201 protein-coding genes and 6 tRNA genes (2 of these 207 cut by a window edge) are annotated in these 225,280 nt (G+C 72.1%); 125 read left to right on the top strand and 82 right to left on the bottom strand.

Going from position 1 to position 225,280, the window contains the following annotated elements; translation table 11 throughout:
- Window positions 1-792, top strand: the end of a protein-coding gene (locus ACF07V_RS12415) for an immune inhibitor A domain-containing protein (protein ID WP_392153570.1). The gene continues 1,620 nt to the left of window position 1, outside the view; only the last 792 of its 2,412 coding nucleotides appear in the window; its start codon lies off the left edge, out of view; it ends in the stop codon at window positions 790-792.
- Between the two features lie 122 nt (window positions 793-914).
- Entirely contained in the window at window positions 915-1,226 is a 312-nt protein-coding gene (locus tag ACF07V_RS12420; protein ID WP_392153572.1) for a hypothetical protein, read from the top strand.
- Window positions 1,227-1,293: 67 nt separating this feature from the next.
- On the opposite strand, the gene ACF07V_RS12425 is transcribed toward ACF07V_RS12420, so the two are convergent.
- Window positions 1,294-1,893 carry an isochorismatase family protein gene (locus ACF07V_RS12425; RefSeq protein ID WP_392153574.1) on the bottom strand — a complete coding sequence of 200 codons (600 nt, stop codon included), beginning with the start codon at window positions 1,891-1,893 and terminating at the stop codon, window positions 1,294-1,296.
- A 97-nt stretch (window positions 1,894-1,990) separates the two neighbouring features.
- Window positions 1,991-3,319: a nicotinate phosphoribosyltransferase gene (locus ACF07V_RS12430; RefSeq protein WP_392153575.1), complete on the bottom strand. Its 1,329-nt coding sequence runs from the start codon at window positions 3,317-3,319 to the stop codon at window positions 1,991-1,993.
- A gap of 114 nt (window positions 3,320-3,433) precedes the next feature.
- Between ACF07V_RS12430 and clpS the strand changes: the two genes are divergently transcribed.
- The 7 genes from clpS (at window position 3,434) to ACF07V_RS12465 (ending at window position 8,185) form a co-directional block, all read left to right on the top strand.
- Window positions 3,434-3,739, top strand: coding sequence for an ATP-dependent Clp protease adapter ClpS (gene clpS / locus ACF07V_RS12435; protein WP_041129438.1), 306 nt, complete (start codon window positions 3,434-3,436; stop codon window positions 3,737-3,739).
- Complete coding sequence (locus ACF07V_RS12440) at window positions 3,739-4,323, top strand: DUF2017 domain-containing protein (protein ID WP_392153577.1); 585 nt, start codon at window positions 3,739-3,741, stop codon at window positions 4,321-4,323. The genes clpS and ACF07V_RS12440 overlap by 1 nt, the downstream gene beginning before the upstream one ends.
- 321 nt (window positions 4,324-4,644) lie before the next feature.
- Window positions 4,645-6,081: an amino acid permease gene (locus tag ACF07V_RS12445; protein ID WP_392153579.1), complete on the top strand. Its 1,437-nt coding sequence runs from the start codon at window positions 4,645-4,647 to the stop codon at window positions 6,079-6,081.
- A gap of 76 nt (window positions 6,082-6,157) precedes the next feature.
- Window positions 6,158-6,583 carry a Mov34/MPN/PAD-1 family protein gene (locus tag ACF07V_RS12450; protein WP_392153580.1) on the top strand — a complete coding sequence of 142 codons (426 nt, stop codon included), beginning with the start codon at window positions 6,158-6,160 and terminating at the stop codon, window positions 6,581-6,583.
- A 147-nt stretch (window positions 6,584-6,730) separates the two neighbouring features.
- Window positions 6,731-6,859: a putative leader peptide gene (locus ACF07V_RS12455; RefSeq protein ID WP_312882985.1), complete on the top strand. Its 129-nt coding sequence runs from the start codon at window positions 6,731-6,733 to the stop codon at window positions 6,857-6,859.
- Window positions 6,860-6,950: 91 nt separating this feature from the next.
- Complete coding sequence (locus ACF07V_RS12460; protein ID WP_392153582.1) at window positions 6,951-7,229, top strand: MoaD/ThiS family protein; 279 nt, start codon at window positions 6,951-6,953, stop codon at window positions 7,227-7,229.
- Between the two features lie 5 nt (window positions 7,230-7,234).
- Window positions 7,235-8,185: a PLP-dependent cysteine synthase family protein gene (locus tag ACF07V_RS12465; protein ID WP_392153584.1), complete on the top strand. Its 951-nt coding sequence runs from the start codon at window positions 7,235-7,237 to the stop codon at window positions 8,183-8,185.
- A 181-nt stretch (window positions 8,186-8,366) separates the two neighbouring features.
- Here the strand turns inward: ACF07V_RS12465 and ACF07V_RS12470 are convergent, their stop codons facing one another.
- Window positions 8,367-8,867 carry a type II toxin-antitoxin system PemK/MazF family toxin gene (locus tag ACF07V_RS12470; protein ID WP_392153586.1) on the bottom strand — a complete coding sequence of 167 codons (501 nt, stop codon included), beginning with the start codon at window positions 8,865-8,867 and terminating at the stop codon, window positions 8,367-8,369.
- A 202-nt stretch (window positions 8,868-9,069) separates the two neighbouring features.
- On the opposite strand from ACF07V_RS12470, the gene ACF07V_RS12475 reads away from it, so the two are divergent.
- Window positions 9,070-9,825 (top strand): MBL fold metallo-hydrolase, encoded by a 756-nt coding sequence (locus ACF07V_RS12475; protein WP_392153587.1) that lies wholly within the window; start codon window positions 9,070-9,072, stop codon window positions 9,823-9,825.
- Between the two features lie 144 nt (window positions 9,826-9,969).
- Here ACF07V_RS12475 and ACF07V_RS12480 read toward each other — a convergent pair whose 3' ends face one another.
- Both ACF07V_RS12480 and ACF07V_RS12485 read right to left on the bottom strand, forming a co-directional pair.
- The gene (locus tag ACF07V_RS12480) at window positions 9,970-11,235 is read right to left on the bottom strand and encodes a PTS transporter subunit EIIC (RefSeq protein ID WP_189805268.1); all 1,266 of its coding nucleotides are present in this window, start codon (window positions 11,233-11,235) and stop codon (window positions 9,970-9,972) included.
- Between the two features lie 288 nt (window positions 11,236-11,523).
- On the bottom strand, window positions 11,524-12,831 hold the full coding sequence (locus ACF07V_RS12485) for a PTS transporter subunit EIIC (protein ID WP_392153588.1): 1,308 nt from the start codon (window positions 12,829-12,831) through the stop codon (window positions 11,524-11,526).
- A gap of 214 nt (window positions 12,832-13,045) precedes the next feature.
- Here ACF07V_RS12485 and ACF07V_RS12490 point away from each other — a divergent pair, with 214 nt between their 5' ends.
- The 4 genes from ACF07V_RS12490 to rdgB all read left to right on the top strand — a co-directional run bounded on the left by ACF07V_RS12490 (window position 13,046) and on the right by rdgB (window position 15,406).
- Complete coding sequence (locus ACF07V_RS12490) at window positions 13,046-13,279, top strand: glucose PTS transporter subunit EIIB (protein WP_041129428.1); 234 nt, start codon at window positions 13,046-13,048, stop codon at window positions 13,277-13,279.
- A 306-nt stretch (window positions 13,280-13,585) separates the two neighbouring features.
- Entirely contained in the window at window positions 13,586-14,317 is a 732-nt protein-coding gene (rph, locus tag ACF07V_RS12495; protein ID WP_392153590.1) for a ribonuclease PH, read from the top strand.
- A gap of 91 nt (window positions 14,318-14,408) precedes the next feature.
- On the top strand, window positions 14,409-14,789 hold the full coding sequence (locus ACF07V_RS12500) for a hypothetical protein (protein ID WP_392153592.1): 381 nt from the start codon (window positions 14,409-14,411) through the stop codon (window positions 14,787-14,789).
- Between the two features lie 8 nt (window positions 14,790-14,797).
- The gene (gene rdgB, locus ACF07V_RS12505) at window positions 14,798-15,406 is read left to right on the top strand and encodes an RdgB/HAM1 family non-canonical purine NTP pyrophosphatase (protein WP_392153593.1); all 609 of its coding nucleotides are present in this window, start codon (window positions 14,798-14,800) and stop codon (window positions 15,404-15,406) included.
- Between the two features lie 55 nt (window positions 15,407-15,461).
- Here the strand turns inward: rdgB and ACF07V_RS12510 are convergent.
- The 4 genes from ACF07V_RS12510 to ACF07V_RS12525 all read right to left on the bottom strand — a co-directional run bounded on the left by ACF07V_RS12510 (window position 15,462) and on the right by ACF07V_RS12525 (window position 17,723).
- Window positions 15,462-15,545 (bottom strand) — tRNA-Leu (locus ACF07V_RS12510).
- Window positions 15,511-16,209: an HNH endonuclease signature motif containing protein gene (locus ACF07V_RS12515; RefSeq protein WP_392153595.1), complete on the bottom strand. Its 699-nt coding sequence runs from the start codon at window positions 16,207-16,209 to the stop codon at window positions 15,511-15,513. The genes ACF07V_RS12510 and ACF07V_RS12515 overlap by 35 nt, the downstream gene beginning before the upstream one ends.
- Window positions 16,206-16,856 (bottom strand): HNH endonuclease signature motif containing protein, encoded by a 651-nt coding sequence (locus tag ACF07V_RS12520; RefSeq protein WP_392153596.1) that lies wholly within the window; start codon window positions 16,854-16,856, stop codon window positions 16,206-16,208. Before ACF07V_RS12520 ends, ACF07V_RS12515 begins: the two co-directional genes overlap by 4 nt.
- A 108-nt stretch (window positions 16,857-16,964) precedes the next feature.
- Window positions 16,965-17,723 carry a DeoR/GlpR family DNA-binding transcription regulator gene (locus tag ACF07V_RS12525; protein ID WP_392153597.1) on the bottom strand — a complete coding sequence of 253 codons (759 nt, stop codon included), beginning with the start codon at window positions 17,721-17,723 and terminating at the stop codon, window positions 16,965-16,967.
- 49 nt (window positions 17,724-17,772) lie between these two features.
- Here ACF07V_RS12525 and ACF07V_RS12530 point away from each other — a divergent pair, with 49 nt between their 5' ends.
- Window positions 17,773-18,159 (top strand): DUF4406 domain-containing protein, encoded by a 387-nt coding sequence (locus ACF07V_RS12530; RefSeq protein WP_392153598.1) that lies wholly within the window; start codon window positions 17,773-17,775, stop codon window positions 18,157-18,159.
- A complete protein-coding gene (locus tag ACF07V_RS12535) occupies window positions 18,156-18,827 on the top strand; it encodes an NUDIX domain-containing protein (RefSeq protein ID WP_392153599.1) in 672 nt (223 codons plus the stop codon). Before ACF07V_RS12530 ends, ACF07V_RS12535 begins: the two co-directional genes overlap by 4 nt.
- A 66-nt stretch (window positions 18,828-18,893) precedes the next feature.
- On the opposite strand, the gene bcp is transcribed toward ACF07V_RS12535, so the two are convergent.
- On the bottom strand, window positions 18,894-19,361 hold the full coding sequence (gene bcp / locus ACF07V_RS12540; protein WP_392153601.1) for a thioredoxin-dependent thiol peroxidase: 468 nt from the start codon (window positions 19,359-19,361) through the stop codon (window positions 18,894-18,896).
- A gap of 135 nt (window positions 19,362-19,496) precedes the next feature.
- Between bcp and ACF07V_RS12545 the strand changes: the two genes are divergently transcribed.
- The 3 genes from ACF07V_RS12545 (at window position 19,497) to ACF07V_RS12555 (ending at window position 20,724) form a co-directional block, all read left to right on the top strand.
- Window positions 19,497-19,817 (top strand): DUF3618 domain-containing protein, encoded by a 321-nt coding sequence (locus ACF07V_RS12545; RefSeq protein WP_352017377.1) that lies wholly within the window; start codon window positions 19,497-19,499, stop codon window positions 19,815-19,817.
- Window positions 19,818-19,854: 37 nt separating this feature from the next.
- Window positions 19,855-20,193 (top strand): GroES family chaperonin, encoded by a 339-nt coding sequence (locus tag ACF07V_RS12550; RefSeq protein WP_392153602.1) that lies wholly within the window; start codon window positions 19,855-19,857, stop codon window positions 20,191-20,193.
- Between the two features lie 210 nt (window positions 20,194-20,403).
- Complete coding sequence (locus ACF07V_RS12555; protein ID WP_369144463.1) at window positions 20,404-20,724, top strand: multidrug efflux SMR transporter; 321 nt, start codon at window positions 20,404-20,406, stop codon at window positions 20,722-20,724.
- Here the strand turns inward: ACF07V_RS12555 and ACF07V_RS12560 are convergent.
- The gene (locus ACF07V_RS12560; protein ID WP_392153603.1) at window positions 20,718-22,895 is read right to left on the bottom strand and encodes a transglycosylase domain-containing protein; all 2,178 of its coding nucleotides are present in this window, start codon (window positions 22,893-22,895) and stop codon (window positions 20,718-20,720) included. The genes ACF07V_RS12555 and ACF07V_RS12560 overlap by 7 nt on opposite strands.
- 149 nt (window positions 22,896-23,044) lie before the next feature.
- Between ACF07V_RS12560 and ACF07V_RS12565 the strand changes: the two genes are divergently transcribed.
- The 4 genes from ACF07V_RS12565 (at window position 23,045) to ACF07V_RS12580 (ending at window position 26,968) form a co-directional block, all read left to right on the top strand.
- Complete coding sequence (locus ACF07V_RS12565; RefSeq protein WP_392154184.1) at window positions 23,045-23,845, top strand: ABC transporter permease; 801 nt, start codon at window positions 23,045-23,047, stop codon at window positions 23,843-23,845.
- A gap of 79 nt (window positions 23,846-23,924) precedes the next feature.
- On the top strand, window positions 23,925-24,701 hold the full coding sequence (locus tag ACF07V_RS12570; protein ID WP_392154186.1) for an ABC transporter permease: 777 nt from the start codon (window positions 23,925-23,927) through the stop codon (window positions 24,699-24,701).
- Between the two features lie 5 nt (window positions 24,702-24,706).
- Window positions 24,707-25,687: an ATP-binding cassette domain-containing protein gene (locus tag ACF07V_RS12575; protein WP_392153605.1), complete on the top strand. Its 981-nt coding sequence runs from the start codon at window positions 24,707-24,709 to the stop codon at window positions 25,685-25,687.
- Window positions 25,688-25,699: 12 nt separating this feature from the next.
- Window positions 25,700-26,968, top strand: coding sequence for a DUF445 domain-containing protein (locus tag ACF07V_RS12580; RefSeq protein WP_392153607.1), 1,269 nt, complete (start codon window positions 25,700-25,702; stop codon window positions 26,966-26,968).
- Window positions 26,969-27,242: 274 nt separating this feature from the next.
- Here the strand turns inward: ACF07V_RS12580 and ACF07V_RS12585 are convergent, their stop codons facing one another.
- Together ACF07V_RS12585 and ACF07V_RS12590 are read right to left on the bottom strand one after the other, a co-directional pair.
- Window positions 27,243-27,545 carry a hypothetical protein gene (locus tag ACF07V_RS12585; protein ID WP_392153609.1) on the bottom strand — a complete coding sequence of 101 codons (303 nt, stop codon included), beginning with the start codon at window positions 27,543-27,545 and terminating at the stop codon, window positions 27,243-27,245.
- 92 nt (window positions 27,546-27,637) lie between these two features.
- Window positions 27,638-27,802 carry a hypothetical protein gene (locus ACF07V_RS12590; protein ID WP_392153610.1) on the bottom strand — a complete coding sequence of 55 codons (165 nt, stop codon included), beginning with the start codon at window positions 27,800-27,802 and terminating at the stop codon, window positions 27,638-27,640.
- 385 nt (window positions 27,803-28,187) lie between these two features.
- On the opposite strand from ACF07V_RS12590, the gene ACF07V_RS12595 reads away from it, so the two are divergent.
- The 3 genes from ACF07V_RS12595 to ACF07V_RS12605 are packed head-to-tail and all read left to right on the top strand — an operon-like array spanning window position 28,188 to window position 32,115.
- The gene (locus ACF07V_RS12595) at window positions 28,188-30,266 is read left to right on the top strand and encodes a helix-turn-helix transcriptional regulator (RefSeq protein WP_392153612.1); all 2,079 of its coding nucleotides are present in this window, start codon (window positions 28,188-28,190) and stop codon (window positions 30,264-30,266) included.
- Entirely contained in the window at window positions 30,263-31,228 is a 966-nt protein-coding gene (locus ACF07V_RS12600) for a hypothetical protein (protein WP_392153613.1), read from the top strand. The genes ACF07V_RS12595 and ACF07V_RS12600 overlap by 4 nt, the downstream gene beginning before the upstream one ends.
- Window positions 31,225-32,115 (top strand): DUF6339 family protein, encoded by an 891-nt coding sequence (locus ACF07V_RS12605; RefSeq protein ID WP_392153614.1) that lies wholly within the window; start codon window positions 31,225-31,227, stop codon window positions 32,113-32,115. The genes ACF07V_RS12600 and ACF07V_RS12605 overlap by 4 nt, the downstream gene beginning before the upstream one ends.
- Here ACF07V_RS12605 and ACF07V_RS12610 read toward each other — a convergent pair.
- From ACF07V_RS12610 to ACF07V_RS12640, 7 genes are all read right to left on the bottom strand, one after another.
- Window positions 32,112-33,365, bottom strand: a complete 1,254-nt coding sequence (locus ACF07V_RS12610; protein ID WP_392153616.1) for a DNA cytosine methyltransferase — start codon at window positions 33,363-33,365, stop codon at window positions 32,112-32,114. The genes ACF07V_RS12605 and ACF07V_RS12610 overlap by 4 nt on opposite strands.
- Window positions 33,366-33,447: 82 nt before the next feature.
- Window positions 33,448-34,464, bottom strand: a complete 1,017-nt coding sequence (locus tag ACF07V_RS12615; RefSeq protein WP_392154187.1) for a DNA cytosine methyltransferase — start codon at window positions 34,462-34,464, stop codon at window positions 33,448-33,450.
- A gap of 62 nt (window positions 34,465-34,526) precedes the next feature.
- Complete coding sequence (locus tag ACF07V_RS12620) at window positions 34,527-37,469, bottom strand: Z1 domain-containing protein (RefSeq protein ID WP_392153617.1); 2,943 nt, start codon at window positions 37,467-37,469, stop codon at window positions 34,527-34,529.
- A 17-nt stretch (window positions 37,470-37,486) separates the two neighbouring features.
- Window positions 37,487-38,518 carry a PD-(D/E)XK motif protein gene (locus ACF07V_RS12625; protein WP_392153618.1) on the bottom strand — a complete coding sequence of 344 codons (1,032 nt, stop codon included), beginning with the start codon at window positions 38,516-38,518 and terminating at the stop codon, window positions 37,487-37,489.
- Window positions 38,461-40,005 (bottom strand): ATP-binding protein, encoded by a 1,545-nt coding sequence (locus tag ACF07V_RS12630; protein ID WP_392153620.1) that lies wholly within the window; start codon window positions 40,003-40,005, stop codon window positions 38,461-38,463. The genes ACF07V_RS12625 and ACF07V_RS12630 overlap by 58 nt, the downstream gene beginning before the upstream one ends.
- Window positions 40,006-40,135: 130 nt before the next feature.
- The gene (locus tag ACF07V_RS12635; RefSeq protein ID WP_392154188.1) at window positions 40,136-40,525 is read right to left on the bottom strand and encodes a very short patch repair endonuclease; all 390 of its coding nucleotides are present in this window, start codon (window positions 40,523-40,525) and stop codon (window positions 40,136-40,138) included.
- Window positions 40,526-40,596: 71 nt separating this feature from the next.
- Window positions 40,597-41,592: an SEC-C metal-binding domain-containing protein gene (locus ACF07V_RS12640; RefSeq protein ID WP_392153622.1), complete on the bottom strand. Its 996-nt coding sequence runs from the start codon at window positions 41,590-41,592 to the stop codon at window positions 40,597-40,599.
- A 63-nt stretch (window positions 41,593-41,655) separates the two neighbouring features.
- Here ACF07V_RS12640 and ACF07V_RS12645 point away from each other — a divergent pair, with 63 nt between their 5' ends.
- The 3 genes from ACF07V_RS12645 (at window position 41,656) to ACF07V_RS12655 (ending at window position 44,023) form a co-directional block, all read left to right on the top strand.
- Entirely contained in the window at window positions 41,656-42,471 is an 816-nt protein-coding gene (locus tag ACF07V_RS12645) for a class E sortase (protein WP_392153624.1), read from the top strand.
- A gap of 164 nt (window positions 42,472-42,635) precedes the next feature.
- Complete coding sequence (locus ACF07V_RS12650; protein ID WP_392153626.1) at window positions 42,636-43,061, top strand: hypothetical protein; 426 nt, start codon at window positions 42,636-42,638, stop codon at window positions 43,059-43,061.
- A gap of 83 nt (window positions 43,062-43,144) precedes the next feature.
- Window positions 43,145-44,023 carry a hypothetical protein gene (locus ACF07V_RS12655; protein WP_392153627.1) on the top strand — a complete coding sequence of 293 codons (879 nt, stop codon included), beginning with the start codon at window positions 43,145-43,147 and terminating at the stop codon, window positions 44,021-44,023.
- A gap of 91 nt (window positions 44,024-44,114) precedes the next feature.
- Here ACF07V_RS12655 and ACF07V_RS12660 read toward each other — a convergent pair whose 3' ends face one another.
- Complete coding sequence (locus ACF07V_RS12660; protein ID WP_392153628.1) at window positions 44,115-45,482, bottom strand: MFS transporter; 1,368 nt, start codon at window positions 45,480-45,482, stop codon at window positions 44,115-44,117.
- Between the two features lie 91 nt (window positions 45,483-45,573).
- Here ACF07V_RS12660 and ACF07V_RS12665 point away from each other — a divergent pair, with 91 nt between their 5' ends.
- The 4 genes from ACF07V_RS12665 (at window position 45,574) to ACF07V_RS12680 (ending at window position 48,396) form a co-directional block, all read left to right on the top strand.
- Window positions 45,574-46,104: a winged helix-turn-helix transcriptional regulator gene (locus tag ACF07V_RS12665; protein ID WP_392153629.1), complete on the top strand. Its 531-nt coding sequence runs from the start codon at window positions 45,574-45,576 to the stop codon at window positions 46,102-46,104.
- 173 nt (window positions 46,105-46,277) lie between these two features.
- Window positions 46,278-46,574: a DUF6412 domain-containing protein gene (locus ACF07V_RS12670; protein WP_392153630.1), complete on the top strand. Its 297-nt coding sequence runs from the start codon at window positions 46,278-46,280 to the stop codon at window positions 46,572-46,574.
- A gap of 103 nt (window positions 46,575-46,677) precedes the next feature.
- Entirely contained in the window at window positions 46,678-47,400 is a 723-nt protein-coding gene (locus tag ACF07V_RS12675) for a YidC/Oxa1 family membrane protein insertase (protein ID WP_392153631.1), read from the top strand.
- A gap of 138 nt (window positions 47,401-47,538) precedes the next feature.
- Window positions 47,539-48,396, top strand: a complete 858-nt coding sequence (locus tag ACF07V_RS12680) for a fumarylacetoacetate hydrolase family protein (protein WP_392153633.1) — start codon at window positions 47,539-47,541, stop codon at window positions 48,394-48,396.
- Window positions 48,397-48,565: 169 nt separating this feature from the next.
- Here ACF07V_RS12680 and ACF07V_RS12685 read toward each other — a convergent pair whose 3' ends face one another.
- Complete coding sequence (locus ACF07V_RS12685) at window positions 48,566-49,657, bottom strand: Gfo/Idh/MocA family oxidoreductase (RefSeq protein WP_392153635.1); 1,092 nt, start codon at window positions 49,655-49,657, stop codon at window positions 48,566-48,568.
- Window positions 49,658-49,713: 56 nt separating this feature from the next.
- Here ACF07V_RS12685 and ACF07V_RS12690 point away from each other — a divergent pair, with 56 nt between their 5' ends.
- The 13 genes from ACF07V_RS12690 (at window position 49,714) to ACF07V_RS12750 (ending at window position 62,489) form a co-directional block, all read left to right on the top strand.
- Entirely contained in the window at window positions 49,714-50,829 is a 1,116-nt protein-coding gene (locus ACF07V_RS12690; protein WP_392153636.1) for an ROK family protein, read from the top strand.
- A gap of 268 nt (window positions 50,830-51,097) precedes the next feature.
- Complete coding sequence (locus tag ACF07V_RS12695) at window positions 51,098-52,039, top strand: hypothetical protein (protein ID WP_392153638.1); 942 nt, start codon at window positions 51,098-51,100, stop codon at window positions 52,037-52,039.
- A 50-nt stretch (window positions 52,040-52,089) separates the two neighbouring features.
- The gene (locus ACF07V_RS12700; RefSeq protein ID WP_392153639.1) at window positions 52,090-52,848 is read left to right on the top strand and encodes a GntR family transcriptional regulator; all 759 of its coding nucleotides are present in this window, start codon (window positions 52,090-52,092) and stop codon (window positions 52,846-52,848) included.
- Window positions 52,849-52,982: 134 nt separating this feature from the next.
- A complete protein-coding gene (locus tag ACF07V_RS12705; RefSeq protein ID WP_392153641.1) occupies window positions 52,983-54,104 on the top strand; it encodes a TIGR03364 family FAD-dependent oxidoreductase in 1,122 nt (373 codons plus the stop codon).
- A gap of 5 nt (window positions 54,105-54,109) precedes the next feature.
- Window positions 54,110-54,787, top strand: a complete 678-nt coding sequence (locus ACF07V_RS12710) for a phosphonatase-like hydrolase (RefSeq protein WP_392153643.1) — start codon at window positions 54,110-54,112, stop codon at window positions 54,785-54,787.
- Window positions 54,784-55,836, top strand: a complete 1,053-nt coding sequence (locus ACF07V_RS12715; RefSeq protein WP_392153644.1) for an ABC transporter ATP-binding protein — start codon at window positions 54,784-54,786, stop codon at window positions 55,834-55,836. The genes ACF07V_RS12710 and ACF07V_RS12715 overlap by 4 nt, the downstream gene beginning before the upstream one ends.
- 73 nt (window positions 55,837-55,909) lie before the next feature.
- Window positions 55,910-56,710, top strand: a complete 801-nt coding sequence (locus tag ACF07V_RS12720) for a 2-aminoethylphosphonate ABC transporter permease subunit (RefSeq protein WP_392153645.1) — start codon at window positions 55,910-55,912, stop codon at window positions 56,708-56,710.
- Window positions 56,697-57,494: an ABC transporter permease gene (locus tag ACF07V_RS12725; protein ID WP_392153647.1), complete on the top strand. Its 798-nt coding sequence runs from the start codon at window positions 56,697-56,699 to the stop codon at window positions 57,492-57,494. The genes ACF07V_RS12720 and ACF07V_RS12725 overlap by 14 nt, the downstream gene beginning before the upstream one ends.
- Before the next feature lie 23 nt (window positions 57,495-57,517).
- Window positions 57,518-58,576, top strand: a complete 1,059-nt coding sequence (locus ACF07V_RS12730; RefSeq protein ID WP_392153648.1) for a 2-aminoethylphosphonate ABC transporter substrate-binding protein — start codon at window positions 57,518-57,520, stop codon at window positions 58,574-58,576.
- A gap of 133 nt (window positions 58,577-58,709) precedes the next feature.
- Window positions 58,710-60,260: an alkaline phosphatase family protein gene (locus ACF07V_RS12735; protein ID WP_392153649.1), complete on the top strand. Its 1,551-nt coding sequence runs from the start codon at window positions 58,710-58,712 to the stop codon at window positions 60,258-60,260.
- A gap of 80 nt (window positions 60,261-60,340) precedes the next feature.
- Window positions 60,341-61,120, top strand: coding sequence for an HAD-IIA family hydrolase (locus tag ACF07V_RS12740; protein WP_392153650.1), 780 nt, complete (start codon window positions 60,341-60,343; stop codon window positions 61,118-61,120).
- Window positions 61,121-61,227: 107 nt separating this feature from the next.
- Window positions 61,228-61,824, top strand: coding sequence for a hypothetical protein (locus tag ACF07V_RS12745; RefSeq protein WP_392153651.1), 597 nt, complete (start codon window positions 61,228-61,230; stop codon window positions 61,822-61,824).
- A gap of 2 nt (window positions 61,825-61,826) precedes the next feature.
- Entirely contained in the window at window positions 61,827-62,489 is a 663-nt protein-coding gene (locus ACF07V_RS12750; protein ID WP_392153653.1) for a class F sortase, read from the top strand.
- 286 nt (window positions 62,490-62,775) lie between these two features.
- Here the strand turns inward: ACF07V_RS12750 and ACF07V_RS12755 are convergent.
- Window positions 62,776-62,849, bottom strand: a tRNA-Lys gene (locus ACF07V_RS12755).
- Between the two features lie 184 nt (window positions 62,850-63,033).
- On the opposite strand from ACF07V_RS12755, the gene ACF07V_RS12760 reads away from it, so the two are divergent.
- The 6 genes from ACF07V_RS12760 to ACF07V_RS12785 all read left to right on the top strand — a co-directional run bounded on the left by ACF07V_RS12760 (window position 63,034) and on the right by ACF07V_RS12785 (window position 72,279).
- Window positions 63,034-64,557 carry a peptidoglycan-binding protein gene (locus ACF07V_RS12760; protein ID WP_392153655.1) on the top strand — a complete coding sequence of 508 codons (1,524 nt, stop codon included), beginning with the start codon at window positions 63,034-63,036 and terminating at the stop codon, window positions 64,555-64,557.
- A gap of 928 nt (window positions 64,558-65,485) precedes the next feature.
- Window positions 65,486-67,423, top strand: coding sequence for an SPFH domain-containing protein (locus ACF07V_RS12765; protein ID WP_392153656.1), 1,938 nt, complete (start codon window positions 65,486-65,488; stop codon window positions 67,421-67,423).
- Window positions 67,424-67,551: 128 nt separating this feature from the next.
- Window positions 67,552-68,145, top strand: a complete 594-nt coding sequence (locus ACF07V_RS12770) for a lytic polysaccharide monooxygenase (RefSeq protein WP_392153658.1) — start codon at window positions 67,552-67,554, stop codon at window positions 68,143-68,145.
- Between the two features lie 39 nt (window positions 68,146-68,184).
- Window positions 68,185-69,831 carry a long-chain-fatty-acid--CoA ligase gene (locus ACF07V_RS12775; RefSeq protein WP_392153659.1) on the top strand — a complete coding sequence of 549 codons (1,647 nt, stop codon included), beginning with the start codon at window positions 68,185-68,187 and terminating at the stop codon, window positions 69,829-69,831.
- 547 nt (window positions 69,832-70,378) lie between these two features.
- The gene (locus ACF07V_RS12780) at window positions 70,379-71,686 is read left to right on the top strand and encodes a sensor domain-containing protein (RefSeq protein WP_392153661.1); all 1,308 of its coding nucleotides are present in this window, start codon (window positions 70,379-70,381) and stop codon (window positions 71,684-71,686) included.
- Window positions 71,617-72,279, top strand: a complete 663-nt coding sequence (locus ACF07V_RS12785; RefSeq protein WP_392153662.1) for a response regulator — start codon at window positions 71,617-71,619, stop codon at window positions 72,277-72,279. Before ACF07V_RS12780 ends, ACF07V_RS12785 begins: the two co-directional genes overlap by 70 nt.
- 186 nt (window positions 72,280-72,465) lie before the next feature.
- On the opposite strand, the gene ACF07V_RS12790 is transcribed toward ACF07V_RS12785, so the two are convergent.
- Window positions 72,466-72,539 (bottom strand) — tRNA-Lys (locus ACF07V_RS12790).
- Between the two features lie 76 nt (window positions 72,540-72,615).
- Entirely contained in the window at window positions 72,616-73,374 is a 759-nt protein-coding gene (locus ACF07V_RS12795; RefSeq protein ID WP_017237127.1) for an IclR family transcriptional regulator, read from the bottom strand.
- A 359-nt stretch (window positions 73,375-73,733) separates the two neighbouring features.
- Here ACF07V_RS12795 and ACF07V_RS12800 point away from each other — a divergent pair, with 359 nt between their 5' ends.
- Both ACF07V_RS12800 and ACF07V_RS12805 read left to right on the top strand, forming a co-directional pair.
- The gene (locus tag ACF07V_RS12800) at window positions 73,734-74,861 is read left to right on the top strand and encodes an LLM class flavin-dependent oxidoreductase (protein WP_392153664.1); all 1,128 of its coding nucleotides are present in this window, start codon (window positions 73,734-73,736) and stop codon (window positions 74,859-74,861) included.
- A gap of 245 nt (window positions 74,862-75,106) precedes the next feature.
- The gene (locus tag ACF07V_RS12805) at window positions 75,107-76,801 is read left to right on the top strand and encodes a glycosyl hydrolase family 18 protein (protein WP_392153666.1); all 1,695 of its coding nucleotides are present in this window, start codon (window positions 75,107-75,109) and stop codon (window positions 76,799-76,801) included.
- Window positions 76,802-76,910: 109 nt separating this feature from the next.
- Here the strand turns inward: ACF07V_RS12805 and ACF07V_RS12810 are convergent, their stop codons facing one another.
- The gene (locus tag ACF07V_RS12810; protein ID WP_392153667.1) at window positions 76,911-78,788 is read right to left on the bottom strand and encodes a putative bifunctional diguanylate cyclase/phosphodiesterase; all 1,878 of its coding nucleotides are present in this window, start codon (window positions 78,786-78,788) and stop codon (window positions 76,911-76,913) included.
- 354 nt (window positions 78,789-79,142) lie between these two features.
- On the opposite strand from ACF07V_RS12810, the gene ACF07V_RS12815 reads away from it, so the two are divergent.
- Entirely contained in the window at window positions 79,143-80,393 is a 1,251-nt protein-coding gene (locus ACF07V_RS12815) for a M6 family metalloprotease domain-containing protein (protein ID WP_392154190.1), read from the top strand.
- Window positions 80,394-80,443: 50 nt separating this feature from the next.
- Here ACF07V_RS12815 and ACF07V_RS12820 read toward each other — a convergent pair.
- From ACF07V_RS12820 to ACF07V_RS12835, 4 genes are all read right to left on the bottom strand, one after another.
- A tRNA-Lys gene (locus ACF07V_RS12820) sits at window positions 80,444-80,517 on the bottom strand.
- Window positions 80,508-81,137, bottom strand: coding sequence for a hypothetical protein (locus tag ACF07V_RS12825; protein ID WP_392153669.1), 630 nt, complete (start codon window positions 81,135-81,137; stop codon window positions 80,508-80,510). The genes ACF07V_RS12820 and ACF07V_RS12825 overlap by 10 nt, the downstream gene beginning before the upstream one ends.
- Window positions 81,138-81,315: 178 nt before the next feature.
- Window positions 81,316-81,672, bottom strand: a complete 357-nt coding sequence (locus ACF07V_RS12830; protein ID WP_392153671.1) for a hypothetical protein — start codon at window positions 81,670-81,672, stop codon at window positions 81,316-81,318.
- Window positions 81,673-81,824: 152 nt separating this feature from the next.
- Entirely contained in the window at window positions 81,825-82,442 is a 618-nt protein-coding gene (locus ACF07V_RS12835) for a TetR/AcrR family transcriptional regulator (RefSeq protein WP_392153673.1), read from the bottom strand.
- A 109-nt stretch (window positions 82,443-82,551) separates the two neighbouring features.
- Here ACF07V_RS12835 and ACF07V_RS12840 point away from each other — a divergent pair, with 109 nt between their 5' ends.
- Window positions 82,552-83,151 carry a peroxiredoxin-like family protein gene (locus ACF07V_RS12840; protein WP_392153675.1) on the top strand — a complete coding sequence of 200 codons (600 nt, stop codon included), beginning with the start codon at window positions 82,552-82,554 and terminating at the stop codon, window positions 83,149-83,151.
- Here the strand turns inward: ACF07V_RS12840 and ACF07V_RS12845 are convergent.
- From ACF07V_RS12845 to ACF07V_RS12860, 4 genes are all read right to left on the bottom strand, one after another.
- Window positions 83,135-84,466, bottom strand: coding sequence for an AAA domain-containing protein (locus ACF07V_RS12845; RefSeq protein WP_392153677.1), 1,332 nt, complete (start codon window positions 84,464-84,466; stop codon window positions 83,135-83,137). The two genes, ACF07V_RS12840 and ACF07V_RS12845, sit on opposite strands and share 17 nt — an antisense overlap.
- Window positions 84,467-84,614: 148 nt before the next feature.
- Window positions 84,615-86,204, bottom strand: coding sequence for a hypothetical protein (locus ACF07V_RS12850; protein WP_392153679.1), 1,590 nt, complete (start codon window positions 86,202-86,204; stop codon window positions 84,615-84,617).
- On the bottom strand, window positions 86,195-87,319 hold the full coding sequence (locus ACF07V_RS12855; protein WP_392153680.1) for a hypothetical protein: 1,125 nt from the start codon (window positions 87,317-87,319) through the stop codon (window positions 86,195-86,197). Before ACF07V_RS12855 ends, ACF07V_RS12850 begins: the two co-directional genes overlap by 10 nt.
- Complete coding sequence (locus tag ACF07V_RS12860) at window positions 87,252-88,091, bottom strand: phosphatase PAP2 family protein (protein ID WP_392153682.1); 840 nt, start codon at window positions 88,089-88,091, stop codon at window positions 87,252-87,254. The genes ACF07V_RS12855 and ACF07V_RS12860 overlap by 68 nt, the downstream gene beginning before the upstream one ends.
- A gap of 144 nt (window positions 88,092-88,235) precedes the next feature.
- On the opposite strand from ACF07V_RS12860, the gene ACF07V_RS12865 reads away from it, so the two are divergent.
- Window positions 88,236-88,832, top strand: coding sequence for a histidine phosphatase family protein (locus tag ACF07V_RS12865; RefSeq protein WP_392153684.1), 597 nt, complete (start codon window positions 88,236-88,238; stop codon window positions 88,830-88,832).
- Window positions 88,833-88,952: 120 nt separating this feature from the next.
- Here ACF07V_RS12865 and ACF07V_RS12870 read toward each other — a convergent pair whose 3' ends face one another.
- Window positions 88,953-90,242 carry a tetratricopeptide repeat protein gene (locus tag ACF07V_RS12870; protein WP_392153686.1) on the bottom strand — a complete coding sequence of 430 codons (1,290 nt, stop codon included), beginning with the start codon at window positions 90,240-90,242 and terminating at the stop codon, window positions 88,953-88,955.
- A 225-nt stretch (window positions 90,243-90,467) separates the two neighbouring features.
- On the opposite strand from ACF07V_RS12870, the gene ACF07V_RS12875 reads away from it, so the two are divergent.
- Both ACF07V_RS12875 and ACF07V_RS12880 read left to right on the top strand, forming a co-directional pair.
- Window positions 90,468-90,965 carry a hypothetical protein gene (locus ACF07V_RS12875; protein ID WP_392153687.1) on the top strand — a complete coding sequence of 166 codons (498 nt, stop codon included), beginning with the start codon at window positions 90,468-90,470 and terminating at the stop codon, window positions 90,963-90,965.
- 33 nt (window positions 90,966-90,998) lie between these two features.
- Window positions 90,999-91,865, top strand: a complete 867-nt coding sequence (locus ACF07V_RS12880; protein ID WP_392153689.1) for a spermidine synthase — start codon at window positions 90,999-91,001, stop codon at window positions 91,863-91,865.
- 9 nt (window positions 91,866-91,874) lie between these two features.
- Here the strand turns inward: ACF07V_RS12880 and ACF07V_RS12885 are convergent, their stop codons facing one another.
- Window positions 91,875-92,444 (bottom strand): hypothetical protein, encoded by a 570-nt coding sequence (locus tag ACF07V_RS12885; protein WP_392153691.1) that lies wholly within the window; start codon window positions 92,442-92,444, stop codon window positions 91,875-91,877.
- A gap of 87 nt (window positions 92,445-92,531) precedes the next feature.
- Here ACF07V_RS12885 and ACF07V_RS12890 point away from each other — a divergent pair, with 87 nt between their 5' ends.
- The 3 genes from ACF07V_RS12890 (at window position 92,532) to ACF07V_RS12900 (ending at window position 96,288) form a co-directional block, all read left to right on the top strand.
- Entirely contained in the window at window positions 92,532-93,245 is a 714-nt protein-coding gene (locus ACF07V_RS12890; protein WP_392153693.1) for a response regulator transcription factor, read from the top strand.
- Window positions 93,242-94,615 carry a sensor histidine kinase gene (locus tag ACF07V_RS12895; protein WP_392153695.1) on the top strand — a complete coding sequence of 458 codons (1,374 nt, stop codon included), beginning with the start codon at window positions 93,242-93,244 and terminating at the stop codon, window positions 94,613-94,615. Before ACF07V_RS12890 ends, ACF07V_RS12895 begins: the two co-directional genes overlap by 4 nt.
- Before the next feature lie 161 nt (window positions 94,616-94,776).
- Window positions 94,777-96,288, top strand: coding sequence for a cellulose binding domain-containing protein (locus tag ACF07V_RS12900; protein WP_392153697.1), 1,512 nt, complete (start codon window positions 94,777-94,779; stop codon window positions 96,286-96,288).
- A 109-nt stretch (window positions 96,289-96,397) separates the two neighbouring features.
- Here ACF07V_RS12900 and ACF07V_RS12905 read toward each other — a convergent pair whose 3' ends face one another.
- The 7 genes from ACF07V_RS12905 to ACF07V_RS12935 all read right to left on the bottom strand — a co-directional run bounded on the left by ACF07V_RS12905 (window position 96,398) and on the right by ACF07V_RS12935 (window position 104,608).
- On the bottom strand, window positions 96,398-98,050 hold the full coding sequence (locus ACF07V_RS12905) for a bifunctional aspartate transaminase/aspartate 4-decarboxylase (protein ID WP_392153699.1): 1,653 nt from the start codon (window positions 98,048-98,050) through the stop codon (window positions 96,398-96,400).
- Between the two features lie 19 nt (window positions 98,051-98,069).
- Complete coding sequence (aspT, locus tag ACF07V_RS12910) at window positions 98,070-99,773, bottom strand: aspartate-alanine antiporter (RefSeq protein ID WP_392153701.1); 1,704 nt, start codon at window positions 99,771-99,773, stop codon at window positions 98,070-98,072.
- 9 nt (window positions 99,774-99,782) lie between these two features.
- Window positions 99,783-101,465, bottom strand: a complete 1,683-nt coding sequence (gene aspT, locus ACF07V_RS12915) for an aspartate-alanine antiporter (RefSeq protein WP_392153703.1) — start codon at window positions 101,463-101,465, stop codon at window positions 99,783-99,785.
- A 181-nt stretch (window positions 101,466-101,646) separates the two neighbouring features.
- Window positions 101,647-101,719, bottom strand: a tRNA-His gene (locus ACF07V_RS12920).
- Between the two features lie 128 nt (window positions 101,720-101,847).
- On the bottom strand, window positions 101,848-102,450 hold the full coding sequence (gene orn, locus ACF07V_RS12925) for an oligoribonuclease (protein ID WP_392153705.1): 603 nt from the start codon (window positions 102,448-102,450) through the stop codon (window positions 101,848-101,850).
- 211 nt (window positions 102,451-102,661) lie between these two features.
- Window positions 102,662-103,822 carry a helix-turn-helix domain-containing protein gene (locus tag ACF07V_RS12930; protein ID WP_392153707.1) on the bottom strand — a complete coding sequence of 387 codons (1,161 nt, stop codon included), beginning with the start codon at window positions 103,820-103,822 and terminating at the stop codon, window positions 102,662-102,664.
- Window positions 103,823-104,242: 420 nt separating this feature from the next.
- On the bottom strand, window positions 104,243-104,608 hold the full coding sequence (locus ACF07V_RS12935) for a hypothetical protein (protein WP_392153708.1): 366 nt from the start codon (window positions 104,606-104,608) through the stop codon (window positions 104,243-104,245).
- 518 nt (window positions 104,609-105,126) lie between these two features.
- Between ACF07V_RS12935 and ACF07V_RS12940 the strand changes: the two genes are divergently transcribed.
- Both ACF07V_RS12940 and ACF07V_RS12945 read left to right on the top strand, forming a co-directional pair.
- Entirely contained in the window at window positions 105,127-105,648 is a 522-nt protein-coding gene (locus ACF07V_RS12940) for a universal stress protein (protein ID WP_123452601.1), read from the top strand.
- Between the two features lie 162 nt (window positions 105,649-105,810).
- On the top strand, window positions 105,811-106,374 hold the full coding sequence (locus tag ACF07V_RS12945) for a GPR1/FUN34/YaaH family transporter (protein WP_392153710.1): 564 nt from the start codon (window positions 105,811-105,813) through the stop codon (window positions 106,372-106,374).
- 156 nt (window positions 106,375-106,530) lie between these two features.
- Here ACF07V_RS12945 and glmS read toward each other — a convergent pair whose 3' ends face one another.
- The gene (gene glmS, locus ACF07V_RS12950) at window positions 106,531-108,348 is read right to left on the bottom strand and encodes a glutamine--fructose-6-phosphate transaminase (isomerizing) (RefSeq protein WP_392153711.1); all 1,818 of its coding nucleotides are present in this window, start codon (window positions 108,346-108,348) and stop codon (window positions 106,531-106,533) included.
- 48 nt (window positions 108,349-108,396) lie between these two features.
- Window positions 108,397-108,672 (bottom strand): hypothetical protein, encoded by a 276-nt coding sequence (locus ACF07V_RS12955; protein ID WP_030210307.1) that lies wholly within the window; start codon window positions 108,670-108,672, stop codon window positions 108,397-108,399.
- A 195-nt stretch (window positions 108,673-108,867) separates the two neighbouring features.
- Between ACF07V_RS12955 and ACF07V_RS12960 the strand changes: the two genes are divergently transcribed.
- Window positions 108,868-110,508 (top strand): beta-N-acetylhexosaminidase, encoded by a 1,641-nt coding sequence (locus ACF07V_RS12960; protein WP_392153713.1) that lies wholly within the window; start codon window positions 108,868-108,870, stop codon window positions 110,506-110,508.
- Window positions 110,509-110,619: 111 nt separating this feature from the next.
- Here the strand turns inward: ACF07V_RS12960 and ACF07V_RS12965 are convergent, their stop codons facing one another.
- The 5 genes from ACF07V_RS12965 to ACF07V_RS12985 all read right to left on the bottom strand — a co-directional run bounded on the left by ACF07V_RS12965 (window position 110,620) and on the right by ACF07V_RS12985 (window position 116,619).
- Window positions 110,620-112,389, bottom strand: coding sequence for an IucA/IucC family protein (locus ACF07V_RS12965; RefSeq protein ID WP_392153715.1), 1,770 nt, complete (start codon window positions 112,387-112,389; stop codon window positions 110,620-110,622).
- On the bottom strand, window positions 112,386-112,916 hold the full coding sequence (locus ACF07V_RS12970) for a GNAT family N-acetyltransferase (protein ID WP_392153717.1): 531 nt from the start codon (window positions 112,914-112,916) through the stop codon (window positions 112,386-112,388). The genes ACF07V_RS12965 and ACF07V_RS12970 overlap by 4 nt, the downstream gene beginning before the upstream one ends.
- Window positions 112,913-114,187, bottom strand: coding sequence for a lysine N(6)-hydroxylase/L-ornithine N(5)-oxygenase family protein (locus ACF07V_RS12975; protein ID WP_392153718.1), 1,275 nt, complete (start codon window positions 114,185-114,187; stop codon window positions 112,913-112,915). Before ACF07V_RS12975 ends, ACF07V_RS12970 begins: the two co-directional genes overlap by 4 nt.
- On the bottom strand, window positions 114,174-115,613 hold the full coding sequence (locus ACF07V_RS12980) for a pyridoxal phosphate-dependent decarboxylase family protein (protein WP_392153720.1): 1,440 nt from the start codon (window positions 115,611-115,613) through the stop codon (window positions 114,174-114,176). The genes ACF07V_RS12975 and ACF07V_RS12980 overlap by 14 nt, the downstream gene beginning before the upstream one ends.
- Before the next feature lie 127 nt (window positions 115,614-115,740).
- Window positions 115,741-116,619, bottom strand: coding sequence for a siderophore-interacting protein (locus ACF07V_RS12985; RefSeq protein ID WP_392153722.1), 879 nt, complete (start codon window positions 116,617-116,619; stop codon window positions 115,741-115,743).
- Window positions 116,620-116,763: 144 nt separating this feature from the next.
- Here ACF07V_RS12985 and ACF07V_RS12990 point away from each other — a divergent pair, with 144 nt between their 5' ends.
- The 3 genes from ACF07V_RS12990 to ACF07V_RS13000 are packed head-to-tail and all read left to right on the top strand — an operon-like array spanning window position 116,764 to window position 119,991.
- Complete coding sequence (locus tag ACF07V_RS12990) at window positions 116,764-118,962, top strand: glycoside hydrolase domain-containing protein (protein ID WP_392153724.1); 2,199 nt, start codon at window positions 116,764-116,766, stop codon at window positions 118,960-118,962.
- Between the two features lie 30 nt (window positions 118,963-118,992).
- Window positions 118,993-119,307 carry a hypothetical protein gene (locus ACF07V_RS12995; protein WP_392153725.1) on the top strand — a complete coding sequence of 105 codons (315 nt, stop codon included), beginning with the start codon at window positions 118,993-118,995 and terminating at the stop codon, window positions 119,305-119,307.
- A 27-nt stretch (window positions 119,308-119,334) separates the two neighbouring features.
- Entirely contained in the window at window positions 119,335-119,991 is a 657-nt protein-coding gene (locus ACF07V_RS13000; RefSeq protein ID WP_392153727.1) for a hypothetical protein, read from the top strand.
- Window positions 119,992-120,055: 64 nt separating this feature from the next.
- On the opposite strand, the gene ACF07V_RS13005 is transcribed toward ACF07V_RS13000, so the two are convergent.
- Genes ACF07V_RS13005 through ACF07V_RS13020 form a run of 4 tightly spaced genes read right to left on the bottom strand, consistent with a single transcriptional unit; the run spans window position 120,056 to window position 125,707 of the window.
- The gene (locus tag ACF07V_RS13005) at window positions 120,056-121,216 is read right to left on the bottom strand and encodes an acyl-CoA dehydrogenase family protein (protein WP_392153729.1); all 1,161 of its coding nucleotides are present in this window, start codon (window positions 121,214-121,216) and stop codon (window positions 120,056-120,058) included.
- A gap of 8 nt (window positions 121,217-121,224) precedes the next feature.
- On the bottom strand, window positions 121,225-122,154 hold the full coding sequence (locus ACF07V_RS13010; protein WP_392153731.1) for a hydroxymethylglutaryl-CoA lyase: 930 nt from the start codon (window positions 122,152-122,154) through the stop codon (window positions 121,225-121,227).
- Window positions 122,151-124,076 carry an acetyl/propionyl/methylcrotonyl-CoA carboxylase subunit alpha gene (locus tag ACF07V_RS13015; RefSeq protein ID WP_392153732.1) on the bottom strand — a complete coding sequence of 642 codons (1,926 nt, stop codon included), beginning with the start codon at window positions 124,074-124,076 and terminating at the stop codon, window positions 122,151-122,153. The genes ACF07V_RS13010 and ACF07V_RS13015 overlap by 4 nt, the downstream gene beginning before the upstream one ends.
- 23 nt (window positions 124,077-124,099) lie before the next feature.
- The gene (locus tag ACF07V_RS13020; RefSeq protein ID WP_392153734.1) at window positions 124,100-125,707 is read right to left on the bottom strand and encodes a carboxyl transferase domain-containing protein; all 1,608 of its coding nucleotides are present in this window, start codon (window positions 125,705-125,707) and stop codon (window positions 124,100-124,102) included.
- A gap of 87 nt (window positions 125,708-125,794) precedes the next feature.
- On the opposite strand from ACF07V_RS13020, the gene ACF07V_RS13025 reads away from it, so the two are divergent.
- Window positions 125,795-126,382: a TetR/AcrR family transcriptional regulator gene (locus tag ACF07V_RS13025; protein ID WP_392153736.1), complete on the top strand. Its 588-nt coding sequence runs from the start codon at window positions 125,795-125,797 to the stop codon at window positions 126,380-126,382.
- 102 nt (window positions 126,383-126,484) lie between these two features.
- On the top strand, window positions 126,485-127,258 hold the full coding sequence (locus tag ACF07V_RS13030) for a phosphatase (RefSeq protein WP_392153738.1): 774 nt from the start codon (window positions 126,485-126,487) through the stop codon (window positions 127,256-127,258).
- Window position 127,259: 1 nt separating this feature from the next.
- On the opposite strand, the gene ACF07V_RS13035 is transcribed toward ACF07V_RS13030, so the two are convergent.
- The 4 genes from ACF07V_RS13035 to ACF07V_RS13050 all read right to left on the bottom strand — a co-directional run bounded on the left by ACF07V_RS13035 (window position 127,260) and on the right by ACF07V_RS13050 (window position 131,478).
- On the bottom strand, window positions 127,260-128,210 hold the full coding sequence (locus ACF07V_RS13035; protein ID WP_392153739.1) for a cation diffusion facilitator family transporter: 951 nt from the start codon (window positions 128,208-128,210) through the stop codon (window positions 127,260-127,262).
- A gap of 23 nt (window positions 128,211-128,233) precedes the next feature.
- Window positions 128,234-129,103, bottom strand: a complete 870-nt coding sequence (locus ACF07V_RS13040) for an acyl-CoA thioesterase (protein WP_392153741.1) — start codon at window positions 129,101-129,103, stop codon at window positions 128,234-128,236.
- Window positions 129,104-130,261 (bottom strand): acyl-CoA dehydrogenase family protein, encoded by a 1,158-nt coding sequence (locus ACF07V_RS13045; protein ID WP_392153743.1) that lies wholly within the window; start codon window positions 130,259-130,261, stop codon window positions 129,104-129,106.
- A 71-nt stretch (window positions 130,262-130,332) separates the two neighbouring features.
- A complete protein-coding gene (locus ACF07V_RS13050) occupies window positions 130,333-131,478 on the bottom strand; it encodes a helix-turn-helix domain-containing protein (protein ID WP_392153744.1) in 1,146 nt (381 codons plus the stop codon).
- A gap of 161 nt (window positions 131,479-131,639) precedes the next feature.
- Here ACF07V_RS13050 and ACF07V_RS13055 point away from each other — a divergent pair, with 161 nt between their 5' ends.
- Entirely contained in the window at window positions 131,640-132,242 is a 603-nt protein-coding gene (locus tag ACF07V_RS13055; protein WP_392153745.1) for a hypothetical protein, read from the top strand.
- Window positions 132,243-132,257: 15 nt separating this feature from the next.
- Here the strand turns inward: ACF07V_RS13055 and ACF07V_RS13060 are convergent, their stop codons facing one another.
- On the bottom strand, window positions 132,258-133,700 hold the full coding sequence (locus ACF07V_RS13060; RefSeq protein WP_392153746.1) for a PucR family transcriptional regulator ligand-binding domain-containing protein: 1,443 nt from the start codon (window positions 133,698-133,700) through the stop codon (window positions 132,258-132,260).
- Window positions 133,701-133,815: 115 nt separating this feature from the next.
- Here ACF07V_RS13060 and speB point away from each other — a divergent pair, with 115 nt between their 5' ends.
- The 3 genes from speB (at window position 133,816) to ACF07V_RS13075 (ending at window position 137,102) form a co-directional block, all read left to right on the top strand.
- Window positions 133,816-134,793, top strand: coding sequence for an agmatinase (gene speB, locus ACF07V_RS13065; protein WP_041129339.1), 978 nt, complete (start codon window positions 133,816-133,818; stop codon window positions 134,791-134,793).
- A gap of 101 nt (window positions 134,794-134,894) precedes the next feature.
- Window positions 134,895-136,577 carry a thiamine pyrophosphate-binding protein gene (locus ACF07V_RS13070; RefSeq protein ID WP_392153748.1) on the top strand — a complete coding sequence of 561 codons (1,683 nt, stop codon included), beginning with the start codon at window positions 134,895-134,897 and terminating at the stop codon, window positions 136,575-136,577.
- 99 nt (window positions 136,578-136,676) lie between these two features.
- Window positions 136,677-137,102 (top strand): hypothetical protein, encoded by a 426-nt coding sequence (locus ACF07V_RS13075; protein ID WP_392153750.1) that lies wholly within the window; start codon window positions 136,677-136,679, stop codon window positions 137,100-137,102.
- A 54-nt stretch (window positions 137,103-137,156) separates the two neighbouring features.
- Here the strand turns inward: ACF07V_RS13075 and ACF07V_RS13080 are convergent, their stop codons facing one another.
- Window positions 137,157-137,528 carry a hypothetical protein gene (locus tag ACF07V_RS13080; RefSeq protein WP_392153751.1) on the bottom strand — a complete coding sequence of 124 codons (372 nt, stop codon included), beginning with the start codon at window positions 137,526-137,528 and terminating at the stop codon, window positions 137,157-137,159.
- A gap of 145 nt (window positions 137,529-137,673) precedes the next feature.
- Here ACF07V_RS13080 and ACF07V_RS13085 point away from each other — a divergent pair, with 145 nt between their 5' ends.
- The 4 genes from ACF07V_RS13085 to ACF07V_RS13100 all read left to right on the top strand — a co-directional run bounded on the left by ACF07V_RS13085 (window position 137,674) and on the right by ACF07V_RS13100 (window position 143,908).
- Window positions 137,674-141,417, top strand: coding sequence for an ABC transporter ATP-binding protein (locus ACF07V_RS13085; protein WP_392153753.1), 3,744 nt, complete (start codon window positions 137,674-137,676; stop codon window positions 141,415-141,417).
- Window positions 141,418-141,511: 94 nt separating this feature from the next.
- Window positions 141,512-141,868, top strand: a complete 357-nt coding sequence (locus ACF07V_RS13090; protein ID WP_392153755.1) for a hypothetical protein — start codon at window positions 141,512-141,514, stop codon at window positions 141,866-141,868.
- Between the two features lie 78 nt (window positions 141,869-141,946).
- Window positions 141,947-142,357: a hypothetical protein gene (locus ACF07V_RS13095; RefSeq protein WP_392153757.1), complete on the top strand. Its 411-nt coding sequence runs from the start codon at window positions 141,947-141,949 to the stop codon at window positions 142,355-142,357.
- 99 nt (window positions 142,358-142,456) lie between these two features.
- Complete coding sequence (locus ACF07V_RS13100; protein WP_392153758.1) at window positions 142,457-143,908, top strand: aminopeptidase; 1,452 nt, start codon at window positions 142,457-142,459, stop codon at window positions 143,906-143,908.
- 362 nt (window positions 143,909-144,270) lie between these two features.
- Here ACF07V_RS13100 and ACF07V_RS13105 read toward each other — a convergent pair whose 3' ends face one another.
- Both ACF07V_RS13105 and ACF07V_RS13110 read right to left on the bottom strand, forming a co-directional pair.
- A complete protein-coding gene (locus ACF07V_RS13105; protein ID WP_392153760.1) occupies window positions 144,271-146,088 on the bottom strand; it encodes a glycoside hydrolase family 3 protein in 1,818 nt (605 codons plus the stop codon).
- Between the two features lie 109 nt (window positions 146,089-146,197).
- A complete protein-coding gene (locus ACF07V_RS13110) occupies window positions 146,198-147,109 on the bottom strand; it encodes a LysR substrate-binding domain-containing protein (RefSeq protein ID WP_392154192.1) in 912 nt (303 codons plus the stop codon).
- Window positions 147,110-147,210: 101 nt separating this feature from the next.
- Between ACF07V_RS13110 and ACF07V_RS13115 the strand changes: the two genes are divergently transcribed.
- Together ACF07V_RS13115 and ACF07V_RS13120 are read left to right on the top strand one after the other, a co-directional pair.
- Window positions 147,211-148,161 carry an EamA family transporter gene (locus tag ACF07V_RS13115; protein ID WP_392153762.1) on the top strand — a complete coding sequence of 317 codons (951 nt, stop codon included), beginning with the start codon at window positions 147,211-147,213 and terminating at the stop codon, window positions 148,159-148,161.
- The gene (locus ACF07V_RS13120; RefSeq protein ID WP_392153764.1) at window positions 148,158-148,751 is read left to right on the top strand and encodes an AAA family ATPase; all 594 of its coding nucleotides are present in this window, start codon (window positions 148,158-148,160) and stop codon (window positions 148,749-148,751) included. The genes ACF07V_RS13115 and ACF07V_RS13120 overlap by 4 nt, the downstream gene beginning before the upstream one ends.
- Window positions 148,752-148,963: 212 nt before the next feature.
- Here the strand turns inward: ACF07V_RS13120 and ACF07V_RS13125 are convergent, their stop codons facing one another.
- A complete protein-coding gene (locus ACF07V_RS13125; RefSeq protein ID WP_392153766.1) occupies window positions 148,964-150,010 on the bottom strand; it encodes a LacI family DNA-binding transcriptional regulator in 1,047 nt (348 codons plus the stop codon).
- Between the two features lie 115 nt (window positions 150,011-150,125).
- Between ACF07V_RS13125 and ACF07V_RS13130 the strand changes: the two genes are divergently transcribed.
- The 5 genes from ACF07V_RS13130 to ACF07V_RS13150 all read left to right on the top strand — a co-directional run bounded on the left by ACF07V_RS13130 (window position 150,126) and on the right by ACF07V_RS13150 (window position 157,054).
- On the top strand, window positions 150,126-151,277 hold the full coding sequence (locus ACF07V_RS13130) for a Gfo/Idh/MocA family protein (RefSeq protein WP_392153768.1): 1,152 nt from the start codon (window positions 150,126-150,128) through the stop codon (window positions 151,275-151,277).
- Complete coding sequence (locus ACF07V_RS13135) at window positions 151,274-152,428, top strand: dihydrodipicolinate synthase family protein (RefSeq protein ID WP_392153769.1); 1,155 nt, start codon at window positions 151,274-151,276, stop codon at window positions 152,426-152,428. Before ACF07V_RS13130 ends, ACF07V_RS13135 begins: the two co-directional genes overlap by 4 nt.
- Window positions 152,425-153,228 (top strand): sugar phosphate isomerase/epimerase family protein, encoded by an 804-nt coding sequence (locus ACF07V_RS13140; RefSeq protein ID WP_392153770.1) that lies wholly within the window; start codon window positions 152,425-152,427, stop codon window positions 153,226-153,228. Before ACF07V_RS13135 ends, ACF07V_RS13140 begins: the two co-directional genes overlap by 4 nt.
- A gap of 131 nt (window positions 153,229-153,359) precedes the next feature.
- On the top strand, window positions 153,360-155,585 hold the full coding sequence (locus ACF07V_RS13145) for an ATP-dependent RecD-like DNA helicase (RefSeq protein WP_392153772.1): 2,226 nt from the start codon (window positions 153,360-153,362) through the stop codon (window positions 155,583-155,585).
- Between the two features lie 179 nt (window positions 155,586-155,764).
- Entirely contained in the window at window positions 155,765-157,054 is a 1,290-nt protein-coding gene (locus ACF07V_RS13150) for a citrate synthase (protein ID WP_030685223.1), read from the top strand.
- A gap of 353 nt (window positions 157,055-157,407) precedes the next feature.
- Here ACF07V_RS13150 and ACF07V_RS13155 read toward each other — a convergent pair whose 3' ends face one another.
- On the bottom strand, window positions 157,408-159,615 hold the full coding sequence (locus tag ACF07V_RS13155) for a heavy metal translocating P-type ATPase (RefSeq protein WP_392153773.1): 2,208 nt from the start codon (window positions 159,613-159,615) through the stop codon (window positions 157,408-157,410).
- A 70-nt stretch (window positions 159,616-159,685) separates the two neighbouring features.
- Complete coding sequence (locus tag ACF07V_RS13160) at window positions 159,686-159,910, bottom strand: heavy-metal-associated domain-containing protein (RefSeq protein ID WP_392153775.1); 225 nt, start codon at window positions 159,908-159,910, stop codon at window positions 159,686-159,688.
- 127 nt (window positions 159,911-160,037) lie between these two features.
- Here ACF07V_RS13160 and ACF07V_RS13165 point away from each other — a divergent pair, with 127 nt between their 5' ends.
- Window positions 160,038-161,258, top strand: coding sequence for a cation:proton antiporter (locus ACF07V_RS13165; protein ID WP_392153776.1), 1,221 nt, complete (start codon window positions 160,038-160,040; stop codon window positions 161,256-161,258).
- Window positions 161,259-161,457: 199 nt separating this feature from the next.
- Here the strand turns inward: ACF07V_RS13165 and ACF07V_RS13170 are convergent, their stop codons facing one another.
- The gene (locus ACF07V_RS13170) at window positions 161,458-162,108 is read right to left on the bottom strand and encodes a TetR/AcrR family transcriptional regulator (protein WP_392153777.1); all 651 of its coding nucleotides are present in this window, start codon (window positions 162,106-162,108) and stop codon (window positions 161,458-161,460) included.
- A gap of 164 nt (window positions 162,109-162,272) precedes the next feature.
- Between ACF07V_RS13170 and ACF07V_RS13175 the strand changes: the two genes are divergently transcribed.
- The 4 genes from ACF07V_RS13175 to ACF07V_RS13190 all read left to right on the top strand — a co-directional run bounded on the left by ACF07V_RS13175 (window position 162,273) and on the right by ACF07V_RS13190 (window position 168,692).
- Complete coding sequence (locus ACF07V_RS13175) at window positions 162,273-164,546, top strand: MMPL family transporter (RefSeq protein ID WP_392153779.1); 2,274 nt, start codon at window positions 162,273-162,275, stop codon at window positions 164,544-164,546.
- A gap of 21 nt (window positions 164,547-164,567) precedes the next feature.
- Complete coding sequence (locus ACF07V_RS13180; RefSeq protein WP_392153780.1) at window positions 164,568-165,908, top strand: hypothetical protein; 1,341 nt, start codon at window positions 164,568-164,570, stop codon at window positions 165,906-165,908.
- A 10-nt stretch (window positions 165,909-165,918) separates the two neighbouring features.
- On the top strand, window positions 165,919-167,232 hold the full coding sequence (locus ACF07V_RS13185) for a hypothetical protein (protein WP_392153782.1): 1,314 nt from the start codon (window positions 165,919-165,921) through the stop codon (window positions 167,230-167,232).
- A 137-nt stretch (window positions 167,233-167,369) separates the two neighbouring features.
- Window positions 167,370-168,692 (top strand): hypothetical protein, encoded by a 1,323-nt coding sequence (locus ACF07V_RS13190; protein ID WP_392153784.1) that lies wholly within the window; start codon window positions 167,370-167,372, stop codon window positions 168,690-168,692.
- A gap of 96 nt (window positions 168,693-168,788) precedes the next feature.
- On the opposite strand, the gene ACF07V_RS13195 is transcribed toward ACF07V_RS13190, so the two are convergent.
- Both ACF07V_RS13195 and ACF07V_RS13200 read right to left on the bottom strand, forming a co-directional pair.
- Window positions 168,789-168,986, bottom strand: coding sequence for a helix-turn-helix transcriptional regulator (locus ACF07V_RS13195; RefSeq protein WP_392153786.1), 198 nt, complete (start codon window positions 168,984-168,986; stop codon window positions 168,789-168,791).
- 458 nt (window positions 168,987-169,444) lie between these two features.
- Window positions 169,445-170,365, bottom strand: a complete 921-nt coding sequence (locus tag ACF07V_RS13200) for a sugar phosphate isomerase/epimerase family protein (protein WP_392153788.1) — start codon at window positions 170,363-170,365, stop codon at window positions 169,445-169,447.
- Window positions 170,366-170,534: 169 nt separating this feature from the next.
- Between ACF07V_RS13200 and iolC the strand changes: the two genes are divergently transcribed.
- The 4 genes from iolC to ACF07V_RS13220 are packed head-to-tail and all read left to right on the top strand — an operon-like array spanning window position 170,535 to window position 175,674.
- Entirely contained in the window at window positions 170,535-171,482 is a 948-nt protein-coding gene (iolC, locus tag ACF07V_RS13205; RefSeq protein WP_392154194.1) for a 5-dehydro-2-deoxygluconokinase, read from the top strand.
- 9 nt (window positions 171,483-171,491) lie between these two features.
- Window positions 171,492-172,304: a 5-deoxy-glucuronate isomerase gene (gene iolB, locus ACF07V_RS13210; RefSeq protein ID WP_392153789.1), complete on the top strand. Its 813-nt coding sequence runs from the start codon at window positions 171,492-171,494 to the stop codon at window positions 172,302-172,304.
- On the top strand, window positions 172,301-174,157 hold the full coding sequence (iolD, locus tag ACF07V_RS13215; RefSeq protein ID WP_392153791.1) for a 3D-(3,5/4)-trihydroxycyclohexane-1,2-dione acylhydrolase (decyclizing): 1,857 nt from the start codon (window positions 172,301-172,303) through the stop codon (window positions 174,155-174,157). The genes iolB and iolD overlap by 4 nt, the downstream gene beginning before the upstream one ends.
- Before the next feature lie 14 nt (window positions 174,158-174,171).
- The gene (locus ACF07V_RS13220; protein ID WP_392153792.1) at window positions 174,172-175,674 is read left to right on the top strand and encodes a CoA-acylating methylmalonate-semialdehyde dehydrogenase; all 1,503 of its coding nucleotides are present in this window, start codon (window positions 174,172-174,174) and stop codon (window positions 175,672-175,674) included.
- 64 nt (window positions 175,675-175,738) lie between these two features.
- Here the strand turns inward: ACF07V_RS13220 and ACF07V_RS13225 are convergent, their stop codons facing one another.
- Complete coding sequence (locus ACF07V_RS13225) at window positions 175,739-176,161, bottom strand: GNAT family N-acetyltransferase (RefSeq protein ID WP_392153794.1); 423 nt, start codon at window positions 176,159-176,161, stop codon at window positions 175,739-175,741.
- A gap of 225 nt (window positions 176,162-176,386) precedes the next feature.
- Here ACF07V_RS13225 and ACF07V_RS13230 point away from each other — a divergent pair, with 225 nt between their 5' ends.
- On the top strand, window positions 176,387-179,050 hold the full coding sequence (locus ACF07V_RS13230; RefSeq protein ID WP_392153795.1) for a CocE/NonD family hydrolase: 2,664 nt from the start codon (window positions 176,387-176,389) through the stop codon (window positions 179,048-179,050).
- Complete coding sequence (locus tag ACF07V_RS13235; protein ID WP_392153797.1) at window positions 179,047-179,922, top strand: ABC transporter permease; 876 nt, start codon at window positions 179,047-179,049, stop codon at window positions 179,920-179,922. The genes ACF07V_RS13230 and ACF07V_RS13235 overlap by 4 nt, the downstream gene beginning before the upstream one ends.
- 6 nt (window positions 179,923-179,928) lie before the next feature.
- Here ACF07V_RS13235 and ACF07V_RS13240 read toward each other — a convergent pair whose 3' ends face one another.
- Entirely contained in the window at window positions 179,929-180,648 is a 720-nt protein-coding gene (locus tag ACF07V_RS13240) for a DNA-binding response regulator (RefSeq protein WP_392153799.1), read from the bottom strand.
- Window positions 180,649-180,863: 215 nt separating this feature from the next.
- Here ACF07V_RS13240 and ACF07V_RS13245 point away from each other — a divergent pair, with 215 nt between their 5' ends.
- The 4 genes from ACF07V_RS13245 to ACF07V_RS13260 all read left to right on the top strand — a co-directional run bounded on the left by ACF07V_RS13245 (window position 180,864) and on the right by ACF07V_RS13260 (window position 186,393).
- Window positions 180,864-182,453, top strand: a complete 1,590-nt coding sequence (locus tag ACF07V_RS13245; protein WP_392153801.1) for a von Willebrand factor type A domain-containing protein — start codon at window positions 180,864-180,866, stop codon at window positions 182,451-182,453.
- 38 nt (window positions 182,454-182,491) lie between these two features.
- On the top strand, window positions 182,492-182,962 hold the full coding sequence (locus tag ACF07V_RS13250) for a DUF1772 domain-containing protein (RefSeq protein WP_392153803.1): 471 nt from the start codon (window positions 182,492-182,494) through the stop codon (window positions 182,960-182,962).
- Between the two features lie 333 nt (window positions 182,963-183,295).
- Window positions 183,296-184,231 carry a BTAD domain-containing putative transcriptional regulator gene (locus tag ACF07V_RS13255; RefSeq protein WP_392153804.1) on the top strand — a complete coding sequence of 312 codons (936 nt, stop codon included), beginning with the start codon at window positions 183,296-183,298 and terminating at the stop codon, window positions 184,229-184,231.
- Between the two features lie 146 nt (window positions 184,232-184,377).
- Entirely contained in the window at window positions 184,378-186,393 is a 2,016-nt protein-coding gene (locus ACF07V_RS13260; protein ID WP_392153806.1) for a helix-turn-helix domain-containing protein, read from the top strand.
- A gap of 33 nt (window positions 186,394-186,426) precedes the next feature.
- Here ACF07V_RS13260 and ACF07V_RS13265 read toward each other — a convergent pair whose 3' ends face one another.
- The gene (locus ACF07V_RS13265; RefSeq protein ID WP_392153808.1) at window positions 186,427-187,689 is read right to left on the bottom strand and encodes an IS701 family transposase; all 1,263 of its coding nucleotides are present in this window, start codon (window positions 187,687-187,689) and stop codon (window positions 186,427-186,429) included.
- A 398-nt stretch (window positions 187,690-188,087) separates the two neighbouring features.
- Here ACF07V_RS13265 and crcB (ACF07V_RS13270) point away from each other — a divergent pair, with 398 nt between their 5' ends.
- Together crcB (ACF07V_RS13270) and crcB (ACF07V_RS13275) are read left to right on the top strand one after the other, a co-directional pair.
- Complete coding sequence (gene crcB / locus ACF07V_RS13270) at window positions 188,088-188,504, top strand: fluoride efflux transporter CrcB (RefSeq protein ID WP_392153809.1); 417 nt, start codon at window positions 188,088-188,090, stop codon at window positions 188,502-188,504.
- Window positions 188,501-188,857: a fluoride efflux transporter CrcB gene (crcB, locus tag ACF07V_RS13275; RefSeq protein ID WP_392153810.1), complete on the top strand. Its 357-nt coding sequence runs from the start codon at window positions 188,501-188,503 to the stop codon at window positions 188,855-188,857. Before crcB (ACF07V_RS13270) ends, crcB (ACF07V_RS13275) begins: the two co-directional genes overlap by 4 nt.
- A gap of 9 nt (window positions 188,858-188,866) precedes the next feature.
- Here the strand turns inward: crcB (ACF07V_RS13275) and pucL are convergent, their stop codons facing one another.
- Entirely contained in the window at window positions 188,867-189,784 is a 918-nt protein-coding gene (gene pucL, locus ACF07V_RS13280) for a factor-independent urate hydroxylase (RefSeq protein WP_392153811.1), read from the bottom strand.
- Between the two features lie 275 nt (window positions 189,785-190,059).
- On the opposite strand from pucL, the gene ACF07V_RS13285 reads away from it, so the two are divergent.
- Genes ACF07V_RS13285 through ACF07V_RS13305 form a run of 5 tightly spaced genes read left to right on the top strand, consistent with a single transcriptional unit; the run spans window position 190,060 to window position 194,732 of the window.
- On the top strand, window positions 190,060-190,215 hold the full coding sequence (locus ACF07V_RS13285) for a hypothetical protein (RefSeq protein WP_392153812.1): 156 nt from the start codon (window positions 190,060-190,062) through the stop codon (window positions 190,213-190,215).
- Complete coding sequence (gene kdpF / locus ACF07V_RS13290; RefSeq protein ID WP_033204243.1) at window positions 190,212-190,301, top strand: K(+)-transporting ATPase subunit F; 90 nt, start codon at window positions 190,212-190,214, stop codon at window positions 190,299-190,301. Before ACF07V_RS13285 ends, kdpF begins: the two co-directional genes overlap by 4 nt.
- Window positions 190,302-190,309: 8 nt before the next feature.
- Window positions 190,310-191,974, top strand: coding sequence for a potassium-transporting ATPase subunit KdpA (gene kdpA, locus ACF07V_RS13295; protein WP_392153814.1), 1,665 nt, complete (start codon window positions 190,310-190,312; stop codon window positions 191,972-191,974).
- Complete coding sequence (gene kdpB, locus ACF07V_RS13300; RefSeq protein ID WP_392153815.1) at window positions 191,971-194,076, top strand: potassium-transporting ATPase subunit KdpB; 2,106 nt, start codon at window positions 191,971-191,973, stop codon at window positions 194,074-194,076. The genes kdpA and kdpB overlap by 4 nt, the downstream gene beginning before the upstream one ends.
- A gap of 5 nt (window positions 194,077-194,081) precedes the next feature.
- On the top strand, window positions 194,082-194,732 hold the full coding sequence (locus ACF07V_RS13305; protein WP_392153817.1) for a potassium-transporting ATPase subunit C: 651 nt from the start codon (window positions 194,082-194,084) through the stop codon (window positions 194,730-194,732).
- Here ACF07V_RS13305 and ACF07V_RS13310 read toward each other — a convergent pair.
- A complete protein-coding gene (locus tag ACF07V_RS13310; RefSeq protein WP_392153819.1) occupies window positions 194,726-195,871 on the bottom strand; it encodes a winged helix DNA-binding domain-containing protein in 1,146 nt (381 codons plus the stop codon). The two genes, ACF07V_RS13305 and ACF07V_RS13310, sit on opposite strands and share 7 nt — an antisense overlap.
- A 52-nt stretch (window positions 195,872-195,923) precedes the next feature.
- Between ACF07V_RS13310 and ACF07V_RS13315 the strand changes: the two genes are divergently transcribed.
- The 3 genes from ACF07V_RS13315 to ACF07V_RS13325 all read left to right on the top strand — a co-directional run bounded on the left by ACF07V_RS13315 (window position 195,924) and on the right by ACF07V_RS13325 (window position 200,088).
- Entirely contained in the window at window positions 195,924-197,666 is a 1,743-nt protein-coding gene (locus ACF07V_RS13315) for a DUF2079 domain-containing protein (protein ID WP_392153821.1), read from the top strand.
- A 79-nt stretch (window positions 197,667-197,745) separates the two neighbouring features.
- The gene (locus ACF07V_RS13320; RefSeq protein WP_392153823.1) at window positions 197,746-198,612 is read left to right on the top strand and encodes a hypothetical protein; all 867 of its coding nucleotides are present in this window, start codon (window positions 197,746-197,748) and stop codon (window positions 198,610-198,612) included.
- A 135-nt stretch (window positions 198,613-198,747) separates the two neighbouring features.
- The gene (locus ACF07V_RS13325; protein ID WP_392153825.1) at window positions 198,748-200,088 is read left to right on the top strand and encodes an esterase-like activity of phytase family protein; all 1,341 of its coding nucleotides are present in this window, start codon (window positions 198,748-198,750) and stop codon (window positions 200,086-200,088) included.
- On the opposite strand, the gene ACF07V_RS13330 is transcribed toward ACF07V_RS13325, so the two are convergent.
- On the bottom strand, window positions 200,063-201,745 hold the full coding sequence (locus ACF07V_RS13330) for an IucA/IucC family protein (RefSeq protein WP_392153826.1): 1,683 nt from the start codon (window positions 201,743-201,745) through the stop codon (window positions 200,063-200,065). The genes ACF07V_RS13325 and ACF07V_RS13330 overlap by 26 nt on opposite strands.
- Between ACF07V_RS13330 and ACF07V_RS13335 the strand changes: the two genes are divergently transcribed.
- Window positions 201,744-203,822 carry an IucA/IucC family protein gene (locus ACF07V_RS13335; protein ID WP_392153827.1) on the top strand — a complete coding sequence of 693 codons (2,079 nt, stop codon included), beginning with the start codon at window positions 201,744-201,746 and terminating at the stop codon, window positions 203,820-203,822. The two genes, ACF07V_RS13330 and ACF07V_RS13335, sit on opposite strands and share 2 nt — an antisense overlap.
- On the opposite strand, the gene ACF07V_RS13340 is transcribed toward ACF07V_RS13335, so the two are convergent.
- Entirely contained in the window at window positions 203,801-204,262 is a 462-nt protein-coding gene (locus ACF07V_RS13340; RefSeq protein ID WP_392153828.1) for a cupin domain-containing protein, read from the bottom strand. The two genes, ACF07V_RS13335 and ACF07V_RS13340, sit on opposite strands and share 22 nt — an antisense overlap.
- A 104-nt stretch (window positions 204,263-204,366) precedes the next feature.
- Here ACF07V_RS13340 and ACF07V_RS13345 point away from each other — a divergent pair, with 104 nt between their 5' ends.
- Window positions 204,367-205,278 (top strand): LysR family transcriptional regulator, encoded by a 912-nt coding sequence (locus ACF07V_RS13345; protein ID WP_392153830.1) that lies wholly within the window; start codon window positions 204,367-204,369, stop codon window positions 205,276-205,278.
- A gap of 17 nt (window positions 205,279-205,295) precedes the next feature.
- On the opposite strand, the gene ACF07V_RS13350 is transcribed toward ACF07V_RS13345, so the two are convergent.
- Together ACF07V_RS13350 and ACF07V_RS13355 are read right to left on the bottom strand one after the other, a co-directional pair.
- Window positions 205,296-206,132, bottom strand: a complete 837-nt coding sequence (locus tag ACF07V_RS13350) for a PhzF family phenazine biosynthesis protein (protein ID WP_392153832.1) — start codon at window positions 206,130-206,132, stop codon at window positions 205,296-205,298.
- Window positions 206,133-206,205: 73 nt separating this feature from the next.
- A complete protein-coding gene (locus ACF07V_RS13355; RefSeq protein ID WP_392153834.1) occupies window positions 206,206-206,877 on the bottom strand; it encodes a DUF4097 family beta strand repeat-containing protein in 672 nt (223 codons plus the stop codon).
- A gap of 408 nt (window positions 206,878-207,285) precedes the next feature.
- On the opposite strand from ACF07V_RS13355, the gene ACF07V_RS13360 reads away from it, so the two are divergent.
- Together ACF07V_RS13360 and ACF07V_RS13365 are read left to right on the top strand one after the other, a co-directional pair.
- Entirely contained in the window at window positions 207,286-208,095 is an 810-nt protein-coding gene (locus ACF07V_RS13360; protein ID WP_392153835.1) for a hypothetical protein, read from the top strand.
- Between the two features lie 58 nt (window positions 208,096-208,153).
- Complete coding sequence (locus ACF07V_RS13365) at window positions 208,154-208,546, top strand: FAD:protein FMN transferase (RefSeq protein WP_392153836.1); 393 nt, start codon at window positions 208,154-208,156, stop codon at window positions 208,544-208,546.
- Between the two features lie 169 nt (window positions 208,547-208,715).
- On the opposite strand, the gene ACF07V_RS13370 is transcribed toward ACF07V_RS13365, so the two are convergent.
- Entirely contained in the window at window positions 208,716-209,384 is a 669-nt protein-coding gene (locus ACF07V_RS13370; RefSeq protein WP_392153837.1) for a TetR/AcrR family transcriptional regulator, read from the bottom strand.
- 58 nt (window positions 209,385-209,442) lie between these two features.
- Between ACF07V_RS13370 and ACF07V_RS13375 the strand changes: the two genes are divergently transcribed.
- Entirely contained in the window at window positions 209,443-210,891 is a 1,449-nt protein-coding gene (locus ACF07V_RS13375; RefSeq protein ID WP_392153838.1) for an MFS transporter, read from the top strand.
- Window positions 210,888-211,283, top strand: coding sequence for a cupin (locus tag ACF07V_RS13380; protein ID WP_392153839.1), 396 nt, complete (start codon window positions 210,888-210,890; stop codon window positions 211,281-211,283). The genes ACF07V_RS13375 and ACF07V_RS13380 overlap by 4 nt, the downstream gene beginning before the upstream one ends.
- 277 nt (window positions 211,284-211,560) lie before the next feature.
- On the opposite strand, the gene ACF07V_RS13385 is transcribed toward ACF07V_RS13380, so the two are convergent.
- Window positions 211,561-211,633 (bottom strand) — tRNA-Arg (locus ACF07V_RS13385).
- Between the two features lie 301 nt (window positions 211,634-211,934).
- Between ACF07V_RS13385 and ACF07V_RS13390 the strand changes: the two genes are divergently transcribed.
- The 8 genes from ACF07V_RS13390 to ACF07V_RS13425 all read left to right on the top strand — a co-directional run bounded on the left by ACF07V_RS13390 (window position 211,935) and on the right by ACF07V_RS13425 (window position 221,186).
- Complete coding sequence (locus tag ACF07V_RS13390; protein WP_392153841.1) at window positions 211,935-213,545, top strand: dynamin family protein; 1,611 nt, start codon at window positions 211,935-211,937, stop codon at window positions 213,543-213,545.
- Window positions 213,546-213,732: 187 nt separating this feature from the next.
- Window positions 213,733-215,493, top strand: coding sequence for a GTPase (locus tag ACF07V_RS13395; protein ID WP_392153843.1), 1,761 nt, complete (start codon window positions 213,733-213,735; stop codon window positions 215,491-215,493).
- A gap of 157 nt (window positions 215,494-215,650) precedes the next feature.
- Window positions 215,651-216,109 (top strand): single-stranded DNA-binding protein, encoded by a 459-nt coding sequence (locus ACF07V_RS13400; RefSeq protein WP_392153844.1) that lies wholly within the window; start codon window positions 215,651-215,653, stop codon window positions 216,107-216,109.
- 225 nt (window positions 216,110-216,334) lie between these two features.
- Window positions 216,335-217,756 carry an LAETG motif-containing sortase-dependent surface protein gene (locus ACF07V_RS13405; protein ID WP_392153846.1) on the top strand — a complete coding sequence of 474 codons (1,422 nt, stop codon included), beginning with the start codon at window positions 216,335-216,337 and terminating at the stop codon, window positions 217,754-217,756.
- 250 nt (window positions 217,757-218,006) lie between these two features.
- Entirely contained in the window at window positions 218,007-219,671 is a 1,665-nt protein-coding gene (ettA, locus tag ACF07V_RS13410) for an energy-dependent translational throttle protein EttA (RefSeq protein WP_392153848.1), read from the top strand.
- Window positions 219,672-219,676: 5 nt separating this feature from the next.
- The gene (locus tag ACF07V_RS13415) at window positions 219,677-220,102 is read left to right on the top strand and encodes an acyl-CoA thioesterase (RefSeq protein ID WP_392153850.1); all 426 of its coding nucleotides are present in this window, start codon (window positions 219,677-219,679) and stop codon (window positions 220,100-220,102) included.
- On the top strand, window positions 220,099-220,779 hold the full coding sequence (locus ACF07V_RS13420) for a hypothetical protein (protein ID WP_392153852.1): 681 nt from the start codon (window positions 220,099-220,101) through the stop codon (window positions 220,777-220,779). Before ACF07V_RS13415 ends, ACF07V_RS13420 begins: the two co-directional genes overlap by 4 nt.
- Complete coding sequence (locus tag ACF07V_RS13425) at window positions 220,776-221,186, top strand: GNAT family N-acetyltransferase (RefSeq protein ID WP_392153854.1); 411 nt, start codon at window positions 220,776-220,778, stop codon at window positions 221,184-221,186. Before ACF07V_RS13420 ends, ACF07V_RS13425 begins: the two co-directional genes overlap by 4 nt.
- Here the strand turns inward: ACF07V_RS13425 and ACF07V_RS13430 are convergent.
- Window positions 221,158-221,679, bottom strand: coding sequence for a hypothetical protein (locus tag ACF07V_RS13430; RefSeq protein WP_392153856.1), 522 nt, complete (start codon window positions 221,677-221,679; stop codon window positions 221,158-221,160). The two genes, ACF07V_RS13425 and ACF07V_RS13430, sit on opposite strands and share 29 nt — an antisense overlap.
- A gap of 13 nt (window positions 221,680-221,692) precedes the next feature.
- On the opposite strand from ACF07V_RS13430, the gene ACF07V_RS13435 reads away from it, so the two are divergent.
- Entirely contained in the window at window positions 221,693-221,941 is a 249-nt protein-coding gene (locus ACF07V_RS13435; protein ID WP_392153858.1) for a hypothetical protein, read from the top strand.
- A gap of 29 nt (window positions 221,942-221,970) precedes the next feature.
- Here ACF07V_RS13435 and ACF07V_RS13440 read toward each other — a convergent pair whose 3' ends face one another.
- On the bottom strand, window positions 221,971-222,930 hold the full coding sequence (locus tag ACF07V_RS13440) for an ABC transporter ATP-binding protein (RefSeq protein WP_392153860.1): 960 nt from the start codon (window positions 222,928-222,930) through the stop codon (window positions 221,971-221,973).
- A protein-coding gene (locus tag ACF07V_RS13445; RefSeq protein ID WP_392154195.1) for an FtsX-like permease family protein crosses the window boundary here: on the bottom strand, window positions 222,927-225,280 show its 3' portion. It continues 433 nt past the right edge of the window; the window shows 2,354 of its 2,787 coding nt (coding positions 434-2,787); its start codon lies beyond the right edge, outside the window — the gene reads right to left on this strand; the stop codon is at window positions 222,927-222,929. The genes ACF07V_RS13440 and ACF07V_RS13445 overlap by 4 nt, the downstream gene beginning before the upstream one ends.

A 225,280-nucleotide genomic window follows, 5' to 3' on the forward strand; every position in this document is an offset into this window, starting at 1 on the left:
CTGCCGCGCGACGCGAGCGGCGCTCCGGCGCTGACCGACGTCTCCGGCGCGTACAAGAAGCTCTCGTACTCCCTCGACGCCTACGCGGGCAAGAAGTTCGACCTCCGCTTCCGCTACCAGACGGACGGCGGCGCGGGCGGCAAGGGCTTCACGGCCGACGCCATCGCGGTGACCGCGGACGGTGCCTCCGTCTTCGCGGACGGCGCCGAGAACGGTGACAACGGCTGGGTCGCCAAGGGCTTCTCGCGTGTCGGCAAGGGCTTCACGAAGGAGTACGAGCAGTACTACATCGCGGAGAACCGCCAGTACGTCTCGTACGACAAGACCCTCAAGGTCGGCCCGTACAACTTCGGTTTCACGGGTGACAAGGCCGGCTGGGTCGAGCACTACCCGTACCAGAACGGTCTGCTCATCTGGAAGTGGGACCTGTCCCAGAAGGACAACAACACCTCCAAGCACCCGGGTGTGGGTCGGGTCCTCCCGATCGACGCGCACCCGAGCCCGCTGAAGTGGTCCGACGGCTCGCTGATGCGCAACCGCATCCAGGCCTACGACTCGCCGTTCAGCATCTCCCGCACGGACGGCTTCCAGCTGCACCTCAAGGACGTCGCCACGTGGGTCCCGTCGCAGGCCGGCAACCCGACCTTCGACGACCGCAAGGGCGTCTACTGGTTCGCCGAGAACCCGCGCGCCGGTGTCCAGGTAACTGACACCAACACCAAGATCCAGGTCGTCAAGGAGCCGAAGGATGGCCAGACGATCACGGTTCAGGTCGGTCCCTCGACCAAGTAATTGGTAAAACCGCAGGTCAGATCATGATCGGCCGTCGCCCTCTAGCGGGCGGCGGCCGATCGTGTTTAGGTGCGTCTGACGCAGTTCTTATTGACATCTGATCCACGGGGGAGTGGTTCCGCATGCCCAACGGAGGGTTCTGCAAGCTGCCGGGAGGCAGTGTGGTCGTCGCCATAGGGCTTCCCAGCCCGGCCCGCGACGGCGCCACCGTCCGCTTCCTCGTCCACGCCGCCAACCGCGCCCGCGCCCTGACCCGGCTGCGGAACCTGGGGCTCCGGGCGGTCTACCTCCGCGGCAACTCCGAGCCGCCGACCCCGGACGAGATCACCGCGGTCCTGCACCACCCGGACGGCCTGCTGTGGAGATCCACACCGGGCGCCGCCCAGGAGCTCTGGCACCCCGTACGCTCCCTCCCGAAGGAGCCGGCGGCGTAGGGGGTCCCGCCGGCCGGACCGGGCCCGCGGCGCCCCGCCGCCCAGGGCCCGTCCGGCGGATCAGGGCCTAGGCGACCACGGGCTTGCCCGTCAGCTCCACGCCCGCCGTCCGGAGCTCCTCCAGCGCCCGGTCCGTGGTCTCCTTGGCCACACCGGCCGTGAGGTCGAGCAGGACATGGGTCCGGAAGCCCTCCCGGGCCGCGTCCAGGGCCGTGGCCCTGACGCAGTGGTCGGTGGCGATGCCGACCACGTCGACCTCGGTGACGTCCCGCTCGCGCAGCCACTGCGCGAGCGTCAGACCGTTCTCGTCGAACCCCTCGAAGCCGCTGTACGCCGCGGCGTACGCGCCCTTGTCGAAGACGGCGTCGATCGCCCCGCTGGCGACGGCGGGCGCGAAGTTCGGGTGGAAGCCGACGCCCTCCGTGCCGGCCACGCAGTGCACCGGCCAGGAGGACACGTAGTCCGGCTGCTCCCCGGCCGGGGCGAAGTGCTCGCCCGGGTCGACGTGGTGGTCGCGGGTGGCGACGACGTGCCGGTAGGAGGTGCCCGCCGTCTGGCCGACCAGGTCGGTGATGGCGGCGGCGACGTCCGCACCACCGGTCACCGCGAGGCTGCCGCCCTCGCAGAAGTCGTTCTGAACGTCCACAACGATCAATGCGCGGTGCATGGCGGGTGTCCTTAGCGCGTCGGAAGGGAGGGTTCGAGCCTAGAGACTTCCCCCTCCGTTCGGGAGGGGGCGGCCCCGAGGACTGCTACATGGACGGCTACGCGTACTCCGTCGGCAGGACCGGCTCGCCCCGCGACAGCTGGATCGCGGACATCGGCAGCCCCGCGCGGGCCGCGATGTGCCGCGCCCTGGCGGCCTCCAGCGGCTCCCGGGCCACCACGTCGCCGCCCTTGACCAGCTCGACGAGCAGCTGGTGACCGGCGAGCTCCGGCGGGACCGGGCCGGTGCCCACGACCTCCGCCTCGGCGACCCCGTCCGCGTCGGGCCGGCGGGCCGCCCACTTGCGGCCGCCGACCGAGGCCTTGCCGCCGAGCGACTTCTTGGCGACCGGCACCAGGGGCGCCTTCGGGTCGGCAGAGGCGGCCCGGGCGACCAGCTTGTAGACCATGGAGCAGGTCGGGTGGCCGCTGCCGGTGACCAGCTGCGTGCCCACCCCGTACGCGTCGACCGGGGCCGCCGCGAGCGAGGCGATGGCGTACTCGTCGAGGTCCGAGGTGACCACGATCTTCGTGTCCCGGGCGCCCAGCTCGTCGAGCTGCGCCCGCACCCGGTGCGCGACGAGCAGCAGGTCGCCGGAGTCGATCCGTACGGCCCCGAGCTCGGGCCCGGCGACCTCGACGGCGGTACGGACGGCCTCGGCCACGTCGTAGGTGTCGACGAGCAGGGTCGTGCCGCGTCCGAGGGTCTCCACCTGGGCCCGGAACGCGTCCCGCTCGCTGTCGTGGAGCAGGGTGAAGGCGTGGGCGGAGGTGCCGACGGTCGGGATGCCGTAGCGGAAGCCGGCCGCGAGGTCCGAGGTGGCCTCGAAGCCGCCGACGTAGGCGGCCCGTGAGGCGGCGACGGCCGCCAGCTCGTGGGTGCGGCGGGCGCCCATCTCGATGAGGCGCCGCCCGCCGGCCGCGGCCGACATGCGGGAGGCGGCGGCGGCGATGGCCGAGTCGTGGTTGAGGATCGAGAGGATCACGGTCTCCAGGAGCACGCACTCCGCGAAGGAGCCCTCGACGCGCAGCACGGGGGAGCCGGGGAAGTACACCTCGCCCTCGGGGTAGCCCCAGATGTCGCCGGAGAAGCGGTAGCGGGCCAGCCATTCCAGGGTCGGCTCGTCGACGATGGCGCGTTCCCGGAGGAAGCCCAGGACGGCGGGGTCGAAGCGGAAGTTCTCGACGGCGTCCAGGACCCGGCCGATGCCCGCGAGGACGCCGTAGCGCCGCCCCTCGGGCAGCCTCCGGGTGAAGACCTCGAAGACGGAGCGCCGGTCGGCGGTGCCGGCCCGCAGGGCCGCCTGGAGCATGGTCAGCTCGTACTGATCGGTGAAGAGCGCGGTCGACGGCACGTCCACCGGCAGCCCAAGGTCCGCAGCGTTCATGTCAGCGATGCTAGCGCAGAAATCGTCAGAGTGACGAATAGTGGCCCCGAACAGTGGGTCCTTCCGGGTGCCCCGTTTGCGCGACGGGCCCCCAGGGGTGACAACATGGTGTGAGTGAGCGTCGCGCCTATTGAGATCGAACGTACGGAATCGGCCGAGGAGGTCTCCGCGGTCGTCGAACCCGACGTGCCCTGGGTGACCCTCGTGCACAACGATCCGGTCAACCTGATGAGCTACGTGGAGTACGTCTTCCAGTCGTACTTCGGATACTCCAAGGACAAGGCGCACAAGCTGATGCTCGACGTGCACAACAAGGGCCGCGCGGTGGTCTCCAGCGGCACCCGCGAGGAGATGGAACGGGACGTGCAGGCGATGCACGGCTACGGCCTGTGGGCGACCCTCTCCCAGGACCGCTTCTGATGGCCGGCAACTTCGAAGCCCTTCCCGGCGGCGGCGCGGCCGTCGCGCTCGACGACGTCGAGATCTCCATCCTCCGCTCCCTCGCCGTCCAGCTCATGGAGCTGATCGGGCCGGGCGACGAGCCCGCCGCGGACGCGGACCCGCTGGCCGCGCTCTTCGCCGAGGGGCCGAGCGAGCCCCCGTCCGACCCCGCCCTCCGGCGCCTCTTCCCCGACGCGTACGGGGACGACAGCGAGGAGCTGCGGGCGGCCGCCTCCGACTTCCGCCGCTACACCGAGAACGACCTGCGCGCCCGCAAGCGCGAGGACGCCCTCGTGGTCGTCCGCGCCCTGGACTCCCTGTCCGCCGAGGCGGCGGGGGAGGGCGGCGCGGTCCTGAAGCTCACTCCGGAGGACTCCCGGGCCTGGCTCGGCGCGCTCAACGACCTCCGGCTCACCATCGGGACCCGTCTGGAGATCACGGACGACGAGGAGAGCGAGCAGCTGTACCGGCTGCCGGACTCCGATCCGCGCAAGCCGATGGTGATGGCATACCTCTGGCTGGGGGCGCTCCAGGAGTCCCTCGTCGCGACCCTGATGGTCTGACCGGCCGGCCGTTCACGCCCTGTTCGCTCAGCGGACGCTCAAATCCGGATAACGAATGCGTTATCAGAGCGTCCGCTTGGTCATCTTGAATGTCTTTTGTCCGTATTTTTTTGTGGCGTGCGCCACACAAAACTCCGTCGATCACCCCCCGCCCCGTGATAAATCTTCACGACCACTCGGGCAACGCCACCCCTGTTCCCGAGGGCGCTTGGGCCGGCTGACCGCCGGTAGCACTCCATCCACATCCGGGGGGATCAGGATCTGATCCGCAGCAGACGCACTCGCAGTCGCGCGGATCAGCATGGAGAAAGGCGCACCACCATGACCTCAGTGCAGGTCGACAAGCAGCACGACGGCAATGAGGCCGCGGACTCCGCCTCCGGCGAGGGTTACCACCGGGCACTCGGCGCCCGGCAGATCCAGATGATCGCGATCGGCGGTGCCATCGGCACCGGACTCTTCCTCGGGGCGGGCAAGGGCATCTCCATCGCGGGACCCAGCCTGATCCTCGCGTACGCGGTCGCGGGCCTCGTCATCTTCTTCATCATGCGGGCGCTCGGCGAGCTCCTCATGTACCGCCCGGTGTCGGGCTCCTTCTCCGAGTACGCCCGCGAGTTCATCGGCCCGTTCGCGGGCTTCGCGACCGGCTGGACGTACTGGCTCTTCTGGGTCGTCACCGGCATCACCGAGGTCACCGCAGCGGCGACCTACATGACGTACTGGTGGGACATCCCACAGTGGCTCTCCGCCCTCGTCTTCACCGTGATCCTCTACGCCGCCAACCTGATCTCCGTGAAGCTCTTCGGTGAGCTGGAGTTCTGGTTCTCCATGGTCAAGGTCACCGCGATCGTCGGCATGATCCTGATCTGCGCCGGCATCCTCACCCTCGGCTTCTCCGACGCCGGTGCCACCGCCTCCGTCACCCACCTGTGGGACCTCGGCGGCTTCTTCGCCGGTGACGACGGCATCTTCTCCACCCTGATGACCCTCCAGATGGTCATGTTCGCCTTCCTCGCGGTGGAGCTCGTCGGCGTGACGGCGGGCGAGTCGAAGGACCCGAAGACGGTCCTGCCGAAGGCGATCAACACCGTGCCGTGGCGCATCGCCGTCTTCTACGTCGGCGCGCTGATCATGATCCTGTCGGTCGTCCCGTGGACCGCCTTCAAGCCGGGCGTCAGCCCCTTCGTCGAGGCGTTCGAGCGGATGGGCCTCGGCATCGGCGCCGCCATCGTCAACTTCGTCGTCCTGACGGCGGCCCTGTCCTCCTGCAACTCGGGCATGTACTCCACCGGCCGCATGCTGCGCGACCTCGCGCTCAACGGCCAGGGCCCGAAGGTCTTCACCAGGCTCACGAAGTCCGGCACCCCGCTGGTCGGCACCACCGTCTCCGCCGCCCTCATGATGGTCGGCGTCTGGATCAACTACCAGTGGCCCGGCGAGGCGTTCAACTACGTCGTCTCCTTCGCCACCATCTCCGGCATGTGGGCCTGGATCGTCATCCTGATCTGCCAGATCCGCTACCGCGTCAAGGCCGACCGCGGCGAGCTGCCGCAGTCCTCCTTCAAGGCCCCGGGCGGCATCTGGTTCAGCGTCTTCTCGCTCGCCTTCATCGGCATGGTGATCGTGACGATGGGCATGGACAAGGACAACCGCGTCGCGCTCTACGGCGCACCGGTCTGGGGCCTGATCCTCGCGGTCTCCTACCTGGTCCTCAAGGCCCGCAACCCGCAGGGCGCGGCCTTCGCCAAGCGCTCCTGACCTGCTCGGTCTCACCATTCGGGCCGTTCCGTACCATCCACCGGTACGGAACGGCCCGTCTGCTTATCCTGTCGGCATGCTGACCATCACCCGGGCCCTGTACGACCAGATCGTGGCGCACTCCCGCGCGGACCACCCCGACGAGGCCTGCGGCGTCGTCGCCGGCCCGGTCGGCAGCGGCCGGCCCGAGCGGTTCATCCCGATGTTGAACGCCGCCCGCTCGCCCACCTTCTACGAGTTCGACTCCTCGGACCTGCTCAAGCTCTACCGCGACATGGACGACCGGGACGAGGAGCCCGTCATCGTCTACCACTCGCACACCGCGACCGAGGCCTACCCGTCCCGCACGGACATCTCGTACGCCAACGAGCCGCAGGCCCACTACGTCCTCGTCTCCACCGCCGACGCCGACGGCGCCGGCCCCTTCCAGTTCCGCTCCTTCTCGATCGTCGAGGGCGTGGTGACCGAGGAAGAGGTCAAGGTCGTCGAGGCGTACGAGTAGACCCACCGGGGGCGACCGTTCCGCTCGCGCGGGACGGTCGCCCGCCACCAGGCGGTCTGCCCGCCGAAGTCCGCCAGTCGGTCAGGAACCATCCGGCATGTGAGATCACATTCCGAAACCCGGACCGGGAATCGATACGATGAGCCCATGGTTTCCCACGACGTGAGCGAAGAGACTCCGAGCACCACCCTGCTCGTGGCACGCCTGCACGTCGACCTGTGCCGCCTCGCCAGCGCGATCTGTACCTCACGCTGTACCGCACGCGCTGCGCTCTGAGCGACCGGCCGAGCGCCCTCACCGTACGACCCCCTCCGCGCGGGGCCACAGAAGCGCGCCCATCACGCCACTTCCGACAGGAGCCCACGCCATGGCCATCGAGGTCCGCATCCCGACCATCCTCCGCACCTACACCGACGGCGAGAAGGCCGTCGCGGGCAGCGGCGCGACCCTCGCCGAGCTCTTCGCCGACCTGGAGACCCGCCACAACGGGATCGAGGCCCGCATCGTCGACGACGGCAAGCTCCGCCGCTTCGTCAACGTCTACCTCAACGACGAGGACGTCCGCTTCCTCGACGGCATCGACACCAAGCTCACCGACGGCGACAGCGTCACGATCCTGCCGGCCGTCGCCGGCGGCATGGTCTGATCCACATGCGCTACGACTCCTCGCTGGCCGCCGTCGGCAACACGCCGCTGGTCCGCCTCCCCCGGCTCTCGCCCTCGGACGACGTCCGCATCTGGGCGAAGCTGGAGGACCGCAACCCCACCGGCTCGGTCAAGGACCGCCCCGCGCTCCACATGATCGAGCAGGCGGAGAAGGACGGCCGCCTCACCCCCGGCTGCACCATCCTGGAGCCGACCAGCGGCAACACCGGCATCTCCCTCGCCATGGCCGCCAAGCTCAAGGGCTACCGCATCGTCTGCGTCATGCCCGAGAACACCAGCCAGGAGCGCCGCCAGCTGCTCGCCATGTGGGGCGCCGAGATCATCTCGTCCCCCGCGGCCGGCGGCTCGAACACGGCGGTACGCGTCGCCAAGGAGCTCTCCGCCGAGAACCCCTCCTGGGTGATGCTCTACCAGTACGGCAACCCCGACAACGCCGGTGCGCACTACGCCACCACCGGCCCGGAGATCCTCGCCGACCTCCCCTCCATCACCCACTTCGTGGCCGGCCTCGGCACCACCGGGACCCTGATGGGCGTGGGCCGCTACCTGCGCGAGCACAAGCCCGACGTCAAGATCGTCGCCGCCGAGCCGCGCTACGACGACCTCGTCTACGGCCTGCGCAACCTCGACGAGGGCTTCGTCCCCGAGCTGTACGACGCCTCCGTCCTCACCACCCGCTTCTCCGTCGGCTCCGCCGACGCGGTCACCCGCACCCGCGAACTCCTCCAGCAGGAGGGCATCTTCGCGGGCGTCTCCACCGGCGCCGCGCTCCACGCGGCCATCGGCGTCGGCAACAAGGCCCTCAAGGCGGGCGAGACCGCCGACATCGCCTTCGTGGTGGCCGACGGCGGCTGGAAGTACCTCTCGACGGGCCTCTACACGGCCAAGACGACGGAGGAAGCGATCGAAGCGGTCCAGGGCCAGCTCTGGGCGTAGGAGCGGGCGCGGGCAATCGCCCCGCCCCACCCCCGTGTGGGCAGGCGTCCCGCAGGGCGATGGGGGTCCCCCCTGCTCGAGCGGAGCCGAGAGCTTGGGGGAGGGTGGGCACACGGGACGGCGCCCCTTGCCGGGCCTAGGCTTCCGGGCCTGAACCCGCACCTGAAGAGCCCGCACCGCGCTACCGCGCGAGATGGCGGACCTGGTCCCACACGACCGGGTCCGCCATTCCCACTCTCCGGCGGAACTCCCACACCGGCACGTCCCGAAGCTCGTCCGTCTCCAGGAAGCTCGGCCGCCCCTGCGCGTCACCCACCGAACCCGGCGGCAGCGCGATGACCCCCGGCCGCTCGTCGTGGTACTTGCTGGTGATCTTGGCGACGAGCGCGCTGTCCCCCCGTACCACGAGCACCAGACACGGCCGGTCCTTCGACCCGGGCCCGTCCTCGTACGGCACGTCGGCCCACCAGATCTCACCCGCCCGCGGCACCCGCTTCGGTACCCGCTCCGGCACCCGGCCGCGCGGCGCGGGACGGGCCGGCGGCCGGGTCCGGCCCGCGGGCCCACGCTTCGACCGCTTCCACCCTCCCCCGGACCTCGTCCGGGGGGACCCCCAGGCGAGCGCCACCACCAGCGCGATCACCACGACCGCGACCAGCGCGGGCCACCACGACGTGTCCATACCTCAAGAAGGTACCGGTGCGCGTCCCACCCCGCCGCCGCGCCCCGCCATCCATCCGAACCGGTGACAGAGCCCGTGAGTTCGCCCACAACGGGCCACCACGAAGGAGCGGCGGGCCCGGGTGCGCCGTACGCTCGACTGACCGCACAGCCTCCCCTCCCTCAGCGCGTTTCCCGCACCCGTCCACGGAGGTTCACGCTCCATGAAGCTCACCGTCGTCGGCTGCTCGGGGTCGTTCCCGTCCGCGGACTCGGCCTGTTCGAGCTACCTCGTCGAGGCCGACGGCTTCCGGCTGCTCCTCGACATGGGCAACGGCGCCCTGGGCGAGCTGCAGCGACACATCGGTCTGTACGACCTCGACGCGATCTTCCTCAGCCATCTGCACGCGGACCACTGCATCGACATGTGCGGGTACTTCGTCGCCCGCTACTACCGGCACGAGGGCGGACGCTGCGACGCGATCCCCGTGTACGCCCCCGAGGGCGCCGAGCAGCGCCTGACCACGGCCTACGCGGACACGCCCTCGCCGTCCTCGATGAGCGAGGTCTTCGACTTCCGCACGCTGAAGTCCGGCGGCAGCTTCGAGATCGGCCCGTTCTCCGTCCGTACGGAGAAGGTGTGCCACCCGGTCGAGGCGTACGGCATCCGGGTCGAGCACGGCGGCCGTTCGCTCACGTACTCCGGGGACACCGGGGTCTGCGACGCGCTGCACGGCCTCGCCGACGGCACCGACCTCTTCCTCTGCGAGGCCTCCTTCACCCACGGCAAGGAGGACGTCCCGGACCTCCACCTCAACGGCCGGGAGGCCGGCGCGCACGCGACGCGGGCGGGGGTGGGCCGCCTGGTGCTCACCCACATCCCGCCGTGGACGGACGGCGAGCGGAACCTGGCGGACGCGCGTGAGGTGTACAAGGGCCCGTCGGAGCTGGCGCGGCCGGGAGCGGTGTACGAGATCTGAGTTCTCGTACGCACGACCCGTACGCACGACCCGTACGCACGACTCGTACGCACGACCCGTACGGACAACTCGTCCGCAGAACGGGGAAGGCCCCGGAACCTGAAGCCAGGTTCCGGGGCCTTCCCCTTGGTACGGGCGAGGGGCTCACGCCTTGGTGAGGTCCTCGATCTCCTCCTCGGGCTCGCGGCCCGGGGTGGGGAGGTTGAACTTGGTGATCGCGAAGCGGAAGACGACGTAGTAGATCGCCGCGAAGACGAGACCGATCGGGATGATCAGCCACGGCTTGGTCGCGAGGTTCCAGTTGAGCAGGTAGTCGATGCCGCCCGCGGAGAAGGTGAAGCCCGCGTGGACGCCGAAGGCCCAGGTGACGGCCATGGAGACGGCGGTCAGGACCGCGTGGATCGCGTACAGGACCGGCGCGATGAACATGAACGTGAACTCGATCGGCTCGGTGATACCCGTGACGAAGGAGGTCAGCGCGAGGGAGACCATCATGCCCATGACGGCCTTGCGGCGCTCGGGGCGGGCGGCGTGGGCGATGGCGATCGCGGCGGCCGGGAGGCCGAACATCATGATCGGGAAGAAGCCCGACATGAAGATTCCGGCGCTCGGGTCACCGGCGAAGAAGCGGTTGAGGTCACCGTGGACGACCTCGCCGGCGGCGTTGGTGAAGTCACCGATCTGGAACCAGGAGACGGTGTTCACGAACTGGTGCATGCCGACCGGGATCAGCGCGCGGTTGATGAGACCGAAGAGACCGGCGCCACCGGCACCCAGGCCGGTCATCCACTCGCCGAAGCTGGAGATGCCCTCACCGATCGGCTCCCAGACCAGGCCGAAGACGACGCCGACGGCGGTGCCGACGAAGGCCATGATGATCGGGACGAGACGGCGGCCGTTGAAGAAGCCGAGCCAGTCGACGAGCTTGGTGCGGTGGAACCGCTGCCACAGGACGGCCGAGAGCAGACCCATCAGGATGCCGCCGAGGACGCCCGGGTTGTTGTACGTCGCGGCGACGTCGACACCCTTGTTGGCGGTCGTGTTGACGACGGCCTCGGTGATGGGGAAGGCCTTCAGCACGTTGCTGTAGACCAGGAAGCCGACGAGCGCGGCCAGGGCGGTGGAGCCGTCCGCCTTCTTGGCGAAGCCGATGGCGACGCCGATGCAGAAGAGCAGGGGCAGGTTGTCGAAGACCGCGCCACCGGCGGTGGCGAAGACCGACGCGACCTTGTCCCAGCCGAGACCGTCCTTGCCGAAGACGTCAGGCTGGCCGAGACGGAGCAAGATACCCGCGGCCGGCAGCACGGCGATCGGCAGCTGCAGGCTGCGACCGACCTTCTGCAGGCCCTGGAACAGGCCGGATCCGCGCTTCTTCGCGGGAGCGGCGGCCTGGGCGGTGGCCGTACTCATCAACTTCCTCCAGTAAGGCAAGGCGCCGCCATGACAGTGAACACGGGGGGAGGCGACGTCTCGTGGAACGCGGTGGTCTGGACCGCGTGGTCTACACCAATGAGTGGTGTAGACCAGTTGTAGCACGTGAGACTTAGATAAGGAACCTGCGAATTTTGTGTACTCAGCCATAGCCGGAGATGCACGACAAAAGGCCCCCGGACGGTCAGGTCCGGGGGCCTTTGACGGGCCTTACGAGGGGGTCGAAAGCCCCGAAAACGGGGCGGGCTTCAGCGCGTGATCGCGGGGCTACTTGACGTTGTCGCGCTCGATCTCCTCCTCGATCTCGTCCGGCTCGCGGCCGGGCGTCTGGAGGTTGAACTTGGTGATCGCGAACCGGAAGATCGCGTAGTACACGACCGCGAACCCGAGCCCGATCGGAATGATCAGCCACGGTTTCGTCGCGAGGTTCCAGTTGATCACGTAGTCGATCAGGCCGGCCGAGAAGCTGAAGCCGTCCTTCACGCCGAGCGCCCAGGTCAGCGCCATCGAGACACCGGTCAGGAGCGCGTGGATCACGTAGAGCAGCGGCGCGACGAAAAGGAACGAGTACTCGATCGGCTCGGTGATGCCCGTGACGAACGAGGTCAGGGCGACCGAGAGCATCATGCCGCCGACCGCCTTGCGGCGGTGCGGCTTCGCGGAGTGGGTGATCGCGAGCGCGGCCGCCGGCAGGGCGAACATCATGATCGGGAAGAAGCCGGTCAGGAACTGACCGGCGTCCGGGTCGCCCGCGAGGAACATCGGGATGTCGCCGTGGACCACCGTGCCGTCCGGCTTCGTGTACGTGCCGAACTGGAACCAGATGGGCACGTTCAGGAACTGGTGCAGGCCGATGACGAGGAGCGCGCGGTTCGCGAGGCCGAAGATGCCCGAACCCCAGGCGCCGAGTCCGACCAGCCAGTCGCTGAAGTTCTCCAGGCCGTCGCCGATCGGCGGCCAGACCCACAGGCAGATCGAGGCGAACGCGATCGCCACGAACGTCATGATGATCGGCACGAGCCGGCGGCCGTTGAAGAAGCCCAGCCAGTCGACCAGCTTCGTCCGGTGGTACCGCTGCCAGAACCAGGCCGCCATCAGACCCATGACGATGCCGCCGAAGACACCGGGGTTCTGGTACGTGTACCCGCTGAAGACCTGCTCGGGCGAGAGGCAGCCGCCGTTGACGTCCACCGTGCCCGACGGGCAGTCCTTCGGGAACTGGCGCAGCACGTTGTAGTAGACGAGGAAGCCGACCACGGCCGCCAGTGCGGTCGAACCGTCCGCCTTCTTGGCCATGCCGATCGCGACACCGATGCAGAACAGCAGGGGAAGGCCGAGACTGCCGTCGAGCAGCGCACCGCCCGCGCCCGCCATCACCTTCGCGACGTTGTCCCAGCCCAGACCCTCGGCACCGAAGACGTCCGGCTGTCCGAGCCGGTTGATGATGCCGGCGGCCGGGAGGACGGCGATGGGGAGCTGGAGGCTGCGGCCCATCTTCTGGAGGCCCTGGAAGAGGCCGCCCCAGGACAGGGACTTCTTGGGTGTGGGTGCGGCCGCAGCCCTGTCGGCACTCATCGGCGTCCTCCCTCCCCGGAACAAGCCGGGTCCGCATCTCGTTGCAGACTGGTGTAGACCAGTTGCGATAGGCTCCCGGGAGCCCGCTGGGGACAGGCCGCCGGTGATCGTCATCATTCGGCAGAACGGCCGCACTCGCTCGCGAAGTTGGGCCAACCGTGGGTTACCGTGACAACGCGGACCGTCGGTACGCAGAACGGACAGGGAGAAACACATGGCCAGCAAGGCTGAGAAGATCGTCGCCGGGCTCGGCGGCATCGACAACATCGAAGAGGTCGAAGGCTGCATCACCCGCCTGCGCACCGAGGTCGTGGACCCCGCCCTCGTCGACGAGGCCGCCCTGAAGGCCGCCGGCGCCCACGGCGTCGTGAAGATGGGTACCGCCATCCAGGTCGTCATCGGTACCGACGCCGACCCGATCGCCGCGGAGATCGAAGACCTGATGTGAGTCACCGGCTCTGAGCCACTGGCGCGCATCGACGAGGGCCCGTTCCGGCAGGGGAACGGGCCCTCCGTCATGCCCGGCGCCGGCAGGGGAGCGGGCCCTCCGTCATGCCCGGAGCTGACGGGGAGCGGGCCTTCCCTCATGGCCGACGCCGGCGGGGAGCGGGCCCTCCGTCATGCCCGGCGCCGGCGGGGATGCGGGCCTTCCCTCATGGCCGGCGCCGGCAGGGAGCGGGCCTCCCCTCATGCCCGGCGCCGGCGGGGAAGCGGGCCCTCCGTCATGCCCGGCACATCCCGATAGGCTCGTCCCATGTCTCGCATCGACGGCCGTACCCCCGAACAGCTCCGCCCCGTCACCATCGAACGCGGCTGGAGCAAGCACGCCGAGGGCTCCGTCCTCATCTCCTTCGGCGACACCAAGGTCTTCTGCACCGCCTCCGTCACCGAAGGCGTCCCGCGCTGGCGCAAGGGCAGCGGCGAGGGCTGGGTCACCGGTGAGTACTCCATGCTCCCGCGCGCCACCAACACCCGCGGCGACCGCGAATCCGTCCGCGGCAAGATCGGCGGCCGCACCCACGAGATCTCCCGCCTCATCGGCCGCTCCCTGCGCGCCGTCATCGACTACAAGGCCCTCGGCGAGAACACCGTCGTCCTCGACTGCGACGTCCTCCAGGCCGACGGCGGGACGCGGACCGCGGCCATCACCGGTGCGTACGTGGCACTGGCGGACGCGGTGGCCTGGGCCCAGGGCAAGAAGCTGGTGAAGGCCGGCCGCAAGCCCCTCACCGGCACCATCGCCGCCGTCTCCGTCGGCATCGTCGACGGCGTCCCCCTCCTCGACCTCTGTTACGAGGAGGACGTCCGCGCCGACACCGACATGAACGTCGTCTGCACCGGCGACGGCCGCTTCGTCGAGGTCCAGGGCACCGCCGAGGCCGAGCCCTTCGACCGCAAGGAGCTCAACGCCCTCCTCGACCTGGCCTCCGGCGGCTGCGCCGAACTGGCGGAGATCCAGCGCAAGGCCCTCGAAGGAACCCTCTGACGGTCGGCTGCGTCCTGACGGGCGGGCGCGCGGATAGGCTCCGTGGGCCCGCCCGTCCGCATGTCCGTCATTACCTGGGGGAGAACCCGCCTTGAAGCGCCGCATAGCACTCACCGTGGCCACGGCCGCCGCGCTCACCACCGTCCTGAGCGGCTGCGGAGCCATCGACACGGCCATGGACTGCGTCAAGACCGCCGACGCGATCGCCACGTCCGTGCAGAACCTCCAGCAGGCGGTGTCGAACGCGTCCAACGACGTGACGCAGATCGAGGAGTCCCTGAACTCGATCTCCACCGAACTGGGCAACCTCAAGAACACGACGGACAACGCCGACCTCTCCAAGGCGGTCGACGACCTCACCAAGGGCGTGGACTCGGTCCGCACGGCGGTCAAGAACGGCGACACGACCCCGGACATCACGCCGATCACGGACGCGGCCGGCGAGGTGGCCAAGGTCTGCACCCCGGGATAATCGGGGGCATGACCCGACAGCGCCTGATCCTCGCCACCCGCAACGCGGGCAAGATCACCGAACTCCACGCGATCCTCGCCGACGCGGGCCTCGACCTCGAACTCGTCGGCGCGGACGCGTACCCGGAGATCCCCGACGTCAAGGAAACGGGCGTGACCTTCGCGGAGAACGCCCTCCTGAAGGCCCACGCCCTCGCCCGGGCCACCGGCCTCCCGGCCGTCGCCGACGACTCGGGCCTCTGCGTCGACGTCCTGAACGGCGCCCCCGGCATCTTCTCCGCCCGCTGGGCCGGCGCCCACGGCGACGACAAGGCCAACCTGAACCTGCTGCTGGCCCAGCTCTCGGACATCGACGAGGCCCACCGGGGCGCCCACTTCGCCTGCGCGGCGGCCCTGGCGCTGCCGGACGGCACGGAGCGGGTGGTCGAAGGCCGCATGGAGGGCGTACTGCGCCACGCCCCGACGGGCACGAACGGCTTCGGCTACGACCCGATCCTCCAGCCGGAGGGCCACGAGGTCACCTGCGCGGAACTGACCCCGGCACAGAAGAACGCGATCAGCCACCGGGGCAAGGCGTTCCGTGCCCTGGTGCCGGTGGTGCAGGAGCTGCTGGGCTGAGAGCTCGCATGCAAACGGCCTGCGCATCGATCCTTCGATACGCAGGCCGTTCCTGTGCGGCGGAAGGGATTCGAACCCTCAAGCCCGATCAAGGGCCACAGATCCTAAGTCTGCTGTGTCGCCATTGCACCACCGCCGCTCAGCTGCCTGACATCGTACCGGGCGCCGCCCCGGCACCACGTCGTAGTGGTCGCATGGCAGTTGGGGCACAACAGTCGCAGATTCTCACGCCGATCGTCACTCCAGTCCCCGTTGACGTGATCGATCTCCAAGGTCATCGGTTTGCCGAGCCATTCGGGGCCGATCCCGCACCTCGCACACTGCTCTGGTGTGCCGACCTCCTGGAGTGCGCGGCGCAGCGTCTTCGTGGTTGTCCGGCGCCCGTTGCCGTGTCGTACTAGAACGTCCTCTGGACGCTTTGCGGTGGGACCCCGCTTGCCCCGCTGGTGCCCCTGGCCGAGGAAGTGGGCGGTCGACAATCCTTCCTCGGCGACCCACCGTCGCAGATTCGCACGCTGCGCTCCGTTGTCCGCCCGGCCTAGACGACGCAGGGCCTCCCTGACGGAGTGCGCCCCGGCGACCGCATTCCGTAGGTCGTGCGCGCCCGGCCGGTTGCCCCTGCCGAAGGGCGGGAAGTGTGAGACGTCGATGCCGAAGTGGGTGAACCGTCCCATTAGGTACCGGCGCAGTTGGCCGTACGGCTTCGCGCCAAGAAAGGCCACCACCGCGTCGATGTCTTTGCAGGTGGCCGCCGCCTCGGCCAGCCGCTCGCGCGTGTATCGCGTGCCGCTGCCTGTCGTCACCTGGCACGCCCCTTCCCGCGCCCACGGTAAGTGTCCGTGGTGGAGTGGCAGTTCGGGCAGAGTAGTCGAAGGTTCTCGGGCTGGTTGTTGCGCCAGTCGCCGTCGATGTGGTCGACCTCCAGCGGCAATGCGAGGCCGAGCCAGGTCGTCCCGACATCACACAGTGCGCATCTCTCTTTGACGCCGGTCTCCAGCAGTGCGCTCTTCAGTCGACTGCTCTGGACACGCCGGGGGCGAGGCGAGGTGTCCCGGACGAGCACCTCCTGCGGGGTCCTGCGGCGCTGGTTGTGCCTCATGCGCTCGGTCCACGTCGACGAGGTGAAGTGTGAGGTGTCGATTCCGTATGCCTTGATTCGGCGGCCGATGTGCGTGTGCTGGCCTCCGACGAGCTCGACCCCGAGTCGACGGAGAACATCTCCCAGGCTGGTGGAAGCGTCCACCGCCTCCGCCAGCACCTCCCGCGTCCACCGCACCCCCTCCCGCTCGAAGTGCGACGTGTCCACCCCCAGCTTTCGCATGCGGTCGAGCAGGTAGCGGCGAGACCCGCTCTTCGGGTCCACCCCCAGCCGCTCCAGCGCCTCCGTCAGCGTCCGCGCCCCTCGCGCCGCCGACTCCAGACGTTCCTTCGTGTACGCACTCGTCCCCATCGAGCTCCCTCCCCAGTACGGATCTCGTACGGACTAACGAGCCGAATATCGGACGGTCACGTCATATCGCGTACGACTATCGCGTCGGGGCGGCGAGGGGGCGGCTCGTCAGTCGGTCGGCAGGATCTCGATGTCGCGGGCCCTGAGCTCTTCGATCACCGGGTCGTTCTGGGGCGCGTCCGTGATCAGGCCCGTGATCTCCTCCCAGGGCAGGACCCGGAACCGTGACGCGGTGCCGATCTTCTCGGAGGAGGCGAGGACGTACGTGTCCGCCGCCCGCGCCGCCAGGGCGCGTTTCATCGCCGCCTCCTCCGCGTCGCCGGTCGTCAGGCCCGCCTCGGGGTGCACCCCCGTGACGCCGAGCAGGCACAGGTCGGCGGAGACGTTCTGCGCGGCCTCGACCGCGGCCGCGCCGCAGGCGACCGCCGAGTGCTTGAAGATGCGCCCGCCGAGCAGGAAGATCTCCGCCGCCGGGTGGTCGAGCAGGGCCGCCGCGATCGTCGGACTGTGCGTGATCACCGTGCAGTCCAGGTCCTGCGGGAGGGCCTGGGCCACGGCCAGTGCGGTGGTGCCGCCGTCCAGGATCACGGCGCCGCCGGGCCGTACGAGTCCGGCGGCCACCGCGGCGACCTTCCGCTTGCCGTCCGGGGCCACGGTCTGCCGGGCCCGGTAGTCGACGACGGCCGGCGACACGGGCAGCGCTCCGCCGTAGACCCGCTGGCACCGGCCCTCGGCCGCGAGATCGCGCAGGTCGCGCCGCACGCTGTCCTCGGAGATCCCCAACGCGGCGGCGACGTCCTTGGCGACGACCTTGCCCTCGCGGGCGAGCAGATCCAGTAGGTGGTCACGCCGTTCGGCAGCCAGCATCCGCATTCTCTCCTGTTCTTGCACGGTTCTGCATGTATCGTAGCGCGCCATGACCGATGACAAGCCCCTGCTCGTCCTCATCGCCGGGCCCTACCGCTCCGGCACCGGCGGCGACCCGCAGGCCATGGCCGCCAACCTCGCCCGTCTCGAAGAGGCCGCGTGGCCGGTCTTCGCCGCGGGTCACCTTCCCGTGATCGGCGAGTGGATCGCCCTGCCGGTCCTGCACTCGGCCGGCGCCGGCCCCACCGACCCCCTCGCCGACCAGGTGCTCTACCCGGCCGCCCGACGGCTGCTCGCCCACTGCGACGCCGTGCTGCGCCTGCCCGGCGAGTCCGCCGGCGCCGACCAGGACGTCGCCCTCGCCCGTCGTCGCGGCCTGCCCGTCTACGACGACGTCGCCCAGATCCCGTCCCGTGTCCCGAGGGAGGCCGCGTGACCTGCCGCCCCGGCGTCGACGTCCCCGACCACCGCGGTCGCACCGGCCTCGACCGGGCCGGGCGCGGCCTCGACCGCAACCCCGACGTCGTCGTCCGTGACGTCGAGCTGACCTCCGAGGGCTGGCACGTCCTGCGCCGCACCACCTTCGACTACCGCCGCCGCGACGGGCGCCGGGTGACCCAGCAACGCGAGACCTACGACCGCGGCAACGGCGCGGTCGTCCTGCCGTACGACACCGAGCGCGGCCGCGTCCTGCTCACCCGCCAGTTCCGCTATCCGGCCTACGTCAACGACCACCCCGACGGCATGCTCGTCGAGGCCGCCGCGGGGCTGCTCGACGAGGACGACCCGCCGGCCGCCGTCCGCCGCGAGAGCGCCGAGGAGCTCGGCGTCACCCTCGGCCCCCTCACCCACGTCCTCGACGCCTACATGAGCCCCGGCTCCGTCACCGAGCGCCTCCACTTCTTCGCCGCCCCCTACACCCCGGCCGACCGGACGGGGCCCGGTGGCGGGCTTGAGGAGGACGGCGAGGACATCGAGGTCCTCGAACTTCCCTTCGCCGAGGCCCTCGCCATGACCCGGGACGGGCGCATCGTCGACGGCAAGACCGTCCTGCTCCTGCAGTGGGCGGCCCTGGACGGACCCTTCGCCCCCAGGGCCGGCTGATCCGCGTGCCCCGCACACGCCGAAGGCCCACCCCCGTGGGGGTGGGCCTTCGGGGAGGGAAGGGGCTCAGACGCCCAGGTCCCTGATGATCTTGGCGACGTGGCCCGTGGCCTTCACGTTGTAGAAGGCGTGCTCGATCCGGCCCTCCTCGTCGACCACGACGGTCGAGCGGATCACGCCCGTCACGACCTTGCCGTACAGCTTCTTCTCGCCGAAGGCGCCGTACGCCGCGAGCGTCTCCTTGGACGGGTCGCCGACCAGCGTGACCTTCAGGTTCTCCTTCTCGCGGAACTTCGCGAGCTTCTCCGGCTTGTCGGGGGACACGCCGATGACGTCGTAGCCGGCGGCGGCCAGGACGTCGAGGTTGTCGGTGAAGTCGCACGCCTGCTTGGTGCAGCCCGGGGTGAGCGCCGCCGGGTAGAAGTAGACGATGACCTTGCGGCCCTTGTGGTCCGCGAGGGAGACCTCGTTGCCGTCCGCGTCGGGAAGGGTGAAGGCGGGGGCGGTGTCGCCGGGCTGCAGTCGCTCGCTCATGGCTGGCTCTCCTCGGAATGTTCGCGTACGCATTTCAGAGCCTAATGGGGTCTCATGGGGGTCTGGGGCGACCTGATCGCGGCGGAGCTGACAGACTGGCCGTCAACGACTGATTACGACTACGGAGGCAGCGCGGTGTCGGAGGCCAGGACCCCTGCGCAGATCGAGGCGGACATCGTCCGCCGGCGCGAGCAGCTCGCCGTCACTCTCGACGAGATCGGCATTCGGATGCACCCGAAGACGATCATCGGGGACGCCAAGGCGAAGGTCGCCTCGACCGTCGACCAGACGGCCGGACGCGCCTTCGTCGCCGTCAACCGGGTCGTCTCGGACGTGAAGGCCCGCTTCACCCACGAGGACGGCGCGCCCCGCCTGGAGCGGGTCGTTCCGGCGGCCGTCGTGGCGCTCGCCGTCGTCGGGCTGATCGTTTCCTCTTCCCGGAGGAGCAAGGGGTGATCACTTTGCGGCCTGCCCGGACAGGTAGGTTCACTCCGTGAGCGAGAACACGCACGACAAGCTGCCCATCCGGATGCTCCACGACCGGGTCCTGGTCCGCACCGACTCCCCGGAGGGGGAGCGGCGTTCCGGCGGCGGCATCCTGATCCCCGCGACGGCCGCGGTGGGCCGCCGCCTCGCCTGGGCCGAGGTGGTCGCGGTCGGCCAGAACGTCCGTACCGTCGAGATCGGCGACCGGGTGCTGTACGACCCCGAGGACCGTGCCGAGGTCGAGGTGCGGGGTGTCGCGTACGTCCTGATGCGCGAGCGCGACCTGCACGCGGTGGCCGCGGACCGGTTCCTGGGGACGACGGACTCGACCGGGCTCTACCTGTAGCGCTGTAGCGCTGTGGCGAAACGGCGTGCAAGGCCCTGGTGACCGGAGTCACCGGGGCCTTTGCCCGTTCTTTGCTAGCCTGGAGACACCCCGACGAGACGCGCCGTACCGGGTCCACCCGACTGGGTCCCCTCCTACTGGGTCCATCCCTAATGGGTTCATGACAAGACGACGCACCCCTGTTGATCCGTCTCGCGGAGGTGTCTCGTCATGGCCTGGGTTCTGCTGATCGTCGCCGGTCTGCTCGAAGTCGGCTGGTCGATCGGTATGAAGTACACCGACGGCTTCACCCGGCTCTGGCCGAGCGTGTTCACCGGTGCCGGGATCGTCGCCTCCATGATGCTGCTGTCGCAGGCGGCCAAGACGCTGCCGATCGGTACGGCGTACGGCGTGTGGGTCGGCATCGGCGCGGCCGGTGCGGCGGTGCTCGGCATGGTCGTGCTGGGTGAGCCGGCGACCGCCGCCCGGATCTTCTTCGTCTGTCTGCTGCTCGTCGCCGTGGTGGGGCTCAAGGCGACCAGCGGTCACTGAGCGGTGGGCCTGCGGGAGGGGCCGGGGTTGGGGCCGGGGCCGGGGCTCCGCGAGGCCGCTCCCGGTCCCGCCTCGCCGGCCTCGCCCGTCTCGTACCAGCCCTCCGGCCCGTCCGGCACGGGCGGTACCGGCGGCGCCTCCGCCCCCGGCATCAGCCGGAGCTCGAAGTCCCGGGCCGGTGTCCCGGCCAGGGCCTCGCGGGTGAACAGGCCCCAGATCTCGGCCGGCACCCCGCCGCCGTTGACCCGCGGCTGGCCGAGCGCGCCGTACAGCGGTTCCTGCGCGCCCGACTCGGGGTCCTGGCCCATGACCGCGACGACCGTCGCGAGCTCCGGGGTGTAGCCGGCGAACCAGGCGGCCTTGTCGTCCTCCGCCGTGCCCGTCTTGCCCGCCGCCGGGCGTCCCGCGGCCTGCGCGGCCGTGCCCGTCCCGGTCTCGACGACGCTCCGCAGGATCGACGTGGTGGTGTCGGCGGCCTCGCGGCTGACCGCCTGCCGGCGGGCGACGCCCGGGATTTCCACCTCCTGGCCGTTCCTGCTGATCTCCTCGACGAGGGAGTACGTGCCGTTCCGGCCGTGCGCGGCGAGCGTCGCGTAGGCCGAGGCCATGTCGAGGACGCTGGCGGTGGCGGGGCCGAGGGCGATGGAGGGGGAGGCGGTGAGGTCGGGGGTGCTGCCGGGCACGCCGAGGGCGATCGCGGTGTGCCGGACGTGCGCGGGGCCGACGTCGACGGCCATCTGGGCGTAGACGGCGTTCACGGACAGGTCGGTGGCGGCGCCGACGGCGATGTCGCCGTAGCTCGCGTCGTCCTCGTTGGCGGGGTCGTACGGGCTGCCGTTCCAGCCTTCCACCGGGCGCCGGTTGGTGCCGTCGTAGACGGTGTACGGGGTGATGGGCCGGCCCTGCTGGGTCTGGGCGCCGTTCTGGACGGCGGCCGTGAAGACGAAGGGCTTGAAGGTGGAGCCGACCTGGTAGTCGCGGCGGGTGGCGTTGTTGACGTACTGCTGGGTGTAGTCGACGCCGCCGTACATGGCGAGGACCTTGCCGTTCGCCGGGTCGACGGCCGCGGCCCCGACCCGTACGTACCGGTCGGTGGGGGCGTTCGCCGGGTCGAGCCGGGAGACGACCCGCTCCTCGACGGCGTCGACGAGGGCCTCCTGCTTCGCGGGCTCCAGGGTCGTGGTGATGCGGAAGCCGCCGCCGGCCAGGGTCTTCTCGTCGACGATCCCGTGGTCGGTGAGGTACTCCTCGACGGCCTGCACGAGGTAGCCGCGCTGGCCGGAGAGGGCGGTCGCGGCGCGGGCGGTCTGCGGGACGGGGAAGCGGGCGGCGGCGCGGGCCGCGGGGGAGAGCCAGCCCTCGCTGACCATGCCGTCGAGGACGTAGTGCCAGCGGGCGACGGCCTTGGCCCGGTTCTCGGGGTGGGTGGTGACGTCGTAGGCGCTGGGGGCCTTGAGGAGGGAGGCGAGGTACGCGCCTTCGGCGGTGTCGAGCCGCTCGACGTCCTTGCCGTAGTAGGCGCGGGCGGCGGCCTGGACGCCGTACGCGTTCCGGCCGAAGTAGCTGGTGTTCAGGTAGCCCTGGAGGATCTCCTCCTTGCTCTTCTCGCGGCCGAGCTTGATCGCGATGAAGAACTCCTTGGCCTTGCGGCTGAGGGTCTGTTCCTGGCCCAGGTAGTAGTTCTTGACGTACTGCTGGGTGATGGTGGAGCCGGACTGGCGGCCCTTGCCGGTGACGGTGTTCCAGGTGGCGCGGACCATGGCCTTGGGGTCGACGGCGCGCGAGGTGTGGAAGTCGCGCTCCTCGGCGGCGAGGACGGCCCGGCGGACGGTGAGCGGGACCTGGTCGAGGCGGACGTTCTCGCGGTTGACCTCGCCGTCGCGGGCGAGGGGGGTGCCGTCCCGGTAGAGGTAGACGTTGGACTGGGCGACGGCGGCGGCGTTGGCGGGCGGGATCTCCACCAGGAGGTAGCCGGCGACGAAGGCGCCGGCGAGCAGCAGCGTGCCGAGCAGGAGGAGCCCGAGGAGGGTCCGCAGGACGCGGCGGAGGCGTCGGGGGCGTCGGCGTCCCGCGGGGCGGGGAAGGGTGAGGTCCCGCGGCTCCCAGCCGCTCGGGTAGGGGTCGTCGTCGCTCGTACCGCTCGTACCGCTCGTGTCGGAGGAAGGGGACATGGCATCACATACTGCACGGATTGGGGTGAAACTCCCCGGAAATCCCCCAACCGACCCGTAGGTGGCGCGAAAACCCCTCGCGGCGCGCCGGGCGAAACCACTAGCGTCGTGCGCTTCGCCGTCTTCGTACCGGAAGGGGCCCCCTCATGCTGCGGCTGTACGCGACGGTCGCCGCGGGCGGCTTCCGCCGCTTCGCCACCTACCGCGTGGCCACGGCCGCGGGCGTCTTCACGAACAGCGTCTTCGGCCTCGTCCTCTCGTACACCTACATCGCCCTCTGGGACGAACGCCCCCACCTCGGCGGCTACTCCGTGGACGACGCCCTCGCCTACGTATGGATCGGGCAGGGACTGCTCACGGTCTGCGGCCTGATGGGCGGCGGCTTCGAGGACGAGCTCATCGAGCGGATCAGGACCGGTGACATCGCCGTCGACCTCTACCGCCCCGCCGACCTCCAGGCCTGGTGGTTCGCGGTCAACGCCGGCCGCTCCGCCTTCCAGCTGCTCGGCCGGGGGGTCGCCCCGATGGCCCTCGGCGCGCTCGTCTTCGGCTTCACCCTGCCGTCGGGGCCGGGGGCGTGGCTCGCGTTCCTGCTCGCGGTGGCGCTGGGCTCGGTGGTCGGCTTCGCGATCTGGTACCTGGTGGCGATGAGCGCCTTCTGGCTGCTCGACGGCCAGGGAGTGGTGCAGGTGGCCTGGCTGGGCGGCCTGTTCTTCTCGGGGATGCTGCTCCCGCTGAACGTCTTCCCGGGCGCGCTCGGCGAGCTCGCGCGGATGCTGCCGTGGGCGTCGCTGCTGCAGGTGCCGGCCGATGTGTACCTGGGGAAGTACGAGGGCTGGGAGCTGGCGGGGGCGTACGCCTTCCAGGGCTCCTGGGCGCTGGCCCTGCTGGGCGCGGGGAGGGCGGCGCAGGCGGCGGCGACGAGGAAGGTGGTGGTGCAGGGTGGCTAGTACATCCTCGGTGGGGGCGTCCCGGCGCACGTACCGGAGGGCGGGGTCGGCGGTGGGGGCGTCCTGGCGCACGTACCGGATGGTGGCGGGCATGTGGATCCGCTCCACGATGACGTACCGCTCGTCCTTCGCGCTCACCCTCTTCACCAGCTTCTGCGTGACCTTCTTCGACTTCGTCGTGATCCTCCTGATGTTCGGCCAGGTGCGGGGCCTCGGCGGCTTCTCCTTCCCCGAGGTCGCCTTCCTGTACGGGACGGCGGGCACGTCGTTCGGGATCGCGGACCTGACGACGGGCTCGCTCCAGAAGATGGGGAAGCGGGTCAGGGACGGCTCGCTCGACACGTTCCTGATGCGTCCGGCGCCACTGCTCGCCCAGGTCGCGGCGGACAAGTTCGCGCTGCGGCGGTTCGGCCGGGTCGCGCAGGGCCTGATGGTCCTGGTCTGGAGCCTGCTCCTGCTGGACGTGGAGTGGACGCCGCTGAAGGTACTGCTGCTGCCGGTGACGGTGGTGTGCGGGGCGGTGATCTTCGGCGCGGTGATGGTGGTGGGCGCGTCGGCGCAGTTCTGGCTCCAGGACGCGGCCGAGGTCACGAACTCCTTCACGTACGGCGGGAACACCCTCCTCCAGTACCCGCCCACGATCTTCGCGCAGGAGCTGGTGCGGGGTGTCGTGTACGTCGTACCGCTGGCGTTCGTGAGCTGGCTGCCCGCGCTGTACGTCCTCGGCCGGCCGGCCCCGGCGGGGGTGCCGGACTGGGCGGCGTTCCTGTCGCCGCTGGTGGCGGGGGTGAGCTGCGGGGTCGCGGGGCTCGTGTGGGGCGCGGGGATCCGCGCGTACCGGTCAACAGGAAGCTGAGGCCCATGTCCTTCATCGAACTCGACTCCCTGGAGAAGGTCTTCACGGTCCGCCGGAAGACCGGCCTGGTCCGCCGGGAGAAACGGGAGGTCCGGGCGGTCGACGGCATCAGCTTCGCCGTGGAACGCGGGGAGATGGTCGGCTACATCGGCCCGAACGGCGCCGGGAAGTCGACGACGATCAAGATGCTCACCGGCATCCTGACCCCCAGCGGCGGCCGGCTGCGGGTGGCGGGCATCGACCCGGCGCGGGAGCGCACGCGCCTGGCGCAGCGGATAGGGGTGGTGTTCGGCCAGCGCACGACCCTCTGGTGGGACCTGCCGCTGAAGGACTCGTACCGGCTGGTGCACCGCATGTACCGCATCCCCGACGCCCGGTACGAGGAGAACCTGGCCCGCTGCGTGGACCTCCTGGACCTGGGGGAGCTCCTGGACGTCCCGGTCCGCCAGCTCTCCCTCGGCCAGCGCATGCGCGGCGACATCGCGGCGGCCCTTCTCCACGACCCGGAGGTGCTGTACCTGGACGAGCCGACGATCGGCCTGGACGTGGTGTCGAAGGCGAGGGTCCGTGAGTTCCTCCGCGACCTGAACGCGACCCGGGGCACGACGGTCCTCCTCACCACCCACGACCTCACGGACATCGAACAGCTCTGCTCGCGGGTGATGGTCATCGACCACGGACGGCTGATGTACGACGGTCACCTGGCCGGCCTGCACGCGGTGGGCGAGAGCGAGCGGCTGCTGATGGTGGACCTGGAGCGGGAGCTGGCGCCGATCACGGACGTGCCGGGTGCCCGTTTCGTACGGTCGGAGGGCCCGCGCCAGTGGCTGGCGTTCCCTTCCGCCTCCTCGGCGGCCCCCTTGGTGGCGGCGGTGGCGGCCAGGTATCCCCTCCTGGACCTCTCGGTGCGGGAGCCGGACATCGAGGCGGTGATCGCGAAGATGTACGGGGGAACTCGGGACGAGCGCCGGGAGTCCCTGATGTAGGAGGTCGAGTCGATGGTGAGTTTCTCGTACACGGCTGCGGACGAGGAGAAGAGCAGAGGCGTCCGCCGCATGAAGACCCTGGCGACGTCCCTGTTGCTCGGCGTGGCCGTGGTCTACGCCCTGGCGACCTGGGCGCGGAACGCGGGCTGGGGCGCCTGGGCCGGCTACGTCGCGGCGGCGGCGGAGGCGGGCATGGTCGGCGCGCTGGCGGACTGGTTCGCGGTGACGGCGCTCTTCCGGCGCCCGCTGGGCCTCCCGATCCCGCACACGGCGATCATCCCGACGAAGAAGGACCAGCTGGGGGCGTCGCTGGGCACCTTCGTGGGCGAGAACTTCCTCTCGGCGGATGTCGTACGGGGCAGGCTGAAGGCGTTCGGCATCGGCCGCCGCCTGGGGCAGTGGCTGGCGGACCCGGCCCACGCCGACCGGGTCACGGCGGAGGCGTCGACGGCCCTGCGGGGCGCCCTGACCGTCCTCCGGGACGCGGACGTCCAGGCGGTGGTGGGGGAGGCGATCACGCGCCGCGCGGAAGCGGCGGAGATCGCCCCGGGCCTGGGCAAGACCCTGGAGAAGGTGGTGGCCGACGGGGCGCACCACAGGGCCGTGGACCTGATCTGCACCCGGGCGCACGACTGGCTGGTCACGCACGGGGACGCGGTGATGGACGCGGTACAGGGCGGCGCGCCGGGCTGGACCCCCCGCTTCGTCGACCGTCGCATCGGCGAACGCGTCTACAAGGAACTCCTCCGCTTCATCACGGAGATGCGGGACATGCCGGGGCACCCGGCGCGCGGCGCGATCGACCGCTTCCTGACCGACTTCGCGGCGGACCTCCAGGCCGACACGGACACGCGGGCACGGGTGGAGCGCCTGAAGTCCGACCTGCTGGCGCGCCCGGAGGTCCAGGACGTCATCGCCTCGGCCTGGTCCTCGGTCCGGTCCCTGATCATCGCGGCGGCCGAGGACGACCGCAGCCAGCTCCGCCTCCGCGCCCGCGCCTCCCTGATCTCCCTGGGCGCCCGCCTGTCGACGGACGCCCGCCTCCAGTCGAAGGTCGAGGGCTGGGCGGAGGACGCGGCGGCGTACGTGGTCACGACGTACCGGGACGAGATCACGTCCCTGATCACGGACACGGTCGCCGGCTGGGACGCCACCCAGACCTCCCGCAAGATCGAGGCCAACATCGGCCGCGACCTCCAGTTCATCCGCATCAACGGCACGGTGGTGGGCGCACTGGCGGGGCTGCTGATCTACACGGTGAGCCACGCGGTGGGCGGCTGAGGGCGCTCTCCGGGTGGTCGTGGCTCGGCCCTTCCCACGGGCGACGACCCAGGGGGTCACGCCCTCCCGCGGGTGACGGCCGAGGGGGTCACGCCTTCCCGCGGGCGACGGCCCAGGGGGTCACGCCCTCCCGCGGGCGAGGCCCAGGCCACGCCCTCCCGCGGGCGAGGCCCAGGAGGTCACGCCCTGCCGCGGGTGACGGCCCAGGGGTCACGCCTTCCCGCGGGTGACGGCCCAGGGGGTCACGCCCTCCCGCGGGTGACGGCCCAGGAGGTCACGCCCTCCCGCGGGTGACGGCCCAGGAGGCGGCGGCCATGCCCCCGGCGACGGAGAACACGGCGGGCCAGGCCCCGATCTTCTTGGCGAGCGGGTGGGACCCGGCGAAGGCGGCGACGTAAGCGGCGGTCAGCCCGACAGAAGCCTTGGCCCCACCCACCTGCTGCCACTCCCGCGCGGCCACACCACCGGCAGCGGCGAGCACGACACCCCCGAGGGGCCGCTTCTTGGTCCACCGAGCAACGGCATAACCACCGACGAGCCCGACGGCGGCTACGGCGGGGGAGGGGATGCGGGGCATGGCGGGGGTCCTTCCGTTCGGTGGCTGGTGTTCTTGTGGGGCCGAGCGACGGGGCCCGCCACCGAGCGGCGCACGGACCCCGGTCGCTCGGGTCAGTCCTCGTCGGGGACCTCGTGCTCGAGGCGTCCCCAGTCGTAGCGACCGGCTTCCGTCTCGATGGTGGCCACGGTGCCGTGCGGCGTGTGGTTGATGGCGATGGAGGCGGTGCTGTCGGCGGGCAGGGACAAGCTGTACTCCACCCTCTTCTTCGCGGCCATTCGCTCGTCCTCTCTGAGCTTCAGAGCGCACCCTGCACCGTCACACATTGCGTGAAGAATGGCGCAAAAGGTGCATTTCGGAATGATTTGTCGTGCTCAATCGCGTGGCCGCGTGAACGTCAAGTCGCAGCCCCCGTCGTGCTCTTTTTCGTTCGTCCGACTCCCGTGTCGCCGTGCGCGGCGGCTCCGGTGCCGTTCGGGATCGTACACCTGTCCGCAGGCGCACGCTCCGATGATCGTCACCCGAACTCTTCAAGGTCAACTCGACGGCGAGTTTTGCGTAGAAAGTCCTTTTCTCTCTCTCGTCAATGAAGGGTTTTTTCATTTCCTTGATCAAATGAAATGCAGTCCGGTAGGGTCGCGGTCGAGCGAAAGGGGTGGGTGAGTGTCGCAGGATTTCGCGGACTGGCTCAGCGACGTACTCCGTCAACGGGAGATGCCGCAGAAGGAGCTGGCGCAGCTCGTGGGGGTGACTCCGGCTGCCGTGAACGCATGGGCGAGGGGGCGGGCCGTGCCGCGGTACGAGAAGATCCAGGCCGTGGCTTCGGCTCTCGGCGTGGCCGTGGAGGATGCGGTCGGTCGGCGGCCGCCGGAGTCCGACCGTACCGATCTGTCGTGGGTGTTCCAGCGGGCTCCCGAGGACGGGAGCCGAAGCGGCGGCAACGCGGCCGCCTACGCGTTCTCGGCGGACCTGGAGGTCCTGGCCCGGGAGGCGACGCAGAACAGTCTCGACGAGCGCTACGACCAGACGCGTCCGGTAGCGACGCGCCTGGTGCTGCACGAACTGACGGGAGAGCACCTCGAGAGGTTCCTCGACGCCCTGCAATGGGGGGCGATCGAGCGGCACCTGCGGAGCGCCGCAGACCCCAGCCAGAAGGCGGGGCGCGTGCTGACCGACGGCCTCAACGAGTTCGAACGGACCGGCCGGCTCGTGCTGCTCCGCATCGACGACCACAATGCGCGCGGTCTCACGGGTCCGGAGTACGGCGACGGGCGATTCGCCCGCGTGGTGCGGCGCACGCTGGACAGCGGCAAGGAAGGTTCACAGGGCGGGTCGTACGGCCTGGGCAAGGCGGCCCTCTGGTCGGCCAGCCGTTTCGGCCTCGTGCTCGTCAACAGCACGTTGTCGGAGCAGCAGGCCGGGCGCCACGAGCGCCGCATGGCCGGCCGCCTCGAACTGCCCTGGCACGCACTCGACGGTGAGGAGTACGCGGGGCCCGCGTGGTTCGGAGCGCCGGACAAGGAGCGTGGAAACGCGGCACGGTCCTGGTGGTCCGACCGGGCCACTGCCGAGAGTCTCCATCTCGAACGGGGCGACAGTGATCCGGGGACCTCCTTCCTGGTCGTCGGAGCGTACGACGGGTCGGGAGACGCCGAGGACATCGAAGAGATGCACGAGAAGCTCGCTCTCGGCGTCGCGAGGAACTTCTGGGCCTCCATGGTCGGTGGCGAGCGCAGCGGACCGTTGTTGCGCACGACGGTGGCTTCGTGGCGGAACGGCAGAGTGGTCAGGGCCGAGGAGTCGATCGATCCGCATCGCTACGAGCCCGCCAGATCGCGTGCTGTGAAGGCGTTCCTCGACGGCCGGACCTCGTCCGAACTGACGTCCCGCGAGGACGTCCTGCAGACATCGGTGCCGCTCACACTGCCCGCCCGAAAGGAGGCCGGGGGCTCCGGGGCCGCCCCGACGTCCCACGACGCCGTACTCCTCGTCACACCCACGCTCGAGGACGAGGAGAAGCCCGACCACATCTCCTACATGCGTGCCACGCGCATGGTCGTGCGGAGCAAGCGGGTCGGTGACCTTCCACTCGGGCATCGTTCGTTCCAGGCCGTGCTGCTCGCGGGACTTGCGACGGGCAGCCGCACGCCGGACGCGCTCGCGGCCGAGCAGTTGCTGCGCGCGGCGGAGCCGCCGGACCACAACGACTGGTGCGGAACCGAGGACCTCACCGCCACGTATGTACGGGGAGCACGGCAGTGCGTCCTCAACTTCAAGAGGGCCGCGGAACAAGCAGTGCGCGACCTGCTGAGGGGCCAGGAGGAGGAGAGCGACCCCGACGAGGGCCCCCAGGTCCTGCGCGAGCTGCTGACCTTCGAATCGCCCAAGAAGGCCCGGACCCAGAGCTTTCCGGTTGTCCACGCGGTCGAGGGCGAAGTGCTGCCGAGCGGTGCGTGGTGCGTCCGTGTGACGGTGAAACTGCCGGAGAAGGAGAGTGCCTGGGTTCTGGCCCCGGTCGCGCGCTTCGTCGTCCGCTCGGGCGGAGGACTTCCCGTCAAGTGGGCGGGCGCGCTCGTGCCCGAGCGGGACTGCGAGCTGACGCGCAGCGGCAATCTGCAGTTCAGGGAGGGGGCGCGACGCGGCGTGTTCAAGGCGCTCACCGATGTGTCCAGCCACCCCGTCGCCGCCGAGATGTCGTGCATCGAGATAGACGTGCCGAGGGCCAAGGAGAGCGCGGAGTGAAGACGGCATTCCCCTATCGAATCCTTGCCGGGGAGGTGACCCTCGCGGCCGACGAGGTGCGCGTGGACAACATCCCGCTCTCGCTCAACCTGGTGTCGGACAAGGAACGTGTCATCGCCCTGCACGCGATCCGGAGGGACTGGGACGAGATACGCGTCAAGGTGGTGGTCACCGCCGACCCTGAGGAGCTGGGTTCCGGCGTCTGGACGTCTCCGCGCTGCCTGGTGTTCGCAAGGAACAGGGCGACGAACGTTCGGCATTCCTTCCCCCTGCGCTATGAGGGCGAGGGGCGCTGGACCGGTGAAGTGGAGCTCCACCGAGGTGACCACGTCGGACGGACCGAGCTCGGCGCGATCGTCGTCGCGGAAGTGGGAGGGATCGAGGGACGCCTGATCGGCCGGACCGAGGACAACTGGAGCGCCGATTTCGAGGCGAAGCAGCCGAAGCGACAGCGGAGCATCAAGATGCTCTGGAGGGAATTCACGGAAGACCCCTTCCTGAGGGACTTCCGTGACGACCCCTGGGTCCTGGATGCGGAGGCCGGCGAGCCGATCCTGTACCTCAATGCCTCTCTGGAGGGCTTCCGCCCGCTTCTGGACGGCGGTCCTGGAGCCGAGCGCAAGCTCGTACGCGAGGTCATGGCCTCCCAAATCGCGTCCGAGGCCTGGACCGCCCTGTTCAACACGGCGCTCTACGCGGCAGGTACGGACGACGACGAACTCCAGTGGCCGGGCGGGTGGCAGGAGGAGGTCCTCAGGAGGATGCTTCCGGACTTCTTTCCCGGAGTTTCCCCCGACGAGGCACTGGCCGAACTCGTCGATCGACGGAGTCGCGGCGAGAACGGATCGGATCTTCACGCGCGCCTCATGCACTCCTCGTCGATCCATTCCAAGAAGCAGAAGACCGTGGCCGGTACGGTGCGGGCGCTGGCCCGCCTGGCGGACGGAGGACTGGAGATATGAGAGCGACCGACGGAGAGATCGTGGCGACGCGCATCGGCATGCTGCCGGCGGTCGTTGCCGCCCGGGCCATCACCCCGCGGGTTCTCGAAGGGTACGAGACGCCCTCGTTCGCGACCCTGCGGGAGAACGTCGAGTATCCGGAGGACGACTCCCCGCGTTGGGACGCGGAGCCCATCCGTGAGCTGTTGACGGAGGCGCGGCGTCGCTTCGCGGACGGTTCCCCCACGCTCAGCGACGCCTGGCTGGCACCGCGACTGCACTACACGATGAGGCTGACACGTGCCGAGGCGTCGGACACCCGTGTCTGGAACTTCGTCGGAGTCTGTCTCGACCCCGACTTCGTGCGTTGGCGGTGGGGCCGCGGCGGGACCGGTCGAGAGGTGGCGCAGGCGGCTCGATTCGCGGGGCGGTGGGACCTGCAGTGCTTCTCCCGGCTGTGGTGGGCCGCCGAGCTCTTCAGGGACGGGAGCAACTACCGGCCCGCAGAGCTGGCCTGTGCGAACCAGGACATCCTCAACACCACGATGAGGCTGGAAATGACCCAGCACCGGCCGACGGCGCAGGCGCTCCTCAGGCTGTTGCACAGAGGGGCGGTGCGTACGGGGCGGGACGTGAACGCAGCGGCAGCCGCGGCGAACGCCGCCGGCGCCACGCTGGTCTTCGAGGCTCTCGCCCCTGACGAGCCGCAGGACGCCGATGCGTTGAGGGAGTGGATCGAAGCGGCGGGGGAGGACCCGCTCGCGCAGTTCGAGACCCTGCCGAGCGGCCCGAACGACGGAAGCGTGCCGCACGCCGCGGCGGAGGTACTGACGGCCCGGTTCGGTGAGCTCTTCGTGGACGCGCCCGTTCGGGGAAAGACCGACCGCGAGGGGGAGGCGGGCCGCTAGTCGTTCGGGAGGTCGACCGACAGGTGCTCGTGGATCGCCTGGGCCAGAGCGCGGCCCAGGCCGATCGGCACCGCGTTGCCGATCTGCCGGGCGATCTCGACCTTGGTGCCGAACCACTGGAAGTCCTGGGGGAACCCTTGGATGAGGGCGGCTTCGTAGTGCGTGATGGGGCGGTTCTCCTCGGGGTGGAGGTAACGTCCCTTCTCCGGCTTGTAGAACTCGGTGCGGATGGTGACGGACGGGCGTTCCGCGCGCATCCGCCCCATCACGTCTCCGGACCCGCTGTTGTGCTTGTCCCAGCTCTCGGTCGACAGGTAGGTCCGCTCGCCCTGGACGTCGTCCCACTTGCCTCGAAGGTCGTGACGGTTGCCCCCGGGGCCGATGGCCGCGTAACGGGCGAGCGAGAGGTCGGTCGGGCGTCGTCCCACGTGCAGCTCGCTCGTCCGGTACGGACCGGGGAGGAGGACGTCGCCGAGCGGGCTGCCGGTTCGCTCCTCCGGCAGTTCGGTCCGCGGCGCCTTCAGGGGGGTGTGCTTGAAAACGGCCTCCCCGACTCCCACCCAGGCCTGCAGGTCTGCGCCGCTCTCACCGAGGGTCGGCTGCTGCGCGTCGGCGTAGCGGGAATGGGTCGGCTCCGGGTGCGTCAGCACGGCATGCAGGTCCTTGCGCGTGGCGATCACGATCGCACGGCGTCGGGCCTGGGGCACGCCGAAGTCGGCTGCGTTCAGCACCTTCGTCGTCAGGGTGTAGTCGGAGAGCTCGCCGCCCTCCGCCGTCGCCTTCTCCAGGTCCACGAACTGCTGCGACTTCAGAAAACGATCGACGTTCTCCAGGACGAAGATCTTGGGCCTGATCGTCGTGACGACGCGCATGTACTCGCGCCACAGAAGATTGCGCGGATCGTTCCGGTCCGGCTCGAGGTTGCCCTTGTTCAGTCCGGAGAAGCCCTGGCACGGAGGGCCACCCATGACGACGTCGACCGCGTCCCGGTAGGGAGTCGGGTCCCACTCGGCGATGTCCACATTGGCGACGTGCGACGACCCGAAATTGGCCGCGTAGGTTGCCGCCGCGGCCCTGTCGAACTCCACCGCCGCGACCGACGTGAAGGGCGACGAACCGGGGCCGTCCGGCTCGTACGCCCGAAAGCCGGCCGAAAAGCCACCGGCTCCCGAGAAGAGGTCCACGACCTTGATCGCCCCTGCGGAGAGCTTCGGGCTCGCGGGTGTTGCGGTCGAGGTGCTGGTGGCCATGGAGCCAGATTCTACTTCGATCACCGTGGTACTTCAGGTCGATGATCAAGATCCCGTCGAAGTGTCACCGCTTGCATCCCTCTCATTGCGGAGAGTCCCCCGAGGCGTGCGCCAGCGCCGCGTGGATCCGCTTGCCCAGGGCCTCGGCCACCGGCGGGGGAGTCGCCTGGCTGATCTGTCGGTACGCGGATGTCTTGAGGCCGTGGAGCTGCCATTCGGAGGTGAATCCTTGGAGCAGGGCGACCTGAGGCACGGTGATCTTGACCAGGCCGTGTTTCGGTTCGGCGGCGAGGTCGATTCGGAAATCCGGACCGGGCACGTCGTTTCCGAGGCTTCCCCCGTAGACGTGCCTGCGCGCCCAGATCGCCTTCGCCCGGCTGGCACCGAGATCGGCGCCTCCCCGTCCGGTGGCGCCGCCCATGATCAGCGGCGCAGGCCCCGTGGCGTGAGCCGCCCACGACGCCGCTTCCGGCCACCCCTTCGAGGCCATGGACTCGTGGAGGGTCTCGCCGAGCGAGCGGCAGGGGACGCCACCGGGCGAGGGCCATGCGAAGTGCGCGAGATCGGAGGGTGCCATCGCGACGACGAAACCGTGGTTGCGTTGCTGGGGGACGCCGAAATCGGTGGCCGAGAGGACACCCCACGTCGACTCGTAACCGAGATCGGAGATCGTCTCCCGGACCATCTCTCGCTCGACCTCGAACTTCGAGGCGTCGTGGAACGTGGGAATGCTCTCGAGGACCAGGACCCGCGGGCGAACGTAGGACGCCATGTCGAGCGTCGCCCGCAGCGTGTCCCGCTTGTCCCGTACGGCCAGCTGCTTGCCCGCGATGCTGTAGGGGGACCTGGGAAGCCCGCAGCTGAGGACGTCCGCCCGATCCAACTGGTCGTGATCCACGGGCTCGATCTCGTTGAGATCACCCTGGATCACGCACCAGTCGGGACGGTTGTTCCGCAGGGTGGTGCAGCTGTCCCCGTCGATGTCCACGGCCGCGGCGATCCGGAACCCGGCCCGTTCCAGCCCGAGTGCCTGACCTCCGGCTCCCGCGCACAGCTCGATCGCCGTGAAGTCGTGTCTCCGCACCGCTCCCACCCCCACCTTCGTCAAGGTCGTCCATCGTAGGAGTGCTTGTCGATCACGACGATGCGATCGGGCCGGCCTCAGCGGGCCCGGTCGTCCTGGAAGTCGCCTCCGGAGTCGATCGTCACGAACCTCACCACCTTGCCGTCGGCGCTGCGGGCCGACGCCGGCGCGACGAAGGTGAAGGCCATGACCAGTCGGCCCGGGGCGATCGTCCCGGTCGCCTCCACCTCCGGACGGTCCTCGGGCTGAACCACCGGATACACCGTGACGACTCCTCGGCGGTCCCCGACGTGCTCCTCGGTCGTGGCGTTCCCGCCGAAGGGGAGGGCCCCGGCGATGCGGAGCGGGGCGGCTCGATGCTTCGGCTCGCTGATGGCGCCGAAGGCGTCGCCGCGCCTGCGCTGCCGTCCGAACCAGGAGAAGCGGCGACTCGAACCGGTCGGGGAGAAGTGCCGGGTACCCGCGGAATGCTGAGGGGCGAGGATCAGCCAGTCGTCCACCTTGGCCGGCGAGGAGGCGGTGATTTCCTCGAGATATGTCAGGTGCGGGCCGAACCGCTCCGGGACGTCCCAGCGGAGCGAACGGATCAGGCGGAGGAACGCGTCGGCATCGAGACGTCCCACCAGCGCGGGGAACGCGAGTTCCCTTCCGGTGCTCTCGTCGCGGTACGCGAAGGTGAGCGGATGCGGGCTCAGCGAGTCGAGCACGGGGAGCCACAGGTCGCTGTTGTGCCCGAGGTCCGAGGGCCTTGAGGGATACGCGGTCGGCTCTTCCCACTTGCCGGGCGAGTGGATCTCGACGAGACGGGTGTTGTACATCTTGTTGGCGCTGGCGGGCTTCAGCCAAGACAGGTGCTGTGACACCAGCGGCGGCACTTGGGCCGGGGTGACCTGGGGCTTCCCGTCGACCATGGTGGAGTACAGGTCCAGTTGGTCGCGGAACGTCTCCTCGTCCCGGCAGATTGCCTCGAAGGCTTCCAGGAGGTCCACGCCCTGCTTCCCCTCGTCGCGTCCGAGATAGAGGCGTACGAGATCGCGATAGCCATTGCGGAATCCGAACCATCGACCCATCTGCATGAGAGTGGAAGCGTTGTTCGCACGCCGGCGGTAATAGGTGACGGTGAGTCCCTCGACGGTGAACCCGCGGGCGAGTTTCTGGCCTCCGATCAGGATCTTCCAGATGGGTCGCTTGTCGAAGTCGGCATCTCCGCCCGTCTTCAGGTCGCTGTCGCCGTTGACGACGATGATGGGCTGGTCGTCACCGCCGATCCGAATGGCGGCCGTGCCCACGTACGGGGAAAGTTCGTCGTACGTGGACGGAACGGAAAAACCCTCTGCGCGTACGCGGGAGACGGGGGCCACATCGCTGTCGAAAAGTGCGCGCAGACGTTCGTGTCCGCGGGGACCCGTGAAACCGGAGTTCCACCACAGCTGGCTCACCTTTCCGTGGAGCTCGCGGTGGTCGGCCGTTCGCACCGATTCGTGAATGAGCATCGTGTGGTGCTGGAAGTGCCGCTCTCCGAGACCGTTCTCCTCCCGGTACAGCTTCATGGCGGCGGTGAGGACGAACATGTCCAGGGCCTGCTGGAGAGCGGCCGTGTCGTCCTCCGAGGTCAGCAGGATGTCCCGTACGTGCGCCTTCTCGTTCGAGTTGGCGAAGGTGCGTTCCGCGGGCGGGATCGGTGAGTCGAGATCGTGGAAGTCTCGCACTCCCATGTAGCCGGACGGGCGCGGCAGGGAGACGATGAAGTCCTTGGGGAAGATGTCCTTGGCGTCGCTCGGATCGATGAACACATTGGCGAACGGGGTCGCCGTGTAACCGACGTACTGGGCGCGCGGAAGGATGCCGAGGAGTTCCGAAATCTTGTCGTTGATCGCGGTGCGCTCGGCGTTGGGCCTGTCGGGGCCTGCAGTGTTCACCGAGGCTTCGTCGGACTCGTCGTCGATGATCAGGACGGGAATCTGGTTCAGCGGAGTCTTGATCTTGTTGAGATCCTTCACCAGCTTCGCGAGGACGGTCTTGTTCTTCTTGACCACCATCAGTCGAGCGGACGAACGATGCAGATTGCGGGGGTCGAAGAGGTCGAGTGCGGGCTCCTGCTTCTCGAACTCCAGTGCCACGATCCCCTGCAGGAGACTCTTGTAGTCGTCGTTCCTCGTCGTCATACGGACGATGTCGAACCCGCCCAGGGCCGAGGGAAGCCCGCCGTGTGCGAGGAACTTTCCCTTCGACCATGCGGGGTCGTCGGCATAGTCGGACTCGTATTCGGCCGCGCCCCGGAGGATGTTCTCGCGTCCCACGAGTTCCATGTCGAGGCGTCGCTGGGTTTGGGCGCGCAGCAGATTCAGCGTGCCCCCCAGGACGATGACCAGGCGGTAGCCCGCATCCATCGCCTTCGCGATGACTCCGGTGAAGTTGGCGGTCTTCCCGGACTGCACGTGCCCGACGACCAGTCCCTTGGCCTGGTAGGCGGTCGGGGACGCGGGATCGGCCAGCCGCTCGACGACCCGGTCGGTGGCGGTGTCCAGCCCCGCGACTGCGGTCTCGGACCACCCCTTCTCGGAGAGGAGACGCCGGTAGGCGGGCCAGTACCAGCTGCGTCCCTGCTGGGACTGCGGGGTGTACCACGGGGTGAACTCGTCGCTGATGACGACGGGGCCCGCTTCCTTGGGCACGGGAATGAGCGAGTTGAGCAGCTTCCGAGTGTCCTCGGACAGGGCGAGAAGATTCAGAACCTCCGCCCTGCGTTCTTCGGTGCGTGCCGGAGCGGTCGCCCACGACGGGTTCTCGGCGTAGTCCCACTGTGTGAGGCGCTTGCGCCACAGCTCCACGAGTTGATGGGTGGCGTGGGCGGTGCTCAGTACGGCCCGGAAGTCCGTCTCCTCGGCCAGGCTCTCCGCGTGCGGTCCCTCGTCCTCGGCCTGGTAGGCGAGGGCACGCAGAAGGTTCTTCGGACGGGTGTCCATGCCGGCCAGTGCGGAGGTGTGCAGGGTGAGCCTGAGCGATTCGTGCGGGGTCATCGGTAATTCCTCGGACGTCAGGGGAGTGAAATGTCGGTGAGGGCGGACGGCGCCCCCCCGGAGGGGGGTAGACCCGTCACGTCGACGGTGTAGGTGATGTCGCCTATGCGGTCGCGCATTTCCGGAGGAACGGCCGACTCGTCCAGGCGTGGCACTGTGCCGTCCACACGAAGGGGTACGACCGCGGAACGCAGGTGCCACCGCTCGTCGTCGGGCATGTCCGGTCGCCACCCCGAGGCGGAGAGTTTGTGATCGAGGCGATCCACCAGAGACGGTGCATGCTCGGAGACGTTGCGGCGAACGGCACGCGCACAGTCGGACAGGGTCCTGCCATGACCGCCCCCGCGCGTGAGCTGTATGGAGACCAGCCAGAGGTCCCTGTTGGGCGCCGGACTGAGCTGGCCGAGACCGTGAACGACGTGTCGTCGGCGTTCGGAGGCGGTGGTCTTCACCTCGACGTCGACCTCGGGAAGTCCGAAGTCGTGCTCCTCTCCCTCGGGGCCGATCCACGAGTCCACCGCTGTCGACCAGCCGTGAGCCGCGGCCACCGAACCGAGGACGGCCAGCTCTCCCATGAGGCCGATGCGTTTCGCGGCGCCGATGTCCCGGGAGCGACCCAGGAGGGCGCTCCACGCACGCACCGTCTCCGAGAATGCCTGCTCCAGGGACCGGTCGTGGGTGATGATGCGGTCGGCGATCGCATTCAGGAGGTCGTGGAAGTCGCGGAGGAGCGGTTCCTGCGTGGTCCTGATGCGAGCCATGCGCATGCCGTGTACGGCGATGGTGTCGATGATGACGGACGGCAGGGGCGAGGTGGGCGGGCGGTGTCGCCCCGTGAGCTCGACGTGCAGGGCGATGCCCTGGCCGCCGTCCCCCACGACGTAGGTGACCTCGGGGTGGGATCCGGGTGGGGACAGCCTGTAGGTGGTCGCCTGCCGGGCTCCGAGGTAGTGCTCCACCGCGGTCCACCGCACCTGGGCGTCGGGCGTCGTCACTGTTCGCTCCCGCGGATTTCCGACCGTACCGCCGAGACCAGGATCGACTGCCACAACTGCAGGTTGTCCTTTTCGCGACTCCCGCTGTACTCCTTCTCGAAGGTCTGGTGGAGCAGGAGGTAGAGCATGGCCTTCACCAGCGGGGCGTCGTGGACGTCGCGCGCCTTCCCTCCGAGGATCGCGTCGCGGTAGTGGTCGTTGAGAACGATGGTCCGGTGTTCCCGATCGATGTCGAAGAGCAGCTCGTTTCCGAGGCGGCGCCATTCGACGGAGATGGGGGTCTCGTGGGGAAGCGTCGGCGACTCCTCGACGATCGTTTCGCGGAGTGCGGGCGCGAATCCCTCACCGGGGGCGATCACTGCCCTGCGCGTCGTTCCGGCACGCTTTCGAGCCTCCCTGTACGCCGTGTCCGCGGCCGCCAGGTAGTCGAGGAACGTGGGAACGGTGTCTCCCTCGGCCACGCCCTCGGTCGCCGTCTCCAGTGCCGCGCTGAACTCCGGTGACGTCTCGACGCCGGACTTCTTGACGGTGAGGCGGAACACGTCGCCCGCGCCGTCCGGGAGATCGACGGCCACCCGGGCCAGGGAGAGGTGCTGTTCGGGCTGCCGGAAATTGTTCCAGCCGCCGGCCTGCACGAGGCGGTCGTGGCGGTAGAAGAAGAAGCCCTGGCGGTCGAGGACCGAGCCGATCGCCTTGTACTCGTCGAGATTGGACTTCGGAGTCCAGACGTGGGCCGTGAGACCGACGTTGCCGACTCCCGGCAGAGCGGTGGTGAACAACTGCGGATAGCCGGGTGCGCCCGACACCGGGTAGCCGAAGGGATCCAACGGCTCCACGCCGAAGTTCATGTACACCGACCCTGTACGGACGTCCTCGACCGCGATGGTGATGTTGAAGTCCTCGCGCGCCAGGAAGCGGTGCAGGTGGAGGCCCAGATGGAGTCCCAGTTTGTTGATGGTGCGCTGGAGGTAGCGGTCCGTCTGCCCGCCGCCCCCGTGCTTCGGGAAGTCCTTGACCCCGTCCCACCGGACGACGGTGCCCTGCCATGTGATGGGCCGGCCGTCGTCGTAGCGGTCGATCAGGGTCTGGGCGTAGTCGGGGGTGACGATGTCGCACTGGAATCCGGAGACCGCCCGTTCCATGAGCCAGCGACGGCCCACCGCCCGGGTGCGCTTGGTGGTGCTGACGACCGTGACGGCCGTTGCGTGGCTGAGGGAGGCCGACTTGAGACCGGTACCGAACATCCCTAGTGCGTCGGGTGCGTAGTCGCGCCGACCGCCGACGGTCATGGCGACATCCAGCTCCTCCTCGGTCATGCCGCGACCGTCGTCCACCACGAGAAGGCTCACCAACTGGTCGCCGTCGCGGAGAAAATGAATGACGACGTCCTTGGCGCCGGCGTCGATCGAATTGTCGACGAGGTCGGCGACAGCCACCTCGAACCCGTATCCCTGACTGCTCAGCGCTTCCATGTATCGCGAGTCGGGAGGGAGCACCTTGCTCCCGGCGACTGGAACGTCGAACTGCCAGGCCTGAGTCATGGGGTTGCCTCGGGTTGTCGATGTGAGGACGGGTCGAACAGTGACGGTAGACCACCGGTCCGACTGTCCGTCAAAGCTCTCGGATCTTCGCGGAGAGCTCCTGCGGCCCCGGGGCCCGCGGCGGTCGGCCTCAGCCTCGATCCCGCTCGGCGCCCTCGGCCTTCGCATCGATGACGACACGCGCGATCTCGCGTTCGTCCTCGTGCTCCCAGAAGCGGAGCACGGTCCACCCCTGGGCTTCCAGGTGCTCGGTCGTCTCGCGGTCCCTGGCCATGTTCTTGTCGAGCTTGGCCCGCCACCACTCCGCGTTGGCCTTCGGCTGCGTGGCGTGCTGGGGGCAGCCGTGCCAGAAGCAGCCGTCGAGAAAGACGGCGATCTTGGCCGGGCCGAAGACGATGTCGATCGTGCGGCGGGGCATGCCCGGGACCGGGACGTTGACGCGGTACCGCAGGCCCGAGGCGTGCAGGAGGCGGCGTACCGCCAGCTCCTGAGCGGTGTCGCGGGAGCCCTGCCGGCTCATGCGGGCCGAGACGGCGGGGGAGGACGGAACGGCTTCGGACACACCTGCATTCTGCCGGACGGCAGGATGCCTCACTCCGCCCCGTGGCACTCCCCATAAGTCCGTCCCGAGCCGCACCAGCACTCCGCTCCCCGTGCCGGCGGCCACGCAGTCGCGCGGGCCCTTGCCGCCAGGGTCGTGGCGTACTGGGGGAGGAGGTCCGCGTTTGCTGGGGAGGTGGATTCTGAGGCCGCGAAGGCTTCGTACGAGGGGACCGTGGCTCGGACGATGCCCAGGTTCGGGGTGCCGGCCTGGGAGAGTTCGCGGAGGGACGCTTCGATGTCCGTCAGGTGGGCGCGGTACGTGGGGTACTCGGCCTCCAGTTCCGGATAGGCCGCCAGGAGTTCGTCCAGTTCCGGTTCCGGCCAGTGGAGGACCGCGACCGGGAACGGGCGGGACAGGGCCGTGCGGTACGTGCCCAGTTCCGAGCGGAGGCGGGTGATCTCCGCCTGGAGTTCCGCCGGGTCCGAGGAGCCGAGGGACCACAGGCGCTTCGGGTCGTGAAGTTCGTCCAGGCCGACCGTGCCGGTGTGCAGGTGGTCCGCCCGTACGTCCCAGGCGTCGTGCTCCCGTGCCAGCATGCGGCGGATTCGGTGGCGGGTGATGAGGAGGGACTGGGTGGGGTGGGGGAGGTCCGCACCCGCTGTCAGGAGCGTTGCCGCCTCCGTCAGGGTCGACTCCGCCGCCTCCAGCTCGTCGTGCGCCTCCAGGGTCTCCGCCGCGATCTGCCAGGGCGCGGCGTCCGAGGGCTTCGTCCGCCGGATGCCGTCGATGATCGCCCGCGCCTCGGCCTCGTGGCCGTACTCCCACAGGTTCGCCGCCTTCAGCGCCCTGATCAGGTGCGGGTTCGCCGGCTCCCCGGAGAGGAGCTCGTCGTACAGGGCCGTCGCGCCCGGGCGGTCTCCCGCCAGTTCCCGGTGGGCCGCGGCCTGGAGGTGGAGGGGCTCCCGGTCTCCCGGGTACTGCGCGGCCGTGCGCAGCAGACGCTCGGCTTCGGTCGTGTGGGCGGCAGGCGTGTCGGGGCGCATGTCCTCCACCGTACTGCTGTACGGGCCTGGAGAGTTGGCGCCTCAGCGCTTATCGTGCCCCGCGTGCGGGCCAGGGTGCGGGAGCGGGTGCCGGTCGTCGTCCAGACGGGAGGACGATCCCGTACGGGCGCACGCGCGCTGTGGCTGAGCGCCGAGACCGTCGTCACCTGCGGGGTTCTCATCCTGCTTCTTGTCGTCCATCAGCTCTGGTGGACGAATCGGGAGGCCCGCGCCGAGGCCCGGGACCAGGTGCGGGTTCTTGAGCGGGAGTGGGACATCTCTCCCCCCGTTCCGGACGAGAGCGGTGTTCCCGGTGATGCGCCGTCCGGCGGTTCCGTCGAGGGGGTAAGGGAGTCCCCGGCCCTTGGGGCTTCGGCGTCCTCGGTGCCGTCGAGCGCCGCGGGGCCGACCCGTACCGGTTCCCCCGGGTCCTCCGACGCCTTCGCCGTCCTCCGTATCCCCCGGCTCGGGCTCACCGTCCCCGTCGCCGAAGGGGTCTCCAAGCGGTCCGTCCTCGACAAGGGGTACGCCGGGCACTATCCCGGCACCGCCGGGCCCGGGCGTGTCGGGAACTTCGCGCTCGCCGGGCACCGGAACACGCACGGCGAGCCCTTCCGGTACATCAACCGGCTCGGGAAGGGGGACGAGATTTCCGTGCGTACGCGTGCGCGTACCTATGTCTATCGCGTTGACCTGGTGGTTCCTTCCACCTCTCCCCGCGATGTCGGGGTCATCCGCGCCGTTCCCCGGTCCCTCGTCAAGCCCTCCTACGGGTACGACGCCCCCGGCGCCTATCTCACCCTCACCACCTGCACCCCCGAGTTCAGCAGCACCTACCGGCTCGTCGTCTGGGCCAAGCTCGTCTCGACACGGGGCTAGGGGCCGCCCGTTCCACCTGTCCCGGGCGTCCCGGGTGTCCCGGGGCGTGGGGCGGGACACGCGGATCCTCGCTTCCTCGGGCAAGGATTCGAGCCGGCCCGGCGGTGTCCTGATCACCGGCGGGCGCATTCGAATCCATTCGTTGCATCACAAGGAGTGACGACATGCGCCGTATTCGTACGATCACGCTGACCTCGGGCGCCCTCGCTCTGGCCGGTCTCGCCGCCACCTCCGTCGCGCTCGCGCCGGCCGCCTCGGCCTCGGCCCAGGGCTGCGTCGTCAGCAGCATCACCACCGGCGGGTGGGAGCAGCAGGGCACCATCGCCACCAAGGCCTCGAGCGGCTGCCTCGACCTCAACCTGACCTACTCGTACAACACCAACAGCCGCACGTTCGACTACTACGGCGGCCGCTACAAGAAGTCCAACGGGACCTGGGTCACCGGTTCCAAGGGCTACGTCCAGGCGTGGGACGGCTACCACAGCATCAACGACTCGACGATGACGCTGGTCACCGACCTCTCCGCCGGTACGCAGTTCACCGTCGCCAGCTACCTGGACGGTGGCGACAACGTGCAGATCACCCACTGATCCGTCGGTCGTCCGACCTGCCGTGGGGCCGCTTTCGGGGCGGCCCCACCGTCCCTGGAGCAAGCGTGAAGGTGTGGGGTGTTGTGGTGCTGAAGACGCGGGTCCTCGCCGCGGTCCTCGGCGCTGTCGTCGTGTCGACCGTTCTCACGGCGTGCGGGGCTTCCGTGCCCGGTTCCTCCGCGCCGCCCCTCTCCCTGCCGTCGGGCGACGCGCGGCCTCCCGGTGTCCGGAAGGGAGTGCCGCAGGACATCACGGCCATGATCCTGCCCGCGACCGGTGCCGACACCCGGCTGACCCGGGGGCTCGACGGCTTCGCGCAGACGCTCGGTCATGCGCGGCTCCGCGAGTGCGTCCAGCGGCAGGGGGTGAGCTTCCCGGACGTTCCCCCGCCGGCGTACATCGGCTGGTCCGACCTTCCCGACCTGGAATTCATCGGGCGTCACGGCCTCACCCTGAACGTCCCGGTGCCGCAATCGGAATCATCAATTCCGGCCGGCCGGAAGGACCCGGGGGTCCAGCGGCGCTGTGGGCAGGACGCCCGCGCCGTCGTCAAGGAGTTCAAGGACCTCTACGGACCGCTCCAGTCGCAGTGGTGGCCCGAGGTCTCCGCCGTCCGTGACGACCCGCGGTCCCGCGAGGCCCTCCGGGGGCTCCCTGGCTGTCTCGACCGGTACGGCATCCACGTCGACGGCCAGGAGGGCTTCTTCGCCCTGGTCGACCGCACGGTCCAGGGCATCGAGGACCCGGCCGAGGCCGCCCGCGCCGACCGGGGGCTCGGGGCGGCGTACTCCGTGTGCATGGCTCCCGTGGAGGTCGTGCGGGAGCTGCTGCGCATCAGTCGCCGAACGGTCTTCCAGGAGTCTCACCGCGATGAGATCGCCGCTCTGCGGCGGACGCTGCCCTCCCGCATCCGCGAGTTCGAGCGGCGTTACGGGGTCACGTTCGCCCAGCCCGTTCCGTGAGCCTCTCCATGGGCGTCTCCGTGAGTGCCTCCAGGAGGCGATCCGCCGGCCCGTTCCGTGAGCGTCCCACGCGCACGCGTAGCTCGGGATTTCACCCGCGCCCTCTCCCCAGTACGAGCGTCAGCACCCCTCCCGTGACCGCCAGGCCGGCCGACACCAGGAGTGCCGTGTCCGGGCCCGTCGTCACCAGGGCCAGCGTCAGGGCCACGCCCGCCGACGAGCCGATGTAGCGGGCGGTGTTGTTGGCGCCCGAGCCCATCGCCGCCCGCTCCGGCGGCACCGAGTCCACCGCGAGCCGGGGCAGCGCCGCGTTCAGGAGGCCGCTGCCCACGCCTGCCGCCAGGAGGCCGGGAACCAGTCGTGGCCAGGGGCCTTCCAGGGTGCCGAGGAGGGCGAGGATTCCCGCCGCTGACAGGGCGAAGCCCAGAGCCAGTTGGTGCGCGGCCGAGAGCCGGCCCGCGAGGCGGCGGGCCTGGAGCGCCGCCACGAACGCCGTGCCCGACCAGAGGAGGAAGAGCCAGGCCGTCGTGAGCGGTGACATTCCGGCCCCGCCCTGGAGCAGTGCCGGCACCACGCTGAACAGGCCGATCACCGCCAGGCCCGTGAACAGCGCCCCGAGCGTCGACGCCAGGAACGCCGGCCTCCGCAGCAGCGCCAGGTCCACCATGGGCGTACGGCTCCGGTGCTCGACCGCCACGAACAGGGCCGTCAGCGCGGCCGATGCGAGGAGCAGGAGGCCCACCGGGGCCCGCAGCCAGCCGTCCCGGCCCAGGGTCAGGGCCGTGAGCAGCGCCGCCAGGGCCAGGCCGAGGGCGAGCGCGCCGGGGATGTCCGGGCGCCCCCTGCCCGACGGGGCCGTCGCCTCCTTCGGCAGCGTCCGCGCCCCCGCCGCCGCGATCGCCAGTGCCGCCGCGCCCAGCGCCCCGTACGCCAGGCGCCAGTCGGCCAGGCTCAGCGCGCCCGCGAGGAGGGGGCCGAGGGCGATGCCGCCGCTGACGGAGGCGCCCCAGATCCCGGTGGCCCTGATCCGGTCACGGCCCGCCGGGTACGCGTGGGCGAGCAGGCCCAGGCTGCCCGCCAGGACGGCGGCGCTCGCCGCGCCCTGCGCGATCCGGGCCGCGGTGAAGGTGAGCGTCGAGCCGGCGAGGGCGCCGAGCGCGGTGGTGAGGCCGAGGGTGAGGGTGCCGAGGAGGAAGACCCGGCGCCGTCCGTGCGTGTCGGCGAGGCTGCCGGCCACCAGAAGGAGGACGGCGAGGCCGAGCGGGGTGCCGTTGAGCAGCCAGGCCTGTGCCGAGGCCGGGGTCCCGAAGGCGGCGGCCATGTCCGGGAGGGTCAGCATCGGGGCCGTGTAGTTCATCAGCGCGACCGCGGTGGCGGCGGCCGTGACGGCGAGCGTCGCCCGGGGGCGGCCGGAGCGGGTGGGGGACCCGCGCCGGGGCGTGGTGGCGAGCTGGGACATGGCAGGGACCTCCACCTGTCGGTTCGGTGAATGAACTCACCGTAGCAGGGTTGGTTCGTTCAATGAACCTTGCGTCGGTACGATGGATCCCATGGCTCTCGGTAAGGACTACGCCCAGCAGCAGTGCTCCATCGCCCGCGCCCTGGAGGCCGTCGGCGAACGCTGGACCCTGCTCGTCGTCCGCGACGTCTTCTACGGCGTCCGCCGCTACAACGACTTCCTCGTCCACCTCGGCATCCCCCGCGCCGTCCTCGCCGCCCGCCTCCAGGCCCTCGTCGAGGCCGGCGTCCTCGACCGGCGCCGCTACCAGGAGTCGCCCCCGCGCGACGAGTACGTGCTCACCGAACGCGGCCTCGAACTCTGGCCCGTCCTGCGCGCGCTCGGCGCCTGGGGCCGTGGCGAGGCCCCCGGAGCCGTACCGCTGCGCCACTTCCACCACGCCGACTGCGGCACCGAACTCGGCCCGTACGGCGACTGCCCCTCCTGCCGCGTCCCCGTGCCGCTCGCCGACGTCGAGATGCGGCCCGGCGCCGGGCTCGACCCGGACCCCGCCGACCCCGTCAGCCGCGCCCTCCTCCGGCCCCGCCGCCTCCTCGTCCCCCTGGAGCACGCGAGTTCCTGAGTGGACGGCCGCGGACGACCGCGGATGACCCACGTCACGGGACCGCGGATGACACACGTCACGGGAACCGAGGATGACCCACGTCACGGGACCGCGGATGACGCACGTCACGGGAACTTCCGTGCCTCCCCGTGCGTCCTCACCCTGAGACAGCAGCGAGAGGAGGTGACGGGATGACGATCAGGGCCCTGGTCCTGCGCCTCGTCGCGCCCCTGTTCTTCCTGCTCGCCCTCGCCGATCTGCTCCTCTCCGACGGCGCGAGCATCTCCGCCGCCGTCGCCCTCGCCGCGACCGGCGTCGTCTGCGCCCTCTTCGGAGCCCGTACGGCCCCCGCCGTGCAGCCCACCGCCGTCCGCACCGCCATACGCGACCGCGAGCGGCGCACCGCCTTCCTGCCCCAGCGCGACCCCGACGCCGCAGGGCGCCGCAGACCCCGCGCTCCCGGCCGTCTCCTCCCGACGGCCGCGTAGGGAGCCCGTACCACCGCACCCGTACAGCGAGCAGCACCTCTCGCGGATCCGTCATGCCGAATTCCCGCATCCCCGGCACGACGAGACCCCACGGAGGGCTCCCTTGAACGTCTTCGCTTCCCTGGTCGAGCAGCTCGCCGACCTGCTCCAGCCGCTGTTCGCCACCACCGCCACCGCCGCCGCGATCGTCCTCTTCACCCTGCTCGTACGGCTCGCGATCCACCCGCTCTCCCGGGCCGCCGCCCGCGGCCAGAAGGCCCGCACCCGGCTCGCCCCGCAGCTCGCCGCGCTCCGCAAGAAGCACGCCAAGAACCCCGAGAAGCTCCAGAAGGCGATCATGGAGCTGCACGCCGAGGAGAAGGTCTCTCCACTCGCCGGCTGCCTGCCGAGCCTGCTCCAGGCGCCCGCGTTCTTCCTGATGTTCCACCTCTTCTCCAGCGGGCGGATGACCGGGCACACCCTCTTCGCCGCCCCGCTCGGCGACCACTACGCCGACGCCCTCGCCCACGGCGGCGTCCTCGGCCCGGCCGGCCTGGTCTACCTCGTGCTCTTCGCGATCGTCGCCGCCGTCGCCACGTACAACTACCTGCGGGCGAAGCGCCAGCAGGCCCTCGCCCCGGCCGTCGAGCCCGGCGGGCCGGGCGCCGCGCTCGCCGCCGGGATGGCCCGCTACCTGCCGCTGCTCTCCTTCGCGACCCTGATCTCCGTCGCCGTCGTCCCGCTGGCCGCCGCGCTCTACATCGTGACCAGCACCACGTGGACCGCCGTCGAGCGGGCCTTCCTCTACCGGGACATGCCTCAGGCGGCCGTGGTTACTCCCGCGTAAGGGTCCAGTGTGTGAACGGGGTCTTGCAGAGTGACCTCTTCTCTTGGAGGATCGACCAATCCTCCGATGGCCGCACTCCATCGGCCGGGGCACCCTCGGGGCCCTTCCCGGGCCCACCTCGACCACAGGGAGAAGACCATGAAGCTGCTGCGTGTCGGTCCGGCGGGAGCCGAGCGTCCCGCCCTGCTCGACCAGGACGGAACGCTCCGCGACCTGTCCGCCCTCGTCGACGACATCGACGGCAGTCTGCTCGCCGACGCCTCCGCCCTCGACCGCGTCCGCGGCGCGGCGGCCGCCGGGGTGCTGCCCGCGCTCGACGCCACCGGACTGCGCGTCGGCCCGCCGGTCGCCCGGATCGGCAAGGTCGTGTGCATCGGGCTGAACTACCACGGGCACGCCGCCGAGACCGGTCAGGCCACCCCCGCCGAGCCCGTCGTCTTCCTCAAGGCCGCCGACACCGTCGTCGGCCCGGACGACACCGTGCTCGTACCCCGCGGCTCGGTGAAGACCGACTGGGAGGTGGAGCTCGCGATCGTCATCGGCCGCACCGCCCGCTACCTGGAGACCGACGAGCAGGCCCTCGCGCACGTCGCCGGGTACGCGGTCGCCCACGACGTCTCCGAGCGCGAGTGGCAGATCGAGCGCGGCGGCACCTGGGACAAGGGCAAGAACGCCGAGACCTTCAACCCGCTCGGCCCCTGGCTCGTCACCGCCGACGAGGTGCCGGACCCGCAGGACCTCGGCCTGAAGCTGTGGGTCAACGGCGAGCTCAAGCAGGACGGCCACACCTCGGACCAGATCTTCCCCGTCGCGGAGGTCGTCCGGTACGTCAGCCGGTTCATGACCCTCTACCCCGGCGACATCATCAACACCGGTACGCCCGCGGGCGTCGCCATGGGGCAGCCGGAGCCCAAGCCGTACCTGCGCCCCGGCGACGTGGTCGAGCTGGAGGTCGAGGGCCTCGGCCGACAGCGGCAGGAGCTCAAAGGCGCCTGACGGCGCAGGTCGGTGTCGGTGATCCGCGCCTGACCGCATGGGTACGAAAGGGGCGGCGTTCCGCGTGGAGCGTCGCCAATTTCGTACCCTTTTCGCGTCGGCCTCGCCCTCGGTGGTGGCGCGTTGGTGTCCGTCAGCCGTCGTCGGAGGGGTGTGAGCCGAGCCGTTGTCACAGGGAGACCGTGCGGCCCTCGCGGGCGGAGGCCCGAGCCGCCTCCAGGACGTCGAGGGCGGCGGCCGCCTCGTGCGCGGTGACCGGGTTCGGTCCGGTGCCGCGCACCGCGGCGGCGACGGCCGCGTAGTACGCCGGGTAGGCGCCCGGCAGCGACTCCACCGGGATGCCGCCGCCCGTCAGCGGCGATTCCCCGGATCCGATCCGGCCCCAGAGCCCCTCGGGCTCGGCGCCCCAGACGGCTCCGGGCCCGGGCCGCAGGCCCGCGCGGAGGTCGGCCTCCTGGGGGTCGAGCCCGTACTTCACGAAGCCCGCGCGCTGCCCGAGCACCCGGAAACGGGGCCCCAGCTGGGCGGTCGTGGCGCTCACGTACAGGTGGGAGCGGACCCCGTTCGCGTGCGTGAGCGCCAGGAACGTGTCGTCGTCGGCCTCGGCGCCCGGCCGGCGCACGTCCGACTCGGCGTACACGGAGACCACCGGGCCGAAGAGCACGAGGGCCTGGTCGACGACGTGGCTGCCCAGGTCGTACAGGAGCCCGCCGATCTCCTCGGGCGCGCCGGACTCGCGCCAGCCGCCCTTGAGCTGCGGCCGCCACCGCTCGAAGCGGGACTCGAAACGCTGGACCTCGCCGAGCGTGCCCTCGGCCAGGAGCCGGCGCAGGGTGCGGAAGTCGCTGTCCCAGCGGCGGTTCTGGAAGACCGAGAGCAGCAGGCCGCGCTCTTCGGCGAGGGCGGCGAGCGCGCGGGCCTCGGCGGCGGTCCCGGCGAGCGGCTTGTCGACGACGACCGGGAGACCGGCCTCCAGGGCGGCCGTGGCCACGGCGACGTGCGTCTTGTTGGGGGAGGCGACGACGATCAGGTCCAGCTCCTCCGCGCCCTGCTCCCACAGCTCCTCGGGGCGGGCGGCGACCCGGACGCCGGGGTGGGCGGCGCGGGCCTCGGCGGCCCGCTCGGGGTTGCCGGTGGTGACGGCGGCGAGGTCGAGGTCCTCGGAGGCGGCGATCAGCGGGGCGTGGAAGACGGAGCCCGCGAGGCCGTAGCCGACGAGTCCGACGCGGAGCGGGGTGCGGGGATCGGTGCTGCCAGTCATGGATTCCACTTAAGCAACGCTGTTGCCAAAGTGCAAGCGACCGCCACAATGGGGGAGTGAGGAAAGACCTGGTGGGAGTGAACGTGCCGGCCCTGCGCAGCCACAACGCGGCGCTCGTGCTCGATCTGCTGCGCACGGCGGGCGAGAGCGGAATCAGCCGCCTGGAGCTGGCCGAGCGGACCGGGCTCACCCCGCAGGCCGTCAGCAAGATCACCGCGCGGCTCCGCGCCGAGGGCCTCGCCGCGGAGGCCGGCCACCGCGCCTCGACCGGCGGCAAGCCCCGAACGGTCCTGCGCCTGGTGCCCTCCGCCGCGTACGCCGTCGGGATCCACCTCGACCGCGACGAGCTCACGGCCCTCCTGACCGACCTCGCGGGCACCACCCTGGCGGCGCGCCGCCGCCCCGTGGACCTGGGCGCGGGGGCGGGGCCGGTCCTGGACGTGGTGACGGAGGAGGTACGTGAGCTCCTCGACGGGTTCCCGCCGGGCGGGAGCGCACGGGAAGCGGCTCCGACGCCCGGAGCGGTCCCGGCCCCCGGGACCCTCCTCGGCGTCGGGGTCGCCATGCCCGGCCCCCTCGACCACCGGGCCGGGGTGCCGGGCCGCGTCACCGGCTTTCCCGAATGGGCCGGTCATCCCGTACGGGACGAGCTGGCCGCACGCCTCGGGCTGCCGGTCGTCCTCGACAAGGACACCAACGCCGCCGCCCTCGGGCTCGCCCTGCGCCCCGGCGCCCCCGGCTCCTTCGCCTACGTCCACCTCGGTACGGGGCTCGGCGCCGGCCTCGTCCTCGGCGGCGCGCCCCTGCGCGGGGACAGGACCGGGGCGGGCGAGCTCGGCCACCAGACCGTCCAGCTCGACGGACCGCCGTGCGGCTGCGGCGGGCGCGGCTGCCTGGAGGTGCTGTGCCTCGCGGCCGTCGCGCGCGGCGAACTCGCCGAGGCCGCGCGGATCCTGGGCACGGGCGCGGCCAACCTCGTCCGGCTCCTCGACATCGACCAGGTCCTCCTGGGCGGCCGGGTGGTGCTCGCCGCGCCGGAGGTCTTCGCGGAGGGGGTACGGGAGGTGCTGGGCGGCCTCGGCCTGACGGCCCCGGTGGGCCTCGCAACGGGGCCGGACGCGGTGGCGGAGGGCGCGGCGTGGCTGACCCTGGCTCCGGTCTTCGGGAAGTGAGCCGACCTCACACCGGTCTTCGGGGCATGAGTGGACGTCGCTCCGGTCTTCGGGACGCGAGCCGACCTCGCCCCGGTCTTCGGGAAGTGAGTCGGCGCCCCATCCCGCGGCAAGCGGCCGAAGACGATCCGATCATCGGAAAGTAGGCCGATAGGGCGGATTCGGCGGCCCCAACGGGCGTCCCCCCGGCGTTGCTGCCCCACCTACCCCCTCCCGCATGGCAGCGTCGCCGCCGTCCCCGTGCCCGCGAGCAGCAAAGGCCCGTCCCATGGCCCCCGCACCCCTGCGCCTCCGCGGCGTCCGCACCGCGACCGTGGCCGCCGCAGCGGCGGCTGCCACGGTGACCATCGCCGCCCCGGCCCCCGCCGCCCCCGCCCCCGATCCGTCCGTCCCCTCGTGCGGCACCCCCGCCGGAGGCGGCTTCCCGCTGGACACCCGGATCCACGGCGGGCCGGCCGACTATCCGGCGGGCGGCCCGTTCCAGGACTGGAAGCTCGACCTCACCAACACCACCGACGCCCCCTGCTCGGAGGTCCACCCGGTGCTCGTCCTCACCGACCGGGACCGGGTCCTGCGCCCGGAGCAGATCCGGTTCGAGTTCTACGACGCCGGGTCGGCGCGCTGGCACCCGGTGGCCTTCGAGTCGACCGACGAGGCCGAGAACGTGGGCGCGTTCACGGGCTTCGGCGGTTTCGCGGTGCCCGCGGGCCGGACGCTCACCGTCCCCGTACGCCTGAGGTTCGAGGCGGAGACGGCACCTGACGAAGTCGTCGTCAACGCGGCCGTCGTGCAGCGGCAGGGGGAGGACGGCGACTGGGTCGGCGAGTCCGGCGACTACCGCCTGACGGTGGGCCCCGCCGCGCCCCGTACACGCGACACGACCGTCCCGGCCGATCCCCCGGCCCCGCCCCGCCCGCCGGCCCCGACCGCACCCACCACCGGGAGAGCCGAGGCCCCCGCCGACACCGAACAAGACGCCGCACAAGACGCCGAACAAGAAACGGAACAAGAAACGGAACAAGAAACCGAGGAAGGCACCGAAGAAGACACCGAGCAGGGCGCCGGCCCAGCCTCCGACCAGGCCCCCGAACTCGCCAGCACAGGAGGGGAGTCCGAGCTGTACGAACGGGTCCTCGCTCCGCTCGCCGCCGGTCTCGTCCTGCTCGGCGCCCTGCTCCTCGGGGCCGCCCGCCGCCGCCGGCACCGCTGAGTCATGCTCCGTACACCTTCCCGTTCATCCCCGTCTGCGACCATCCCCGGATGAACTACCAGAGCAGCCCCGGCGCCCCCGTCCGCTCCGGCATCCCCGAGCACGGCCGCGTCCCCAAGTACTACGCCGTCAAGGCGAAGATCGCCCTGATGGTCGACGAGTTGGGGGAGGGCGGGCTGCTGCCCACCGAGCGCGATCTCGCCGTCCGGTACGAGGTGTCCCGCGAGACCGTCCGGCAGGCGCTGCGCGAACTCCTCCTGGAGGGGCGGCTGCGCCGCCAGGGTCGCGGCACGGTCGTCGCGGGCCCCAAGCTGGAGCAGCCGCTCTCGCTCGCCAGCTACACGGAGGGCGTGCGCCGCCAGGGTCGCCGCCCCGGCCGCAGCCTGATCTCGCTCGACCGGTTCCCCTGCCCGGAGGCGCTCGCCCCCGAGGTCGGTGCCGAACGCGGCGAGCCCGTCTGGCACATGGAGCGCGTGCTGCTCGCGGACGACGAGCGGGTCGGTCTGGAGAGCACGTACGTCTCCGAGGCCCGCGCCCCGCACCTGGACACCGAGTTCGACCCGGACTCCTCCTTCTACGCCTATCTCCACGACCGGCTCGGCATCTCGTTCGGCGACGCCGACGAGCGGATCGAGACCGTCCTCGCGACCCCGCGCGAGGCCCTGCTCATCGGTACGCCGCCGGCGCTGCCGATGCTGCTGCTCCACCGCGTCTCCCGGGACACCTCCGGGCGGCCCCTGGAGCGGGTCCGCACGCTCTACCGGGGGGACAGGTTCAGCTTCACCACCCATCTGGGGCAGCAGGGCTGACCGTCCGAAGGGCCGGACCGGGACCCGTCAGATCACGGAATGGTAACGGGTCTGGTCCAAGCTTGTCGGTCCGTTCACCGTCCCGTCGTCCGCCGGATCCGTCCGGTCCACCCACCGCCGCGACCGTCGTCGTCATGAAGGTGATCGTCGTAGGAGCCGGCGTGGTGGGAACCATGCACGCCTGGCAGGCAATAGAGCGCGGCCACGAGGTCGTACACATCGAGCGCGAGGCCGAGGCGCGCGGGGCGTCCCTCCGCAACTTCGGCCAGATCTGGGTGAGCGGACGGGCGGGCGGGGAGGAGCTCGACACCGCCCTGCGCGCCCGCGAACTCTGGGAGGGCATCGGCGCCCGCGTCCCCGGCCTCGGCTTCCGGGCCATCGGCTCCCTCACCCCCGTACGGAACGAGCGCGAACTCGCCGTCGCCGAGGCCGCCGTGGCCCGCCCCGACGCCGCCGCCCGCGGCTACAAGCTGCTCACGGCCGCCGAGGCCCGCGCGGTCAACCCGGCCCTGCGCGGCGAGTTCGAGGCCGCGCTGTGGTGCGAGCGGGACGCGGCCGTCGAACCGCGCCTCGCCCAGCTCGCCCTCCGCGAGGCCCTCCTCGCCACCGGGAAGTACACCTTCCTGCCGAACCGCGAGGTCCGGGACGTCGTCGGCGAGAACTCGGTCCGGGACGACCGCGGCGAGACCCACACCGGCGACGCCGTCGTCCTGTGCACCGGCGCCTGGCTCTCCGGCCTCGTCCGCGAGGTCGCCGGCGAGATACCGGTCCGCCGCGTCCGCCTCCAGATGATGCAGACCGCGCCCCTCGGCGAGCCGCTCACCACCTCCGTCGCCGACGCCGACTCCTTCCGCTACTACCCGGCGTACGCGTCCCCCGCCCTCGACGCCCTCAACGAGAACCAGGCGCAGGACCCGACCGCCGCCGCCCACAAGATGCAGCTGCTCATGGTGCAGCGGCTCGACGGCGGACTGACCATCGGCGACACCCACGAGTACGAGCACCCCTTCGCCTTCGACACCCTCGAAGACCCCTACGAGCACCTCACCCGCGTCGTCGAGTCCTTCCTCGGCCGCCCGCTGCCGAAGATCCGGCGCCGCTGGGCCGGGGTGTACGCGCAGTGCGTCGACACCAGCCGGGTCGTGCACCGCCAGCGGGTCCGCGACGGCGTGTGGCTGGTGACCGGACCCGGCGGCCGCGGGATGACCTGCTCGCCCGCCATCGCCGAGACGACCGCGAACGAACTGGGCTGGTGAACCACATGACCGACATGAACCTCGTCGTCCTCGACATGGCCGGCACCACCGTCGCCGACGGCGGCCTCGTCGAGCAGGCCTTCACGGCCGCCGCCGAACGCCTCGGCGAAGACCCCGCCACGATGATCGACTACGTCCGCGCCACCATGGGCGAGTCCAAGATCTCCGTCTTCCGCCACCTCTTCGGCGGCGACGAGACCCGCGCACAGCAGGCCAACCTCGCCTTCGAGGCGGCGTACGGAGAGCTGGTCGCCGACGGCCTGATCGCCCCCGTCCCCGGCGCGGCCGAGGCGATCGCCCAGCTGAAGGACCAGGGCCGGACCGTCGTCCTCACCACCGGCTTCGCCCGCGTCACCCAGGACGCCATCCTCGACGCCCTCGGCTGGCGCGACCTCGTCGAGCTGACCCTCTGCCCGGCCGACGCGGGCGGCCGCGGCCGCCCCTACCCGGACATGGTCCTCGCCGCCCTCCTCCGCACCGGCGCCGTGGACGACGTCCGCCAGGTCGCCGTCGCGGGCGACACCTCGTACGACATGCTCAGCGGCGTCCGCTCCGGCGCCGGGATCGTCGCGGGCGTCCTCACGGGCGCGCACGACGAGGCCGCGCTCAAGGAGCACGGCGCCACGCACGTCCTCGCCTCGGTCGCGGAACTCCCGTCCCTGATCAGGGCGTACGAGGCATGACCAGCGGCATCCGATTCGACGGCGTCACCGTCACGTACGGCAGCAACACCGTCCTCGACCACCTCGACCTGACCGTCGAGCCCGGCGAGGTCATGGCCCTCCTCGGGCCCTCAGGCTCCGGCAAGACGACCGCCCTGCGGGCCGTCGCCGGCTTCGTCCGGCCGGCCTCCGGGCGGGTGCTCATCGGCGACCGCGACGTCACCGCGCTCCCGCCGTACAAGCGGGGCATCGGCATGGTCGTCCAGCAGTACGCCCTCTTCCCCCACCTCAGGGTGGACGCCAACGTCGCCTTCGGCCTCAAGGCCCAGAAGGTGCCGAAGGGCGAGATCCCGGGGCGGGTCGCCGAGGCCCTGGAGATGACCGGCATGGCGGCCTACGCCCAGCGCTACCCCCGGGAGCTCTCCGGCGGGCAGCAGCAGCGCGTCGCCATCGCCCGCGCCCTCGCCATCCGCCCGAACGTGCTCCTCCTCGACGAGCCGCTCTCCGCCCTCGACGCCCAGCTGCGCTCCGGGATGCTGGCCGAACTGGCCCGGCTCCACCGCGAACTCCCGGACGTGTCGATCCTGTACGTCACCCACGACCAGGTCGAGGCGCTGACCCTGGCCGACCGGATCGCCGTCATGGACAAGGCGCGGCTCCAGGACTGCGGCACGCCGCAGGAGCTCTACCGGCGTCCCCGTACGGAGTTCACGGCGTCGTTCGTCGGCAACGCGAACCTGCTGCCGGTGACGGTGGGCGTCGACGGGGTCGCCTTCGCGGGGGCCGACCTGAAGGTCCCGGTCTCCGACGTGGCCCCCGGTTCGGCCGCCACCCTCTGCGTACGGCCCCACCTCGTCGGGCTCGGGGAGGGCCCGAACCCCCTCCGGGGCCGGATCGGCGAGGTCCAGTGGCGCGGGTCCACGCACCGGCTGTACGTGGAAGTCGGCGGACATCGCGTCAAGGCTGACGTACGGGAGCTCAGGGAGACGCCGGCCCTCGGGACCGAGGTGACGTTGCACTTCGCGCCGGAGGACGCGGTGCTGCTGGCGCAGGGGGTCAGCGATGGCTAGTCCTGGCACAGGTCTCTTGGAACGGCGGCGCGCACCGGGGGTTGTGCCCACCCGTCCCGCCCCGGCGGAACGCATGCCCACGACCGGGTGGCTCTGGGCTCTCCCTCCCGTCGCCGTCCTCGCCCTCGTCTTCCTCTACCCCCTCGCCCTCGTCGTCGACGAGTCCCTCGCCCCCGGTGCGTACACCGAGGTCTTCGCCTCCGCGTCCTTCCGCGAGGCGCTCGTCACCACCGTGTGGCTGGCCGTCGCCGCCACCGTCGGCTGTCTCTTCCTCGGCTTCGTGCTCGCGCTCGTGATCGCGTTCGTGCCCTTCCCCGGCGGGAAGGCGGTGTCGAAGTTCATCGACGTCTTCCTCTCCTTCCCGTCCTTCCTGATCACGCTCGCCCTGCTGTTCCTCTACGGCACGGTCGGCATGGCCAACGGGATCTGGACCGACGTCACCGGCGACCCGGCGGGACCCTTCCGGTTCCTCACCACCCCGTGGGGCGTCCTCCTCGCCGAGATCACGTACTTCACCCCGTTCGTGATGCGCCCGCTCCTCGCCGCGTTCTCACAGATGGAGACCGCCCAGCTGGAGGTGGCGTCCTCGCTCGGCGCCCGGCCGCTGCGGATCGTCCGGCAGGTGATCCTGCCCGAGGCGCTGCCCGCGCTCGCCGCCGGCGGCAGCCTCGTCCTCGTCATGTGCCTCAACGAGTTCGGGATCGTCCTCTTCACCGGCGCCAAGGGCGTCACGACCCTCCCGATGCTCGTCTACAGCAAGGCGATCCTCGAATCCGACTACGCCGCCGCCTGCGTCGTCGCCGTCGTCAACGTCGCCCTCTCGGTCGGCCTCTACGTCCTCTACCGGGGGGTGAGCCGCCGTGCTGGTGCATAGCCGTACGGGAAAGTGGACGGCCTGGGTGCTGTTCGCGGTCCTCTTCGTGCCCCTCTTCGCCCTGCCCCTCCTCGTCATCCTCGCCGCCTCGTTCTCCACGCACTGGTCCGGCGCCTTCCCCTCCGGACCCACCACCGCCCACTACACGGCGGCCGCCCGCGGCGAGTCCCTCCAGGCGCTCACCACCAGCCTGATCACGGCCGTCACCGCGAGCGTGATCGCGCTGACCGTCGGCACCTGGGCCGCGCTCGCCGCCGCGGCCCTCGGCAAGAAGGGCAAGCGGCTCCTCGACGCCCTGTTCATGCTGCCGGTCGCCGTGCCGTCCGTGGTCGTCGGCCTCGCGGTCCTCGTCGCCTTCTCGCAGCCGCCGATGCTGCTCAACGGCACCCGCTGGATCGTGATCCTCGCGCACACCGTCCTCGTCACGGCGTTCGCCCACCAGTCGGTCTCGGCCGCCATCCGGCGCCTCGACCCGATGTACGAGCAGGCGGCGGCCAGCCTCGGCGCCCGCCCCTCGTACGTCCTGTTCCGGGTGAAGCTCCCGCTCCTGCTGCCGTCCCTGAACGCGGCCGCCGGGCTCTGCTTCGCCCTGTCCATGGGAGAGCTCAGCGCCACGATGATGCTCTACCCGCCGGACTGGACCCCGCTGCCGGTGCTCATCTTCACCGCCACCGACCGGGGTTCCCTGTTCACCGGCTCGGCGCTCGCCGTGGTCCTCATGGCCGCGACCCTGCTGGCGCTCCTCGCCGTCTCCCGTATCCGTACCAAAGCCTCGTACCGCTAGTACTGCCAGGAGAGAACAACGTTATGCGTACGTACGCCAAGCCGGTCGCCGCCGTCACCGGCGCCCTCGTCCTCGCCGCCACGCTCACCGCCTGCGACGGCTCCTCAGCCGCCTCCGACGAGAAGGTCGTCACCGTCTACAGCGCCGACGGCCTCAAGGGCGAGGCGGGCGACGGCTGGTACGACAAGGTCTTCGCCGACTTCGAGAAGCAGACCGGCATCAAGGTCAAGTACGTCGAGGGCGGCTCCGGCGAGATGGTGCAGCGCGCCCTCCGCGAGAAGTCCAACACCCAGGCCGACGTCCTCGTCACCCTGCCGCCCTTCATCCAGCAGGCCGGCTCCAAGGGCCTGCTCCAGTCGTACGAGCCGAAGGGCGCCGACCAGGTCGACGGCGGCGACAAGTCGGACGACGGCACCTGGACCTCCGTCGTCAACAACTACTTCGGCTTCGTCCACAACAAGAAGGAGCTCCCCGAGGCCCCGAAGACCTGGGAGGAGCTGCTCGACGCGAAGTACAAGGACAAGCTCCAGTACTCCACCCCCGGCGTCGCGGGCGACGGCACCGCCGTCCTCATCAAGGCGATGCACGACTTCGGCGGCAAGGAGCCGGCGATGGAGTACCTGAAGAAGCTCCAGGCCAACAACGTCGGCCCGTCCTCCTCCACCTCCAAGCTCGCCCCCAAGGTGGACAAGGGTGAACTCCTCGTCGCCAACGGCGATGTCCAGATGAACTTCGCCCAGGCCAAGTCCATGCCGAACCTCGGCATCTGGTTCCCCGCGAAGGACGGCGGCAAGCCCACCACCTTCGCCCTGCCGTACGCCGCGGGCCTGGTGAACAAGGCCCCGCACACCGAGAACGGCAAGAAGCTCCTCGACTTCATGCTGAGCGAGGGCGCCCAGCGCGAGGTCAGCGCGATCGGCGGCGGCTTCCCGGCCCGCAAGGACGTCAAGGCCACCGACGCCAACGCCATCGAACTGGCCAAGCTGATGGAGGGCGTCGAGGTCTTCGAGCCGGACTGGGCCGACATCGACAAGAACCTCGCCGCGTACGTCGACGCGTGGAAGTCCGCGACCGGCAGCTAAGAGTTCACCTCGCGACTCTGGAAACCCCCGGAATATCGCGGAAAGATAACGGGTACGGACCAACGCCCCTGAGAAATCAGGGGCGTTGACGTGTGTTCGCACCCCTATCGACCCCCTGACGGAGGACTCCGACATGCCGACCACCGGCATCTCCCGCATCTCCCGCCGCACCGTGCTCGCCGCCGCAGGCGCCACCGCGGCCGTCGCCGCCACCGGACTCGCCACCGCCCCCGCCGCCCAGGCCGCCGTCGCCGCCCCGACGCTCCCGAACGGCACCAGCCAGGACAAGGTGCTCTTCGTCGGCATGGACGGCCTGCGGTACGACCGGATCGACGCCGCCAAGGCCCCCACCCTCAAGTCCCTGATGGCGAACGGCACCTACGGCCGCTCCCTGCTCTACGCCAACCCGATGGCCGCGACCTCCTCCGGCCCCGGCTGGTCGACGATCTCCACCGGCGTCTGGCCCGACAAGCACGGCGTGAAGGACAACACCTTCACCGGCAAGAACTACGGCCGGTACCCCGGCTTCCTCGCCCGCCTGAACCAGGTCCGCCCCGAGCTCTCGCTCTTCGCCGCCGTCGACTGGCCCGAACTCGACACCCACGGCACCGTCACCCCCGGCGCCGACGCCAAGCTCGTCTACAACAACGACTACGCGGTCAACGACAAGCTGATCACCGACATCACCGAGGACGTCCTCCGCAACCAGAACCCCGACGTCCTCTTCGTCTACTTCGGCGAGACCGACGAGATCGGCCACAACTACGGCGCCGCCAGCCAGAAGTACCTCGACGCCATCGACGTCCAGGACGGCTACCTCGGCCGGCTCCTCGCCGCGATCCAGGCACGGCCGGCCTACGCCACCGAGCGCTGGACCGTCGTCGTCGCCACCGACCACGGCCACACCGACGCCGGCGGCCACGGCGGCTCCACCATCGAGGAGCGGCGCACCTTCGTCCTCGCCCAGGGCCCCGGCATCGCCGCCGGAGCCCGCCCCATCGACACCCGGCTCGTCGACGTCGCCGCCACCGTCTTCCGCCAGCTCGGCATCGTCCCCGACCCCTCCTGGGGCCTCGACGGCAAGCCGATACAGGAGCGGTCCACCGACCCCTTCGACACCCTCTACCCGTCCCTGTCCGGCCGCGTCGACGAGACCGGCATCCCCGCCGGGATCCTCGGCTTCACGCACACCGCGCCCAGCGGCTGGTCCGTCATCAACAACGCCATGGGCACCGGCGGCATGACCGAGTGGCGCGGCTGGTCCTTCGCCACGGACGAGTTCTGGTCCCGCGCGCAGCGCGACCAGTCCCGCGAGCTCAACGTCCGCGCCCGGGGCGTCTTCGCCGTCGCCGACTCCGACGAGTGGGCCGACAAGTCCTTCTCCGGTACGTACGACTCGACCCTGGTCACGCCCGCGTACGCCGTCTCCGGCGCGAGCACCGTCACCCTCGACTTCACGACCTTCTACCGCCAGGAGGGCAGCCAGACCGCCCAGGTCCAGGCGGTCTTCAACGGCGGCACCCCGACGCTCGTCAAGAGCTACACCGCCGACGTCGTCTCCCAGCCCCAGTCGCTCACGGTCGCGGTCCCCGCCGGCGCCTCCAGCGTCAGCTTCCGCTTCCGCTACACCGGCTCCAACAACTGGTACTGGACGATCGACGGGGTCAAGATCAGCACATCCTGACTACCCTGGGGGCGTCGCCACAGCGCTGTCGCGGCGCCCCCAGCACACCGCACGTTTTGTACGGCAGGAGTCCCGCACCCATGGCAGAGCGCAAGCCGATCGAATCCTGGCTGACCGACATGGACGGCGTCCTCATCCACGAGGGCGTGCCGATCCCCGGCGCCGACGCGTTCATCAAGAAGCTGCGGGAGACCGGGAAGCCCTTCCTGGTCCTCACCAACAACTCGATCTACACCGCCCGCGACCTGCACGCCCGCCTCGCCCGCATGGGCCTCGAAGTCCCCGTCGAGAACATCTGGACCTCGGCGCTCGCCACCGCCAAGTTCCTCGACGACCAGCGCCCGGGCGGCACCGCGTACGTGATCGGCGAGGCCGGCCTCACCACCGCGCTCCACGACATCGGTTACGTCCTCACCGACCACGACCCGGACTACGTGGTGCTCGGCGAGACCCGTACGTACTCCTTCGAGGCGATGACCAAGGCCGTCCGCCTCATCAACGGCGGCGCCCGCTTCATCTGCACCAACCCCGACGAGACCGGCCCCTCCCTGGAGGGCCCGCTCCCGGCCACCGGCTCCGTCGCCGCCCTCATCACGAAGGCCACCGGCAAGGAGCCGTACTTCGCCGGCAAGCCCAACCCGCTCATGATGCGCACCGGCCTCAACGCGATCGGCGCCCACTCCGAGTCCAGCGCGATGATCGGCGACCGGATGGACACCGACATCCTGGCCGGCCTGGAGGCCGGCATGCAGACCTTCCTGGTGCTGACCGGTCTGACGACGCAGGCGGAGATCGACCGCTTCCCGTTCCGCCCGTCGAAGATCGTCCAGTCGATCGCGGACATCGTCGACCGCGTGTAAGGGGCGCTCCGGGACGTCCCCTGCGGATGCGAGAAGCGCGGAGGGGCGTCCCCTGCGGATGCGAGATGCGCGGATCCGGGTGACCCTGCCAGTATCAGGAGGTCACGATGCGTTCAGCTCCCATTGCTCTCCGTGCCGCAGGGGCGGCCGTGGTGCTCGTACTGGCACAGGCGGCCGGCGGCGCGTACGCCCACGACGGGGTGACGGCCACCGTCACCCCGTCCACCGCCCCGCCCGGCGCCGACGTCGACGTCCGCGTCCAGGGCTGCAAGGGCACGACGGGCGCCGCCAAGTCCCCGGCCTTCGTCGCCGACGCGGAGCTGACCGGCCGGGACGGCGGGGGCAACCCCCTGTTCGGCGACACCACCGTCCGGTCCGACCTCCGGGACGGTACGTACAAGGTCAGCGTGACCTGCGACGGCCACGACCACCGGGCCGTGGGCACCGTGCGGATCCGGCGCCACCAGGAGCCCACCCGGCGGCCCACGCACCACGTCACCCCGGTGGCCCCGGTCCGCGCCGGCGGGGGAGGCACCGCCGCCTTCGCCGCACCGGTGGCCCCCGGCGTCGCCCAGACCACCTCCGAGAGCGGCCTCGGCACCCCGTACACCCTGCTCGGCCTCGGCATGGCCGCGATCGCCGCCGTGGCGGTCGCCTTCCGCAGCTCGCGCCGCCGTACCGGTACGGGTACCGGCGAGGAGTGACCGTGCCGTCCGGAACCCGCCCGGCGGGCACCGGGCGACTCGTCACCGGCGTGGCCTGGGCGGTCCTGCTGTCCGGGCTCTGGCTCTGGGGCCGCGAGGCCACCGACGGCCCCGGCGGCAGCTCCGCGCCGACCACCGGCGACATCGCCGCGGTCGGCCGCCCGCTCGGCGACCCGCTGCCCCCGCCCCGCGCCCCGCTGCCGCCCCGCGAACCCCGGCGGATCGACATCCCCTCCCTCGGCATCAGCGCGCCCGTCGTGGCGCGCGGCCTGGACGACACGGGCGCCGTCGATCCGCCGCCCTTCGAGATGCCGCACACCGTCGGCTGGTTCGGTTCCGGCACCCGGCCGGGCGCGGCCGGCGCCGCCCTCCTCGTCGGCCACGTCGACACCGCGACCCGCAGGGCCGTCTTCTACGGACTGAGCGCGGCACGCCCCGGCGCGAAGGTCCGCATCACCCGGACGGACGGATCGGTCGCCGAGTTCACCGTCGACGACGTCCAGGTCTTCCCGCGGGAGGCGTTCGACGCGGGCAAGGTCTACGGCGCCCGCGACCCCCACCGCGCCGAGCTGCGGCTGATCACCTGCGGCGGCACCTTCGACCGGGCGGCGGGCACCTACACGGCGAACGTGGTGGTGTCGGCGTACCTGACGGGCGCGGGCTGAGGGATCCCGGCGGGCCGAAGGGGGCCGGACCGAACCGGGCCGCGGTCGGCGGGGGCGCGTCCCGTGCCGCCGCCGACCGGGCCGGTCCTCGACCGCGGGGCTCACGGGCCGCGGGAGGAGCCCGGTGCCGCCGCGGGAGGTCGGGGTTCCGCACACTGTAGAGGCCCGGCCCTCGCCGGGCCCAGGGATGTGGCGTAACTGACCGACGGCGCACGGTAGTTGAAGCGGCACGGCCCGAGAAAGACCAAGACCCCCTCACCAGTGGTGAGGGGGTCTTGACTCTGCGTGCGCCGCCAGGGACTCGAACCCCGGACCCGCTGATTAAGAGTCAGCTGCTCTAACCAACTGAGCTAGCGGCGCCTGCTGACAAAGAGAACTCTACCTGACGTGAGGGGGTGCTCCTGACCAATACCGGTCGCGTCCGGCCTGTCGGATGGTCGTATCAGGCCTTCGATCCGTCAAAATGCGATTTGTCCAGACAGTTGAGACACTGGCGCCCGAAACGAGGGTCAAAAAGATCTTGACGAGTGTGGAGGGGAATCGCATGAGCGTGCCGGTCTTCGAGGAGTTCGAACCCGCGGCCGACTGCGGCTGCCCGGGCTGCGCCCGGCAGCGGCGTGACCTCGCCCTGGGCCTGCCCGTCCGCGCGGGCGGCCACCCGGCGGCGCACGGCGCCCGCCGCGCGCTGGTCCTGGTGACGGCGGCGGGCGTGGTCCTGGGCGGGGGAGGGGCCGGGGTGGCGACGGCCCTCACCGGCCCGGGCCCCCAGGCGCCGGCCGACCAGGGCCCCCAGTCTCCGACGGGCGCGGTCGCGGACCCGCCGGCCGGGGCGGACGCGGACCTGGCGGCGGCCGGGGCGGACGTGGACCCGGCGGTTCTGCGGGGGCCGGCGGAGCCCGGGGTCCCCGTGTCCCCGGTGTCCCCTGAATCCATCGAATCCACCGAATCCCCCGTGTCTCCCGACACGTCCTTGCCGGGCGCCGACACCCCGCAGGGCGGACGGGGGCCGCTGCACGGCGGCGCGCCGGGGCCCGGCTCCGCCCCGACGCCGGACGCCGTCCCGACGACCAGTCAGATCTCCACGGAGACGCTGCGGCAGACGACCCGCGCGGAGATCATCAACCGGGCCAAGACCTGGGTCGCGGCTCAGGTCCCGTACTCGATGGAGCAGTACTGGTCGGACGGATACCGCCAGGACTGCTCCGGGTACATCTCGATGGCCTGGAACCTCCGCAGCAACGAGTGGACCGGCAGCCTCGACCGCTTCGCCGTACGGATCGACCGCACGGAACTCCAGCCCGGCGACATCCTGCTGTTCCACAACCCGGCGAACCCGACCCGCGGCTCGCACGTCACGATCTTCGGCGGCTGGACCGACTACACGCACACCTCCTACATCGCCTACGAGCAGACGAAGCCGCGCACGCGGAAGCAGGCGACGCCGATGGCGTACTGGGAGAACTCCGACCGGTACGTGGCCTACCGCTACAAGGGCGTGGTGAGCGGCGGCACCGGCGGCGGGTCGGAGCCCACGGAGGCGACGCCGTACCCGGGGTCGGGGAAGTTCGGCCCGGGCGCGAACAACGCGTACGTCACCCAGCTCGGGCAGCTCCTCGTCGACCGCGGCGGCAAGAAGTTCTACAGCCAGGGACCCGGCCCGAGGTGGGGCGAGGCGGACCGCAGGGCGACCGAGGCGTTCCAGCTCGCGCAGGGCTGGAAGGGCAAGGACGCGGACGGCATTCCCGGGCCGCAGACGTGGCGGCTCCTCGTGACCGGCGGGGGCAAGGACATCGGCGGTTCGAGTGGTTCGGGCGGTCCGAGCGCGAATGCGACGGGGTTTCCCGGGCGTGGCTACTTCCGTCCGGGGCAATCCAACGCATATGTGGAGAAGCTGGGCAAACAACTGGTGAAGCGGGGCTTCGGCAAGCACTACCTGTCGGGACCCGGTCCGCGCTGGACGGAGGCGGACCGCCGCAACGTCGAGGCGTTCCAGCGGGCACAGGGATGGCGCGGCGGAGCGGCCGACGGCTACCCGGGCCCGGAGACCTGGCGGCGTTTGTTCCGATGACCCCGAGAGCATGAGGTGGACCCGAATGACGGCATCGACCCCGAACCCCGCGGACTCCGGCGCGGCGGCCTCGCGTGACGCGGCCCGCACGGCCAGACGCCTGACGGACGGCACCCTCCCGCGCACGTCCCCACCGACCCCGGAACCCACACGGGCCCCGGCCTCCGACCCGACACCGGAGACCCCGAAGGGACCGGAGCCGGGGGCCCTGGCGGGGTCGGTGTCGGGTACGCCGACGGCGGCGCCCGGCTCCGGCGCGGCCGGTACGGCGCCGGGGGCCCCGGCGGATGTGGCGACGGGTACTCCCGGGTCACGCCCGGGGGGAGCCGTGTCCGGTACGGAGCCGCTGACCCGGGCGGGTGTCGCTGCGGGTGCGCCCGGGGCGGCCCCGGCGGCGTCCCCCTCCCGAACGGCGGCGCCCGCCTCGACAGGGCCTGCATCTGCCGGTCCCGCGTCGGGTGCGGCGCCGGGTGCCCCGGCGGGGTCGGTGTCGGGTACGACGGCGGCGGCCCAGGTGGTGCCTGCGCCTGGCGCGGCCGGGCCCGCGTCGGGCGGTCCCGCGTCGGGTGTCCGGGTCGGGTCGGTGTCGGGTACGCCGACGGCGGCGGCCCGGGTGGTGCCCGGCTCCGGCGCGGCCGGTCCTGCCTCGGGCGGTCCCGCGTCGGGTGCGGCGCCGGGTGTCCGGGTCGGGTCGGTGTCGGGTGCTCCGGCGGCGGCGGCCCAGGTGGTGCCCGTGTCCGGCGTGGCCGGGCCCGCCTCGGGCGGTCCCGTGTCCCGTACGGCGCCGGGTGTCCGGGCCGGATCCGTGTCGGGTACGACGGCGGCGGCCCAGGTGGTGCCCGTGTCCGGCGTGGCCGGTCCTGCCTCGGGCGGTCCCGCGTCGGGTGCGGCGTCGGGTACGCCGACGGCGGCGGCCCAGGTGGTGCCCGTGTCCGGCGTGGCCGGGCCCGCCTCGGGCGGTCCCGCGTCGGGTGCGGCGCCGGGTGTCCGGGCTGGATCCGTGTCGGGTGCTCCGGCGGCGGCACCGGCTGTGCCCGGGTCCGCCTCGGCCGGTCCCGCGTCGGGTGCGGCGTCGGGTGTCCGGGTCGGGTCGGTGTCGGGTGCTCCGGCGGCGGCACCGGCTGTGCCCGGGTCCGCCTCGGCCGGTCCCGCGTCCGGTACGGCGCCGGGTGTCCGGGCTGGATCCGTGTCGGGTGCTCCGGCGGCGGCACCGGCGGCGCCCGGCTCCGGCGTGGCCGGGCCCGCCTCGGGCGGTCCCGCGTCAAGTACGGAGCCGGTGGCCCGGGCTGGGGTCGCGGCGGGTGCGCCCGGGGCGGCCCCGGCGGCGTCCACCTGCCGTACGGCGGGGCCCGGCGCGGCGCCGCTTGCCCCCGCCGGTCCCCTTTCCCCGTCCCGTGCGGTGCCCGTCGCCCCGGCAGGGGCCGCGTCCGACGGGTCTTCGGCCCCGGCCCCGGTGCGCCCCGCGCCCGGCGCCGCGCCGGCCCCCTCCGCGGGCGCCGGCTCCGGCGCGGCCCCGGGCGGGTCCGATACCAGGACGGCCCCGGCCGTTTCCGGCGCCTCACCGGAGGCCCCGGCCCCCGGCGCGCTCGACTTCGGGCGGATTCGCGGGGCCCGGGTCGGGTCCGTCGCGGTGCCCGTCGCCGGCGTCGTGCGGGTCGCGCGGCGTAAGAACGTGATCGGGTCCGAGACCACCGGCTCCATCCCGGTGCACCTGCTGTTCCGGGACGAGCCGGGGAGCCCCGTCGCGGAGGGCGACGACGGGGGCCCCGACACCATCGCCATGGCCGCGCCCACTCCGCCCACGGCGTCGGCCCGCCGGGCCGCCATCCCCGCCCCGTCGAAGGTCCAGGCCCCGGTCGAGCCGGACCCGCGGTCCGTGACCACGCCGAAGTCCAAGGCGCAGTCCAAGGGGCAGGCCACGGCACAGCCCAGGAACACCTCCCGCCCCGCCCCCACCGCCGACCCCGCTCTCGTCGAGCGGTCCGGGCCGGTGCTGCCCGGGTGGGTCGGCGTGGTCGGCGGCGCCCTGGCGGTCGCCGGTTGCGCGGCGATCGTGTGGTGGGCCGGGGCGGTGCCCGCAGAGGCGGCGCGGATGCTGCGGCTGCCGGCGCGCCCGTACCACGGCATCCATCTCGGACAGTGGGCCCTCCTGGCCCTCGGCGTGGTGCTCGCCCTCTTCTCGCTGGGCGGTCTCGGCCGCGGCCGGGTCGGATACGCCTGGGTGCTGACCCTGTTCGGCGACTACCGCGGCACGGTCCGCCGTACGGGCCTGCTGTGGGTCAGCCCGCTGCTGCTGCGCCGCCGGGTGGACGTCCGGCTGCGGCACTGGCGCAGTGAGCCGCTGCCGGCGGTGGACGCGAAGGGCACCGCGCTCGACGTGACCGTCCTGGTGGTGTGGCGGGTGCGGGACACGGTCCGGGCGTCGCTCGGGGTCGACGGGCACGAGGACTATCTGCGGGAGCAGGTGGAGGCGGCGATGGCCCGGGTGCTCTCGCAGCTGCCGGCGGACGCGTTCCACGAGGACGCGCCGACGCTGCGGGACGCGGAGGCGGTCGGCGCGGCCCTGACGCGGATGCTGTCGGCGGAGTGCGCTCCGGTCGGCGTGGACGTGTTCTCGGCGCAGCCGACGCGCATCGAGTACGCACCGGAGGTGGCGGCGGCGATGCGCCGGCGCCGGATCGCGGCGATCGACGCGAAGCACCGGGACAGCGTCCTGACCTCGGTGGTGGACGCGGTGGACGACGTGGTCCACCGGCTGACCAGTCGTGGTCTGGTGGAGCTGGACGACTACGAGCGCAAGGCGCTGGTCAAGGACCTGACGGTGGCGTTCTACACGGGCAGGACGGGGCCGGTCGAGGGCGCCTGAGGGGATGGACAGCGTCAACTTCCGTCCCTACCTTGATACTTGGTCCAGACCAAAAGCAGTCCCCAGGCATCACCCGTACGCGCGCGCACGGCCCCACGGAACTCCCCACGTTCTCCAGGAGCGACAGCATGCGCAACAAGGCACTCGGGGCGGCGGTGGTGGCGCTCGGCATAGCCGGCGCCACCGTCCTCGCCACCGGCACGGCAGGCAGCCACGGCTACACCGACGCGCCGATCAGCCGTCAGAAGCTCTGCGCCAACCGCACCGTGACCAACTGCGGCGACATCCAGTGGGAGCCGCAGTCGGTCGAGGGGCTCAAGGGCTTCCCGGCCGCGGGCCCCGCCGACGGGAAGATCTGCGCCGGCGGGAACTCCCGTTTCTCGCAGCTCGACGACCCCCGCGGCGGCGCCTGGCCCACGACGAAGCTCGTGGCGGGGCAGAGCTACGGCTTCCGGTGGCAGTTCACCGCCCGCCACGCCACCACGGACTTCCGCTACTACATCACCAGGAACGGCTGGACCGGCACCAAGGCGCTGACCCGGGCGGACCTCGACCCCCAGCCGTTCCTGACCATCCCCTACAACAACCAGCAGCCGCCGTCGACGCTCACCCACTCCGGGACGATCCCGGCGGGCAAGACGGGCCGGCACCTGATCCTGGCGGTGTGGACGGTCGCGGACACCGCGAACGCCTTCTACGCCTGCTCGGACGTCTCGTTCTGACCGTTCAGTTCTGACGGAACGTCAGTTAAAGTCCGGCCCATGAGGAGCGCGGACACCGTCGCGGAGCTCGTACGGCGCCAGTGGGGCGACCACCGGACCGGCCTGAGGGACGAGCACCACACCCTCACCCACCACCAGGTCGCCGCGGGCGCCGCCGCGCGGGCCGCACTGCTCGTGGACCTGATGCCACCCGTGCCGGGGGGCGAGCCGCACCTCGGCATCCTGCTCGACAACACGCCGGAGTACCCGCTCTGGCTCAGCGCGGCGGCCCTCGCGGGGGCCGCCGTCGCCGGGATCAACCCCACCCGGCGCGGCGCCGAACTCGCCCGCGACATCGGGCACACCGCATGCCGGGTCCTGGTCACCCAGCGCGCCCACCTGCCGCTCCTGGACGGGCTCGCGCTGCCGGGCGTCCGGATCCTGGTCACCGACACCGAGGCGTACCGGGAGCTCCTCGCCCCCTACGGGGACGCCCGGCCGGGAGACGCCGTCCTCGGTCCCGTACGCCCCGACAGCCGCTTCCTGCTCTCCTTCACGTCCGGTTCGACGGGCGCGCCGAAGGCGGCCCTGTGCAGCCAGGGGCGCCTGGCGGCCGCCGGAGCGTCCCTCGTCTCCCACTTCGGGGTCGGCCGGGACGACGTCCACTACATCTGCATGCCGATGTTCCACGGGAACGCCGTGATCGCCGACTGGGCGCCCGCGCTGGTCGCCGGCGCCGGGGTGGCGCTGCGGGCCCGCTTCTCGGCCTCCCGCTTCCTGCCGGACGTACGCCGCTTCGGCGCCACGTACTTCACGTACGTGGGCCGGGCCGTCCAGTACCTGCTCGCCACCCCGCCCGGCCCCGACGACCGCGCGCACGCGCTGCGGCTCGGCTTCGGCACGGAGGCGGGGGCGGTGGACGCGGCCCGCTTCCGGGAGCGCTTCGGGGTCCCGCTCGTGGAGGGGTACGGCTCCTCCGAGGGAGGCGCGGCGATCCAGCGGACCCCGGACACGCCGGCGGGCGCGATCGGGCGGGCGGCACCGGGCGACGACCTCGCGGTCATCGCCCCCGACACCGGCGAGGAATGCGCCCCGGCCCGCTTCTCGCCGACCGGCCGGCTCCTCAACGCCACCGAGGCGGTCGGCGAGCTCGTCAACCGGGGCCGCTCGCCCTTCGAGGGGTACTGGCGCAACCCGGAGGCGGAGGCGGCGCGGCTGCGCGGCGGCTGGTACTGGACGGGCGACCTCTTCTACCGGGACGCGGACGGCTTCCTGTACTTCGCGGGCCGTACGGACGACCGGCTGCGGGTCGACAGCGAGAACCTGGCGGCGGCGATGATCGAACACATCCTGGCGCGCTGGGAGCGGGTGGCGGGGGTCGCGGTCTACGCGGTACCGGACCCGGTGGCGGGGGACCAGGTGATGGCGGCGCTGGCCCTGCGGGAGGGGGAGGTCTTCGACCCGGAGGCCTTCGCGGCCTTCCTGGAGGCGCAGGCGGACCTGGGCACGAAGATGCCCCCGCGCTTCGTCCGGGTGATGCGGGAGCTGCCCCTCACGGCCACGAACAAGATCCACCGCGTGGCCCTCCGGCGGGCCGCCTTCCACTGCGAGGACCCGGTCTGGTGGCGCCCGACGCGGGGCGCGCCGTACGAGCCCCTGACCCCGGCAACCCGCGCGACCCTCCACGCAGAGCACACCCGCAACTAGCCGGGCCCGTTACGAGCCGCACCCCGCCGCCACCCCCGTCGCGGGCGCCGGCCCCGCCGGGACGGTCCCCACCCGCCGCCGTTGTGGGCAGGCGTTCCGCAAGGGGCGATGGGGGTCCCCCCTGCTCGAGCGGGAGCCGAGACTTGGGGGAGGGTGGGCACAACGGACCCGCGCCCTGCCGGCGCCAGAGGCCCCCGCGCCTGAACCCGCACCCGCAGGTACGGCGCACAAGTGGTGCGGGTCCAGGCGCGGAACGCGGAGGCGCCGCTGAGGGCGCCGTCCCGTGTGCCCACCCGTCCCGCCCCAGCGGGACGATTGCCCACACGGCGGGTGGGCGCCGTCCGGGCGGGTGGGCCCCGCCCCTGCGGGACGATTGCCGACACGGGCGGGGGTGCCGGTCCGGCGGGTGGGCCCCGCTCCTGCGGGACGATTGCCCACACGGCGGTGGGCGCCGTCCAGGCGGGCGCGGGGTAGTCCCAGGCCCACCCCCGCCACACCCCCCAACTCCATGGCCCCACCCCCGCGCCCCGTCCTACCGTTGGCCCCCATGGACCCCCGTACCCCCTGGCAAGCCCTCACCCGCCCCCGGTTCGTCCTCGGGCCCTGGCCCTGGCGGGTCGTCGGCTACCTCGGGTCCGGCGGGCTCGTCGGGGCCGCCGCCGGGCTGGTGCTCCTGGTCCTCGGGGTGTTCTCGCTCTTCCTCGTCGGGCTGCCGCTGCTTCTGCTGGCCGGAATCCCCCTCGGCCGTGTCGAGCGGCTCCGGATGAGGATCGTCGAGCTCGACCCCGTCCCCGACCCGCACCGCCTCCCCGCCGCGCCCGGCCTGGTCGCCTGGCTCCGGACCCGGACGACGGAGCAGGCCACCTGGCGGGAGTTCGCGTACGCCCTGCTGCTCGCCACCGTCCTGTGGCCGCTCGACCTCCTCGCCCTCGCCGTCGGCGTCGGCCTGCCCGTCGCGCTCCTCAGCGCCCCCTTCCGGCTGGCCGCGGACGGCCACGAGACCAAGGTCGTCAAGGCGTACCTGGTCACCTCCTATCCGGAGGCCTTCGCCGCCGCCCTCCTCGGTGCCGTCCTCCTCGTCGCCCTCGCCTATCCGCTCGCGGTCGTCGCCGGCGCCCGCGCCGCTCTCGCCCGGGCCCTGCTCACGCCCCGCGAGGGCGAGCGGCAGGACGGCATCGGCGAGGTCATCGCCTCCCGAGCCCGGCTCGTCGACGCCTTCGAGGCCGAGCGGCGCCGGATCGAGCGCGATCTCCACGACGGGGCCCAGCAGCGCCTCGTCGCCCTCACCATGACCCTGGGCCTGGCCCGGCTGGACGCCCTGCCGGGCGGCCCGCTCGCCGAGCAGTTGGAGAAGGCCCACGCGGAGGCCGGGCAGGTCCTCACCGAGCTGCGGGAGCTGATCCACGGCATTCACCCGCAGGTCCTCGCCGACTACGGGCTCGGCCCGGCGCTCGCGGACGCCGCCGACCGCTCCGCCGTCCCCGTCGACACCGACACCGACGTACTGCCCCGGCTGCCGCGCGCCGTCGAGAGCGCCGCGTACTTCGCCGGCTGCGAGGCCCTCGCCAACATCGGCAAGCACAGCGGCGCCCGCCGGGCGCGGATCACGGCCGGGCACACCGGCGGTGTCCTGCGGCTCGACGTCGAGGACGACGGGCGCGGGGGCGCCGACCCGGCCCGCGGCTCCGGCCTCACCGGACTCGCCGACCGGATCGCGGTCCTCGATGGCACACTGACGATCATGAGCCCGCCGGGCGGGCCGACCCTCCTGCGAGTGGAGATTCCGTGTCCCGCACTGTCCGAAAGCTCCGCGTCGTCCTCGCCGAGGACAGCGTCCTCCTCCGGGAGGGACTGATCGGACTCCTGGCCCGTTTCGGCCACGAGGTCGCCGCCGCCGTCGGTGATGCCGACGCCCTCCGCGCGGCGGTCGAGGCGCACGAGCCGGACATCGTCGTGACCGACGTCCGGATGCCGCCCGGTTTCCAGGACGAGGGCCTGCGCGCGGCGGTCGCGCTCCGCGCCGAGCGGCCGACCCTGCCGGTCCTGGTCCTCAGCCAGTACGTGCAGCGCAGCTACGCCGCCGACCTGCTCGACGCGGGCGACGGCACCGGCGTCGGCTATCTCCTGAAGGACCGGGTCGGGCAGGTGGAGGAGTTCGCGGACGCCCTGGCCCGGGTCGCGGACGGCGGCACCGTCGTCGACCCGGAGGTCGTACGGCAGCTGCTGCGCCGGCACCGGGACCCCCTGGGGGCGCTGACCCCGCGCGAGCGCGAGGTTCTGGGCCTGGTCGCGGAGGGCCATTCCAACGGGGCGATCGCCCGCCGGCTGGTCGTGACGGAGGCCGCCGTCGGCAAGCACATCGGCAACATCCTGGCGAAGCTGGATCTGCCGCCGGCCGAGGACACCCACCGCCGGGTCCTCGCCGTCCTCACGTACCTCCGGGCGTGACCGCCGGGCGCGGGACCGGCGGGTGTGACCTCCGGGCGTGACCGCCGGGCGCGGGACCGGCGGGTGTGACCTTCGGGTGTGACCGCCGGGCGCGGGACCGGCGGGTGTGACCTCCGGGCGTGACCGCCGGGTGCGGGACACGACAAGAAGGCCCCCTCACCGAAGTGAGGGGGCCTTCTCTGTCTGTGCGCCGCCAGGGACTCGAACCCCGGACCCGCTGATTAAGAGTCAGCTGCTCTAACCAACTGAGCTAGCGGCGCCTGCTGACAGAGAAAATACTACCTGGTCCCGAGGGGTGCTCATGACCACCCCTCGGGACCAGGTCCGTCGGCGGCCTCAGATGGCCAGGGACAGCACCACCGGAGCGGCCCGACGGTTCAGCGTGTCGGCCGCCGCGCGCAGCCGGTGGGCGTGCTCGATCGGCAGGGAGAGCGCCAGGCAGCCCACGGCCGAGCCCGCCGTCAGCGGGACGGCCGCGCAGACCGTGCCCACCGCGTACTCCTGGAGGTCGAGCACGGGGACGGTGGCCGGCTGGCTGTCGAGCTTGGAGAAGAGGATCCGCTCACTGGTGATCGTCCGGGAGGTCAGCCGGGCGATCTTGTGCCGGGAGAGGTGGTCCCGGCGGCCGTTCTGATCGAGCTGGGTGAGCAGACACTTGCCGACCGCGCTGGCGTGCGCGGCCGAGCGGAAGTCCACCCACTCGTTGACCTTGGGTGTGCGCGGGCCGTCGGCGAACTGGGTGATCTTCACTTCGCCGTCGATGTACCGGCTGATGTAGACCGCTGCTCCGACGGAGTCGCGGAGCTCGGTCAGGGTCTCCTGGAGCTTGGCCTCCAGGGCTTCGCGGCGGGTCAGGCCGGAGCCGAGGAGGACGAGGGAGTCCCCGATCACATACGCGCCGTCGGCTACCTGCTCGACGTACCCCTCGCGGCGGAGCATGAGGAGAAGTGAGGACAGGTGGGCGACGGGCAGGCCGGTCTCGCGCGCGATCTGGACGTCTGTCACTCCGCCACCGTGCCGTGAGACCGTCTCGAGGACGCGAAGGGCGTACTGCACCGAGTGGAACGGCGCGGTGGGCTCGGGCTTCAGCGCCACGGTTTCCCCCTACCAGGTTGTGACCGCAAGCTTTCGTACCACGATAGCCGCCAAGGACCGTTTACGGGGCGGCTGTTGGCGAGAATGATGCGGAGCACCGGGCCCCTGGGCTGGGCTTCGCCACTCTGGCATATGCCCATGTCATGGGTGGTGCGCAGAGCCTCAGGTCAGGGGCGTGCGCCGGGGTGTCGGGCGTCGGTGTTCGGCCACGGGGCCGGAGGAGAAATTTTCGCCGCGGGACGCCGCGGGACGCCGTGGGACACCGTGGGGTGCCGTGCGGCAGAAGAAGAGGCGTCGGGAAGGCCGCGGCGGAATAAGCGGAGGCGCCCTCCTGTTGTTGCTCGGATGTATCTGGCCAGATGCATCCGGAAGCATCTGCCCGTGTGCCGAGGAGGGCCCCGACGGTGACCGACGCTATTCGAGGAGAGGCGCGGGGGACCGCGCCCGTACCCCTGTCCGTACTGGACCTGGTGACCGTCGGCAGCGGGCGGACCGCGACCCAGGCGCTCGCCACCAGCGTCGAGCTGAGCCGGCTCGCCGAGCGGCGCGGCTTCCACCGGCACTGGGTGGCCGAGCACCACTCCATGCCCGGGGTCGCCTCCTCCTCCCCGGCCGTGATCCTCGCCCACCTCGCGGCGCACACCCGCCGCATCCGGCTCGGCTCGGGCGGCGTCATGCTGCCCAACCACGCCCCGCTCGTCGTCGCCGAGCAGTTCGGCACCCTGGAGGCCTTCGCCCCCGGACGGATCGACCTCGGCCTCGGCCGCGCGCCCGGCACCGACGGCGCGACGGCCGCCGCCCTGCGCCGCAGCGACACCCTCAACGAGGGGGCGGACGATTTCCCCGAGCAGCTCGCCGAGCTGACCCGGTTCCTGGACGACGACTTCCCGGACGGGCACCCGTACGCCCGGATCCACGCCGTGCCGGGGCCGGTGCAGGGCCCGAAGGGGCGGCCGCCGATCTGGCTGCTGGGCTCCTCCGGCTTCAGCGCCCGCCTCGCGGGTCTGCTCGGGCTGCCGTTCGCCTTCGCCCATCACTTCTCGGCCAGGAACACGATCCCGGCGCTCGACCTCTACCGGGACTCGTTCCGGCCCTCGGGGGTGCTCGACGCCCCGTACGCGATGATCGGAGTCTCGGCCTTCGCCGCCGAGGAGGCGGCGCAGGCCCGCCGCCAGGTCCTCGCGGGCGCGCTCGCGATGCTGCGGCTGCGGACCGGCCGGCCCGGTCTGGTGCCGACGCCGGAGGAGGCGGAGGCGTACGGATTCAGCCCCGCCGAGCGGGAGTTCGTGGACGGCTGGCTCGCGAACATCGTGTACGGCACCCCGGACGAGGTCCGCACGGGCCTGGACGACCTGCGGAAGCGGACGGGCGCGGACGAGCTGATGATCACGGCCAACGGGCACGGCGGCGAGGAGCGGGTGCGGAGCTACGAGCTGATCGCCGACGCGTACGAGCTTCCGGAGCTGCCGGAAGTTCCCGAGCCGTAAAACCCTGATGTCGGGGGCCGGTTGGTTCACTCCCGAACGAACCACCGTCCTCCCCTAAGCGAACCTTAAACCGCTCGTCACCGATGGTGGCGAGCGGTTCCGTTTTGTGCTTCACGGCTCTGACAAGGGCTTTCTTGCTCAAATTGGTCTAGTCCTCAATCTGGTTCAGACCATTGACGCGCTGTTCATGCGGCGGATATCACTGCTCCAACTTCCGTACCGCCACCCCCTTCCGGAGGCAGCACGTGCACCCCCGTAAGCCCTTGATCGCCGCGCTCCTCAGCTCGGCCCTCGCCGCCGGCGCCCTCGCCGCCACCGCCGGCCTCGGCTCCGCCCAGGCCGCCGAGACCACCACCACCGCCTCCACGGGCGGCGTGAAGATCGCGTACTACGACCAGTGGAGCGTCTACGGGAACGCCTTCTACCCGAAGCACCTCGACGAGCGGGGCATCGCGGCGAACCTCGACGTCATCAACTACTCGTTCGGCAACATCCACCCCACCGACCTCACCTGTTTCGAGGCCAACAAAGCCGCGGGCGACGACAACAACCCCAGCGCGGGTGACGGCGCCGGCGACTCGTACGCCGACTACCAGAAGTCCTTCTCCGCGGCGGACAGCGTCGACGGCGTCGCCGACAAGTGGGACCAGCCGATCGTGGGCGTCTTCAACCAGTTCAAGGAGCTGAAGGCGAAGCACCCCCAGCTGAAGATCAACATCTCGATCGGCGGCTGGAGCTACTCCAAGTACTTCTCGGACGCGGCCAAGACCGACGCGAGCCGCAAGAAGCTCGTCGCCTCCTGCATCAAGCAGTACATCCAGGGCGACCTGCCCGTCGAGGGCGGCTTCGGCGGCCCCGGCACCGCGGCCGGCATCTTCGACGGCATCGACATCGACTGGGAGTACCCCGGCTCGCCCGACGGCCACCTCGGCAACCACTACGCCCCCGAGGACAAGCAGAACTTCACGCTCCTCCTCGCCGAGTTCCGCAAGCAGCTCGACGAGTACGGCGCGGCCCACGGCGGCAAGAAGTACCTCCTGACCGCCGCGCTCCCGGCCGGCCAGGACAAGATCAAGAACATCGAGACGGACAAGATCGGCGCGTACCTCGACTACGCGAACATCATGACGTACGACATGCACGGCGCCTGGGACGGCGACGGGCCGACGTACCACCAGTCCCCGCTGTACTCCGGCACGAACGACCCGACCGACGTCATCAAGCCGGGCACCGAGAAGTACTCGATCGACAACGCGATCGACTCCTGGATCGACGGCAAGCCGGCCTACGGCATCACCGGCGGCTTCCCGGCGAACAAGCTGACCCTCGGCTACGAGTTCTACTACCGCGGCTGGAAGGGCGTCCCCGCCGGGACCACCAACGGCCTCGCGCAGACCGCCACCGGCGGCTCCAACGCCCGCCCGCTGAGCCAGGCGGCCGGCATCGCGTACTACAAGGAGCTCGGCGGCATCGTCGACAACGCCGCCACCACCTTCTGGGACGACCAGGCCAAGTCCGCGTACTTCTTCAAGGACGGCGAGTTCTTCACCGGTCTGGACAAGCGCACCATCCAGGCCCGCGCCGACTACGCCCACCAGCGCGGTCTCGCCGGCGCGATGATGTACTCGCTCCTCGGCCTCGACGCCAACGCGACCCTCTTCAAGGACATCGTGACGGCGGTCGGCTCGTCCCCGACGACCCCGACCACGCCGCCCACCACCCCGCCGACGACGGAGCCCACGACCCCGCCGACCACCACCCCGCCGACGACGCCGCCCACGGGCTGCACCGCCCCGGCGTACGTGGCCGGCACCGTCTACACCGGCGGCAGCCTCGTCTCCCACAAGGGCCACACCTGGAAGGCCCAGTGGTGGACCCAGAACGAGGAGCCGGGCACGACCGGCGAGTGGGGCGTCTGGAAGGACCAGGGCGCCTGCTGATCCTCCGCCCCGCGTGAACCACTGCCCCGCATGATCCACTGCCCCGCATGAACCACTGCCCCCGCCCGGAATGTCCCTCCGGCCGGGGGCAGTTCCATGCCCGCGGGCCTCACGCCGGCTGCGGCTCCGTGCCGATCAGTTCGGCGATGCGGTCCGGGGCCACCGCCCGTGAGTACAGCCAGCCCTGCCCGGTGTCGCAGCCGATCCGGCGCAGCCGGCTGGCCTGCCCGGCCGTCTCCACGCACTCGGCGGTCACGGTGAGACCGAGCCGGTGCGCGAGGTGCACGAGCGCCTCGACGATCAGCTCGTCCGCCGGGTTGGCGTGCTCCTCGTCCTGGAAGCCGCGGACGAAGGAGCCGTCCAGCTTCAGCACCGAGACCGGCAGCCGGCTCAGATAGGCGAGGTTCGAGTAGCCGGTGCCGAAGTCGTCGATCGCGATCCGCACCCCCATGTCGCTCAGCGCCTGGAGCGCCTGGATCGGCCGGCCGTTCGAGCCCATCACGGCGGACTCGGTCAGCTCCAGCTGGAGCAGGTGCGGCGCGAGGCCGGTCTCCGCGAGGATGCCGGCCACGTCCGCGACCAGGTCGGAGTCCCAGACCTGACGGACCGCCACGTTGACGCTGACGAAGATGGGGCGCTCGCGCGGATGGTCCTTCTGCCACTGACGGGCCTGCCGGCAGGCGGTGTTGAGCACCCACCGCCCCAGCTCCACGATGGAGCCGTCCTCCTCGGCGATCCCGATGAACCGATTCGGCGCGAGCGAGCCGAACTGCGGGTGGTTCCAGCGCACCAGCGCCTCCACCCCGCGCACCGCCCCGTCGGCCAGGTCCACGAGCGGCTGGTACTCCAGGGCGAACTCCCCGCGCTCCACGGCCGGCCGCAGGGTGGAGGAGAGCGCCTGCCGGGTCATCCGGTGGGCGTTGCGCTCGGGGTCGAAGAGCGTCCAGCGGGCCTTGCCGTCGGCCTTCGCCCAGTACAGCGTGGTGTCCGCGGCCTGCATGAGGGCGGTCGCCGTCGTCCCGCGGCCGGTCCGCTCGACGACGCCGATGGAGGCGGAGACGGAGAGCCGTCGGCCGCCCAGGTCGAAGGGGCGCTGGAGCGCGTCGAGCACCGAGCGGGCCAGGTCGGCCAGTTGTTCCGTGCCGGTGGAGTCCTCGACGAGGATCGCGAACTCGTCGCCGCCGAGCCGTGCCACGAGGTGGCCGCCGTTGCGGGTGTAGCCGTCGCTGTCGGCGCACTCCGTCAGGCGGGTGGCGACGGCGGCCAGGAGCCGGTCGCCGACCCGGTGCCCGAGGGTGTCGTTGACCGCCTTGAAGCCGTCGAGGTCCAGGTAGCAGAGACCGATCCGCCCTGTTCTGCCATAGCCGTACGACTCGTATGACTCATGGGATTCGTGTGACGGGACGACCGGTTCGGTTCTCGCGGCGGCGTCCTGGGCCGCGGTCTCCAGGGCGGCGGAGAGGCGCTCGAAGAACAGCGCGCGGTTGGGCAGCCGGGTCACCGGGTCGTGCATCTGGAGGTGGCGCAGCCGGGCGTGGAGCTCGCGCCGGTCGCTGATGTCCGCGATGGACAGCAGTACGCGCCGGCTGTCGGGCACCGGGGCGACGGTGACCTCGGCCCAGAGCGAGCGCCCGTCGGCGTGTTTGAGGCGGCGGGTGCAGCGGAAGCGGGAGCGGCGGCCGCCGAGCACCTCGCGGTAGGCGTGCCAGGTGCGACCGTCGGACGCGAGGTCGACGAGGTCGGCCGCGGCCTGCTGCCGGAGGGCCGAGGGCTCGGCGCCGAGGAGGGTGCCGAAGGAGTCGTTGGCGAGGACGACGACGCCGTCCTCGTCGACGACGGCCATGGCGAGCTGGGCGACCCGGAAGGCGGCGCGGCAGTCGCTGAGTTCGGCCGCCCGGCGCGCGAGGTGACGCTCCGTGAGTGCGGGCTCGGCCGCGTGTGTCTCCGCCGGCTCTGGGTGCACCGGTCCTTCGGGGGTTCCGTTCACCGCTCGCTCCCGTGTGCAGTCGGGCCGGTCACATGTGGTCGGGATGGTCGGCCAAGGAAGAGTGAGCCGATCATAGAGCCAGCCGGGGGAGCCTTCCAGCTCCGAGGCCGAGGTGACGGAGTCCGGCTGCTGTGAGGCGGCCCACCGCGACAGCCCGCCCGATCGTTTCTGCGCAGGTCTGACACGGGCCGTCGGGGTCATGACCGAATGTGACTTTCCGTGAGCTGAAGCGCGCTCGTGTCGCGTCGACCCCGTGGCGGACCCTCACCCGACCGGGGCAGCGGAAACATGCGAAACGCCGCGAACCGGCACAAGGTGGGTGGGGTGTCCCGCATTCCCGATCCGGAGGTCCACGTGAGGGCTCAGCAGCCACCCGGGGGAGTGGAACGCCCACGGCTGCGTGCCGGCGCGGCGGCCTTCACCTCGCTCGCCGCCCTGGCCGCCACCGGGCTCGTCGCGGGCCCCGCCGTCGGCGCGTCCTCGGCGAGTCCCTGCGCCCTGCCCCGTACCGCAGCGCACCACTCGCTCGGCCTCGACACCTGGAACGGCTCCTACCCGCGCCCGAACCGGACGCTCGACGCGGTCATGATCTTCCTGTCCTTCCCGGACTCCGCCCCGCTCACCGAACCGGCGGAACTCGCCGCCGACCACTTCCCCGCCACCAGCGAGTTCTTCGACCGCGCCTCCTACGGGCGCTTCAGCCTGCGCCCGCACCCCCGGGCCGGCTGGACCCCGATGCCGCACGAGTCGGGCGACTACGACATACGGCGGGACTGGGACGCCGGGAAGCGGGCCGCCTACCTCCGCGACGCGATCGCCGCCGCCGACAAGGACGTCGACTTCTCCCGGTACGACATCGTCTACCTGGTCGCCGACCCGGACGCGCCCGGCGTGGACTCCGACGCGACCAAGGTCGTCAACCTGGAGCACCCGCTGGAGGCCGACGGCACCGAGATCAAGCGCGTGGTCACCGTCTTCGAGCGGCACCCGCCCGACCGCAACGTCCTCGCCCACGAGACCGGCCATGTCTTCGACCTGCCCGACCTCTACCGCCGCCCGCTGGACGGCAAGGGCGACTGGGACACCTATGTGGGCGACTGGGACGTCATGGGCAGCCAGTTCGGGCTCTCCCCGGACCTCTTCGGCTGGCACAAGTGGAAGCTCGGCTGGCTCTCCCGCGCCCAGGTCACCTGCGTCCAGGGTGCCGGGGCCCGGCTCGTCAGCCTGGAGCCGACCGACGTCCCGCCGGCCGCCGGCGGCAGTCTCGGCACCCGGCTCGCCGTCGTCCGCACCGGCCCCGACAGCGTCCTCGCGATCGAGGCCCGCAGCAAGGCCGGGAACGACGCGGACACCTGCACCGAGGGCGTCCTCGTCTACCGGGTCCGCAACGGCGCGGCCTCCGGCGACGGCCCGGTCGAGGTGGTGGACGCGCACCCGGACACCGAGGCGTGCGTCGAGCGCTCCGTCTACCCGCCGCTCGCGGACGCCCCCGTCGAGGAGGGCGAGACCCTGACCGTGCCCGGGACGGGGGTCCGCGTGGAGGTGCTGGAACGCACCGGGTCCGGCGTCTGGAACGTGAAGATCACCCCGCCCGGCAGGGGGTGACCCGGAACACGAAGAAGCCCCCCGCTTCCGCGAGGGGCTTCTTCCGTCTGTGCGCCGCCAGGGACTCGAACCCCGGACCCGCTGATTAAGAGTCAGCTGCTCTAACCAACTGAGCTAGCGGCGCCTGCTGACGTCGTAGACATTAGCATCCGGATCGGCGGGAGGAAAAATCGATACCCGCACGTCGGCGGCGGAGGCCGCCCGGACGGCCCGCACGCAGGCCCAGAGCACGACCTCGGGGCCGGGCAGCCACGGGCTCCGGGAGTCGGGGGCCACCAGCCAGCGGGGTCCGGAGGGGCCGGACGGCACGAGCGGCGGCACGGTCACCGCGTCCCCGAGGCCGTGACAGAGCGGCCGGGGGACCGCCTCCCCCCATTCCTCCCAGTCGAGCAGGGCCGGCAGCCGCTGCGCCGTCCCCGGCGCGGCGAACAGCATCATCCGGCCCCGGTGCATCGCCACGGGCCCCGAACCCGGGCCCTCCTCCCACAGCCGGTCCAGCATCCGGCGCCCGAAGACCGGGTCCACGTTGACGACGTCGAAGACCGTGCCGCAGGGCAGCGCCGCCGGAGAGGCCGGCCGGGACTCCCAGCGGGTCAGCGCGGAGCCGTCGCGACCCCCGGCGGCCGAGGCGAGCCAGGAGGCCCCGTCGGCGGTCACCCGGGCCGTCTGGTGCCGTCCCTCGTCGCCCTCCCGGAGGAACCGGAAGATGTCGTGCGGGGTCTCGTCGCGCAGCCAGGTCGTCATGGAGCAGGTCTACCGGGCGTGACGTCGCGATTGCCGAGTGTTCCCGGAATCCCGGACAGGAGGGGTGGGCGAGGAGTATCGTGCCCCCTCGGCATATGCCAGGGGGGCTTTTTCGGTCAGATGTACGTCTCCGGGCCAGGCGGTGCGGCCTCGCCCGGGAGGGCCGGTCCGACGCGGCTCAGTCCTCCGACGGGCGGCCGTTCGTACGGATCAGGTCCTGGCCGAACTCGATCATCCTCCGGGCGTAGTCCTCGGTCCACTCCGCCCGCTCGGCGACGTCCGCCGCCGTCAGCCGGTCGAACCGGCGCGGATCCGCGAGCTGCGCGGCCGCGATCGCCTGGAACTCGGTCGCCCGGTCCGTCGCCGCCCGGAACGCGAGCGTCAGCTCCGTCGCCCGGGACAGCAGCTCGCGGGGATCCTCTATCGACTCCAGGTCGAAGAAGTGCTCCGGATCGGCGGTCGCCTCGGCAGGCTCGAAGATCAGCGGTGCCGGCCGAAGCCTCCGCTGTGCGCTCCGCTCCGCGGGTTCCGCCATCGTTCTTCTCCTCCTCGCACAGGCACGGCCCGGAGACCCGGGCCACCTTCCATTGTCCCGCGCCCCGCAAGAGCGCGAAGCCTTCCCCGTGCGCCCCGCCCCGCGCGCTGCCCCGTGCGCCCCGCCCCGCGCGCTGCCCCAAGCGCCCCGCCCTACGCGCTGCCGAGGCCGCGCAGGAGCAGGCGCAGGCCGCCGAAGAACTCCTCGTCCGGGCCGATCGCGCGGGCGTCGCGCGCGGTCTCGGCGAGCCGGGGGAAGCGGTCGGCGGGCAGTGCGGCGATGGCCTCCGTGCCCCGGCCGGCGAGCGGCCCGAGGTGTTCGAGCTGGATGGCGCCGGTCACGTACCCGTGGAGCGCGCGCAGGGCGACGACCCGGTTCCCGCCGTCGATCCCCGCCCCGGCGAGGATCCCGAGCACGGTCTCCGACCAGCGCAGGCCGCCGGAGGCCCGGTGCCGGTGGGTGACGGTCAGCGGGATGGCCGCCGGATGCCGCACGACGGCGTCGCGCAACCGCGCCACCATCAGCTCGACGCGGTCGCGCCAGGGGATCTCCGGGGCGGGCGGCGTGGTGTCGACGGCGGCCAGGATCCGCTCGACCACGAGCCCTTCCAGCTCGTCGCGGTCGGCCACGTACCGGTAGAGCCCCATGGTGCTCATGCCGAGCTCCTTGGCGACCGTGCGCATGGAGAGGGCGGCGAGGCCGTCGCGGTCGATGACGGCGAGGGCGGCGGCGGCCGGCTGGTCCGGGGAGAGGGAGCGGGGGCGGGGCATGGTGGTTGACAGCGTACGCCCTACGCCTACGCTGTTAGGAGTACGGCGTACGCCTACGCTTTCGGGGGTACGCCCGTATGCCTCCGTGCCTCCCCGAGGAAGGTGTCCCATGCGCTCAGCCCCGACCCCGCCCCGCACGCACGGCCGTCTGCGGCCCGGCCGGTCCGTCCCCGCCCGGACGCTCGCCGCGGTCCTCGGGCCCCCGCTCACCCTCCCGGACCCCGAGCGCCCCACCCACGTCCAGTTCCGGCGCTTCGCCGGCTGCCCGGTCTGCAACCTGCACCTGCGGTCGGTGGTCCTGCGGCACGAGGAGATCGAACGGGCCGGGATCCGGGAGGTCGTGCTCTTCCACTCGCCGGCCGAGGAACTCCGCGAGCACGTGGAACACCTGCCGTTCCCGGTGGTCGCCGACCCCGACCGGCTGCTGTACGCGGAGTTCGGCGTGGAGTCCCACCGCCGGGCACTGCTCGACCCGCGCGCCTGGCCGGCCATCGTCCGGGCCGTGCTCAGCGGCACCTGGCAGGTCCTCCGCGGCCGGGAACACCTCCCGGCCACCACCCAGCCCGCCGGCCGGCTCGGCCTCCCCGCCGACTTCCTGATCACCCCGGACGGCCGGATCGCCGCCGCGAAGTACGGCGAACACGCCTACGACCAGTGGTCCGTGGACGAACTCCTCACCCACGCGGCCGCGCTCAGGGCGTCCAGCTGACCCGGTGTTCCTCCAGGTGGGAGAGGACCGCGTGGTTCGCCTCCCAGCCGTCGGGGAACGACACCGCGACCCCCAGCCGCACCGGATCCGTCGACGGGTGCTCGTCGAGGAGCTCCGCCACGCCCGCGCGGCACACCACGATGCACGCGTGCCGGTGCCGGGAGGCCAGCACGCACAGCCGGCCGGTCTCCAGGTGGAAGGCGGTCGCGTCCGGGCGGCCCGACAGCGGGTGCAGGACGACCGTCACGTCGTACTCACGGCCCTGGAGCCGGTTCGCGGTGTCCACCGTCACGCCCGCCACGCCCAGGTCCGCGAGCGCCGCCCGGACCGCCGCCGCCTGGTCGCGGTGGGCGGTGCCGACGGCGACACGGTCCGGGGTGAGCGGGACCGCGGTCTCCGAACGCTCCGAGACCGCCGCGCCGCCCCGGTCCAGAAGCCGGCGCACGATCAGGGCGATCGCCCCGACCGCCTCCGGATCGGTGCGCGGGGTGTGCCGGGCCGGGAGTTCCAGCAGGCCCCAGCCGGACTCGGCGGCCTCGTCGAGGACCCGGTCCGTCCCCGAACCGTCCGAGGCCACCCCGAAGGACAGCTTCCGGTCCCCGTGCCCGGTGCCGCTGCGGAACGGCGTGTACGGGTAGAACGCGTCCGACACCAGCGGCGCCGCCGAGGCGGGCAGCCGCCAGGAGACCGGCAGCCGGTGCTGCGGCAGCTCCGGATTGTGCGCGAGCAGCGTGGACACGGCGCTCGCCGACGGGTCGTACGAGAGCCCCGCCCACTGGTCCGCGCCCACCACCGAGAACGGGTCGAGCTGCCCGGGGTCGCCCACGAACAGCGCCCGCTCGAAGAGGCCCGCCACCGCGAGCAGCGCGTCCGAGCGCATCTGGTACGCCTCGTCGACGATCGCGTGCGCCCACGGCTCGACGTTCTTCACGTGCCCCCACTTGGCGGCCGTGGACAGCACGACCGGCAGCCCGGTCAGCTCGCCCGCCTTCGCGGACTTCCGTACGTTGGCCAGGTCGTCGAGCGCCTTGTCGTACGGGTCGGAGTCGCTCGAGTGCAGTCGGCCGACCTCCAGGTCCGGCTCCTTCTCGGCGAGCCGCAGCACCAGGTCGTCCACCTGCGCGTTCGTCTGGGCGACCACCATCAGGGGCCGTCCCGCGGCGGCCAGTTCGAGGGCGGCACGGACCACGAGCGTCGACTTCCCGGCGCCGGGCGGGGAGTCCACGACGACGCCGCGCGCGGTGCCGTGCAGGGTGTCCGCGAGGATGGCGGACGTCGCGCGGGCGGCCTCCGCGGACGGGTCGAACACGGTCACAGGACGTCCTCGGGGGTCACGGCGTCGAACACGGTCACAGGACGTCCTCGGGGGTCACGGTGTCGAACACGGTCACAGGACGTCCTCGGGGGTCGCGGTGTCGAACACGGTCACAGGACGTCCTCGGGGGCCACGGCGTCGAACACGGTCATAGGACGTCCTCGGGGGTCACGGCGTCGGGCAGTTCCACGGCGTCCGTACGCGGCGGGCCGCCGTGCGTCCAGGGCGTCTCCTCCGGGTCCGGCAGCTTCGGCCCCACCCGCTGGTCGTGCTCGAACAGCGTCCAGGCGATCCGCTCGCCCTTCTCCGGCACCGAGCCCTCCGCGGGCTCCTTGGACCGTCCCATCCGGTCCAGGATCCGCAGGAGCAGCGAGCCGTCCTCCTCGAACCGCACCAACTCGGCCGTCTGCGGCTTGCCGTCCAGCGAGCGGTACACCTTCACCCTCTCGCCCAGGTGCGGCCGGTCGTCCGTGCGGACCGTGACCAGCGGGCGCGGCGCGGGCCGCTTCGACTCCGTCCACGCCATCGTCACCTCGACCACCTCGGCCGTGAACGCCTCGCCCGCGAGCCGCCGCCCCGCCAGGACCAGCGGGTCGTCGAGGGCCTCCTGCGCCTCCAGCTGGCCCTGCGCCTGCTCGCGGGCGGCCAGCTTCTGCGCCGCCGTCACCGCGTCGTCCCGGCGCGGCTGCGGAGGCTCGCCGGCCGCGACCCGGTCGCGGTGGCCGGTGAAGGACCAGCGGTCCCGGGTCCAGCGGTCCTCGACCCTGGCGCCCTCCGGCAGCTCCCTCAGCAGCCCGATCGCCTGCCAGACCGCGTCCCAGGTCGGCTTCAGCTGCGAGGCGACGAGCCGGCGCAGCTCCCGCTCGGCCGCGTGCAGCTCGCCGAGGCCGCTGTCCGCCGCCTCGCCGTCCTCGGCCGCGCCGAGCGCCTGCCGGGCCCGGTCGTACCGCTCGATCGCGGGCGCCAGGAGCTTGTTGTCGAAGGCCGGGTCCGTGGCCGGGCCGGCCGGCGGACAGAGCAGCTGCCCCTGGGGGTCACGGCCGACCTCGGCCCGCAGGGCCCCCTCCGGACCCGGCTCGCCGTCGCGCGGGTCGATCCAGGCGAGCAGCGCGCCCAGGTGCTGGTCCTCCAGGGACGACTGGCCGGTCGCCCAGTGCCGGTTGAGGAGGTCCGTCGCGGCGAGCAGCAGCGAGGAGCCGGGCACGCGGGCCCGCTCGCCGAAGTGCGTCAGCCAGCGCCCCAGCAGCGGCACCCGCGGCGGGGCGGGGAACGGCGTCTCCGGGTCCTGCTCGGCCGTCCGCCGGAACCGCGTGGACCGCCCGAGCAGCCGTACGTACTCGATGCCCGCCCGGCTCGGCACGATCAGCTGCGGCGCGTCGGCGCACAGCTCGACCTCGACCTTCACCTTCTTGCCGGTCTCGGGGTCGACCTCGTTCCGTTCGGCCGCCTCGACGACGTCCGTGAACGAGTCGACGTACGGAAGGATCTCCTCGGCCAGGTCGGCGAGGAACGCGAAGCGCAGGTCACGGTCCCGGGGCTGCGACACCACCAGGAGCCTCGGCTCCCCGGGGTCGGTGCCGACGAGGGCGCCCAGCGGGGCGCCCGCCTCACCGGCGGTCGTCAGCGGCACGAGCACGAGCGGCCGCTCCGACAGGCGCCGGTGCCGGACGGTCGCGAGCGGCTGCGCCCGGCCCGACTCGACGGCCTCCATCCGGGCGAGCGTGGAGATCAGCGACATGCCGCCACCCCCGCCAGGGCCTCCTCGCGCAGCGCCCGCGCCCGGCGCAGGGCCGCCACCGCCGGGTCCTCCGGGTCGCCCTCCTCGCCGCGCGCCGCCGCCAGGACCGCGCCGACCGTCGTGAGGCCGCCCAGCTCTCCCCGTACCGAACGGCCCAGGGTCTCCACCGCGCCCGCCTCCCGGGAGCGCGACCGGCAGTGGAAGGCCAGCTCGCAGGCGGCCAGGCACTCCGGCGCGTACTGGTGGGGCACGCACTCCACGGCCGCCGTCAGCTCCTGCGCCGTCCGCTCCACCACGTCGAAGCTGAGGCCCTCCGGCAGGGCCCGCGCGATCTCGTCGATCCGGGTCAGCCGGGCCAGCTGCCGCCGGGTCACCGACCGCTGCTTGCGCACGTCGACCACCGAGGCCGCCGGCACGTTCGAGAAGTCCTTCGGGCAGACGAGGAGCACCGACTGCGCGACCCGCGCCCCCTCCGTACGCGCCGCGACCCGCTCCAGGGCGAGCACGTACACGGCGGCCTGGCGGGCCGCGGCGCCCACCTTCGACGCGTCGGCCGAGCCGTCGATCATCGGGAACGACTTGATCTCCACCACCGTCCACCCGCCGTCGGGGTGCACGACCACCGCGTCCGGCTCCAGATGGACGGGGGAGCCGGCGACCTCCAGGGCGAGCAGCGGATGGTCGAGCAGCGCCCAGGCCCCTGCCGCGGTCGCCTCCCGCAGCGCGAGCGCGGTGCGCGCCACCCGGCCCTCGGGCCCGGCCGCCGCGAGGTCCGGCACGGACACCTCGCCCGGCTCCTCGACGCCGATCAGCCGCAGCAGCTCACGGCCGCCGTCCGCCTTGACCTTCGCCTCGAAGGAGTTGCCCCGGACTATCGCGAACTGCGACTGGCCGAACGGGGCAGGCGAGCCGAGCTTCGCGGCGAGCGCCGACTTGTCGACCCCGGCGCCGTCGAGGATGGCCCGCCGCTTGCAGCCCGGATTGGCGGCGAGCGCGGCCAGCGCCCGCGCGTCCAGCGGACGCGGCACGACGCCCGGTCCGCGCAGCTCAGCGAGCAGCGCTCGACGTGTTGTCTGCGGTGGTGCGGACAGACCGCTGTCCAGGGATGCGCTCACCCGTGGAAGTCTCGCATCCGCCACTGACAACCGGGGGAGCTTCCGCCCTTCCGCGGATCCGGTCGGCGAGCCGCAGCACGTACGGGGCGAGCAGCAGGCCGGCGCCCATCACCGCGGCCCCGGCGACCGCGTCGAGCAGATAGTGATTGGCGGTGCCCATCACGACCAGCGCCGTGACCAGCGGATACGCCAGCCCGAGGGCCTTCGTGAGCGGGGTGCGCCCGTACCGCCACAGCATCACGCCGCACCACAGCGCCCAGCCGACGTGCAGGCTGGGCATCGCCGCGTACTGGTTCGTCATCCCGCCGAGCCCGCGCGGCGCGCTGGCCTCGCCGCCCCACCAGCCGTACGCGCTGAAGTGCGCCATCGTGTCCGTGAAGCCGTGGGCCGCGTCGAGCAGCCGGGGCGGGCAGGTCGGCAGGAGCGTGAAGCCGACGAGACCGAGCAGGGTGGAGACCATCAGCCAGGTCCGGGCGGCCCGGTACTGGGCGGGGCGGCGCCGGAAGAGCCAGATCAGGACCGCCGGGGTCACCAGGTAGTGCAGCGAGGCGTACGCGAAGTCCGCCGGGATCCCGAGCGCGGGGACGCCCGTGAACAGCGGGTTCAGAGCGTGCTCGGCGTCGATCCCGAGGCTCTCCTCGAACCGCAGGATCGCGAGCCCGTGCTCCACGGCCGAGGCCTCGTCGCCCCTCGCCAGGAGCCGCCCGCCCGAGTAGGCCGCGTACACGACGGCGATCAGGGACAGCTCCGCCCACCAGCGTGGCCTGCGCATGAATTGGGTCCCCCCGTCGGTGATCGCCCCGGGGGAGGGACGCCGCACGGCCCCGGGGGGTTGCCCGGAGTCCACCCCGAATTCAGGTCGGCGATGATGGGGAGAGGCACGTCCGCACCCGTGAACCCCTGGAGCGTCTTTCCCATGGCACCGCGCATCCTGCTCGCCCGGCACGGCCAGACCGAGTGGTCACTTCTCGGCCGGCACACCGGCAGGACCGACATACCGCTGCTCGACGAGGGGCGGCGCGGCGCGAAGCTGCTCGGCGAGCGCCTGCACCGGGGTCCCTGGCAGGGGCTGCCCGGTGTCGAGGTGCGCACCAGCCCGCTGGTCCGGGCGAGCGAGACCTGCGAGCTCGCCGGCTTCGGGGACAGGGCCGAGCCCTGGGACGCGCTGATGGAGTGGGACTACGGGGCGTACGAGGGGCTGACCCCGCCCGAGATCCAGAAGATCCAGCCGGGCTGGCTCATCTGGCGCGACGGCGTCCCCGAGGGCGAGACCCTCGGCGAGCTGTCGGACCGGGCCGACGAGATCGTGGAGTGGGCCCGCTCCGCCGACCGCGACGTGCTGGTCTTCGCCCACGGCCACATCCTGCGGTCGATCGGCGCGCGCTGGCTCGGCGAGGACGTCTCCTTCGCCTCCCGCATCCGCCTCGACCCGACGAGCCTCTCGGTCCTCGGCTGGGCGTACGGCGCCCCGGCGGTCGAACGCTGGAACGACACGGGCCACCTGGAGGCGTAGGCCCCGGTCGGCACGAGCAGGCGCCCCGGGTCCGTACGAGCAGGCGCCCCGGTCGGCACGAGCAGGCGCCCCGGGTCCGTACGAGCAGGCGCCCCGGGTCCGTACGAGCCAGGCCCCGGGTCAGCGTGTGGTGGCCAGCACGCGGCTCGTCTCCGACAGCAGGTCGCGGATGCGGGCCGAGGCGATGCCGTCGAGGGAGTCCACGACGCGCCGCGCCTCCGCCGCCGCCTCGTCCGGGCGGCCCGCGTGCGCCAGGGCCTTGGCGAGGTGGGCCCGGTAGAGGGCGAGGTTCCGGGCGAAGTGCGGGTTCTGCAGGACCGCCGCCCGCTGGGCGTGGCGCGCCGCGCGGCCCCAGTCGCCGAGCGCCGCCCAGCACCCGGCCTCCAGGGCCTCCCGCTCCGGCTCGCCGAAGAAGGACATCCACTCGGGGTCGCCCTCGGCCGGGCCCCGGTCGAACCAGCCGTGCGCGCGGCCGAGGGCCTGCTCGCAGGCGGACCGGTCGCCGAGCCCCGCCCACGCGCCCGCCTCACGCAGCGAGAGCAGCGAGAGCAGCCGGGCCGAGTCGAGCGGCTGCGCGGCCCGCAGCCCGGCCTGCGCCGCCCGCACCGCCTCGCGGTGGCGGCCGGTGTCCCGGGCCAGGAACGAGGTGTTGCAGAAGGCGTGCGCCTCCAGGGCCGCGTTCCCCGCCACGCGCGCGGTGGCCAGCGCCTCCGCGTAGTGCGAGCGCGCGTCCTCGTGCCTCCCCGAGTCGTGGGCCAGCCAGCCGACGGAGAGGGAGAGCTCGCCCGCGCCCGCGTGCAGCCGGTCCTCGGTGGAGCGGCGGGTCATGGTGCCGGTGTCGAGGAGCGCGTACGCGGTACGGAGCGGCTGGGCGGCCACCTTGTAGAGCCCGTCGGCGCCGTGCCGGTCGTCCAGCAGCCGGATCCGCCGTACGGCGTCCTCGACGGCCCGCACCTCGGACTCGCCGATCCGGTGGCTGCCGCGGGGGGAGGGGATCGCGACGGCGGGGCCGCCGAGTCCCAGCGAGGCGGCCGCCAGGGTGGCGGAGCCGCTCGTCATGAATGCGCGACGCAGCACGTCGCTCTCCTCATCGTTCCGGGTGGTGATGGCGGCGGGAGGCGCTGCCCCGGCCGGGACGGCCTGCCGCCGGCCGCGCACCGTCTCCCGCGCGGAGAACCCCAGGTCGGAGAGGCTCAGACCGGGGAACATGTGCAGGAAGACCCGCTCGTACGCGTAGTTGGGGCAGCGGATCTCGCCCGCTTCCACGCGCCCGATGTAGCGGGCGTCGCACGCGACCTGTTCGCCGATCTCCCGCGCCGCGCGGCGGACCGCCGCGGCGAACTCCGCCGGCGAATGCTGTCCGCGGAGCCGACGGAAGGCGAGATTGGGAACTGCCCGTGACATCGCCATGGCCGAGCCCTCTCCTGGTGCTGCCGGGTGTCCGGCGGGCATGAACGTACCTGCTGTGACCGGATGCGTACGCTGAGTTTGGCTACAAATCGGATATCTCGCCTGTGATCTGCCATGAACTGCCATCCTTTGCGGCGGCATCCCGCCGTAGCCGTTGACGCGCACGGGCGTTGAACCGTAAGGGAGAGACGGAACGTGTCTCCTCTGGAGCGAGGAGGGGTCCCCATGTCGGAGATCGGTTCGCAGTCGGCCACGCGGCACGTGCCCGCCCCTGAGGCCGTGCGCCACACATCCGCCCCGGAGGCCGTGCGCCAGACGTCCGCCGCGGAGGCCGACGGGCACAGGCCCGCCGCCGGACCCTGGGACCTGGTGACCGTCCCGGTCCGCCAGGGCCTGGAGGCCGTCGACATCCTGCGCCGCGCCGCCGCCCCGGCCGTCGGTCCCGTCGTCCACGACGGCACCTGCGACACCCTCGGCTTCCTGGTGCCCCCGGGCACCGCCGCCGCCTGGGACATGCCGGGCAGCGCCTGTACGAGGACCTCGGGCCGGGGTCTGCGCCTCCCCGAGCTGCCGGAGCTCCCCGAACCGGCGGGCGACGCGCCCCGGCCGGCCGGCTGGCTGCTGCCCCCTGGCGACACGGACCCCGTCACCGACCCCGTCGTCCTGCGCGAGGCGCTCGGCGAGGCGGCCCGTCTCATCGAGGCGGCCGACGGCTGCCACTGAGCTGCTGTCCGGGCTTGCCCGGATAATGGGCCCGTGGCCAGGAACAAACAGCGTGACCGGGCGGCGGCGGCCGTCTCCGTCGTCGAGACCGTCGACGGCGGTCTCGCCGAACTCATACCCGACCGGGAGCGCCCGCGCGCCTGGACGCTGCTCATCGACGGCGCCCCGCAGTCGCACGTCGACCTCGACGACCCGGCCCGCCTCACCTTCGAGTACCAGCGGCGCCTCGGCCACATCGCCGACCTCGCCGCCCCGCCGAACCGGCCGCTCCAGGTCGTGCACCTCGGCGGGGGCGCCTTCACCCTCGCCCGGTACGTCGCCGCGACCCGGCCCCGCTCCACCCAGCAGATCGTGGAGCTCGACGGGCCCCTGGTCCAGCTGGTCCGCCGCGAACTGCCCCTCGACGCGGGGGCCCGCATCCGGGTCCGCTCCACCGACGCCCGCGCGGGGCTCGCCAAGGTCCAGGACGGCTGGGCCGACCTCGTCATCGCCGATGTGTTCAGCGGGGCCCGTACCCCGGCCCATCTGACCAGCACCGAGTTCCTCACCGAGGTACGGCGGGTGCTGGCGCCCGGCGGCTTCTACGCGGCGAACCTCGCCGACGGTCCGCCGCTGACCCATCTGCGCGGCCAGATCGCCACCGCCGCCGCCGTCTTCCCCGAGCTGGCGCTCACCGCCGACCCGACGGTGCTGCGCGGCCGCCGCTTCGGCAACGCCGTCCTGCTCGCCTCGGACCGCGAACTGCCGGTGGCCGAACTGACCCGCCGGGTCGCCACCGACCCGCACCCGGGCCGGGTGGAACACGGCCGGGCCCTCGCCGACTTCGCCGGCGGAGCGTCCCCGGTCGACGACGCCAGCGCCAAGCCCTCGCCCGTACCGCCGGCGTCCGTCTTCCGCTGACCCGGGCGATCAGGTCTGCCGGTCGTCGATCTCCACGCGGGGCGCAGTGTCGTGCCACACGCAGAAGACCGACAGTTCGCGGCCGTCCTTGGTGAAGGTGACCCGGATCCAGGTCGGCTGCTTCCACACCTGCATCTGCCAGCCCGACGCGGGCGTCGCCGAGACCAGTTCGGCCGAGGTCTCGCCGAGGTCGAAGGTGACCCGGCCGCCGTCCACGGGGTAGGTCTTCACGGAGGAGGACTCGTCCGGCAGGGGCGCGGCGGGCGTCTGTGTCGTGGGCGTCGGGCGCCGCGAAGAGGTCGTGGACGGTGTGGCCGGGGCCGTACGGGCCTCGCTCGGCGTGGACTTCGCGGTGGCGGGCGCGGAGGGATCGGCGCTCTCGGGCGGTTGGGTGGAGGAGGTCTGCGGGTCGCCGCCGGACGCGGGCGTGCCGATGGTGGTGCCGGCGGGGAGGGGCAGTGCGAGTGGCGGGTCGTACACCGTGCCGGACAGCACCGTGTGCACTCCCCACCAGGACAGGGTGACCGCCGCGCCGGTGGCGAGCGACCAGGCCAGGGCGTGAACGAGTCCTCTTCGCACCGGGACATAGTGCACCACCCGGATCAGGTCCGTACCGGAGGGTGGACATTGCCCGGGGCCGCACTCGAATGGCGTACGGTGCGGCCCATGGCAAGTGTGCTCGTGGTCGAGGACGACCAGTTCGTGCGCTCCGCCCTGATCCGGCAGCTGTCCGAGGCCTCCCACACCGTACGGAGCGTCGGCACGGCTCTGGAGGCGCTGCGCGAGGTCGCCCATTTCCGCTTCGACGTCGTGATCCTGGACCTCGGTCTGCCCGATCTCGACGGGTCCGAGGCGCTCAAGATGCTGCGCGGGATCACCGACGTCCCGGTGATCATCGCGACCGCCCGGGACGACGAGGCCGAGATCGTACGGCTCCTGCACGCCGGGGCGGACGACTATCTCGTGAAGCCCTTCTCCGTCGAGCACCTCTCGGCCCGGATGGCCGCCGTCCTGCGCCGCTCCCGGGCCGCCGCGGGCGAGCTGCCGCCCTCCCGGGCCGTCCGGGTCGGCGGGCTCACCGTCGACCCGCTGCGCCGTCAGGCCGAGCTCGACGGGACGCCGTTGGACCTGACCCGGCGCGAGTTCGACCTGCTCGCCTTCCTCGCCGGGCGGCCCGGCGTCGTCGTCCCGCGCAAGGAGCTGCTCGCCGAGGTCTGGCAGCAGTCGTACGGGGACGACCAGACCATCGACGTACATTTGTCATGGCTGCGGCGGAAACTGGGTGAAACGGCCGCCCGGCCCCGCTACCTCCACACCCTGCGCGGGGTGGGCGTGAAGCTGGAGCCGCCCCGCGAGCAGGAACCGGGGTCGCAGCCGTGAGATGGGCGCTTGTCAAGGTGTCGCTGGCCGTCACCGCCATGGTCGTCTTCGCCTTCGCCGTCCCCCTCGGGCTCGTCGTCAAGGAGATGGCCCGCGACCGGGCCTTCTCCAACGCCGAACGGCGGGCCGCCGGACTCGCCCCCGTCCTCGCGATCACCACCGACCGGGACGAGCTCGACAAGGCCGTCGCCACCACTGAGGACGGCGCCGCCGGCCGGCTCGCCATCCACCTCCCCGCCGCCGAACCCGGCGGGACCGCCCTGGAGATCGGCACCGGGCGGGCCGACCCGGCGGATCTCGCGGCCACCCGCAGCCTCGGCCGCGCCTCCATCGCCGAGGTGCCCGGCGGCTTCGCGCTGCTCCAGCCCACCGCGCTCAGCAGCGCCCAGGTCGCCGTCGTCGAACTCTTCGTCCCCGAGGGCGAGGTCAGCAACGGCGTCGCCACCGCCTGGCTCGTCCTCGCCGGAGTCGGCATCGCCCTGATCGTCGGCTCCGTCGCCGTCGCCGACCGCCTCGGCGTCCGCATGGTCCAGCCCGCCCAGCGGCTCGCGGGCGCCGCCCACGACCTCGGCGAGGGCAAGCTCGGCGCCCGCGTCCCGGAGGAGGGGCCGCCCGAACTCAAATCGGCCGCCGTCGCCTTCAACTCGATGGCCGACCAGGTCGTCCAGCTCCTCGCCAACGAGCGCGAGCTGGCCGCCGACCTCTCCCACCGGCTCCGCACCCCGCTGACCGTGCTCCGGCTCAACGCGGCCTCCCTCGGCTCCGGGCCCGCCGCCGAGCAGACCCGCGCGGCCGTCGAACAGCTGGAGCGCGAGGTCGACATCATCATCCGCACCGCCCGCGACGCGAAGCCGCAGACCCAGGCGACGGGACCCGGTGCCGGCTGCGACGCCGCCGAAGTGGTCCGCGAGCGGATGGAGTTCTGGTCGGCGCTCGCCGAGGACGAGGGCCGCCGGGTGCGGGTCGCGGGCGTCGAGCGCCCGGTCCGCATCCCCGTCGCCCGCCCCGAACTCGTCGCCGCACTCGACGCCCTGCTCGGCAACGTCTTCCGCCACACCCCCGAGGGCACCGCCTTCTCCATCGACGTCCACAACGGCGAGGACGCCGTCATCGTCCTCGTCTCCGACGCGGGCCCCGGCATCGCCGACCCCACCGCCGCGCTCGCGCGCGGCGCGGGCAGCGGACGCGACGGCTCCACCGGCCTCGGCCTCGACATCGTGCGCCGCATGGCCGAGTCGACGGGCGGCGACGTCCGCATCGGCCACTCGGTCCTCGGCGGCACCGAGGTACGGATCTGGATCAGCCTCGACGGACGCGGAGCCGGTACGGGTGGAGGCGGAGGCCGTCGCGGCCGCCGCCGCAAGGCCTGACCCACCCGGTCACCGCCCAACCTTTTGCCGTCCCGATGCCTTCCTTAAGCGGAGCCTAAGAATCCCACCCCCGGCCCCCGCCAAGGCATTTGTCCGTTTCCCGCTCGCTAGCGTGCTGCCGCACCCCACCCCCACCCCCGGCACACAGAGGCAGGCACGCGATGGGCAGCAGTTCGCACCGGCGCAGGACGAGCACCCGGACCAAGGCCGTCGGAGCGGTCGTCACCGCGGCCGTCGTCGGCGGCGCCGCCTTCTGGCTCACCGGCACCGCCCAGGCCGCCTCCGTCGGCGCCGCCTACACCCGGACCAGCTCCTGGACCGGCGGCTACACCGGCCAGTACGTCGTCACCAACGAGACCACCACCACCCAGTCCGACTGGACCCTGGAGTTCGACCTCCCGGCCGGCACCACCATCGGCTCCCTCTGGAACGGCGAGCACACCGTCTCCGGCAGCCACGTCACCGTGAAGCCCGCGAGCTGGAACAAGCAGCTGGCGCCCGGCCAGTCCGTCACCGTCGGCTTCGTCACCTCCGCCGCGGGCCAGGCCGGCGACCCCGCCAACTGCCTCATCAACAAGGCGGTCTGCTCCGCCGGAGGCCCCGCCCCCACCCCCAGCGGCCGCCCCACCGACCAGCCCACGCCCACCCCGACGGCCACGGCGACCACCACCCCCAAGCCGACCGCGACCGCCACGGCCACCGCGAGTCCGAAGCCCACCGCCACGGCGACCACGGCCCCCACCCCGACCCCGACCCCCACCACGACCGGCGCCCCCGCCACGGCCGCCAGGTACGCCCCGTACGTCGACACCTCGCTCTACCCGGCGTACGACCTGCTCGCCACCGCCGACGCCACCGGTGTGAAGGAGTTCAACCTCGCCTTCATCACCTCCGGCGGCTCCTGCGCCCCCCTGTGGGGCGGCGTCACCGACCTCGCGAACGACAAGGTCGCGGCCCAGATCGGCGCCCTGCGCGCCAAGGGCGGTGACGTCCGCGTCTCCTTCGGCGGCGCCGCCGGCCACGAGCTGGCCCTGAACTGCTCGACCTCCTCCGCCCTCGCCGCCGCGTACGGCAAGGTCGTCGACCAGTACAAGCTCACCAAGGTCGACTTCGACATCGAGGGCGCGGCCCTGCCGGACACCGCCGCCAACACCCGCCGCTCCCAGGCGATCGCCCAGCTCCAGAAGTCCCACCCCGGCCTGAACGTCTCCTTCACCCTGCCGGTCATGCCCGAAGGCCTCACCCAGCCGGGCGTGGACCTGATCGCCGACGCCAAGCGGAACGGGGTCCGCGTCGACGCCGTCAACATCATGGCGATGGACTACGGCCCCGCGTACAGCGCCGACATGGGCACCTACGCCATCCAGGCCGCGACCGCGACCCAGGCCCAGATCAAGGGCGTCCTCGGCCTCTCCGACGCGGCCGCCTGGAAGGCCGTCGCCGTCACCCCGATGATCGGCGTCAACGACGTCAGCAGCGAGGTCTTCAAGGTCGAGGACGCCACCCAGCTCGTCGACTTCGCGAAGTCCAAGGGCCTCGGCTGGCTCTCCATGTGGTCCTCGACCCGCGACAAGCAGTGCGCGGCCGGCGCCGTGACCTACGCCGACCCCACCTGCTCCTCGATCCTCCAGCAGCCCCTCGCCTTCACGAAGGCCTTCGGCGCGTACAAGTAGGACGCCTACGGGCAACCGGACCCCCGTGTCCCCCCACACCGCGCGCCCCGGTCGGAAACCACCCCACCGCCGACCGGGGCGCGCCCCCCTTTTTCTCCTCTGCGCGGACTCAGACGACGCGCGTGGCCTTCCACTCCTCCGCGTAGTCGTTGAAGATCCCCCGCAGGTGGTGGCCGATCTTCAGGTAGTCCAGGTCGTCGAGGTTGGCGAGGGAGACGCGGACCGACCACTCGGGGCCGTCGAAGCCCCCGCCGTTCAGCAGGACCACGCTCGTCTGCTCGGCGAGCCGGAACAGCGGGTCGACCGGCTCGTAGTTCTTCTCCAGGAAGTCCGCGAAGTCCTTGCCGTGCACCCGCTCCGCCTCGGCGAGGAGGTCGAGCTCGATGTAGTACGCGGCCCGCTGCGGGTCGTCGGCGATCCTCATCCGGGCGCCTTCGAGGAGCAGGTCGAGGCGCTGCCGCACGATGTCCCGGATCTTGTGCTTGTAGGCCTGGCCCTCCTCCAGCATGCCGAAGAGGGAGAAGAGCGTCATCATCACCTGCTGGGGGAGGGAGAGCCCGGCGGTGTGGTTGAGGGCGACCTGGCGGGAGTCGGCCACGAGCCGGTCGATGAAGCGGATCTTCTCCGGTTCCAGGCTGAGGGAGCCGTACCGCAGGTTCAGCCGGTCCTTCTCCGCCCGCGGCAGGTTCGCGAGCATCTCGTCGATGACGTTGTCGTCGTGCAGGCCGATGACGCCGAGCCGGTGGCCGGTGCAGCCGTAGTGCTTGGAGTACGAGTACACGAGCAGCGTGTTGCGCGGGATGTCGGCCGCGAGCGAGCGGAAGCCCTCCACGAAGGTGCCGTAGACGTCGTCCGTGACGACCAGCAGGTTCGGGTTGGGGCCGGCGACGATGTCCTTGATCTGCTGCGCGACGCGCTCGCTCATCGCCAGGGAGGGAGGATTGGACGGGTTGACGACGCAGACCAGCCTGACCGACGGGTCGGCCAGCTTCGCGACCTCCTCGGCCGGGTAGCGCCACTCGCGGACACCGGTCTCCGCGAAGAGGCTCGCGTTGACGGTGACGACGTCGAACTCGTACGTGTCGAGCTCGGGGATCTCGATGTACGGGGTGAAGACCGGCACCATCAGCGCGATCCGGTCGCCCTTCCTCAGGATCCCGTTCTTCATCAGGGAGTCGAAGATGTAGCACATCGCGGCCGTGCCGCCCTCGGTCGCGAACAGCGACAGGTTCCCGGCCGGCGGGCGCCCGTCGAACATCTCGTCGTGGACGTAGCCGCGGACGATCTGCTCGGCGTGGGTGAGCATCCGGTCCGGCACGGGGTAGTTGTCGCCGATCGTGCTGTCGGTCAGCTCGTGCACGAACGCGTCCTTGTCGAAGCCGAAGCGTTCCACCGCGTACTCCACGCAGTCCCGCAGCAGCTCGATGCCCGGCAGGTCCGGGTGGCGGCGCACGAAGGTGTCGAAGCGCTCGGCGGAGCCGGGGAGCTCGGGCATGCCGCCGAGGTTGTCGGCGGTCCAGACCCGGCGCGACTCGGAGAGCGCGAAGTGGCCGAGCGCGTAGAACGCCTCGCGGGGACCGGTGGCGACCCAGTTGGGGTTCCCGCGGCCCGCGTTGAGCATCTGCGCCTGCGACTTCTCCTTCTGGCCCGGCTTGTCCGCCTGCGCGGCCTGCGCGAGCTGGATGAACTTGTCCTTCAGCTCGAACGGCGAAAGCTGCGCGAAGGACTGGATCTCCTGGCGGGTGAACGTGGTCTTGGGCATGCGCGTGTCCTTACGTACGTCAGTGGTTGAGGATGACGATCACGGCGCCCCAGATGGTCAGCAGGACGTTGCCCACCGCGTAGGGGATGGTGTAGCCGAGCGTCGGGATCTGGGACTTGGACTGCTCGTTGATCGCGCCGATCGCCGCGGTCGTCGTCTGGCCGCCCGCCAGGACGCCCATCAGGATCGGGAAGCGGATCTTCTGCACGTAGTGGCCGTACAGGAAGCCCACGATCAGCGGCACCACCGTTGCCACCGCGCCCCAGACGAGCAGCCCCCAGCCGGCCGTCGACAGACCGCTGGTGAAGCTGGGCCCGGCGTTGATGCCGACGACCGCGACGAAGAGGCAGAGCCCCAGGGTGTCCATGAACCACTGGGCGCCGGGCGGCACATTGCCGTACGTCGGGTACTTGCCGCGGATCCAGCCGAAGACCAGACCCATGATCAGCGCGCCGCCCGAGGTGGACAGCGAGATCGGGACGCCCGAGACGGTGAGGGCCGGGATGCCGATGCAGCCGCCGAGGAAGATCCCGAGCCCCACCCACAGCATGTCGGTGGCGAACGAGGTCGGCACCGGCTTGCCGATCGCCTTGCCCGCCGGGTCCACGAGCCGCTTCGGACCGGTCAGGATCACCGTGTCGCCGCGCTCCAGCTTCGTCGAGAGCCGGTACGGGTACTCCGCGCCCGAGCGGTAGATCTTGTCGATGTACACCCCGACCATGAACGGCTCACGGCGCAGCTCCGCGACCGTACGGCCCAGGTGCGCCTTCTCCGAGGCGACCACGTGCAGGGACTCGGTCTGGTAGCCGAGCAGCTCGACGTCGTCGGTCTCGGGCCCGATGTGGGTGCGGGCGTCGAAGTCGATCAGCGAGCCGCGCAGGGCGCTGACCGCGAGCACGTCGCCCGAGCGCAGCACCGTCTGCTGGCTGGGCGCGAGGATCTGCCCCTCGCGCCGCACCCGGGTGATGTAGATCCGGTGCCCGAGCTCCTTCTGCTGGTTCTCGAAGTCGTCGATGGTCCGGCCGACGAGCGGGGAGTGGTCCATCTCGTACGCGCGGAGGACGACCTCGTAGTAGCCCTCGGCCAGGTCGGGGTTGTCGCCGGGCGCGTCCAGCTCCTTCGCCATCTGCGCCGACTCGGCGGCCAGGTCCCGCTTGTAGAGCTTGGGCAGGACGTTGGCGAGGAGCATCGCGCAGAGGATCGTGCCCAGCGGGTACGTGACGGCGTAGCCGATCGCGACCAGGTTCTCCTCGTTCTTCATCTGGTCGGCGGAGAGCCCCGGCAGGTTGCCGATGGCGTCCTGGGCGACACCGATGACGGCGGACTGGGTGAGCGCGCCGCCGAGGAGGCCGGCCGAGAGTCCGGGGCCGTACCCGAGCATCACGGCGAAGCCCCAGGAGACGAGGAGGCCCGTCACACAGACCACGACCGCGTTGACGACCTGCGGCAGGCCGTCCTTCTTCAGGCCCCGGAAGAACTGGGGACCGACCTTGTAGCCGAGGGCGAAGAGGAACATGGTGAAGAAGAGGTTCTTCACCGTGCCGTCGATCGTGACCTTGAACTGGGCTCCGAGCAGCAGACCGGCCACCAGACAGCCGGTGACGGCGCCGAGCGCGATCGCCTTGTAGCGGAGCTTGCCGAAGAGGAAGCCGAGCGCCACGGTGATGAAGATCAGCAGCTCGGGGTGGGGCTGGAAGATGTTCCGGTTGAGGAAATCGATCATGGCGGCTCCTCACGCCCCCAGGATGCCGACGAGCAGCGGGCCGGTCAGCGGGAGCAGGAAGTTCGAGAGCGTGTACGTGACCGTGTAGCCGAGCATCGGGACCGAGCTCTGGGCGACCTGCGTCACCGAGGTGATCGCCGGGGTCGAGCACTGCTGGCCCGCGATGGCGCCGATGAGCAGCGGCTTCTCGATGTTCAGCAGCTTGCGGCCGATGATCAGCGAGATCGTCGCCGGCACCAGGACCATGGCGATCCCCGCGAACGGCAGCAACGCCCCGTACTCCTTGAGCAGCGGCCAGGCCTGCGGGCCCGACACCAGGCCCGTGCAGGCGATGAAGATGGCGAGGCCCATGTCCTTGAGGGTGGTGGCGGCCTGCGGGGGGAAGGCGCCGAAGGTCTGGCTGCGGGAGCGGAACCAGCCGAAGAGCAGCCCCGAGATCAGACAGCCGCCGCCCGTGCCGAGCGACATGGGGACGCCGCCGAACGTGACCACGACCTGGCCGAGGAGCGAGCCGCAGACGATGCCGAAGCCCAGATAGATGAAGTCGGTGGCGTCGTTCTTCACGGTCGCGCCGACCTTCGCAGCCAGCCTGCCGAGGCCGGAGCGGGCGCCGACCAGGGTGAGCACGTCACCGCGGTGCACGACCGTCTCGGGGGTCGCGGGCAGATGCTGCTCGTTGCGGAGCACGTCCGTCACGTACACCCCGCCGGAGGAGAACTCCGGGTGCTCCTTGGTGAGGGTGTCGATGGACTTGCCGGCCACCGTCTTGTCCGTCAGGGAGACCTGGGTGGTGGCGAGCGGGGTGTCGAGGCCGGGGATCGCCGGGGTCTCGGGACCGACGCGCCGCCCCGCGTCGATGATGTTGGAGCGCCGGCCCACCATCAGGACCAGGTCGGAGAGGGTCAGCTCGAAGTCCGGCGGGGGAGGGGAAAGGACCCTGGTGCCCCGCTTCACCGCCTCGACGGTGACCCGGCTGCCGTTCTGCCGCTCCACCTGGGAGACGGTGGCGCCGTCCGCGAGCGTGACCAGGAACGTCCGGCCGACCATGCCGGGGAGCGCCTCGCGCTCGTCGGCCTCCAGGCCGCCGCCGGAGCCGCGCATCTTCTCCCACAGCGCGCGGGAGGCGTCGCGGAGGTTGATCCGCAGCAGCATCGGCATGATCTGGCTGGTGTAGATGACGATGGTGACGAGGCCGAAGAGGTAGCAGACCGTGTAGGCGGTGGCGACGTGCCCCTGGTACTCGGTGATCTGCTGCTGCGTCAGGTCGGAGAGCTTGCCGATGGCCTCGGTGGCCGTGCCGACGACCGCGGACTCGGTGGCGGCGCCGGCGAGGATGCCGGCGGCGGTGCCGACGTCGAGGTCGAAGGCCTTGGCGAGCCCGAGGGCGATGCCGACGACGCAGACGACCTCGATGAGGCAGAGGGCGAAGTAGCGCAGGCTCTTCCTGTTGAGGTTGGCGAAGAACTGCGGACCCGCCAGATAGCCGAGCGAGAAGATGAAGAGCGCGAAGAAGATCGTCTTCACGTCGTCGGAGACGGTGACCTTCGTCCAGGCGCCGAGGAGCAGCGCGACGATCAGGGTGCCGCAGATGCCGCCGAGCGTGATGGGCCCGACGCGGACCTTGCCGAGGAGGTAGCCGGCGGCGAGGCAGAGGAAGAGGGCGAGTTCGGGGTGGTCACGCAGGACTCCCACGCGGCCTCACCCAGCCCAATGGGTGTGAATAGTAAGAATGTGGGACATAAGGGGAAGCTAACAGCGGGTCGGCTGGAGTGGATCATCGCCTCGCCCGTACGGGTGAAGTCCGGGAGCGCTCCCAGAGCAGCGGAAAAAGACTCAGGCCCCGGTTCTTTCGAACCGGGGCCTGAGCCATCAGGGTGAGTAACGGGACTCGAACCCGCGACATCCTGGACCACAACCAGGTGCTCTACCAGCTGAGCTATACCCACCACGACCGGCGGTTTTCCCGAAGGTTTCCCCGACCGGCCGAGAAGAAGTCTACAGGGTTCCGAGGGGTGCTCGCGCACGCATTGTTCGGCGGGCGCGAGCGGGCCCCTTCGTGCGGCTGTTCGGCCGACTATTCGGCGGGGAGGACGTGACGCGCCGCGATCCGCTTCGCGGTCTCCGAGTCCGGGCCGGGCTGCGGGACGAAGATCGCCTCGCGGTAGTAGCGCAGCTCGGCGATGGACTCGCGGATGTCGGCGAGCGCCCGGTGGTTGCCGTTCTTCTCCGGACTGTTGAAGTACGCCCTCGGGTACCAGCGGCGGGCCAGCTCCTTGACCGAGGAGACATCGACGATCCGGTAGTGCAGGTGGCTCTCCAGCGCGGGCATGTCGCGCGTGAGGAAGCCGCGGTCCGTGGAGACCGAGTTCCCGCACAGCGGCGCCTTGCCCGGCTCCTTGACGTGCTCGCGGATGTACGCGAGGACCTGGGCCTCCGCGTCCGCGAGCGTCGTGCCGTCGGCGAGCGCGTCGAGCAGCCCCGAGGCCGTGTGCATCTGGCGCACGATCTCCGGCATGGTCTCCAGGGCCGCGTCCGGCGGGCGGATCACGATGTCCACCCCGTCGCCGAGCACGTTCAGTTCCGAGTCGGTGACCAGCGCGGCCACCTCGATGAGTGCGTCGTCCGTCAGCGAGAGCCCGGTCATCTCGCAGTCGATCCACACCATGCGATCGTTCATGCGTCCTACCTTAGGGGCTCCCGCCCCAGGGGGTGTCGTGCCGATCGGGCCGGGCTCGCGGCGTCCGGCACCGTGCCTCAGACGCCGCTCCCTGATCCGGGCCGATCGACAAGGCACCCCCTGGCCCGAGCAGGCCGACGGGCCCCCGGGGGAGGTGTCCCCGAGGGCCCGTCGGTCCTGCATCGCACCGCTTGTGGCGGCGGCGGTCTTGTTACGGCGCGCTGCGCTGGCCCGGCAGGGCCGGGCGGCCCGGCGCGTACGCGTCCGACTGCGGCTTGCCCGGCTCCAGCGGCCTGCGGAGCCCCACGGAGCCCTGGGCGGGCACCGCCGGTTCCAGCACCGCCGTACCGGCCTCACCCTGCGGCCGCCGGGCGCGGTACGCCGCGCGGTAGGCGGCCGGCGAGGAGCCCAGCTGGCGCCGGAAGTGGCCGCGCAGCGCCACCGGCGAGCGGAAGCCGCACCGGCCGGCGACCTCGTCGACCGAGTAGTCGGAGGTCTCCAGGAGCCGCTGCGCCTGCAGCACCCGCTGGGTGATCAGCCACTGGAGCGGGGCGGAGCCCGTCAGCGAGCGGAACCGGCGGTCGAAGGTCCGCCGTGACATGTAGGCGCGCGCGGCGAGCGTCTCCACGTCGAACTGCTCGTGGAGGTGCTCCAGCGCCCAGGCGACGACCTCGGCCAGCGGGTCGGCGCCGATCTCTTCGGGTAAAGACCTGTCGAGGTAGCGCTCCTGACCGCCGCTGCGCCGCGGCGGGACGACCAGCCGGCGCGCCAGCGCGCCCGCGGCCTCGGTGCCGTGGTCGGTCCGCACGATGTGCAGACACAGATCGATTCCGGCCGCGGTGCCGGCGGAGGTCAGCACGTCCCCGTCGTCGACGAAGAGCTCCCGCGGGTCCACGTGGACCGACGGGTAGCGCTTGGCGAGCGTCGGCGCGTACATCCAGTGCGTGGTCGCCGGGCGGCCGTCGAGCAGTCCGGCCGCGGCCAGGACGAACGCCCCGGTGCACAGCCCGACGATCCTGGCCCCCTCCTCGTGCGCACGGCGCAGCGCTTCGAGCGCCTCCGGCGGCGGCGGCGAGGTGATCGACCGCCAGGCCGGGACGACGACGGTGCCCGCCCGGCCGATGGCCTCCAGGCCGTACGGCGCGGTGAGTTCGAGCCCACCGGTGGTCCGCAGCGGGCCCTCCTCGCCGGCGCAGACGAGCAGCCGGTAGCGGGGCACCCCGGCGTCCTGCCGGTCGATGCCGAACACGGAGAGCGGGATGGAGCTCTCGAAGATGGGGCCGCCGCTGAACAGCAGCACCGCGACGACTTCGCGACGGCGGCGCCCGGACAGCTTCCGTGCGACCTCCGGTGCGGCGGAGTCCTGGCTCATGACGCTAAGCCCCCCTCGGTGTTCGCGTCTCCCTGGTCGTGTCGCTCCTGCACGTTTCCCCTCGGTTTTGCACGAGACCCCAGTCTTCGGTACCCATGATCGAATCTACTGTGTCCCGTGGCGCCGGCGTGACAAGTTCTCCATCCGGTGGATTGTCGACAAGGCAACTTGGCGTGAAGCGATCGATCGCGAAGTCTTGCGTCCGACGGCCGCCGAGGGAAGGGCGGTACGGTCAACGCCCCCGTACGCGGGGGGTGTGGACCCCCGGGACAAGGCTTTCGCCGCCTCCGGAGCCGGGGTTGGCCAACCGTTCCGCCAAGGACTCGCCGGCGGCCGGAAGTTGGCTGAAAACATATGGGGTCGGGTGTACGAACCTGTCAACTCGAAGGGGGGCGGGGGCGGCTCCGGGCCCCTCCGGGGCTAGTTCCGGCGCCTCGGGCGGACCGTCTCCGTGTGCAGTCCGCGCTCCGAGCGGCGCAGCAGCAGCCGGCAGGCCGCCGTCACCGACACGAGTCCGAGCGCGGTCCCGGCGGCGCCGCCGAGCGAGGTGCCGTAGACGACGAGCACCACGGGGACCAGTACACAGCAGAAGGCCGCCCAGCGGACCACGTCACCGGCCTGCTCCGCCGCGCCCGTGCCCGCCTCCGTGCCCGGCTCCGGGTCGGCGCCGGCGGCCGGCGGGAGGGCGGGCGCCCGTCGGCGGCCGCGGGGCGCGCCGAGCGCGGGGGCGGGGGTGGGAGTGGGGACGGCGGAGGTCTGGCCGGCGGCGGTCGATGGTGCGGGCACGGGCGGTCTCCCTGCGACGGTGGGACGGGTCTGCGGCGATGGCGGGGTGGCGGTCTGCGGTGGTGGTGGGGCGGGTCTGTGGCGGCGGCGGGGCGGCGGTCCGCGGTGGTGGTGGGGCGGGCCTGTGGTGGTGGGGCGGGCCTGTGGTGGTGGGGCGGCGGTCCGCGGTGGTGGCGGAGCGGGTCTGTGGTGGCGGTGGGCCGGACCTGTGGCAACGAGGAGCGGAACGTTCCGGTCACTCTCGGCGACGTCCGTTTGGCCCCCGTACGGACGCCTGTAAGGCACATCCGGCATTGCCAGATCCCGAACCGCTCGTGCATGCTCCCTGGAACGCCGCGCGCGAGCGGCGGGCACGCCAGGAGTGGCACGGCGGGCTCTGGGCAGGAGAGGAGTGGCGCCGTACCCTTGGGGGTATGGGCTTGGGAAGATGATTCCCGGACACAGCTCCGCCGTCACCCGTCGTTCGTCCCCTCCTTTCCCCGTCCCTTCCCACGAGGACCCTCTTCGCCGAGACACCGATGGCCGGTCACGAATTCCCCGAACCCGCGGACCGCAAGCGCGTCGCCGATTCCACGGTCGACCCCCTGGCGGTAGAACAGCCACGTCATGCCTGCGACCCGGCCTTCCGGCACGGGGTGGTCGTCGGCTTCGACGGCTCGACGTCCAGTGAGCGCGCCCTCGCGTACGCCATCGGCATGGCCCGCCGCTCCGGATCGGGCCTGATCATCGTGCATGTGGCCAACCGGCTGCCCACCACGGTGTGGGCCGGCTGCGAGCCCCCGGTCTTCGTCGACGTCCCGGACCACCGCACCGAGGTCCTCGGTCTGGAGCTGGCCTGCGCCGATCACCTCTCCGAGGTGCCGTGGATCCTGGTCGAGCGCGGCGGGGACATCTGTCACGAGCTGGAGGAGGTCGGCCGGGAGTACTCGGCCGACGCGATCGTGGTCGGCTCCACGCACGGGATCGTCGGCCGGATCTTCGGCTCGGTCGCGGGCCGCCTCGCGCGCCGCGCCCAGCGGCCCGTCATCGTCATCCCGTAACCCCACGGGTCCCCACGGTCCGTCAGGTCTCTCCCTCAACTGCCGTCATCCGGCCATAATTTCGGCCTTCCTCAGGTGAATTGTGCGCTTGTGAAGGGTACATAAAGCTCACGGAACACAGCAGCTCACGCAGGACAACTGCACACCTGAAGGGAGCCCGCCGTGAACAACGAAGTCGCCGCGGGAAACACCACCTCCACGCTCGGCCACCTGGCACTCGGACTGACCCTGCTGGCCTTCGGCCTGGGCGGAACCGGTGTCATCGACAACGTCGCGGCAGCGGATGCCGCGGGTCTCGCCACCTGGGTCGGCGGCGTGACGCTCTTCCTCGTCGGACTGCTCGCCCTGCGCGCGGGCGACAAGGGCGAAGGCACGGCGTACGCGGCGCTCGGCGCCTTCTGGTTCACCTGGGGCAGCGGGGCCGGCGGGCACGCCTCGGCCGACGCCATGGGGCTCTTCCTGCTCCTGTGGGCGCTCCTCGCGCTCACGCTGACCATGGCCGCCGCGGGCAGCGGACTCTTCGGACAGGGCGTGTACGGGCTGCTGTTCGTCGCGCTGCTGCTGCTCGGCATCGGCGCCCTCGCCGACAACGGCGGCCTCGGGAAGGCGGGCGGCTGGGTGGCCGCCGTCGCGGGTCTGGTCGCCTGGTACGGCGCCACGGCCGCGGTCGCCGGCTGGCCGACGGCCCTGCGCCGCGCGGCCGGCGGTGCCCCGGCCGCGGGCTGATCCCCGCGGAAAGCACAGCGGTCCCCGTGCACGGGAGGTGTGTGCACGGGGACCGCTGCCGTGTCCGGCCGAGGCTCCGGGGGACAGGCCCGGAGGGGTGCGGCGTCAGGGGGACAGGCCCGGACACCGCACCTCGGCCGCGACGGCTGGGGGGACCTACTCGACGGTGACGGACTTCGCCAGGTTGCGCGGCTTGTCGATGTCACGGCCCATGGCGAGCGCCGTGTGGTAGGCGAGGAGCTGGAGCGGGATGCCCATGAGGATCGGGTCCAGCTCGTCCTCGTTCTTCGGGACGACGATGGTGTGGTCGGCCTTGGCCTGCGGCTGGTGGGCGACCGCGAGGATGCGGCCGCTGCGGGCCTTGATCTCCTCCAGGGCGGCGCGGTTCTTCTCGAGCAGGTCGTCGTCGGGGACGATCGCGACGGTCGGCAGGGCCGGCTCGATGAGGGCGAGCGGGCCGTGCTTCAGCTCGGAGGCCGGGTACGCCTCGGCGTGGATGTAGGAGATCTCCTTCAGCTTGAGGGAGGCCTCCAGGGCGACGGGGTAGCCGCGCACACGGCCGATGAACATCATCGACTGGGCGCCGGCGTACTCCGCGGCGATCTCCTTGATCTGCTCCTCGGTCTTGAGGATCTCCTCGATCTGCGCGGGCAGCTTGCGCAGGCCCTCGATGATCCGCTTGCCGTCGGTGACGGACAGGTCGCGGATGCGGCCCAGGTGCAGGGCGAGCAGCGCGAAGGCGGTGACCGTGTTGGTGAAGCACTTGGTGGAGACGACGCAGACCTCGGGGCCGGCGTGGACGTACACGCCGCCGTCGGCCTCGCGGGCGATGGCGGAGCCGACGACGTTGACGACGCCGAGGACGCGGGCGCCCTTCCGCTTGAGCTCCTGGACGGCGGCGAGCACGTCGTAGGTCTCACCGGACTGGGAGACGGCGATGTAGAGGGTGTCGGGGTCCACGACCGGGTTGCGGTAGCGGAACTCCGAGGCCGGCTCGGCGTCGGCGGGGATGCGGGCCATGGACTCGATGAGCCCGGCGCCGATGAGACCGGCGTGGTACGAGGTGCCGCAGCCGAGGATCTTGATGCGGCGGATGGTGCGGGCCTCGCGCGGGTCCAGGTTCAGGCCGCCCAGGTGCACGGTGGAGAAGCGGTCGTCGATCCGGCCGCGCAGCACGCGGTCGACCGCGTCGGGCTGCTCGGAGATCTCCTTGTGCATGAAGGTGTCGTGGCCGCCCATGTCGTAGGAGGCGGCCTCCCACTCGACGGTCTCGGGGGTGGCCGTGGTGGAGGCGCCCGAGGTCGTGTAGGTGCGGAAGTCGTCGGCCTTGAGGGTGGCCATCTCGCCGTCGTCGAGGGTGACGACCTGGCGGGTGTGGGCGATCAGGGCGGCGACGTCGGAGGCGACGAGCATCTCCTTCTCGCCGATGCCGAGGATGACCGGGGAGCCGTTGCGGGCCACCACGATGCGGTCGTTGAAGTCGGCGTGCATCACGGCGATGCCGTAGGTGCCCTCGATGACCTTGAGCGCCTCGCGGACCTTCTCCTCGAGGGTCTCGGCCTGGGAGCGGGCGATGAGGTGGGTGATGACCTCGGTGTCCGTCTCGGAGGCGAAGACGACGCCGTCGGCCTCCAGCTTGGCGCGGAGCTCCTGGGCGTTGTCCACGATGCCGTTGTGGACGACCGCGACCTTGTTCTCGGGGTCGAGGTGCGGGTGCGAGTTGATGTCGCTCGGGGCGCCGTGGGTGGCCCAGCGGGTGTGCGCGATGCCGGTGGTGCCGGTGAAGCGCTTGGGGACCTTGGCCTCCAGGTCACGGACGCGGCCCTTGGCCTTCACCATCTTCAGGCCGGTGGCCTTCGGGCTGGTGACGACCATGCCGGCCGAGTCGTAGCCGCGGTACTCCAGGCGGGCCAGGCCCTCCAGGAGCAGCGGGGCGACGTCGCGCTTACCGATGTAACCGACAATTCCGCACATAAAGGTGAAACCCCTCCAGGTTGGTGGATGTACTCGGACGTACGGAGCTCAGCCGTAGACGATCCGGCGCAGCTGCCGGAGCGAGAGCTCCGGTGGCGCCACCGCCCGGTGCGGCAGCTCCGCCGCGATCCGTTCGAAGATCTCGGCGTTCACGGCGCCGCCGGACTGCAGTTCGCGGTGACGGCGGCGGACGAACTCCTCGGTCGTCTCGTCGAAGTACGCCAGCACGTCGAGCACCACCCGGGCGGCCTCACCGCGCTGGAGCGCGGTGCTGCGGACCAGGTGGTCGATGAGGTCGTCGTGCGACGGGCGGCGTTCGAGCACCCGTGAATACTGAGGGGTCCCCCCTGCCCTACGCAAGAATCCTGCCCGAATTCGGGCAAGCTTGCCAGGGTCCATACAAAGAACCGCCCTGTTGGTCCAGACCTTGACCCGGAGTAGGGGTCGCGGTACGCATGGTGGCCGAGGGGATATACAGAACGACGGACGTGTAGATCTCACCCGAAGGGGAGCCCGCCTGTGAGACAGCGCCTGACGATTCCACGCCTGATCGGATCCCTGCTCCTGTTCGCCACCGCCGGAGTCGGCTGCGGCGAGGCCGCCGCCGACAGCGACAGCGCCGACGGCAAGGCGCCCGGCCGGGCCGCCGCCGAGCCCGAGGTGCGCCCGCTCGGCCGGATCGTGCCCGTACCCGCCTCCGTCACCCCCGAGGGCGAGCCCTACACCCTCACCACCACCACCCGCATCGGCGTCGACGAGACCTCCGGCGAGTCCCGGGCCATCGGCCGCTACCTCGCCGGACTCCTCCGCCCCGCCACCGGCTTCCCGCTGCCCGTCGTCGACGACAGCGCCGCCGGACGCGGCATCCGGCTCCGCCTCGACCCCGACGAGACCGCCCTCGGCGAGGAGGGCTACCGGCTCCGCTCCGCACCCGAGGGCCTCACCCTCACCGCCCGCGAACCCGCCGGCCTCTTCCGGGGCGTCCAGACCCTCCGCCAGCAGCTGCCCTCCGCCGTCGAACACAAGAGCGTCCAGCCCGGCCCCTGGAAGATCGCCGGCGGCACCGTCACCGACACCCCGCGCTACGCCTACCGGGGCGCCATGCTCGACGTCGCCCGCCACTTCTTCACCGTCGACGAGGTGAAGCGGTACATCGACCAGCTCGCCCTCTACAAGGTGAACACCCTCCACCTGCACCTCTCCGACGACCAGGGCTGGCGCATCGCCGTCGACTCCTGGCCCCGGCTCACCACCTACGGCGGCTCCACCGAGGTCGGCGGCGGCCCCGGCGGCTTCTACACCAAGGCCCAGTACCAGGAGATCGTGGAGTACGCCGCCTCCCGCTACCAGGAGGTGGTCCCCGAGATCGACATGCCGGGCCACACCAACGCCGCGCTCGCGTCCTACGCCGACCTGACCTGCGACGGCGTTGCCCCGCCGCTCTACACGGGCACCAAGGTCGGCTTCAGCTCCCTGTGCGTGCCGAAGCCCGTCACGTACGACTTCGTGGACGACGTGATCCGCGAGATCGCCGCCCTCACCCCCGGCCGCTACCTCCACATCGGCGGCGACGAGGCCCACTCCACCAGCCACGAGGACTACGTGGCCTTCATGGACAAGGTCCAGCCGATCGTCGCCAAGTACGGCAAGACCGTCGTCGGCTGGCACCAGCTGACCGGCGCCACCCCCGCGAAGGGCGCCCTCGTCCAGTACTGGGGCCTCGACCGCACCCCCGCCGCCGAGAAGGAACGGGTCGCGGCCGCCGCCCGCAACGGCACCGGCCTGATCCTCTCGCCCGCGGACCGCACCTACCTCGACATGAAGTACACCAAGGACACCCCCCTCGGCCTGGCCTGGGCCGGCTACGTCGAGGTCCGCAGGTCGTACGACTGGAACCCGGCGACCTACCTGGCGGGCGCCCCGGAGAGCGCCGTCCGCGGCGTCGAGGCCCCCCTGTGGACCGAGACCCTCGCCTCCACCGGAGACCTCGACGTCATGGCCTTCCCGCGGCTCCCGGGCGTGGCGGAACTGGGCTGGTCCCCGGCCTCCACCCACGACTGGGACACCTACAAGGAACGCCTGGCGGAACAGGCCCCGAGGTTCGACGCCCTCGGCATCCCGTACTACCGCTCACCGCAGGTGCCCTGGCCGGCGGAGTAGCAGCCGGTACGCAGACGCGAAGCTGTTGGCCAACGCCCTGGACGGCTGAGACGACGACGGGCCCCGGCGGAGGACCGTACTCCGCCGGGGCCCGTGTCGGTTCCGGGAGGGTCAGGCGAAGCGGGCGATCGGGTTCACCAGGTCGCCGACCAGCTGGAGGGCCGCCGACGGGTCCGCCAGGTCGACCATCTGCTTGTTGTTGCGGAGCTGGAGGCGGTTCAGGGCCGACAGCGCGAAGGTCTCCGCGAACATGTCGTACTGGGCGAAGCGGTCCGACAGGGCCGGGTTCGCGCGCTGGTAGCCCTTCACGCACTCCGCCACCGTGCGCCAGAAGTCGTCCTCGTCCAGGACGCCCTCCGCCGCCAGGGTCGCGCCCAGGAAGCGGAAGAAGCAGTCGAAGACGTCCGTGAACACCGAGAGGACCTTCATGTCCTCCGGGACCTCGGCGCGGATGCGCTCCACCGCCGGCGGGAGGACCGCCGACGGGTCCATCACGCAGATCTCCTCCGCGATGTCCTTGAAGACCGCCCGGGCCACCGCGCCCCGCTCGTCCAGGACGAGGATCACGTTCTCGCCGTGCGGCATGTAGACCAGGTCGTACGCGTAGAAGCAGTGCAGGATCGGCAGCAGGTACGCGTCCAGGTACCGGCGGAGCCACGCCGTCGGCTCCAGGCCCGACTCCTTGACCAGCGCACCCGCGAACGACGCCCCCGTGTGGTCCACGTGCAGCAGCGAGGCCATCGTCGCCAGGCGCTCCCCCTCGGCGAGGGTCGGCACCGGGGACTCGCGCCAGAGCGCGGCCAGCATCTTGCGGTAGGGGGAGTAGCGGTCGGTGGCGGCCTCGTACTCCAGGTGCCGGTAGCCGATCGCCGCCCGCTCGCGGATGATCGAGAAGCGGGCCGCCTTCAGCGTGGCGTCCGACTCGATCAGACCGTGGAGCCAGTCGTTGATCGCCGGAGTGGCCTCCATGTACGCGGCCGAAAGGCCCCGCATGAAGCCCATGTTGAGGACGGAGAGGGCCGTCTTCACGTAGTGCTTCGCCGGGTCCGATGCGTTGAAGAAGGTACGGATCGACTGCTGCGCCAGGTACGCGTCGTCGCCCTCGCCCAGGTACACCAGGCGCTGCTGCGCGACCTCGGCGGCGAAGGTGACGGAGAGCTTGTTCCACCACTGCCAGGGGTGGGCCGGCACGAGGAGGTAGTCCGCCGGGTCCAGGCCCCGGGCGGCCAGGGTCGCGGCGAACCGGTCCACCGCCACGTCGCCCAGCTCGGCACGGATGAACGACTCGTACGCGATGTCCGCGCCCGCCGTGAACGTGGTCCGGTCGCGGTGCGCGGCCAGCCAGATCAGATGGATCTCGCTCGCGGTCTCGGGGGCGTACGCGCGGTACTCGTCGACTCCGAAGCCCAGTCGGCCGTTGTTGGCCACGAAGCAGGGGTGGCCCTCGGTCATCCCGGTCTCGATCGCCTGGAAGCCGGCGCGGGCCAGCTCGGCGGAGGTCACGGGCGGCTTCGTCGCCTTGTAGGCGGTACCGGCCAGGGTGGAGGAGATCTCCTCCAGGTAGACCGGCAGGATCTCGTCGCTCAGGCCGAGGGAGCCGCGGAGTTCGGTGATGAATGCCAGGGCGTCCAGGGGGAGTTGTTCCTCCCCGCGGTGCCGGCTGATCGAATCCGGGTAGACCTGCCAGTGGTCCAGCGCGAAGCGGTCGGCGGTGAAGCGGTACTCGGTGGTGCCGTCGTCGCTGAGGACCTGGTAGCGGCTCTCGCCCAGTTCCTGGGGGTTGAGGAGCCGCTCGTGGGCGAACTCGGCGAGGCCCTTGCGGATCAGGGCGCGGTTGGCGGCGGCCCAGCGCTCGGGGGTGAGGTGTGCGACGGGGTTCATATGGCGGCTCCGACGGCGGTCTCGAACTGGGCGCGGGTGCAGAAGCTCAGCAGGGCCTTCTTCTCGGGCTTCTGGATCTCGCGCTCGGGCACGAAGCCGACGGCCTCGTTGAGCGCGTGCACGGCCTTGTTGCGGACGTCGGGCTCGACGACCACGCGGGCGGTCGCCGGGTCGGCGAACAGCTCCGCCATCACGGCGGTGATGACCGTACGCGTGAAGCCGTGGACCGGGGTGTCGGTCGGTGCGACGAGGAAGTGCATCCCCACGTCGCCGGGCCGCGCCTCGTACAGCCCGACGAGCTCGACCCGGGCGGGGTCGTACCGCTCCATCAGGAAGGCGGGCTCCCCGTCGACCAGGCCGATGTACGCGTCGTGGTGCGGGTGGGCGGCGATCGCCATGTACTCGCGCTCGACGTCCTGGAGCTTCGCGTCCTGCATCATCCAGAACGTGGCCTTGGGGTGGGTGACCCAGGGGTGGATCAGCTCGGCGTCCTTCAGGGGGTCGAGCGGGCGGATCTTGATGCTCATGCGGCGAACTCCTGGAACGCGATCGTCTTCTCCACCGGGTAGTACTCGGAACCCAGCATCTCCCTGATGATGTACGCGTTGCGGTACGGGCCCATACCCAGGTCCGGCGACGTGATCGAGTGGGTGTGCACGCCGGCGTTCTGCAGGAAGATCCCGCGGCCGGTGGTGTCGATCGCGTAGTTGCGGGCCACGTCGAAGCGGCCCCGGCCGTCGTAGCGGAGGCGGTCCTCGACCGGCTTCAGGAAGGCGGGGACGGCGTACTTGTAGCCGGTGGCGAGGATCAGGCCCTCGGTCTCGACCGTGAAGTCCTTCTCCTGCTCCTGCTGGCGGAAGCCGAGCGTGTACGTGCCCGTCGTGGAGTCGTACGCGGCCGTGTTCAGGGACGCGTTGGTGAGCAGGCGGGTGGGGACCGGGCCGTTCAGGTTCTTCTGGTAGAGCAGGTCGAAGATGGCGTCGATCAGCTCGCCGTCGATGCCCTTGAAGAGGCCCTTCTGTTCGGTCTCCAGGCGGTACCGGGTCTGCTCGGGCAGCGCGTGGAAGTAGTCCACGTACTCCGGGGAGGTCATCTCCAGGGTGAGCTTGGTGTATTCGAGGGGGAAGAAGCGGGGGGAGCGGGTCACCCAGTTCAGCCGGTAGCCGTGGGTGTCGATCTCGCTCAGGAGGTCGTAGTAGATCTCCGCCGCGCTCTGGCCGCTGCCGACCAGCGTGATCGACTTCTTCTTCTGCAGCTGCTCCTTGTGCGGGAGGTAGCGAGAGTTGTGGATCAGGTCGCCGCCGAGGTCCCGGCAGGTCTCGGGGACGTACGGCGGGGTGCCGGTGCCGAGGACGATCCGGCGCGAGTGGAACGTTTCTCCGGCTTCCGTGCCGACCGCGTACAGCTCGGTCTTCTCGTCGTACGCGACCGAGGCGACCGTCGTGGAGAAGCGGATCGACGTGAGTTTCCCGGCGGCCCAGCGGCAGTAGTCGTTGTACTCGGTCCGCAGCGGGTAGAAGTTCTCGCGGATGTAGAACGAGTAGAGCCGGCCCTTCTCCTTCAGGTAGTTGAGGAAGGAGTACGGCGAGGTCGGGTCCGCGAGGGTGACCAGGTCCGACATGAACGGGGTCTGGAGGTGGGCGCCTTCGAGGAACATCCCCGAGTGCCACTCGAAGTCCGGCTTGGACTCCAGGAAGACGCCGTTCAGCTCGGCGATGGGCTCGGTCAGGCAGGCGAGTCCGAGGTTGAACGGACCGAGCCCGATCCCGATGAAGTCGTACGGCTCAGGCGTGGACAAGGTTCTCTCCCAGGTACTGCTCGGCGTGGCCGGCTATCAGATCGAGGACGGCGGCGATGTCGGCCGCGCTGGTCTCGGGGTTGAGCAAGGTGAACTTGAGGTACTGGCGGCCGTCGACCTTGGTGCCGGCGACGACGGCCTCGCCGGAGGCGAACAGGGCCTTGCGGGCGTGCAGGTTGGCCCGGTCGACGTCCTCGGGGGAGGCGTCGGCCCCGGGGACGTAGCGGTAGACGAGGGTGGAGAGCTGCGGCTCGACCACGACGTCGTAGCGCGGGTCGGCGGCGAGCAGCGCGTGGCCCTCGCGGGCCAGGTCGCAGACCTCGTCGAAGAGCTCGCCGACGCCGTCGGCGCCCATCACGCGCAGGGTCATCCAGAGCTTGAGCGCGTCGAAGCGGCGGGTGGTCTGGAGGGATTTGTCGACCTGGTTGGGAATCTGCTCGGCGAGCGTCCGGCGGGGGTTGAGGTAGTCCGCGTGGTAGGTCGCGTGGCGCAGGGTGGCGCCGTCGCGGACCAGGACGGCGGAGGAACTCACCGGCTGGAAGAAGGACTTGTGGTAGTCGACGGTGACGGAGTCGGCGTGCTCGATGCCGTCCAGGAGGTGGCGGCGGGTCCGGGAGGCGAGCAGCCCGCAGCCGTAGGCGGCGTCGACGTGCATCCAGGCGCCGTACTCGGCGGCGAGGGCGGCGATCTCGGGCAGCGGGTCGATGGAGCCGAAGTCGGTGGTGCCGGCGGTGGCGACGATCGCCATCGGGACGAGGCCCTCGGCGCGGCAGGCCTCCAGCTCGGCGGCGAGGACGACGGACTGCATCCGCTTGTTCCGGTCGACCGGGACGGCGACGACGGCCTCGCGGCCGAGGCCGAGCAGCTGGGCGGACTTCTGGACGCTGAAGTGGCTGCACTCGGAGGAGAAGATCCGCAGCTTCGACAGGTCGGTGCAGCCGGCCTCCTCGCGGGCGAGGAGCAGGGCCTGGAGGTTGGACTGGGTGCCGCCGCTGGTGAAGACGCCGTCGGCGAGCGGGCCGAGGCCGATGCGGCCGGTGGTCCAGTCGATCAGTTTCCGCTCGATGAGGGTGCCGCCGGCGCTCTGGTCCCAGGTGTCGAGGGAGGAGTTGACGGCGGAGAGGACGGCCTCGCCGAGGACGGCGGGGATGACCACCGGACAGTTGAGGTGCCCGAGGTAGCGGGGGTGGTGGAAGTAGACGGCGTCGCGGAGGTAGACGCTCTCCAGCTCGTCGAGGGCGGCGGAGGGGTCGCCGAGCGGACGGTCGAGGTCGACGGCGTCGACGACGGGGGCGAGCTCGGCGGGGGTGATGCCGGTGAACGGACCGCGTGCCGTGGCGAGTTTCCTCGCCACCCGCTCGACTCCTTCGGTGACGGAGCGTCGGTATGACTCCGCCGTCGTGTCGTTGAGCAGGTGGGAGCGCATGTGGGGGCCCTTCCGGGAGCGGACTCGGTCGGTCTTGGTTAGGTTAGCCTAACCTAACCAAGACGCACAACGGCCCCCCGACCCGATGAGGTTGGGGGGCCGTCGGCCCTGTGGGGGGTTCCAGTGGCTACGCCGCGTCCTGGGCCGTCTCGTCCGGGACCTCGCGCAGGGCGTCCTCGGACAGGCCCTTGCGCCAGTAGCCGACGAACGTGACCCGGCGCCGGTCGAGCCCCCGCTCCCGTACGAAGTGGCGGCGCAGCGCCTTCACCGAGCCGGACTCGCCCGCGATCCAGACGTACGGGGCCTTCCCGGGCAGCTCGACGCCGGACACCGCGTCCACGGCGGACGGCGCCCCCTCCTCGCGAACGAGCCAGGTGACCGTGGCGTCCGCCTCGGTCGCGAGCTCCGTCCGGTCGCCGGAGAACGGCACCTCCAGGAACACCTGGGCGCGGGTCTCGGCCGGCAGCCACTCCAGGATCGCGGAGGCGGCGGGGAGGGCCGTCTCGTCGGCCCAGATCAGTACGGAGTCGGCGTCCTCGGACAGTTGGAAGCGGACGCCGGTGTTCTCGGCGACCGCCGGGCCCAGGACGACCACCCGGTCGCCGGGCTCGGCGCGGCCCGCCCAGCGGCAGGCCGGTCCGACGCCCGCCGCGCCGGCGGCTGATGTCTCGGCGTGGAGGGCGAAGTCGATGTCGACCTCGTTCACGGGGACCGTGCGCTGCGCGCGGACGGTGTACGAGCGCATCACGGCCCGCTCGTCGTCGGGCATCGCGCGCCAGGCGCCCAGGATCGCGTACATGTCCGGGTTGTCCAGGGGTGGCAGCACCGGCGCTTTCTGGCCGGGATGCGGCAGGAAGAGCGAGAGCGACTGGTCGCGGCCCCCGGCGGCGAAGTTCTTCAGGTCGTCGCCGGTGAAGGTGATCCGGACCAGGGAAGGGCCGAGTCGCCTGGTCCGGTCGACCTGGAGGGAGAAGAACTGGAAGGGGGCGGTCTCGGCGTTCGTCATGAAAACAAAGGTTAGCCTAACCTCATCTTGATCAATAGGGGGCGATTCTGCGCTAGGGTCTGGCTGAATTTGGAGAGGGGGCTCCTCGTTTCGGCGACGGCGTGACGCCTCTCCGCGTGCGTTGCCACAGAACGAAGGAGATCCATGGCCGACGCTATGGTCGAGAGGGCCCAGCGCTTCATCAACTCGACCTACAACAACGGGGCGATGCTGGGCATATCCAAGCTGGACGAGGACGGCAAGACCGGCTGGACGGTCATGTACGCCCTCACCCGGGCCCTCCAGTACGAGATGGGCCTCACCAGCCTGTCGAACGCCTTCGGGCCCACCACGCTGTCCACGCTGCAGTCGAAGTACCCGAGCCTCAACGCCTCCACGATGCCGTCGGCGAACTTCTGCCGCATCATCCAGTCCGCCCTGTACTGCAAGGGCTACGACGGCGGCGAGATCGACGGCATCTACAACAGCCGGGTCCAGAGCGCCGTGGCACAGCTCAAGCTCCACATGGGCGTGGACGGCGCCTACCCGGGCACGTCCCTGGAGCCGAAGGTCGTCAAGGGCCTTCTCAACATGGACGCCTACGTCAGCACCGCCGGTGCCAACGAGCAGATCCGCACCGTCCAGCGCTGGCTGAACGCGCGCTACGTGAACCGCCGGGACTTCTACATCATCCCGTGCGACGGCCACCACTCGCGCGACGTCGCCAAGTCCATGCTGTTCGCCATCCAGTACGAGCTGGGCATGGCGGACGGCGTCGCCAACGGCAACTTCGGCCCCGGCACCCAGTCCGGCCTGAAGTCCCACACCGTCGGCCTGGGCAACAGCAGCACCTGGGCGTACCTGTTCACGGCCGCCATGGTCCTCAACAAGCGCAACGTCATCTTCGGCGAGTTCACCGGCGGGGTCCAGAGCGAGGTCGAGAGCTTCCAGGCCTTCTCGATGCTGCCGGTCACCGGCGTCGGCGACTACTCCACCTGGTCCTCGCTGCTCGTCTCGTACGGCGACCAGACCCGCAAGGGCAGCGCCTGCGACTGCGTCACCAAGATCACGCCGGAGCGCGCCCAGACCCTCGTCAACGCGGGCTACACGTACGTCGGCCGCTACCTCTACAACCCGTCGAAGACCAGCCTGCCGGAGAAGCAGATCCAGCCGGGCGAGCTCGAGACCATCAAGGCGTACGGGCTCCGCTGCTTCCCGATCTACCAGACGTTCTCCGACTCGGCGAGCTACTTCAAGTACGGCCAGGGCTGCGTCGACGCGTCCAACGCCGTCGAGTGGGCCAAGGCGCACGGCTTCAAGCCGGGCTCGATCATCTACTTCGCCGTCGACTACGACGCCATGGACGGCGAGGTCACCGACTTCATCCTCCCGCACTTCCGCGGCATCTCCCGCACGGTCACCGAGAACTCGGGCTACCGGGTCGGCGTCTACGGCCCCCGCAACATCTGCCAGCGCGTCACCGACGCCGGGTACGCCGAGACCGCCTTCGTCTCCGACATGTCGGCCGGCTTCTCCGGAAACCTCGGCTACCCGCTGCCGACGAAGTGGGCCTTCGACCAGATCTCCACGATCACGGTCGGCTCCGGCACCGGCGCCATCAACATCGACAACGACATGGCCTCCGGCCGGGACCAGGGTCAGAACGACTTCTACCCGCCGGCGGGCATCGTCTCCGGCCTGGACAAGGACTTCGACAAGACCAAGTACCGGGCGTCCATGCTCGCGGACGTCCAGTCCTACCTCACCTCCATCGGCGTCCCGGAGACGGGCGGCGAGGGCTGGGTCGACGACGACTGGGTCACCTACGGGATCAACAGCACCACCGAGGCCTTCGACGCGGTCCTCAGCTACGACTGGCTGTTCACCAACCTCGCCAGGACGCTCAAGATCCGCAAGGCGCTCATCCAGGCCCCCGTCCTGTGGGAGCTGCGCAAGCTGAACCCGCTCGACCCGCTCGCCGACGAGGCCGTGCAGGCCGGCCTGAAGGAGGACTGCAGCACGGGCTGGGGCCAGATCTTCGCCTGGGTGACCATCGAGGCCCGGAACTACTGCATCCAGCAGGGCTACCTCAACGCGACCCCGCTGACCACCGCCGACAAGAAGGCGGTCTGGGACCAGCTCTACCAGGACGTCGAGTACAACCTCCGCTCCGTCGCGTACCTCACGATGTACAACTCCTACCAGCTGGGCATTCCCTCGCCGTCGCTGACCACCAGCCTCGCCGACACGCAGGCGCTGCTCGCCCGGTACAACGGCACCAACAGCGACGCCCAGCAGTACGGGCAGCAGCTCATCGGCCTGTACCAGGTCCTGGAGAACTACAACGCGCTCTGCCGCGTCTAGCGGCCCCCACCGATCGCGAAGAATGTGCACATGAGGAAGCTGCTCGTGCCGGCCGGGGTGAACCTGCTGCTCGGCGTGCCGGGAATCGTTCCGGTCTTCCTGGTCTGGTACGTCCTGGCCAACGGGCCGCTCGCCGCCCTCGGGTGGACGACACGGGACCCGAACGAGAACGACGGCATGTGGCTGTGGCTGGTCGTCCTCGTCCCGGTCGTCGGGCTCTACGGCCTCGTCTGGGGCCTGGTGAACGTGCGCCTCAGGCGCCGGACACCGGTCCCGAGGTCCGTGTACTGGCCGGTGTGCGCGGCGGCTTCCCTGGTGCCCTTCTTCGCGATCGGGCTGTTCTGACGAAGACTTGAGAGGAGAACGAAGCACATGCAGCAGAAGATGACGCGGCGTACGGTCGTGCGGACCGCCGCCGTCGTGGGCGCGGCCGCCGCCCTCGGCCCGGTCCTGTCCGCCACCGCCTCGGCCGCGCCGAACCCCGGCGCCGCCACGGCCGCCGTCGCGGGGACCCGGAAGCCCAAGCGCCCGGCGACGTCCGCCAACGGCTGGACGATCCAGACCAACGTCGACCGCGACTCCCAGGTGTGGACGCGCTCGGTGTCCGGCACCGGCCTCGACGTGCCGGTGTGGATCGGCGACGTCGAGACCGTCCTGCTCCACGTGGTGCGCCGCTTCCACTACGAGGTGGAGGAGCTCCACACCGGAGACCTCGTCGGCTGGCGTCCCGCCAAGGAGGTGCGCCGCCGCCACCCGGAGTCGAACCTCGCGTCCGGCACCGCGGTGCGGATCCGCCCCGGCATCGGTGCGACGCAGGGGTCGCTGTTCCCGCTCCAGCTCGACACCGTCCGCTCCATCCTCGCGGACTGCGGCGGCGTGGTCCGGTGGGGCGGTGACGACAAGCCGGTGGACGAGTCCCTCTTCTACATCGCCGTCGGCCCGCTCGACACGCGGCTCGTCGACCTGGCCGCCCGGATCCGCGAGTGGAACGCCACTCCGGGCCAGGGCGCCGGAGTGACGGCCGGCTAGCAGGGCACAGAGAAGGGGCGCGCGGCTCGGGCCGCGCGCCCCTTCTTCTTCTCTCCTCGTCCGGTCAGGCGGGCAGGCCGAGTTCGCGGGCGATCAGCATCCGCTGGACCTCGCTGGTGCCCTCGCCGATCTCCAGGATCTTCGAGTCGCGCCACATGCGGGCGACCGGGTACTCGTTCATGAAGCCGTAGCCGCCGTGGATCTGGGTCGCCTCGCGGGCGTTGTCCACGGCCACCGTGGAGGAGTACAGCTTCGCGATCGCCGCCTCCTTCTTGAAGGACTCGCCGAGCACGAGCCGCGAGGCCGCGTCCCGCCAGCCGATCCGGGCCATGTGCGCCTTCATCTCCATGTCGGCGATCTTGAACTGGACGGCCTGGTAGGTGCTGATCGGCGAGCCGAAGGCGTGACGTTCCTTCGCGTACTTCACCGACTCGTCCACACAGCCCTGCGCGAGGCCCGTCGCGAGCGCCGCGATCGCGACCCGGCCCTCGTCCAGGATCCGCAGGAACTGCGCGTACCCCCGGCCCTCCTCGCCGAGCAGGTTCTCCACGGGGACGCGGACGTCGTCGAAGGAGAGCTCACGGGTGTCCGAGGCGTTCCAGCCGACCTTGGAGTACGGGGCGGCGACCGTGAAGCCCGGGGTGCCGGACGGCACGATGATCGAGGAGATCAGCGGACGGCCGTCGTCCTTGCGGCCGGTGACCGCCGTGACCGTCACCAGACCCGTGATGTCCGTACCGGAGTTGGTGATGAAGCACTTCGAACCGTTGATGACCCAGTGGTCGCCGTCGCGGACGGCCGTCGTCCGGGTGCCGCCGGCGTCACTGCCCGCCCCCGGCTCGGTCAGACCGAACGCGCCGAGCATCTCGCCGGAGCACAGCTTCGGCAGCCACTCCCGCTTCTGCTCCTCCGTACCGAAGCGGAAGACCGGCATCGCGCCCAGCGAGACGCCCGCCTCCAGGGTGATGGCCACGGAGGAGTCGACGCGGGCCAGCTCCTCCAGGGCGATCCCGAGCGCCAGGTAGTCGCCGCCCATGCCGCCGTACTCCTCGGGGAACGGCAGCCCGAACAGGCCCATGCGGCCCATCTCGCGGACGATCTCGTACGGGAACTCGTGCCGCTCGTAGAAGTCGCCGATCTTCGGCGCCACGACGTCGTGCGCGAACTCCTCGACGGTACGGCGGAGTTCCTCGTGCTCTTCGGTGAGCCGGTGGTCGAGGGACATGTCTTTCGTCACTCCTTGTGGGAGAGGGCGCGGACGGTACGGGAAGGGCTGGGCCGGCCCAGCTGTTCGGCCATCCACACGCTCGTGGCGGTGAGGGCGGCCAGATCGACCCCGGTCTCGATGCCGAGACCGTCGAGCATCCACACGAGGTCCTCGGTGGCGAGATTTCCGGTCGCGCTCTTCGCGTACGGGCAGCCGCCGAGGCCGCCGGCGGAGGCGTCGACCGTGGTCACCCCGTGGCGCAGGGCCGCGAGGGTGTTGGACAGGGCCTGCCCGTACGTGTCGTGGAAGTGCACGGCGATACGGGAGGTGGGAACCCCGGCCTCGTTCAGTTCCCGGAGGAGCCGGGTGACGTGGCCCGGGGTCGCGACGCCGATGGTGTCGCCGAGGCTCAGCTCGTCGCAGCCCATGTCGGCGAGGGCCTTCGTGACCCGGACGACCTGCTCGACGGGGACGGCTCCCTCCCAGGGGTCGCCGAAGCACATCGAGAGGTAGCCGCGGACCTTCAGACCGGCCTCTATGGCCCGGGTGACGGTCGGCGCGAACATCGCGAGCGCCTCGTCGACGGTCCGGTTCAGGTTGGCCTTCGCGAAGGACTCGGTCGCCGAGGCGAACACCGCGACCTCACGGGCGCCGAGGGCGAGGGCCCGGTCGAGACCGCGCTCGTTCGGCACGAGGACGGGGAGCCGCACGGGGAGGTCCCGCACGCGCGGGAACAGCTCCTCGGCGTCGGCGAGCTGCGGCACCCACTTCGGGTGCACGAAGCTCGTCGCCTCGACGGTCGTCAGGCCCGCGGCGGCGAGCCGCCGCACGAACTCGGCCTTCACCTCGGTCGGGACGGCCGTCTTCTCGTTCTGCAGCCCGTCCCGGGCACCGACCTCGTGGATCCGGACCCGGGCGGGGAGCCCGGGGTCCCGGACGGTCATCGGCAGACTCATTCCGCGGCCTCCTCGTGCGGCGTCACCACGGCCAGGATCTGGTCCATGGCGACGGTGGTGCCGGGCGTGACGTCCAGCTCGGTGACGGTGCCGGCGTGCGGGGCGGAGATGACGTGCTCCATCTTCATCGCCTCGACCACGAGCAGGCTCTGCCCGGCCTCCACCTCGTCCCCGACGGCCACCTTCACGACGGTGACGGTGCCGGGCATCGGCGCGGCGAGGGTGTCGGCACCGCCGTGCCGGGCACCGCTCAGCGCGGCCTCCACGGGGTCGTGGTCCATGACGTGCCAGGAGTCACCGTCACGGCCGAGCCAGTCGCCCGCGCGGTGGAAGGTGTGGGTGATGCCGTCCACGGTCACGGTGACGTCGGTGTCCGTGACCCGGGACCCGGTGGGTGCCTCCCCCGTCACGGGTTCGAGTCCCGGTACCCGGAACGGGAAGGCGAGCGGCTTCGCGGTGCCGCCGAGGCGGAAGCCGTTCGGCACCGAGAACGGGTCCGTCCAGCCGTCCCGGGGCACCGGGGCCAGCTCCGCGCGCCGCACGGCGGCCGCCGCCGCGTACACCTCCTCCGGGACGCCCACCGGGACCAGGCTCTCCGCGTCCCGCTCCACCAGGCCCGTGTCCATGGCCCCGGACACCACGTCCGGGTGGGCCAGCAGCCTCCGGAGGAAGCCCGCGTTCGTCGGGACGCCCAGGGTGACCAGGTCGGCGAGGGCCGCGCGGAGCTTCCGCAGGGCCGTCGGCCGGTCGGCCGCGTGGACGATGACCTTCGACAGCATCGGGTCGTAGAGGGACGAGACCTCCGCGCCCTCCGAGAGGCCCGAGTCCGTGCGGACGCCGTTGCCCCGCGGCTCGTTCAGCGCGAGGACCGTGCCGCCCGAGGGCAGGAAGCCGCGCGAGGGGTCCTCGGCGCAGATGCGGGCCTCGATCGCCCAGCCGTCGAGCCGGACGTCGTCCTGGCCGAAGCCGAGCGGCTCACCGGCGGCGACCCGCAGCTGCCACTCCACCAGGTCGAGCCCGGTGATCAGCTCGGTCACGGGGTGCTCGACCTGGAGACGGGTGTTCATCTCCATGAAGTAGTACGCGGACGGGTCGCCGCCCGGGACGATGAACTCGACCGTTCCCGCGCCGACATAGCCGCAGGACCGGGCGGCCTCCACGGCCGCCGCGCCCATCGCCGCGCGGGTCGTCTCGTCGAGGAGGACGCTCGGTGCCTCCTCGATGATCTTCTGGTGGCGGCGCTGGAGCGAGCACTCGCGCTCGCCCAGGTGCACCACGTTCCCGTGGGCGTCCGCCAGGACCTGGATCTCGATGTGCCGGGGCCGGTCGATCCACCGCTCCACGAGCAGCGTGTCGTCGCCGAAGGACGCCCGCGCCTCCCGGCGGGCCGCCGCGATCTCCTCGTCCAGGACCGCCAGGTCCCGCACCAGGCGCATGCCCTTGCCGCCGCCGCCCGCGCTGGGCTTCAGCAGGACGGGGGCGCCCAGTTCACGGGCCGCGGCGGCGATCTCCGGGTCGGCCGCGCCGGGCACGACGGGGACGCCCGCGGCCTGCACGGTCTCCTTGGCGCGGATCTTGTCGCCCATGAGGGCGATCGCCTCGGCGGAGGGCCCGATGAAGACGAGCCCCGCCTCGGCGCACGCGCGCGCGAAGCCCGCGTTCTCCGCGAGGAACCCGTAGCCGGGGTGGACGGCCTGCGCCCCGGTCCGCTTCGCCGCGTCGAGCAGCGCGGGGACGGACAGGTACGACTCGGCGGCCGCCGGCGGGCCGATCCGTACCGCCGTGTCCGCCTCCCGTACGTGCCGGGCGTCGGCGTCCGCGTCGCTGTAGACGGCCACCGAGCGCACGCCCATCTCGCGCAGGGTGCGGATGACGCGGACGGCGATCTCGCCCCGGTTGGCCACGAGGACGGTGTCGAACATGCTCTGCATCTCCTGGGGGCCCCTCACATCCGGAAGACGCCGAACTGGGGGTCACCCAGGGGCGCGTTGGCACAGGCGGTCAGGGCGAGGCCGAGGACCTGCCGGGTCTCCAGCGGGTCGATGACGCCGTCGTCCCACAGCCGGGCGGTCGCGTAGTAGGCGTTGCCCTGGCTCTCGTACTGCTCGCGGATCGGGGCCTTGAAGGCCTCTTCCTCCTCGGCGCTCCACTCGTCGCCGAGCTGGTCGCGCTTGACGGTCGCGAGGACGGACGCGGCCTGCTCGCCGCCCATGACCGAGATCTTGGCGTTGGGCCACATCCACAGGAAGCGGGGGGAGTACGCCCGGCCGCACATCGAGTAGTTGCCCGCGCCGTACGAACCGCCGACGACGACCGTCAGCTTCGGCACCCGGGTGGTGGCCACGGCCGTGACCATCTTGGCGCCGTGCTTGGCGATGCCGCCGTGCTCGTACGCCTTGCCCACCATGAAGCCGGTGATGTTCTGCAGGAAGACGAGCGGGATCCCGCGCTGGTCGCACAGCTCGATGAAGTGCGCGCCCTTCTGGGCGGACTCGGCGAACAGGATGCCGTTGTTGGCGACGATGCCGACCGGGTGGCCGTGGATCCGGGCGAAGCCGGTGACCAGCGTCTGCCCGTACTCGGACTTGAACTCCTGGAAGCGGGAGCCGTCCACGACCCGGGCGATCACCTCGCGCACGTCGTACGGGGTGCGGGAGTCCACCGGCACCGCGCCGTACAGACCGTACGGGTCGACCTTCGGCTCCTCGGCCGGCTCGACCGACCAGGGCAGCGGGCCGCGCTCGGGGAGCGTGGCGACGATGTTCCGGACGATCCGCAGCGCGTGGGCGTCGTCCTCGGCCAGGTGGTCGGTGACGCCGGAGATCCGGGAGTGGACCTCCCCGCCGCCGAGCTCCTCGGCCGTGACGACCTCGCCGGTCGCCGCCTTCACCAGGGGAGGACCGCCCAGGAAGATCGTGCCCTGGTTCCGTACGATCACGGCCTCGTCGCTCATCGCCGGGACGTACGCGCCGCCGGCCGTGCACGAGCCCATGACGGCCGCGATCTGCGGGATGCCCGCGCCGGACATCCGGGCCTGGTTGTAGAAGATCCGGCCGAAGTGCTCCCGGTCCGGGAAGACCTCGTCCTGCATCGGCAGGAACGCGCCGCCCGAGTCGACCAGGTAGAGGCAGGGGAGACGATTCTCCAGCGCCACCTCCTGGGCGCGCAGGTGCTTCTTCACCGTCATCGGGTAGTACGTGCCGCCCTTGACGGTCGCGTCGTTCGCGACGATCACGCACTCGCGGCCGGAGACCCGGCCGATGCCCGCGATGACGCCGGCCGCCGGGGCCTGGTCGCCGTACATGCCGTTCGCCGCGAGCGGCGCCAGCTCCAGGAAGGGCGAGCCCGGGTCGAGGAGTGTGTCCACCCGGTCCCGCGGCAGCAGCTTGCCGCGCGCGGTGTGCCGTGCCCTGGACTTCTCACCGCCGCCCAGGGCGGCCGCCGCGAGCTTGGCGCGCAGGGTCGCCGCCAGCTCGTGATGGGCCGCCTCGTTGGCCTGCCAGGCCGCGGACGCGGGATCCGCCGCGCTCGTCAGCACAGGTGCCTGCTGCATCCCTCGAGCTCCCTTGCTCGGTTAATGAGCGTTAACGTATGTCGCCCAGGTTAACGACCGCTAACCGGGTTGTCTAGAATCGAATCCATGACCACCAGCCCGACGCGGATGGACGCGCCGACCCGCCGCGAGCAGATCCTCAAGGAGGCCGCCCGCCTCTTCGCCGAGCGCGGCTTCCACGGCGTGGGCGTGGACGAGATAGGGGCGGCGGTCGGCATCAGCGGCCCCGGCCTCTACCGCCACTTCCCCGGGAAGGACGCGATGCTCGCCGAGCTCCTGGTGGGCATCAGCGAGCGGCTGCTGTCCGGCGGACGCCTGCGCGTGGCCGAGGCCGACGGGGACCCGCGCGTCCTCCTCGGCTCCCTCATCGACGGGCACATCGACTTCGCCCTCGACGACCGGCCGCTCATCACCCTCCACGACCGCGAGCTCGACCGGCTGAAGGACGAGGACCGCAAGCGGGTCCGGCAGCTCCAGCGGCAGTACGTCGAGCTGTGGGTCGCGGTCGTCCGCGAGCTGTACCCCGACGCGGGGGAGTCCGAGTCCCGCACGGCCGTCCACGCCGTCTTCGGCCTCCTCAACTCGACCCCGCACCTGGCCGCGCTCGGCCGCCGCCCCATGGAGGACCTGCTGCGGAAGCTGGCGCACGGGGCGTTCGGGGCGCTGGGCGGGTAGCGGCGGGGCGGCCGTCCCGTCCCGGTGCGGAACGCGGCCCTCCCGGTCCACGGGCCGGAACGGGTTGCCCATCGCCTCCGGGGCTCGGCCAGAATGAACCCCATGCCGATACTCAGCCGCCCCGCCCTCGTCGAGCACCTCGTCCGCACCCGGATCGCGGGAGACGTCGCCACGCCGCGCGACAACAACCTCTCCCACTACCGCAAGCTCGCCAACGGCGACCGGCACTACTGGCTCGGCCTCGAACTCGGCGACCGCTGGACCGACGAGCAGGACGTGCTCGCCGTCATGGCCGAGCGGTGCGGCGTCGTCGACGACCCCGCGCACCGGGCCGGCCAGGACACCATCGACCCCGAGCTCACCGTCGACGGCCTCGACCGGATGGCCGCCCGGCTCCGCAAGGCCGCCGCCGGCCGTGAGCGGGTCCTCTTCGCGACCGGGCACCCCGGCTCGCTCATCGACGTCCACAGCCGGGTCGCGGCCGCGCTGCGCGCCCAGGGCTGCGACATCGTCCGGATCCCCGGCGGGCTCGTCGCCGACGAGGGGTACGTCGTGCAGTTCGCCGACGTCGCCGTCTTCGAGCGCGGCGCGAGCCTGTGGCACACCCACTCCCCGGAGCCGATGAACGCGATCCTCGACGCGCTCGGCGAGGACGGGCGGCCGGACCTGGTGATCGCGGACCACGGCTGGGCCGGCCGTGCGGGCCAGCGGGGCATCGACTCCGTCGGCTACGCGGACTGCAACGACCCCGCGCTCTTCATCGGCGAGGCCGAGGGCTCGATGCAGGTCACGATCCCCCTGGACGACCACGTCCTGGACCCCCGCTTCTACGAACCCCTGACGGCGTACACCCTGAACGCGGCCGGCCTGGCCTGATTCAGGACGGCTCCGACGGCCGGGCCCGGCGCTGCTCCACGCCCGGCGTCGGGTCCAGGTAGACGCGGCGGATCGCCGGGTAACGCTCGCGGAGCTGGGACTCCGCGTCCTCGCACGCCCACTCCACCTGCTCCGCCGACGACACGTCCCTGAAGTCGATCTTCGCCGCGACCAGGACCTCGCCGGGGCCCTGGATCAGGGTGATCAGGTCGAGGACGTCGATGATGTGCGGGACCGAGAGGAGCTCCTCGCGGATGCCCTCGCGCATGCGGCGCGGAGCCGGGCGGCCGATGAGGAGCTCGGCGTTCGAGCGGCCGAGGACCCAGGCCACGTACACGAGCAGGACGCCGATGAGGATCGAGGCGACGCCGTCCCAGACGCCGGAGCCGGTGATCTGGCCGCCGAGCAGGCCGCCCGCCGCGAGCATGAGGCCGGCGAGGGCGGCGGAGTCCTCCATCACGACCGCTTTGACGGTGGTGTCGGCGGTGAGCCGCAGGTACCGGGCGAAGGGGGCCTTCATCTGCTCCGCCTCGGCCTTGACCTGCCTGATCCCGGTGCGGAGCGAGAAGCCCTCCAGGACGAAGGCGATGCCGAGGACGACGTACGAGATCGTCGGGTCGCCGAGTTCCTCGCCGTGGGTGAGGGTGTGGATGCCGTCGTAGACCGAGAAGACCGCGCCGCCGACGAAGGTGGCGACCGCGGCCAGCATCGCCCAGACGTAGCGCTCGCCCGCGTAGCCGACGGGGTGGTCCTCGTCGGCCGGCTTCTCGCTCCGTTTGAGCGCGGTGAGCAGCATGCCCTCGGTGACGGTGTCGGCGACCGAGTGGGCGGCCTCCGAGAGCATGGCGCTGGAGCCGCTGACGAGGCCCGCGACGACCTTGGCGGCGGCGATGCCCAGGTTGGCCATCGCCGCCACGATCACTGTGAAGGTACTCTCGCCCTGTTCCGCCATGCATCGGACGGTATGTCCGATCATCAGCGCGGGACGCGAACGACACCCTCCTGGATGACCGAGATCGCCAGCTTCCCGTCCTGCGTGTAGATCCGGGCCTGGCCGAGGCCGCGCCCGCCGGACGCGGTCGGGGACTCCTGGTCGTACAGGAGCCACTCGTCGGCCCGGAAGGGGCGGTGGAACCACATGGCGTGGTCCAGCGAGGCCCCGACCACGTCCCCGACGGCCCAGCCGCCCCGCCCGTGGGCGAGGAGCACCGAGTCGAGCAGGGTCATGTCGGAGACGTACGTGGCCAGGACGACGTGCAGGAGCGGGTCGTCGGCCAGCTTGCCGTTGGTGCGGAACCAGACCTGGGAGCGCGGCTCGCGCGGCTGCCCGACCGTCCCCCAGGGAGGCGTCTCGGCGTACCGCAGGTCGACCGCGGCCCGGGCCTCGATCAGCCGGTCCGCGACCTCGCGGGGGAGGTGGCGGGGAAGCATCTCGGCCGGGGTCTCCAGCGACTCCGGGTCCGGCGCGGCCGGCATGTCGTACTGGTGCTCCAGCCCCTCCTCGTACGCCTGGAAGGAGGCGGAGAGGTGGAAGATCGGCTGCCCGTGCTGGACGGCCACCACCCGGCGGGTGGTGAAGGAGCGGCCGTCGCGGATGCGGTCGACCGTGTAGACGATCGGCGCGCCCGGGTCGCCGGGCCGCAGGAAGTACGCGTGGAGCGAGTGCGCGAGGCGGTCCTGGGGGACGGTCCGGCCGGCCGCCACCAGCGCCTGGGCGGCCACCTGGCCGCCGAAGACGCGGGGGACGATCGACTGGCGGGACTCGCCCCGGAAGATGTCCCGCTCGATCCGCTCCAGGTCGAGCAGATCGAGCAGGTCATCCAGTGCCGTGTGCGGTTGCGGCACTTACAGGCCCATCGACTTCGCGATGATCGACTTCATGATCTCGCTGGTGCCGCCGTAGATGCGGTTGACGCGGTTGTCGGCGTACAGGCGGGCGATCGGGTACTCGTTCATGTAGCCGTAGCCGCCGTGCAGCTGGAGGCAGCGGTCGATGACGCGGTGGGCGACCTCGGTGCAGAAGAGCTTGGCGCTCGCGGCCTCGGCCGGGGAGAGCTCGCCCGCGTCCAGGGCCTCCAGGGCGCGGTCGGCCACGGCCTCGGCGGCGTCGACCTCGGCCTGGCAGGCGGCCAGCTCGAACTTGGTGTTCTGGAAGGAGGCGACCGGCTTGCCGAAGACCGTGCGGTCCGTGACGTACTGCTGGGCGAAGCGGACGGCGGCCTTGGCCTGGGCGTAGGCGCCGAAGGCGATGCCCCAGCGCTCGGAGGCCAGGTTGTGGCCGAGGTAGTAGAAGCCCTTGCCCTCCTCGCCGAGCAGGTCCTCGACGGGCACCTTGACGTCGACGAAGGCCAGCTCGGCCGTGTCGGAGGTGCGCAGGCCGAGCTTGTCCAGCTTGCGGCCGATGGAGTAGCCCTCGGACTTGGTGTCGACGGCGAAGAGGGAGATGCCGAAGCGGCGGTCCTCGGCCGACGGGGCGGAGGTGCGGGCGCAGACGATCACGCGGTCGGCGTGGACGCCACCGGTGATGAAGGTCTTGGCGCCGTTGAGGACGTAGTGGGTGCCGTCCTCGGAGAGCTTGGCGGTGGTCTTCATGCCCGCGACGTCCGAGCCGGTGCCCGGCTCGGTCATGGCGAGCGCCCACATCTCCTCGCCGGTGACGAACTTCGGCAGGAAGCGCTTCTTCTGCTCGTCGGTGGCGAGCATCTTGATGTACGGCAGGGCGAGCAGCACGTGGACGCCGGAGCCGCCGAACTGGACGCCGGCGCGCGAGGTCTCCTCGTACAGGACGGCCTCGAACTTGTGGGTGTCCAGGCCCGCGCCGCCGAACTCCTCGGGGACGTTGATGCCGAAGATGCCGAGCTCGCCGAGCTTGTCGTAGAACTCGCGCGGCGCCTGGCCCGCGGCGAACCACTCGTCGTAGACGGGGACGACCTCGGCCTCGATGAAGGCGCGGATGGTCTCCCGGAACGCCTCGTGGTCCTCGTTGAATACGGTACGGCGCACGAGCCGCCTCCTTGTCGCTGCCGGTTGTCTAAGCGCTTGCTCAGGGTGTTCCGTTCGAAGTTACCCAGCGGTCACCCGCCCTGTCCAGACTCCGCGCCTGTGATCCAGCGCCCCTTCGCCGGGTCGTAGGCGTGGACCGGGCTCCCCTTCGCCCGCCCGCTCGTACGGAAGGCCTCCCCGCCGCGGTCCGCGATCCTCACCACACCGCTCCGTCCCTCCGAGCTCCACTCCAGCTCCAGGTACCAGCGGCAGTCGCAGCCGGCCGTGCGGGCGGAGACCAGCAGCTCCTCGGGCTCGGCCGCGGTGACGGCGTAGGGGAACGACACGGCCGGGAGGGTCCGCCCCTCCTCTCCCGAGGCGTCGTACCCGTCGACCGGCCGCGCGAGCGGGCGCGGCGCGTCGAGGTCCACGGCGAAGAGGCGGGGGGTGACGGCCCCGCCGCACCCGTCGTCCATGCGGTAGCCGCTCCAGGGCAGCGGCTCCGCCCGTCCCGCCACGCGCACGTGCAGCCCGTGCAGGACGACGGCGGAGGCCCCCTTCCCCTGCACCGAGACCCGCACGAGCGTCTGCCCGCCGTCCACCGCGCCCAGCGCACCGGCCCATCGGGCGGCGTCGGCGGGCACCGGGGGAGCGGGGACCCGCGCCGGGGGCCGGTCGGCGAGATAGGTGTGCCCGCAGCCGTTCTCCCAGAGGGAGGCGACGGTGTACGTGAACGGGGGCGCCGTCACCGTCTCCGCGCGGTGCTGCGACGTCCGGCCGCGTCCGGCCAGCAGGACGGCCCCGACCACGAGCGCCACGACGCCGGCCACGGCGCCGACGACGAGCCAGGCCTTCCGACGGGGGCGCGCGGGCGCGCGGACGGGCGCGGGGGAGGGGGAGAGGGAGGGGCAGGGGACGGTCGCCGGGGAGGAGGGGACGGTCGCGGGGGAGGAGGAGACGGGCGCGGGCGGCACGGACACCGGCTCCGCGGGCGGCCTGCGCACGAGGTCCGCGCGCCGCCAGTGCTCCTCCAGCTCCCGCACCTCGTCCGCCTCGGCCCCGCACAGCCGGGCCAGGCGCCCGACGACGGCGAAGGACTCCGGGACGGCCGCACCGGAGCAGTAGCGGTGCAGGGTCGAGGCGCTGACCCCGAGGCGCCGCCCCAGGGCCTCGTAACTGCGCCCGTCGCGCGCCTTCAGCGCGCGCACCCGCGCCGCGAACTCCTCGACCTCGCTCATCGGCCCCCGCAAGCTCGTTCCACCCCTGTCTCGTTCTCCCACGTCAGAGGGGGTGGAATGGTTCCGGGACGGGCGACGGGCGTGCCGGCGTTGCCACGGCCCCCGAGGCGGCCCGACGCTGGTCAGCACCTGACCGGACGAACCACGGGGGAACCACCGTCATGTCCAAGCTCCGCGCCGCGCTCGCCACCGCCGCCACCGCCGCCCTCGGCCTCGCGGCCCTCGCCGCCGGCCCCGCGCAGGCCGCCGCCCGGCCCGCCTTCCTCTCCGCCGCCCAGATGCCCGCGTCGTCGACGCCGTGGACCGCCACCCCCGTCTACACCGGCGTCCCGGAGAACGGCGCCCTCTGCGCCCCGTACAAGATCCCGGCGCAGAACACCCGCTACCGCGAGTTCACCACCGAGCTCGACACCAACGGCGTCCAGATCACCACCGTGGCCCGCACCGAGGCCGACGCGGTGAAGCTGGTCGACACCCTCCGCAAGGCCCTCGCCGGCTGCGGGCCCCTGCTGGAGCGGCAGAACCCGGGCCTGCACGCCGTCAGCGCCTACCACGGCAAGATCGCCGTGGAGGAGGGCGCCTGGGTCTACAGCCTGGACACCGACGACCCGCAGATCGGCATCACCGACATCCACCTCTTCTCCGTCGGGCGCGACGGCCGCACCGTCACCTTCGTCCGCTGGGGCCAGATGGGCGACCTGAAGGACGCGCCCGTGGCCGCCTTCCGCACGACGGCGAAGACGGCGGTGAACAAGCTCTGGTGACGGGGGACCGCCCGGTCACCGGGCGCGGAGCGCGAACCACAGCTCCATCCGGACGTCCGGATCGTCCAGATCCCGGTCGAGCAGGGCCGCGCAGCGGGTGATCCGCTGACGGACCGTGTTCCGGTGGATCTCCAGGGCCACCGCCGTCCGGTCCCAGCTGCCGTGGAGGGAGAGCCAGACCCGGAGCGTCTCGGCGAGCGTCTCGGTGAGCGGGGCCAGCACCTCCCGGGCGTAGGCAGCGGCCTCGTCGCGGTCGACGAGCGCGGCGAAGCCGCTCGCGCGGTGCCGGACGAGGGCCGCCCGGGAGGCCTCCGCCCTGCGCAGCGCCCGGGCCGCCTGCGCGTCCCCGGCCGCGAGCTCCGCCGCCGGGGACGGCGCGCTCGCCCCGAGCGTCCACCCCTCCTGCGCGGTGACGGGCGTGGAAGCGGGGAGCAGGAGCCGTACGGTGCCCCCGTCCTGGGTCATCAGCGGTGTCCCGAGCGCCGCCGCCAGGCTCGCCGCCGCGAACGGGGTGCCGTCGCCGCCGCGCGCGTGGACCACCCTCCACGGGCCCTCGCCCAGCGCGCCGGCGACCTCCGCCGGGGGCGCGCCGAGGAGCAGCCGGACCAGGGCCCCGTCCCGTACCGTCACATCCGCGGCCCGGTGCGGGGCCGTGAGCAGGGAGAGCAGCACCACCGCCACGCCCGCGATGGTGTGGTCGCCCGGGCCGCGCCGCTCCGTCGCCACCCCGAGCGTCAGCCCGTCCCCGCCGCCCAGCGCGTACGCCGCCAGCCGCAGCCCGCCGCCGTCCCCGCTCGCCGAGGCCGGCCCGCCCGGGCGCGGACCCAGCACCCCCGCCAGCTCCCGCAGCGCCCGCCCCGCCTCCGCCGGCACCTCCCGGCCGGCCGCCGCCGACTCCGCGCCGTCCGCCCCGAACAGCACCGCCCGCCCCCCGAGCCGCGAGGCCAGCGCGCCGAGCACCGCCGGGACCGGCGCCGGCCGGGCCGCGGCCGCCGCCAGGGACTGCTGGGCCTCCGTCACCCGGCGCAGCTCGTGCAGCCGGGCCTCCGCCATCAGCCGCCACAGCGCCCGCGCCACCGCCGTGAACGGGGTGCGGGGAGGGACCTCCACGAGCGGCAGGCCGTGCCGCTCGCACGCCGCGACGAGTTCCGGCGGCACCGTGTCCCACACCGGGGTCACCCCGAAGGCCAGCGCCGCCGCCCCCGCCTCCACGACCCGCTCGACGTAGCGCGCCGGGTCGCTGAGCTGCACGCCCGCCGTCATGAGCAGCTCGCCGCCGAGCAGATACGGGTACGGGTCGGCCATCTCCGAGGTGTGCACCCAGTGCAGCGGCACGTCCTCGGGCCCGGCGAGCAGCCGCAGGCCCAGGTCGGGCCGGGCCAGCAGCGCGGCGAGCGGCACGGGCGGCGCCGGGGGAGTGGAGCCTCGCTCCGAAGGAGGCGTCGGAGTCATCGACATGGGCCCTTCGTACATCCCCCGCCCGGACAGTGGAGGAAACGTACACTTCAACGAGGGCTTCGGGCGACTTACGGTCGAGCCGGACCCCAACGACACACCCAGGAGGACCCCGACCATGAGCAGCAGCGACCAGAACGCCTTCCGCGGCCCGATCGACTCGTCCCGCATCCCGCGGTACGCCGGTCCCGCGACGTTCGCCCGGCTGCCGCGCCTCGACGAGGTCGGCACCGCCGACGTCGCCGTGGTCGGCGTCCCCTTCGACACCGGCGTCTCCTACCGCCCCGGCGCCCGCTTCGGCGGCAACGCCATCCGCGAGGCCTCCCGCCTGCTCCGCCCCTACAACCCCGCGCAGGACGCCTCCCCGTTCGCCCTCGCGCAGGTCGCGGACGCCGGTGACATCGCCGCCAACCCGTTCAACATCAACGAGGCCGTCGAGACCATCGAGGCCGCCGCCGACGACCTCCTCGGCACCGGCGCCCGCATGATGACCCTCGGCGGCGACCACACCATCGCCCTGCCGCTGCTCCGCTCCGTCGCCAAGAAGCACGGCCCCGTCGCCCTGCTCCACTTCGACGCGCACCTCGACACCTGGGACACCTACTTCGGCGCCGAGTACACCCACGGCACCCCGTTCCGCCGCGCCGTCGAGGAAGGCATCCTCGACACCTCCGCGCTCTCCCACGTCGGCACCCGCGGCCCGCTCTACGGCAAGCAGGACCTCACCGACGACGAGAAGCTCGGCTTCGGCATCGTGACCTCGTCCGACGTCTACCGCCGCGGCGCCGACGAGGTCGCCGACCAGCTGCGCCAGCGCATCGGCGACCGCCCGCTGTACATCTCCATCGACATCGACTGCCTCGACCCGGCCCACGCCCCCGGCACCGGCACCCCCGAGGCCGGCGGCATGACCTCCCGCGAGCTCCTGGAGATCCTCCGCGGACTCTCCTCCTGCAACCTGGTCTCCGCCGACGTCGTCGAGGTCGCCCCGGCGTACGACCACGCCGAGATCACCGCGGTCGCCGCGTCGCACACGGCGTACGAGCTGACGACGATCATGTCCCGCCAGATCGCGGCGGCGCGAGACGCGAAGTAGGACCCCGTCGGGGTGTGGGCATACGTTTCGCAGGGGCGGAACGGGTGGGCACACCCCGACCACCGGCCCGCACCCGACCGACGACGCCAAGGGACCCGCCGATGACCCACGACCACGACCTCGTCCTGCGCCCCACCGAGGCCCAGAGAGTCGCGGCCCTCAACCCGCCCGCCGGGCGCAACGGCGGCGACCTCGTCATCGAGACCCTCAGCGGCCTCGGCGCCACCACCGTCTTCGGTCTCCCCGGCCAGCACGCCCTCGGCATGTTCGACGCCCTGCGCCGCTCGTCGCTGACGTACGTCGGCCTCCGCGTCGAGAACAACGCCGGCTTCGCCGCCGACGCCTACGGCCGCATCACCGGCGAGGCCGCCCCGCTGCTGCTCTCCACCGGCCCCGGCGCGCTCATGTCGCTCGCCGCGCTCCAGGAGGCGGCCGCCGCCTCCGCCCCGGTCCTCGCGATCGGCAGCCAGATCCCGGTCGCCGGGCTCGGCGGCGGCCGGCACGGCTACCTGCACGAGCTCCGCGACCAGCAGGCCTCGTTCCGGGACGTCGTGAAGTCCGTCCACACGGTCCGTACCCAGTCCCAGATCCCGTCCGCGATCGCGGCGGCCTGGGAGTCGGCGCTCACCGCCCCGCACGGGCCGGTCTGGGTGGAGATCCCGCAGGACGTGCTCCTGGCGGAGACGGCCCTCCCCGCCGTGACGGCCATGGACGCCACGCCCGAGGACGTCGCCCCGCGCCCCGAGCTGACGGCGCTCGCCGCGCACCTCCTGGAGACCGCCGAGCGACCCGCCGTCATCGCGGGCGGCGGCGTCGTCCGCTCCGACGCCTCCGGCAAGCTCCTGGCGCTCGCCGAGCGGCTCGACATCCCCGTCGTCACCACCTTCGGCGGCAAGGGCGCCTTCCCCTGGGAGCACCCGCTGTCGCTGCAGTCCTGGCTGGAGGACCGGCACACCACGGACTTCCTGGAGGACGCCGACGTCCTCCTCGTCGTCGGCTCGGGCCTCGGCGAGCTGTCCTCGAACTACCACACGTTCGCGCCGCGCGGCCGGGTGATCCAGATCGAGGCCGACCCGGGCAAGCTGGAGTCCAACCACCCGGCGCTCGGCATCCACGCGGACGCCCGCCTCGCGCTCCAGGCGCTCCTGGAGACCGCCGGGGAACGGCGGGACCCGGCGGCGCCCGAGCGGGTCGCCGCCGTCCTCGCCAAGGTCCGGGAGCGGATCGCCGCGCAGGACCTCGGCCTGGAGCAGCGGATCGTCGCGGCGGTGCGGGAGGCGCTGCCGGACAGGGCGCCGAGCTTCTGGGACATGACGATCCTGTCGTACTGGGCGTGGTCGGCCTTCGACGCGCGCCACCCGAACACGATGCACTCGGCCCAGGGCGCGGGCGGCCTGGGGTACGGCTTCCCCGCCGCCCTCGGCGCGGCCGTCGCCGACCCTTCGCAGCCGGTCCTCGCGGTGTCCGGCGACGGCGGCGCGATGTACTCGATCGCGGAGCTGGCGACGGCGAAGCAGTACGGGCTCGACGTGACGTGGCTGATCGTCGACGACGGCGGGTACGGGATCCTGCGGGAGTACATGACGGACGCGTTCGGCGAGGCCACGGGCACCGAACTGACCCGCCCGGACTTCGTCGCCCTGTCCGAGTCCTTCGGCGTCCCGGCCACCCTGACGACCCCGGACACCCTGGCCACGGACCTCACGAAGGCCCTCGCCGCCCCGGGCCCGTCGGTGGTGGTCCTCCCGGCCCTCCTGAGGATGTTCGAGCCGACGCATCTGTGACGGGCCGCAATGCCCCCGGAGGCATATTCTGGGGGCATCTGCGGACAGCGGCGCACTCCGCGGGGACAACGGCACCCGTTTCCGATGAGGTGGGACCTCATGCGACGCCATTCCGTCTTCCTCGTGCCCGCCTCAGTGGCGCTCGGCCTCGTGGGCTTCCTCGCCCCGACCGCCGGCGCCGTGAGCGCGCACTTCGTCGGCACCCCGACCGCGACGGCCTCCGGCAGCAGCCTGACCGTCAAGGGCAAGGAGGCCGGCCTCGGCAACCAGCAGTCCGTGAACATCACCGTCACCGCCGAGGCCCAGTGCGTCAACCCCGGCGGCAACGACCCCAACGCCGCCAACAAGCAGTCCACCGGTGGCGGCGGCACCTTCCCCGTGCAGAACGGCAAGGCCAACTTCTCCGTGACCGTCACGGCGACCTTCCAGCCCAAGTGCTCCCCGCCGATGAGCCTGGTGTGGAGCAACGTGGTCGTCACGGACACCGGCAACGGCATCTCCGTGACCCTGCCCGGCCCCTTCTGACCCCTCCCGCCCCCGGGCCCCGGTCGCGGGACCGGGGCCCGACGCCGTCCCGGCTCAGAGCACGAGCTTCTCCCACTTCTCCCGGTAGAGGCCCATCTGATGCTCGTACCCCTCGTGGAACGCGGCGATCTCCTTCGGGTTCAAGCCCTTGCCGTACATCGGCTCCGGGGCTATCAGCTCCGTGATGTCCCCGACGACCGCGGCCGCGGCCCGGGCGTGGTCGCCGCCCTTCTCCCGGGCGGCGAGGAGCTGGAGGCCCATGTCCCGCAGGAGGATCACGAAGTTGTTCCGCGGGGTGCTCGTCGTCTTCTTCCGCTCCGACGGCAGGCCCAGCCCGGTCCTCCCCTCGGCCAGCCCTTCGAGAACCTGCACCGCCGCGTGCAGCCGCCCCCACCGGTACGGCTTCCCGTCCTCGACCTTCCCCACGGATCTCCCCTTCCGTCCGCGGCACCGCCCGGCCGGCGGCCCCGGGACTCCCTACCCGCTCCGGCGGGAATTGTTGCGGCGGGATGAAATCCCACGTCGGCCGTGTTGGGGCTTCCGGTAGAGCAGGACGGATGGGAGGCCACTCGTGGCGGCGGTGGGGCACAAAGAGCCGGATCGGACACAGCAGGGCTGGGCGCGCAGGCTGGCCGGGTACGCGTGGCGGTACAAGGCGAACACGCTGCTGGCGCTCGGGTCCTCCCTGGCCGGCATGGCCGTGCTCGCCCTCGTGCCGCTCGTCACCAAGGTGATCATCGACGACGTCATCGGGACGAAGACCCGGGACCTCGGCGTCTGGACGGGGCTGCTCATCGGCGCCGCCGTCCTCGTCTACGCCCTCACCTACGTCCGCCGCTACTACGGCGGCCGGCTCGCCCTCGACGTCCAGCACGACCTGCGGATCGACATGTACGACACCGTCGTCCGGCTCGACGGGCGGCGGCAGGACGAGCTGTCCACCGGGCAGGTCGTCGGGCGCGCGACCAGCGACCTCCAGCTCATCCAGGGCCTTCTCTTCATGCTCCCGATGACCATCGGGAACATCCTGCTCTTCCTCATCTCGCTGGCCGTCATGGCCTACCTGTCGATCCCGCTCACCCTCGTCGCGCTCGCCGTCGCCCCCGCCCTCTGGTGGATCGCCAAGCGCAGCCGCACCCGTCTCCACCCCGCCACCTGGCACGCGCAGCAGCAGGCCGCCGTCGTCGCCGGCGTCGTCGACGGGGCCGTGACCGGCGTCCGGGTCGTCAAGGGCTTCGGCCAGGAGGACCAGGAGACCGGCAAGATCCGGGAAGCCGGGCGGAAGCTGTTCGCCGGCCGCCTGCGGACGATCCGGCTCAACTCCAGGTACACCCCCGCCCTCCAGGCCGTACCCGCCCTCGGCCAGGTCGCGGTCCTCGCGCTCGGCGGCTGGCTCGCCTACCGGCACCAGATCACCCTCGGCACCTTCGTCGCCTTCTCCGCCTACCTGGCCTCCCTCGTCGGCCCGGTCCGCATGCTCGCCATGGTCCTCACCGTCGGCCAGCAGGCCCGTGCCGGCGTCGAGCGGGTCTACGACCTCATCGACACCGAGCCGGTGATCAAGGACGGCGCCAAGGAACTGCCCGCCGACGCGCCCGCCACCGTCGAGTTCGACGACGTCTCCTTCGCGTACGAGGGCGCCTCCGGCAATAGCAACCCCGTCCTCGAAGGGTTCTCCCTGGAGATCCGGCCCGGCGAGACCGTCGCCGTCGTCGGCGCCTCCGGCTCCGGCAAGTCCACCGTCTCGCTCCTCCTGCCCCGCTTCTACGACGTCACCCACGGCGCCGTCCTCGTCGGCGGCCACGACGTCCGCGAGCTCACCCTCGACTCCCTCCGCGCCGCCATCGGCCTCGTCCCCGAGGACTCCTTCCTCTTCTCCGACACCGTCGCCGCGAACATCGCCTACGGCGTCCCCGACGCCACCCGCGAGCAGATCGAGACCGCCGCCCGCGCCGCCCAGGCGGACCGTTTCATCGCCGAGCTCCCGGACGGCTACGACACCAAGGTCGGCGAGCACGGCCTCACCCTCTCCGGCGGCCAGCGCCAGCGCGTCGCACTCGCCCGCGCGATCCTCACCGACCCCCGGCTCCTCCTCCTCGACGACGCCACCTCCGCCGTCGACGCCAAGGTCGAGCACGAGATCCACGAGGCCCTGAAGTCCGTCATGGCGGGCCGTACCACCCTGCTCATCGCCCACCGCCGCTCCACCCTCGGCCTCGCCGACCGCATCGCCGTCCTGGAGGACGGCCGGCTCGCCGACATCGGCACCCACGCCGAGCTGGAGGCCCGCTCCCCGCTCTTCCGCCGCCTCCTCACCGACCCCGAGGAACTCGGCGCCGTCTCGCCCGGCCACCTGGCGCCGCCGGACGAGCTTCCCGAGGACCACACGCTGCGGGCCGAGCTGGACGCCGAGTTCGACGCCGAGCGCGGCATCACCCCGACCCTGTGGGTACGGGACGAGACCACCGGCCGCGAGACCCCCGCGCCCGGAGCCACCCCCGAACTCCTCGCCGCCGTCGAGGCCCTGCCGCCCGCCACCGACACCCCCGACATCGACGAGGCCCGGGCCGTGTCCCCCGAGGACGCGTACGGGCTGCGCCGGCTGCTCCGCGGCTTCGGCGCCCCGCTGCTCATCAGCCTCGGCCTGGTCGCCCTCGACGCGGGCGCGGGCCTGCTGCTTCCCGTCCTGATCCGGCACGGCATCGACGAGGGCGTGAACCGGCTCGCGATCGGCGCCGTCTGGGCGGCCTCCGCGCTCGCCCTGGTCACCGTCCTCGTGCAGTGGGTCGCGCAGACCGCCGAGACCCGGATGACCGGCCGCACCGGCGAGCGGGTCCTGTACGCGCTGCGCCTGAAGATCTTCGCCCAGCTCCAGCGGCTCGGCCTGGACTACTACGAGCGCGAGCTCACCGGCCGGATCATGACCCGGATGACCACGGACGTCGACGCCCTGTCGACCTTCCTCCAGACGGGCCTGGTCACCGCCTTCGTCTCGGTCGTCACCTTCTTCGGGATCATGGTCGCGCTGCTCGTGCTCGACCTCCAGCTCGCCCTCGTCGTCTTCGCGACCCTGCCGGTCCTCGCCCTCGCCACCTACTACTTCCGCCGCTCCAGCGTGAAGGCGTACGAGCTGGCGCGCGAGCGGATCAGCGTCGTCAACGCCGACCTCCAGGAGTCCGTCGCCGGCCTCCGGATCGTCCAGGCCTTCCGCCGCGAGCGCTCGGGCGCGGCCCGCTTCGCGGAGCGCAGCGACTCGTACCGCGAGGCGCGCGTCCGGGGCCAGTGGCTGATCTCGGTCTACTTCCCGTTCGTGACCCTGCTGTCCTCGGTCGCGGCCGCCGCCGTCCTGATCGTCGGCGCGAACCGCATCGAGGCCGGCACCCTCACCACCGGCGCGCTCGTCGCCTACCTCCTCTACATCGACCTCTTCTTCGCGCCCGTGCAGCAGCTCTCGCAGGTCTTCGACGGCTACCAGCAGGCCGCCGTCTCGCTGAAGCGGATGCAGGAACTCCTCCAGGAGCCGACGTCGACGGCCGCCGCCGACGCGCCCCTGGACGTGCTGTCGCTGCGCGGCGAGATCGCCTTCGAGGACGTCTCCTTCGCGTACGGGGGCGAGGAGGAGGCCCTCACCGGGATCGACCTCCGCATCCCCGCCGGGCAGACCGTCGCCTTCGTCGGCGAGACCGGCGCCGGAAAGTCCACCCTCGTCAAGCTGGTCGCCCGGTTCTACGACCCGACGGCCGGCCGGGTCACCGCCGACGGCGCCGACCTGCGGGACCTCGACCTCACCGCGTACCGCCACCGGCTCGGCGTCGTCCCCCAGGAGGCGTACCTCTTCGCCGGGACCATCCGCGACGCCATCGCCTACGGCCGCCCCGAGGCGACCGACGCCGAGGTCGAGGCGGCGGCCCGCGCGGTCGGCGCGCACGACATGATCGCCACGCTCGACGGCGGCTACCTCCACGAGGTCGCCGAGCGCGGCCGCAACCTCTCCGCCGGGCAGCGCCAGCTGATCGCCCTGGCCCGCGCCGAACTCGTCGACCCGGACATCCTGCTCCTGGACGAGGCCACGGCGGCCCTGGACCTGGCGACCGAGGCCCAGGTCAACCAGGCCACCGACCGGCTCGCGGGCCGCCGTACGACCCTCGTCGTCGCCCACCGCCTGACGACGGCCGCGCGTGCGGACCGGGTGGTCGTCATGGACCACGGGCGGGTCGCGGAGGACGGCACCCACGACGAACTCCTCGCCCTGGGCGGCCGGTACGCGATGCTGTGGAACACGTTCATCGGGGAGGCGGAGCCGGAGCGGGTCTGACCGCTTCCGAGAGGCGGGCCTGAGTACGGGGAATCCGCCGGGTGAGTACCCCGGCGGATTCCCCGTCCGCGTCCGCCGGACTTGAATCGGGGACATGAGCAACGAGTCCCGCGCCCGCGCCACCGCCTCGCCCGCCGTTCCCTCCGCCTCCGACGTGGAAGGCCGGCGGCTGCGGAAGCGGTCCCTGATCTGGGCCGGGCTCTTCGTCCCGGCGACCGTGCTCGCCGGCATCGTCGCCCTCACCGCGGAGAACGCGGGCCGCTGCCTCGGGTACGGGGAGGGCTGCGGCTCCACCCCGGGCTATGCGTACGTCGTGAGCCTGGTGCCGGCGGCCGTCGCCTTCGGGATCGCCCAGGGCGCGACCCGCCTCACCGTCGGCCGGACCGCGTTCCGGGTCCAGCTCGGCGCGGAGGCCGTCTTCCTGACGCTGGTCATGACGACCTTCGCATAGCGCAGACATGCGGAGGCAACCATTCCTGGGCCTCGTGCGTCGTACGGCCGTACGACGACTCGCCCGGGAGAGGAACGCATGACCACAGACGTCGGCACGGTCCGGACCCGAACCCTCGCCCGTGTGCTTGTCCCGCTCCTCGCCGCGCTCGCGCTGCTCCTCCTCCCCGGCCCGGGGCCCGGCGGCGGGACCGCCGACGCCGCCTCCGTCTGCCACGGCCGACCCACCCGGACGATCACCTTCGCCACCGGCGAACTGCGCCTCTACCGGACCCGCCAGTACGTCTGTGCCGTCACCGTCGCCAAGGGGCCGGGCCCGCGCCGCCCGATGGCCGTCTCGCTCCAGCCGCGCGGCGGGCGGGCCGTCGTCCGCTCGGGGCGGTTCGACCGGCAGGCGGGCCCGGTGACCGTCCACGCGCTCAACCGCTGCGTCCGGGCGAGCGGTTCGGTGGCCGGCCGGGGGACGGCGACGGGCTGGATCCTGTGCTGATGTGCAGGAAAGTCTAAGGGTAAGGATCAACTGGGTCTGGCGGTCCGCACGTTGTCCCCGCTAGGTTCGCGACACCGTTGTGAACCAAGGGGAGGGTGAATGCGCAAGTCGCTGAGATGGGCGCTGTCGCTTTCGGTGCTCATAGGCACCGTCGGGTCGACCGGTGTGGCTACCGCCGCGGACACGGAGACCGGCAGCGCGGCCGTCGTCGACTCGCAGAGCACGAGCACCGACATCAAGGACCGCATCCTGGCGATCCCCGGGATGAGCCTGATCGAGGAGAAGCCGTACGCGGGCTACCGCTACTTCGTCCTCAACTACGAGCAGCCGATCGACCACAAGCGCCCGTGGGCGGGCACGTTCCAGCAGCGGATCTCGATCCTCCACAAGGACACGAGCCGCCCGACCGTCTTCCGCACCAGCGGCTACGGTCTCTCCACGACGCCGAGCCGGACCGAGCCGACCCGGATCATCGACGGCAACCAGGTCTCCATGGAGTACCGCTTCTTCACGCCGTCCCGCCCGGCACCGGCCGACTGGTCGAAGCTGGACATCTGGCAGGCGGCCAGCGACCAGCACCGGATCTACACGGCGCTGAAGTCGGTCTACGGCCAGAAGTGGCTCTCCACCGGCGCCTCGAAGGGCGGCATGACCGCCACGTACTACGAGCGCTTCTACCCGCGCGACATGGACGGCGTCGTCGCGTACGTGGCGCCGAACGACGTGGTCAACAAGGAGGACTCGGCCTACGACCGGTTCTTCGAGACCGTCGGCACCAAGGACTGCCGGGACCGCCTGAACAACATGCAGCGCGAGGCCCTCGTCCGCCGCGAGCCGCTGGAGAAGAAGTACAAGGCCTGGGCCGAGTCCGAGGGCGCCACCTTCAACACGGTCGGCTCCCTCGACAAGGCCTACGAGGCCGTCGTCCTCGACTTCGTGTGGGGCTTCTGGCAGTACTACGGCGAGAACGTCTGCGACCAGATCCCGGACGCGGCGACCGCGAGCGACGACGTCGTGTACGACACGATCGACGCGTACTCCGGCTGGTCCGCCTACACCGACCAGGGCCTGGAGTACTACACGCCGTACTACTACCAGGCGGCGACCGAGCTCGGCTCGCCGACCATCAAGCAGCCGCACCTCGACGGCCTCAGCCGCTACGGCTACCAGCCGGCCAGCAGCTTCGTGCCGAGCTCCATCCCCATGAAGTTCAAGCCCTGGGTCATGCGGGACGTCGACGACTGGGTCCGCAAGAACGCGAACCACATGCTGTTCGTCTACGGCGGCAACGACCCGTGGGGCTCGGAGCAGTTCCACGTCGACAAGGGCGCGCGTGACTCCTACGTCTACGTGGCGCCGGGCATGAACCACGGCGCGAACGTCGCCGGGCTCGTCCCCGCCGAGCGCGACGCCGCCACCGCGCGGATCCTCGCCTGGGCCGGCGTCTCGGCCCCGGCGGTCCAGGCGGCGCAGCCGCTGGCGGCGTTCGATGCCCGCATCGACGCGCCGGCCGACGAGGACACGACCCGCGAACACGGCCTCCGCCCCTAACCCCAACCGGGCGCCGCTCCCCGGGGGCGGCGCCCACCCGCCGCCCCCCGTTGTGGGCGCTGACCCCGCCCACCCCGTTGTGGGCAGGCGTTCCGCAAGGGGCGGAACGGGTGGGCACAACGGAACGGCGCCCTTGCCGGCGCCAGAGGCTCCCGCGCCTGAACCCGCACCGCGAGTGACGGAGCACAACGTGGTGCGGGCCAGGGCACGGAACACGGAGGCGCCGCTAGGGGCGCCGTCCCGTGTGCCCACCCGTCCCGCCCTGCGGGACGATTGCCCACACGGGCGGGGCGCGGGCCACACGGGCGGGGCGCAGGCCACACGGGCGGGGGCCGCACGGGTGGGGCGTGGGTTCCGGGGGGTCAGTACGACAAGCCGTGCCCCAGCGGGTACAGGACCTTCGTCGGGTCCTCCGCGTTCTGGATCGGGACCGGAAGCCGCCCCCGCGGCCGCGCCCGCCCCGCCAGCACCCGTACGGCGGCCCGGAGTTCGACATCGGTCCAGGAGTACGCGGCGAGCGTCGCCCGCTGCCCACCGAGCCGCGCGACGTCGTACGGGTTGCGGATCGCGACCGTCACGACCGGCACCCCCGTCGCGACGAGCCGCGCGACGAGCGTCCGCTGCGGACTGGTCGCGGACACGTTGTAGGTGCCGACGAGCACCACGTCCTTGCCGGCCGCCGCCGCCACCGCCTCCTCGATCTTCGCCGCCGTCGGCGTGATCCCGGTGGAGAGCGCGGTCGCGTCGAAGCCCAGTTCCGACAGTGCCGTCGCGAGCGTCGTCGTGGGCGGGCCCGTCGTGCCGGACGGCGAGGCCGGGTCGGCGCCGACGACGAGGACCGAGCGGTGGGAGGCGGGGCTCAGCGGGAGGAAGCCGTCCTCGTTGAGGAGGAGCGTCGTGGTCGCCTCGGCGATGCGGTCGGCGTGGGCGAGGTGGGACTCGGTGCCGACGACCCGCTCGACGGCCGCCCGGGTCGCGTACGCCTGCCGGAAGAGGCCCAGCTTCGCCTTGAGCCGCAGGATCCGCAGGATCGATTCGTCGAGCCGGGCCTCCGTCAGTTCGCCGTCCCTGACGGCCTTCAGGACCGCGTTCCAGGCCACGTCGAGCTTGGGCGGGTTGAGCAGCTGGTCCACGCCGGCCTTGAGGGCGAGGACGGGGACGCGCTCGTCCCCGTACTTGGTGCGTACGCCCTCCATGCCGAGGGAGTCCGTGACCACCACGCCGTCGTAGCCGAGCTGCTCGCGCAGGATGCCGGTGAGGATGGGCCGGGAGAGCGTCGCCGGGTCCTCGCTGGGGTCGAGCGCGGGGACCACGATGTGCGCGGTCATGATCGAGTCGATTCCGGCGTCGATCGCCGACCGGAACGGCGGCGCGTCGAGTTCGGCCCACTGCTCCCGGGTGTGGGTGATGGTCGGCAGGCCGTAGTGGCTGTCGACGGCGGTGTCGCCGTGGCCGGGGAAGTGCTTGGAGGTGGCCGCGACCCCGGCCCGCTGGTACCCCTTCACCTGCGCGGCGACGAGACCGGCGACGGCCTGCGGGTCGGAGCCGAAGGAGCGGACCCCGATGACCGGGTTGGCCGGGTTGACGTTCACGTCGGCGACCGGGGCGTAGTTCTGCCGGATGCCGACGGCGGCGAGCTCCTCGCCCGCGATCTGCGCGGCCTTGCGGGCGTCCGCGTGCGAGCCCCCGGCGCCGAGCGCCATCGCCCCGGGCAGCAGGGTGGCGGGCTTGCCGACCCGGCAGACGATGCCGTGCTCCTGGTCGGTGGAGATGAGCACGGGGACCGGGGTGGGCTGGGCGAGCGCGGCCTGCTGGATGCCGTTGGAGAGGGCGGCGATCTGCTGCGGGTCGCGGGTGTTGTGGGCCCAGGAGAAGTAGATGACGCCGCCCACGTGGTAGCGCTCGACCAGTTCGGCGGCGGTGCGGACGCCGATCTCCGCGAGGTTGGCGTCGATGTCGGCCTGGTCGGGGGTGGTGGCGGAGTGGCCGTAGACCCGCATCACGAAGAGCTGGCCGACCTTCTCCTCCAGCGACATCCGGTCGATGAGCCGCTGGAGTTTCAGGTCGTCGGCCTCGGCGTGGGCGGCGGGGGTGGTGAGTCCGGTGACGGCCGCCGCGGCGGCTGCGGCGGTCACCGTGAGGAGGGTGCGTCGGGAGGGGGCGGGGGCGCGGTGGTGCACTGATGCTCCTTCCGGCCGTGCAAGGTTGAAGGAAACTTCCAAGGTGTCACGGATAGCCCGAAAGTAACTGCCAGGTCAAGGACCCGCGCAGGAATCGTTCCCGCCCGCCTCAGGCGGCCGAGGCGATGGTGGGCCAGAGCTCCTGGAGCGTACGGACCGTCTCCCGGATCGCCGGGCGCCGCGCCGCGCCGGTCCGCCACATGGCGTGCAGCCGGCGCGTCGGCGTCGGGTCGAGCCGCACCGTCACGACCTCCGGCGGCAGGGTCCCGCGGCCCAGGCGCGGGACGAGGGCGATGCCGAGTCCGGCCGCCACCAAGGCCACCTGCGTGTGGTTCTCCTCCGCCTGATGGACGATCAGCGGCTCGTACCCCGTCGCCCGCAGCGTCCGCGTCAGCCAGTCGTGGCAGACCGTCCCCGGCGGCTGCGAGATCCACCGCTCCGCCGCCAGCTCCTCCCGGCGCACGGACGCCCGCGCCGCCAGCGGATGGTCCCGGTGGACGAGGATGTCGCACAGGTCGTCGCCGATGACCACCTGCTCGACCCCCGGCGGCGTCGGCAGCGGCGCGATGTCCCAGTCGTGCGCCACCGCAAGGTCGATCACGCCCCGCGCCACCAGGTCGACCGAGAGGTGCGGGTCCACCTCCGAGAGGCGGGCGTCGAGGTCCGGGTGGAGCCGGGCGAGCTCGGCGAGCGCCCGGGGCATCAGGCCGCGCGCCGCGCTCGCGAAGCAGGCGATCGTGAGCCGCCCGGCGGGCCGGCCGCGCCGCTCCTCGAGACGTACCTCCGCCTCCTCGACGAGGGCGAGCAACTGCCGTGCCGTGGAGGCGAGTTGATGGGCGTCGTCGGTGAGCCGGACACCGCGCCCGCTGCGTTCGAGCAGGGTCGTACGGGTCTCCCGCTCCAGCTTGGCGATCTGCTGCGAGACCGCGGACGGTGTGTAGCCGAGGGCGGTGGCGGCGGCGCCGACACTGCCGTGGACGGCGACGGCGTGCAGGGCGCGCAGACGGCCGAGATCCAGCACGGGCACCTCCTGTGGGCGTTCCTGGATGTAGCGATGCTTCATCCCACCATGAAGGAACCCGTGCTGGTGCTACACGGTCGGCGGCGGCCATGCTCGATCGCATGCGCCCTGCCCACCTCGCCCTCGCCGCCCTGGTCGCCGCCGTCTGGGGAGTCAACTTCGTCGTCATCGAGATCGGCCTCGGCCACTTCCCGCCGCTGCTCTTCTCCGCTCTCCGCTTCCTCGTCGCCGCCCTCCCGGCGGTGTTCCTCGTCGGCCGCCCGAAGGTCGCCTGGAAGTGGATCGTGGGCGTCGGACTCGTCCTCGGCGTGGCCAAGTTCGGCCTGCTCTTCACCGGCATGGACCTCGGCGCCCCGGCCGGACTCTCCTCCCTCGTCCTCCAGGTCCAGGCCGTCTTCACCGCCCTCTTCGCCTTCGCGGCCCTCGGCGAACGCCCCCGGCGCCTCCAGGTGCTCGGGATGGCGGTGGCCCTCGCCGGCATCGGCGTCGCCGCCGTCGACGAGGGCGGCTCGGGCCCGCTCGCCGGCTTCGCCCTGGTGATCGCCGCGGCGGCCTGCTGGGGCGTCTCCAACGTCCTGACCCGCAAGGCCGCCCCGCCCGACGCCCTCAACTTCATGGTCTGGGTCAGTACGGTGCCGGTCCTGCCGCTCCTCGCCCTCTCCCTCCTCCTGGAGGGCCCCGAGCGCGACCTCGCGGCCCTGCGCGGACTCGACTGGACGGGCGTCGGCGTCATCGCGTACGTCGCCTGGATCACGACCGTCTTCGGCTTCGGCGCCTGGGGCCTGCTCCTCCGCCGCTACCCCGCTTCCTCCGTCGCCCCCTTCTCCCTCCTCGTCCCGGTCTTCGGCATGTCCTCGGCGGCCCTGATCCTGGGCGAACCGGTGAGCCCCCTCCGCTGGTGCGCGGCGGCGCTCCTCGTGGGGGGAGTGGCGCTGACGTCGTTCGCGCCGCGACGGGGCACGGGAGGGGGCCCGGGCCGGAAACCCGTGGCGTCCGACGAGCCCGAGGCCGTATCGTTCCCGCGTCCCACCCGTGAGGAAAGGCCCGTATGACCTTCGAGAACGTCACCGTCGACAGCGTCGAACCCGCCCCCGGAATCGTCCTGTTGGCGGGGATCCCCGGTAGCGGGAAGTCCACGGTCGCGGCGGCGCTCGCGGCGCGGTTCGCGCGCGCCGCGCACATCGAGGTCGACCACCTCCAGGAGCTGATCGTCCAGGGCTGCCACTGGCCGACTCCGGACGGCGACCCGGAGGCGGACCGTCAGATCCTGCTGCGCGCCCGCAACGGCAGCCTGCTCGCGGACAGCTTCGCCGCGGCGGGCTTCCTGCCGGTCCTCGACGACGTGGTCGTACGCCGCTCCCACCTGGACTTCTACCGCGCCCATGCTCAGGCGGTCCCGCTCCACGTGGTGATCCTGGCCCCGGGCCCGGACAAGGCCTGGGAGCGCAACAACGCCCGCCACAAGAAGCTGACGACGAACTGGGCGTTCCTGGACGAGGCCATGCGCGCCGAACTCTCCGGCGAGGGCGTCTGGATCGACAACGCGGACCAGACGGTCGAGGAGACGGTCGACGCGGTCCTCGCGGCGACCGGCCTGGCCGCCCACGCGGACGCGAAGCCGAGCGGCCCGGCCGGCTCGTAGCGACCGCTGACGTCCCCGATCAGTCCCTCGGTCGAGCGCCGAGCCGCGTCGGCTACCCCCGCGGCCCGGCCGGCTCGTAGCGACCGCTGACGTCCCCGATCAGTCCTTCGGTCGAGCGCCGAGCCGCGCCGGCTACCCCCGCGGCCCGGCCGGCTCGTAGCGACCGCTGACGTCCCCGATCAGTCCCTCGGTCGAGCGCCGAGCCGCGCCGGCTACCCCCGCGGCCCGGCCGTCGACCCCCGTACCACCAGCTCCGCCGGCACCGTCTCCACGCCGCCCGCCGGAGGCTCCTCCGCGTTCATGGCCAGGCGGCCCGCGCGGATGCCCGCCTCGTGGAGGGGGAGGCGGACCGTCGTGAGGGACGGGACCGCGTCCACCGAGAACGGGAGGTCGTCGAAGCCCGCGACCGACACGTCGCCGGGGATCGACAGGCCCCGTTCCCGCAGGGCCGCGCAGACGCCGAGCGCCACCGTGTCGTTGGCCGCGACGACCGCCGTGAGGTGCGGGTCCCGGGCGAGGAGTTCCGCCGTCGCCTCGTGACCCGAGCGGCGGTCGTACGGCCCGTGGACCGTCGGGCCCTCGGCCACGCCCGCCGCCGCGAGGGCCTCCCGGTGGCCCTCCAGGCGGTGCCGGGTGGTGGTGCGGTCGGCCGGCCCCGCCACGTAACCGATCCGCCGGTGGCCGAGGTCGAGCAGGTGCTCGGTGAGGCGGCGCCCTCCGGTCCGGTTGTCGAAGACGAGCGCCGCCGTGCCGGCGTCGCCGGGGGTCGGCGGCCGCCCGCACAGCACGACCCGGGTCCCCGCCTCCGCCAGCTTCGTCAGCTTTCCGGCCGTCGCCGCGAGGTGCTCCGGGTCCTCCAGGGAGCCGCCCATGAGGATGACGGCCGCGGCCCGCTGCCGCTGGAGCAGGGTGAGGTAGGTGAGCTCGCGCTCGGGGGAGCCGCCGGTGTTGCAGACGACGGCGAGCTTCTCGCCCCCGCCGCGTCCCGTCGCGCTCTCCCCGATCGCGCTCTGCGCCGCGCTCGCCATGATCCCGAAGAAGGGGTCGGCGATGTCGTTGACCAGCACGCCGACCAGGTCGGACGTGGCGGCGGCGAGGGAGCTCGCGGGGCCGTTGAGGACGTAGTCCAGCTCGTCCACGGCCTGCAGCACCCGTTCCCGGGTCGACGCGGCGACCGGGTAGTTGCCGTTCAGGACGCGGGAGACGGTGGCGGGGGAGACCCGTGCGCGGGCGGCCACGTCCGCCAGGGTGACGGTCATCGCGTGCGTACCTCCAGGGCCCTTGTCGGCGGCGATGTCGGCAGGCTAGCGTCATCTTCGATGGAAAGCGCTTTCTATCGAGATGTCGAGTGAACACCGCGGAGAGGAACCTTTCGTGACACGCAGGACAGTCCGCATCGCCATGAACGGCGTCACCGGGCGCATGGGATACCGCCAGCACCTCGTCCGCTCGATCCTCGCCCTGCGCGAACAGGGCGGCCTCGACCTCGGCAACGGCGAGACCCTCTGGCCCGAGCCCGTCCTCGTCGGCCGCCGCGAGCACGCCCTGCGCACCCTCGCCGAGCGCCACGGCCTCACCGAGTGGTCCACCGACCTCGACGCCGTCCTCGCCGACGACTCCGTCGACGTCTACTTCGACGCCCAGGTCACCTCGGCCCGCGTCGAGGCCCTCACCAAGGCCATCGCCGCCGGAAAGCACGTCTACACCGAGAAGCCCACCGCCGCCGACCTCGCCGGCGCCCTGGAACTCGCCCGCCTCGCCGAGGCGAAGGGCATCAAGCACGGCGTCGTCCAGGACAAGCTCTTCCTCCCCGGCCTGCTCAAGCTCAAGCGCCTCGTCGACGGCGGCTTCTTCGGCGAGATCCTCTCCGTACGCGGCGAGTTCGGCTACTGGGTCTTCGAGGGCGACTGGCAGGACGCGCAGCGCCCCAGCTGGAACTACCGCGCGGAGGACGGCGGCGGCATCGTCGTCGACATGTTCCCGCACTGGGAGTACGTGCTCCACGAGCTCTTCGGCCGCGTCACCGGCGTCACCGCCCACGTCGCCACCCATGTCCCGCAGCGCTGGGACGAGCAGGGCAAGCCGTACGCCGCCACCGCCGACGACGCCGCGTACGGCATCTTCCAGCTGGAGGGCGGCGCCATCGCCCAGATCAACTCCTCCTGGGCCGTACGCGTCCACCGCGACGAGCTGGTGGAGTTCCAGGTCGACGGCACCCACGGCTCCGCCGTCGCCGGGCTCCGAGGCTGCCGCGTCCAGCACCGCTCGGCCACCCCGAAGCCCGTCTGGAACCCCGACATCCCCGCCACCGAGTCCTTCCGCGGGCAGTGGCAGGAGGTCCCCGACAACGCCGAGTTCGACAACGGCTTCAAGGCCCAGTGGGAGCTGTTCCTCCGGCACATCGCGCTCGACGAGCCGTACCACTGGGACCTCCTCGCCGGCGCCCGCGGCGTCCAGCTCGCCGAGCTCGGTCTGCGGTCGGCCGCCGAGGGCCGCCGCCTGGACGTCCCGGAGGTGACCCTGTGACGATCCGGCTCCCTTCCCCGGACGGCTCCACGCGCGCGTACACCCCCCGCACCGAACCGCTCGCGCTCTCCGCGGGCGGCCCCCTGACCTCCCGTACGGTCTTCTCCGCCGCGCACGTCGTCGCCGACCCGTACGCCGACACCACCCCCGACTCCCCGGCCGCCGTCGACTGGGACGCCACCCTCGCCTTCCGCCGCCACCTCTGGTCCCACGGCCTCGGGGTCGCCGAGGCGATGGACACCGCCCAGCGCGGGATGGGCCTCGACTGGGCGGGCGCGGCGGAGCTGATCCGCCGGTCCGCGGCGGAGGCGCACGGCGTGGGCGGCAGCATCGCCTGCGGCGTGGGCACGGACCAGCTGACGGGCCCGGCCGCCCTGCCGGAGATCCGCGCGGCGTACGAGGAACAGCTCGCGGTCGTCGAGGAGTCGGGGGCGCAGGCCATCCTCATGGCCTCCAGGGCCCTCGCCGCCGCGGCGACCGGCCCCGAGGACTACCTCGACCTCTACGGCCACCTGCTCCGCCAGGCGAGCGAGCCGGTGATCCTGCACTGGCTGGGCCCCATGTTCGACCCGGCCCTCGACGGCTACTGGGGATCGCCCGACCTCGACGCGGCGACCGAGACCTTCCTCGACGTGATCAGGGCCCACCCCGACAAGGTCGACGGCATCAAGGTCTCCCTCCTCGACGCCCGGCGCGAGGTCGAGCTGCGCCGCCGCCTCCCGGAGGGCGTCCGCTGCTACACGGGCGACGACTTCCACTACCCGGAGCTGATCGCGGGCGACGAACAGGGCTTCAGCCACGCCCTGCTCGGCATCTTCGACCCGCTGGGCCCGCTGGCGGCGGAGGCGGTGAGGATCCTCGACACGGGTGACGTGGCGGCCTTCCGCAAGACGCTGGACCCCACGGTCGCCCTCTCCCGGCACCTCTTCGAGCCCCCGACCCGCTTCTACAAGACGGGCGTGGTGTTCCTCGCCTGGCTGGCGGGCCACCAGGACCACTTCGCGATGGTCGGCGGTCTGCAGTCCGCCCGCTCGCTGCCGCACCTGGGCCGCGCGTACGAACTCGCCGACGGCCTGGGCCTGTTCCCCGACCCGGCGCGCGCCGCGTCCCGGATGCGCTCGCTCCTCACCGTGTACGGAGTCCCGCGATGAACCTCGACCGCTTCTCCGTCAACCAGATGACCGTGAAGCAGCTGGCCCTGCCCGAACTGGTCCGGCACTGCGTCCGGCTGGGCGTCCCTGGCATCGGGCTCTGGCGCGAACCGGTCCAGGAGTACGGGGTGGAGGCCGCGGCCGACCTGGTGCGGGACGCGGGTCTGACCGTCACCACCCTCTGCCGGGGCGGCTTCTTCACCTCGGACGGCTGGGAACCGGACAACCGCGCGGCGATCGACGAGGCCGTGACGCTCGGCACCGACACCCTGGTCCTGGTCTCCGGCGGCCTCACCCCGGCCTGCCCGGACCTGCCGTCCGCCCGGGCCCGCATCGCCGAGGCGATCGGCACCCTCGCCCCGTACGCGGGGGAGCGGGGCGTCCGCCTGGCGATCGAGCCCCTGCACCCGATGTACGCCTCCGACCGGTGCGCGGTCTCGACGCTCGACCAGGCCCTGGAGATCGCGGAGCGCTTCCCCGCCTCCCAGGTCGGCGTCACGGTCGACACGTACCACCTCTGGTGGGACGACCGGGCTCCGGCGGCGGTGGAACGCGCGGGCGCGGCCGGCCGCATCCACTCCTTCCAGCTCGCCGACTGGACGACCCCCCTCCCGGCCGGCGTCCTCAACGGCCGCGGACAACTGGGCACGGGCGCGATCGACCTCGCGGCCTGGGCGGCCCTGGTGGAGAAGGCCGGCTACACGGGCCCGGTCGAGGTGGAACTCTTCAACGACGACCTGTGGGCAAGGGACGGCGTGGAGCTCCTGGAGGAGACGCTGGAGTCGTTCCGGGCGGTGTGACCGCACGTGGCCTCGTCCACGCCGGCAGCACCCGCTCCGATCTCGGCGTCCCTGGCTCGCTCCGGTCCCCCGGGGCGGGCGTCGTCCACAGTCCCGCCCCCGTTGTCGGTGGGCTTCGCTACGGTCGGTGCATGTCCAACGACGGTCGCGGGCCCGCAGTGCTCGAAGGGGTTCTGGAGCGGATCACCTACGCCAACGAGGAGAGCGGGTACACGGTCGCCCGGGTCGACACCGGGCGGGGTGCCGGCGACCTCCTCACGGTGGTGGGGGCGCTGCTCGGTGCGCAGCCGGGGGAGTCGCTGCGGATGGAGGGGCGCTGGGGCTCCCACCCGCAGTACGGCAAGCAGTTCACCGTCGACAACTACACGACCGTTCTGCCCGCCACCATCCAGGGCATCCGGCGCTATCTCGGCTCCGGGCTCGTCAAGGGCATCGGGCCCGTCTTCGCCGACCGCATCACGCAGCACTTCGGGCTCGACACCCTCGACATCCTCGAAGAGGAGCCCGCGCGGCTGATCGAGGTCCCCGGGCTCGGGCCGAAGCGGACCAGGAACATCACCGCCGCCTGGGAGGAGCAGAAGGCGATCAAGGAGGTGATGGTCTTCCTCCAGGGGGTCGGGGTGTCCACGTCGATCGCCGTGCGGATCTACAAGAAGTACGGGGACGCCTCGATCTCCGTCGTGCGCAACCAGCCCTACCGGCTCGCCGCCGACGTCTGGGGCATCGGCTTCCTCACCGCCGACAGGATCGCCCAGTCCGTCGGCATCCCGCACGACAGCCCCGACCGGGTGAAGGCCGGTCTGCAGTACGCGCTGTCGCAGTCCAGCGACCAGGGGCACTGCTTCCTCCCCGAGGAGCGGCTCATCTCCGATGCCGTGAAGCTCCTCCAGGTCGACACCGGGCTCGTCATCGAGTGTCTCGGCGAGCTCGCCCTCGATCCCGAGGGGGTCGTACGGGAGACCGTGCCCGGGCCCGAAGGCGTGCCCGTCACCGCCGTCTACCTGATCCCCTTCCACCGGGCCGAGCTCTCCCTCGCCGGGCAGCTGCGGCGCCTCCTGCGGACCGAGGAGGACCGGATGCCGGCCTTCCGGGACGTCGCCTGGGACAAGGCCCTGGCCTGGCTCGCGGACCGCACGGGGGCCTCCCTGGCGCCCGAGCAGGAGGAGGCCGTGCGGCTCGCCCTCACCCGGAAGGTCGCCGTGCTCACCGGCGGCCCCGGCTGCGGCAAGTCCTTCACGGTCCGCTCGATCGTGGAGCTGGCCCGCGCCAAGAAGGCCAGGGTCGTGCTCGCCGCGCCCACCGGCCGGGCCGCCAAGCGGCTCGCCGAGCTGACCGGCGCCGAGGCGTCCACCGTGCACCGGCTCCTGGAGCTGAAGCCCGGCGGGGACGCGGCCTACGACCGGGACCGGCCGCTCGACGCGGACCTGATCGTCGTCGACGAGGCCTCCATGCTCGACCTGCTCCTGGCGAACAAGCTGGTCAAGGCGGTGGCACCGGGTGCCCATCTGCTGCTCGTGGGGGACGTCGACCAGCTGCCGTCGGTCGGCGCGGGCGAGGTCCTCGGCGACCTGCTGGCCCCCGGCAGCCCCGTACCGTCCGTGCGGCTGACCCGGATCTTCCGGCAGGCCCAGCAGTCCGGGGTGGTCACCAACGCGCACCGGATCAACGCCGGCACGCCGCCCCTCACCCAGGGCCTCCCCGACTTCTTCCTCTTCGTCGAGGAGGAGACCGAGGACGCCGCACGGGTCGCCGTGGACGTCGCGGCCCGGCGGATTCCGGCCAAGTTCGGCCTCGACCCGCGCCGGGACGTCCAGGTCCTCGCCCCGATGCACCGTGGTCCGGCGGGCGCGGGCTCGCTGAACGGCCTGCTCCAGCAGGCGATCACCCCGGCCCGCCCCGACCTGCCGGAGAAGCGGTTCGGCGGCCGGGTCTTCCGGGTGGGCGACAAGGTGACCCAGATTCGGAACAACTATGAGAAGGGGGCCAACGGGGTCTTCAACGGTACGGTCGGCGTCGTCACGGCACTGGACACCGTCGAGCAGCGGCTGACCGTGCGGACGGACGAGGACGAGGAGGTGCCGTACGACTTCGACGAGCTGGACGAACTCGCCCACGCGTACGCGGTCACCATCCACCGCTCGCAGGGCAGCGAGTATCCGGCGGTGGTGATCCCGGTCACCATGAGCGCCTGGATGATGCTCCAGCGGAACCTGCTCTACACGGCCGTGACCCGGGCCCGGAAGCTGGTCGTCCTGGTCGGCTCCCGCCGGGCGATCGCCCAGGCGGTCCGTACGGTCTCGGCGGGCAGGCGCTTTACCGCACTCGCCCATCGGCTCACAGGGGACGCCCTCGTGTGAAAGATCACGGAGGACTACCGGAACCAGGGCGAAGGGGGCAGGATATGAAGGTTGGCGGCACTGAGTGCCGCCGAATGGCCCAATGAGCGACCCCGAGTGCACTCTCCTGAGCCAAATGGGGGATGGTAGAGACAGTCAGGGCACCTCGAAGAAGAGGCACTACGTCGGTGAGGGATGACGTGAGCGACAACTCTGTAGTACTGCGGTACGCGGACGGTGAATACACCTACCCGGTGGTCGAGAGCACCGTCGGCGACAAGGGCTTCGACATCGGGAAACTCCGAGCCCAGACCGGTCTGGTCACCCTTGACAGCGGATACGGCAACACCGCCGCCTATAAATCCGCCATCACCTACCTCGACGGTGAGCAGGGCATTCTGCGGTACCGCGGCTACCCCATCGAGCAGCTGGCCGAGCGCTCCACCTTCCTTGAGGTGGCGTACCTGCTGATCAACGGTGAGCTGCCCAAGGTCGACGAGCTGTCGACCTTCAAGAACGAGATCACGCAGCACACCCTGGTCCACGAGGACGTCAAGAACTTCTTCCGCGGTTTCCCGCGGGACGCCCACCCGATGGCGATGCTGTCCTCGGTGGTCTCCGCGCTGTCCACCTTCTACCAGGACAGCCACAACCCGTTCGACGAGCAGCAGCGTCACCTCTCCACGATCCGGCTGCTCGCCAAGCTGCCGACGATCGCGGCGTACGCGTACAAGAAGTCGATCGGTCACCCGTTCGTCTACCCGCGCAACGACCTCGGGTACGTCGAGAACTTCCTGCGCATGACCTTCTCGGTCCCGGCGCAGGAGTACGACCTGGACCCGGTCGTCGTCTCCGCGCTCGACAAGCTGCTGATCCTGCACGCGGACCACGAGCAGAACTGTTCGACGTCCACCGTGCGTCTGGTCGGCTCCTCGCAGGCGAACATGTTCGCCTCGATCTCCGCCGGCATCTCGGCCCTGTGGGGCCCCCTGCACGGTGGCGCCAACCAGTCGGTCCTGGAGATGCTGGAGGGCATCCAGGCCAACGGCGGCGATGTCGACTCCTTCATCCGCAAGGTGAAGAACAAGGAGGACGGCGTCCGCCTGATGGGCTTCGGCCACCGGGTGTACAAGTCCTTCGACCCGCGCGCCAAGATCATCAAGGCGGCGGCGCACGATGTCCTCTCGGCCCTCGGCAAGTCCGACGAGCTGCTCGACATCGCGCTCAAGCTGGAGGAGCACGCGCTCTCCGACGAGTACTTCGTCTCGCGCAACCTCTACCCGAACGTGGACTTCTACACGGGTCTGATCTACCGCGCCATGGGCTTCCCGACCGAGATGTTCACGGTCCTCTTCGCCCTCGGCCGCCTTCCGGGCTGGATCGCCCAGTGGCACGAGATGATCAAGGAGCCGGGCTCCCGCATCGGCCGCCCGCGCCAGATCTACACGGGTGAGGTCCTCCGCGACTTCGTCCCGGTCGAGGCCCGCTGACCTCAGCCGCCTCCGCGGTCGCCGCAAGCGAAAAGCGCCCCGCCACCGATCCCCCCACGGGTCGGCGAGCGGGGCGCTTTCCATGTCCCGGTGCGGATTCCCCCCACGGGATCCTGGCCGGGCGTCTGACGCGCGGTCTGCCGGGGGCACGTACGGGAGGGCCGCTCAAAGCTCCCCGGTGCACGTGCCCCGGCCGCGCTTGCCTGGGACGTCCCCCAAGACATCCCATGAACGTCCCCCAAGACGTTCTTGGCATCGCCCACTTAGACTCGCGAACAGCCCAGATGGTTACCCCCCAATATCTGTGATCTAGATCTCTTTGTGAAGGTCCTGTGCGTCACACGTGGGTGAATTCACGTGAACCGCCGCAGGCGAAGGCTGTTGGATACGACGAAGACGGACGAAAAGGCCATGGCCAGGCCCGCGATCATCGGGTTGAGGAGTCCGGCCGCCGCGAGGGGGAGCGCGGCGACGTTGTAGCCGAAGGCCCAGCCGAGGTTTCCCCGGATCGTCGCCAGGGTCCGCCGGGCCAGCCGGATGGCGTCCGCCGCGACCCGCAGGTCGCCCCGGACCAGCGTCAGGTCGCTCGCCTCGATGGCCGCGTCGGTGCCCGTCCCCATCGCCAGCCCGAGGTCGGCCGTCGCGAGCGCGGCGGCGTCGTTCACCCCGTCGCCCACCATCGCGACCGTACGGCCCCCGGCCCGCAGTCGCCGGACCACCTCGGCCTTCTCCTCGGGCAGCACCTCCGCGATCACCTCGTCGATGCCGACCTCGGCCGCCACGGCCTCCGCCACCGCCCGGTGGTCGCCGGTGAGCAGCACCGGCCGCAGCCCCAGGGCGCGCAGCCGGGCGACGGCCTCGGCGCTGGTGTCCTTGACGGTGTCGGCGACGGTCAGGGTGCCCCGGGCCACCCCGTCCCAGGCGACGTGGACGGCGCCGGGCTCCGTGGTGGCGGGCGCCTCGACGCCCTCGGCCTCGAGCAGGGCGGCGCGTCCGACGACGACGAGCCGGCCGTCGACGGAGCCGCGCACGCCGAGGCCGGGGACGTTCTCGAAGGTCTTCGGGGTGGGGAGCTCCCCGCAGCGCTCGGCGGCTCCGGCGGCGATCGCGCGGGCGACCGGGTGCTCGGAGGAGTGCTCCAGGGCGCCGGCGAGCCGCAGCAGCTCGGTCTCGTCGGCGGAGTCGGTGCCGTACCGCCCGCCGTGCACATGGACGCCGGTCAGCCGCATGCGGCCGGTGGTGACGGTGCCCGTCTTGTCGAGGACGACCGTGTCGACCTTGCGGGTGGACTCCAGGACCTCGGGGCCCTTGATGAGGATGCCGAGCTGGGCGCCGCGGCCGGTGCCGACCATGAGGGCGGTCGGGGTGGCCAGGCCGAGGGCGCAGGGGCAGGCGATGATCAGGACGGCGACGGCGGCGGTGAAGGCCGCGGTGACGTCGTCCGTCACGAGGAGCCAGGTGACGAGGGTGGCGAGGGCGAGGAGGATCACGACCGGCACGAAGACGGCGGAGATCCGGTCGGCGAGCCGCTGCACCTCGGCCTTGCCGCTCTGGGCGTCCTCGACGAGCTTCGCGATCCGGGCGAGCTGGGTGTCGGAGCCGACGCGGGTGGCCTCGACGACGAGGCGGCCCGAGACGTTGACGCAGCCGCCGGTGACGGCGGAGCCGGGGGTGACGTCCAGGGGCAGCGACTCGCCGGTGAGCAGGGAGGCGTCGACGGCGGAGGCGCCCTCGGTGACGGTGCCGTCGGTGGCGATCTTCTCGCCGGGGCGCACGACGAAGAGGTCGCCCGTGCGCAGCTCGTCGACCGGGATCCGTACCTCTCCGCCTCCCTTGAGCACCGCCACGTCCTTGGCGCCGAGCTCCATCAGGGCCCGCAGCGCGGTGCCCGCCTTCCGCTTGGCGCGGGCCTCCAGGTAGCGGCCGAGGAGGATGAAGGTGACGACGCCGGCGGCGACCTCCAGGTAGATGGAGGAGGAGGCGTGGGCGCGGTCGGCGGTGAGGTCGAAGCCGTGCCGCATGCCGGGCATGCCGGCGTCGCCGAGGAAGAGGGCCCACAGGGACCAGCCGTAGGCGGCGAGGGTGCCGACCGAGACGAGGGTGTCCATGGTGGCGGCGCCGTGCCGGAGGTTGGTCCAGGCGGCCCGGTGGAAGGGCAGCCCGCCCCAGACGACGACGGGGGAGGCGAGGGTGAGCGAGAGCCACTGCCAGTTGTCGAACTGGAGCGAGGGGACCATGGCGAGCAGGACCACGGGCGCCGAGAGGAGCGCGGAGACGGTGAGCCGCTGCCGGAGGGAGGCGAGCTCGGGGTCCGCCGGCTCCTCCCCCTGCTCCTCCACCGGCGGCAGGGGCACGTCGGCGGTGTAGCCGGTCTTCACGACGGTGGCGATCAGCTCGTCGACGGCGACGTCCGGCGCGTGTTCGACATGCGCCTTCTCCGTGGCGTAGTTGACCGTGGCGGTGACGCCGTCCATCCGGTTGAGCTTCTTCTCGATCCGGGCGGCGCAGGAGGCGCAGGTCATCCCGCCGATCGTCAGCTCGGTGACGGTGGTGCTTGGCATGTGCGGTTCCAAAGGGGAGCAGGGCCGTACCAGTAACGGTACGACCCTGCGACGTCTGTTCCGAGAGGGGTCAGACCAGCTCGTAGCCGGCCTCGTCCACGGCGGCGGCGACGTCCGCGCGGTCGAGGGGGGCGTCGGAGACGACGGTGACCTCGCCGGTCTTGGCGACGGCCGTGACCGAGGAGACGCCGGCGATCGCGGAGATCTCACTGGAGACAGCGCCCTCGCAGTGGCCGCAGGTCATGCCCTTGACCTGGTAGACGGTGGTGAGTTCGGTCTTCGTCTCTGCGGACATGGCGCTCTCCTCCTGGGGATTCAGGGTCTTACGATACCGAGACTATACCCCTGGGGGGTATAAATCCAGTCGCCCCCGGTCGCGGTGCGGCCCGGCATCCCGTCGGGGCCTATGGTAAATACCCGATATGTCGCATTCGGGGAGCACGCTCGTCCTGATCATGGCGATCGCCGTCCTGGCGCCGCTGCTGGCCTACTGGGTGGGGCGCAGGCTCCCCGTCCCCCTCGTCATCTTCGAGATCCTGCTCGGCATCCTCATCGGCCCCGACGTCCTGGGCTGGGCGCACACCGACGCGCTGATCGACGGGCTCTCGCAGCTCGGCCTCACCATGCTGATCTTCCTCGCCGGGTACGAGATCGAGTTCGGCAAGGTCCGCGGCGACACCCTCAGGCGCTCCGTATGGGCCTGGGTGATCGCCCTCGGCGTCGGGCTCGGCGCCGGCGTCCTGCTCGGCGGCGGCTACACCAAGGGCGTCTTCATCGGCGTCGCCCTGACCAGCACCGCGCTCGGCACCGTCCTGCCGGTGCTGCGGGACGCCGGCGACCTCCACGGGCGGTTCGGCTCGGTCGTCATGGCCTTCGGCGCGGTCGGCGAGTTCGGCCCGATCATCGCGATGGCGCTGCTGCTCAGCGGGCGGGGCGCCGCCGAGTCCACGGCCCTCCTCGCCGTCTTCGCCGCACTCACCGCCGGGGCCGTCCTCTGGGCGCTGCGGCCCCGCCCGCCGTGGTTCTCGACGGTCATCGCCAAGACCCTGCACAGCAGCGGCCAGTTCGCCGTCCGCTTCGTCTTCCTGCTGCTCGCCCTGATGCTCGGGGCGTCCACGGCGCTCGGACTCGACGTACTGCTCGGCGCCTTCGCGGCCGGACTCATCACCCGGCTCGTCCTGACCGGGGCCGCGCCCGAATCCGGGCCGCAGATCCTGGAGAAGGTCGAGGGCGTCGGCTTCGGCTTCCTCGTCCCGGTCTTCTTCGTCGTCACCGGCATCGAGTTCGACCTCGACTCGCTCCTCGACGGGGGCAGGACCCTGCTCCTGCTGCCGGTCTTCCTGCTGCTCTTCCTGGTCGTGCGGGGCGGGCCGATCTGGTTCCTCGCCCCGCGCGACCTCGACCGCGGGGACCGGGGCGGGCTCGTCCTGTACGGCTCCACCGCGCTGCCGCTCGTCGTCGCGATCACCACCATCGGCGTGGACGACAAGGAGATGACGGCCGGTGAGGCGGCGGCGCTCGTCGGGGCCGGGATGCTCTCCGTCCTCGTCTTCCCGCTGCTCGCCCTGAAGCTGCGGGCGCGGGCGGGAGCGGAGGAGAGGGTGCGGTCCTCGGAGTCGGTCGGCGGTTCGGAGTCGTGGTGACCGGCCCCGGGGGTCGGCGGTTCGGAGTCGTGGTGACCGGCTCCCGGGGTCGGCAGGGCGGAGTCGTCGTGGTGACCGGCTCCCGGGGTCGGCAGGGCGGAGTCGTCGTGGTGACCGGCCCCCGGGGTCAGTGGTGCGGAGGTGTGGTGACCGGCCCCCGGGGTCAGTGGTGCGGAGGTGTGGTGACCGGCCCCCGGGGTCAGTGGTGCGGAGGTGTGACCGGCTCTCCGGTCAGCGGGGAGAGGTAGCGGAGGAGGACGGTCTTCAGCTCGGCGATCGTCGCGTCGCGCTCGGCGCCCTCCGGGGCGGCCAGGACGAGCCCCAGGCCGCCCTTGAAGATCGCGAAGGTCATGTCGGCGATCCGGGCGCGCTCCTCGGGTGACAGCTCGGGCGCGTAGTGCGCGATCACGTCCCGTACCGAGGTCAGCAGACTGGCGTGCAGGGCGTCGTGCTCCTCGGCGATCCGGCCGGGCACCTCGGAGCCGTGCATCAGGGCGAGGAAGACGGGGTGCTCGCAGTTGAACGCGATCATCGGGTCGACGACGACGTCCAGGAGTTCCGGCAGCGGCAGGGTGAGGTTCGACGGGGTGAACGCCTGGCCGTGGGCCTCCCGCATCTCGTTCAGGAGGCGCTCGCCGAGCTCGATCGCGATGGCCTCCTTGTTCGGGAAGTACTGGTAGAGCGTGCCGGGCGAGACGCTCGCCTCCCGGGCGATCGCGTTGGTGCTGGTCGCCGTGTACCCGTACGCGCAGAAGACGTTGGCGGCGGCCTGGAGCAGCTGCGCGATGCGGCGCTCGCCGCGGGCCTGACGACGGCGCGGCTTCGGTTCTTCGGACACGTCTTCGGACATGGCTGTCCCCAGGTCTCCTCAACACGTTTGACAAACACGAGAGGTCGCTCGCATTCTTGGGGAATGCGAGTGATCACTCGTGTTTGCCAGTCTATGGCAATGGGCGGCCCCTGCGACCTGCCGGGAAGCGCGTGCGGGGGCCACGGTGAAGGGGACACCGCGTCATGTCCGAAGTCAAGAAAGCACCTGCCGGCGGCGGGAGCGGCGGGGGATGGACGCGGTTCGTGACCGCGAGGCCGCGCCTCACCCTCCTGGTGGCCCTCGTGCTCACCGCCCTCGCCGTCCTCGCGGGCGGCGGCGTCGCCGACCGCATGGGCAGCGGCGGCTGGGAGGATCCGGCCGCCGAGTCCACGTACGCCACCGAAGCCCTGGAGCACCGGTTCCCGGGCTCCCAGCCGAACGTGCTGCTGCTCGTCGACGCGGGGGACGCGGGGGTCGACACCCCCGCCGTCGCCGCCGAGGCCCGCAAGCTCGCCGAGCGGCTCGACGCCGAGCCGGGCGTCGACGGCGTCGGCTCCTACTGGTCCACCGGCTCGCCCGCCCTGCGCTCCGAGGACGGACACCAGGCGGTGATCGCCGCCCGGATCGCCGGCGAGGAGAAGGACGCCGCCGCCGTCCTCGACCGGATCGCCCCCGCGTACCGGGGCACCCACGGCCCCGTCGAGGTCTCCCTCGGCGGCGGGCTCGCCGTCCGGCACGAGATGCAGACGGTCATCCAGGAGGACCTGCTGCGGGCCGAGCTCATCGCCCTGCCCCTCACCCTCGTCCTGCTCGTCATGGTCTTCGGCAGCGCCGTCGCCGCCCTGCTGCCGCTCGGCGTCGGCATCGTCGCCATCCTCGGCACCAACGCCGTCCTGCGCGGCATCACCGAGTTCACCGACGTCTCCGTCTTCGCGCAGAACCTGACGACCGCGCTGGGCCTCGGACTCGCCATCGACTACGCCCTGTTCGTCGTCCGCCGCTACCGCGAGGAGCTCGCGGCCGGCGCCGACACGTACACCGCCGTCCGCGTGACGCTGCGCACGGCCGGACGGACCGTGCTCTTCTCCGCCCTGACCGTCGCCGTCTCGCTCGCCGCGATGCTGGTCTTCCCGCAGTACTTCCTGCGCTCCTTCGCGTACGCCGGGATCGCCGTCGTCCTGCTCGCCGCCACCGCCGCGCTCGCCCTGCTCCCGGCGGCCCTCGTGCTGCTCGGCGACCGGGTCAACGCCCTCGACCTCCGGCGCCTGCTCCGGCGCGGCGGGAAGCCCGCGCAGGACACCGCGGGCAGCGGCCGGGACGAGGCCACCGACGCCGCCGGTGCCGGGTGGGGGCGGGCCGCCGCCCTCGTGATGCGACGGGCGCCCGTCTTCGCCGTCGTCACCACCGCCGGACTCGTCCTCCTCGGACTGCCCTTCCTCGGCGTCACGTTCGGCACCGCCGACGACCGCCAGCTCCCCGTCACCGCCTCCTCCCGGGTCGTCCAGGACCAGCTGCGGGACGGCTTCCCCGGAAACCCGGGCGGCGGCATCACCGTCCTCGCCGAAGGCACCGCCACCCCCGCGCAGTACGCCGACTACCGCGAGCGGATCGCCGCGCTCGACGGCGTCGGACGGGCCGAGGGGCCCGTCACCACCGGCGGCGGCTCCGCCTACTTCACCGTGGTGCCCGAGGGCGAGACCGTCGGCGCCGGCGCCCAACGGGTCGTCGGGGAACTGCGCGCCGCCGAGGCCCCGTTCGCGACCTCCGTCACCGGGCCGGCCGCCGTCCTCGTCGACTCCAAGGACGCCATCGCCGAGCGACTGCCCTGGGCGGCCGGGATCATCGTCCTCGTCACCCTGCTCCTCGTCTTCCTGCTCACCGGAAGCGTCGTCGTCCCGGTCCAGGCCGTCCTCCTCAACGCCCTCAGCCTCACGGCCATGTTCGGCGCCGTCGTCTGGGTCTTCCAGGAGGGACACCTCGCCGGACTCCTCGGCTTCACCTCCACCGGCGACATCGAGACCACCCTGCCCGTCCTCATGTTCTGCGTGGCCTTCGGACTCTCCATGGACTACGGGGTGTTCCTGCTCTCCCGCATCAAGGAGGAGTACGACGCCACCGGCGACCACGAGCACTCCGTCCGCTTCGGACTGCGCCACACCGGCGGCCTGATCACGGCCGCCGCCGTGATCCTCGCCGTCGTCATGGTCGCCATCGGCACCTCCCGCGTCACCAACACCAAGATGCTCGGACTCGGCGTCGCGCTCGCCGTCCTCATGGACGCGATGGTGGTCCGCAGCCTCCTCGTCCCCTCCGTGATGAAGCTGACCGGCCGCCTCACCTGGTGGGCCCCGGGCCCGCTGCGCCGCTTCCACGACCGCTTCGGCGTCAGCGAGTCGGACGGGCACAACCTTTCGCCGGCCCCGGATGTCGAAGAGGTGTCCGGGAGGTGGAGGGAAACCACCTCGCTGCGCGGTTGAGAAGCATTCCTGGGGGGATTCGTGGCACGCACACGTACGGCTCTGGTCCTGGCGACGGTGCTCGTCGCCGGAATCGCCCCCCAGGCCCTGGGCGGACCGGCGGCGGCCGCGCCCGCCGCCGCCCCGGCCCCGGTGACCGGGGCGGCCGGGGCGGCCGAGGTCGGGACGGTCGTCCAGGAGGGCGGCCGTCTCACGGTCCCGGCGGGCACGGAGGGGCCGGTGACGCTGCGGCTCACGGTCACGCTGCCGGCCGGGGTCACCGGACCGGTTGGGGCCGAACTCGCCCTCCCGGTGACGGCGTTCCCGCCGGCTGGCCCCAGCCCGCTCCGGCTGGCCGGGGCGCTGACGTCCACCTGCGCGGTGAACGGCGGGGCGTTCGCGCCCTGCGCCTGGGACTCGCCCTGGATGGACGGCGAGGACTATCCGCACCCGGTACGGCTCAAGCTGCCCGTCACGGAAGCCGCACCCACCCTCACCTACGCGGTCACGATCGACACGTCGTCGGACCAGGCGTGGGTCGGTTCCCTGGACGCGCCCGTGGAACTCACCGATGCCACGGGCGCCGTGGTCGCCCTGGGCACCGCCGGACTCGACTTCGTCCTCGGCACCTCCGAGCCGAACCACCTCGGCGCCCTGCACGCCCGGGACAAGAACGGAGTGCTCTGGCGGTACGAGGGCACGAGCCGGCCCGAAACGCCGTTCAAGCCGCGCAGAAAGGTCGGCGGCGGCTGGAACGTCTACACCGCGGTCGTCCCGGTCTCCACCCCGATGTCGAACGGCACCGGCGACCTGGTCGCCCGCGACAGGGCCGGTGTCCTCTGGTACTACAAGGGGACCGGCAACCCGGCCGCCCCCTTCGCGCCGCGCACGAGGGTCGGCGCCGGCTGGAACGTCTACACGGCCTTCGCCGGCCGCGGGAACGGCACGCTTGTCGCCCGCGACAGCAACGGTGTCCTGTGGGACTACGAGCGCAACTTCGGCTCCTCCACGGCCCCGTTCCGCCCGCGGCTCCGGGTCGGCGCCGGCTGGAACGTCTACAACGCCCTCGCGGGATACGGCGGCGGGCCCCTGGCCCGGGACACCGGCGGCGTGCTGTGGAAGTACGGCGAGACCGGCTCCATGGGCGACCCCGAGGGCTACCCCTTCCGGGCGCGGCTGCGGGTCGGCGCCGGCTGGAACGCGTACACCGCCTTCGCCGGCACCGGCGACCTCGGCCGCCGCAGCTACCCGGACGTCGTCGCCCGGGACAGGACCGGCCACCTCTGGCTCTACCAGGGCGTCATCAAGAACGGCGCCCTCGTGCCCGGCCCGACCCGCACATCGGTCGGGTCCGGCTGGAACATCTACGACCTGATCTTCTGAGGAGTTCTGCATGGCACGTACGCGCACGGCGCTGGCCCTGGCGGCGGTCCTCTTCGCCGGGGTCGCCCCGGCGGCGCTCGCGGGAGCGGCCGCGGCCGCCCCGGCGGCCCCCGTGGTCGCCGCCGAGGTGGGGACGGTCGTCCAGGAAGGGGGCCGGCTGACGGTTCCGGCGGGCGGCGAGGGCCCGGTGACGCTGCGGCTCAAGGCCACACTGCCGGCCGGGGTCACCGGACCGGTGAACGCGGACATCGGTCTGCCCGTCCTGAACTACCCGCCCGGCGGCCCCAATCCGATCCGGCTGGCCTCCGCCCTGCGGTCCACCTGCGCGGTCGACGGCGGGGCGTTCGCGCCCTGCTCGTGGGACGCCCCGTGGGTCGACGGCATCGACTACCCGTACTCGGTGCGGCTCAGGCTCCCGGCCGCCCGGGCGGCGACCACGCTCACCTACGCGGTCACGATCGACACCTCCTCGCACCAGAGCTGGGTCGGCTCCCTCGACGCGCCCGTCACGCTGCGGGACTCCGCGGGTGCCGTCGTCGCCCAGGGCGAGGCCGGGCTCGACTTCGTCGCCGGGGTCCTGCCGGACCCCGAGTCCATGGGCGCCATCCATGCCCGGGACACGGCCGGCGTGCTCTGGCGGTACGAGGGCATGGGCCGCGTCGACAGGCCGTTCAAGCCGCGCAAGAAGGTCGGTGCCGGCTGGAACATCTACACCGCGATCGTTCCGCTCGGCGGAACCACTGCGAGCGGGCACGGCGACCTCGTGGCCCGGGACAAGGCCGGAGTCCTCTGGTACTACAAGGGCACCGGCAACCCCGACGCCCCCTTCGCGCCCCGGGTCCGCCTCGGCGGCGGCTGGAACATCTACACGGCCCTCGCCGTGAGCCCCCGGGGAGAGCTCGTGGGCCGGGACAAGGCCGGTGTCCTCTGGTTCCACGCCTGGAACCGGGAGAGCGAGCCCTTCGCCGTCGATTCCCGCCTGCGGGAAGGGGCGGGGTGGAGCATCTACACCACCCTGAGCCGGTTCGGCTGGGGCGCCCTCGCCCGCGACACGAGCGGCGTGCTGTGGAAGTACGACGGCACCGTCGGCGAGCCCAGGCGGATCTACGAGCCGCGCGTACGGGTGGGCGCCGGCTGGAACGCGTACTCCTCGATCACCACCATGCCGGACGTCATCGGGGACGGGGAGCCGGACCTCGTCGCCCGCGACCGGACGGGCAAGCTCTGGCTCTACCAGAGCGTGTTCAAGAACGGCGTACAGGTGCCCTCGTCGACCCGCACCCCGGTCGGCCTCGGCTGGAACATCTACGACCTGATCTTCTGAGCGAACTTTCTCGGACGGGCGTGCAACCGTTCGCATCCCGACAGAGTCCAACAGGTGTCAGGCAAGTGACAGAAGGTCATGACCCTGACCCATGTGCTGAGTTGAAGCGATATTCCGGGGGGAATTTCATGGCAAGCATGCGTGCAACTCTGGTTCTGGCGACGGCACTCGTCGCCGGGATCGCACCGGTGGCGCTGGGGGGCGCCGCCGCCGTCGCAGCGCCCGCGCCGGTCGCCGCGGCCCCGGCCGCCTCCACCGCCGAGCTGGGGACCGTCGTCCAGGTGGGACCCCGCCTGGCGCTTCCCGCCGGTGGTGAGGGCCCGGAGACGCTGCGCTTCAAGGCCACGCTGCCGGCCGGGGTGACCGGCCCGGTGAAGGCCCGCGTCACCCTTCCCATCACCAACTGGCCGGGCGGCGGCTGGACCGACTACCGGACCGCGGCCCGGATCGTGTCCACCTGCTCGGTCGGCGGCGGCGCGTTCACGCCGTGCGCCTGGAACGGGACGCGGTTCGAGGAGGAGGACAAGCCGGCCCGGGTCGTCCTCGACCTGCCCGCCGTGGAGGCCTCGGCGACGCTGGAGTTCGCCGTCACGATGGACCTGCCCGCCGAGCTCGCCTGGATCGGCTCGCTCGACGCCCCCGTCGAGCTGAAGGACGCGAGCGGGTCGGTCGTCTCCCAGGGCAAGGTCGGCATCGACGTCTTCGAGGGCGTGCCCAACGCGTACGACCGTGGCGCCGTGCACGCCCGTGACAAGGACGGCGTGCTCTGGCGGTACGAGGGCACGGGCAATGTGCGCCGGGTGCTCGCGCCCCGCACGAAGGTGGGCGGCGGCTGGAACATCTACACCTCGATCCTCCCGGTCACCACGACGCGGGCCAGCGGCGACGGTGACCTGGTGGCCCGGGACAAGGCCGGTGTCCTCTGGTACTACAAGGGCACGGGCAACCCGGCCGCCCCCTTCGCGCCCCGCGTGAAGGTCGGCGCCGGCTGGAACATCTACACCGCCTTCTCCGCCCACGACGGCGGCCTGCTCGCCCGTGACCGGGACGGCGTCCTGTGGAACTACGACCGGAACGCGTCGTCCTCCACCGCCCCGTTCAAGCCGCGCGTCAAGGTCGGTGCCGGCTGGAACGGCTACAACACGATCACCTCGTTCGGCAGCGGCCTCCTGGCCCGTGACAAGGCCGGCGTGCTGTGGTCGTACGCATCGGCCGCCCCCGGCACCAGCGCGGGCGCCCGCCCGCTCAAGCCGAGGGTCAAGGTCGGCGGCGGCTGGAACATCTACTCGGCCGTCGTCGGCACCGGCGACCTGCACCGCGGCGGTGTGCCCGACGTCCTCGCCCGCGACACGAGCGGCAGGCTCTGGGAGTACTCCGGCGTCGTCACGAGCGCTCCGATGCCCTCGTCGACCCGCTCCCTGATCGGCGCCGGCTGGAACATCTACGACACCATCTTCTGATCGTCCGGCGCCCCGCCGAACCCGCACGGCACGACGCCGGGCCCCGGAGACCTCCGGGGCCCGGCGTCCGCGTCCGGCGGGACCGCCGCCGGCGCGTCAGTCTCGGCGGGCCCGGTTGCCGGGGCGGCCGGCGACCCAGGCGCGGATCGTGTCCTCGTACCAGTAGGGCTTGCCCGACTCCACGTGGTCCGGTGCCGGAAGAAGCCCGTGTTTCCGGTAGGAGCGGACCGTGTCCGGCTGCACCCGGATGTGTGTGGCGATGTCCTTGTACGACCAGAGCCTTCTGTTCGTCATGCCCGGTACCTCCCTGCGCGCCGCGCAGCGGCGGCGGGGGTGCCGTTCGGGGGCGCTGCGGGCGGGCGATGGCGATCAAGCGATCAATCAGCCTGTGCCCGGTGCAACGGCCCTCCCGACAGGAGGAGAGCGGCTGTCGAGCGCCTGTGACGGAAAGCCCGCGTAACGGAGACAAGCGTGACGGGGGAGGGACCCGTGTGACCGAAGCGGCACACGCGCCCCTCGGTGTGTCCGCGTGCGTCAGCCCTGGTCAGAGCGGTATGCGCCGGTCGCCGCGCCCCATGCCGCGCCGGTCGCCGCGCCCCATGCCGCGCCGGTCACCGCGCCCCATCCGCGCCGGTCGCCGCGCTCCCTGCCGCGCCGGTCGCCGCGCTCCCTGCCGCGCCGGTTGCCGCGCCCCATCCGCGCCGGTCGCCGCGCTCCCTGCCGCGCCGGTCACGCGGCCCACGCCGAGCCGGTCACACGCCGCACGAGCGGAGAAAGCTCCGGGTCCGCAGGGCGATCGGGTACGGGACGTCCGGCTCGCACGGGTACATGTCCTGCTCGACGATCGCGAAGAGGTCCACGTCGAGCGCCGACGCGGCGGCGAGCACCGGTTCCAGCGCGGGCACCCCGGACGGCGGCTCGCACATCACGCCCCGCGCCACCGCGGGCCCGAACGGCACCCCCTCGGCCACCACCCCGGCCAGGACCTCCGGGTCGACCTGCTTGAGGTGGAGGTAGCCGATCCGCTCCCCGTACGTCTCGATCAGCTTGACGCTGTCCCCGCCGGCGTACGCGTAGTGCCCGGTGTCCAGGCAGAGCGCGACGGCCTCCGGGTCGGTGGCGTCCAGGAAGCGCGTCACGCTCTCCTCGCCGTCGATGTGGGTGTCGGCGTGCGGATGGACGACGATCCGCAGCCCGTACCGCTCGCGCACCTCCCGGCCCAGACGCTCCGTCAGCCGTGTCAGGTCCCGCCACTGCCCGGCGGTCAGCACGGGCTCCTCCAGGACCTCGCCCGTCCGGTCGTCCCGCCAGAACGACGGGATGACGACCAGGTGTTCCGCGCCCACGGCCTGCGCCAGCGCGGCGTTCTCCGCGACGTGCGCCCAGGTCCGGTCCCAGACGTCCGTGCCGTGGTGCAGGCCGGTGAAGACGGTCCCCGCCGAGACCCGCAGCCCGCGCCGCGCGGTCTCCTCCAGGAGGACGGCCGGATCGGTGGGCAGATAGCCGTACGGACCGAGCTCGATCCACGTGTAGCCGGCGCCCGACACCTCGTCGAGGAAGCGCTGCCACGGCACCTGCCGGGGATCGTCGGGGAACCACACCCCCCACGAGTCGGGGGCGGAGCCGATACGGATACGGGACGGTGGCGACGGCTGCGGCGACGGCTTCGTCATGAGCGCCACCTTGGCCGGGCCCGACAGCACCGTCAAGCCGTCCGGTGGTCCGAATGTCCGGACATATCGTTGACAGGCCTCCGGGCGGACGACTAGACCTGGGGACGGAGCCCAGGGCGGCCCGACCGAGAGGTGGCGCGTGGAGACGGAGCCGTACGAGCTGATCACCATGGGGCGCCTCGGCGTGGACCTGTACCCGCTCCAGACCGGCGTCGGACTCGACCGGGTCGACACCTTCCGCAAGTTCCTCGGCGGCTCCGCGGCCAACGTGGCCGTCGCCGCCGCCCGCCTCGGCCGCCGCACCGCGCTGATCTCCCGCACCGGCGCCGACCCCTTCGGCAGCTATCTGCGCCGCGAGCTCAAGGGCTTCGACGTGGACGGCCAGTGGGTGACCGAGGTCCCCGCACACCCCACCCCCGTCACCTTCTGCGCGCTCTTCCCGCCCGACGACTTCCCGCTGTACTTCTACCGCCGCCCCCACGCCCCCGACCTGGAGATCCGGCCGCACGAGCTGGACCTCGACGCGATCCGCGCCGCCCGGGTCTTCTGGGCGACCGGCACCGGCCTGTGCGCCGAACCCAGCCGCACCGCCACCCTGGAGGCGCTCCGCGCCCGGTCCGGCCGGGAGACGACGGTCCTCGACCTGGACTGGCGGCCGATGTTCTGGACGGATCCGGCGGAGGCCCGCCCGTACTACGCCGAGGCGCTGCGGCACGCGACCGTCGCCGTCGGCAACCTCGACGAGTGCGAGGTCGCCACGGGGGAGCGGGAGCCGGAGGCCGCCGCCCGCGCCCTCCTCGCGAGCGGCCCGGTCCGGCTCGCCGTCGTCAAACAGGGCCCCGCGGGCGTCCTCGCCCTCGCCGCCGACGGGACCCGCGCCGAGGTGCCGCCGCTGCCGGTCGAGGTGGTCAACGGGCTCGGCGCGGGCGACGCGTTCGGCGGGGCGCTCGTCGACGGCCTGCTCGCCGGACCGGACCTCGGCACGGTCCTGCGCCGCGCGAACGCCGCCGGCGCGATCGTCGCGGGCCGCCTCGCCTGCTCCTCCGCCATGCCGGACGCCACGGAGATCGCGGAAGCCCTCGCGACGGGCAGCGGCACCCTGCCGGAACGGGGGTAGGGATCCGCCATGGACACGAACCTCCACCTCCCCGCCGGGACCGCCGCCCACGGCCCGTACGCCGTCTCCGTCGACCCCGGGCAGGCCGGATGGACGTACTCCGCCCTGCGCGTCCTCACCCTCGGACCGGGGGAGAGCCACGCCTTCGAGAGCGGGGATTCCGAATGGGTCGTGCTTCCCCTCTCCGGTGCCTGTAGCGTGCGCCTCGACGGCGAGATCTTCGAACTCCTGGGCCGCGCGAGCGTGTTCGAAGGGGTGACCGACTTCGCCTACGTACCCCGCGACGCCCACGCCCAGATCGCCTCCGGCGCGGGAGGCCGCTTCGCTTTGGCAGGAGCGAAATGCGAGCGACGACTCCCCGCCCGCTACGGCCCCGCGCCGGAGGTTCCCGTCGAGACCCGGGGCAGCGGCAACCGCGCCCGTCAGGTGCGGAACTTCGCCTCGGCCGACGCCTTCGACTGCGACCGGCTCATCGCCGTCGAGGTCGTGACCCCCGGCGGCAACTGGTCCTCCTACCCGCCGCACAAGCACGACGAGCACCGCCCGGGCGCCGAGTCCGTCCTGGAGGAGATCTACTACTACGAGATCGACGGCCCCCACGGTCTCGCCTACCAGCGGATCTCGCCGTCCCGGCCCGGCGGCGCCGAGCTCCTCGCCGAGGTCCGGGGCGGCGACGCGGTCCTCGTCCCCGACGGCTGGCACGGGCCCTCGATCGCCCAGCCGGGTCACGACCTCTACTACCTCAACGTCATGGCGGGCCCGGGACCCGAAAGGGAGTGGAAGATCTGCTTCCACCCGGACCACACGGAGGGATACGCATGAGCGTCCGACTGACCGTCGCCCAGGCCCTCGTCCGCTTCCTCGCCGCCCAGCACACCGAGCGCGACGGCGTCCGGCAGCGGCTGATCACCGCCACCTGGGGCATCTTCGGCCACGGGAACGTCGCCGGGATCGGCCAGGCGCTGGTCGAAGAGCAGCACATGCCCTTCCACCAGGGCCGCAACGAGCAGGCCATGGTGCACGCCGCCGTCGGCTACGCCCGCCAGAGCAACCGGCTCTCCGCGCACGCCGTCACCACCTCCATCGGCCCCGGCGCCACCAACCTCGTCACCGGCGCCGCCCTCGCCACCATCAACCACCTCCCGGTGCTGCTCCTGCCCGGCGACACCTTCGCCACCCGCCCCGCCGACCCCGTCCTCCAGCAGCTCCAGGTCCCGTACGCGGGCGAGGTGTCCGTCAACGACTGCCTCCGCCCGGTCTCGCGGTACTTCGACCGGGTGAGCCGCCCCGAGGCCCTGATCCCGGCCGCCCTCGCCGCCGCACGGGTCCTCGCCGACCCCGTCGAGACCGGCGCCGTGACCCTCGCCCTGCCCCAGGACGTCCAGGCGGAGGCGTACGACTGGCCGGAGGAGTTCTTCGCCGAGCGGACCTGGCACGTCCGCCGCCCCCGCCCCGACACCGCCGAACTCGACGCCGCCGTCCGCGCCGTGAAGGCGGCGCGACGGCCGCTGATCATCGCGGGCGGCGGAGTGAAGTACAGCGGCGCCGAGGACGCGCTGCGCGAATTCGCCGAGCGCACCGGCCTGCCCGTCGCCACCACCCAGGCCGGCAAGGGCGTCCTCCCGTACGACCATCACTGCGACGTCGGAGGCATCGGCCACACCGGCACCGACACCGCCAACACCCTCGCCCGCACCGGCGACCTGATCATCGGCGTCGGCACCCGGCTCACCGACTTCACCACCGCGTCCGGCACCCTCTTCCGCCCCGACACGCCGTTCCTCAATCTCAACATCTCCGGATTCGACGCCCACAAGCAGGCCGCGCTGCCCCTCGTCGCCGACGCCCGCGAGGCCCTCACCGCCCTCACCGAGGCACTCGGCGGCCACCGGCGGAGCAGGGCCGAGTGGTCCCACTCGAAGGCCGCCTGGCAGGAGCGGACCGACGCCGCGTACGCCGTCCCCGACGAGGACGCCCGCCCCACCCAGACCCAGGTCCTCGGCGTACTCGACACTCTGGTCGACACCGGCGACATCCTGATCAACGCCGCCGGCTCGCTCCCCGGCGACCTGCACAAGCTCTGGCGGACCCGTTCCCGGGACCAGTACCACGTCGAATACGGCTACTCCTGCATGGGCTACGAGATCCCCGCCGCGATCGGCGTCCTCCTCGCCGCGCCCGGCCGGCCCGTCTGGGCGCTCGTCGGCGACGGTACATACTTGATGAATCCCACCGAAATCGTCACCGCCGTCCAGGAACGCCTCCCCCTGAAGCTGGTGATTCTGCAGAACCACGGCTACGCCTCCATCGGCGGTCTCTCCGAGGCCGTCGGTGCCGAGCGGTACGGCACCGACTACCGCCACCGGGCCGGCGACGGCAGCTTCACCGGACCGCCGCTCCCCGTCGACCTCGGCGCCAACGCGGCCTCCCTCGGCCTACGGGTGCTGCGCCCCCGCACCGTGCGTGACCTGCGGGAAGCCCTCGCGGACGCGCGGGCGGCCACGGATCCCACATGTGTCTACGTCGAGACCGAAACGGCAGACAGTGTGTCGGGCCCGCCCCCGGCCCAGGCGTGGTGGGATGTGCCCGTGGCCGAGACGTCGACCCGCCCGTCGGCGGCCAAGGCCCGCGAGGAGTACGACCGGCACGTCACCGCCCGACGCCGCCATCTCTGAAGGAGTAACTCGTCATGACGAAGACCGTCCACCACTGGATCGGTGGCAAGACCGTCGAGGGCACGTCGGGGAACTGGGGCCCGGTCACCGACCCGGCCACCGGCGCCGTCACCACGCAGGTCGCGCTCGCCTCCGTCGACGAGGTCGACGCCGCCGTACAGGCCGCGAAGGACGCCTTCGCGACCTGGGGCACCTCCTCGCTCGCCCAGCGCACCACGATCCTCTTCAAGTTCCGCGCGCTGCTCGACGCCAACCGCGACGCGATCGCCGAGCTGATCGTCGCCGAGCACGGCAAGGTCCACTCCGACGCCCTCGGCGAGGTCGCCCGCGGCCTGGAGATCGTCGACCTGGCCTGCGGCATCACCACCCAGCTCAAGGGCGAGCTCTCCACCCAGGTCTCGAACCGCGTGGACGTGGCCTCGATCCGCCAGCCCGTCGGCGTCGTCGCCGGCATCACGCCCTTCAACTTCCCGGCCATGGTGCCGATGTGGATGTTCCCGATCGCCATCGCGACCGGCAACACCTTCATCCTCAAGCCCAGCGAGAAGGACCCCTCGCCGTCCCTGAAGATCGCCGAGCTGCTCGCCGAGGCGGGCCTCCCGGACGGCGTCTTCAACGTCGTCCACGGCGACAAGGTGGCCGTCGACCGCCTCCTGGCGCACCCGGACGTCTCCGCGATCTCCTTCGTCGGCTCGACCCCGATCGCCCGCTACATCCACACCACCGCCTCCGCCAACGGCAAGCGCGTCCAGGCGCTCGGCGGCGCGAAGAACCACATGCTGGTCCTCCCGGACGCCGACCTCGACGCCGCCGCCGACGCCGCCGTCTCCGCCGCGTACGGCTCCGCCGGCGAGCGCTGCATGGCGATCTCCGCGGTCGTGGCCGTCGGCTCCGTCGGCGACGAGCTCGTCCAGAAGATCCGCGAGCGCGCCGAGAAGATCAAGATCGGCCCCGGCAACGACCCGACCTCCGAGATGGGCCCGCTCATCACGGCCGTCCACCGCGACAAGGTCGCCTCCTACGTCCACGGCGCCGCGGACGAGGGCTGCGAGGTCGTCCTCGACGGCACCGGCTACACGGTCGAGGGCCACGAGAACGGCCACTGGATCGGTCTCTCCCTCCTGGACCACGTGCCCACCACGGCCGCCGCCTACCAGGACGAGATCTTCGGCCCGGTGCTCTGTGTGCTGCGCGCCGAGTCGTACGAGGAGGGCCTCGCCCTCATCAACGCCTCGCCGTTCGGCAACGGCACCGCGATCTTCACCCGCGACGGCGGCGCCGCCCGTCGCTTCCAGCTGGAGGTCCAGGCCGGCATGGTCGGCGTCAACGTGCCGATCCCGGTGCCGGTCGGCTACCACTCCTTCGGTGGCTGGAAGGACTCGCTCTTCGGCGACCACCACATCTACGGCAACGACGGCGTGCACTTCTACACCCGCGGCAAGGTCGTCACCACCCGCTGGCCGGACCCGTCCGAGGCCCCCGCGGGCGTCGACCTGGGCTTCCCGCGCAACCACTGACGGGACCCGTCCCGAGAACGGCCCCCGGGGTGCTGGACAGCACACCCCGGGGGCCTTCCCCGTGTCAGCCGGCCCCGCCGAACGTCCAGCCGAGCATCGCGAAGCCCCCTTCGTCGACCGCGCCCGCCGACCGGTACGTGGCGAGCGCCGCCTCGTTGTCCGTGTCCACCGGCACCCACGCGCCCCGGCAGCCGCGCGCCCGCGCCCGGGCCACCAGCGCCTCCGTCAGTGCCCGCCCGATCCCGCGCCGCCGCCGGGACTCGTCCACCGCCAACTCGTACAGGCACATCTCCGCGCCCTTGTCGGGGTGCAGCATCTCGATCCCGGAGACGAACCCGGCCGGGAAACCGTCCTCCGCGTACGCGATCAGCATGAGATGACCCGGCGCCGCCAGGAAGCGGGCCGCCCAGTCCTCCCGGGCCGGACCGTCGTACAGGTGCTCCGCCGCCAGCAGTTCGGCCACCGTCGTCGCCCGCCGGATCTCCACACCGTCTCCCTGGGTCCGTCTCCCGTTTCGGCACGCCGGACGGCCCGTACGGGCAGTCCCCGTACGGGCCGTCCGCGTCCTGGCCGTCCCCGTACCCGCCGCCCCTGTACCGTCCGTGTACCGCGCCCGCTGTACGCGGACCGTACCCCGTACGACTCCAGGAGGTGCGACACCTCCCTCTCCGGGCAGCCGTGCCGCACAGCCCGGGCCCCTAGGCTCGACCCCATGCGACTCCGACTTCCCCGGTGGGCCGCGGTCACCGCAGCGCTCGCCGTCCTCGCGGGCGCCGGCACCTGGACCGCCGTCGCCCAGGACGATCCGCCGCCCGTGCACCGCGCGGACCGGATGCTCGACGTCGACGGGGTACGGCTCGACACCTCGTACTTCACGGGCGCGGGCGACGGCCGCCGGCCCGCCGTCCTCCTCGGCCACGGCTTCGGCGGCTCCAAGGACGACGTCCGCGCCCAGGCCGAGGGCCTCGCCCGCGAGGGTTACGCCGTCCTCACCTGGTCCGCCCGCGGCTTCGGCGCCTCCACCGGAGAGATCGGCCTCAACGACCCCGACCACGAGGTCAAGGACGTCTCGAAGCTGATCGACTGGCTCGCCGCCCGCCCCGAGGTCCTCCTCGACAGGCCCGGCGACCCGCGCGTCGGCGTCACCGGCGCCTCCTACGGCGGCGCGATCTCCCTGCTCGCCGCCGGTCACGACCCGCGCGTCGACGCCATCGCCCCCCAGATCACCTACTGGAACCTCGCCGACGCCCTCTTCCCGAACGGCGTCTTCAAGAAGCTCTGGGCCGGGATCTTCTTCTCGGCGGGCTCCCCGGCCGAGGGCGGCGGCCCGGCCGTCGGCGGCTCCCCGGCTCCGGGCGGCTCCTGCGGCCGGTTCACCACCGAACTCTGCTCCCTCTACCAGCGCGTCGCCGTCGCCGGAAAACCCGACGCCGCCGCCCGCGCCCTCCTCGAAGCCCGCAGCCCCTCCGCCGTGGGCGCGCGCGTCAAGGTGCCCGCGCTCCTCGTACAGGGCCAGTCCGACTCGCTCTTCACCCTCGCCCAGTCCGACGCCATGGCCCGCACCCTCACGGCCAACGGCGCCCCCGTCGCCGTCGACTGGATCGCCGGCGGCCACGACGGCGGCGACCGCGAGACCGGCCGCGTCGAGCGCCGCGTCACCACCTGGTTCGACCGCTGGCTGAAGCGCGACACCTCCGTCGACACCGGCCCCGCGTTCCGCGTCAGCCGCACCGGCGGCGTCGACTCCACCGACGGGCAGGCCACCCTGCGCGCCGCCACCGCCGACCGCTACCCGGGGCTCACCTCCGGCACCGTGAACCTCGCCCTCGGCGGGCCGCCCCAGACCTTCACCAACCCGCCGGGCGCCGCACCTCCCGCCGTCTCCGCCGTCCCCGGCCTCGGCGGCGGACTCTCCGGACTCTCCTCCCTCGGCGTCGGCCTCTCCTTCGACTTCCCCGGCCAGCACGCCCGCTTCGACGCGAAGCCGCAGGCCGATGCGGTACGGATCACCGGCACGCCGACCGTCCGCGTCAAGGTCACCTCCACCGCCGCGGACGGTTCCGCCGTCCTCTTCGCCAAGGTGTACGACGTGGGGCCCGACGGACGGCAGCAGGTACTGCCCGCCCAGCTCGTCACCCCCGTCCGCGTCGAGGGCGCCAAGGCCGGGAAGAGCGTCACGCTGACCCTGCCCGCGATCGACCACGAGGTGGAGGCCGGACACCGGCTGCGGCTCGTCGTCGCCGCCACCGACCTCGGCTACGCCTCCCCGGCGGTCCCCGCCGGCTACACCGTCGCCGTCCAGGGCCCGCTCACCCTGCCCACCGCGCCCGGCCTCGCCACCCAGGCCGCCGCCCTGCCCTGGTGGGTGTGGGGCCTGCCGCTCCTCGGCCTCGCCGGTGCCGCCGCCCTGCTGCTCACCGCCCGCCGCAGGACGGCCGCGCCCGCACCCGACCCCGAACTCGCCGCCGTACCGCTCCAGATCACCGGCCTGTCGAAGAAGTACAAGGGCGGCGAACGGTACAGCGTCCGGGACCTCTCCTTCCGCGTCGAACAGGGCCAGGTCCTCGGCCTCCTCGGGCCGAACGGCGCCGGCAAGACCACCACCCTGCGCATGCTGATGGGCCTCATCACCCCCGACGAGGGCGAGATCCGGGTCTTCGGCCGGGCCATCAGGCCGGGCGCCCCGGTGCTCTCCCGCGTCGGCGCCTTCGTCGAGGGAGCGGGCTTCCTGCCGCACCTGTCGGGCCGGGAGAACCTGGACCTGTACTGGAAGGCCACCGGCCGCCCCGCCGAGGACTCCCACGTCGACGAGGCCCTGCGGATCGCCAACCTGGGCGGCGCCCTCGACCGGGCCGTCCGCACCTACTCGCAGGGCATGCGGCAGCGCCTCGCCCTCGCCCAGGCCATGCTGGGCCTGCCCGACCTGCTGATCCTCGACGAGCCGACCAACGGCCTCGACCCGCCGCAGATCCGTGAGATGCGCGAGGTGATGATCCGGTACGCGGCCGGAGGCCGGACCGTCATCGTCTCCAGCCATCTCCTCGCCGAGGTCGAACAGTCCTGCACCCATCTGGTCGTCATGGACCGGGGGCAGCTCGTGCAGGCCGGACCGGTCGCCGAGATCACCGGCTCCGGCGACACCCTGCTCGTCACCCTCGCGGAGACCGTCGCCGACGCCCTGGTCGAGAAGATCGGCGCCCTGCCGGGAGTCGGCTCCGCCGCCCGCACCGACGGCGGTCTCCTGGTCCGCCTCGACGGCCTCGACCCGACCGCCCTCATCGGCGAACTCGTCCGCCTGGACGTGCCGCTGACCGGCGTCGGCCCCCACCGGCGTCTGGAGGACGCCTTCCTGACCCTGATCGGAGGAGCCGCGTGACCGCCACGGCCACCCCGCCCATCCCGTCGCCGCGCGCCCCCGGCTACCGGCCCGGACGCACCCTGCCCCTGCGCGTCGAGGCCCTCCGCCAGTGGAAGCGCCGGCGGACCATGGTCATGGGCGGCATCCTCGTCGCCCTGCCCTTCGTCCTCATCGTGGCCTTCGCGATCGGCGGCTCCGGGGACGGCGACCGCAACGGCCGCATCACCCTGATGGACACGGCGACGGCCTCCGGCGCCAACTTCGCGGCGACCTGCCTCTTCGTCTCGGCCGGCTTCCTCCTCGTCATCCCGGTGGCCCTGTTCTGCGGGGACACGGTCGCCTCCGAGGCGAGCTGGTCCTCCCTGCGCTATCTGCTCGCCGCGCCCGTGCCGCGCTCCCGGCTCCTCGCCTCCAAGCTGACGGTCGCCCTCGGCTACAGCGCGGCCGCGATGCTCCTCCTCCCGCTCGTGGCCCTGGCCGCGGGCACGGTGGCCTACGGCTGGGGTCCGCTCCAGCTGCCGACGGGCGGCTCGGTACCGGCCGGGGACGCACTGCTCAGGATCGGGATCGCCGTCGTCTTCGTCTTCGCCTCCCAACTGGTCACCGCGGGCCTCGCCTTCTGGCTGTCCACCCGCACCGACGCCCCGCTCGGCGCGGTGGGCGGCGCCGTCGGCCTGACCATCGTCGGCAACGTCCTCGACGCCGTCACGGCCCTGGGCGACTGGCGCGACTTCCTGCCCGCGCACTGGCAGTTCGCCTGGATCGACGCGCTCCAGCCCCAGCTGGAGTGGGGCGGCATGGTGAAGGGCACGGCGATCTCCCTGACGTACGCCCTGGTCCTCTTCGCGCTCGCCTTCCGCGGCTTCGCCCGCAAGGACATCGTGTCGTAGAAGGTCCTACAACCACCCCCTCCGAGCCGCTTCCGCGCCCGCGCGGAAGCGGCTCGTCGTGCCGAGGGCCGCCATCAGCTCGCCCACCCTTCGGCTGTACGTCCGTGCGGACATGCCGAGCCGGGCGGCCGCCGTCTCGTCCGTGACCCCCGACAGGAGGGCGTCGAGCACCGGGCGCAGCTGGTGCGGCAGATCGCGCGGCGGCGGCGGTGGCGGCGCCGCGTACGCAAGGTCCTCGGCCGCCTCCCAGCAGGCGTGATGGGCCCGGACGAGGGCCTGCACCACGACCGGGTCCCGGATGAGCAGCAGCCCGTTGTAGAGCAGCTCCAGATCGAGCGGGACCGCGGCGACCGTCCGGTCGACGAGGATCATCTTGAACGGGATGGCCTCCGCGAGGCGGGCCCGGCCGGGGATCCGGAGCCCCCCTTCGAGCCGGGGCAGCGCATGCCGAGGGACGATCCGTCTGACCTCCTCGGCCCGCTCCGCCGAGGCCCGCATGCACGCTCCCGCCAGCTCCAGGAACGGCTCGGGGATCGCGCAGCCCGCGGACGCGACCGGGTCGTCGAAGGTCAGCAACTCGTGCCGGGTGGAGGCGGCCAGCCCGGCGAGTGCGGCGCTGATGCGCCGCGCACCCCGGACCGGCCGCCCGGCGGGCCGCTGTCCCTCGGTCGCGGCCCGGTTCATCGCCGAACGGGCGAGCATCACGGAGCCCGCGCTCTCTGCCACCGCTGACCACCCCCGCCCGATCGATGTCCACTCCATGTACGCATGTGACTGCACACGGTGACAACCCCTGTTGAGAAGGATGGCGAATCCATGCCACCCGGCGTCACCCGTGTCGCCGTTGCCGCATCGAGATCCATCCGCAACTCCTTCGACTGCTCCCCGCGGGCCTCTCGTTCGTCACATTCACAAGTGCCCGACGAAGAGGGGGAGATGAGATGGAACGACAGAAGCAGGGGCGGGTCCGGCGCAGAGGGGCCCGGCTCCCGGCCGTGCTCGCGGCTCTGCTCGCGGCCGGACTCGCCGTCGGCGGCTGCGGTGCGTCCGGCGAACGCACCAGCTCCGACGGAGCACGGAAGAGCGGCGGCCGTGCCGCCCCCGACGCCGGGACCGTCGCGCCCCGGGAGGGCGAACAGCGCTCACCGACGCCCGCCCCCGACTACCTGTCCACCTTCGCGCTCGACGTGGACACCGCCTCGTACGGCTACGCCCGCCGCACCCTCGCCGAGGGGCGGCTGCCCGACCCCACGACCGTGCGCCCCGAGGAGTTCGTCAACAGCTTCCGCCCCGACTACCCGCGCCCGAAGGACAACGGCTTCAGCGTGACCCTCGACGGGGCCCGCACCGGCACCGACGGCTGGTCCCTGCTGAGGGTCGGGCTCGCCACCCGGGGCGCCGACCGGAAGGCCGAACGCCCGCCCGCCGCCCTCACCTTCGTCGTCGACGTCTCCGGCTCGATGGACGAGCCGGGCCGGCTCGACCTGGTCAAGGAGTCCCTCGGGCTGCTCGCCGACCAGCTGCGCGACGACGACTCGATCGCGCTCGTGACCTTCAGCGACGAGGCCGAGACCAAGCTGCCCATGACCCGCGTCGGGGACGCCCGCGGGCGGATCCGCGAGACCGTCGAGGAGCTCGCGACGAGCTCCTCCACCAATGTGGAGGCGGGCGTCCGCACCGGCTACGACGTCGCCGTCGCCGGTCACCGCAAGGGCGCCACCAACCGGGTGGTGCTGCTCTCCGACGCCCTCGCCAACACCGGTGACACCGAGGCCGAGTCGATCCTCGCGCGGATCGACGAGGAGCGCAGGGAGTACGGGATCACCCTCTTCGGTGTCGGCGTCGGCAGCGAGTACGGCGACGACTTCATGGAGCGGCTCGCCGACAAGGGCGACGGGCAGACGACGTACGTCTCGAACTCGGCGCAGGCCCGGAAGGTCTTCGTCGACCAGCTGCCCGCCCATGTCGAGCTGCGCGCCCGCGACGCCAAGGCGCAGGTCGCCTTCGAACGGGGAAACGTCGAGAAGTTCCGGCTGATCGGTTACGAGAACCGGGCGGTCGCCGACGAGGACTTCCGGAACGACCGGGTGGACGGCGGTGAGATCGGGGCCGGTCACACGGTCACCGCGCTCTACGCGGTCAAGACCAGGCCCGGTGCGTCCGGCCCGATGGCCACGGCCACGGTCCGCTGGCTCGACCCGGTCACCCGGGCTCCGCACGAGCGCTCCGACACGGTCATGGCGGGCGCGCCGGCGCTGGCCGCCGACATCTGGGCCGAGGGCCACGACAGCCTGCAGCTGACGGCGATCGCCGCCTACTTCGCGGACGCCCTGCGCGGCGGCGACCTGCCGGGCTTCCCGGGCCTTCCGGCGCTCACGAACCGCGCCGGGGCGATCGCCGACCGCTCGGGTTCGGCGGTGGTCCGCGAACTGGCCGACGCCATCCGGCAGGCCTCAGGACTGCTCGGCCCCCGGGAGGGCGAGAACCCGTCCCAGGAGGGCGAGTTGAGGTCGGGTGATCCGTACAGCTGACGTATGCGAGGGGGCGGGCAACGGGTCAGAATGGCCGCATGGCCACCCTGCTGCTCGCCCTCGCCGTCGGAAGCACCGGGCTCTACGCCGGTTTCCTGCTGATCTTCCAGACCGGGATCATGCCCGCGCTCGCCCGTCTGACGGACCCGGAGTTCGTCACGGCGATGCGCCGGATCAACGAGTACGTGCCGAGGGCCGTGTTCCTCACGGTCTTCCTCGGTGTGATCGCCTTCCCCGCCGCCGCGTTCTTCGTCCCCCAGGACGGGCGGACGGACACCCAGAAGTGGCTGGTCCTCGCGGGGCTCGTCTGCGCGGCCCTCAACCACGCGGTGACCATCGGCGGGAACGTCCCGCTCAACACGGCCCTGGCGGCCTCGGAGAAGACCCCGGAGGACGACCCTTCGGCGGTCCGGGCCGCCTTCGAGAAGCGCTGGAACGGCTTCCACCGCGTGCGTACGGCCCTCATCACCCTCGCGTTCGGGCTGCTCACCGCCGCCGCCGTGCTCTAGCGGAACCCGGGAGAGCCTCCGAAGGGACCCGGTAGAACCGTACCCCGCTGCCGGTTTCTGGCGTGAACTCGCGGGTGTCGGCCCTCCTCGCATCCACCGGGACCCTGCGAAACCGTACCCCTGAGTCCTGAAACCACCTCTTGGCATGCACAAGATCTCCGCCACTGACGAAAATCTGACGCGCGGAAATCTGGATGAAGGGGGTGAATCACCACGATATCCGGGAGCGTCATTCCGTACCCTCCGGTTTCTTATTGACATGCCTACGGGGGTCTTTTCTAATCATCGAGAGTCGACCCGCGCGCAGACACCGCACAGGCATGAGGGGGCAAGGTGGACGTCCGGATCCTGGGGGGACTGTCGGTCCGTGAGAACGGGGTGTCCATCACCCCGACGGCGGCCGCGCCCCGGCAGCTCCTCGCCCTGCTCACGGCCAGCGCCGACCAGGTCGTCCCCGTGACGGTCCTGACCGAGGAGCTGTGGCCGTCCGGCGCGCCCCGCGGCGCCCGCCACGAACTCCAGGCGCACATAGCCGAGCTGCGCGGCCTCATCGCGGGCGCCCTGCGCGACGCCGAACCGGCGGAGCCGCGCCCCGGCTGGTCGGACCGCCGCAGCGCCGACGCGATCCTCGTCTCCCAGCCCGGCGGCTACCGGCTCGACACCGGCGGCGGCCCCAACGACGTCTGGCAGTTCGAGCGCGCCGCCGGCGCCGGCTACCGGGCCATGGAGGCCGGCGACCTGTCCCGGGCCGCGCTCCGCCTCGGCGAGGCCCTCGCCCTGTGGCGCGGCGAACCCTACGCGGGCGTGGCCGCAGGACCCCGGCTCCGCAGGGAGATCGAGCGCCTCGAAACCTCCCGGCTCAGCGTCCTCGACCAGTGGATGGAAGCCCAGCTGGGCCTCGGCCGGCACGCCGAACTCGTCTCCGAACTCACCGGACTCGTCGCCCGCTACCGCACCAACGAGCCCCTCCACGCCCACCTCATGGTCGCCCTGCTGCGCAGCGGACAGCACGACGAGGCCCTCGTCGTCTATGAGCGGCTGCGCATGAACCTCAAGGGCGAGAGCGGCATGGAACCCTCCGCGCGGCTCCGCCGGCTCCAGCGCTCCGTCCTCGCCGTCCGGGACACCGCCGGCCGCCCCGTGTACGCGCCCCGGATCCCCGCGCAGTACGTCCCCGGCCGGCCCGCCCCGTACGCACCCGCCCGGTACGACACGGCACCGTACGATCCCGCGCGCGCCCGGCTCGTCCCCGCGGGCTCCGTCGGCTGACCGTCCGACGGGACGGCAGCGCCACCACGGGGAATGAAGTGCGGCAACTCACCGTTGACCGACTCCCGAAGCCGAATTATTTTCGGCGAGCAGTACGGGTTTCCTCCCAGGTGCCCGATTTCGCTCGACCACGGGGAGCAGGAGCCATGACAGCGCACGGCGCGGACGGAGCCGGTGGTGCCGACGCGCTGCTCACGGTCCTCGAACTGCTCGCCCGGCAGGCCCCGCCCGCCCACTTCGACACCCTCCTCGACGAGGCCCGGAGCACCGGACTGACCGGCGCCGAACTCCACCGGCTGGAGCGGGCCGTGGAACTCGCCGGCGAGGTCCACGGCGCACGCGCCCGCGACGCCCGCCGCGAGGCCGGACTCGCCACCCTCACCGACACCGCCCGCGACCTCACCCTCTCCTACGACCTCGACAGCCTGCTGCGGGTCATCACCCGGCGCGCCCGGCGGCTCCTCGGCCTCGACCTCGCCTATGTGACCCTGCGCGGCCCGCACGGCGCCTGCTACGTCCACACCACCGAGGGCTCCCGCACCGCGACCGGCCCCGGACCGCGCCTCACCCCCGGACTCCGGATCGCCGAGGGGTACGGACTCGGCGGCGCCGTCCAGCTCCACGGCGAACCCGTCTGGACCGCCGACTACCTCGCCGACGAGCGGTTCGCCCCCTCCGGCTCCCTCGACGCCGGCGTCCACGCCCCGGCCTTCGACGAGGCCGCCGAATCCGCCCTGCGCGCCGAGGGACTCCACGCCATCGTGGCCGCGCCGCTGCGCAGCGGAGACACCGTCATCGGCGCCCTCTACGGCGCGGACCGGCGCGTCCGCCACCACACCCCGGACGAGATCGCGCTCCTCGCCGGGCTCGCCGACCTCGCCGCCCTCGCCGTCGAGAAGGCCGGCCTCCTCGACCGCACCCGCGCCGAGGTCTCCGAACTGGAGCGGGACAGCTCCCGGGTGCGCACGAGCCTCACCCGGATGCGGCACGTCAGCGAGGCCCACGGCCGCATCATGAACCTCGTCCTCGCCGGCGGCGACCTGTGCAACGTGGCCAAGGCGGCCGCCGACGCCCTCGACGCCACCGTGCTGATCCGCGACCCCGGCGGCCGACCCCTCGCCACCGCCGGAGACATCCCCGGCCTCGACGAGGAGGCCGTCGCCAAGGCCTCCCTCGACGCCCACGCCCGCCGCCGCCCCGTCCTCGCCGACGACGACACGTGGGTCGCCCCCGTCATCGCGGGCTCCGAGGACCTCGGCGGCCTCGTCATCCGCGCCGCCGGCGGCCTCACCGGCGAGGACGAACGGCTCCTCGAACTCGCCGCCCAGTCCGTCGCGTTCCTCCTCCTGATGCGCCGCTCCACCGCCGTCGCCGAAGGACCCGTCCGCGACGAACTCCTCGACGACCTCATCGCCGACCCGCCGCACGCCCCGCAGCAGATAGCCCAGCGCGCCCGCCGTCTCGGCGTCGACCTCCGCAAGCCGCACGTCCTCGTCCTCGCCAGGCCCGAGGGCGGCGAGCAGGGCCGCGCCGTCGTCTGGGCTTCCTCGTACGCGTACCGGCTCTCCGGCCTCAAGACCGTGCAGGGCGGCTGCATCGTGCTGCTGCTCCCCGGCATCGACGCCTCGGCCGCAGCCAAGGCCGTCGCCGCCGAACTGTCCCCGCTGCTCGGGCACCCCGTCTCCGTCGCCGCCGCCGGACCCGCCCAGAGCCCGGACGGCGTCGGACGGATGTACCAGGAAGCCGGCCGCTGCCTGGACGCCATGAGCGCGCTCGGCGCCACCGGCTCCGCGGCCTCCGTGCAGGACCTCGGCTTCCTCGGCCTGCTGCTCTCCGACGACAACGACGTCGACGGCTTCGTCGAGGCGGCGATCGGACCCGTACTCGACTACGACGCCGAGCGGTTCACCGACCTCACCCACACCCTGGAGGCGTACTTCGCCTCCGGCGGCAGCCCCACGAACGCGGCCGAGGCGCTCCACGTCCACCCCAACACGGTCTCCCGCCGCCTGGAACGGATCGGCGAACTCCTCGGCCCCGAATGGCAGAAGCCCGGCCAGGTCCTGGAGGTCCAGCTGGCGCTGCGCCTCCAGCGCACCCGGGAGGTCCTCGCACGGGGCCGTGGCCCCGCGGGCCCGGCAGGACCCGCAGGACCCGGCTGACCCGCCGGGCCGTCAGCGCAGCCCGCCCGGCCGTCAGCTCGCCGAGCGCCCCGAGACGTAGCCCGTGTCGTACGCCGCGTCCCAGCCGCCGGCCAGGACCGTCGCCGCGTGGGCCGCCGACGCCAGCGTGATGTGACGGTGCCAGCCGCGGAACGAACGGCCCACGAAGTCCCGCAGCCCCGCCCCCTCGCCGACCTCCGCGAAGTCCCGCTCCACCCTGCGGGCGAGCTTGGTGATCCGCACCAGCGAACCGACCGGAGAGCCCGTCAGATCGCTGATCCACACCCGGGCCGGCGCCCTGCGCGGGTCGTCCCACTCGCCCAGCAGCACCAGCGGACGCATCCGCTCCCCACCGGGCGTGGGCAGCGCGACCCGCACGGCCGTCGCGAGCGAGGTCCGCGAGGTGCGCGCCCCCGCCACCGTGTCCACCCAGCTCACCGGCCTGCGCAGCCCCTTGAGCGATTCCAGGATCTGCACGGCGGACAGCGGACCCGCGCCGAAGCCCGGCAGCGAACGGTCGGCGATCGCGAGCCGCGACCCCGGGTTGATCCGGGCCACCACCGGCACGCCCGCCCCGGCGAGCCGGGTCAGGGCCGCCCGGCCCGCACCGCCCCGGATGTCGAGCAGCACCGGCTTGCGGGTGATGTCGGTCCACCGGGCGGTGTCGAGCGCCGCCGCGACCGCGCACTCCTCGAGGGTCTCCTCGCCGGCCTCCTGCGGAACCTCCGCGCGGTCGCGCCGCGTACGGTCGTTCACCCAGGGATCCGGCAGGAACAGCCGCCAGTTGACCGGCACGCTCAGCTCGTCGCTCGCGAACCACACCCCGAACGCCTGCTGCCCGTGGAAGACCTGCCCGCGCTCCGGGTCGAACCGTCGGTCCACGCCCACCGAGTGCTCCCCGGCCTTCGGGATGGGCATCGGCCGCACCACCCACGCCTGCGGGCAGCTGTTCCGCTCCAGGTACTTGGCGAGCGCGGCCCGCATGGGCTGCCAGTCCCAGGTGGAGCTGGAGACGAAGTGGTGCAGGCTCTGCTCGGCGGCGGGACCGCCGATCTGCGCGGCGATGTTGCGGATCGACTTGCGGCCCTGCGCCGTGAGCAGACCGTGCAGGTACTGCTCGGCCTTCAGCCGCTGGTCGCGGCGCGGGAAGCCGGAGAACAGCGCGGCACACAGCTCGGCGTAGACGTCCTCGCGCGAATCGGCCGCGCCGCCGGAGGACCTGACGACGCCCAGGGGCACGGCCGGGGCGACGGCCCCGGTGACGGCCCTGCGCTTGGTTGCGACGGATGTACTCACGACACTCCTGCCCGAAGGTTGCGCAGCTCCCTCCCGCTGCTCCACCACCCTCGCCCGGCCCCGCCCGCAGGGACGAGGTGTACCCGGCACCCGAAATGGATTCCGGATGGTGGCCGGACCACCTCCCCCTCCGTCTCCGCAGGTCAGCGACCCCACCACCGCCCTGTCACGGACCCCCGTCATGGGCCTCCGAAATACCCCGGGAGCACCCGGTGAATACCCCGCAGGGGGATCTGACAGACTCGCCGGCCCCGCTTTGACCCCTCGCGGGGAGTGGCCGGACCATCGCAGAGCGAGGCTGCACGGGCCGGGTCCCGGTTAATGCCCCAGGCCGGGAGCCGTGCCTGTGCGCCTCGCCTCGCGGCACCGTCGCCCGAGGACACCTCTAACCTTGGGTCATGGCGCTGCGCAAGGAACTGCAGGTCGTCGCGGTGATCGCCGTCGGCGGCGCCCTCGGCGCGGCCGCGCGGTACGGCGCCTCGCTCGCCTGGCCCACCCCTGACGGCGCCTTCCCCTGGACGGTCCTCACCGTCAACGCGTCCGGCTGCGCGGTCCTCGGCGTCCTCATGGTGCTGCTCACGGAGACCACGACGGCCCCCCACCCGCTGCTCCGGCCCTTCCTCGGCACCGGCTTCTGCGGCGGGTTCACCACCTTCTCGACGTACAGCCTCGACACCCAGCGCCTGCTGAGCGCCGGCGACCCGACCCGGGGCCTCCTCTATCTGGGCGGGACCCTGCTCACCGCCCTCGCCGCCGTCTGGGCGGGCGTCACCGCCGCCCGGGCGCTCGCACGGAGCCGGGGGAGGCACGCGTGAACTGGCTGCTCGTCGTGGCGGGAGCCGCCGTCGGCGCACCCCTGCGCTACCTCACCGACCGCGCGGTCCAGGCACGCCACGGCTCGGTCTTCCCCTGGGGCACCTTCGCCGTCAACGTCGTGGGATCGTTCGTCCTCGGACTGCTGACCGGCGTCTCCTCGGCCCAGGCGCACCTGCTGCTCGGCACCGGCTTCTGCGGCGCCCTCACCACGTACTCCACCTTCTCGTACGAGACGTTCAGGCTGTACGAGAACGGGGCGAAGGGCTACGCGGCGCTGAACGTGGCCGGGAGCCTGGCCGCCGGACTCGGAGCCGTATGGCTGGGAGTGGAGACGGCGGCCGGGCTCGGCTGACCCACCGGGTCAGGCGGTGATCCAGTCGCTGGTCGCGATCACCGGCTGGACGCCCTGACGGTGGATGGTGCCCTCGATCAGGCCGTACATCCGGTCGGCCGCGAAGTACACCTCGTTGTCGTTCTTCAGCCCGAACGGCTCCAGGTCCACCAGGAAGTGGTGCTTGTTCGGCAGGTTGAGCCGGACCTCGTTGACCGTGGAGACATGGTCCAGGACCCGGTCCGCCATCGCGTGCAGGGTCTGCTGGAGCGAGTAGCTGTACGTCTCCGCGAACGCCTCCAGCATGTGACGGCGCACCTTGGCGTACGAGGCGTCCCAGTCGTGCTCGGTGTTCGCCGCCGCCGAGGCCGAGTTCGCCCAGCGGGCGGTCACCTTGGTGGCCAGGATGCGGTCGTACGCCTCCTGGAGCGTCGTGTACTTGTCCTTGATGAAGCCGTGGAACTCGGAGTTGGTCGAGTTCATCACCGTCAGCTCCTTCAGGCCCGACAGGACCTGGAGGCCGGTGGTCTCCGAGTACGTGATCTGCGCCGTACGGACCTCCTGCCCCTGGCGCGCGAAGGAGTGCTGCTCCTTGCGGCTCGGCACCGAGATCCGCTCCCAGGCGAACTCCTCGATCCGGATCTGCGCCTCGTGGATCACGGCCTGGGAGGACACGAAGTGCTGCGCGAGGAGGATGCCGAAGGCCTCGGGGGAGGAGACGCCGTGCTCCTTGGCGAAGGCGTAGACCGTGTTCTTGGTGGTGTCGGTCGGCAGGCAGTTGCCGTTGTCGCCGGTCAGATGGACATCGCGGTACTCGCCGCGCAGGGCCACCGACACGTTCAGGTCGCGGATCTCGTGCCACGCGCCGTCGTTGCCCTTGCGGGTGACCGTGACGATGCGGTTCTCGGCCTTGCCGTACTGGTTCTGGGCCAGGACGTGCTTGCTCATGTGCTGCTCAGCTCCTGCGGGTACGTGGATACGGATATCCCGTACGCCCGGCGTCCAGCTCCCTCCGTCGTCCTGGAGGTGCGCTCCCCGCCGTCCGGCCCGTGAACGGCGGACCGCCCCGGGACTGACGAGCATCCCGGTCCGTAGGTGTTCGGCTCGAAGATATGTGCGTTCCCGGTGGCTGGCAATGGGGGAGGGACGCGGGGGCCCCGACGTACGGAAACCGTCAAGACGGGCATTGGCGGCGTTAGGGGCACGTCAACGGAGGCGGCGAGGTGGCCGAAAGGCGATTTCCTCGTCTGGTCAGAGAATCCGTTCTTCCTTCTTCCTGCATCCGGGAGCTCACGATGGCCGACGTGGCCTTCGTCGTCACCACGATCGCGGTCTTCGCGCTGGTGGCCCTCATCGCCAAGGGGGTGGCCAAGCTGTGAGTGCCGAGAACATCGTCGGCCTGCTCGTCGCGGCCGCCCTGCTGGGCTATCTCGTTCTCGCCCTCGTCAAGCCGGAGAGGTTCTGAGGTCCCCGATGAGTCCCGTCCTTGCTGGAGTGCTCCAGCTTCTGGCGTTGACCGTCGCCCTGGGCCTGTCGTACCGGCCGCTGGGTGACCACATGGCGAAGGTGTACTCCTCGGAGAAGCACCTGAGGCCGGAGAGGTGGATCTACAAGGCGATCGGCGCCAACCCGAACGTCGAGATGCGCTGGCCGGCGTACCTGCGCGGGGTCCTCGCCTTCTCCGCCGTGAGCGTGCTCTTCCTCTACCTGCTCCAGCGGGCGCAGGGTTCGCTGCCCGGCTCGCTCGGCTTCGTGTCGATCGACCCGGACCAGGCGTTCAACACCGCCGCCTCGTTCGTGGCGAACACCAACTGGCAGTCGTACTACGGCGAGCAGGCCATGGGGCACGTCGTGCAGACCGGTGGTCTGGCGGTGCAGAACTTCGTGTCGGCGGCGGTCGGCATCGCGGTCGCCGTCGCGCTCGTCCGCGGCTTCGCCCGGTCCCGTACCGGCGAGCTGGGCAACTTCTGGGCCGACCTGGTCCGGGGCGTCGTACGGATCCTGCTGCCGATCTCGGTCATCGGCGCCCTGGTCCTGGTCGCCTGCGGTGCGATCCAGAACTTCTCCGGCATCCACGAGGTAGGACAGTTCACGGGCGGTTCGCAGCAGTGGAACGGCGGGGCGGTGGCCTCGCAGGAGGTCATCAAGGAGCTGGGCACGAACGGCGGCGGCTACTTCAACGCCAACAGTGCCCACCCCTTCGAGAACCCCAACGGGCTGTCGAACCTCTTCGAGATCTATCTGATCCTCGTCATCCCGTTCGCCCTGACCCGGACCTTCGGCCGGATGGTCGGCTCGCTGAAGCAGGGGTACGCGATCCTCGGCACGATGGCGGCCATCTGGATCGGGTTCACCGCGCTGATGATGTGGACCGAGTTCGCGCACAACGGACCGGCGTTCGACCTTGCCGGTGGTGCGACGGAGGGCAAGGAGACCCGGTTCGGCATCGGCGGTTCGTCGATCTTCGCCGTGGCCACGACGCTGACGTCGACGGGCGCGGTGAACTCCTTCCACTCCTCGTACACCGGCTTCGGCGGCGGGATCACGATGCTGGGCATGCAGCTCGGCGAGATCGCGCCCGGCGGTGTGGGTTCCGGCCTGTACGGCATGCTGATCATGGCGATCATCGCGGTGTTCATCGCGGGTCTGATGGTCGGCCGCACGCCGGAGTACCTGGGCAAGAAGATCGGCACCCGCGAGATCAAGTTCGCGGCCTGCTACATCCTGATCACCCCGGCCCTCGTGCTCGGCTTCACCGCCCTGGCGATGGCCCTGCCGACGCCGGCGGACTCGATGACCAACTCCGGCGCGCACGGCTTCTCCGAGATCCTCTACGCCTACACCTCCGGCGCCAACAACAACGGCTCCGCCTTCGCCGGCCTGAACGCCGACACCCAGTGGTTCAACACCACGATCGGCATCGCGATGCTCCTCGGGCGGTTCCTGCCGATGGTGTTCGTCCTCGCGCTCGCGGGTTCGCTGGCCGAGCAGACGCCCGTCCCCGAGACCGCGGGCACCCTCCGCACCGAGAAGCCGCTGTTCACCGGACTCCTCGTCGGCACGATCGTCATCATCACCGGTCTCACCTACTTCCCGGCCCTCGCCCTTGGCCCGCTCGCCGAAGGACTCGCAGCATGAGCACCCTCACTCCCACCCGGCCCCCGCAGCCAGGGGAGTCCACCGGAAGGCCTGCCGAGACCGGACGCGTCGGCGGCGGGCTGTTCGACCCGAAGCAGCTGCTCACGTCCCTCCCGGACGCGATCAGGAAGCTCGACCCGCGCGTGATGGTCACGTCGCCCGTGATGTTCGTGGTCCTGGTTGGCTCGGTGGTCACGACCGTGCTCGCGGTCGCGCACCCGGGGGACTGGTTCGGCTGGGCGATCACGGCCTGGCTGTGGCTGACCACGATCTTCGCCAACCTGGCGGAGGCGGTCGCCGAGGGCCGGGGCAAGGCGCAGGCCGACACCCTGCGCAAGGCCAAGACGGACACCGTCGCCCGGCGGATCGCCGGCACGGACGAGGAGCGGGTCCCGGGCACGGAACTGCGCGTCGGTGACCTGGTGGTCTGCGAGGCCGGCGACATCATCCCCGGCGACGGTGACGTCGTCGAGGGCGTCGCCTCCGTCGACGAGTCCGCCATCACCGGCGAGTCCGCCCCGGTCATCCGGGAGTCCGGCGGCGACCGGTGCGCGGTCACCGGCGGCACGAAGGTGCTGTCCGACCGGATCGTCGTCAAGATCACGACGAAGCCCGGAGAGACGTTCATCGACCGCATGATCAACCTGGTCGAGGGCGCCGCCCGGCAGAAGACCCCCAACGAGATCGCCCTCAACATCCTCCTGGCGTCCCTCACCGTCGTCTTCCTGCTCGCCGTCGTGACGCTGAAGCCGTTCGCGATCTACGCCGGGGCCGACGAGCAGACCTCGATGATCGTGCTCACCGCGCTCCTCGTCTGCCTGATCCCGACGACCATCGGCGCGCTGCTCTCCGCGATCGGCATCGCCGGCATGGACCGGCTCGTCCAGCGCAACGTGCTCGCCATGTCGGGCCGCGCGGTCGAGGCGGCCGGTGACGTGTCGACCCTGCTGCTCGACAAGACCGGCACCATCACCCTCGGCAACCGTCAGGCCTCCGAGTTCGTCCCGGTCGCCGGGACGACGGCCGCCGAGGTCGCCGACGCGGCGCAGCTGTCCTCGCTCGCCGACGAGACGCCCGAGGGGCGCTCGATCGTGGTGCTCGCGAAGGAGAAGTACGGGCTGCGCGAGCGTCACCAGGGCGAGCTCGCCCACGCCACCTGGATCGAGTTCACCGCCCAGACCCGTATGTCCGGCGTCGACGTGGACGGGCGCAAGATCCGCAAGGGGGCGACCGGTGCGGTCGTGGCATGGGTGGAGGAGCGCGGTGGCGAGGTCGCCGAGGACGCCCGGGAACTCACCGACGCCCTTGCGCAGGCTGGTGGCACGCCGCTGCTCGTGGCTGTGGAGGACGCGGACGGCGCTCGGGTCCTCGGAGTCATCCACCTCAAGGACGTGGTGAAGGAGGGCATGCGGGAGCGGTTCGACGAGCTGCGCCGCATGGGCATCCGCACGGTCATGATCACGGGCGACAACCCGCTGACCGCGAAGGCCATCGCCGAGGAGGCGGGTGTCGACGACTTCCTCGCCGAGGCCACGCCCGAGGACAAGATGGCCCTGATCAAGCGGGAGCAGGCCGGCGGGAAGCTGGTCGCGATGACCGGTGACGGCACGAACGACGCGCCCGCGCTCGCGCAGGCCGACGTCGGTGTCGCGATGAACACGGGCACGTCGGCCGCGAAGGAGGCCGGCAACATGGTCGACCTCGACTCCGACCCGACCAAGCTCATCGAGATCGTCGAGATCGGCAAGCAACTCCTCATCACCAGGGGTGCGTTGACGACGTTCTCGATCGCCAACGACGTGGCGAAGTACTTCGCGATCATCCCCGCGATGTTCGCCGTCGCCTACCCCTCGCTCGACAAGCTCAACATCATGGGACTGGCCTCGCCGGAGTCCGCGATCCTCTCGGCCGTCATCTTCAACGCGCTGATCATCGTGGCCCTGGTCCCGCTCGCCCTCAAGGGCGTGCGCTACCGGCCGTCGAGCGCCGACTCGATGCTGCGACGCAACCTCGGCCTCTACGGCCTGGGCGGCCTGATCGCCCCGTTCATCGGCATCAAGATCATCGACCTTCTCCTCTCCCTCATCCCCGGAATCGGCTGACGGCTATGAACAACTCAGCGGCGAACACCGGCCGTGTGCTCTGGGCCGGCCTGCGCGCCCTCCTCGTCCTCACCGTGATCTGCGGCGTCCTCTACCCGCTCGCCGTCACCGGGATCGCCCAAGTGGCCTTCCCCGGCAAGGCGAACGGCTCCGAGATCAAGGACGCGAGCGGGAAGGTCGTCGGCTCGGCACTCATCGGCCAGACCTACCTCACCGGCGACAAGCCGGACCTGCGCTGGTTCCAGCCCCGCCCCTCCAACGGTCTGGGCGCCAACAGCGTCAACACCCGGTACAAGCTGATCCTCTCCGGCGCCACCAACCGCTCCGGCGACAACGCGGACCTGATCAAGTGGGTGACCGACGCCAAGGCGGCCGTCGTCAAGGACAACTCCGTCGACGGCTACCGGGTGAACCCCGCCGACGTCCCCGCCGACGCCGTCACCTCCTCCGGTTCCGGCCTGGACCCGCACATCTCCCCGGAGTACGCGAAGCTCCAGGTCCACCGGGTCGCCGAGAAGAACCACCTCACCGTCGCCCGGGTCGACGAGCTCGTCGCCGAGCACACCGACGACCGCATGCTCGGCTTCATCGGCGAACCCCGCGTCAACGTCCTCGAACTCAACGTCGCCCTGCGGGAACTGGCGGCACGTCAGTAGGGAAGGACCCGGGACTCGACCGTCGGCAGCCCCTTGACCCACCAGTGGTCGTAGCGGCGGTAGACGTGCGGGTCCCGGGCCGCGATCAGCCGTCCGAGCGACTCGGCCTCGGCGGCGAGGCCCTCCCACACCCCGGCCGGGAGCGCGTGGAAGGCCGAGGCCTCGATCCCGCCCTCGACCGGTCGCCAGACCCCGGCCACGTGCCCGTCGACGAGGAGCGTCGGGAGCGTGTCGCCGTTCACGCGGATGACGTGCTTGCGGTACTCGGGCGGGATCACCCGGCTGCGGTCCGCGTAGGCCAGCAGGACGCTGTCCCACATCGCCAGCAGCCGGGGCGGAGCCGGGAGGTCCTCGTCGGGCCGGTCCGCCCCCGGTACGTCGTACAGCACCGCTCCGTCGGGCCCTTCCAGGCGGTCCAGCCCGCCCTCCAGGGTCTTCACCGCCTCCCGCACCAGACCGCGCGGGGCCGTCGTGAACTGCGCCATGTCCGGTACGGACGCGGGCCCGAAGCCCTCCAGATAGCGCCGGACCAGGACGGCCAGGCCGGCGGCGGAGGCCTCCGGGTCGCGGAGGACCGGCAGTTCGCTCGCGGTGACGAAGGACTGCGCGGTGCCGAACGACCACGGCGGGCCGGTCGGCGCGTGCCACAGCGGGGCGTACTGCCGGACCATCCGCCAGACCACGTTCTCCACGGGCCCGCCCCGGCCCTCCTCGATGTGCTCCTTCAGCTCGGCCCCGGTCCGCGCGCTCCCGGCGTACTCCAGGAGGCCCGGCAGCAGTTCGTCGGCGTCGGCGGCCGTGAACCCCGCCTTCGTGAACCGGGGATCGTGCAGCCGCGACCCGCGCAGCGTCGGCTCCATGCCCTCCCGGAAGGCCCGGTAGTCCTCGGCGTGCACCAGGTGCAGCGTGAGCCGCATCAGCGTCGACCTGACCAGCTCGAACCCGGTCACGGCCCCGTCGAGACGGTCCGGGTCGAAGCCGGCGACCCTGTTCCACAGCGCCACGTACGGCGAGCCCGGGTGCTGCGCCTGCAGGCCCACCACCCGCCGTACCGCGTCCGCGACGCCGAGTGGCGCCCGCTCCAGGAGCAACTGCCGGTGGAGCGTGGAGCGGTTGAGGGCGCGCGCGGTGATGACCATGGCGCGATTCTCTCTCCCAGCACTGACAGCGACCCAACGTAATGTCGTGGCCATGGGGAGTGCAGTGACGCATGGGGTGGCCGGTCCGCCGGTCGGGGACACCCACCGTGTGCCGGGGCGGGGCACGGCGGCGCCTTCCGGACCACGGGATGCGCGGGACCGGGACCGGGACCGGGGCCGGGGCGGGGACTGGGGCCGGGACCGGGACCGGGGCGGGGACTGGGGCCGGGACCGGGGCCGGGGCGGGGACTGGGGCCGGGACCGGGGCTCGGACCGGGGCCGGGGCATCGCCCTCACCGTCCTCTGCCTCCTCGTCTGCGCCGCCCTCGGCCTGCAGTCCTGGACGGCCCTGCGGGCCACGGGCTTCGACCTCGGCATCTTCGACCAGGCCGTGCGCGCCTACGCGCACGCCGAGCTGCCGAGGTCGCCGATCAAGAACGTCCACCACGAGTTCCCGCCCGGCTTCTCGCTCCTCGGCGACCACTTCACCCCCGCGCTCGCCCTCCTCGCGCCGCTGTACTGGCTGTGGGACGACCCGAGGACGCTGATCCTCGCGCAGGCGGCGCTGTTCGCGGCGGGCGTGCCGGTGGTCCGCCGCATCGCCCGGCACGCCTTCGCGGACGCGGAACCCGTGGTCGTACGCCGGGCCGCCGACCTCGGCGGGCTCGTGTACGCGCTGGGCTGGCCGCTCCTCAACTCCTCCTACAACGGCTTCCACGAGGTCGCCTTCGCGGTGCCGTTCACCCTCCTCATGCTGGAACGGGGCCTGGCCCGGCAGTACGGCGCGGCCGCCTTCTGGGCGGCCCTGCTCTGCACGGCCAAGGAGGACATGGGCCTCGTCGTCGGCGCGTTCGGCCTCGTCCTCGCCGTCCGCGCCCACCGCGCCGGCCACCGCACGGGCCGCGCCACCGGCGCCGCGCTCGCCCTGGCGGGGCCGCTGGTGTCGGCGCTCGTCATCACCTGGTTCCTGCCGACGATGGGCGGACCCGAGGGCTACTACTGGTCGTACGGGCGCCTCGGCGCCGACCCGGGGGACGCCCTGACCCACGTCCTCACCGCCCCCTGGGTGCTGCTGCAGGTCGCCGTCACGCCCTTCGTCAAGGTCGCCATGCTCGCCTGGATCCTGGGCACCCTCGCCCTGCTCCCGCTCGGCTCCCCGACCTTCCTGCTCGCCGTCCCCCTCCTCGCGGAGCGGGTCCTCTCCGACAATCCGAACCACTGGCCGGTGATCAACCACTACGACGCCTTCCTGTGGCCGATCCTCCTGACGGCGGCCCTGGAGACACTGGCCCGGCTGCACGGGCGGCGCGGAGCCACCCGGCGGTGGGCGGTCGCCGCGCTCGCCCTGTCCTCGGCGGCGGCCGCCGTCCTCGGCCTGAACCTCCTCGTCCGCCCGGACTTCTGGCAGCCCTCCCCGGACAAACGGCCCCTCGCCACGGCCGCCGCACTCATACCCGACGGCGCGACGGTCGAGGCCGACAACACCATCGCGCCCCGCCTGACCGCCCGTACGGACGTGGTCATCGCCGACCGGACCCCGCGCGGCGCCGACTGGGTCCTCCTGCGGACGGAGGACCGGACCTTCCCCTTCGCCTCCACCGACGAACAGCGACAGCGGATCGACCTCCTCCTCGCCCACGGCTACACGGAGGTCTGGCGCCAGGACGGCACCGTCCTCCTCCACCGCACCGCCCCCACCACCCCCGTCCCCGGCATGCGCCGCCCGGGCCCGGACAGCACCCCGATCCGGGAGGCCGTCCCGGAGGACGTGGGCGCCGGTCTGCTGCTGCGGTAGGGGCGCTGGACGCCGTCGGTTCACCGGGGCCACGTCCGCGGGTCACGCCGTTCTCACCCGCGCTCGTGAGCATCGGCGCATGACCTTCCTGCCCCGGGCCACGCGCCCGGCCGCCGTCGGCTCCGCCGTCGCCCTCGCCGTCGCCGCCGCACTCCTCGCCCCGACCTCGCCGGCGTACGCCGCGAGCAACGCCGTCCCGACGTACGAGGTGAAGATCAACCTCACCGCGGCGGCCCTCGACGCGAGCTTCGCCCCGAGCACGGCGGTCAAGTCGGCCTTCGGGATCACCGGTTCGGCCAAGGCCCGCTCGTACAGCTACTACGACACCGACGCGCTCGCGCTCGACGCCCAGGGCTGGAGCGTCCGCCTGCGCCACAAGAGCGGCTCGTCGTTCGAGGAGACGTACAAGAAGCGGTTCCCCGTGACGAACGGCGACATCGACGCCGCGCTCACCACGGCCAACGCCGCCGGCTTCGACAGCGGCGACACCAACTACGACGCCGAGGTCGACTGGGGCTACGCCAAGCAGACCCTCAGCTTCTCCAACGAGAAGTCCCACAGCTCCAGCGGCTACTCGGGCACCGCGATGCCGACGAGCACGACCGGCCGCACCTGGCTCGTCAACGACATCCCCGGCAAGCTGGAGAACTGGGGCAGCACCGGCTGGGGCAAGACCACGCTCCAGGCCTCCCGCGCCCACGGACCGGTGACCTCGAAGGTGTACGGGGGAGCCTGGGGCCCCTCCGACGACGCCAGCATCGAGGTGCTGCCGGTCGTCGGCGCGAACGGGACGGGCACGGAGTACGTCATCGAGCTGTCCTTCAAGACCAGCTCGTACGCCGACGCCGCCGACCTGCACGCGGACGCCATCGCCGTCGCCGAGGCCAACGGCTGGCTCTACCACGGCGACATCCTGAAGACGCAGCTCATCCTCGACCGCTACTGAGCGGGGCGCGCGCGGAGGCGTGCGTTCACCCAGGACTCGCCCGGGCGTCGCGAACGCGTCGCCCGGAGTTGAGTGAAGGACTGGACCATGAGGCCGCCCTCACCGGCGACTTTCCATGTCATCCAGGGAGTTCAGATGAATCCGCGCCTCCTGCGCCGGCCCGCCCTCGTCGTCCTGCCGCTGTCCGCCGCGCTCGCGTGCTCGGTGGTCGTGGGGACGGCCGACGCGACGCCGGCGCACCACGGCGGCCCCGCCGCCCGGCTGCTCTCCACCTCGACCCTGCCCGACATCCCGCTGGCCGGGTTCAGCAACGACCTGCTGCCGGGCAGCGTCGCCGACGACCGGGGCGTCGACCTCGGCGGCATCGGCAGCGACCTCTACCCGGCCGGCCGGCGCGGCGAGTACTGGACCGTCACCGACCGGGGCCCCAACGGCCAGATAGCCGTCGGCAAGGACAAGCGGCGCACCTTCCCCGTGCCCGGCTTCGACCCGGCCATCGTGAAGATCCGCACCGTCGGCGGCCGCATCCAGGTCCTGAAGTCCATCCCGCTGACCACCGCCTCCGGCGCCCCCGTGACGGGCCTGCCGAACCAGCCGGGCCGCGACGAGGCCCCGTACTCCTACGACGCCTCCACCCCGCTCACGTACAACCCGAACGGCCTGGACACCGAGGGCCTCGTCCGGGACCGGGACGGCAGCTTCTGGCTGGTCGACGAGTACGGGCCCTCGCTCGTGCACGTCTCCGCGAAGGGCCGGATCCTCGCCCGCCACGTCCCCGAGGGCCTCAACCTGACCGGCACCGACTACCCGGTCGTCGAGTCGCTGCCGTCGATCTTCCTCCAGCGCAAGGTCAACCGGGGCTTCGAGGGCCTCGCGCTGCTGCCCGACGGCGACCTCGTCCTCGGCCTCCAGAGCCCCCTGCTCAACCCCGACAAGGTCTCCGGGGAGAACTCCCGCACCACCAGGCTGCTCCGCTTCTCGCCCCGCGAGAACCGGGTCACCGCCGAGTACGCCTACCGCTTCGACGCTGTCGACGTCGTCGAGCCCGGCCAGACCAAGACCTCCGAGCTGAAGCTCTCCGCGCTCGTCGCCGTCGGCGGCGACCGCCTCCTCGTGCAGGAGCGCACCGACAAGGCCGCCCGCCTCTACGAGGTCCGCCTCCGCGACGGCGCCGACATCCTCGGCTCGACGTGGGACACCGCCACCGGAACCACCCTGGAACAGCTCGACGACGCGGCGGCGGCCCGGGTGCCGGTGCTCGAGAAGCGGCTCGTGATCGACCTGAACACCGTCGAGGGCGTCCCCGGGAAGATCGAGGGCGTCGCCGTCGAGGGCTCCTCGACGCTCGTCCTGCTCAACGACAACGACTTCGGGATGACGGACGGCCCGCAGGCCTTCGACGCGAACGGCCGCCTCGTCGACAGCGGCATCGACACGACGCTCGTACGGGTCAGGCTGGACCGCCCGGTCCGCTGAGCCCTCGACGGGACGGCGGCCGCAGGGGATTCGCCATCGGTACGTAGCGGGCGTCGGCGCCGTCCACGTCGAGCCAGCGCAGCAGGAGATTGGTCTTCGCCGGCACATGGGGCGAGCCCAGCAGCTCGGTGATCTCCACCGGACCGCCGTGCTCCGCCGCGTACCCGGCGAAGACCGCCCGCGCCCGCGGCCACAGCTCACCGGCGAGCTCCGGAAGACGGTCGGTGAGGGCGCCGGCGATCTCGGAGAGGTTGTTCGTCACCAGGCAGTACGCCAGCCGCTCCCAGCCGTGCGCCGCGTCGAGGACCGGCGCGGGCCCCCGCGACGCGTACCGGTCCAGGAGCGCGCGGTGCCGCTCGGCGACGATCCGTATCCCCTCGTGGTCGCGGAAGATCACCTGCGCGGGGAGCCCGGCGGTGTCCACGCCCACGAGGACGTTCTGCAGATGGCACTCCAGGACCAGGCCGTGCGCCCGCCAGGCGTGCAGCACCGGCGGCACCAGCCGGTCGAGATAGCGCTGCCACCAGAGGAGCGCCCGCTCGGGGGTGAGCCCGTCCAGCGGGTTGCCGGGGAAGCCCTCGCCGATGCCTGCCGCGAGCAGCGGGGTCACCCCGGGCAGCAGATGCGGCCGCAGCCCCTCGCGGGCGATCACCGCGAAACCCTCGTAGGCGTGCTGCCCGCCGAGGTCGGCGGTGCGGTAGCCCCGGTCGGCGAGGAAGCTCGCGGTCGGGAGGGGAGCGAAGGCGGGCTCCAGGAGCTCGCCGACCGTCCGGAGCCAGAGGAGGTCGCGCAGCTCCAGACGGCGGTTCCCGTTGGTGATCTGCACGTCGAGGCTGAACTTGCAGAAGGTGTCGATCTCCGGCAGGTACACGGTCCGCACCGAGGAGGTCGCGACGGCGTGCCCCGCGCGCGGCGCACTGGGACCGAGCCGGAGCAGCCGCCCGTCACGGAAGGCGGGCAGATCACCGAGGAGGTCGATCTCCCACGGGTGGATGGGAAGAAGGACGTAACCATCGGGCCCCGCGGTCCCCAGCGCGTCCAGCGGGGACAGATCACCGTCCTCCGCGACGAGATCGGCCCGCACGCCGAGCAGCTCCAACGGGAAGCGGGCGTACGCCTCGGGCGCGTAGGGCAGCCAGCTCTCCGGGGCGCCCGTGCCGCGCGCCTTGGGGGCCGGGTGGTACCGGTGGCCGGCCAGCAGGGCCTGCTCGGACCGCAGATACGGGTCCGCCGGAGGGCGGGCGGACGCGCGCGCGTCCTGGAGCGCCGCGACGACGTCACGGCTGTCGGTCATCTCGCGGACGACGCCCCTGTTGGTGACGCCGGTGCGGCGGCCGAGCTCGTCGGCGGTCAGCGCCACGAGGGCGTCGAAGGTCAGCGGGAGCCAGCCGCCGTCGGTACGGACGCAGGGCTCGGTGGGCCGTCGCCCGGCCCGCACCCGCACCAGCCGGCCGGAAGCGGGGAGACGGTGGACGACGTGGCCGGCGTCCGGGTGCGATCCGGTCTCGGCGACCTCACGGATCAGGCAGTTGAGGAGGGCGGTGGCCGACAGGGCGTCGGCCCGGCCCTTGGCTTCACTCACGACAGCGCCTTCCACCCGTGCCCCGGCGGGTCGTCCACCGGTAGGGACATCCTGCGCAGGGTAGTGAGCCTTCATGCACTCCGCTCCGGATCACGATACGAGCGCTCACGACGAACCGCGCGCCCCCGAGGAGACCGTCGCCGACGACCTCGCGGCCGGTTTCGCCGACGACCTCGGGGCAGCCTCCGCGGCGGCCCCCGAGGCCGGTTTGGCCGACGGCTTTGAGGCAGCCTCCGCCGCGGCCCCCGAGGCTGCTTTCGCCGCCGCCCCCGAGGCTGCTTTCGCCGCCGCCCCCGAGGCCGGTTTCGCCGCGGCCCCCGAGGCTGCTTTCGCCGCCGACACCGAGGCCGGTTTCGCCGCCGACACCGGGGCCGGTTTCGCCGCCGCCCCCGAGGCTGCTTTCGCCGCCGACACCGGGGCTGCTTCCGCCGCCGCCCCCAAGGCCGGTTTCGCCGCCGACACCGAGGCCCGTTTCGCCGACGACCTCGCGGACGTGGCTCCGCGGCTCCTCGCCGCCTACCGCCGGGAACTGCCCCCGGCCCGGTCGGCGGTCCTCGGGCGGCTGTGGCGCGCGCTGCTCCACGAGCCGCTGCCGGGGGTCGTGGTGCGCGACGCGCACACCGGGCGGGTGGAGCTCGCCGACGGCCGGGTCCTGAGCGGGCCGCCCAGGCTCCCGTACGACCTGGTGGTCCCCGGAGACGACACGACCGTACGGCTCGACGGCCGTGCCCACGACCACCCGGCGACCCTCCTCGCCGCCCTCGGCCTGCCGGGCGCCGACCCCCTCCTCGCCGAAATCGGCCACAGCGTCGCCTCTCTGGCGCTGTCCCGGGCGGGCGCGGCGCGGGCGGCGGTCCCGGGGGCGGGGCGCTCGGGGGCGGGGGTTCCAGAGGCGGGGCTTCCCGGGGCCGGGCTCCCGTACATCGAGCAGAGCCTCGTCGACGGGCACCCGTACCACCCCTGCTGCCGCAGCCGGCCCGGTCTCTCCGTCGCCGAACAGCTCGCGTACGCGCCGGAGCACCGCCCCGTCGTCGCCCTCGATCTGGTGGCGGTCCCCGCCGACCGGTGCCTGGTCGCGGGGGAGTGGCCCGACCGGCTGCGGGACGGCGACCGGCTGTTGCTGCCCGTGCACCCCTGGCAGACCGCGCACCTGCTGCCGGGCCTCGGACACACGCCGTACGCCACCGGAGCGATCCCCGCCCGGCCGCTGATGAGCGTACGGACCCTCGCCCCGCTCGACGGCGGACCGCACCTGAAGACGGCGCTGACCACGCGGATGACCAGCGCGATCCGCGACATCTCGGCGAGCGGCGTCGTGAACAGCGCGCCGCTCTCCGCGCTGCTGGCGAGCGTCGTGGCCGACCTCGCCGACACCCTCCGGATCACCCGCAACCTCGCCGGCGCCTCCGCGCTCGTACGCGGGGAGCCCAGCGCCGACCTCGCCGTCCTGCTCCGCGAATCACCGTCCGCCGCCGCGCGCCCGCGCGAGGGGGAGACGGTCCTGCCGGTGGCGGCGCTCGCCGCCCGCCCCTCCGGCGACGGACCGCCCCTGATCCGGTCGCTCCTGGCCGCGGCCGGCGCCCCGGGCGCCGACTGGCTGGCCGCCTTCGCCGACCTCGCGGTCCCGCCGCTCGTCCGCCTCCTGAGCCGGGGCGTCGCGCCCGCCGCGCACGGCCAGAACCTCCTGGTCGTGCTCGACGCGCACGCCCGCCCCCGCCGGCTCGTCTACCGGGACCTCGCCGACGTCCGGCTGAGCCCGGGGCGCCTCGCCCGGCACGGCTTCGACGCCGCTCCCGTCGGCGGGAAGGTGATCGACGACGACCCGGACGTGCTCCGCACGATGCTTTTCGGCCACCTCTTCGGCACGACCTTCGGCACGCTCGTCTCCGCGCTCGGCGACCGCGACCGCACCGCCGAGGCCCGCCTCTGGTCGATCGTCGCGGCCGCCGCCGACCGCGCCTACGACGCCCTGCCCGCCACCCCGGAGAACCGGGCCGACCGCGCGGCCCTCTTCGCCCCGGAACTCAGGGTCAAGGCCCTCACCCTGATGCGCCTGCGGGGCGTGGACCGCGACGCGTGGATCCCGCTCCCGAATCCCCTGGTCCGTACACCTCACCTGATCCGTACGCCTCACAGGAAGTGCACGTCGTAGCGGTCCTGCGCGGATGCCGGGAGAAGGTCGTCGAAGGTCCCCAGGCCGTGCTGGATGCGGCCGAGCGCCCGGAAGTAGCCGAAGCGGTCGACGCCCGGGGTCAGGACCACGAGCACCTCCGCGGGCGAGCCGGGGGCCGCACCGAAGGAGTGCGGCGTCCCGGGCGGCACGGAGACCAGCCCGCCGGCCGCCACGGTCGTCGTCACGCCGTCCAGGGTGAACCGCATGATCCCGTCCAGTACGTAGAACAGCTCGGTCGACAGCGCGTGGAAGTGCGACCGGGCCCCCGCCGCGCCCGCCCCGAGGGAGAGCCGGTTGGCCCCGAGCGCGCCGCCGGTGTCGCGGCCGTCGGCGAGGAGGCGGAACGCGCCGCCGTGGGGGAGGCCGATCCGCTCGGCCTCCTCGGCGTGCACGACCAGCGCCTTCTGGATCTCGGACATCGTTCACGGCCCTTTCTGCCGGGGAGCGGGAAATCCATTCGATCCGGGGAAGCGAGGCCGCACCACAGGCGGTTGAGGACGACAGAAATCACCGTTCGCGATGAATGACGGAGGGGGAGGGGAACGCCGTGGAGCTGCGGCAGCTGCGCTACTTCGTGGCCGTCGCCGAGGAGGGCGGCTTCGGCCGGGCCGCCGAACGTCTCGGCATCGTCCAGTCGGCGGTCAGCCAGCAGATCCGCCGGCTCGAACGCGCCTGGGGCGTCGAACTCTTCGAGCGCACCACCCGGCACGTGCGGCTCTCCGGCGCCGGCGAGCGGCTGCTGCCCGAGGCGCGCGCCGTCCTCGCGGCCGCCGACCGCACCGTCCGCGTGGCCGCCGACATCACGGCGGGCGACGACGGGATCCTGCGCCTGGGCGGCATCCACGGCCCGGGTGACCGGATCAACCACGTCCTGGCCGAACTCGCCGCCGGGGCACCCCGGTTGCAGGTGCGCCTGCACCGGCGGCCGGTCGCCCGCCGCCTGGAGGCCGTACGCACCGGGGAACTGGACGCGGCTCTCGTACGGGCGCTGCCGGACGAGCCGGGGGCCGCGCCCGGCCTCGAACTGCTGCCCCTGTGGACCGATCCGCTGTACGCCGCCCTGCCCGAGGACCATCCGCTCGCCGCCGAACCGGAGCCGCGTCTGGAGCAGTTGGCCGGCCTCCCGCTGCGGCTCGCGCCCCGGGAGGCGAACCCGCCCTTCCACGCCCTGGTCACCGGAGCCTTCCGGGCGGCCGGGCTCCAGCCGGTCCCGGGCCCGCCGTTCAGCGACCTCCAGGGCACGCTGACCGCGATCGGCACGGCCCGGGAGCCCTCGTGGACCCTCTTCTACGAGGTACGTGGACTGCCGGGGGTCCCGAGGGTGGCGGTGCGCCCGCTCGCGGGCCTCACGGTCGCCACCTCGCTGGCCGTGCGACCCGGCCCGCCGGGCCCGGCCCTGCGGCACCTGCTGAGGTCCTTGCACGCGGTCGGGTGACGAGCCCGCGGAAGGGCCTACGGGCGGGCGTCGGGACGCGTGACGACGACGTCCCCGCCCAACCGCACCGCCGAGCCGGACATCCCGGCCCGGATGGTGGCGGGACTGCCGAGGGAATCCCCCATGTCGACGGCGAGGCGGTCGAAGCCGTGGCCGGCGAGGTGGGCGGCGAGACAGGCGGTGCTGTTGGCGTTGGCGATGTCCTCGGGGACGCCGATCGACGGGGCGAACATGCGGGCGGCGGCCCGCCCCGCGGGCGACGGCGTGGAGTACACGTAGCAGCCCAGGAGCCCGAGGCGGTCGCAGGCGTCGCGGAGCCGCTCCATGTCCGGGGCGAGGGCGGCGAGTACGGCCCGGGAGGTGACCGGAACCAGCAGCCGGGGCCGCCCGACGGAGGCGACCCGGACGCCCGGCCCGAGCGCGTCGGGACGGATGCCGAGCGCGGGCAGGACCAGCTCGGACTCGCCCGGGGCCGGCTCGCGCAGCTCCACGGACCCGTAGGCGAAGCCGGCGTCGACGTACGACCCCCTCCGTACGGCCCACGCGGGGAAGGTGCGGCCCGCGACCCGGAGGGACACCCGGCAGGAGTCGGTGCCGGCCCGTGCGGCGAGGTACCCGAGGGCGGCGATGGTGCCGTGCCCGCAGGAGGGCAACTCCCCCTCGGAGGTGAAGAACCGAAGGGAGAAGAGAGGAAGCCCGTCCTGCTCGGGTCCGGGCGAGACGAAGACGACGTGCGAGGTCCCGGCGGCCCCGGGCACCCGCCGCCGCTCGTCCTCACCGAACGGCCCGTCGTCCATGACGGCCGTGGGGCTGCCGCCGCGACCGTCGCGTACGCAGGCGTGGACGACGGTCACGGACACCCCTCCGAAGAACAACACAGGACTGACATACCCACGGTCGGCCGCTCGCATGAACGCCCTGACGGACTCACAGGCTGCGGGCGGTGATGTCGCCGTAGGAGGTGGTGGCGCGGATGCTGAGCCCGGCGCCCGCGCCTTCGGCGTTCCGGAGGGAGTTGTGGATCCGGCCGTAGGCGGTGCCGGCGTCGAGGGAGGCGGAGACGCCACGGGCGGCGCCGACCTTGATCTCGCCGGCCTCGGTGCGCAGCACGACCGTGCCGCGCATGGCCTCGTCGACCCGGAGGTCACCCTTCGTGGTCCTGATCTCGGCGTCGCCGCCGAGGCGTCCGACCGTGATGCCGCCGTCCTGGAGGGTGAGGCGGGCGCTCGCGGTCTCGTCGAGCTTGACGGTGGCCTGTGCGGCTTCGAACGTCACGTCGCCGAGCCGCCCGACCCCGCGGAGCTCGGCGGCGGCCGCCTTCGCGTCGACCCGGGACCCGGCGGGCAGCTGGACGGTGACCTCGACGGCCCCGGACGCACCGAAGTACGGGTTCTTGGCCGGCGGGACGGTGATCCGCAGAACCCCGTCGGAGAAGGACACCCCGGTCTGCTCGGCCGCCTTCACGTCCCGGCTCCTGGAGGCGTCGGCGGGCAGGACCTCGACCGTGGTGTCGGCCCGGTCGGCGGCGATGAACCGGATACGGCCGGAGGGGATGTCGAGGACGGCGGAGACGGGGGAGGTGGTGTCGAACTTCTGCATGGTGCTGCTCCTTGGAGTCGTCGTTTCCGATGAAGGAAAAGCTACGTTGCATTCACGAGTCTGGCAACGCGGAGTCTCCAGGAATCGATAGTAATTGCAGGTAAAGCCCGTGATTTCATTGCAATGGGGGGAAGGTTAAAGCAACGCTCCACCTCTCCGTCGTTGCAATGATTGAAGGTGAACGTCATGGTGAACGGCCTGGTGAACGCCCTCACGGGGCGGCCGAAGGGTGACGAGGAGGCGCCCCGGGAGTGATCGGCCGGACGCGAACTGGGCCAGGCGGGTCTACGAGGTCGTGGCCCTGATGCGGCCCTGCCTAGCCTGTGGAGAGGCGGCCGAGCGAGCGCGGTGGCCGCCCTACGACCTCGCCTGTCGGCGTTCGGCAACTCACGTCCCAGGAGGCCGCTCGTGGCGCTGTGGCTGCTCAATCACCTGAGTACGTTCGTCCTGACCCTGCTCATGGTCGGTTCGATCGTGCTCGTCGCCGTCGCGGGCAGCGCACTCGCCCGCCGCCGGTTCCCCCGCCTGGCCGAGGGCGAGCACAACGAGATGGTCGGCGTCGTGCTGGGCATGTTCGGCGCGATCTACGGGATCATCCTCGCGTTCGTGGTCGTCACCCTGTGGACCCAGCTGGACCACACCCAGACGGTGGTCTCCCAGGAGGCCACCGACGTCTCCCTGGTGGTCCGCGCCACCCGGCACTTCCCGCCCGTGGAGCGGGCGCGCGTCGACCGGGCGGTCGGCGCGTACGTGCACGCCGTGGTCGAGGTGCAGTGGCCGAGGATGCGCGAGGGCCGGCCGAGCTTCGCCGCCACGTCCGCGCAGCTCGGGGAGATGTACGACGCGCTGCAGGCCTACGACCCGGCCACGCCGCGCGACCAGGCCTTCTACGGGGAGGCCGTCACCCGGCTCAACGACGCGGCGGCGATGCGGCGGGAACGGATCAACATCGCCACGAACGAGCTGCCGATCCTGCTCCAGGTCCTGGTCTACGGCGGGGCCGTGGTCATCATCCTGCTGACCTTCCTCTACGGCCTGCGCAGCCTGAAGATGCAGTTCCTCTTCGTGTCCACCGTCGCCGGCCTCATCGGCTTCAGCCTGCTCCTGGTCCTGGTCCTCGACCGCCCCTTCGCGGGCGACCTCACCGTGAGCTCGCAGCCCTTCAAGGAGTCGTCCCTGTCGACGTTCTGGTCGGAGCGGACACCGGGCTCACCGTGACGCCACGGCCGAGGTCGATAGGGTGCGCGGGCACCGAGGCGACCAGAGGAATCGAGCCGTGACGACGATCCAGCACAGCCGGGCGGGCAGACGGCAGGCACAGCGCCGTATCCGCCCCAGGCGTTCCCCCGCCATGCCCCTGATCGTCCTCGCCTGGGCCGGAGCGGCGGCCGTGACGTGGCTGTGGTGGGCGAACACGCCCGCCGTGCTCGCGGAACGCGGCTGCCACATCCTCGACCCGCACACGGGAGAACCGCCCGTGTCGGCGCTCGCGGCGATGACGGTGGTCGGCTCCTCGCTCACCGTCGTCGACGCCCTCGCCACCGCCGCCTACGCCATGGGCGACGCGGGGTGCCCCTGGCTGGAGGAACAACCGGACGCCGAGGGCCTGGCCACCGCTGCCACGGGCGTCACCCGGCAGACCGCGGGATTCGCCCGCTGGACCGCGTGAGTCGGGCGGCGGGGCGGCCGCATCGGCCGCGCCGGGGCAGCACGGAGACCGGGCCGACGACGCGGCCGCCGGGGTGGGCCGTCGGCCGCCGGGGCCGAAACGTCGGCACGTTCTCGGGCGAACCAGCCGTCAGAACCCGCTTCTGACACGGCTCGGGCGGCGCGCGTCGTCAGCGGCCGGCGAGAAGGCCGTTCACCAGGGCCCGTAGCCCGTCCAGGTAGGTGTCCTCGGCGGTCAGCGGCGTCCAGCGGTCCGCGACCTGCGCCAGGCGGGGCAGCTCGCGCGGGTCGAGATCGGCGAAGACCTGCTCGCGGTAGGTCGCCCGGTCGTCGTCCGCGCGCCGCCGGGCCGCCGTCGTCCTGACCACGATCTCGCCGGCGGAGTAGTACCAGATCGCGCGATAGCCGTGAACGGCCCGGTCGGGGGAGAGGCCGCATTCGACGAGGCCGTCGACGATCTGCTCGACGAACCACAGCGCGGTCGTGGACATGAGGTCGTCGGCGGTGAGGACCTCCACGATCCAGGGGCAGGTGGCGAGCGCCTCGTGGACGGCGGCGGCGGCGACCACGACCCGCTCGCGAGGGTCGGCGGGCAGTTCGGGCCGGCGCAGGGTCGTGGCGGCGTAGTCGTCGAGGAGGAGGACGAGCAGTTCTTCCTTGTCGCGGACATGGTGGTAGAGCGCCATGGGTGTACTGCCGACCTCCGTGGCCAGTCGCCGCATGGTCAGCCGGTCCACGCCTCCCTCGTCCACGATCCGGCGGGCCGTCCTGATGATCTCCTCGCGGGAGATGCGGGGAGGTCGGCCCTGGGTCTTGCGCGGTGCTGACGGCTGCGGCATGCCCCCCATCCTCCCCCAGGTGTCGACACGGACGACCCTCCGCGCTTACTTTTCTTACATGTATAGAAACTCTCGCGGGCGGCCCGGAGCGGTGCTGGCGGCAGCCGCCGTCGCCCAGTTCGTGTTCGCCCTGGACATGTCCGTCGTCAACGTCGCCTTACCCGCGATCCGTACGGCGCTGGGATTCGCGCCGCTCGACCTGTCGTGGGTGGTGCACGTGTACGCGCTCACGTTCGGCGGGTTCCTGCTGCTGGGGGGCCGCGCCTGCGACCTGTACGGCCGGCGCCGGATGTTCGTGCTGGGGCTGACCGCCTTCGGCCTGTGCTCACTGGCGGGCGGTCTTGCCCAGGCTCCCTGGCAACTGATCGCCGCCCGCGCCGGTCAGGGCCTGGGCGCCGCCGCAGCCGCGCCGGCCGCGCTGGCGCTGCTCACCACCACTTTCGCCGAAGGCCCTCAGCGGGTCCGCGCGCTCGGGGTGTGGAGCGCGGTGAACGCGGCGGGTGGCGCGCTGGGCGTGGTGGCGGGCGGGCTGCTGACCGAGTACGCGGGCTGGCGCTGGATCATGCTGATCAACCTGCCGATCGTCGCGGCGGCTCTCGCGCTCGTCCCCGCGGCGGTACCTGCCGGGGCACCACCCGCCCGGCGCGAAAGACTGGACGCGCTGGGCGCCGTCCTGGCGACCGGCGGAGTCGGACTGCTGGTGCTCGGCGTCGTCCGCACCGACACCCTCGGCTGGGGAGCCCCCGGCACATGGGCGACTCTCGCCGCCGCGGGCGTACTGCTCGCCGCCTTCGTCCTCGCCGAGTCGAGGGTCGCCGCACCGCTGCTGCGTCTCGGTCTGCTGCGCGGCCGCTGGGTCGCCGGCGCGAACGTGCTCGTCTTCCTCGCGGCGGCCGGGCAGTTCACCGCGTTCTACTTCGTGTCCCTGTACCTGCAGCAGGTCCTGGGCATGGACGCCGCGGCGACCGGCATCGCCTTCCTGCCCTTCTCCCTGGGGCTGGTCGCGGGAACCGTCGTCGCGACCCGCGTCACCGCCGCCCGCACGCCCCGTGCGTCCCTCGTGCCCGGCTCCCTCCTGGCCGCCGCGGGCCTGGCCTGGTTCGCGCTCATCAGCCCCGACGGCAGCTTCCTCGCCGATGTACTCGGCCCCTCCCTCGTCACCAGCGTCGGCGCTGGACTGGTCCTGGCCCCCATCGCCGCCGCCGCGGTCACCGGCGTCGCTCCGCGGGAGGCCGGCATGGCCTCCGGCCTCATGAACAGCTCCCGCCAACTCGGCGGCTCCATCGGCCTGGCCGCCCTGGCCACCCTCGCCGCGCACCGCACCGGCACCGCCACCGACCCCGCCGCGCTCAACGACGGCTACGCCCTGGGCCTGGCCGTCGCCGCCGCCGTTTTCGTGCTCGCGGCTGTCGTGGCGCTCGTCGTGCTGCCGCGCCGCCGGGCCGTCACTCCCCTCCCGCGATCCACCACCCCCGCAGGACACCAGCTGGAAGGAACCCCCTCATGACGACCACCACCGTCGACCTGTTCGCCTCGGCGCTGCGCTTCCACCCCGACGGCGATGTCCGGGCCGTCGAACGGCAGATGACCAGCAGCGGCTCCGGCGCCTGGCAGATCGCCACCTTTCACGTGGAGACCGACGCCGACGTGCACGCCGACCACTGGGAGACGCACCCGGAAGCCGAGGAGGCGGTGTGCTGCCTGACCGGCGGCATCCGCCTCTTCTTCCGTCCCGACGTGCCCGGCGACACGGAGGACATGGTGCGGCTGCGGCCGGGCACCGCCGTGATCGTCCCCCGCGGTCGATGGCACCGCCTGGAACTGGACGCCCCCAGCGACCTGATGTCGATCACTCTTCGCGACGGCACCCGCCTCGAAAAGCGCACGGACCCCCACTGACCGGCGTGGCGGCCCGTCAGACACACTGCCGGGCCGCCGGCACTCCCCATCAGCACCCCGTCGACGAGGGCCTCGGGCCACGGAAGCCCGAGGTGCGCGAATCCGGCCGCCGGACGGTAGTTCGCCGGTCCGGGGCGTTCTCCGGGACGGCCTCCCCTGGCCGGTTCCAGCGGGACAGGCGAAGCCCTCCCGAGTCCTCTCCTCGGCACCCCAAACCCCGCCCGAAACAAACCCTGACCAGCAAAAAGACCCTCCCGAAGGAGGGTCTCGCGCTATGCGCCCCCGGCAGGACTCGAACCTGCGGCCAAGTGCTTAGAAGGCACCTGCTCTATCCACTGAGCTACGGGGGCCGGGTGGTGGCCGTGTGGCCAGGAGCCCCTGGTGGGTGGGGTGTGCCTGCCGGGACAAGGATAGGGCTCCGATCGCCTTGGCCCGGTTGCTTCACCTGCGTGGCACGATGTGGAGGTTCGGTGAAGCGAACCGATAATCGCAGGCAGGTGCGATTCGCGCAGCGCTTTTCACGCCGCTCGGGGCGGGTGTTGTGCACTCGTTATGCCCGACCTTCCGGTCACCACCCTTCTCTTCGGCGCGCAGGGTCGCAATACGCTTCAAAAAAACTCATAAATTGGGCATTCTTCGCATGTGGTGACCTTGGACGAACGGCCTCAGCTGATCGACGCACTCTCCGCCCTGCGCGACCGAGTCGCCGCCGTGCGTCTCCCGCTGCCCCTCCCCGACACGCCCCGCGCCCGCCAGACCCGTGCCGAGTTGCTCGCCCAGCTCGACGACTACCTGGTGCCCCGGCTGAAGGACCCCGACGCCCCGCTCCTCGCCGTCGTCGGCGGATCCACCGGGGCCGGGAAGTCCACCCTCGTCAACTCCCTTGTCGGGCGCCGCGTCAGCGAGTCGGGGGTGCTCAGGCCCACCACCCGGACGCCCGTGCTCGTCTGCCACCCCGAGGACCACCACTGGTTCGCCGGCATGCGGGTCCTCCCGCAGCTGACCCGCGTCTGGCTGCCCCAGGCCGACGAGGACCACCCCGTCGACGAGCCCGCCCCCGAGGAGAACGCGCTGCGCGTCGAGACGGCCTCCTCCCTGCCCCGCGGGCTCGCCCTGCTCGACGCCCCCGACATCGACTCCCTCGTCGTCGAGAACCGGCTCCTCGCCTCCGAGTTGATCTGCGCCGCCGACATCTGGGTGATGGTCACCACCGCCTCGCGGTACGCCGACGCCGTGCCCTGGCACCTGCTCCGTACCGCCAAGGAGTACGACGCCACCCTCGTCACCGTCCTCGACCGCGTCCCCCACCAGGTCATCGGCGAGGTCTCCCGGCAGTACGAGGCGCTGCTCGACAAGGCCGGACTCGGCGACGTACCCCGGTTCACCATCCCCGAACTGCCCGAGTCCGCGGGCGGCGGCAGCGGACTGCTGCCCGACAGTGCCGTCGCCGCCCTGCGTGGCTGGCTCGCCCACCGCGCCCAGGACCCGGCCGCCCGCCAGCAGGCCGCCGACCGGACCGCCTCCGGAGTCATCGACTCCCTCGACGCCCGGCTGCCCGAGCTGGCCGGCGCGGTCGCCGCCCAGTACGCCACCGCCGTCCGCCTCGGCGGCGTCGTCGAAGCCGCGTACGGGGAGCAGGGCAAGCGGGTGCGTAAGGAGCTCGGCCGTGGCGCCGTCCTCGCCGGCGACGCCCGCACCCGCTGGCGCGGCTACCCCCGCGACAGCACCGCCGAGGAGCTCTTGGACGCCCTCGCCGAGTCCCTCGCCGCGCTCCTCCACTGCGCCGTCTCCGCCGCCGAGGAGCGCGTACGGGACACCTGGCGCCGCGAACCCGCCTCCGAGCCCCTCGGCCCGCTCCGTACCGGCGGCGACCGGGAGACGGCCGAACGCATCGGCGTGGAGGTACGCCGCTGGCGCCGCGTCCTCGAAGAGCTGGCCGAGGAAGAGGTACGGAACGTGGAGCGCCCCTCGGGATCCCGCGCCGCCGTCCCCGAACCCGACACCGTCGCCGCGCTCCTCGCCGCCTCCCTCCTCGGCGGCCGCCGCGCCCGCGCCGCCGGCGAACGCCTCGCCGAACTCCTCGGCGCCCAGGCCGCCCTGCGGCTGCGCGACAAGGGCGGCGAACTCGTCCTCTCGTACGTCGACCGTGTCCTGCACGCCGAGCGCGACCGCCGCCTCGCACCCCTCGACGCGCTCGACGTCACCCCCGAGCCGCAGGCGGAGCTGATCGCCGCGCTCTCCGTACTGCAGAAGGAGAAGTGACGTGGTGGACGACGACCGGGGCCGTGGCCGCGAGGACAGCCGCGAGGGTGGCGGGGAGCGCAGGCGTGGGCTTGGGCCCGGCCCGGCGGGCAGTCGTGAAGGGGGCCCCGGGCCCAGCCATGCGCCCGGCCACGCGCCCGGCCACGCGCTCGGCCCGGAGGGCGGTCGGCAGCGTTGGGACGACGGGTTGATCGCTCGGCGGGCGGCCGAGCGGGCCGCCGCCGCCGTCGCCGAGGAGAAGCCGCGGGAGCCGCAGGAGGAGGACTCCCTGCCGCCCCTCGGCGGCAGCTACGGCGGGCCGCTGCGCCACCGCCTCGACGCCCTCCACGAGCTCGTCGGGCTCTCCCGTACCCGCGTCGAGAGCGAGGCCCTCGCCGAGGCCGGACGCGTCCTCGACGAGGCCGCGGCCCGTCAGCGGCTCTCCTCCCGGCACACCGTGATCGCCCTCGCCGGAGCCACCGGAAGCGGCAAGTCCACGCTCTTCAACGCCCTCGCCGGCGTGCCCGTCTCCGAGACCGGACTGCGCCGCCCCACCACCTCCGCGCCCATCGCGCTCAGCTGGTCCGAGGGCGCCGCGGGGCTGCTCGACCGGCTCGCGGTCCCCAGCAGGCTGCGCCGCCGCCCCCTCGCGGGCGGCGCCGGCGACACGGAGCTCCAGGGCCTCGTCCTGGTCGACCTGCCCGACCACGACTCGGCGGTCACCGCGCACCGCGACCAGGTCGACCGGGTCCTCGGCCTGGTCGACGCGGTGATCTGGGTCGTGGACCCCGAGAAGTACGCGGACGCCGCCCTCCACGAGCGCTACCTGCGGCCGCTCGCCGGGCACGCCGAGGTCACCTTCGTCGTCCTCAACCAGATCGACCGGCTCGGCACCGAGGCCGCCGACCTCGTCCTCGACGACCTGCGCCGCCTCCTCGACGAGGACGGCGTGGCGCTCGGCGAGCACGGCGAGCCCGGCGCGACCGTCCTGGCCGTCTCCGCGCTGACCGGCGAGGGCGTCCCCGAACTGCGCGAACTCGTCGCCCGGTTCGTCCAGGAACGCACCGCACCGGAACGCCGCATCGCCGCCGACGTCGACGCCGCCGCGGCCCGGCTGCGCCAGGCGTACGTCGCCGACGGGCGGGCCGGACTCGACGAACGCGCCCGGGACGCCTTCACGGACCGGCTCGCCGTCGCCGTCGGCGCGCAGGCCGCGGGCGAGGCCGCCGAACGGGTCTGGCGCCGGGGCGCCATCCGCGCCTGTGGCACCCCCTGGCTGCGGCTCTACCGCTGGTACGAGCGGCTGCGCGCGCACGGCTCCACCGACCCGCACCTCGCCCTGCCCGCAGAGGACGAACTGACGGCCCGCCAGCGCGTCGAGCAGGCCGTGCGGATCGTCGCCGACGAGGCCTCGCGGGGCCTCCCGGTGCCGTGGGCGCAGGCGGTGCGCGAGGCGGCGGCGCGCGGGGCCGCGGGGCTGCCGGAGGCCCTGGACGAGCTGACGGTCTCCATCGGGGACCCGGCGGCCCGGCCGCCCCGGCCCGCCTGGTGGCCGGCGGCCGTCCTGGCGCAGGCGGTCATGACGCTCCTGCAGATCTTCGGCGCCCTCTGGCTGGTGGCGCAGATCGTCGGCGTCGTCGAGCCCGGCCTGCTGCCGCCGGTCCTCGTGATGCTCGGCGGGATCATCGGCGGCCCGCTCGTCGAATGGGCCTGCGAGAGCGCGGTGAAGGGCCCGGCGCGCCGGTACGGGCAGGAGGCCGAACGCCGCCTGCGGGAGGCGACCGCGGCCTGCGGCCGGGCCAGGGTCCTCGACCCGGTGGCGGCGGAGCTGATGCGCTACCGGGAGGTCCGCGAGCAGTACGCGACGGTGGTCGGCTCACGGCCGTCGGCGGCGGCCCGGGTGGTGGGCGGCAGCCGCATGGGGACGACGCGGTTGGGAGCGACGAGGACGGGGGTACGGGGAAGGTAGCGGGCTCCCGGCGGACCCGGGTATCACCCCTCCGGGTGAGGGAGTTGTCCACAGAACCGGGCGCTTCCACAGGTGCGAGCGGGGTTCGGCGCATCGCCCCAGCATGGTCCCCACGGGGTGTCCACGCAGCAGGACACCGGGAGACTGGGGGCGGACCATGAACGACACGACCGTGACGCTCGTCGGCAACGTGGCGACGGCGGTGGAGTACCGGGAGACGGTGACCGGCGGGGTGGCCCGCTTCCGGTTCGCGGTGACCGCGCGTCGCTGGGACCGGGAGCGGGGCCTCTGGTCCGACGGGAACACCAGCTTCTACACGGTGTCGGCCTGGCGCTCGCTCGGCGCCAATCTCGCGGCCTCGGTCTCCGTCGGTGAACCGCTCGTGGTGCACGGCCGGTTGAAGGTCCGTGAGGAGGAGCGGGACGGGCAGCGCAAGACCTTCGTGGACGTCGACGCGGTGGCCGTGGGGCACGACCTGAGCCGGGGCACGGCGGCCTTCCGGCGCGCCCCGAGGACGGAGCGGGCGGAGGCCAAACCGCAGCCGGAGCAGGACCCGTGGACGGTGGCGGCGGAGGAGGGGACGACGGTGAATCCGCAGCTGGTAACCGTGTCCTGACCTTGCGTTGTGGAGATTTGTCGACCAACTCGCCCGGGTGATAACGATTCCGAGTCGGAATGGTTATCTGACCGTACGACAGGGCATCGGGTGGCTTCGCGTCCCTAGGATTCCCGGATACTCATGCGGCACGTGAGCCCATTGAGTCAGTGAGTTCTGCTGGCGTGCGCTCCCCCCACGCGAATCGACCAAGTTCGCGGAGCCGCTCGCCCGGAGGGGAATCCAATGTTTTCAGTTCGTGGGCGTGGCGTTGCCCGCCTGGCAGCCACGATCCTGGTCTCCGGCCTCGTCGCGACCGGCGCGATAGCGACCGCCGGTCCGGCGCTGGCCGATGACGGTGCCCCGGGCACCGGCGGTGTCACGGCGAAGTTCGGCGGCATGACCGACGACGCCGGCGCCGTCGAGATCACCGAGAAGGACGGCGAGAAGTGGCCGGTCAACGGTGGTCTGTTCAAGATGGAGGTCGAGGGCGGGGGCACCCTCTTCACCTACTGCATCGACCTCCGCACGGCGGCGCAGCGCGACTTCGACTACAAGGAAGTCGGCTGGGACGAGTCCTCCCTGCACAACAACGCCAACGCGGGCAAGATCCTCTGGATCCTTGAGCACGCCTACCCGAAGCTCTCCGCCGAGACCCTCGGTGGCACCGTGGGCGTCGACCTCTCCAAGCAGGAGGCCGCGGCCGGCACCCAGGCGGCGATCTGGACGCTCTCCGACAACGTCGTCGCGACGCCGAAGGACGAGGACGCCGAGAAGCTGAAGGAGTACCTGCTGGAGAAGGCGGTCGAGCTCAACGAGCCGACGGCCTCCCTGAGCCTCTCCCCGGCCACCGTGGCGGGCAAGGCCGGCGAGAAGCTCGGCCCCATCACCGTCACGACCAACGCCACCGCCAAGCTCGCGGCCGCCCCCGGCGCGCCCGCCGGCGTCCAGATCGTCGACGAGGCCGGCAAGCCGGTCACCGAGGCCAAGAACGGCGACAAGGTCTACTTCGACGTCCCGGCCGGCACCGCCGACGGCACCGCCGAGCTGACCGCCGAGGCCACCACCAAGGTCTCCCTCGGCCGCGCCTTCGTCTCCATCGACGGCCCCTCGCAGACCCTGATCCTGGCCGGCTCCAGCGACTCCACGGTCACCGCCAAGGCCTCCGCCACGTGGGCCAAGAAGGGTGCGGTCCCGTCCGTCTCGGTCGCCAAGGACTGCGCGAAGGGCGGCCTGGAGGTCATCGCCTCCAACAAGGGCGACGAGGCCTGGACCTTCGACCTGAAGGGCACCTCGTACACGGTCGCCGCCGGTGAGACGAAGACCATCGCGGTCCCGCTCGCCGAGGACGAGGCGTACAAGTTCACGATCACCGGCCCGAACGGCTTCGAGGAGACCTTCGAAGGCGTCCTGGACTGCAAGACGGCCACCCCCGGCCCGAAGCCGTCGGAGACCCCCTCCACGACCCCCTCGGCCACGCCTTCCACCCCGTCCACCACGGGCGGCACCACCGGTGACACCACGGGCACCACGACCGGTGGCGGCGACCTCGCCGAGACCGGCGGCTCCAGCGCCACCCCGATGATCGCCGGCATCGCCGCGGCGCTCGTCGTGATCGGCGGCGGCGCGGTGTTCTTCCTCCGCAAGAAGAAGACCGCCGGCCAGTAAGCCCGCATGGAGTGAGCGCCTGACCCCACGGAGTGATCCGCGTCACGCGCGCCCCACCCCATGACCCCGCACGACCCCGGACCGCACCCGCGCCCGGGGTCGTCGCACGTCCACGCCCCGAAACGCCCCCGTTCCGCCCCCGCCGCCCCCTCCGCGCCCCCGCCCGGCGTCTCACCGGTTTCCGCCTGAGGGTGGCGGTCAGGCAAGATGGGGTGTATCTGCCCACTCACTCTTTGCCGGACGGTTTCTCTTGGCTGAGTACATCTACACGATGCGCAAGGCGCGCAAGGCGCACGGCGACAAGGTCATCCTGGATGACGTGACGCTGAGCTTCCTGCCGGGCGCGAAGATCGGTGTGGTCGGCCCGAACGGTGCCGGTAAGTCCACCGTTCTGAAGATCATGGCGGGCCTGGAGCAGCCGTCCAACGGTGACGCGTTCCTGTCGCCCGGGTTCTCCGTCGGCATCCTCATGCAGGAGCCGAAGCTCGACGAGACCAAGACCGTCCTGGAGAACGTCGAGGACGGCGTCGCCGAGATCAAGGGCAAGCTCAACCGGTTCAACGCGATCGCCGAGGAGATGGCGACCAACTACACCGATGAGCTCATGGAGGAGATGGGCAAGCTCCAGGACGACCTGGACCACTCCAACGCCTGGGACCTCGACGCCCAGCTGGAGCAGGCCATGGACGCGCTGGGCTGCCCGCCCGGCGACTGGCCGGTGAACAACCTCTCCGGTGGCGAGAAGCGCCGTGTGGCGCTCTGCAAGCTGCTCCTGGAGGCCCCCGACCTGCTGCTCCTCGACGAGCCCACCAACCACCTCGACGCCGAGTCCGTGAACTGGCTGGAGCAGCACCTCGCCCAGTACAAGGGCACCGTCGTGGCCATCACCCACGACCGGTACTTCCTCGACAACGTCGCCGAGTGGATCCTGGAGCTCGACCGCGGTCGCGCCCACCCCTACGAGGGCAACTACTCCACCTACCTGACCAAGAAGTCCGAGCGACTCAAGGTCGAGGGCCAGAAGGACGCCAAGCGCGCCAAGCGGCTCAAGGAAGAGCTGGAGTGGGTGCGGTCGAACGCCAAGGGGCGTCAGGCCAAGTCCAAGGCCCGTCTCGCCCGCTACGAGGAGATGGCGGCCGAGGCCGACAAGATGCGGAAGCTGGACTTCGAGGAGATCCAGATCCCGCCGGGCCCCCGCCTGGGCTCCATCGTCGTCGAGGTCGAGAACCTCTCCAAGGCCTTCGGCGACAAGGTCCTGATCGACGACCTGAGCTTCACGCTGCCGCGTAACGGCATCGTCGGCGTCATCGGCCCGAACGGCGCCGGCAAGACCACGCTCTTCAAGATGCTCCAGGGTCTGGAGACCCCGGACTCCGGCTCCGTCAAGGTCGGCGAGACCGTCAAGATCTCGTACGTCGACCAGAGCCGCGCCAACATCGACCCGAAGAAGACGCTGTGGGCCGTCGTCTCCGACGAGCTCGACTACATCAACGTCGGTCACGTCGAGATGCCGTCCCGTGCCTATGTGTCGGCCTTCGGCTTCAAGGGTCCGGACCAGCAGAAGCCGGCCGGTGTGCTCTCCGGTGGTGAGCGCAACCGTCTGAACCTCGCGCTCACCCTCAAGCAGGGCGGCAACCTGCTGCTCCTCGACGAGCCCACCAACGACCTCGACGTCGAGACCCTGTCCTCCCTGGAGAACGCGCTCCTCGAGTTCCCGGGTGCGGCCGTGGTCATCTCCCACGACCGCTGGTTCCTCGACCGAGTCGCCACGCACATCCTGGCGTACGAGGGCGACTCGAAGTGGTTCTGGTTCGAGGGCAACTTCGAGTCGTACGAGAAGAACAAGATCGAGCGCCTCGGCCCGGACGCGGCCCGTCCGCACCGTGCCACCTACAAGAAGCTGACCCGAGGCTGAGGTCAGTGACCAGGCACATCTACAGCTGTCCTCTGCGCTGGTCGGACATGGACGCCTTCGGGCACGTCAACAACGTCGTCTTCCTGCGGTACCTGGAAGAGGCGCGGATCGACTTCATGTTCCGGCTGGCGCCGGGGGACGGTTCCCCCTCGTTCTCCGGCGGGTCCGTCGTGGCCCGGCACGAGATCGACTACAAGCGACCGCTGGTCCACCGGCACGAGCCGGTGACCATCGAGTCGTGGGTCACGAAGATAGGCGCGGCGTCACTGACGATCGCGTACGAGGTCAAGGACGCCGACGTCGTGTACGTCCGGGCGTCCACGGTCGTCGTGCCCTTCGACCTGGAGGCACAGCGTCCCCGGCGGATCTCCGCCGAGGAGCGCGAGTTCCTCCAGGAGTACGTCGACGACGGGATGTCGTCCGCCGCATGACCGTGCTCGCTCCGCTGCACTTCGCCGACCCCAGGGAGGCGGCGGCACTCGCCGCCTTCCTGGGCCGGCTGGTGCACTACGACCGCGCCGCCGCCGTCCGCCTCCAGGCCGCCGGCGGGGCGCTGGCCGTCTTCGGGCGGCCGCCGTCGTTCGAAGTGCTCGCGATCCGCACGGCCCGCCTCGTCGACGCCGTCGAGCTCGACGTCACCGTCTCCGCCGGTGAACTCCTCGAAGGCATCGAGGAGTCGGCCGGCAAGGCGGTCGTCCCGGACTCGGTGACCGGCCCGCCGTGGGCCGGGGTCCTCCCGCCGCGCGGCGGCTGGGAGCCGGTCCCCGGTGTCCCCGACGCCGCCGGGATGCGGGGCGCCGTCGCGGCCGCCGTCCGTGAGTTCCGCGCGCGCGACGAGGAGCTCCCGGAGGAGCGGCGCACCCGGGCCGAGCGCGATGCCATCGGCCGTGAGATCTGGTCCCGGACCCTCGGCGCCACCGGGCTCCCGCTGCGCGCCGTGCACGCCGCCCAGTCCCTCGGCTTCCTGCCGCCGGGAGACGCGCCGGGGCAGGCGCAGGCGCCGGTCGCGCTCTTCGCCTCCGGGCCGTGGCTGCGGCTGCGTACCCCGTACGGCTCGATCGCGCTGCGCACCGGATCCTCGATCTCCCTCGGTGTCGCCCCCCGATGAGCGACGCCGACGTCGACGTCCGGGTCGACGCGCCCCTCTCCGGCGAGGAGCTCAACGCCCTCTTCCACGCCGCCTGGCCCGGGCACCGGGACACCGACTTCGGGCCCGTCCTCGCCCGGAGTCTCCTCCGCGTCACCGCCCGCCGCGCCGGGCGGCTCGTCGGGTACGTGAACGTCGTCGGCGACGGCGGCGTCCACGCCTTCCTCCTCGACACCACCGTCCACCCCGACGAGCGCCGCCGGGGTCTCGGCGTCACCCTCGTACGGGCCGCGGCCGAGGCCGCCCGCGAGCGCGGCGCGCACTGGCTGCACGTGGACCACGAGCCGCACCTCACCGCCTTCCACGAGCGGTGCGGCTTCCGGCCCACGGCGGCCGGGCTCATGGCGCTCGACGGCCCCACCGGCTGAACCGCCGCGCCCCCGCGGTGGCGGCGGCCAGCAGGATCACGGCGAGGACCGCCTGCGGCCACGGCGAGGTGGAACCCTCCAGGGCCGGGGCCACCCGCCGCCGCGGATCGTAGGCGACGCGGACCTCCCCGCCGTCCGGGGCGGCCCGGTGGTCCTCCGTGAGGGTCGACGGATAGCCGCCGGGGCAGCGGAGGGTGTGGTGGTACAGCACCCTCGTGGCGCCGCCCTCGCCGACCGAGGACTGCTCCTCCTCGCGGACCTTCACGACGACGCAGCCGGCGACCGCCTCACGCGTGGCGGCCCGGTCGGCGGCGGCCACGGTGAGCAGCAGCGCGCCGACCAGCGCGAGCGCGCCGAAGAAGCCCATGACGCCGTCGACGAGCAGGAAGTACGCCACGCCCGCGGCCAGGACGGCCGCCCCGCCGACCGAGACCGCGACGGTGGTGGACGGCGAGGAGGCGCCACCGAAGCACCAGGCCGACCATGCGTACACGGCTACCGCGCAGATGGCGGGCAGGGCAGCGGTTACCCAACTCCCCACGCCCGCTGCCGACTTCGCGGATGAATCCGCCGCCGATTCCGCCGACGATTCCGCCGCTGATTCCGCGGATGACTTCGCCGATGACTCCGCCGCCGATTCCGCGGATGAATCCGCCGCCGATTCCGCCGCCGATTCCGCCGACGACTCCGCGGACGACTCCGCCGATGACTCCGCCGACGGTTCCGTCGATGACATGGACATCACCCCCGGATGAGGGACGCCCGGTCGCCGGGGACGGTTTCCTCAGCCCTCCGCGTCGTCCGGCCAGACCCCGATGTGGTCCTGCTCCAGCTCCAGGGCCACCCGGTGCTCCATGCCGAGCGCCTGCGTGTACTCCGCCGGGAGCTGGAGCCGGCCCGCGCGGTCGAGCATCGCGTACTCCCGCGCCACCAGCGACTCCTGTCCCTGTTCGTCGACCTCCGTGCGGCGCAGGACCTCCGAGGAGGTGCGGCCGTCACGGATGGCGACCGTGCGGCGCACCTCGGAGGCGACCGCCTGGTCGTGGGTGACGATCACGATCGTCGTGCCCAGCTCCTCGTTGGCGCGGCGGAAGGCCGCGAAGACCTGCTCGCCGGTGGCCGAGTCCAGCTCGCCGGTGGGCTCGTCGGCGAGGAGCACGGCCGGGTTGTTGGCGAGGGCGACCGCGATGGCCACCCGCTGCTGCTGGCCGCCGGAGAGCTGGTGCGGGCGCCGGTCCCGGATCTCCGAGATGCCCAGCATGGCGAGCAGCTCCTCGGCCCGCTCCGTCTTCTGCTGGGAGCGGCCCCGCAACTGCATGGGCAGCGCCACGTTCTGGGCGGCCGTCAGATACGGCAGGAGGTTCCGGGCGGTCTGCTGCCAGACGAAGCCGACGACCTCGCGGCGGTAGCGCAGCCGCGCCTTGCCGTCCATGCCGAGCAGGTCGCAGCCGGCGACCCGGGCCGCGCCGGCGGTCGGCACGTCCAGGCCCGCCAGGATGTTCATCAGCGTCGACTTGCCGGAACCCGAGGCGCCGACCAGGGCCATCAGCTCGCCCTCCTTCACGAGGAGGTCGAGCCCCTGGAGCGCCTGCACCTCCACCCCGTCCGTGGTGAAGATGCGGACGAGGCGGTCGCAGGCGATGAGCGCGTCATGACCGTACGAGGGCCGGTCGCGGTGCGCCGTGGCCCGCCGCTCCAGCTCTTCCAGGGTCGTGTCGGACAAGGCCGTGTCGGTCTTCGTCATCGTGCGTCTCCTGCCCTGAGTTCCTTGATCGAGCCCCTGCGTCCCGCCCACCACGCCTGTCCGACCGCCGCGAGCCCCGTCAGGACGACGACGGCGAGGGAGGGCAGCACGAGCGACCACGGGTCCGCCCGCAGCGGGGCGCTGTCCAGCGGGGCGAAGCCCGGTTCCGCCCCGAGCGCCAGCCGGAACAGGTCGATGCCCGGGGCGAGCAGCGGCACCGTGGCCCAGCCGACCAGGATGCCGCCGAGCGCGGCGAGCACCGCCTGCGGCAGCGCTTCCAGGGCGAGGAGCCGGCGTCCCTGCCTCCGGGTGAGGCCCATGGTCCGCAGCCGTGCGAGGAGCGTGTTCCGCTCGGGCGCGCTCTGCATGAGGGAGAGCAGCACCGCCACCACGGCGAAGGCGGCGCCCGCGCCGATCGCGCCCAGGTAGATCCGCTCGGCACCGGACTGGAGGGGGGAGTCCACGTACGTGGCCCGCTCCTCCGTCCGCAGTGTCACCGCGAGGGAGTCCGACTTCGCCTTCACGGCGGCGCGCAGCGCGCTGCCGTCCACGGCCCCCGTGACGAGCAGCGAGGTGTCCCCCCGGTGGGTGAGGTCGGCGCCGTTGACGAGGAGGAAGTCGGCGTCGTCGAGGGCCGGGGTGGTGGAGCGGACCGCGACCACCTTCACGCGGAAGACCCCGGCCGCCGAGATGATGTCCTGCGGGGCGCTGCCGAGCCGTTCGGCGACCTTCGGCGAGGCGATCGCGGGCAGCACCCGCTGGGTGTCGCCCACGGAGCCCTCGCCGCCCTTCCCCGTCGAGGCGAGCAGCCCGGCGGGGAAGGGGCCGAAGCCGGTCCGGTCCGCGAGCCGGGTGTACGAGGCGGGCTCGACGCCCACGATCGGCGCGCTCATCGCCTCCGCGGTGGTCCCCTCGTGGGACGGCAGGTCGACCCCGTACTCGATCTGCACGGGCGCCAGGTCCCGTACCCCCTTCACACCGCGCACCGACTCGGCGAGACCGGCGGGCAGCGGGGTCCACTCGATCGGGCTGCCGATCCGGGCGTCCGCGCCGGTCGCCAGGAGCGCCGCCCGGTCGCGGGCGTCGGCGACGCCCGCGAGGACGGAGCCGCCGAAGGCCGCCGTGGTCAGCGCGAGGACGAGGGCGAGCAGCGGGAGGGTGCCGGAGGAGGAGGCGCGCCCGGCGCGGGCGAGGGCCAGCGGTCCGACGGCCCCGCGGAGCCGGCGGGCCGGGCGGCCGAGCCAGCGCAGCGGCAGCGGGTAGATCCGTACGAGGACGGAGGCGGCGATCAGGCCGACGAGCACGGGCGCGGCGCTCACCAGATGGTCGCCGGAGTCGCCGGTGCCGCGCAGTCGCAGCGAGGCGACGGCGCCCACGGCGAGGACGAGCAGGGTGAGTTCGAAGACCGTGCGGCGCCGGGAGGGGCGCGCGGTGAGCACGTCGTCGCGTCCGCCGTGCAGGCGGGGGCGCCGGTGGCGGACGACGGCGCGGACGGGCAGCACGAGCGACGCGATCAGGGCGACGACGGCGGCGGCGAGGACGGAGGGGGCGAGGGGGATCCCGCCGGACCCTCCGTCGGGCGGCCGGACGGTCGCCACGGCGAGGCCGAGGGCGAGCGCGGCGGCCGGTACGGCGACGGCCGAGGTCTCGCCGAGCAGCCGCAGGCCGATGCCGGTGAGCGAGGCGCCGCGGGAGCGGAGCAGGGCGAGTTCGCTGTCGCGGCGGGCGACGAAGAGGCCGCCGGTCATCGCGAGGACGACTGCGGCGACCGCGCCGATCCCGAAGACGGCGACGGCCACGACCGGGTTGATGGCCTCGCGCATCGAGCGGTACGAGTCGACGATCGCGTCGAGCTCGGTCGTGAGGGCGGCGTTGCCCTTGACGGCCCTGCGCATGCTGACGAGGTCGGGGCCGCCGGACGTCGAGTCGAGGGCGGCTTCGAGCCGGTCGACGTCCCGCCCGGTGAGGTGGCCGGCGTCCGGCATGAACCGGAAGAAGACCTCCACGTCGTTCGTGGTGGAGTGCGCGGCGGGCGCGGAGGTGGGGGAGAGGAGCAGCGCCGCCTGCCAGTAGTACTTCACCTCGTCGCCGACCATCGGGGCGAGGGCCGGGGTGCGCAGCAGTTGCTCGACGGCCCAGTAGGGGGACTGGGGGGCGCGGGGCTCGATGATCCCGGTGACGGTCACGGCGACCGGGTCCGGGCTGAGCTCGCTCGCCAGGTGCACCACGGAGCCGGGCTTCAGGTTCAGGGACCTGGCCGTCTCCGCGGTGACGACGGCTTCGGGGGCGTCGGCCGTCCCCGCGGCCGGCCGGCCCTTCTTCAGCGTCGAGTGTTCGGTGAGGCCGGACG

Source organism: Streptomyces sp. NPDC015661 (genome assembly GCF_043077765.1).
Classification (GTDB): Bacteria; Actinomycetota; Actinomycetes; order Streptomycetales; family Streptomycetaceae; genus Streptomyces.

What these genes read in the sequence shown, in the direction of transcription:
- ACF07V_RS12420 (WP_392153572.1), top strand. Translation starts at nt 915, where the DNA reads ATGCCCAACGGAGGGTTCTGCAAGCTGCCGGGAGGCAGTGTGGTCGTC.
- ACF07V_RS12425 (WP_392153574.1), bottom strand. Translation starts at nt 1,893, where the DNA reads ATGCACCGCGCATTGATCGTTGTGGACGTTCAGAACGACTTCTGCGAG.
- ACF07V_RS12430 (WP_392153575.1), bottom strand. Translation starts at nt 3,319, where the DNA reads ATGAACGCTGCGGACCTTGGGCTGCCGGTGGACGTGCCGTCGACCGCG.
- ACF07V_RS12440 (WP_392153577.1), top strand. Translation starts at nt 3,739, where the DNA reads ATGGCCGGCAACTTCGAAGCCCTTCCCGGCGGCGGCGCGGCCGTCGCG.
- ACF07V_RS12445 (WP_392153579.1), top strand. Translation starts at nt 4,645, where the DNA reads ATGACCTCAGTGCAGGTCGACAAGCAGCACGACGGCAATGAGGCCGCG.
- ACF07V_RS12450 (WP_392153580.1), top strand. Translation starts at nt 6,158, where the DNA reads ATGCTGACCATCACCCGGGCCCTGTACGACCAGATCGTGGCGCACTCC.
- ACF07V_RS12455 (WP_312882985.1), top strand. Translation starts at nt 6,731, where the DNA reads ATGGTTTCCCACGACGTGAGCGAAGAGACTCCGAGCACCACCCTGCTC.
- ACF07V_RS12460 (WP_392153582.1), top strand. Translation starts at nt 6,951, where the DNA reads ATGGCCATCGAGGTCCGCATCCCGACCATCCTCCGCACCTACACCGAC.
- ACF07V_RS12465 (WP_392153584.1), top strand. Translation starts at nt 7,235, where the DNA reads ATGCGCTACGACTCCTCGCTGGCCGCCGTCGGCAACACGCCGCTGGTC.
- ACF07V_RS12470 (WP_392153586.1), bottom strand. Translation starts at nt 8,867, where the DNA reads ATGGACACGTCGTGGTGGCCCGCGCTGGTCGCGGTCGTGGTGATCGCG.
- ACF07V_RS12475 (WP_392153587.1), top strand. Translation starts at nt 9,070, where the DNA reads ATGAAGCTCACCGTCGTCGGCTGCTCGGGGTCGTTCCCGTCCGCGGAC.
- ACF07V_RS12480 (WP_189805268.1), bottom strand. Translation starts at nt 11,235, where the DNA reads ATGAGTACGGCCACCGCCCAGGCCGCCGCTCCCGCGAAGAAGCGCGGA.
- ACF07V_RS12485 (WP_392153588.1), bottom strand. Translation starts at nt 12,831, where the DNA reads ATGAGTGCCGACAGGGCTGCGGCCGCACCCACACCCAAGAAGTCCCTG.
- ACF07V_RS12490 (WP_041129428.1), top strand. Translation starts at nt 13,046, where the DNA reads ATGGCCAGCAAGGCTGAGAAGATCGTCGCCGGGCTCGGCGGCATCGAC.
- rph (WP_392153590.1), top strand. Translation starts at nt 13,586, where the DNA reads ATGTCTCGCATCGACGGCCGTACCCCCGAACAGCTCCGCCCCGTCACC.
- rdgB (WP_392153593.1), top strand. Translation starts at nt 14,798, where the DNA reads ATGACCCGACAGCGCCTGATCCTCGCCACCCGCAACGCGGGCAAGATC.
- ACF07V_RS12520 (WP_392153596.1), bottom strand. Translation starts at nt 16,856, where the DNA reads ATGGGGACGAGTGCGTACACGAAGGAACGTCTGGAGTCGGCGGCGCGA.
- ACF07V_RS12525 (WP_392153597.1), bottom strand. Translation starts at nt 17,723, where the DNA reads ATGCTGGCTGCCGAACGGCGTGACCACCTACTGGATCTGCTCGCCCGC.
- ACF07V_RS12530 (WP_392153598.1), top strand. Translation starts at nt 17,773, where the DNA reads ATGACCGATGACAAGCCCCTGCTCGTCCTCATCGCCGGGCCCTACCGC.
- bcp (WP_392153601.1), bottom strand. Translation starts at nt 19,361, where the DNA reads ATGAGCGAGCGACTGCAGCCCGGCGACACCGCCCCCGCCTTCACCCTT.
- ACF07V_RS12555 (WP_369144463.1), top strand. Translation starts at nt 20,404, where the DNA reads ATGGCCTGGGTTCTGCTGATCGTCGCCGGTCTGCTCGAAGTCGGCTGG.
- ACF07V_RS12560 (WP_392153603.1), bottom strand. Translation starts at nt 22,895, where the DNA reads ATGTCCCCTTCCTCCGACACGAGCGGTACGAGCGGTACGAGCGACGAC.
- ACF07V_RS12570 (WP_392154186.1), top strand. Translation starts at nt 23,925, where the DNA reads ATGGTGGCGGGCATGTGGATCCGCTCCACGATGACGTACCGCTCGTCC.
- ACF07V_RS12575 (WP_392153605.1), top strand. Translation starts at nt 24,707, where the DNA reads ATGTCCTTCATCGAACTCGACTCCCTGGAGAAGGTCTTCACGGTCCGC.
- ACF07V_RS12580 (WP_392153607.1), top strand. Translation starts at nt 25,700, where the DNA reads ATGGTGAGTTTCTCGTACACGGCTGCGGACGAGGAGAAGAGCAGAGGC.
- ACF07V_RS12585 (WP_392153609.1), bottom strand. Translation starts at nt 27,545, where the DNA reads ATGCCCCGCATCCCCTCCCCCGCCGTAGCCGCCGTCGGGCTCGTCGGT.
- ACF07V_RS12590 (WP_392153610.1), bottom strand. Translation starts at nt 27,802, where the DNA reads ATGGCCGCGAAGAAGAGGGTGGAGTACAGCTTGTCCCTGCCCGCCGAC.
- ACF07V_RS12605 (WP_392153614.1), top strand. Translation starts at nt 31,225, where the DNA reads ATGAGAGCGACCGACGGAGAGATCGTGGCGACGCGCATCGGCATGCTG.
- ACF07V_RS12610 (WP_392153616.1), bottom strand. Translation starts at nt 33,365, where the DNA reads ATGGCCACCAGCACCTCGACCGCAACACCCGCGAGCCCGAAGCTCTCC.
- ACF07V_RS12620 (WP_392153617.1), bottom strand. Translation starts at nt 37,469, where the DNA reads ATGACCCCGCACGAATCGCTCAGGCTCACCCTGCACACCTCCGCACTG.
- ACF07V_RS12630 (WP_392153620.1), bottom strand. Translation starts at nt 40,005, where the DNA reads ATGACTCAGGCCTGGCAGTTCGACGTTCCAGTCGCCGGGAGCAAGGTG.
- ACF07V_RS12635 (WP_392154188.1), bottom strand. Translation starts at nt 40,525, where the DNA reads ATGAGCCGGCAGGGCTCCCGCGACACCGCTCAGGAGCTGGCGGTACGC.
- ACF07V_RS12640 (WP_392153622.1), bottom strand. Translation starts at nt 41,592, where the DNA reads ATGCGCCCCGACACGCCTGCCGCCCACACGACCGAAGCCGAGCGTCTG.
- ACF07V_RS12650 (WP_392153626.1), top strand. Translation starts at nt 42,636, where the DNA reads ATGCGCCGTATTCGTACGATCACGCTGACCTCGGGCGCCCTCGCTCTG.
- ACF07V_RS12660 (WP_392153628.1), bottom strand. Translation starts at nt 45,482, where the DNA reads ATGTCCCAGCTCGCCACCACGCCCCGGCGCGGGTCCCCCACCCGCTCC.
- ACF07V_RS12665 (WP_392153629.1), top strand. Translation starts at nt 45,574, where the DNA reads ATGGCTCTCGGTAAGGACTACGCCCAGCAGCAGTGCTCCATCGCCCGC.
- ACF07V_RS12670 (WP_392153630.1), top strand. Translation starts at nt 46,278, where the DNA reads ATGACGATCAGGGCCCTGGTCCTGCGCCTCGTCGCGCCCCTGTTCTTC.
- ACF07V_RS12680 (WP_392153633.1), top strand. Translation starts at nt 47,539, where the DNA reads ATGAAGCTGCTGCGTGTCGGTCCGGCGGGAGCCGAGCGTCCCGCCCTG.
- ACF07V_RS12685 (WP_392153635.1), bottom strand. Translation starts at nt 49,657, where the DNA reads ATGACTGGCAGCACCGATCCCCGCACCCCGCTCCGCGTCGGACTCGTC.
- ACF07V_RS12695 (WP_392153638.1), top strand. Translation starts at nt 51,098, where the DNA reads ATGGCCCCCGCACCCCTGCGCCTCCGCGGCGTCCGCACCGCGACCGTG.
- ACF07V_RS12700 (WP_392153639.1), top strand. Translation starts at nt 52,090, where the DNA reads ATGAACTACCAGAGCAGCCCCGGCGCCCCCGTCCGCTCCGGCATCCCC.
- ACF07V_RS12705 (WP_392153641.1), top strand. Translation starts at nt 52,983, where the DNA reads ATGAAGGTGATCGTCGTAGGAGCCGGCGTGGTGGGAACCATGCACGCC.
- ACF07V_RS12710 (WP_392153643.1), top strand. Translation starts at nt 54,110, where the DNA reads ATGACCGACATGAACCTCGTCGTCCTCGACATGGCCGGCACCACCGTC.
- ACF07V_RS12715 (WP_392153644.1), top strand. Translation starts at nt 54,784, where the DNA reads ATGACCAGCGGCATCCGATTCGACGGCGTCACCGTCACGTACGGCAGC.
- ACF07V_RS12720 (WP_392153645.1), top strand. Translation starts at nt 55,910, where the DNA reads ATGCCCACGACCGGGTGGCTCTGGGCTCTCCCTCCCGTCGCCGTCCTC.
- ACF07V_RS12730 (WP_392153648.1), top strand. Translation starts at nt 57,518, where the DNA reads ATGCGTACGTACGCCAAGCCGGTCGCCGCCGTCACCGGCGCCCTCGTC.
- ACF07V_RS12735 (WP_392153649.1), top strand. Translation starts at nt 58,710, where the DNA reads ATGCCGACCACCGGCATCTCCCGCATCTCCCGCCGCACCGTGCTCGCC.
- ACF07V_RS12740 (WP_392153650.1), top strand. Translation starts at nt 60,341, where the DNA reads ATGGCAGAGCGCAAGCCGATCGAATCCTGGCTGACCGACATGGACGGC.
- ACF07V_RS12745 (WP_392153651.1), top strand. Translation starts at nt 61,228, where the DNA reads ATGCGTTCAGCTCCCATTGCTCTCCGTGCCGCAGGGGCGGCCGTGGTG.
- ACF07V_RS12760 (WP_392153655.1), top strand. Translation starts at nt 63,034, where the DNA reads ATGAGCGTGCCGGTCTTCGAGGAGTTCGAACCCGCGGCCGACTGCGGC.
- ACF07V_RS12770 (WP_392153658.1), top strand. Translation starts at nt 67,552, where the DNA reads ATGCGCAACAAGGCACTCGGGGCGGCGGTGGTGGCGCTCGGCATAGCC.
- ACF07V_RS12775 (WP_392153659.1), top strand. Translation starts at nt 68,185, where the DNA reads ATGAGGAGCGCGGACACCGTCGCGGAGCTCGTACGGCGCCAGTGGGGC.
- ACF07V_RS12780 (WP_392153661.1), top strand. Translation starts at nt 70,379, where the DNA reads ATGGACCCCCGTACCCCCTGGCAAGCCCTCACCCGCCCCCGGTTCGTC.
- ACF07V_RS12800 (WP_392153664.1), top strand. Translation starts at nt 73,734, where the DNA reads ATGCATCCGGAAGCATCTGCCCGTGTGCCGAGGAGGGCCCCGACGGTG.
- ACF07V_RS12825 (WP_392153669.1), bottom strand. Translation starts at nt 81,137, where the DNA reads ATGACGACCTGGCTGCGCGACGAGACCCCGCACGACATCTTCCGGTTC.
- ACF07V_RS12830 (WP_392153671.1), bottom strand. Translation starts at nt 81,672, where the DNA reads ATGGCGGAACCCGCGGAGCGGAGCGCACAGCGGAGGCTTCGGCCGGCA.
- ACF07V_RS12835 (WP_392153673.1), bottom strand. Translation starts at nt 82,442, where the DNA reads ATGCCCCGCCCCCGCTCCCTCTCCCCGGACCAGCCGGCCGCCGCCGCC.
- ACF07V_RS12840 (WP_392153675.1), top strand. Translation starts at nt 82,552, where the DNA reads ATGCGCTCAGCCCCGACCCCGCCCCGCACGCACGGCCGTCTGCGGCCC.
- ACF07V_RS12850 (WP_392153679.1), bottom strand. Translation starts at nt 86,204, where the DNA reads ATGTCGCTGATCTCCACGCTCGCCCGGATGGAGGCCGTCGAGTCGGGC.
- ACF07V_RS12860 (WP_392153682.1), bottom strand. Translation starts at nt 88,091, where the DNA reads ATGCGCAGGCCACGCTGGTGGGCGGAGCTGTCCCTGATCGCCGTCGTG.
- ACF07V_RS12865 (WP_392153684.1), top strand. Translation starts at nt 88,236, where the DNA reads ATGGCACCGCGCATCCTGCTCGCCCGGCACGGCCAGACCGAGTGGTCA.
- ACF07V_RS12870 (WP_392153686.1), bottom strand. Translation starts at nt 90,242, where the DNA reads ATGGCGATGTCACGGGCAGTTCCCAATCTCGCCTTCCGTCGGCTCCGC.
- ACF07V_RS12875 (WP_392153687.1), top strand. Translation starts at nt 90,468, where the DNA reads ATGTCGGAGATCGGTTCGCAGTCGGCCACGCGGCACGTGCCCGCCCCT.
- ACF07V_RS12890 (WP_392153693.1), top strand. Translation starts at nt 92,532, where the DNA reads ATGGCAAGTGTGCTCGTGGTCGAGGACGACCAGTTCGTGCGCTCCGCC.
- ACF07V_RS12900 (WP_392153697.1), top strand. Translation starts at nt 94,777, where the DNA reads ATGGGCAGCAGTTCGCACCGGCGCAGGACGAGCACCCGGACCAAGGCC.
- ACF07V_RS12905 (WP_392153699.1), bottom strand. Translation starts at nt 98,050, where the DNA reads ATGCCCAAGACCACGTTCACCCGCCAGGAGATCCAGTCCTTCGCGCAG.
- aspT (WP_392153701.1), bottom strand. Translation starts at nt 99,773, where the DNA reads ATGATCGATTTCCTCAACCGGAACATCTTCCAGCCCCACCCCGAGCTG.
- orn (WP_392153705.1), bottom strand. Translation starts at nt 102,450, where the DNA reads ATGAACGATCGCATGGTGTGGATCGACTGCGAGATGACCGGGCTCTCG.
- ACF07V_RS12930 (WP_392153707.1), bottom strand. Translation starts at nt 103,822, where the DNA reads ATGAGCCAGGACTCCGCCGCACCGGAGGTCGCACGGAAGCTGTCCGGG.
- ACF07V_RS12940 (WP_123452601.1), top strand. Translation starts at nt 105,127, where the DNA reads ATGGCCGGTCACGAATTCCCCGAACCCGCGGACCGCAAGCGCGTCGCC.
- glmS (WP_392153711.1), bottom strand. Translation starts at nt 108,348, where the DNA reads ATGTGCGGAATTGTCGGTTACATCGGTAAGCGCGACGTCGCCCCGCTG.
- ACF07V_RS12965 (WP_392153715.1), bottom strand. Translation starts at nt 112,389, where the DNA reads ATGAACCCCGTCGCACACCTCACCCCCGAGCGCTGGGCCGCCGCCAAC.
- ACF07V_RS12970 (WP_392153717.1), bottom strand. Translation starts at nt 112,916, where the DNA reads ATGAGCATCAAGATCCGCCCGCTCGACCCCCTGAAGGACGCCGAGCTG.
- ACF07V_RS12980 (WP_392153720.1), bottom strand. Translation starts at nt 115,613, where the DNA reads ATGCGCTCCCACCTGCTCAACGACACGACGGCGGAGTCATACCGACGC.
- ACF07V_RS12985 (WP_392153722.1), bottom strand. Translation starts at nt 116,619, where the DNA reads ATGACGAACGCCGAGACCGCCCCCTTCCAGTTCTTCTCCCTCCAGGTC.
- ACF07V_RS12990 (WP_392153724.1), top strand. Translation starts at nt 116,764, where the DNA reads ATGGCCGACGCTATGGTCGAGAGGGCCCAGCGCTTCATCAACTCGACC.
- ACF07V_RS12995 (WP_392153725.1), top strand. Translation starts at nt 118,993, where the DNA reads ATGAGGAAGCTGCTCGTGCCGGCCGGGGTGAACCTGCTGCTCGGCGTG.
- ACF07V_RS13000 (WP_392153727.1), top strand. Translation starts at nt 119,335, where the DNA reads ATGCAGCAGAAGATGACGCGGCGTACGGTCGTGCGGACCGCCGCCGTC.
- ACF07V_RS13005 (WP_392153729.1), bottom strand. Translation starts at nt 121,216, where the DNA reads ATGTCCCTCGACCACCGGCTCACCGAAGAGCACGAGGAACTCCGCCGT.
- ACF07V_RS13010 (WP_392153731.1), bottom strand. Translation starts at nt 122,154, where the DNA reads ATGAGTCTGCCGATGACCGTCCGGGACCCCGGGCTCCCCGCCCGGGTC.
- ACF07V_RS13015 (WP_392153732.1), bottom strand. Translation starts at nt 124,076, where the DNA reads ATGTTCGACACCGTCCTCGTGGCCAACCGGGGCGAGATCGCCGTCCGC.
- ACF07V_RS13020 (WP_392153734.1), bottom strand. Translation starts at nt 125,707, where the DNA reads ATGCAGCAGGCACCTGTGCTGACGAGCGCGGCGGATCCCGCGTCCGCG.
- ACF07V_RS13025 (WP_392153736.1), top strand. Translation starts at nt 125,795, where the DNA reads ATGACCACCAGCCCGACGCGGATGGACGCGCCGACCCGCCGCGAGCAG.
- ACF07V_RS13030 (WP_392153738.1), top strand. Translation starts at nt 126,485, where the DNA reads ATGCCGATACTCAGCCGCCCCGCCCTCGTCGAGCACCTCGTCCGCACC.
- ACF07V_RS13035 (WP_392153739.1), bottom strand. Translation starts at nt 128,210, where the DNA reads ATGGCGGAACAGGGCGAGAGTACCTTCACAGTGATCGTGGCGGCGATG.
- ACF07V_RS13050 (WP_392153744.1), bottom strand. Translation starts at nt 131,478, where the DNA reads ATGAGCGAGGTCGAGGAGTTCGCGGCGCGGGTGCGCGCGCTGAAGGCG.
- ACF07V_RS13055 (WP_392153745.1), top strand. Translation starts at nt 131,640, where the DNA reads ATGTCCAAGCTCCGCGCCGCGCTCGCCACCGCCGCCACCGCCGCCCTC.
- ACF07V_RS13060 (WP_392153746.1), bottom strand. Translation starts at nt 133,700, where the DNA reads ATGTCGATGACTCCGACGCCTCCTTCGGAGCGAGGCTCCACTCCCCCG.
- speB (WP_041129339.1), top strand. Translation starts at nt 133,816, where the DNA reads ATGAGCAGCAGCGACCAGAACGCCTTCCGCGGCCCGATCGACTCGTCC.
- ACF07V_RS13070 (WP_392153748.1), top strand. Translation starts at nt 134,895, where the DNA reads ATGACCCACGACCACGACCTCGTCCTGCGCCCCACCGAGGCCCAGAGA.
- ACF07V_RS13075 (WP_392153750.1), top strand. Translation starts at nt 136,677, where the DNA reads ATGCGACGCCATTCCGTCTTCCTCGTGCCCGCCTCAGTGGCGCTCGGC.
- ACF07V_RS13090 (WP_392153755.1), top strand. Translation starts at nt 141,512, where the DNA reads ATGAGCAACGAGTCCCGCGCCCGCGCCACCGCCTCGCCCGCCGTTCCC.
- ACF07V_RS13095 (WP_392153757.1), top strand. Translation starts at nt 141,947, where the DNA reads ATGACCACAGACGTCGGCACGGTCCGGACCCGAACCCTCGCCCGTGTG.
- ACF07V_RS13100 (WP_392153758.1), top strand. Translation starts at nt 142,457, where the DNA reads ATGCGCAAGTCGCTGAGATGGGCGCTGTCGCTTTCGGTGCTCATAGGC.
- ACF07V_RS13115 (WP_392153762.1), top strand. Translation starts at nt 147,211, where the DNA reads ATGCGCCCTGCCCACCTCGCCCTCGCCGCCCTGGTCGCCGCCGTCTGG.
- ACF07V_RS13120 (WP_392153764.1), top strand. Translation starts at nt 148,158, where the DNA reads ATGACCTTCGAGAACGTCACCGTCGACAGCGTCGAACCCGCCCCCGGA.
- ACF07V_RS13125 (WP_392153766.1), bottom strand. Translation starts at nt 150,010, where the DNA reads ATGACCGTCACCCTGGCGGACGTGGCCGCCCGCGCACGGGTCTCCCCC.
- ACF07V_RS13140 (WP_392153770.1), top strand. Translation starts at nt 152,425, where the DNA reads ATGAACCTCGACCGCTTCTCCGTCAACCAGATGACCGTGAAGCAGCTG.
- ACF07V_RS13145 (WP_392153772.1), top strand. Translation starts at nt 153,360, where the DNA reads ATGTCCAACGACGGTCGCGGGCCCGCAGTGCTCGAAGGGGTTCTGGAG.
- ACF07V_RS13155 (WP_392153773.1), bottom strand. Translation starts at nt 159,615, where the DNA reads ATGCCAAGCACCACCGTCACCGAGCTGACGATCGGCGGGATGACCTGC.
- ACF07V_RS13160 (WP_392153775.1), bottom strand. Translation starts at nt 159,910, where the DNA reads ATGTCCGCAGAGACGAAGACCGAACTCACCACCGTCTACCAGGTCAAG.
- ACF07V_RS13165 (WP_392153776.1), top strand. Translation starts at nt 160,038, where the DNA reads ATGTCGCATTCGGGGAGCACGCTCGTCCTGATCATGGCGATCGCCGTC.
- ACF07V_RS13170 (WP_392153777.1), bottom strand. Translation starts at nt 162,108, where the DNA reads ATGTCCGAAGACGTGTCCGAAGAACCGAAGCCGCGCCGTCGTCAGGCC.
- ACF07V_RS13175 (WP_392153779.1), top strand. Translation starts at nt 162,273, where the DNA reads ATGTCCGAAGTCAAGAAAGCACCTGCCGGCGGCGGGAGCGGCGGGGGA.
- ACF07V_RS13185 (WP_392153782.1), top strand. Translation starts at nt 165,919, where the DNA reads ATGGCACGTACGCGCACGGCGCTGGCCCTGGCGGCGGTCCTCTTCGCC.
- ACF07V_RS13190 (WP_392153784.1), top strand. Translation starts at nt 167,370, where the DNA reads ATGCGTGCAACTCTGGTTCTGGCGACGGCACTCGTCGCCGGGATCGCA.
- ACF07V_RS13195 (WP_392153786.1), bottom strand. Translation starts at nt 168,986, where the DNA reads ATGACGAACAGAAGGCTCTGGTCGTACAAGGACATCGCCACACACATC.
- ACF07V_RS13200 (WP_392153788.1), bottom strand. Translation starts at nt 170,365, where the DNA reads ATGACGAAGCCGTCGCCGCAGCCGTCGCCACCGTCCCGTATCCGTATC.
- iolC (WP_392154194.1), top strand. Translation starts at nt 170,535, where the DNA reads ATGGGGCGCCTCGGCGTGGACCTGTACCCGCTCCAGACCGGCGTCGGA.
- iolB (WP_392153789.1), top strand. Translation starts at nt 171,492, where the DNA reads ATGGACACGAACCTCCACCTCCCCGCCGGGACCGCCGCCCACGGCCCG.
- iolD (WP_392153791.1), top strand. Translation starts at nt 172,301, where the DNA reads ATGAGCGTCCGACTGACCGTCGCCCAGGCCCTCGTCCGCTTCCTCGCC.
- ACF07V_RS13220 (WP_392153792.1), top strand. Translation starts at nt 174,172, where the DNA reads ATGACGAAGACCGTCCACCACTGGATCGGTGGCAAGACCGTCGAGGGC.
- ACF07V_RS13230 (WP_392153795.1), top strand. Translation starts at nt 176,387, where the DNA reads ATGCGACTCCGACTTCCCCGGTGGGCCGCGGTCACCGCAGCGCTCGCC.
- ACF07V_RS13245 (WP_392153801.1), top strand. Translation starts at nt 180,864, where the DNA reads ATGGAACGACAGAAGCAGGGGCGGGTCCGGCGCAGAGGGGCCCGGCTC.
- ACF07V_RS13250 (WP_392153803.1), top strand. Translation starts at nt 182,492, where the DNA reads ATGGCCACCCTGCTGCTCGCCCTCGCCGTCGGAAGCACCGGGCTCTAC.
- ACF07V_RS13260 (WP_392153806.1), top strand. Translation starts at nt 184,378, where the DNA reads ATGACAGCGCACGGCGCGGACGGAGCCGGTGGTGCCGACGCGCTGCTC.
- crcB (WP_392153809.1), top strand. Translation starts at nt 188,088, where the DNA reads ATGGCGCTGCGCAAGGAACTGCAGGTCGTCGCGGTGATCGCCGTCGGC.
- pucL (WP_392153811.1), bottom strand. Translation starts at nt 189,784, where the DNA reads ATGAGCAAGCACGTCCTGGCCCAGAACCAGTACGGCAAGGCCGAGAAC.
- kdpA (WP_392153814.1), top strand. Translation starts at nt 190,310, where the DNA reads ATGAGTCCCGTCCTTGCTGGAGTGCTCCAGCTTCTGGCGTTGACCGTC.
- kdpB (WP_392153815.1), top strand. Translation starts at nt 191,971, where the DNA reads ATGAGCACCCTCACTCCCACCCGGCCCCCGCAGCCAGGGGAGTCCACC.
- ACF07V_RS13305 (WP_392153817.1), top strand. Translation starts at nt 194,082, where the DNA reads ATGAACAACTCAGCGGCGAACACCGGCCGTGTGCTCTGGGCCGGCCTG.
- ACF07V_RS13310 (WP_392153819.1), bottom strand. Translation starts at nt 195,871, where the DNA reads ATGGTCATCACCGCGCGCGCCCTCAACCGCTCCACGCTCCACCGGCAG.
- ACF07V_RS13315 (WP_392153821.1), top strand. Translation starts at nt 195,924, where the DNA reads ATGGGGAGTGCAGTGACGCATGGGGTGGCCGGTCCGCCGGTCGGGGAC.
- ACF07V_RS13320 (WP_392153823.1), top strand. Translation starts at nt 197,746, where the DNA reads ATGACCTTCCTGCCCCGGGCCACGCGCCCGGCCGCCGTCGGCTCCGCC.
- ACF07V_RS13325 (WP_392153825.1), top strand. Translation starts at nt 198,748, where the DNA reads ATGAATCCGCGCCTCCTGCGCCGGCCCGCCCTCGTCGTCCTGCCGCTG.
- ACF07V_RS13335 (WP_392153827.1), top strand. Translation starts at nt 201,744, where the DNA reads ATGCACTCCGCTCCGGATCACGATACGAGCGCTCACGACGAACCGCGC.
- ACF07V_RS13330 (WP_392153826.1), bottom strand. Translation starts at nt 201,745, where the DNA reads ATGAAGGCTCACTACCCTGCGCAGGATGTCCCTACCGGTGGACGACCC.
- ACF07V_RS13340 (WP_392153828.1), bottom strand. Translation starts at nt 204,262, where the DNA reads ATGTCCGAGATCCAGAAGGCGCTGGTCGTGCACGCCGAGGAGGCCGAG.
- ACF07V_RS13345 (WP_392153830.1), top strand. Translation starts at nt 204,367, where the DNA reads ATGACGGAGGGGGAGGGGAACGCCGTGGAGCTGCGGCAGCTGCGCTAC.
- ACF07V_RS13355 (WP_392153834.1), bottom strand. Translation starts at nt 206,877, where the DNA reads ATGCAGAAGTTCGACACCACCTCCCCCGTCTCCGCCGTCCTCGACATC.
- ACF07V_RS13370 (WP_392153837.1), bottom strand. Translation starts at nt 209,384, where the DNA reads ATGCCGCAGCCGTCAGCACCGCGCAAGACCCAGGGCCGACCTCCCCGC.
- ACF07V_RS13375 (WP_392153838.1), top strand. Translation starts at nt 209,443, where the DNA reads ATGTATAGAAACTCTCGCGGGCGGCCCGGAGCGGTGCTGGCGGCAGCC.
- ACF07V_RS13380 (WP_392153839.1), top strand. Translation starts at nt 210,888, where the DNA reads ATGACGACCACCACCGTCGACCTGTTCGCCTCGGCGCTGCGCTTCCAC.
- ACF07V_RS13400 (WP_392153844.1), top strand. Translation starts at nt 215,651, where the DNA reads ATGAACGACACGACCGTGACGCTCGTCGGCAACGTGGCGACGGCGGTG.
- ACF07V_RS13405 (WP_392153846.1), top strand. Translation starts at nt 216,335, where the DNA reads ATGTTTTCAGTTCGTGGGCGTGGCGTTGCCCGCCTGGCAGCCACGATC.
- ACF07V_RS13420 (WP_392153852.1), top strand. Translation starts at nt 220,099, where the DNA reads ATGACCGTGCTCGCTCCGCTGCACTTCGCCGACCCCAGGGAGGCGGCG.
- ACF07V_RS13425 (WP_392153854.1), top strand. Translation starts at nt 220,776, where the DNA reads ATGAGCGACGCCGACGTCGACGTCCGGGTCGACGCGCCCCTCTCCGGC.
- ACF07V_RS13435 (WP_392153858.1), top strand. Translation starts at nt 221,693, where the DNA reads ATGGCGGGCAGGGCAGCGGTTACCCAACTCCCCACGCCCGCTGCCGAC.
- ACF07V_RS13440 (WP_392153860.1), bottom strand. Translation starts at nt 222,930, where the DNA reads ATGACGAAGACCGACACGGCCTTGTCCGACACGACCCTGGAAGAGCTG.